This is a genomic window from Pseudomonas sp. Rh2, assembly GCF_040762985.1.
Classification (GTDB): domain Bacteria; phylum Pseudomonadota; class Gammaproteobacteria; order Pseudomonadales; family Pseudomonadaceae; genus Aquipseudomonas; species Aquipseudomonas taiwanensis.
Map to the genome: position 1 here is coordinate 2902015 of NZ_CP142890.1, position 230686 is coordinate 3132700.

Sequence of the window (230686 nt, forward strand, 5' to 3'; positions counted from 1 at the left end):
CGTCGATCCTGTCGATTACCGGTGTGATTCCGTTCACTGAGACCATCTTCCTCTGGCAGTCCGGGGTGATGCTGGCCGCGCTGGTGATCGTTTCGTTGGTGATCGCCTATGCCACTGCACCCGGCCCGAACAGTGCGCGCAGCGCCGAGGATTGTGGCGTCGACCCAAGCTTCACCGCGCCGCCCGCGCCTCAGCGCACCCGCCCCGGTGAGTGGCTGGAATACAGCCCGATCCTGATCCTGCTGCTGGTGGCGCTGGCCGGTGGCTGGCTGTACCAGGAGTTTGCCACCAAGCCGGCGATCACCGCGATTTCCGGGCTGAACACCTACAACCTGTTGTTCATCATGCTCGGCGCCTTGTTGCACTGGCGCCCGCGCAGCTTCCTCGACGCTGTGGCCCGCGCCGTGCCGACCACCACCGGGGTCCTCATCCAATTCCCGCTGTACGGCTCGATCGCCGCGATCCTCACCCAGGTCAAGGGGGTCGATGAGCAGACCTTGGCTCATCATATTTCGCTGTTCTTCACCCAGATCGCTACCCATGACACCTATGCGTTGCTGATGGGCGTGTATTCGGCGGTGCTGGGCTTCTTCATCCCTTCAGGCGGCGGCAAGTGGATCATCGAGGCGCCGTACGTGATGATGGTGGCCAATGACTTGCAGTACCACTTGGGTTGGGCGGTACAGATCTACAACGCCGCCGAAGCGCTGCCGAACCTGATCAACCCGTTCTACATGCTGCCGCTACTGGGCGTGCTGGGGCTCAAGGCACGTGACCTGATCGGCTTCTCGTTCGTGCAGTTGCTGGTGCATGTACCGTTGGTGCTGGTGCTGCTGTGGGCATTGGGGACTACGTTGCAGTACCTGCCGCCGGTGATGCCTTGAAGTGACGGGCTGTTGCTGAAAGCCTCATCGCTGGCAAGCCGGCGATGAGGCCAGTACGGACAGCGCGATCTTTACGTTTCGATGACATATCGATAACGATTCTTATCCGAGATTCGTTTTCATGTGAATGCTGCCAAACGGCAGCCATGGATTTTCATCGGACGTACAAGGAGTAAGGCAGCGATGTTCGCGCCCATCAGCCGTTCCATGACCTTGACCCTGGGTCTTTGCACCACCTTCCTCAGCACTGCGACACTGGCAGAAGACAACGAACCAAGGCCGCAGGAAGGGGTGCTGGAACTCGGCTCCACGCAAATTCTTGCTCAAAGCCTGGGCAGCACCACCGAAAACAGCGGGTCTTACACCACGGGCAGCATGAGCGCAGCCACGCGGCTGAACCTGTCGATCAAGGAAACTCCGCAATCGGTCTCGGTGATCACCCGTCAGCAACTCGATGACTTCCAGCTCGACACACTGTCCGAGGCCATGGCGCACGTCACGGGCGTCACCGTGCAGCGCAACGACTCGGAGCGGCCGACTTACTACTCCCGTGGATATGCCATCAACAACTTCCAGATCGACGGGATGCTCAACACCTTCTCCGGGCTCAAGTCGGATTCGGACACCATCATCTATGACCATATCGAGGTCGTGCGCGGCGCCACTGGCTTGACCACCGGCGCGGGCGACCCGTCTGGCACCATCGCCATGGTGCGCAAGCGTCCGACCCATGAGCTGGCGGTCAACAGCGGTGTCAGTGCAGGCAGCTATGACAACTACTACAGCCACCTGGATGTCGGCGGCCCGCTGGGGTGGGAAGGGCGCCTGCGCGGTCGCACGGTGCTGGCCTACCGGGACAGCCAGTCATTCATGGACAAGTACGCCACCCAGCGCGAGGTGGCCTATGGCATCGTCGAGGCAGACCTGACCGACAGTACCGTGCTGGCGGTAGGCTACGATTACCAGAACAAGCATGTACAAGGCGCGTCCTGGGGCACGGTACCTTACTGGAGCGCCGATGGCGGCAAGGCCGATCTGCCCCGTTCGACCAACCTGGCTGCGCCCTGGTCGTCCTGGCCACTGAAAGACCAGACCTTGTTCGCCACCCTCGACCAACGCCTGGGTAACGATTGGCTGCTCAAGGCGGCTTACACCCATCGCCAGACCGACAGCGACGGCAAGGTGTACTACGGCGGCAATGGCTTCCCCGAGGCCGACCGCAGCGGCATGAAGGCCTGGTCCAGGCACATGTCTGGCCAGGAAAAGATGGACGCGATCGACTTCAACCTGGCCGGCCCGTACCAGCTGTTCGGGCGCAGCCATGACTTCATGGTTGGCTATGGCGAGTCCGAGCGGCGCAACAGCTCGCCCTATCTGATTGCGCTCTCAGTGCCTGATGGCTACACCAGCATTCCCGACTGGAAGTACATGGGGTCGATACCAAAGTTCTACGACATCGACACGGGCCTGGATGCTTCGCGCAGCTACATCCGCCAGAAAGCCGGTTACATTGCCACGCGCCTGAACCCCACCGACCGCCTGCATGTGGTGCTGGGCAGCCGTTACGGCAGCTGGCAGACCAAAAGCCGCGACTGGACCTATGACGATGCGCTCAATGCCGCTGAAACCCAGAGCAAGCAGACCCAGAACGACCAGTGGACACCCTATGCCGGCGTGCTCTACGACCTCACCGAGCAGTACACGGCGTATGTCAGCTACACCGACATTTTCAACCCGCAGACGGTGCGTGACGTCAACAAGCAGTACCTCGAACCTATCGTCGGCAAGGTCTACGAAGTGGGCCTCAAGGGCAGCCTGTACGACGATCGCCTCAACCTGAGCACGGCGGTGTTCCGCAGCAAGCAGGACAACGTCGCCGAACAGGACGACTCGGTGCCGCCGGGGCCGGACGGTGAAATCTATTACAAATCCGGTGGCAAGGGCGTGGTGGTCGAAGGCTTCGAAGCCGAGATTGCCGGTGAGGTGATGCCCGACTGGCAAATGAGCCTGGGCTACAGCTACACCCATGCCGCAACGGGCGACAAGCAGCGCAAGAATACCGAGCAGCCGCTGAACCTAGTGCGTTTCTCCACCACCTACAAGCTAACCCCGGTCTTGACCGTGGGCGGCAACCTGGACTGGCAGAGTGACAACTTCAAGGCGGCCAATCGTCCGGTGGGGCGAGAGGCGGACGGCACGATCATCACGGTCAAGGACACCATTAGCCAGAAGGCCTTCTCGGTGGTGGGGCTGATGGCGCGCTATCAGTTCGATGAGCATGTGTCAGCGTCATTGAACGTGAAAAACCTGTTCGATGAGCACTACTACAACAACCTTGGGTTCTATAACGGGGTTTATCATGGCGAACCGAGGACGATGATGGTTAGTCTTGACTGGAAACTGTAACGCGTGAGGAGCGCTCGATGATCGAGGTGTCGCGGTTTTGGCGGGATCCAACCTTGCCTTTCGTTGAAGCCCGGCGGGTAGGGGATGGGCGCAAGGTGTGTTACGCCGCCCATTCCCATGAGAGCTTTTCCATCGGTGTGATCACTGGCGGGCGTAGCCGTTACCTGACCGGTGACACTCAGGTCGAAGTCAGCGCCGGTACCACGGTGCTGATGAACCCTGGCGTGGTGCACACCTGCAACCCGATCGAAGGGGAGGCATGGTCTTACCTGATGCTGTTCGTCGACCTGCCGTGGTTGCAGACGCTGGGGTTCGAACTGCCTGGGCACACCTGTAGCACGTCGCCGAGGCTGTACGGCCGGCTGTTGCAGGTGTTTGCCAGCTTGTTCGACGACGCTGAGCCCCAGCGTGAGGCGCTGCTGGCGACGTTTTTTACAGACCTGCCAGGTTATCTTGGGGCACCTACGCGCGTCAGCGCGTCAGGCCATCCGCGTCTAGAGACGGCCGCTGCCTTCATTCGTGCGCACCGCACCGACCCACTGAGCCTTGAAGATATCTGTGCCGCTGCCGGGCTGTCGCGGGCCTATCTGATCCGCGCATTCCGACAACGCTTCGGCCTTACGCCCCATGGATACCTGGTTGATCAGCGGGTTCAGCATGCCCGGGCGCAATTACGCCAGGGCAGGGCGATCGCCGAGGTGGCAGTGGAGGCTGGGTTTGCGGACCAGGCGCATCTGCAACGGGTGTTCAAGCAACATCTGGCGGCGACGCCTGGGCATTATCGTGATGCTTGAAGTGGGTTGTGAGCAGGCTGATAGGGTCTTGACTGGTTAAACGACACGTTGTCGGATCATGGTGTCGGTACCGATTTTAATGCAGCCGGCCTGCCGAGGTGATGACAGTGGTACCAGGCAATCGCATCGAAATCTTGCGCCCTATTTGCGCGATAGTCCGGTGTCCCCCTTTGTCGTCCCAGCAGGATTTCTGCCCTGATGGCTGACAGCTGGTGCATCGTTGTAGCCATATACCGCTGCGCTCCAGATGAAGCACGGGTTGCTCGAACAGCGGTCGAATCGATCATCCAGGTGTGGGGATCGATCAAGCCTTTTTCATTGAGTCTGAGGTGCAATCGTCTGAGCATCTGATCGAATGTTCCGCGGTTTCGCCAGACCCGGAAGCGGTGATAGACCGTCGCCCAGGACCCGAAGCGCTCGGGCATATCTCGCCAGGCTGCTCCCGAGCACAGCACCCAGAGCACACCATCGAGCATCAAGCGATCACTGCTGCGGGACCTGCCCCTGACGTGGGCTGCCGTAAAGAGATCGGCGACCACTGCCCACGCCTCATCCGAGAGTTCATAACGCTTTGCCATCACAGAATTCCTTTCCGCAGATGGCCGGCGACTGTACAGAACCCCGGCTGTTCCGGGGCCACATTTCAGTTTCTTGGGATTTCAGACAGAGCCTAGGTGCGCTGCCCATCTTTGGTTGGGTGGGGTTTATGGAGCGCTTACGATTAAATCGCCTTGTCTAATAGGTCTGTCACACTTTGAGTCGCTCCAGTGTTTAGCCGAGCTGCAGAAAAAAACCATGCGCAGCCGCTAAATTTCCAGCCACAAAATCATCACTCAAGAGCAGGTACCCCATACCGTCCGATAACACACCTTTGTTTTCCGGAATCGATAAATCCAGATCGCCTCCGTAGATTGAAACCCTTCTTTTAGCATCTACAATCTCAAGCGGAGCCTGCAGCCAAGAATCAACTCCGTCAATTTTTGACGCGAGGTTCTCCTCATCATCTTCGCCATTATTTTCCAAAACAATGATCCTTCCACAACCTACAATTTTCCCTTCACTTTCATTACGAATTTCCTTGCATCTCTCATAGATAAGAACAGCCGCCTGAGACTCACCGCTTTTCATGCGCAGCTGACGATAATGACTAACTTTTCCAGGCTCATATGGTATAAAAATAGAAATCCAGTAAGGTGACGCTGCGTCACTCAACCAACTAACAGGAAAAGCCAATAAGTGCACCAATGGAAGCCCGCTATCTGAGCGTGGCCAGGACATACTTTTAGGCAAGCGCGCGCCACCTCCAACATAAGCATCACTTTCTAAAGGAGCATCCGTCGAAAAAACAAGTTCTTTGAACATATCAACCTACCTCGCAGCAGCAGTTTAATTTTTTAAGATATCGCGCTGATTGCTTTCTTAGCGCCTTCGCTTGCGCCGCAGATATACCCGCCCGTCGAATGGCGCCTTGCCAGACATCCATTTGACGCTTTTTCGGCTTACCTGTCTGCCCTGAAAACTGGAACTCATTCACCCCAACATTAAGATGCGTTCGCGCCAGCGCGTTCTCGCTGACATGTACTTGATCATGTTCTTTGGGGTTAAAGCAATTGATGGGTTATCTTTGTTCCTCCGTCGTTTGTTAGCACATCCCATCTGTACCAATGCTTCATGTCTAACAAATTCATGCACCTCAAGCTCATCACCAACATTCCCTTGTCCGTTCATACTCCCATAGGTACCCAACTGATTTTGTGCAGCAAGCCCTAATGGATCAGACCACTCGACAGGGTTCGGTGCGTAGGCGAACAGGTTGAACCCACCGGTGTAGCTGATCGGATCCTGGTTGATGAAACGCCCGACCTTCGGATCATTGTACCGATAGCGGTTGTAATGCAGCCCAGTCTCATGATCGTGGTACTGCCCCTGGAAGCGGATCGGGTTACCCAGACTATGCTGCTTGGACCACTCCGAACGCTCCTCCCGCACCTCACCCCACGCCTTGTACTGCCCCGCCCAGGCAACGTTGCCGTGCGGATCGGTCAACTCCATCGGCGTGCCGAGGTGGTCACAGTGGTACCAGGCAATCGCATCGAACGCCTGCGGCGGCATCGTCGTTTGCCACAACGGATCCTGATCGAAGTCGTACTCGCGCTGACGCCAATCCGGCTGCCTGTGCAGCACGATCGGGCGCTTGCGCAGGGCCTGGGCCACCGGCACGAAGCTGCCCGGTTCATACAGGTAATGCACAGTACGCCCGGTATTGCCATCGTCCCGCTTCCGGCCGGTCCCAGTAGTGCGCTACCGAATACTTATGCAGCCGGCCGCCAAAAGTCGCGGTGCGAACAGTACGGAAAAGTGCTTCCCAGATATGTCAGACGCAGTTCGACACGACTCGTAGGATGCGGACTACATCAGGCGGGATGAGTAAACGTGGCATTTAAAGGTGCGAGATTCGTGGGCAGCCTCCGCTCATTTTCACAAGCATCAAGTAACCTGTGCTGCGTTCGACCAGCGTACCCACCGCAGAAGCATTGGCTTTGCCTTTGATAAGGTCGCCCTCCCAATGGCATGGCATTTGGCGATCTTCCACCTCGGGCGGGCGAACGTGAATGCTGACCAAGTCGGGTATTTGACCACGGCGATCCACCCCGCCAGAACGTGGGCGGCGGTTGGTTTTGCCCTGTCGCAGACAGATGATCAACTCCTTGCGAAGCTCGCCCACCGGCAGCGCATAAATGGCGTTGTAGATCGTCTCGCGACAGACGTATGCATCTTCAATATTCGGTAATTCCATGGCGTTAAGCTTGCCGGCAATTTGCTGGGGAGAAAAGCATTTACGCAGCAGATAAACCACCAGGTCAAACGGTTGGCTTCCGGGCAGCAGCTTACGCTTGGGGCGGCAAGCCAGGCGCCGGTGTCGCATGTGCTGATGAGCCTGACTCGCCGAGTACCGGCCCGCCTCAGGGGCGTTGCGACGAAGCGCTCGGCTAATGGTCGAGGGGCTGCGATCAAGCAGCCTGGCAATAGCCCTCTGGCTCATGCCTTGAAGTTGGCCAAATTGAATCGTGATGCGCTCTTCGATGCTGAGTTCTTGATAGGACATAGGCACACTGTACCGGGTTGGTCAGGTGTTGCACTCAGTTTTTGCCGTCGCCCTATGTTTATGCATTCAGCTTCGCCCGAGCCTTGTCAATGGCGTCCATAAGCACACGAGCATCGTCCACCGTCAGCTTTAAACTTTTTATTCCGCCCATCATTTCGACAGAGCGAGCCAAAGCGTCAAACATCAGATTAGCCTGCTGAAGGCCTTCAGACTCCTTAAACTCACGAAATGGTAACTGCACACGCAACTCAACAACATTATTTGATTTATGGTAGCGCTTAACCTCCGGATAGTCCTCGACTATATCATCCGGCATAACAATAGATATAAAACTCCACTGTTTCGCACCACATGATAGGTCTACACCTTTAAGCAACTCAGAGATGATAGGCTCTACCGCTTTGCGAGCAGCTCTCTCTGAGTCACCTACTTGCACATCCTTCTCACTTGACATCCAGAAATCCATCAAAACCTCCTAGTAATCACTTCTATTTAGCGGGGGGCTATCCCCACCATTTTTAGCCTTGTGCTCAAGAATTTTCTCATGTTGCCAAGAGTGCATCTCCCTCTTACTACCGGATGCTTCCCTGAACATTTCAAGATTATTTTGCCGCATATACTTTTCTGGATAACGCCGCGTACCCATGGTGGTTTCTCCATATTTCATTATTTCACCCGTATCGCGATCCCTAAGCGTATATCCAATTGCTGGCTTGGTAGTGTTATGACTATTTCCATGGGTACCCTCCGTCTTACACGGACACGGTTTCGAAGGATCTTTTCCCGCACCAAACTGCCCATTCGCCTGCCGCGGCTGGCCTTTCCATAGCTCTAACGGGTCAATCCATTCAACAGGGTTCGGTGCGTAGACAAACAGATTGAACCCACCGATGTAACTGATCGGGTCCTGATTCAGGAACCTTCCAGCTCTTAGGTCATAGTACCGATAGCGGTTGTAGTGCAGCCCCGTCTCGTGATCGTGATACTGCCCCTGAAAGCGAATCGGGTTACTCATCCCGACCTGCTTGGCCCACTCCGAACGCTCCTCCCGCACCTCGCCCCACGCCTTGTACTGCCCCGCCCACGCAACGTTGCCGTGCGGATCGGTCAGCTCCATCGGCGTGCCGAGGTGGTCGCAGTGGTACCAGGCAATCGCATCGAACGCCTGCGGCGGCATCGTCGTTTGCCACAACGGATCCTGTTCGAAGTCGTACTCCCGCTGGCGCCAATCCGGCTGCCTGTGCAGCACGATCGGGCGCTTGCGCAGGGCCTGGGCCACCGGCACGAAGCTGCCCGGTTCATACAGGTAATGCACCGTACGCCCGGTATCGCCATCGTCCCTTGGCGGTGAGCTTTCCCAGGCCAGGGTGTCGCCGTCCCAGCCGAACAGGGTGAATCCGCAACCCAGTTCACGTTGGCGCTTGGCCCGCTGCATTTCGTTCCGGCCGGTGCCGGCTTCTGTATAGTGCGCCACCGAATGCTTTTGCAAGCCTCGGTCCGGGGAGCGTAGCTATACGAATACTGCTCGAAGACGAGTCAATGCTAATCACAGTCTTTTCTTGGCTGCCCGAGCTACTGAGTCGCTTCTATCAAAAGCCAATATTTCCAAAATATCTCGGGGAACCTTAGCATTGCAAGCGATACAATGCCTCATTGAGGCAATAGGATCTTCTGCAAGCGTCTCGAATGTTTTTCTAGTAATACGCCGTTTCATGGCGACATCAAATCTCACATCTGGATCGGCGCTCGCCGCCAAAGATTCCAACACTACACTGGAAATAGTATGGTTGTTCAATACTTCAACCTCTAGGCTCTGTACGAAAAGCCTTGAAACTCGGTGATGCTGCGTTGAAAACAGCCTCGGAGTGCTCATTTACAACCCGTAAACTCCGCTTCCTCGGCTGTTTTCGCCTTGGCTGACCTTCGTCTCAAGACTTTTCATACAGACCCTAGATCTGGATATTTCTCTACCACCTCTAGCCAAACAGCATCGTCTGCCTCCTTTTTTACACGTTCGCGCTCTTCGCCTTGGGCGGAATCGAATATGCATTTAAACTCGTCCGCGGCCCTAATCAATGGATTACCCCTTACATTTCATGTTCTTCATGAGCATCACGCTTCCAGTTTTCCCCTTATGCTTGTCCATGAAATCACCGGACTGTTTATTTGCAAACATGGATTCGTGCCAGTAATAATCACTATCTTTTATCCAGGCATGGCGATTCCCATTGGCGATCGCCGCAAGCGGCGTCAAGTTAACGCCGTACCTGAAAAGTATTGAAATAAGTTCTCGCGCATTCTCTTTTGAGAGTTTTCGCCTGTCTATTTTTATACTCAGCCCTTTCCCGGTTCCGCGGATATCGACTATGGCTGGATTAGAGGTGATACCTTCAAAAAAGCGAACTTCGTCCAAGTTGGAGAAAAAACTTGGGAGCTTTATTAATATGTTCATTTATCTTCGTCTCCCATCTGGATAGACATTCTCGTATTCGCCTTTAGGTTTTTGTACATCCCAGTGTGGCCCACCATGAGCCTTTGATCCAGGACCCTCAGGACCTGTAGGAACCCAAACGTTATCATATTTGTCGAGCCATCCTTATCCACGCCCATCATCAAGTTTTGCCCAAGTCTCTCCAAACTTGCATTCACAAAAGCCTTCTGCCTTTCCAGGCTTTCCCGGGGATTTAGAACCATGGGGATCATGGGCATCCTCAGGCGGGCGGCGAACTTTATACTTATTTTTTTGCTAACCCTAATGGGTCAACCCAGAGGACCGGATTGGCCGTATACGCAAATAAGTTAATTCCGCCTCTGTAGCTTATTGGGTCTTTGCTAATAAATCGCCCTGCTTTAGGAGCATAGTATCTATGTCGATTGTAATGCAGCCCAGTCTCATGATCGTGGTACTGCCCCTGGAAGCGAATCGGGTTACTCAGGCCATGCTGCTTGGCCCGACAGGCTGGGAGTGCTTTCGTCATGGAACACGCAGTGCACCCAATCCTTGCCACGCTTTTTCAGCTCATGGCCCTGCGACTGGATCAGCCGAACCAGCGACACCTCACGCTTAAGGCGTTCCAGTTCGGCTTCGGGGATGCGGGCCATCGGGGTTTCTTCAAAATACGTCAGCGCTTGTTTGAGGTTTTATTTTGATACCTTACACTGTGTCAAAGTCAAACCTTATCAGAGACAGGGCACACAGTTATGGAGTCCGAAACGATCTGGTTCCTACCCATGCATTTCCCCACACGCCTGATTCAGTTGCGCAAAGCCGCCGATCTCACCCAGCAAACTCTGGCTGACACTGCGTCAGTGCACGTTAATCAGATTCGGCGTTATGAGACAGGGACGGCTCAACCAACCTTAGAAGCCCTGATCCGGCTTGCTCAGGCTCTGCACGTCAGTCTGGATGATTTGGTGTTTGCAGAAGGGGAACGCGGGCCATCCGACGACTTGCGCCTGCGTTTCGAGGCCATTAGTCATATGCCCGAAGCCGAGAAGTCAGTTATCAAGGCACTACTTGATGGGATGATTCTCAAATACCAGGCGTCGCGAATTATGGGGACAAGCAGCAACAACCAAGCGGGTAGCTAAGAAGAAAAACTAACGCAGATAAAACAACACTGGCGCAAGGCCGGTGCTGGGAGAGTGCTACCACTGTACAGTCAACTGAACTCAATTGATTTCAGCTGCCCCTTGCCATCGCACAAAATAATGACCGTACCGTACGGACAATCTAGGGTTATTACCCTGTCCTTGAACTCATTATCAACCATTCCGGATGCCTTACGAGTAGGGCTGTCAAATCTAATCTCTAGAAAATGGCCCTCCCCATTTGCTTGATTTGGCAAGGCATCTTTATTGCCTTGCTCAGACAAGATTTTTTGAATTTCCTCAATATGAATTGACGCCATAAGCCCTCCGCGAACTCAAGGTAACGGTATAAAATCGCCTTTGCCTAATAAGTTTTTAACTTGATTATGTCTAATTGGTCCAGCGGAAATAATTTTCATCTCGTCTCTTGGCGCAGTAATTCGAATCACCTTCCCTTCAATTTCTTTAATTACATTGATATGCCCTGTCCTTGCGTCCATAAACCGAGTAGCGCTGGGGTTATTGGCAAGTTTCCGCAAAGCATCGGCATCAAGCTTTCCTGCAAGCTGACCCATTCGAGGATCGTTGAGCTGGCCAAATACGCGATCAGCAATTGAGAAGTTTTTTGCGGAACCAGCAATTTCACCTGCGTCTTTTGCACCATTAAATCACTTCGATTTCAAGGACTTCTCTTTTATATAGTCATTCAAATAGCTATCTATGGGCTTTGCTGTTCCAAGAACATGAAGCTCACCAGACTGCCTATCAATTAAAAACGGGGCATTCCCTGCGAGCTGAGTTGACAGCTCACCTGTTTCCAAAAATTCTTTTGATTGGTAGCAGAAATACCATCCCTCGGAAAATTCTCCCTCATATGTAATTTGCAAAGGAACTTCGGAGTCCTTTAGATATTTCTTCGCCAACTCCAAGGCATACGCATAAGTGACCATCAATTTGTCCTCAATAGCTGCAGTGTTTTGAAATTACTAAGGTTTGCTGGCTTCCCGGTCTGCCCATCAAGGAATCTAACAACACCGTTCTGATTAATCACATTGAACACATGCCCTGGCTGACCCGGCCCATAAGAACCAAACACGATACCCCGAGCACCATTGCCGGAGCTTGCCATTTGTTGCGCAATATTCTCAGGCGCTATTACAGGGCCAAATTTAGAGCTGAATTGCTTTTCCAGTATACTCAATGGAACACCTTTCGTATGGTTGATTGGCAATGCAGATGCAGGATTTCCCGCCAGTGTCGCATCAGTAGCAATAGAGCAATTGACACAGTTATGAGTTCGACCTGCCTCTGGATAACCCGGATTAACATTCTTTATTGAACCGGCAGTTTGATCGACCACATCTGTCGCTTTTGGGCCGCAGCAACTTTCTTTTGCTAATCCTAGTTGATCAATCCAACTTGTAGGGTTTGGAGCATATACATATTGATTTAGCCCCCCGGCATAGCTAATGGGGTCTTTACAAATGAATCGAGCACCCCGAGTATCATAATACCGATGTCGATTGTAATGCAGCCCCGTCTCGTGATCGTGATACTGCCCTTGGAAGCGAATCGGGTTACCCAACCCATGCTGCTTGGCCCACTCCGAACGCTCCTCCCGCACCTCTCCCCACGCCTTGTACTGCCCCGCCCAGGCAACGTTGCCGTGCGGATCGGTCAGCTCCATCGGCGTGCCGAGGTGGTCACAGTGGTACCAGGCAATCGCATCGAACGCCTGCGGCGGCATCGTCGTTTGCCACAACGGATCCTGATCGAAGTCGTACTCCCGCTGACGCCAATCCGACTGCCTGTGCAGCACGATCGGGCGCTTGCGCAGGGCCTGGGCCACCGGCACGAAACTGCCCGGTTCATACAGGTAATGCACCGTACGCCCGGTATCGCCATCGTCCCTTGGCGGTGAGCTTTCCCAGGCCAGGGTGTCGCCGTCCCAGCCGAACAGGGTGAATCCGCAACCCAGTTCACGTTGGCGCTTGGCCCGCTGCATCTGGTTCCAGCCGGTACCCGCTTCCGGCCTATCCCAGTAATGTGCGACCGCGTTCTTGTACAGACGTCGACCCAGGGCGTCGTAGGCGAAGTCGACCTTGAGCTTGTCGTCGCTGTAGCTGGCCAACCGGTCGAACAGGTCCCAGGTGAAGTGGGCGTGCGCGCCGTTTTGTAAGCGGTGCACCAGGTTGCCGCGTTCGTCGTACTTGTAGTGGGTGCCGGCGTATTCGCGCAGCAGGTTGTCCATCAGCTTGTTGCGACGTGGGTCGGCTTCCAGCGGGCGGTTGAGCTCCTGGGTCTTCTGGTCCAGCAGGTTGCCGGCGGGGTCGAAGGCGAAGGTCTCGACGCCGAGGCGGCTGGTGGCTTTGAGCAGGCGGCCGACGGGGTCGTACTGGTACTCCAGCGGGCCGCGTCGGGTGTCGTGGATGTTGGTGAGCTGGCCGGCGGCGTCGTAGCGGTACTGGCGCCTGAGCAGCGTGGATGGGCTGTCGTGGCTGCCGAGCCACTGCTCCTGCAAACGCCCGACCGGGTCCCAGGCTTGGGTCTGCATCAGCTGGTTGCCCTGGTGCCGAACCACTTCGCGGTGCAGGTCGTCGCGCTCGTAGGCGAGCATTTCGTGGTGGTCGAGGGTCATGCCCAGCAGGTGGCCGCTGCCGTAGGTGAGCCAGCTGACTTTGTGGCCGTCCGGGCGGAGGGTGCTGGTGCGCTGGTTGAGGGCGTCGTATTCGTGCTGCCACACGGCGACCATCGGCGTGCCGGTGGCCAGATAGTGCTGGTGCTCGCGGGTCAGGTTACCGGCTGCGTCGTGGAACCACTGCAGCTTGCTGACGGCGTTGATCGCCTGGATCAGCTTGCCGTTGCCGTCGTAGGCGAAGGTCTCGGTCTGGCTCTGATCGCCCAGGCGTGCGGTGCGTTCGACCAGCCGGTTCATGCGGTCGAAGCGCAGGTCGATGTGGCGTTGGCCGACCTGGGTGGAGGCCAGGCGACCGGAATACGGGTCGTACTGGTAGCGCGTCACCAGACCATCGAATCCAGTTTCCTGGAGCAAACGACCTACTGGATCGTAGAAGAACGTCGCCTTGCTTTCGTTTTCGTTCTCCAGGCCGATCAGGCGTCCGAGCTTGTCCCAGCGGTAGCGCAGGGTGTGCTCGTTGGCGTCGACACGTTCGGCCAGCAGGCCGGCCGCGGTGTAGGACCAGGTGGTGCAACGATCAAGGCCATCGGAGTGAGCCAGCAAGCGACCTTCGGCGTCGTAGTCGAAACGCTCTTCGGTCTTGTCAGGGTGGGAGACCTTGGCCAACTGACCGGTCTTGTACTCATAGGCGGTTTTGTTGCCTAGTGCATCGGCGAACTCGATCAACTGGCCGAAGGCGTTGTAGGCGAGTGTCTTTTCGTTGCCGTTGGCGTCCTTGATCGCCTTGACCAAGCCCGCCGGGGTATAGGCAAACTCGGTCTTGTTGCCCAGCGGATCGGTGGTCTCGACCAGGTTGCCGCGCGCGTCGTAATCGCGCAGCCACAGCCCGCCTTCGGCATCGCGAATCTTGATCAGTTGGTCGTGGTCGTCGTAGGCATAGTGCTCGACGCTGTGATCGGGGCGGATGTGCTGCAGCAGATTGCTGCGCTCATCGTAGGCGTAACGGTCCTGGCTGCCGTCGGCATGGACGTGGCGGATGACGTTCTTGCGTGCGTCGCGGAACAGCCATTCGGAGTTGCCGTCCGGGTGCTTGATCCGGTAGGTGTAGCCTTGGGCATCGTAGTAATGCCAGGTTTCCTGACCCTGGGCGTCGGTGACGTAGGTCAGGCGGATGCGCGTGTCCCATGCCAGTCGGGTTTCGAAGCTGCCATCGTCGGCCCACTCGCGAATGGCCTTGGCATGGGGGCCGCTGCCGTCCCACTCCAGGTTGAAGCCGCGCGCGGTGCGATCGGTGTAACGGGTGATCAGGTGATGGCGGTAGCGGTAGTGCCAGGCGGCGCCGTTTTCATCCTGGGCGCCGATCAGGTCGCCCTGGCCATCGTAGTGATACCCGCACAGCTGACGCAGCGGCTTGCCGTCGACCACCTGCCACAAGCCTTGAATATGGCCGTGATCGTCGAGCAGGGTGCCCAGTTGCAGGTGGACCTTGTTCGGGTCGTTGTCGAAGTAGGTGTTGATGTCCGACAGCACCGGCTGGTCGTGGTGACGATGCTCGTAATGCAGCATCGCCCCCGCGCCACTGCGCAGCTGGATATGGGTCAGGTAGAAGCGGTCACCGTGACGGGCATAGGTTTCCCGGCGGCCCAGGCCGCGCAGCAGCACCAGTTGCTGTTCACCGGTGCGCACCCAGGTGAAGTACTCGACTGCGTCATACTGCGGCTTGCCCTTTTTCGGCAGCGCGAAGGCATGGCTGCGTCCGTCCATGTCGTGGAACAGCAGGCCTTTGTCGACCACGTCGATGCAGGTGGTGAACTCGGTGATCCAGCGGGCGCCGAGGATGCCGTTGTCCAGCTTGTCGAGGCGCGAGTTGTAGGTGCGAGTCCACGTGACCGGGAACGGGCCGGACAGGCTGAAGTCGGTGTGCGACAGCAGCTCGTTACCCAGTGCATAGCCAATGCTGTGCGCCGTGCACGGGCATGGGCCGTTCTTGCGGGGATTGGGCGCCTGGCGCACCGGGGCCTGCCGGGACAGCGACTCGTTGTGCCCCTCGCTGAGCACGTGACGGGCCTGCCGGGTGGTGTCGGCCTTGACCGCCGCTGCCATCCCTCGCTGGGGCGGGTGGGCGCGCACGGTCTGCAGCAGGCGTTGCAGCAACCAGGCGATGCTCTGTTCGCGCTCGGCCTGGCCCAGCGTGTCGAGGAAGCGCGGAACACGGGCGGCCAGGCGCTCAAGGGTATCGATCAGGGGCTGCAACAGTTTCGGCAAGGCTTCGTCGAACTGTCGCGCAACGCCGTTGTAGGCGCTCTTGAGCAGGCCTTCTCCAGCATTGGCGAGGGCCGCGGCGGCCAGGGTCCAGGCGTCGACTTCGAACAGGGAGTCGTACAGCGCCACCTGGGCCAGTTGCTGGCGGGCCCGGGCATGATTGACCTCGGCGTCGAGGTTGCCGCTAGCGGCGTCCTTGAGCAGCCCGGCCAGCCCACCGAACAGTTGGCTGGCGGTCTGGCCGGCGGCTTCGAGCATGGCAGGCAATTGCTCGAGGGCGCCGTCGACGTAGTGCTCCAGCTCACCGCGAAGGTTGGCGTGCAGGTGGCCTTCGAGGATTTCCAGGAACACCGCGCCCAAGTTGGCCCCGGGGTTGCGCCGCAGCTTCTGCCAGGTCAGGTGCAGCACCGGCCGCAGCACCATGCGCGCCCGCGGCAGGCCGAGCGGAACCGGCACCACGCCAATCAGGTTGATGCCCAGGCTGACCCATTGCAGCGGATCGTTGCTGGGATTTCGTACCAGCTCGGCGATATCGAGCAGCGCATCCACCAGGGCGAAGGCGTTGGCCACAACCGGCACCGAGGCTTCGAGGTGGTAGCGCACCGATTGCAGGTCGAGCAGGCCGCAGCTGATGTCCTGCAGCCACTGGTCGACGGCGGCGGCAGCGGCACCGAGGTCTTCGCGCAGCAGGGTTTCCAGCGGGGCGATGGCGATCTGGACCTCGCGCTCGGACAGCGCGGATCCGGGGGAACCTTGGGGCATTTGGCAGGCCTTCCTAGCCGGGGGATTACCCCGGGAAATCCGAGAAGGCCAAAGGGTATGAGTGGGGTTACCTGACTAGATGCCAGGCAAATTCGATCCGCACTGTAGGAAAAGTCGACGCGTGCAGATCGGATCTTGTGCGCCGATCTTCCATTAAATGACCAGATACCCCGCACTGGCCACCAGCAACGCCGCCAACCCTCGATTGAACACCCGCACTCGCCGTGGGTTACCCAGATACCGTCGAATCACACTGCCGGCCCAGGCCCAGCCGGCCACCGACACGAAACAGATCGGCCCGTAGATCCAAGTGAACAACCACAGCAAGTGCTGCTCGCCACCGGTGTAGGCACCGACCCCGGCCACCGCCGCCAGCCAGGCCTTCGGGTTGAGCCATTGCATGACTGCGCCATGCCAGGCAGTGGGGGCACTGTGGTGCAGTGCACTGTTCAGCTGACCGTCATCCAGGGCCAGCTTCCATGCCATGTACAGCAAGAATGCTACGCCCCCCCAATGCAACAGCACACCAACCATGGGCCAGCGCGCAAGGAGTTCGTGCACCCCGAGCCCGACCAGCAGCAACAGTGCACAGAACCCGAGCGTGGCGCCTGCCACGTGGCCCAGACTGGCCCGCAGACCATGGCGGGCACCGCTGCCCAGGGCAACGATGTTTACCGGGCCCGGTGAAATGGAAGCTGCCAGCGCAAAGGCGGCCATGGAAAGCGCGAGAGTCATGGGTGCATTTCCTCGTGTGGAAGATGCCACGATCCTGGCCTGGTAGGTGGGCGATGTATTGAAGAAAAGTCCCTCACAGCGGCGGTTACAGCTTTTGTAATATTTTTGCGCTGTCGAAAGAACCCACGGTGATTGTAGGATCACCTTCCTATTTCTTGATCAAGGTACGTATGAGCACCTTCGCGGAGCCCCCCAGTCTCCGGCCTTCCTGGCCATCCTTCCCCCGTCCTTGTGACGCTTTCCCCGTGAGTACCCGCTAATGGAATGGCTAGCCGACCCCACGGCCTGGCTGGGCCTGCTGACGCTTATCGTCCTCGAGCTGGTGCTGGGTATCGACAACCTGGTGTTCATCGCCATTCTGGCCGACAAGCTGCCACCCCATCAGCGCGATCGCGCGCGGGTGATTGGCCTGAGCCTGGCCTTGATCATGCGCCTGGGCCTGTTGGCCAGTATCTCGTGGATGGTCACTCTCACCGCGCCGCTGTTCGAGGTATTCGGCAAGAGCTTCTCCGGCCGTGACCTGATCATGCTGTTCGGTGGTGTGTTCCTGCTGTTCAAGGCCACCATGGAGCTGCACGAACGGCTGGAAGGGCACGTGGCCCAGAGCAGCGGGGTGGCACGCCATGCCGCGTTCTGGCCTATCGTGGCGCAGATCGTGGTGCTTGATGCGGTGTTCTCGCTGGACGCCGTGATCACCGCCGTGGGTATGGTCGAACACCTGTCGGTGATGATGATCGCGGTGATCTTCTCGATCGGCATCATGATCGTGGCCAGCAAGCCGTTGACCCGCTTCGTCAACGCCCACCCCACGGTGATCATGCTGTGCCTGGGCTTTTTGATGATGATCGGCTTCAGCCTGACCGCCGAAGGCCTGGGCTTCCATATCCCCAAAGGCTACCTGTACGCGGCCATTGGCTTCTCGCTGCTGATCGAGCTGTTCAACCAGTTGGCCCGGGCCCGTCGCAAGCGCAGCCTGCAACAGCACCGACCGCTGCGTGACCGCACCGCCCATGCCGTGCTGCGCCTGTTGGGCGGGCGACGGGTGGAAGCTGACGAGGTGGGCGAAGAAATTGCCGACCTGGTCGAAGGTGGCGAGGAGCAAGTGCTGTTCGACCGTCGCGAGCGGGTCATGATCAGTGGTGTGCTGAACCTGGCCGAACGGCCGATTCGCACAGTGATGACGGTGCGTACCCAAGTCGATGCCATCGACCTGGCGCAACCGGCCCAAGCCATTACCCAGGCGCTGGCCCATTCTCCGTATTCGCGTCTGCCGTTGATTCGCGATGGCCGGATCGACGAGCCGCTGGGCTTCGTGCACAAGAAGGAACTGCTCAAGGAGCTGTTGTCAGGCAGCCAGTTCGACCTCGAACGCATGGCACGGGCGCCGCTGAACCTGCTGGAGAGTTTCAGCATCCTTAACGCGTTGGAGCAGATGCGCAGCCAGTCGACCCACATCGCGTTCGTGGTCAACGAGTTCGGTGATTTCACCGGTCTGCTGACTATGACCGACATCCTCGAGTCGATTGCAGGCGAGCTGCCCGATGCCAGCGAAGTCGAGGGCCCAGGCGTAGTCGAAGACAGCGATGGTTTCGTGGTCAACGGCGCCCTGAACCTGAGCCAGGTGCAGGCGCGAACCGGCTTCAGCGCCCGTGCCACCGAGGACTACCAGACCCTCGCGGGCCTGGTCATGAGCTTGCTGGACCGCTTGCCGGTGGTCGGTGACCGTCTGGCCTGGAATGGCTGGGTCATGACGGTGGTGGCGGTGGAGGAGCGCCGGGTGCGCCAGGTGCGCCTTAAACCGGACGACGACGTTGGCGTAGCAGGTGCTTGATTCCTTCGAGCACCAGCACCAACACCGCGGCCCAGATCGGCAGGTAGGTCAGCCACTGGTCTGGGCCGATGGTCTCGCCCAGCAGCAACGCTACACCTACCAGCAAAACGGGTTCCACATAGCTGAGCAGGCCAAACAGGCTGAACGGAAGCAGCCGGCTGGCAAGCACGTAGGCGATCAGGGCGCAGGCACTGATCGCTCCCAATAACGGAATCAGACCGTATAGGGCAGGGTGCTGCAGCAGGTCGTTGGCGCTCAGGGGGCCTTGGGTCACAAAATACACGGCCCACGGCAGCAGCAGGCACATGTCGCACCAAAGCCCGCCCAGGTGGTCGGTGCGACAGCGGCGACGCAGCACGAAGTAGATCGGGTAACCGAGGGTCACCAGCAAGGTTTCCCAGGCGAAGCTGCCGTTCTGGTACAACTCGTGCCCCACGCCCAGCGCGGCGCAGGCCACTGCCACTTTCTGCAGGCGGGACAGCCGTTCGCCGTACACCATGCGCCCGGTCACCACCATCGCCAGGGGCAGCAGGAAGTACCCCATCGACACTTCCAGGCTACGCCCGTGCAGAGGAGCCCAGAGAAACAGCCACAACTGCACGCCCATCAACCAGGACGTGCCAACCATGCCCAGCAACAGCAGCGGATTCTGCCGCACTCGGCCAAGCAGCCCGCCGACCAGCTTGATGTCCTTGGTCAGCAGCATGAACAGGGTAAGGCAGGGAAGGGTCAACAGCGTGCGCCAGCCGAAGATTTCTTCGCCGTCGAGCGGTGAGAGCAAAGAGGTATAGAAGTACATCACAGCGAACAGACAGGACGCCATGACCGACGAGAGAATGCCTTTTGACACGAATGCCTCGAAATAGGGGGAGTTAAGCCGCTGGATCAGCCGCGCATGATCTCAGGGGGCGCGCCCTGCGGCAACTGCGTGATGCCTGGGCGGGCCGCCAGTGCCTGGAGAAACTGCGCCGCCGGCATGGGCTTGGCGAACAGGTAGCCCTGCTGGAAATCCACCTGGTGGTGTGCCAGGTAGTCCCGTTGGGCAGTGGTTTCCACACCCTCGGCGACGATGCCCAGGCCCAGCTTGCCCGACAGTTCGATAATGCTGTCGAGGATATGCTGGGACAGGGCATCGCCACCGATCATGGCAACGAAACTCTGATCGATCTTCAGGTAGTCGACCTGGAACTGCCGCAGGTAGTTGAGGCTCGATTGGCCGGTACCGAAGTCGTCCAGGGCGATCATCACCCCCATTTCATGAAGTTTCTCGAACAACTCCAGGGTGACGGGTGTGGGCTCGATCAGTTTGCGCTCGGTCAATTCCAGAGTCAGGATCACTCGGCCGGGCGGGAAGTGCTGGAGGAAAGTTTGACAGTCGTCGAGCAAGCCGAGGTCGCGGCAATGGTCGGCGGTAATGTTGATGCCGATGTGGAATCCGTCTTCGATCAGCGAGCAGTAGGGTGCCAGGGTCTGTGCCGTGTGCACCATCAGGGCGCGGGTCATGGCGACGATCTGGCCGCTGTGTTCGGCATATGGAATGAACAGGTCGGGGCGCACCAGTCCTTCGCGAGGATGGTTCCAGCGCATCAGCACCTCGGCCCCCGCCCAGCGATAGTCACCCTTGCGCACCACCGGCTGGAAGTACGGCAGGAACTCGTCGGCCTCCAGGGCGCGCCTTAGTTCATTGCGCGGCGACGAGGCACGGCGGATCTGCCAATGACATGCAACCCCGGCCACCGCGCCGATGAACAGCAACAGGCTGAGCAGCGCCGGGTAATGACTGCGCAGCACCGCGCCTTGCTTGCCTGCCTCATAACCGCCGTGGATGCTGAAGGGATAACGGGTGGAGCTTCGTTCGACACTGGCGATGGGCGCAACGGGGGGCATGCCCTGGCGTACCACACCGTCCTTGCCCATCCATTTATCGCCGACACGGATCTGCAATACTTCATCTGGGCCGATCAGGCGCAGCGCCGTAAGCAGGTGTTCACCATCGACCGTGGTGATGGCGCCCCGGTCACCTTCGCTGGCACGGTACACCAGCAATGGATGACCGGGAGTCACCGAATTGCCGTCCATCAGCCACAGTTTACCCTCGGTGTAATCGCGGGCATCGACTGGCTCGTCGAACTCGCCGAACAATGAGGTGCAGTACAGGCTGTTGTGCTGGAACAGGTTGGTCGAGCGCACGAACGCGTTGCGGGTTACCTGGCCGCGCAGGTTGAGCTTGATCTGCTCGCATGGGCTGCCGGCCAGTGGCAGCAAGGCCTGGGCGGCTCCAGAGAGGTTGTCGAGAATGCGCTCGACATGGGTCACCACCTGGCTCGTGGTGGCCAGGCTGTTGGCGCGCAGCTCGCGTTGGGTTTGCCAGTCGATGACCACCAGCCCGCACGCCAGTGGCAATACGCCAATGAGCCAGGGGAGCAGTGCTCGCCAACTCCAGCGGGCGGGGCGTTTAACCGTGAGGGGCATGCTGACCTAATCTTGTAAAGGAAGACCTGCACAGGATAGCCGCTCGTCGGCGTGCAGCGCGAACTAAAGCGCGACAAAGGTATTTACGCAATGTAGAATCGGTTTACGAATACAACAATAAGGTCCTTCGCCTACGGAGGATCCAGCCCGCCGAGAATGGGTCCATATGACATACCATGGGTTCAAGCTGATCATTGGTGACTTCCTCGCCCGCAGCGTGCGGGGTATCCCGTGCTCCCCACCATCTACGTTCCGCATCACAGGCAATTGATCATTTTTCGCTGCAGATGAGGACACGAACATGGCTGATATCTTCGACAATCCAATGGGCCTGATGGGCTTCGAATTCATCGAGCTGGCGTCGCCGACGCCGGGGGTGCTGGAGCCGGTATTCCAGATGCTCGGTTTCACCAAGGTGGCGACCCACCGCTCCAAGGATGTGCACCTGTACCGTCAGGGTGGCATCAACCTGATTTTGAACAACGAACCGAAAAGCATCGCATCGTACTTCGCAGCCGAGCATGGCCCGTCGGTGTGCGGCATGGCATTTCGTGTTCGCAATTCCCATGAAGCCTACGCCCGCGCCCTGGAGCTGGGCGCTCAGCCGGTCGAAATCGAGACCGGACCGATGGAGCTGCGCCTGCCGGCAATCAAAGGCATCGGGGGGGCACCGCTGTACCTGATCGACCGTTTCGAGGAAGGCAGTTCGATCTACGATATTGACTTCAATTTCATCGACGGCGTGGATCGCAACCCCGTCGGTGCTGGCCTGAAGATCATCGACCACCTGACCCACAACGTCTATCGCGGGCGTATGGCTTACTGGGCCGGCTTCTACGAGAAGCTGTTCAACTTCCGCGAGATTCGCTACTTCGACATCAAGGGCGAATACACCGGTCTGACCTCGCGCGCCATGACCGCGCCCGATGGCATGATCCGTATCCCGCTCAATGAAGAGTCGTCCAAAGGTGCAGGGCAGATCGAAGAGTTCCTGATGCAGTTCAACGGCGAGGGTATCCAGCATGTGGCCTTCCTCACGGACGACCTGCTAAAGACCTGGGACGCCCTCAAGGGCTTCGGCATGCGCTTCATGACCGCACCGCCGCAGACCTACTACGAGATGCTCGAAGAGCGGCTGCCAGGCCACGGTGAGCCCGTGGCCGAGCTACAGGCTCGCGGCATTTTGCTCGACGGCGCGTCCGAAGCGGGCGACAAGCGCCTGTTGCTGCAGATTTTCTCGGAGACCCTGCTGGGGCCAGTATTCTTCGAGTTCATCCAGCGCAAAGGTGATGACGGCTTTGGTGAAGGCAACTTCAAGGCCCTGTTCGAATCCATCGAACGCGACCAGGTGCGCCGCGGTGTCCTGAACGTCGATTGACGACACAGGGGTGCTGCCGTCATGACCTGATGGCGGTGGCACCCAACGCCTTGCGACGCACCCTTACCATCCCCCAGTAGACGATCGAGCCTGTCAGTATCCCGACCAGGGCGATTGACGGCATCGTCTGCAACAACGACTGGCGGGCTTCTCGAGCGGTAAACCCTGTTTCATAGCCGCCTTTGACGGTATAGCCGTACTTCTCGGAGTGAGCCGTTTCAAAGAACTCCGATTGGGAAGGCCGATCAGCGTCGCGGCTGTCGCCATGACTCCAGATATAGTCCTCGCCAAATTCAAGGAGCAGCGTCAGGCCATCCTGGAAGCCGCGCAGCTCGTTACGGAGTTCCATGCCATAGGCTGATGCGTAGACACGCAGGTTGTCCTGCCTCAGCTGATACACGACCAACACTGCGTTGGGCGCAGTGGGCGGGTCGAAGACGAGCATTGCAGGGTGGTCTTGGTCGATGAACAGGCTGTCGTACAACAGCGCGTCATCCATCGACGAGCAATAGCCCTTGCCCTCCTGCGCCAGCACCAGCGATTGAAGGCGTTGCCCTCCCTGCAGCAGGCCCACCAGCTTCTCTTGGGCTTGCGAACAGGGTTTGCCAGCCAAAGGCAAAACCAGTTCTGCCGACGCGTGCAACCGATCCAATGCGCCATCGATCGCGTAGACGGCTTCCTGAACGGAAACTCGCGCGTTTTCTTCGAGCTTGCGCTCCAGTTGGTAGAACATCACCACCAGCCCACTGGCAACCGGCATCAGGCTGGTGGTCAAGGCCAGCATCGGTGCCAGCATGATGCGGCCGATCTGTGTGAGTTTCGCCATAGCCTGCATTTCCCCCTCGTAGGTCTGCCGCATGAGCAAACGAAGGGTGAGCCTAAGTAAGCTGTGTTACTCAGGCTGTAATCCGCAGGCGATGCGTAGGTAGGGATCAGGGGGAAATCGCTGTAAGGTTCATCGCACCTTGAGCTTTGCCAGTACCTTTTCCGCCAGCGCACCCGTGGAGGCGGGGTTCTGACCTGTAATGAGCCGGCCATCTTCAACCACGAAGGGCTGCCAAGGGTCGTCGTGTTTCAGGTACTGACCGCCCCGCGCTGTCAGTTCGTTCTCGGTCAGGAAGGGCACCACGGCATCGAGCTCGGCCAGTTTCTCTTCAATATTTGAAAATCCGGTGACTTGCCGATCTTTCAGCAACAGGCTGTTGTCACTGAGTTTTATGTTCAGCAAGCCCACGACACCGTGGCAGACGGCGGCAACGATGCCTTGGTTTTCGTAGATTCGACGCGCAAGGTCCTGCAGCGCCGGGTTGTCGGGGAAGTCATACATGACCCCATGTCCCCCCGTGTAATAGATGACCTTGTACTCATCGGCCTTGACCTGCCCGGGCTGCAGCGAAGCGCCTAGCCGGTTCATGAACGTCTTGTCGTTGTACCACTGCCAGTCCAGGTCTGGGGCCAGTTGCAGGCTGTGAGGGTCGATCGGCACATAGCCGCCGCTGGGGCTCACGTAGTCCACGGCATAGCCGGCCTGTTGCACTTTTTCGACGAAGTGCACTGCCTCCCCCAGCCACAGTCCGGTCGCTCGCTTGAGTGTCGGGTACTTGGCTGTATTGGTCAGCACAACCAGAATCTTCTTACTCATGACCAGGCTCCATTGGCAGCGAAGGAATAAAGCAACAGGCGGCAGGTGAGGCCTAATCAGCATAGCTGGGGTTTTCGCTCACGCCATTGTGATGGTGGCGTTATGCTATCTTCCTGAGGGCGCGCCATTTCGCAGCGCGTGTGGTGCACGCGTAATGGTTAACATTACAGATGTCTTGCAGAGGCGCTCGTTCGCGCAGATGATGCAGCCAATCCTTTCTTCTACCCCACAGTGGAATCGACATATTGGGCGCAAACCGTACGCCACACCCACCCGGTCCGCGGGGCGTTCCCCAGGCGACAGACACCGATGCCGCAGGCACCCTCGCCGAGCGAATCGCGCGCTTCGACTGGGGGCGTACTGCTTTGGGCCCCTTGCCGCGTTGGCCAGCTCCGCTGCGCATTGCGGTCGACATGGTGCTCAACACCCCATTCCCTAGCGCCTTGGTCTGGGGGCCGGACCTGACGGTCATCCACAACGAGGCTTACCAGGCGCTGCATCCCGTGCAACAGGATACCTTGGGCCAAGGGTTCGACAGGCTATGGCATGAGGCCTGGGACGAAGTGGGGCCGTGGGTATTCAAAGCGCTGCAAGGCCACGCGAGCTGCATCGGGGACAAGCCCATTGTGGTCGGTCGTGGCGCCCAGGGAGAGCAGGGCTCCTTCGCCTTTTGCTACTCCCCTGTGCGTGATGACCATGGGGAGGTGGCAGGTTTTCTGCACACGGTGATGGAAACCACGGCCGGCGCCGAGTTGCAGCGAGCGTGGCGGGACCAGGTGCAGGTGTTGCAGGCGCAAATCCAGAAATACATGGTCGACCGCGAGCACCTCTGGGCGCTGTCGCGCGATGCGATGGTGACTGTCACCTCGGAACTTGTGTTGAAGGATGCCAATCCCACCTGGTACCGCATTCTGGGGTGGAGTGAAGACCAGGTACGCGACCGTTCGGTACTTGAGTTGATCCATCCGGCGGACCGCGCCGAGGTGCAGGTGGCGGTGGTCGACTTCATCCTTGGCAATGCCGACGATACGTTCGAAACCCGTTTGCGTCATCAGGACGGGCACTACCGATGGTTCCGCTGGACCGCCAAGTTCGACGGCTCGCTGTTGACCGCGGTCGGCCGCGACATCACCGATGATCGTGACGAGGCCATGCGCCAATCCCAGGCGTTGCTACGCAACAGTCAGCGACTCGAAGTCGTTGGCCAGCTGGCAGGCGGTATGGCACATGAGATGAACAATTTGCTGTCCGGCATCGGCGGTAGCCTTGAGTTGTTGCAGCGACGCTTGGACCAAGGGCGTCTGGAGCGTTTGGGGGACTACGTCGACATGGCGCGCGATTCAGTGCAGCGCGCCATGAACCTGACCCATCGGTTGCTGGCTTTTTCCCGCAATCAACCGCTCAAGCCCCGTCCGTTGAACCTCAACCGGCAGTTGTCGGCACTTCAGCCCGTGTTACTTCAGACCCTGGGTGCCGAGATGCGCCTGCAATGGCAACTGGATATCGAACCCTGGACCGTTTGCCTTGACAGTACGCAGTTCGAGACGGCCTTGATCAACCTGTGCAGCAATGCTCGCGAAGCCTGCCTGGAGCGTGGCTGCGTGACCATTCGCTGCGCCAACGAGCGCCTTGCCACCGCGTTTCCCGATGAGACGGGTTTGCCGCCAGGGGATTATGTAGCGGTGCACGTGGAGGACGATGGCCATGGTATGTCCGAGGTGGAGATGGCCCGTGCCTTCGAACCGTTTTTCAGCAGCAAGTCCATAGGTAGCGGTGCTGGGCTGGGGCTGCCGATGGTCTACGGTTTCGTTCGCCAGTCCGGCGGATACGTATGGATCACTTCAGCACCGGACAAGGGTGCCAGGGTCTCGATGCTGTTCCCGCGCTGCCACCAACCACTGCCCGTTGAGCCCCCCCCACCGACGCCGGTGGTTGAATGGGCCCGCGGACAACGCCTGCTGCTGGTGGACGATGAGCTGAACCTGCGCGCGCTGATGCGCGAGTATCTGCACGAGTGTGGCTTCGACGTTCACCAGGCCAGCGATGCTGGCGAGGCCCTGCAGCGTTTCCGCCAAGCTGGCCCCTTCGACCTGGTCATCACCGATATCGGCTTGCCGGGTGGATTCAGCGGTCGGCAGCTGGCACGGGCGATGCGCCAACTGGTGCCCGAACAGCGGGTCCTTTTCATCACGGGTTTTGTCGAGCCTGCATTGCAAACCCAGTTGTTCGAAGAACCGGGCACCGCGCTGCTGCTCAAGCCTTTTGAGTTCCAGAGTCTCGCCAGCCAGGCCTTACGGTTGCTGGCCGAGTGAGTCATCTCAAGGTTTGCCCAGCATCCTGGCAACCTGTCGCTGCAGCTCCTTGAGCTCGAACGGCTTGCTGATCAACTGCATGCCAGGCGCCAGGAAGCCTTCGCGGGCCATGGCCGTCTCGGCATAGCCAGTGATGAACAGCACCGCCAGCCCCGGCCGGAGGGTGCGAGCAATCTCGGCCAATTGTCGGCCATTCATGCCAGGCAGACCGACGTCGCTGATCAGCAAATCCACGTTTTGCCCAGAGCGCAACAACTTCAACGCGTCGTTGGCATTGCTGGCGCTCTGGCAGTTGGCCCCGTCCTCCTGTAGTGCCTGGCACAACAAGCAGCGCACATGTGGGTCGTCCTCGACCACCAGCACGTCACGGCTCTCCATGGGCGAGGTCGGTGGGTCCACGGCCTGCACTGTCTGCGCCGGCCCAGCATGGCGTGGCAGGTAAAGGTCCACCCGCGTACCCTGGCCGATCTGGCTGTACAGGGCGACATGGCCACGGGACTGTTTGCTGAAACCGTACACCATCGAAAGGCCAAGGCCGATACCCTGGCCCACGGGCTTGGTGCTGAAGAACGGTTCGAAAGCGTGTTCGAGGGTACTTTGCGACATACCTTGGCCATCATCGATGATGCTCAGCCGCAGATAGTCGCCGGTACTCAGGCTGTCACCCCTTCCGGGATCGGCTTCTACCCGCTGGTTGCTTGCCTCTATCCTCAACGCGCCGCCGCTGGGCATGGCCTCACAGGCGTTGAGCAGCAAATCGTCGAGGGCCTGCTGCAGTTGCACACCGTCCGCCTCGACGGCCCATAGTGTATCCGGCAGCTGCAGCTCAAGCGTGACCGAGTCGCTGTAGTTGTCCTGCAACCGCTGAGCCTCCAGTAAGGCGCGCAGTTCGATGCGCTGGCTGTGCAGCGACTGTCTGGAAGAAAATGCCAGTAGACGGTGGGTCAGCAGGGATGCCCGGCTGACGGCCTCCCGGCCCATCCGCAGCACGCTTTCGAGGCCCTCGCTGCGGCCTTGCTTCAAGCGGCGGTCGATCAGTTCGAAACTGCCTCCGATGCTGGTCAGCAGGTTGTTGAAGTCATGCGCCACGCCACCAGCCAACTGGCCGATGGCTTCCATCTTGCGTGCTTGATGCACAGCCAACGCCGGCGTCTGGCTGCGCGAATCGAGTTGTTGTTGCAGCGCTTGGAGCTGGTCGCGTGCCAAGTACTGGCGGCGACGATTACGCAGCGCATTCCTGGCCAACAGCAGAAGTTGTTCATCGGCGAAGGGTGAGCCCAAAAGGGACAAGTTTCCCAAGGGGTGCCCAAGAGGGGCGGTGAGGGGGGAGCGGGGGGCGGTGAGCAGGACGATGGGCAGGTCCGACCAGCAGGGCTGATCCTTGATGAACTCCCGCAACAACGTATCTTTGCAACTTCTGAGTGTCTTTTCGGCGATGATCGCCAAGCCTGCGCCCTCGACCAGGCAGCTATGCAGATGGTCGATATCGCGCGCGCACAGGCAGTCTATACCGGCTGTCGCCAGTAGCTTCGAGGTGCTCGCGCCGAGCTGGGCGGGGGCCAGGATCAGGGCGCGCTCATCCAGCGACAATGAACTGGCCAAAACGACTCTCCCGTGTCGATGGGCAGCGCCTGGGGGCGCTTTCGCCTTGAGGTCCGATAACCTCTGGACCACGGCGCATCGTCAAGGGTTCAACGACAATCTCCGAGCTTGCTACAAACCTTGTTGAAGCACCGGATCATCAGGGTTCTGTCGTTCCAGTTCAGCCAACAGCACCTGCACGTTCTGCAGTTGGCCGGTCTCTTTCCAGTACTTGATCAATAACAGCCTGGCGCGCCGGTTTGCCGGTTGACGGTTGAGCAGGGTTTCCAGTTGCTTCTGCGCGGCATCGCCCTGTTCCAGGTCGTGCAGGGTCACCGCCAGGGCATAACGATAATCAGCGTTGTCGGGTTCCAGTTCCACCGCGCGGGCCAGGGCCAGCAATGCGTATTCGCATTGTTCATGACGGTTCAGCCATCGCCCGAGCTCGTACTGCAGAAACGCCGAGTCTGGGCGCAAGGCCAGCGCCTTGCCCAGCACCTGACGTGATTCATCATGCTGTCCCTGGCGCTCGAGCAAGCGCACCTGAGTGGCCAGGGCATCGAGGCCGTCCGGCGCCACGGCCAAGCTACGTTGCAGGGCCATGGCAGCCTGGTCATAGTCGTTTTCATGCAGATACAGGCGAGCCAGGTGCACCTGCGCGGCGGCATCCTCGGGCTGCTTTTCCAGCGCCTGCTGGTACTGCTCCAGCGCCGCTTGCAGGGGGCCGAAATACAGGCCGATGGCGTCCGGGTCCAGACCCAGCAGGGCGTCCACCGCCGCGAAGCGCACACTCTGGTCGTCGTCGTCCAGCAGCGGCCCCAGCACCAGGCTGCGCTGCGCGGCAGGCAGCAACCGACGAATGCCGGCGATGGCAGCCCGGCGTACCAGCGGCTCGTCATGCTCCAAATCTTGCTGCGCAAGCTTCAGTGCTTGTGGCGACGGGTAGTTGGGCAACTCGGCGTAGAGTGCGGCGCGGCGAATCGGCGCGAGGTCGTTGCGTTGCAATTGCTGGTACAGCACCCGCGCGGCGCCTGGCAGGCCTTCATGGGCCTGGCGCAATGCCTTGGCATAACTGTGCGCAGGCAAGGTCGGCGGCGTGGGTTGGTCATCGCGGCGCAGGAAGACCAACGCAGTCGTCGCCAGGACCAGCGCCAGCAAGGCGATTAGGTAGTGGTGGCGTTTGAGCATCGGGCGATCCATGGCGGTGGGAAGGCAGAGCTTGGGGCAGAATGCCCCTGTCTGCAAGGTGCATTGGCTCAACCCTTGTCTGCGGTCGGCTCGGTGCCGCGTAGGCGAAGGATGAACAAAAAAGCCCCGCAGGCGCGAGGCCAGCGGGGCAAACGGTTGGCGGAGGATCCAACCAAAGGAGTCGTTGAATCAGTGGGCGCTGGCCACTGTCTCGGGTTGCCAGCCGCCACCGAGGGCTTTGTAGATCGAGACGATGCCGCGATACAGCTCGACTTCACCCTGGGCTTGGGCGTCTTCGGCGCTCAGGCGTTCGCGTTCGGCGTCCAGTAGCACCAGGTAGTCCACCGTGCCCTCGCGGTAGCGCACCGAAGCGAGTTCGGCGGCCTTGCGGCTGGCGTCGCTTTGGCGCATGAGCGACAGCAAGCGTTGTTGCCGCTTGCCGTAGTCGCTGAAGGCGTTGGCCGATTCTTCCAGGGCCAGCAATACCTGCTGCTCGTAGTTGGCCAGGGCGCCTTCGGCATCGGCTTTGGCTCCACGCAAGCGTGCCCGCACGCTGCCCAGATCGAAGGCGGCCCAGGTGATGCTGGGGCCAAGCGCCCAGGCATTGGCCGCGGACGAGCCGATCTGCGAACCGCGCGCGGCGGTGAAACCCAGGAAGCCGCTGAGGCTTACCCGTGGGAACAGGTCGGCGGTAGCCACCCCAACGTTTGCCGTGGCAGCGGCCAGTTGGCGTTCGGCGCTGCGGATGTCCGGGCGGCGGCGCAGCAGCTCGCCCGGGTCACCCACCGGCAGGGCCTTGGCGATGGCCGGCAGCGCCTTGGGCGAGAGGTCGACACTCAGTGCATCCGGACGCTGGCCAAGCAGGGTGGCGATGCGGTTGCGCGCTCGGACCTGTTCGGCCTGCAGTTGCGGTACGGTCGCCTCGACCCCGGCCAGCCGCGCGTCGGCGCGCACTACGTCCAGTTCGTTGCCGACCCCGGCGTCACGCAGGGTTTCGGTGATGGCACGCGACTCCTCCTGGGTCTTGAGGTTGGCCAGGGCAATTTTCTCGCGCAACTGAGCACCGCGCAGTTGACCGTAGGCGTCGACCAGTTCAGCGATCAGGCTGACCTGCAGCTGTTGCAGGTCGGCCTGGGCGACTGCCTCCTGGGCTTCGCTGGCCTCGATCTGGCGTTGGATGCGGCCGAAAAGGTCGAGCTCCCAAGCCATGTCCAGGCCCAAATCATAGCGCTCGCTGTTGACTCGCTGTTCGGTCTGGCCGGGAATCTGGCCCTTGCCGATTTCGCTGCTGGCGCGACTGGTCACCACCGGCAGTTGATCGTTCGAGGCATCCTCACGGATCGCCCGCGCCGACTTGAGGCGGGCGAAGGCCACGCGCAAGTCGCGGTTGCCTTCCAACGAGGCCTGCACCAGCTGGTTGAGCACCGGGTCGTCGAACTGCTTCCACCACACGCTTTCGAAGTGGCTGCGATCGAACGCCTGGGCTTGGGCCTGGGTGTCCAGATGCGCAGGTTCGGTGTCCGGTGTCTTGTAGTCCGGGCCCACCGCGCAGGCCGCCAGGGCCAGTGCCAGCAGGCTAGGCGTCAGGGGTTTGAGCAGGTTCATGCGTGGCTCTCCAGCGATGGCACGTGCGAAGCCTTGCGGGCCTGGCGACGCTCGACGAAACGGCGGATCAGGAAGAAGAACACTGGCGTCAGGAACAGCCCGAACACGGTCACCCCGATCATTCCCGAGAACACCGCGACACCCATGGCATGGCGCATTTCCGATCCGGCGCCGGAGGAGAACACCAGGGGTACCACACCCATGATGAAGGCGATCGAGGTCATCAGGATCGGGCGCAGGCGCAGGCGGCAGGCTTCAAGTACAGCCGCCAATGGGTCCAGGCCCTTGGCCTGTTCATCCTTGGCGAACTCGACGATCAGAATCGCGTTCTTGCATGCCAGTCCGACCAGTACGATCAAGCCGATCTGGGTGAAGATGTTGTTGTCGCCACCCGATACGATCACCCCGGTAATGGCCGACAGCAGGGTCATCGGCACGATCAGGATCACCGCCAGCGGCAGGCTCCAGCTTTCATACTGGGCGGCCAGCACCAGGAACGCCAGCAGCACGCACAGCGGGAACACCAGCAGTGCGGTATTGCCCGAGAGGATCTGCTGGTAGGTCAGGTCGGTCCATTCGAAGGTCATGCCATTGGGCAGTTCCTCTTTGAGCAGCTTCTCGATGGCGGCCTCGGCTTGGCCGGAGCTGTAGCCAGGTGCGGCCGCGCCGTTGATTTCCGCGGTGATGAAACCGTTGTAGTGCATCACCCGATCAGGTCCGGAGGTGTCGCTGACCTTGAGGAAGGTCGCCAGCGGGATCATCTCGCCGAGGTTGTTGCGTACCTTCAACTGGCCGATCTGCTCGGCATCGAGGCGGAACTGCTGTTCGGCCTGGACGTTGACCTGGTAGGTGCGACCGAAGCGGTTGAAGTCGTTGGTGTACAGCGAGCCGAGGTAGACCTGCAGGGTGTCGAAGATGTCGGTGATCGCCACGCCATGGGTCTTGGCCTTCTCACGGTCGATGGCTGCATCGACTTGTGGCACATTGACCTGGTAACTGGTGAACAGGCCAGCCAGCTCCGGCACGTTGTGGCTCTTGGCGATGATGTTCTGGGTTTCCTTGTACAGCGCTTCGTAGCCCAGGTTGCCCCGGTCTTCGATCTGCAGGCGGAAGCCGCCGATGGTGCCCAGGCCTTGTACCGGTGGCGGTGGGAAGATCGCGATGTAGGCGTCTTGGATGTCAGCGAACTGGGCATTCAACGCAGCGGCGATGGCTGCAGCCGACTGGCTCGGGTCCTTGCGCTCATCGAACGGCTTGAGCGGGGTGAACACGATGCCGCTATTGGGGCTGTTGGTGAAGCCGTTGATCGACAGCCCCGGGAAGGCTACCGAGTCGGCGACGCCGGGTTGCTTGAGGGCGATTTCGCTCATGCGCTTGATGACCGCCTCTGTACGGTCGAGGCTCGCCGCGTCTGGCAACTGGGCAAAGGCCACCAGGTACTGCTTGTCCTGGGCCGGTACGAAACCGGTCGGGGTGGACGAAAAGCCCAGGTAGGTGAGGCCCATCAGGCCAGCGTAGACGAACAGGGCGATGCCGCTGGAGCGGATGACCCGGCGCACGCCGCCGACGTAGCGATTGGAGGCACGGTCGAAGAAACGGTTGAACGGCGCGAACAGCCAGCTACCCAGCAGCTTGTCGAGGAACCGCGAGAAGCGGTCCTTGGGCGCGTGATGCTCCTTCAACAGCACGGCAGCCAGCGCCGGCGACAGGGTCAGCGAGTTGAATGCCGAAATCACGGTCGAAATGGCGATGGTCAGGGCGAACTGCTTATAGAACTGCCCGGTCAGGCCAGAAATGAACGCAGCAGGCACGAACACCGCGCACAGCACCAGGGCAGTGGCAATGATCGGACCGGTCACTTCGCCCATGGCCTTTTGCGTGGCCTCAAGCGGTTTCAGGCCAAGCCCGATGTTACGTTCGACGTTCTCCACCACGACGATGGCGTCGTCCACCACGATACCGATGGCCAATACCAACCCGAACAACGACAGGGCATTGAGCGAGAAACCGAACAGGTGCATCACCGCGAAGGTGCCGATCAGCGACACCGGGACGGCCAGCAGCGGGATGATCGAGGCGCGCCAGGTCTGCAGGAACAGGATCACCACCAGCACTACCAGCACCAGCGCTTCGAACAAGGTGTGCACTACCGCTTCGATGGAGCCACGAACGAAGATGGTCGGGTCATAGACGATGCTGTAGTCCATCCCTTCCGGGAAGTCCTTCTTCAGCTCGGCCATTTTCGCCCGCACTTCGTCGGAGATTTCGATGGCGTTCGAGCCAGGCCGCTGGAAGATCGGGATGGCCACCGCCGGCTGGTTGTTCAGCAGCGAGCGCAGTGCGTACTGGCTGGAGCCCAGCTCGACGCGGGCGATGTCCTTCAGGCGAGTGATTTCGCCATCGGCACCGGCACGGATGATGATGTTCTCGAACTCTTCCTCGTTGACCAGGCGACCTTGGGTGTTGATCGACAGCTGGAAGCTGGTGCTGCCAGGGGCGGGCGGGGCGCCCAGCTGGCCGGCGGCCACCTGGCGGTTCTGCTCGCGAATGGCGGCCACCACATCGCTGGCGGTCAGGTTACGCGAAGCGGTCTTGTTCGGGTCGAGCCATACCCGCAGCGAGTAGTCGCCCATGCCGAACAGTTGCACGTCGCCGACGCCGCCCAGGCGCGCCAGTTCGTCCTTGATGTTGAGGATGGCGTAGTTGGACAGGTAGAGCATGTCGTAGCGGTTGTCCGGCGAGGTCAAGTGCACGACCATGGTCAGGTCGGGCGATGCCTTGTCGACGGTGATACCAATGCGGGTCACTTCCTCAGGCAGCTTGGGCTGGGTACGCGTGACGCGGTTCTGTACCTGCACCTGCGCGTTGTCCAGGTCGGTGCCCAGGGCAAAGGTGATGGTCAGGGTCAGCTTGCCATCGGCGGTGGACTGCGAGGACATGTACAGCATGTTCTCGACACCAGTGATGGCCTGCTCCAACGGCGCTGCGACGGTTTCGCCAATCACCTTGGGGTTGGCGCCGGGGAAGTTGGCGCGCACCACCACGGTGGGCGGTACCACTTCCGGGTATTCGCTGATCGGCAGCTTGAACAGCGAGATCGAGCCCGCGATCAACAGCACCAGCGACAGCACGGCAGCGAAGATCGGCCGGGTAATGAAGAATTTCGAAAAGTTCATCGGTGTGATCCCTTAACCGCGTGGCGCTTGGGCGCTGGCGACTTTTTCGGTGGAGCCCGCTACCTTCTGCGTCCGATTGCTGGCCTCGAGGGCTTGGCGTTGCTGGGCGAGGGCGGCGAGGGTCTGCTCGCTGGCCATAGGCGTTTCTTCCGGCGTCACTGGCGACCCCGGACGCACACGCTGCAGGCCCTTGACCACGATGCGATCGTCCTTGGTCAGACCGCTGCGCACGATGCGCAGGCCTTCGAGCTTCGGCCCCAGTTCTACTGGGCGATAGCTGGCCTTGTTGTCCTTGTCCATGACCAGCACGAACTTCTTGCCAAGGTCCGTACCCACGGCTTCGTCGTTGATCAGCACCGCATCGTACTGGGCGCTGCCGACCAGCTTCAGCCGCGCATAGAGGCCTGGCGTGAACTGGCCGTCGCGGTTATCGAACACGGCGCGGCCGCGGATGGTGCCGGTACGTGGGTTGACCTGGTTGTCGACGAAGTTCATCTGGCCCAGGTGTGGGTTACCGGTTTCGTTGGTCAGGCCCAGGTAAACAGGCGTGCTCTGACCGCGCTGGCCTTCGCGGGCCAGTTGGGTGTACTTCAGGTACACGCGTTCGTCGGCGTCGAAGTAGGCATACACCTTGTCGGTGGACACCACGCTGGTCAGCGGGGTGACATCGGCGGTGACGATGTTGCCGGCGGTGAACTGAGCGCGGCTGACCCGGCCGCTGATCGGCGCAGTGACGCGGGTGAAGCTCAAGTTCAGGCGGGCCAGGTCCAGTTGGGCCTGGATGGCATCGACACCGGCACGGGCTTCGGCGGCGGCACTGCTGCGCGATTCGGCCAATTCCGCGGAGATCGCGTTGCTGTCGCGCAGGCGCTCGCCACGGCGGGCTTCGTTGGCGCTGCGAATGGCGGTGGCCTTGGCTTGTTGCAGTTGGGCTTCGAGTCGGCGGACTTCAGCCTGGAACGGACGTGGGTCGATCTGGAACAACAGGTCGCCTTTCTTGACCTGGGCACCTTCGGTGAAGGCTACCAAGTCGATCTGGCCTGAGACCCGAGGGCGTACTTCAACGGTTTCTGGCGCTTCGAGGCGGCCGGTGAACTCGTCCCACTCGTTGATCGGTTGCTCGATCACCTTGGCGACGCTGACTTTCGGTGCGGCGGGGGCCTGCACGGCGTCCGGGGTTCGACCGCATGCGCTCAGCACCACGACTGCCAGGGCAGCGAGGGGGAAGCGCAAGGGTTTGAGTGATTGTTCCATGGAGAACTCCGCCAATGTATTAGTAGTGGGCGGAGTGTGAGTGTCTTGCGCGTAGCGCACGAATCGAATGGAGCGAAGGTTATTATCACGCGCAATGATAAGGCGTGGTCAGACATCGATGTGGGGCATGGATCAGCGCTGCAGGCGTCCCTCCGAGCGAAGCGGCCCCGTTTTCTCCAGGCTCTGTACGAAAAGCCTTGAAACTCGGTGATGCTGCGTTGAAAACAGCCTCGGAATGCTCCTTACAACCCGTAAACTCCGCTTCCTCGGCTGTTTTCGCCTTGCCAGACCTTCGTCTCAAGACTTTTCTTACAGACCCTAGCTCAGCACCTGGAATCCATGAGTGCCATCGCGCTCCAACTGCGCAATCAGACCAAACTCCCAATCCAGATAACCTTGCATGGCCTCGCGCGGGTTATCGGTGCCTTCATAAGGCCGGCGGTAGCGGTCGGTGCGCGCCACCGCCAAATGGGTCTCACCGCTCTCCAGCGGCTTGCCAGCGGCAATCCAGCTGGCGGTGCCCCCGCTGAGCAGATACACGGGCGTGTGGGTCAGTGCTTGCAGGTCGACGGCTGCGAAACGGGCGAGCAGGCCAGTGCCGCAAGTCAACACATAACGTTCGGCTACAGGCAACCGCTCCAGGGCCTGGGGCAGTTGCGCCCGGATAGCCCAATGGGCACCCGGAACATGATGCTTGACGTAGTTGGCACTGGCCGTGAAATCCAGCACTACGGTACTGGCGGATTCGAGCCAGCCTTGCAACTGCTCGACACTGATTTCGGTCACTTGCGGCAGTGGCGGCAGCGGGGCTTTCCAGTCACCTGTCTCGCTGAAGTGGTCCTGGGTAAGCCCATCCAACACAGCCACCTGCCAGCCCATCTGCGCCAGCCACGAAGCACTCATGTTCGCCCGCACGCCATCGTCATCGACCAACACGATACGCGCACCGCGCACGCTGGCCACATGGTCGGTCTCCTGCACCAACTGCCCGCCAGGCACCGAACAGCTTCCAGGCACATGGCCCTTGGCATATTCCTCAGGTGTGCGCACATCGAAAAGGTACGTGGTGCGGTGGCTGTCGGCCTGCCAGACCCTGAGCCCCTTGACCTCCAGGCGCAGCACACCGGCCTTATCGGCAACCTTGCGCGCACGCTTGGCTGCCACGGCACGGTTGGACTCGGTCACTTCGGTAAAGCGGCGCTGTTGGCCATGGGCCAGTTGTTGCCCCGCCAAGGTCCAGCCGATGGTGCCATTGCGCAGCGCTGCCACCGGGTTGGGGATCCCGGCATTGACCAGTGACTGAGTGCCGATGATGCTGCGGGTGCGCCCGGCGCAGTTGACGATCACCTGGGTGTCGGCGCTGGGCACCAGCTCGGCAACCCGCAGCACCAATTCCGCACCCGGCACGCTGATACCGCCCGGTATGCTCATCGTCTGGTATTCATCGAAACGCCGGGCGTCGAGTACCACCACATCGGCCTTGGCATCCAGCAACGCCTGCACCTGCTCGGCCGCCAGCGACGGGGTATGGCGCACGCTCTCGACCCACTCGCCAAAGGCTTTGCTCGGTACGTTGACGTCTCTGAACAGCTCGCCGCCGGCAGCGCGCCAGCCGGCCAGGCCATCCTGCAGCAATGCCACATCGCTGTAGCCCAGCGCCAGCAGGCGCTCCGCCGCTCGGTCCGCGAGTCCTTCACCATCGTCATACAGGGTGATGGCGGTACTGCGACGCGGTACGCGGGCGAACATTTCCAGTTCCAGTTTCGACAACGGAACGTTGGCGGCGAACAATGGGTGCGCCTGGGCAAACGGGTCTTCTTCTCGGACGTCGATCAGTGCCAGCTCCTGATGGGCCAGCAGGGCTCGACGAATGTCCTGGTAGGTCCGGGTGGTCACAGTACTCATAGGTCAGGGGTCTCTTTGGACAGGTCCCAGATGTTGGGCAAGCGGGTATTGGTGTATCCGGAAATGAAGGCTTTTTCGCTGCCGTCGGCCAGGTATACGGCGCGCCGAACGGCACCGATGTTGGCGCCATAGACATGGATGCTGATCGACACCCTGTCGTCGAAGGCATTGCTTACTTGATGGATGTCGCCGATGCGGGGCGAGACAGCTTCGACATGCCCCGGATCGATGCGTACAGGTTCGCCAGCGGGCACCAGTGCGCCCTGTTCGGTGCGGGCAAAGCCTTGCGAGTATTCGGCTCCGCGCAGCATGCCGATCAGGCCCCAGACGCGATGGTCATGGATCGGGGTGCGCTGCCCCGGTGCCCAGACGAAACTGACGATGGAAAAGCGTTGGCGCGAGTCGCAATGCAACAGGTACTGCTGGTAACGGGTCGGATCGGGCTGAGCCAGGTCCGCGGGCAGCCAGTCATCGTGAGCGACCAGGCTGCCAAGCAGACCCTGGCCGTGGTCGAGGAGGGCGGCCTCGTCGGTCTCCCGGTCCAAAAGATCGGAAAGTTCGCTTATGAACAAGCGCAAACGGTCAAGACGCAGCGGTTGGCTCATGGTAAGGGCTCGATGGAGAGGTCTGAATCACCCTAGCAAAGTCAGAGAATATTCTCAAAATGCAAAATAATCATAAGCTAATATGCATAATTGGTATTTAGTGGCGCGCATTTCAGAAACATTAGGTTATGCCTAAAACGCATTTCACAGGGGTGTTTCGAGTCGTTAGCTTATAAACAGGCCTCTGTTTAGATTCAAAACACATAAATAATCTGCGAGACCGCACGGGCGGATCGACTTGCCATGCCGTGCCCCAAGGGCACCTGGAGACGAACGTGCGATACCTCAAAAAATTGGCTGCAGGCGTGCTGGCCTCAGCCCTGAGCCTGGCCGTCAGTGCGCAAACCCTGGTAGTGGGTGACCAGAGCTTCAATGCCCGCTCCGTGATGGAAGCGGCGGGTGTGCTCGATGACTTGCCCTACACACTGGAATGGAAGCAGTTCACTGCCGGCTCCCCAGTGGCCGAAGCGCTGAACGTCGGTAGCTTGGACCTCGGCCTGCTGGGCGATGCACCGCCGCTGTTCCTCGGGGCCCTGGGGGCGCCGATCAAAGTCATCGCGGTGAGCCGGCAGAATCTGGACGGTGTGGCGATCCTCGCGCGCAAGGATTCGAACATACACAGCCTGGCTGATCTGCGCGGCAAGCGCGCAGCGATCTGGAAAGGCTCGTGGAGCCAACAACTGTTGTTCAGCGCCCTGGACAAAGCCAATGTGCCCCGCGACTCGCTCGAGCTGCGTTATCTCAGTGCACTGGATGCTTCTCACGCCCTGGATGGCGGTTCGGTCGACGTGATCGCCACCTGGGAACCCTACGTCACCCAGCAGGAGCGCCAAGGCGCACGGGTACTGGCCACTGCGCAAGGGCTGATTCCAGCGCAGAGCTTCGTGGTGGCGAACGCCAAGGCCGTCGAGGGCAAGCGCGCGCAAATCGCGGACTTCCTGCAGCGCCTGAAAACAGCCCGCGAATGGGCCTTGGGCGACCCGGCCAATACCGAAGCCTATGCCGACGACTGGGCCAAGCGTACCCGGGCCGACCGCGACATCGCCCGCATCTGGTTCGCTCGCGCCCGTACCGACCTGGCACCGTTGAACCCACAGGTGGTGGTCGATGCGCAAAAAACCGTGGACTTCTTCGCAGGGCTCGGTTTGATCAAGGCGTACCCCGCCGCTACCCTGTTCGACACTTCGTTCTCTGCCGCTCTGCAACAGCCAGCCACGGCGCAGGCCAAAAACCAGTAGGTCCAAGGAGGCTAGCCCGTATGAGCAAGAGACAGATCAAATTGGGCGCGCTGACCATGGGTTGCGGCGGCCCTGGGCGGCACAACCTGTGGCTGGACCCGGAGTTGCCGGCTGATGCCAGCGTCAATATCGACTGGTATATCGATATCGCCCGCCAGGCCGAAGCTGCGCTGTTCGACCTGGTGTTCATCGTCGACAGCCAGTTCATCACACCTGGCTCGCCGTCGCATTATCTCAATCGCCTGGAACCGCTGACCCTGTTGTCGGCGCTTGCGGTGAGTACCCGCCATATCGGCCTGGTCGGGACCCTGACCACATCCTACAACGCGCCTTTCAACGTAGCCCGTCGCCTGGCGTCCCTGGACCTTATCAGCAAAGGCCGCGCTGGCTGGAACGTGGTCACCAGTGGCGACGCTGGCACCGCCGGCAATTATGGTCGAGACGAACACTACGATTACGATACTCGCTATGCCAGGGCCCAGGAGCACGTCCAGGTGGTGCAAGGGCTCTGGCATTCCTACGAGGACAATGCGTTCCCCCGCGACCGGGCCACGGGGCAATTTCTCGATCCGTCCAGGCTGCATGCGCTCAACCACAAGGGTGAGCATTTCTCGGTGGTGGGGCCACTGAACATCCAGCGCTCGCCCCAGGGGCAGCCGGTGGTCTTCCAGGCGGGTGATTCGCAACAAGGGCGTGACTTGGGCGCAGCCACTGCCGATGTGGTGTTCACCCATGCGTCTAGCATCGAGCAGGGGCAGGCGTTCTACCAGGACATCAAGGGCAGGGCGGCGCGACTGGGGCGCGACCCGGACCAGTTGCTGGTCTTGCCGGGCGCCGAAATCTACGTCGGTGACAGCGATGCCGAGGCCCGTGAGATCGAGCGGCACTATAACCAGCAGGACCACAGCTTCGAGCTGGCGCTCAAGGAATTCGGGCGCAATTTTGGCTGGCACGATTTCAGCCAATACGACCTGGATGCGCCGTTTCCCCAAGAAAGCCTTGAGTACGCGCGAAGTAGCTTTTTCACCAATGCCAAGCGCATTGCCGATCAAGCGCGGGACAAGGGCTTCAGTCTGCGCCAAGCCGTGGAGTACGGGCGCCAGCTGAGGCCGGGAGCGTTCGTCGGGTCGGCCGAAACCGTGGCGGCTAAGATGACTGAGTGGTTCGAGGCAAGGGCGCTGGACGGGTTCAATATCTACATTGGGCATCCGAGCCAGTTCAAGCGCTTCACCCGGGAGGTCGTACCGTTGCTGCAGGCGCGCGGGGTGTATCGCACCCAGTATGAAGGCACGACGTTGCGTGAGAGCCTCGGCCTGCGGATTCCGCGTTTCGTCCGGTAGCGAAAGCCGCTGGGAAAGGGGCGCAATGCGCCCCTCTGGCTATCAATGTGGCGCGCGGACAATGGTCTTGAGCAGGTCTTCCGGGCTGATGTGTCCCACTACCTGAGCCACCCCACTGCCAGGTGTCGGCAGGTCGATGATGTGCGGCTTCATCTTGCCGATCACATGCATCTCGCAGGGCTTGCAGTCGAACTTCAGGGTCAGTACTTCATCCCCCTGAATCAGCTGCATCGGCGCCACCTTGGTGCGAACGCCCGTCACACCCTTGGCCTGCTTGGGGCACAGGTTGAACGAGAAGCGCAGGCAGTGCTTGGTGATCATCACCGGCACTTCCCCATGTTCCTCGTGGGCTTCGTAGGCGGCATCGATCAGTTGCACACCATGGCGATGGTAGAACTCGCGAGCCTTCTGGTTGTATACGTTGGCCAGGAACGACAGGTGCGACTCCGGGTACACCGGTGGTGGGTTGGTTTCGGCTTTGCGTCCACCCCGCGGGTGAGCCTTGACCCGCGCTTCGGTCAGCGCCTCGATGGCTTCCCGGCGCAGGGCCTTGAGCTGCGAGTTGGGGATGAAATAGGCTTGCGGCGCATCCAGTTCGATGGCATCGGCGTGGTACTGGGTGGTGCCCAACTGACCGAGCAGGTCGTGCAGTTGTTCCAGCGCCTGTTGCGGCTTGTTGGCCTCGCCGAACGGGCCATCCAGCGCCACTTGCACGCTCACGCCTTCCTCGCTGGTGGCCGTCAGCGCCAGCCGCTGTTCGCGTAGCACGGCGTGCCATTCCACGCCTACACGACGCTCGGACGAAGTGCGCAGCAGGGCCTGCTGCCAGTTGTGATCCAGATTGCGCGACAGTGGGTGGTTCGGGCGCAGCTTATGCAGGCCCTCGGGCATTTCGTTGGGTTCGACCCTGTAGCGGTAGCGTTTCTGGCCGTCTTCTTCGAACTCGCCCCGTGGTTCGGCGATATTGGCGCGGAACCCCACCACCTCACGCTTGACCAGCACATTCAGGCCGTCGCCATTGGTCAGCGGCACCTCGGTGACCACCAACAGGTCGCGCTTGCCGACTTTCTCAACCACGCCTACCGGCAGACCGGTGAAGGTCGGCGAGTCGAAAGCACCGATGTCGACCTTGCGGTCGGTGACGAAGTAGTCGGTGCTGCCACGGTGGAACGTCTTGTCCGGGTCGGGCACGAAGAAGTGCTGGGTACGACCGCTGGAGGCGCGTGCCAGGTCCGGGCGGTCTTCGAGGATGGCGTCCAGCTCTTTGCGGTAGTGGGCGGTGATGTTCTTCACATAGCCCATGTCCTTGTAGCGGCCTTCGATCTTGAACGAGCGCACGCCAGCATCCACCAGGTCGCGCAGGTTGGCGGTCTGGTTGTTGTCCTTCATCGACAGCAGGTGCTTTTCGAAGGCCACCACACGGCCCTGGTCGTCCTTGAGCGTGTAGGGCAGGCGGCAGGCCTGGGAGCAGTCGCCACGGTTGGCGCTGCGACCGGTCTGGGCATGGGAGATGTTGCACTGGCCGGAGAACGCCACGCAGAGCGCGCCATGGATGAAGAACTCGATGGCGGCGTCGGTTTCGGCGGCAATGGCGCGGATCTGCTGCAGGTTCAGCTCGCGGGCCAACACCAGTTGCGAGAAGCCGGCCTGGTCGAGGAACTTGGCCCGCTCCAGGGTGCGGATGTCGGTCTGGGTACTGGCATGCAGCTCGATCGGCGGAATGTCCAGCTCCATCACACCCAGGTCCTGGACGATAAGCGCGTCGACACCTGCGTCATAGAGCTGGTGGATCAGCTTGCGCGCCGGCTCCAGCTCATTGTCGTGGAGGATGGTGTTGAGGGTGGTGAACACTCGCGCATGGTAGCGATGGGCGAATTCAACCAACTCGGCGATATCGCTGACTTCGTTGCAGGCGTTGTGGCGCGCGCCGAAGCTCGGGCCGCCGATGTAGATGGCGTCAGCGCCGTGCAGGATGGCTTCGCGGGCAATGGCCACGTCGCGGGCAGGGCTAAGCAGTTCCAGGTGATTCTTTGGAAGGGACATGTCGTTATGGTCGGGCTGTCACGGTCAAGGCGGGCATTGTAGCGGTGAATTGGGTTGGCGGCATCCTCGGGCTGCTCAGTGGGAAAGAAACACTGGCGTTGCCGGTGATCGCCGGCAAGCCGGCCCCGACGGCAGATGCTGAAACAAACGCAGGACCGTTGGGCGCTGGCTTGCCAGCGGCGGGGTGTTGCCGGCGGATCAGCGCTTGGCGGCCATCGCCGTCACTTCGACGCGCATGGTCGGGAACGCCAGCGCCGCCACGCCCACGGCGGCACGCACCGGCCACGGCTTTTGGAAGAAACGCTGGTATACCTCGTTGAACGCAGGGCGGTCAGCCATATCGGTGAGGTAGATGGTCAGGTGCATGACGCGGTCCATGCCGCTGCCGGCTTTTTCCAGCGCGTCCTTCAGGGCCTGCAGGGTACTTTCGCTCTGCGCGGTGATGTCAGCTTCGATATCGGCGGGAATCTGGGTGGTGACCAGAATGCCGTTGAACTCGGCGACGTCGGAGGAAATGGAGTCGGCGTCGGAGTCCGGGGTGTAGATGAGGTCTGCCATGGGAGTTTGCCTTGCAACGGAATGAAACCCGCAAGCCTACGCGAGCACGACGAGCGGGTCGAGCGACACCGTTGGGCCAACGTCCGTTGTAATGCCGGGCGCTGGCCGTCAGAATCGCGCCCGATTGTTGAGCAAGGGGCTTCACGTTGAACGAACAGACTTTGTCGATGCGCCTTGAGCGTGTGGCGGCCTATGTGCCGCGAGGCGCGCGGCTGGCCGATATCGGCTCGGACCATGGCTACCTGCCGGTAGCCCTGATGCTGCGCGGCATCATTGAAGCTGGGGTGGCGGGTGAAGTGGCGCAGACGCCTTTCGCCTCGGCCCAGCGCAAGGTGCGCAAGAACGGCCTGGAAGGTCGCATCACTGTTCGCCTGGCCAATGGCCTGGCGGCCATCGAACCTTCCGACCGGGTCAACACCGTCAGCATCTGCGGCATGGGTGGCGAAACGATTCGCGACATTCTGGAACAGGGCAAGGCCCGCTTGCAGGGCGTGACGCGCCTGATTCTGCAGCCCAATGGCGATGAGCGGGAACTGCGTCAGTGGCTGATGGACAACGGCTACCGGATTTGCCGCGAAGAATTGCTGCGCGAAAACCGCTTTGACTACGAAATCATCGTCGCCGAGCCTTGCGAAGCCGTGAGCTACACCGCCGAACAACTTTACTTCGGCCCAATGCTGTTGCAGGAAAAAAGTCCGGCGTTCATTACCAAGTGGCAGCGCATGTTGCGTCAGAAACAGCAGACACTGGCCCATTTCGAGCGCGCCCGGGACGCAGTACCGCAGGAAAAGACCCGTGACTTCACTCGTCAGGTCGCCTGGATCACCCAGGCCCTGGCCTGAATCACTGCTGAGAACAGTTGCCCATTTCCCGGTAGGCGACTTCGTGGGTCTGGCCCTTGTGGTCGACGTACTTCATATGTGCGGTACCGACCTGGCAGTCGGCGACGTTGCTGGCTGGGGTGACGGAGATGACTTTGGCCACATCCAGCGGCATGCCGTATTCGTAGGTGGCCTCGCTGGAGGCCGGTTGGCCGGCGCTCTGGTCGGCCACGGCGCCGAACGAGGCGAGGGCGGCGGACAAAGCAAGCAAAGCGATCGAACGTTTCATGGCAGGCTCCTTCTTCAATGTTTTACTAATGATGTATTCATTGATGATCCACAATAAATGGCCTAATTCGTGATAGATTCTTGCCTTGGATGTACGAATAAGGTCGAAGAAAGGAGCCGAATACGATGGACATGCTGCACGCCATGCGCACGTTCGCCCGGGTGGTGGAGTGCGGCAGCTTTGCCGCGGCCGCCAATGCCCTGGATATATCCGCGGCGCAGGTGTCGCGCATCGTTGCCGAGCTGGAAAACCAATTGCAGACCCGGCTGCTACACCGCACCACGCGGCGCTTGCGCATGAGCGAGGCGGGGGAGCGATTTCTTGAGCGTTCACGGCACATTCTGTCGTTGACCGACGAAGCCATGGATGAGGCCCGGGGTGCCCACCTCAACCCCCGGGGGCGTCTGCGTTTTCACTGCACCCATGGCCTGGGCTTGTTGATGATGCCCTTGGTGGCACGCTACAACGCGGCGTGCCCGGAAGTGGTGATGGAGTTGACCCTGTCACAGCGCAACCCCGACCCGTTGGACGAAGGCCACGATATCGTGATCACCATCGGCAAAGGGTTGCCTGACTCGCAATTGATCGCTATCCCGTTGGGCAGCATCTACAGCATCCTTTGCGCATCACCCGAGTACCTGGCGCGCCATGGCGTGCCGACCAAGCCGGAAGACTTGAACGATCATGCCTGCCTGCGCATGGTCGACCCCTTGTTCGAAGAGGACTGGTCATTCGATCACGACCAGGGACGCAGTGTGGTCGTGCCCCAGGACACCTTCCTCACCAACGTCGCCGATGCCATGCTCAAAGCCACTGAACTGGGCATGGGGGTGGGCTTGTTGCCATACTACTCTGCCAGCCATGCCATCGAGGAAGGCCGCCTGTTCCGCCTGCTGGCGCCGCACCGGTTGCGCCAGCGGGAAATCTACGCCATCTATCCGTCGCGTCATTACCTCGATGCCAAGGTACGCACCTGGCTCGATTACCTGAAGGAGCAACTCCCGGCGTTGTTCGAAGCCCATCAACAGGTGGTGGACGACCCCAGGTTCTGGCGCTGACCGCGAACCCGTGCCTCGGGTCGCGGTGGGGGCCTGACCGGGTTGCTTCTCAACGGCTGTCCTGGTCCTCGGCGGTACCCCCCGTACTGCCCGCGCCAGACCCTGTCGCTTCACCGGTGCTGTTGGAACCACCGCTGGCGCCATCGGCGGCGTCGGAGTCGCTTCCCGTGTCACTGCTGTCGTTATCCTTACTGCTGCCCGGGCTATTGACGCTGCTGCCTTTTTCGCCAGCAGTCTTGCCTTCGTCGTACGTTTTGCCTTCATCGTAAGGCTTAGGCTTGGAAGGGGCGCCAGACGGGGTTGCCGGGGGCTGGGTGTCGTTTCCATACCCGCCGCTGGCGGCGAAGCTGCCTGAGGCAATACCCAAGGTCAGGGCGAGGCACAGCGAAAGCGAACGAATGCGGACCATGTTAAATCTCCCGTGGGAACGATCTGTCATTCATTCGGCTTTCGCTGGACCTTGACGTGCCTTTCGGGCGACGGGCGGTCACCGGAAGTATCGTGGACCCGCCTGCGATGGATATCACCCGATGTCAGCCTTTGGCGCTGCCTGCGAGGGAGCAGGCTGTTGGGGGGGATGCTCCTGGCACGCGTGCATCAAATCTTCTGTCACCCGCAGCTCTGCGCCAGTGGGCGAGAAGGTCGTGGCCGGGGCGAAGGGAGCAGGGTGTTCAGGTGCCGGTCGCTTGCCCCTGCGCCACATGAAGAAGCTGACCATGGCCAGGTTGATGACGGCGAAGGCCCAGAACAGCCCGACTTCGCCGTAGCTGGTCATAACCGGCGAGATAGCCAGCGGGGCCAGCGCCGAACCCAGTGAGTTGATCAGCAGCAGGCCTTGGATCATCGGTACCAGCGCTTCGGCCGGGGCGCGGTCGGCTGCGTGGCTGACTGCAACCGGATACAGTGCGAACACCCCGCCACCCAGCAGGAACAGCATCGCCGGCAGCAACACCGACTGCGAGGGCAGCAACACGATCACTACCGACAGTACCGTGCACAAGGCGCCAAGGGCTATCAGCACGTCCTGGCGGTCCTTGCGGTCCGACCACCGGCCCACCGGGTACTGCAACAGCATTGCACCCAGGATCACCCAGGCCATCATGTTGCCGACCTCGCCCACGTCCAGGCCGATACGTTGCAGGTACAGTGGCAGCAAGGCATAGACGCCAGCGATGGCCGCGCCCGAGCCGAAGCAGCCGACCAGCCCGGTTGGGGCCACGCCCAGCAGTTGGCGAGGCTTCAGCGGTTCGACCTGCTCCAGCAGCGGCGACACCTGCGGCAGAATCACGATAGGCATCACCGACAGCGCCGCGAGCATGCCCGCGACCATGAACGGTGCGGTTGCGCCCCAGCCAGTGATTTCGCCCAGGGCCGCCTGGGCTACCACGCCAGCACCGTAGAAGGCGATCATGTACAGCGCCAGCAAGCGCCCCCGGATCTTCGCGTCGCCCGCCAGCAGCAACCAGCTTTCGATGACCAGGAACACACCGACGGTTGCCCAGCCGTTGATCAGGCGCAGGGCGATCCACCCGTGGGTATCGTAGAACAGTCCCTGCAGCAGGATGGTCGCGGCGATCAGCGAGGCGAAACTGCTGTAAGCGCGGATATGGCCGATGCGCAGGATCAGGCGGTCGTTGAAGATCGCGCCCAGGGTCAGGCCGACGAAGTAGGCCGAGGAGACGATACCGATCATCGAGGGCGACTCACCAGCGGCGTCCAGGCGCAGGGTCGTCAGGGAAGACATGAAGCCGTTGCCCAGGGCAATGATGAACAGCCCGAGCAGGGGTGCCAGCGCCATGGCCAGCAAACGCGGAGACATAGGTACCTCTGGTTGAGTAAGCGAAAAAAGCGCCTTTTCTGACGCGCACGCTTTCCCGGCCTTGAACGGCCAGGGTTGTTGCACGGGTGTGCCTTCGTGATGCGACCTGGGCAAGACTCAACCGGAACCTTGGCAAGGGCGGTCGGGTGGGGTCGATTGAGCCTATTTCACATGTGCGGCCATGTGCTTAGGCGCGGACTCTGTCATTGCTGCCGGTTGCCACCGTTCAAGGCGACGGGCGAAAAGGAGGCGCGATTCTAAGGCCTTGGAAGGTTTTGCCCAAGAGCCTGCAGCCTGCGGCATAATGCCGCTTTTTGCCCTTTGGGATGTCGCGCGCTGGGGCTGGATCGGTCAACGCTCGTCACGCCTTCGCGTGCACAGGGCAGCTCCATGGAGGGCTCGGTAGATGTTCGCTTCGTTGTTCGCCGTACTGGCGCCGGTGTTTATCGTCGCCGGTATCGGTTACGCCTGGGCCCGCAAGGGCTTGAGCTACCCCACTGAGTTCATTGCCAGCCTGGTGATGACCATTGGCACGCCGTCGTTGGTGTTGTCGACGCTGAGCCGCACCGAACTGGACCCGACGGCTTTCGCCAGCATGGCTCTGGGCTGCCTGCTTTGCCTACTCGGCATGGTCGTGGTCGGCTTGCTGGTATGCCGCATCTTCGACCAGCACTGGCGGGTGCTGCTGCCAGCGTTTCTGTTTCCCAACACGGGCAACATGGGCCTGCCGATCAGTCTGTATGCCTTTGGCGAGCATGGCCTTGCGCTGGCGGTGGCGTTTTTCCTGACGCTGTCGATATTCCAGTTCACCGTCGGCATGGCCATCTCCGGTACCGCGGCGTCACCCAAGGCGCTGTTGCGCAACCCCATCGTCATCAGCCTGGCCGGTGCGATGCCGATCATTTTCCTGGACGTCGAATTGCCCCGCTGGCTGGCCAACACGGTAGACCTGCTGGGCGGCATGACCATTCCGTTGATGTTGTTGACCCTCGGGGTATCGCTGGCCAGCATTCGTCTGCGGCACATTGGCAGCGGCATGCTGCTGGGTGGCCTGCGCATCGTGCTGGGGGCTGCGGTGGGCTGGGCGGTCGGTGCCCTGCTGAGTATGGAAACCCTGGAGCGGGCGGTGCTGATGGTGCAGTCGGCAATGCCGGTGGCGGTGTTCAACTACCTGATGGCGGTACGGGCCAACCGCTCACCAGAGCAGGTAGCGAACCTGGTGATGTGTTCGACGGTGCTGTCCTTTGTCTGGCTACCGGTGGTGTTGGCGTGGTGGTTGTGAACCTGCTCCGGCCTTATCGCCCGCAGACTCCCAAAGGGACCACGCAGATCCTGCAGGAGCCGGCTTGGCGGCGATAGGGCCCGTACAGGCAAACATCACTTATCGAACAACCGCTCGTGTACCCAACCCTGTTCTGTCAGCACCATCAGGCGCTTTTCCCGCACGGGTGCGTCGTGGGTCGCCACCGCCCGATCCAGGTCTTGAATGCTGGACCTGACGTTGTCATTCGCTGCCCAGGCCGGCAATCCGGTGATCTTGTAGGTATAGGTCACGTCGGAAACCGTGTGCCCCATCTTCTCGCCAGGTTCGCTGAACTGTTCAATGGCCATGACCTGTGCCTTGCCGAAGCACAGCCCGCCGCGGGTCTTGCCGTTGACCGTCCGTTGTGCATCGGCCTTGTAGTACTTGCGACCTTCTTCGGTGAGGTCGTAGGCGTAGTAGATATCCGTGCGGGCTGGTTGCCACAGACGTTCGGGAACCTGCGTGCGCGAGATTTCCTTCTCGCTGACCACTCCGACCTGGGCCAGGGCGTGCAGGGCCTTGTTGGTGCCGTTGACGTCGAAGTCCTTGGTTTTGGTCGGGAACGAGCTGACCACGAAACAGTGGGGGTATTGAGTGTCGAGATAGGCTTGGGCGGCCTTGTGAAAACTGGCCTCAGTGGCCTCAGGCGTGTCGGAGCAGCCAGCCAGGGTTGCCAGCAGCGCCAGCGGTACGATCTTCCTGTACATGATGAAGCGTCCTTGGATTGCGAAGATAAAACCGGTGGGTCGGAATTAGAACCCACGCGCTAGAGCGGGTGCAATCATGGCAGGACGGCATCTCGACGGAGGTCTCAAAACTGGCGGGGCGAATGATCGCCCCGGACAGCACCAAGCGTGTTCCACTCCTCGGAACCACATTCGATTGTGCTTGCGCACTACACGCGTTTATCTGTCGCCAAGCACGACCTGCCTTACCTGTCGTGATCTCGAAGCGAACAACAAGAACGGGAACCCACCCGCGCGAGGAGATTTCACATGTCCCGACATCAACACATCCTGGCCTGGCTCGACGATGTGGCCAGTGACCTGCATGCCATCCGCCACGACATCCACGCCCATCCCGAACTGGGTTTCGAAGAAGACCGCACCTCGGCACTGGTCGCCCGGTTGCTCAAGGACTGGGGATACCAGGTACACACCGGCATCGGCAAAACCGGAGTGGTTGGTGTACTGCGCAACGGCAGCAGCGCGCGCACGCTTGGGTTGCGCGCGGACATGGACGCGCTGCCGATCGTCGAGGCCACGGGCGCGGCCTACAGCAGCCGACACCAGGGCTGCATGCACGCCTGCGGTCACGACGGGCACACCGCCATGCTGCTGGGGGCCGCGCGCTACTTGGCAGCGACGCGTCAGTTCGATGGCACCCTGACGCTGATCTTCCAGCCTGCCGAGGAGGGCCAGGGAGGGGCCGAGGCAATGCTGGCCGATGGGCTGCTGGAGCGCTTCCCCTGCGATGCGCTGTTCGGCATGCACAACATGCCCGGGCTGCCCGCAGGGCAATTGGGTTTTCGCGAAGGGCCGATGATGGCGTCGCAGGACCTGCTCACGGTCATCATCGAAGGCGTCGGTGGCCATGGTTCGATGCCGCACCTGACGGTCGACCCACTGGTGGCCGCCGCCAGTGTGGTGATGGCGTTGCAGACAGTGGTGGCACGCAACATCGACGCCCAGGAAGCGGCCGTGGTGACCGTCGGCGCCTTGCAGGCGGGGGAAGCGGCCAATGTGATCCCGCAGCAGGCCCTGCTGCGCCTGAGCCTGCGTGCGCTCGATGCCCAGGTGCGCGCACTGATGCTCGAGCGAGTGCGGGCGATCATCATCAGCCAGGCCGAAAGCTACGGTTGCCGCGTCAGTATCGAGCATCGCCCGGCCTACCCGGTGCTGGTCAACCATGCCGCGGAAAACGCCTTCGCCCAGCAGGTAGGGGTGGAGCTGCTCGGCGCCGAGGCGGTCGATGGCAACACCCGCAAGCTGATGGGCAGCGAGGACTTCGCCTGGATGCTGCAGCGCTGCCCGGGCGCGTACCTGTTCATCGGCAATGGCCTGCAGCGGCCGATGGTGCACAACCCGGCCTACGACTTCAACGACGACATCCTGCTGACTGGCGCAGCCTACTGGGGCGCGCTTGTCGAGCGCTGGCTCGAGCCTGCCTGACCACTTCATTGACGACTGCCGCTGGAACCTGGGCGCGTGCGTCCGGGCTGTTCTGAACCGTTTCTGGCCAACAGATGGATGGAGTGTTCCCATGCAGATTTCCAACACAGGCGCGTCGCGTACCCGGCAGGTGGTCGCGGCTGTCATCGGTAACGCGCTGGAGTGGTATGACTTTATCGTTTACGGCTTTCTGGCGAGCATCATCGCCCGGCAGTTCTTTCCTTCCGACGACGAATACGCCTCGTTGCTGATGGCCCTGGCCACCTTCGGCGTGGGCTTTTTCATGCGCCCTGTCGGTGGCGTGCTGTTGGGGATCTACTCTGACCACAAGGGGCGCAAGGCGGCGATGCAGTTGATCATCCGCCTGATGACGGTATCCATCGCCATGATCGCCTTTGCCCCCAACTACCTCGCCATCGGCATGGGTGCGCCGCTGCTGATCGTGGTGGCGCGGATGCTCCAGGGCTTCGCTACTGGGGGTGAATACGCCAGCGCCACAGCGTTCCTGGTCGAGAGTGCCCCCGCCCATCGCAAGGGCCTGTACGGCTCGTGGCAGCTGGTAGGGCAATGCCTGGCGGTGTTCTCAGGCGCGGCGATGGTGGCGCTGGTCACCCACCTCTGCACCCCCGAGGCGCTGGACAGCTGGGGCTGGCGGATTCCGTTCGTGCTCGGCTTGCTGATCGGGCCGGTGGGGCTGTGGATTCGCAAGCACATGGAGGAGCCGGAGGAGTTTATCGAGGCACGCAAGCAGGCCAAGGGACAGGCGCCGAGCCTGTGGCGGGTGCTGCGTGAACACCGTCGCAGCCTGTTGGTGTCCATGGGCCTGGCCAGTGGCGCGACGGTGTCGTTCTACGTGGTGCTGGTGAACATGCCGACCTTCGCTCACAAGAATTTGGGCCTGCCGCTGGACCAGGTGCTGCTGGTGCAGATGCTCGCGGTGGGGCTGATGACCGTGGTCATTCCGTTGTCGGGTGCGCTGTCGGACCGTTTGGGCCGCAGGCCGGTGCTGATGGCCTTCACTTTGGCGTTCTTCGTGATGGTGTACCCGCTGTATGTGTGGGTGGCGGCGGCGCCGTCGATCGAACGGCTGTTGCTGATGCAACTGCTGCTGTGCTCTGCCATTGGCGGCTTCTTCGGGCCTGCGCCCACTGCACTGGCCGAGCAGTTTCCGGTGGAGGTGCGCTCCACCGGGGTGTCGGTGGCCTATAACGTCGCGGTGATGGTGTTCGGCGGCTTTGCTCCGCTGATCGTGACGTGGCTGAGCAAGGTGCTGGGTACCCCCGTGGCGCCGTCGTTCTACGTACTGTTTGCCTGCCTGCTGACCCTGCTGGGCACCTATTGCCTGAAGGAAGCACCGCGTGGGGGCAGGTCTGCAGCGTTCAACCTTGGAGTGAAACCGTGATGCCGTTAGCTATCGACCCTATCGTCGCCCTCGATGCCGAAGCCCTGTCCCAGGCGATCCATGGGCGTCGGGTATCGTGCCGTGAGGTGATGCAGGCTTACCTCGGCCACATCGAGCGCTTCAACCCGCACGTGAATGCGCTGGTGTCGCTGCGCCCGGCTGAGGCGGTGCTGGCCGAGGCCGATGCCTGCGACCGCGAATTGGCCAGCGGCCGGTCGCGCGGCTGGATGCACGGCATGCCCCAGGCGATCAAGGATTTGGCAGCCACGGCCGGGCTTCGGACCACAATGGGCTCACCGCTGTTTGCCGAGCAGGTGCCGCAGCAGGATGCGGTCAGCGTAGCGCGGGTAAGGGCCAACGGGGCGATCATCCTCGGCAAGAGCAACGTGCCGGAGTTTGGCCTGGGTTCGCAGACCTACAACACGCTGTTTGGCACCACCACCAACGCCTACGATCCAAGCCGGGTGGCCGGCGGCAGCAGTGGCGGGGCAGCGGCGGCGCTGGCCCTGCGCCTGCTGCCGGTGGCCGACGGTAGCGACATGATGGGGTCGTTGCGCAACCCGGCAGCGTTCAACAACGTCTATGGCCTGCGCCCCTCCCAAGGCCGCGTGCCCCACGGCCCGGCACCAGAGGTCTTCATGCAGCAACTGGCGACCGAAGGGCCGATGGGGCGTAGCGTAACGGACGTAGCGCGGTTGTTGTCGGTACAGGCCGGTTACGACCCTCGAGTGCCGTTGTCGTTGAATGCATCGCCTGGTGAATTCGCCCAGGGTCTGCAGCGCGACTTCAAGGGTGTTCGGGTGGGTTGGCTGGGCGATTACAACGGCTACCTGCCCATGGAGGACGGGGTGATGGGGCTGTGCGAAACGGCATTGGCGGATTTTGCCGAGCTGGGTTGTCACGTCGAGGCATGCCAACCGGACTTCGCCTTGGAACGTTTATGGCAATGCTGGCTCACCCATCGCCATTTCCTGGTGCACGGCAACCTCGGCGCTGCCTATGCCGACCCCGGCAAGCGGGCACTGCTCAAACCCGAGGCGCAGTGGGAAGTGGAGGGTGGGCTGCACTTGAGCGGGTCACGGATATACCAGGCTTCGGTCGACCGCAGCGCGTGGTATCACGCCATGGGCCGCCTGTTCGAACGTTACGACTTCTTGCTGTTGCCCGCGGCGCAAGTGTTTCCATTCGAGGCCCGCGAGGCTTGGCCTAAGGTGGTCGGCGGGCGGACGATGGACACCTATCACCGGTGGATGGAGGTGGTGATCGGCCCGACCCTGGCGGGCCTTCCCAGCATCAGCGTGCCGGTCGGCTTCAATCCCCAAGGTTTGCCGATGGGCTTGCAGATCATCGGCCCGGCACAGGCCGACCATGCCGTGCTGCAACTGGCCCACGCCCATGAGCAACTCACCCATTGGGTCGAACGGTGTCCGCCGCCATCACTGCTGGCACCGTGACAGCCCTTGGCAGGCCCGTATCTTGCTGGGCATTCTGACCATCCACGCACAGACAGGGAGGTCATACCCATGGGCAGCACGGCAGACACCGGTGGCGTACGTTCGGTGGAGCGTGCGCTGGCGATCGTCGAATTGCTTGGCGAGCACCAGGCGCTTGGGCTGGAGGAGCTGCATTACCTGACGACGCTGCCCAAGGCGACGGTGTCGCGGATGCTGTCGACCTTGCAGGAGCAGGGATGGGTGTATCGAGGCCTGAGCGACCGGCGTTACCGGCTGTGTGCCCGGCGCCTGTTCGGCGACCGCCAGCTGCGTTTCAAACGCCAGTTGGTCGAGCGTGCGGCGCCCTTGTTGCAGGAACTGAGCGAGCGCACCGGGTTGGTGGTCGACCTGTCCTGTTTCGATGGCCAGCGCCTGGAGGTCATGGAAAGCGCGATACCCCAGGTGCTGCGCAAGCGTTACCCGAACAACTGCCAGATCGTCGGGCACTACGCCAGCCTGTTCCATTCGGCGATGGGTCGGGCATGCCTGGGCGAACTTGGGCGTGAAGAGGTCCAGCGCCTGGCGGCCGATGAGCGGCTGGGGGATGAAGCGGTCATGCGTAACCTGGAAGAAGATGCCCATAACGGTTTTGGGCAACGTACCGAAGGATTCTGGGAGTACCCGGTGCGATTGCCGTTCCTGATCCGCGCGATTGCCTTGCCAGTGCATGCCGATGGGCGGCTGGCGGGCAGCATCGCCTTGCACTGGCCGCTGGACCAGGCCCCGGTGGAGCGTGTGCTGAGCCTGCACCTGAACAGCCTGGCGAGCACCGTTGGCGAGGTGCAGCAGGCGCTGGCGGTGTGAACGCAGTCTCCAACAGTCTCCAACGCCTAGCCAGATCGGTGTGGGGGCGGCCTTGTGTCGCGATAGGGCCGCGCAGCGGCCCTTGCCGTCTGTTCACAGCCAAACAGCTGTCCCTCCACAAACGCCCTGGCATCTTGAACACGCGCGCAAACCCGAGACAGACGCAATTACGTGGCCTTGTTGGCCCGAAAGGTACTCGGGCTCACTCCGCACTGTTTGCGAAAGAACCGACTGAAATAGCCCACATCGGCGAAGCCCAGTTCATGGGCGATCTCCTTCACGCAGGCGTCCGAGTGGCTCAATGCACGTTTGGCCTCCAGCACTAGCCGCGCATTGACTACGTTCATTGGCGTCATGCCCAAGTGCTCCTGGCACAGCCGCCCAAGGGTCGCCAGGGTCATGCCCAGTTCGCCGGCATAGAAGGCCAGTGGCGGGTGCGCACGGTAATGCATGTCCACCAGTTCACGGAACCCGGTCAACTGCTGGCTACGCCTTGAAGGTGGGCGGCGTGCTTCGTCGGGTGCGTGATGGGCGTGTCGCAGCGCCTGGATCAGCAACGCCAACAGCAATGACATGCTACTTGCCACATGTTCGCGGGCGCGGTTGTGGTACTCCTCGCTCAAGGCCCGGCACAGCGGTAGCAGCGGGTCTTCCTCCCCGCGCCATAGCGGCAGGGCGAGCACCTGCGGTTTACGTATCTGTGCCAGCAAGGTGGGCGCCAGCAGCTGGGCAATGCTCTCCAGGGGATGCTGCGCGGCAGTGATGACCTGGCCCTCGACCTGGCCGGCCCAATGGAAACCATGCACCACCTGCGCCGGCACATAGACCACGCACGGCGCGTGCACCTGCACGAGTTCACTGTCGAACAGCACCTCGCCACTGCCGCTTTGCAGGTAGAGCAATTGCAGGAGCCCGTCGTGACGGTGCGCGGCTATTTCCCAGTTGTGCGCGCCGGAACGCTTGGAGATCGACTCCACATGCAGGGACTCATGCCACACCGGCTGTGCGGTCTCGCCGTAGAGGGCGTAATTCGGGATCTTGTTCATGGTTGTTGTAATTGTTCTGGTCGTTACTCGATCACTCTGCCACAGCCGCACGCGAGCTTCAGGGGGCATGGACGAAATTGTCGGGAATGTGGGGTTGCTTGCAGGTTTTGTCCATTCTGCCGGGCGGGGCCTCGGCCCTAGGCTGACGACCAGATCAAGTAACACTCTGGAGAGCGGCATGCATAACAACAAGATTTCCTCCCACTGGTTGGGTCTGGACGGGGCCGTCTGCGTGGTCACCGGCGCGGCCGGAGGCATCGGTGCGGCGCTGGCTGGCGCCCTGGTCGAGCAGCAGGCCCATGTGGTACTGCTCGACCGCGATCGAGACAAGTGCCGGGCGCTGGCCGCCACCTTGGGTGAGCACAGCGTGGGTGAAGTGAGCGCCTTGGCATGCGACATTGCCGACCCGGCCAGCGTCGAGCAGGCCGCGGCCCAGGTGCAAGCCATGCACGGGCGCTGCGATGTGTTGGTCAACAACGCCAGTGTGCTGCGGCCTGGCGCGCTGCAGACCCTGACCCTGGAGCAATGGAACCAGGTGTTGGCGGTGAATCTCAGCGGTTATCTGCTGTGCGCGCAGGCCTTCGGCCAGGCGATGCTTGCCCGCAGGCAGGGGCGCATCGTGCACGTGGCGTCGATTGCCGCCCATTTTCCGCAGCCCAACAGCGGTGCCTACAGTGCGGCCAAGGCCGGGGTCAGCATGCTCTCGCGGCAGATCGCCGTGGAATGGGGACCGTGTGGCGTGCGCAGCAATACCGTATGCCCTGGGTTGATCCGCACGCCGCTGTCGGCGGCGTTCTATGCCGACCCGCAAATCGAACGCCAGCGCAGCGCGATGACCGCCAACCAACGCATCGGCGAGCCGCAGGACATCGTCGAAGCCGTGCTGTTTCTGGCAAGCCCGCGAGCCGACTACATCAATGGTGCCGAACTGACCGTTGACGGCGGGCTGGAGAGCATGCCCATGGCGCTCATCCCGCGCCCAGGCTTCGAGGGGGTACGTCCATGAACACGCTCACATGTGATGTGCTGGTCATCGGTGCAGGTGCTGGCGGCCTGGCCACGGCCATCACTGCCAAGCAGCATGGGCTGGACGTACTGGTGATCGAGAAAGACGACTGCTTTGGTGGCACCACGGCCTTTTCCGGCGGGGTGCTGTGGATACCGGGCAACCCATTGACCGGCAAGCGCGATAGTCATGACGCGGCGCTGAGCTACCTGCGAAACGAAGCCGGAGCCTGCTTCGAGCGGGCCGAAGTCGAAGCTTTCCTGCGTTACGGACCGCAAATGGTGGAGTTTTTCGAACGCGAGACCGCGGTCAAGTTCGTCCCGACGTTGTACCCCGACTACCACCCGCTGGTCGAAGGCGGAGTCGATGTGGGCCGCTCGATACTTGCCGCACCCTATGACATCCGCGAGCTGGGTGCCGACATGGCACGACTGCGCCCGCCACTCGAGACCATTACCTTCATCGGCATGATGTTCAATTCGTCGAACGCCGACCTCAAGCATTTCTTCAACGTTACCCGTTCGCTGACCTCGTTCTTCTATGTGGCCAAACGGCTGTTGACCCACCTCAAGGAGCTGGCGCTGTACCGCCGTGGCACCCAGGTGACCAGTGGCAACGCCCTGGCGGCGCGTTTGGTGAAGTCAGCGCTTGACTTGGGTATTCCGATCCTCACGGGCACCCCGGCCAGGCAGTTGCTGCGCGAAGGCGGGCGGGTCAGCGGGGCCTTGGCCCGTCAGGGGGCGGGCGAGTTGCGCATCGAGGCCCGGCGTGGCGTGGTGCTTGCGTGTGGCGGTTTTTCCCACGACCTGCAACGCATCGGCCAGGCATATCCCCACGTGCGCCGGGGCGGCGAGCACTTTTCGCCTGTGCCAGCGGGCAATACCGGCGATGGCGCGCGCATGGCCGAGGCGCTGGGCGCCCGGGTGGATATGCGCTTGCAAGCAGCGGCTGCCTGGATGCCGGTATCGAAAGTCCCGATGGGCGCCGGACGCCATGTTGCTTTCCCGCACTTGCTTGACCGTTACAAGCCGGGGGTGATTGGTGTCTTGCGTTCTGGCCAGCGCTTCACCAACGAGTCCAATTCCTACCACGATGTGGGCGCGGCCTTGATCGAGGCATGCGCCGACCAGGCCGAAACCGCCATGTGGCTGGTCTGTGACCGCCGTACGCTGGCCAAGTACGGACTCGGTTACGCCAAACCCGCCCCCATGCCGCTGGGCCCCTTGTTGCGCAATGGCTACTTGCTCAAGGGCAACAGCCTTGCCGAGCTGGCGTGCAAGGCTGGTATCGATGCACGGGGGTTGGAGCGCACGGTTCGCGAGTACAACCTTGGCGCCGTACACGGTGAGGACCGCCAGTTCGGCCGGGGCAGCACCAGTTTCAACCGCTACTTGGCCGATCCGCAGCAGCAGCCCAATCCTTGTGTCGCACCCGTCGGCGACGGGCCCTACTTTGCGGTGAAAGTGGTGATGGGCGACCTCGGCACCTTCGATGGCCTGCGCACCAGTGTGGTCGGCGAAGTACTCGGTGCCGACCAGCGCGCCATAGCCGGGCTGTATGCGGTGGGTAACGACCGAGCCAGCATCATGGGCGGCAACTACCCCGGCGCTGGCATCACCCTGGGGCCGATCATGACCTTTGGTTACATCACCGGCCGCCACCTGGCGGGTATCGACCAAGGACTGGCCGCGGCTGGCCCGGCACAGGAGGTGGCGTGATGGACAAGGCGATTGTCGACCACCGCATCTACACCATCCGGCCTCGGTGCATGCCTGCTTTCCTGGCGGCATTCGACCAGTTGGCGATGCCGATTCTGCTGCGTCACCTGGGCCCGCCGCTGGCGTTCTATGTGAGCAGCATCGGCACATTGAACCAGGTCGTCCACCTGTGGGGCTACGACAGCCTCGATGACCTCGAACGCCGCAGCGCGGCCCGCGACGCCGATCCGGACTTCGCCGCGTATCTGCATGCCACCCGCGACCTCGTGATGGCCCAGGAGACGCGAATCATCAAGCCCGTGCAATTCAAGGCCCTGGCAAGTCGCCTGTAGGAACCGGCCCGGCGCCGCCGAAAAAAACCTATGGCCCAATGCCCTCGATAACAACAAAAAGAGGTAAGGCAATGCGAACTCCCGACCCTATCGATATTCGCCAGTTGATCGACCAGCAACCCATCGGCCGCTACCAGAAATGGGTGGTCTTCCTCGGCTTCCTGATCATCGCTCTGGACGGACTGGACGTCGCCATAATCGGCTTCATCGCCCCGCAACTGAAAAGCGAATGGCAGCTGGGCCCTCAAGCCCTCGGCCCGGTGCTCAGCGCAGCACTGATCGGCCTGGCCCTTGGCGCTCTGGTGGCCGGCCCGCTGGCCGACCGTTACGGGCGCAAGGCTGTGCTCTTGGGCAGTGTCCTGCTCTTTGGCCTGTGGACCCTTGCCTCGGCCTTTTCCCCCAACTTGGAAACCCTGGTAGCCCTGCGTTTCCTGACTGGCCTGGGCCTAGGCGCGGCGATGCCCAATGCCAGCACATTGGTCAGCGAGTACGCACCGGCGCGCAGTCGCTCGTTGCTGATTACCCTGGCATTCTGCGGCTTCTCTCTCGGTGCGGCCATGGGCGGCTTCGTCAGTGCCTGGATGATTCCCAATCTAGGCTGGCGCAGCGTACTGGCGCTGGGCGGCGTGTTACCGCTGCTGGTGCTGCCTTTGCTGTGGCTGCGTCTTCCGGAATCCGTGACCTTCCTGGTCAGCAAAGGGGGCGACCCACAACGAATCCGCGCCATTGTCAGGCGCCTGGCACCTGGACACTGCGGCCCCGACAGCAGCTTCGTACTGCCCGCATGCGCATCCGTCAAGGGTGGGGCCATAGGCACCATCCTGTCCTCTCGCTACCGCTTCGGTACGATGATGCTGTGGGTGGGTTACGTGCTGGCTCTGTTTCTGGTCTATCTGTTCAGCGGTTGGTTGCCGACGCTGGTGAAGGAGGGAGGGGGTTTTTCGGTGTCCGAAGCGGCCATCGTCACCGCTTGCTTCCAGATCGGCGGCCCGCTGGGCGCCATCACGGTGGGCTGGGCGATGGATCGCTGGCATCCGCAGCGAGTGCTGATGCTGACGTTCCTGTTCAGCGGCGCGGTGATCTTCGCCATCGGCCAGGTGGCCGGGCATTTCGCCTGGCTGTGCGCCATTGCCTGGGCCGTGGGCTTTGGCCTTAACGGCGCCAGTGTAGGCATGAATGCGTTGGCCGCGGGCTTCTACCCGACCGAGGCGCGGGCCACTGGGGCCAGCTGGATGAGTGGTATCGGCCGGTTGGGGGCGATTCTCAGCGCCTTCGCCGGTGCGCAGATGTTGGCCATGGGTTGGAGCTTCAGCCAGGTCTTCGCCGCCTTGCTGATACCGGCTGGGTTGGCAGCCTTGGCAGTGTCGCTGCAGGGCTGGCACGCCAGATTGCGAGGTTCGCAGCGGCTACAGGCGATTTAAGGTTGCCGGAGGGAAGACATGCGCTCAGGCGTCGTCGCTGATCCAGGTCAGTGGCCGCGCCGGGTCGTCACTGAGCATGCGTTCGAATGCGGGGGACTCGATCATCGCGCGGGTTCGCTGGCCCAGCGTCAGCAGTTGCTCGATGAAACCAGGTTCGACGACGCCGCTGTGCTCCAGTGAAACGCCGCTGCGACCGTGTTGGATGGCCAGATGGTAGTGGCTGATTCCCCCACCTTCACCGCTGCCACACAGCACCACCGTGTAGTGCGGCCCGACCATCTCGGCCAGTCGCCGTTGCACCAGGTCGAGCACGGCGATTGGCGCTTCGCTGTGCAGCGCTGTGGCCAGCGCGCAGACGTTGAATGGAGTCATGGGTTGACCTGCTTGGCGTGAAGGGTTTCCAGCATAGGCAAGGTCACTGTCAACTTGGGTTAAGCGGGGGTAAAACCGAGTAATCATCAGAATGTCTGCCCCAAGGAGAATTGGAACATTTCGGTTTGCGCCCCCTCTGGCTTCTTGATCGGTGCGGCCAGGCTGAAGCTCAGCGGGCCCAGGGGGCTATACCAAGTGAAGCCCAGCCCCACCGACAGCGCCATCTGATCGAGACTCACGCCCCCGCAGCCCTGGGTGGTTGACAGATAACAGGTGTCGGCAAACACGTTGCCTGCATCGACGAACACCGAGCTGCGCAACTGCCGCTGGTCCTTGACGAAGGGCAGGGGAAAGAGCACTTCGGCGCCTCCGGTAATGAGGATGTTGCCGCCCAGGGCATCGGTGTCGCGGTCGGAGTAGTACGCCTGACCGGCGCTGGCGTAGTTGCCGGTCGCGGGCGTGTTGCGCGGGCCGAGGGTGCCGCTCTTGAATCCGCGTACCGAATTCAGGCCTCCGGCGGTGTAATTCTCATAGAAGGGCAGGCTGTCGGTCGAGCCGTAGCCGTTGCCGTAGCCCAGGTTGGTGTGCAGGCGAAGCGATGTGCTCTGGGTCATGGGCAGGTAAGTCTGACCGTCGTATTCGAGTTTGTAGAACGACAGGTCGCTGCCGGGGGTGGTGGCCATGAACGTCAGACCCTGGGAGTGACCGCGAGTCGCCAGCACGCCTTTGTTCAGGGTCGACTCGGACCAGCCGACCGATGCCTTGAGGTTATTGAAACTGTCGCCTTCGCGCTGGATGAAGTCGTAGATCTCGTCGGCGCTGTAGGTGCCTGGGTTGATATCGTCGTGTTGCAGGGTCAGGCCGAAGGTCAGGCGTGATGTCTCATTGATCGGGTAGCCGAAACTGACGCCAGCACCATAGCTGTTGATGGCGTAGTACGACACGCCATCGTCGTAGTAATCGCTGTAGTCGGTGGTGCTGTAGAAGACGTTGTAACCCAGGCTGACACCGTCCTTGGTGAAATAGGGGTCGGTGAAGGCGAAGTTGTACTTGGTCTGGTATTCCGAACGGGTCAGGCCGATGGACACCTTGTTACCGGTACCCAGGAAGTTGGTCTGGCTGATCGAGCCTCCCAGGATCAGGCCGGCGCTCTGGGCAAAACCGACGCTGGCGGTGATCGAGCCGGAGGCCTGTTCCTCGACGCTGTAGTTGACGTCGACCTGGTCATCGGTGCCCGGCACCGGTGGGGTCTCGACGTTGACTTCCTTGAAGAAGCCCAGACGTTCCAGGCGGGTCTTGGACTGGTCGATCAGGTAGGTCGACGCCCAGCCACCTTCCATTTGGCGCATCTCGCGACGCAGCACTTCGTCTTCGGTCTTGGTGTTGCCGCGGTAGTTGATGCGGTTGACGTAGGCACGCTTGCCCGGGTCGACCACGAACATGATGTCCACGGTGTGGTCTTCGTCGTGCGGCTGAGGCACGCCGTTGACGTTGGCGAAAGTGTAGCCCTCGTTACCCAGGCGGCGGGTGATCAGGTCGGAGGTGGTGGTCATGACCTTGCGCGAGAACACCTGGCCCGGCTGCACCAGCAGCAGCGACTTGACCTGGTCTTCCGGCACCTTCAGGTCACCCGACAGCTTCACGTCACGGACGGTGTACTTCTCGCCCTCGTTGACGTTGACCGTGATGTAGACGTGCTTCTTGTCCGGGGTGATGGACACCTGGGTGGAGGCGATGTCCATGTTGATGTAGCCGCGGTCCAGGTAGTAGGAACGCAGGCGTTCCAAGTCACCGGAGAGCTTCTCGCGGGCATACTTGTCATCGTTCTTGAAGAACGACAGCCAGTTGGTGGTCTTGAGCTCGAACAGCTGCGCCAGCGCTTCATCGTCGAACACGGTGTTGCCGACGATGTTGATGTGCTGGATGGCCGCCACGGCGCCTTCGTTGATCTTGATCTTCAACGCCACACGGTTGCGCGGCTGCGGCACCACCTCGGCGTCGACCTCGGCCGAGTAGCGGCCCTGGGCCACGTACTGGCGCTGCAGTTCGTTACGCACGCCTTCGAGGGTGGCTCGCTGGAAGATCTCGCCTTCGGCCAGGCCCGACTGCTTCAGGCCCTTCATCAGGTCTTCGGTGCTGATCGCCTTGTTGCCTTCGATCTCGATGCTCGACACCGAGGGGCGCTCGACCACGTTGATGATCAGGACATTGCCGTCGCGGTTCAGCTGGATGTCCTGGAAGAAACCGGTCTTGAACAGCGAGCGGGTGGATTCCACCAGGCGTCGGTCATCGGCCTGATCGCCCACGTTCAGGGGCAAGGCGCCAAAGACGCTGCCGGCGGACACCCGCTGCAGGCCGTTGACGCGGATGTCAGCGATCTTGAAGGCTTGCGCTTGGGCCAGGGAGGCGTGGAGCAGCAGGATCGACAACATCAGGCGCGGGTAATTCATGGGTGGGTTCCACACAGGCGTATTCAAAGGGCGGGGCCAGCCAGGCCAGCGGGCGATGAGCATACGGGTGGGGTGTGTTCGGCGCGGTTAACCAAGGGTAAAGATGTGTAAAGTTTGCTGGCCTGGCGGTGACAGTAAGCGCCCGTGCAGGGATCATGGCGCCCAGTAGAACCTGCCGAAGCGTAACCTTGATGATCCCCGTGCTGTTGGTCGATGACGACCGTGAATTGACCGATATGCTTGCTCAGTACCTGGCCCGCGAGGGGTTTTGCGCCACCTGCAGTGCCACCGGCGCGGAGGGTGAGGCACTGGCCCTGAGCGGGCGTTTTCATATGGTGGTGCTCGATGTGATGCTGCCGGACTTCTCGGGCATCGAGGTACTGCGCCGCATCCGTGCACGCAGCCAGGTTCCGGTGTTGTTGCTCACCGCTCGTGGTGACAACATCGACCGCATTGCCGGGCTGGAACTGGGCGCCGATGACTACGTGCCCAAGCCCAGCTCGCCGGGCGAGTTGGTGGCGCGGCTGCGGGCGATCCTGCGCCGGGTGCAGCCACAGTTGATTGGCGATAACGCTATTCCCGATGCCATCAGCAGCGGCGCCTTGACCCTCTGGCCGAGTCGTCGGCAGGCGCTGTGGGAGGGGCGTAACCTTGAGCTGACCGGCACCGAGTTCAGCCTTCTGGAGGTGCTGACGCGCCAGGCTGGTCAGTTGGTCAGCAAGCAGAACCTGTCGCTGGATGCCCTGGGCCGCCCGTTGACCCGGTATGACCGGCGTATCGACGTACACGTCAGCAGTATCCGCCACAAACTGGGCCCGCGGCCTGACGGCAGCAGCTGGATTCGTAGCGTGCGGGGCATGGGCTACATGCTGATCGCCGAATGATGCGTCGGCGTCTGTTCTGGAAGCTGTTTCTGGCGTTCTGGCTGGCCAACTGCCTGACTTTCCTGGTAGGTGCAGGCGCCTTCATGCTCGACGAGCTGCGCGGTGACAACCCAGCGCTGAGAACATTGCTTGGCACCGAACTGCACTTGCTGCAGCGATTTGGCGAGCAGGCTGGGCGCCAACTGCTGGAGGTTTCGCCACAGCCGCCTGACGTACAGATTGGCCTGTACGATGCCCAGGGCCGATTGCTGGCTGGCAAGCCGGTGCAGGTGGTGCGGTTCGAGCAGTCGGTGCTTGACCGTGATGGTCGCTTGCTGCTGTTGCGCGCCTCGGTGCCCAGTGTCTCCGGCCAAGGGCCACCGCCACGCGGGCTGGGCCCTTTGGTCACCGGGACCCTGATGAGTGCCCTGTTCGCCCTGCTGTGCAGCTTGTACCTGACCCGGCCGTTGGCTTGGCTGCGCGAAGCGATGGGGCAGGTCGCCCAAGGCCGCTTCGAAGTGCGGGTTCGGCCGCGCCTCGGGCGACGCCGCGACGAGATCGTCGATCTGGCCGAAGACTGCGACCGCATGGCCGGCCAACTGAAGACGCTGGTGGAAGCGCAACAGCACCTGCTGCACGATATTTCCCATGAACTTCGCTCACCGCTCACGCGCCTGAATGCGGCCATCGGCCTGATGCGCCAACAACCGGACCGGCGCGAGATGATTGCACGCATCGAACGCGAGTCACGGCGAATGGACGACCTGATCGAGCAGCTGTTGACCCTGGCGCGTGCCCAGTCCCCCCACGACAGCGGCATTTACGAGGCGCTGGACGCAGTGGAGCTGCTGGCGCAGATCGTAGAGGACGCGCGTTTCGAGGCGGGTATCAAGCAGTGCCAGGTGCTGCTGGTGGCACCGCAACCATTTATCACGGTCGGACATGAAGAGCTGTTGTACCGGGCCTTCGAAAACGTTATCCGCAATGCGGTGCGGTACACGGCACCAGGCACCGAGGTGCGGGTAGAGGCAAGCCTGTTGGCCGACGGTGAACGGCTACAGGTCAGCATCAGTGATCATGGGCCAGGGGTTGCCCCAACACGACTGGAGAGCATCTTCCAGCCGTTCGACCGGGGGGCTGACAACGGCGGTGACGGCTTTGGTCTGGGCTTGGCCATTGCGCGACGGGCCATCGAACTGCACCACGGCAGTATCAGTGCCCAGGCAGCCGATGACAGGGGGTTGATGGTGCGCATCGAGCTGCCCCAGTTGCAGGGGCTGCGAGCGCGTTCGCGTGGCGACGAGCACAACCTTTGGTGAGGATCATCCCGTGCCCCGGAGCCATGCTCGGAACGGTGCTCTGCGATTCCTAGGTGGACGTCAGGGGTGCCTAAGCGTTGGCCTGGGCACCCTGGTTTTCAGGCCTCGGTCGGTTCGCGGCGATAGGCGTAGGTTTCGGCAAAGCGCGAAAGCATGTAGTCGCTACAGGAAATCGGCGGGTACTTGGCAGGGTTGTGCTCACTTTGGCAGCCGGGCAGGCAACTGATCTCGGTGTCCGGGTGCGGCTCTGCGAAAAACGGCATGGCGTAACGATCCACGCCCACGGGGCTGATCACCCGGTGGGGCGTTGATTTGTAACGGTCATTGCTCCAGCGCGCCATCATGTCGCCGATGTTGACCACATAGGTGCCTTCGATCGGCGGTGCGTCGACCCACTGGCCACGCACATCCTGCACCTGCAGGCCGCCAATGTCGTCCTGATACAGCAGGGTCACGCAGCCGTAGTCGGTATGCGCGCCGGCACCTTGTTGTTCGGCACGGGTAGCGGCCTGGCGCGGAGGGTAGTGGATCATGCGGAACACGCTGATCGGGTCGGCGAAGCGTCGGTCGAAGAAATCGTCCTCGATGCCCAAGGCCAGGGCCATGGCACGCAACAGGGTCAGCGACAGCGCATGCATATCCTGGTAGTGGCATTGCATCAGGGCTTCCCAGCCCGGGATGTCCGGGTGGCGATTGGGCCCACGCAGCGGTTTGCCCGCTAGCACGTCGGGGTGGTCGGCGGGCAGGTGCAAGCCCATGTCGAAGGTTTCCTTGAGGTCGCTGGGCTTGGTGGGGTCCAGCTGCTCGGTGGCGATGGCGCCGTAACCACGGTGGTGGGTGGACCGGGTGATGTCGATTTGCAGTTTTTGCTCATCGGGACGGGCGAAGAAGTCGACTGCAGCGGCCTTTAGCTCGGCGATGCGCGAAGGTGCAATGGGGTGGCCCTTGATGTAGTAAAAGCCCCACGCTCGGCAGGCGTGGTCGATCTGCCGGGCAACGTCCATCCAGGCGTTGCGGTCATTGCTGTACAGCGGGGCGATGTCGATGATGGGCAGCGTGTTCATGGTGGCTCCGGGGGTTAGGTGCTGCGAGTCTTCTCGTACCCAGGGCAGCGGAAAGGGCGCCGCTTGGGCGCCCTGGTGCGCGGTTCTTTCACGATGGAAAGGGACGGCGCGTGTTGCGTCGGTCACTGCGGCAGGTTGGCGGTGATGCCCTTGACGTAGTAGTTCATGCCCGCCAACTCGGCATTGCTGGCCACTGCGCCAGCGGGAATCCGTACCTCGCCTTTCTGGTCCATGATCGGGCCGGTGAAGGGGTGGAAGGCGCCGCTCTTGATACCGGCGATGATCTGCTCGGCTTCTGCTCTCACATCGGCAGGCACCAGGTCGCTGATCGGCAACTCGATGGTGCCTTCGGCCAGGCCGCCCCAGTAGTCCTCGGGCTTCCAGTCGCCATCCATCACTGCCTGGGTGCTGCGGATATAGTGCGGGCCCCAGTTGTTGACGATGGAGGTCAGCACCGCCTTCGGCCCGAAGTGGGCCATGTCCGAGGCGTAGCCAATCGAGTAAACGCCACGGCGTTCGGCGGTCTGGATCGGTGCTGGGCTGTCGGTGTGCTGGAACACCACGTCAACGCCTTGGTCGATCAGGGCGTTGGCGGCATCGGCTTCTTTGCCTGGGTCGAACCACGAGTTGACCCAGACCACCTTGATCTCGGTACCGGGGTTGTACTTGTCCAGGGCCAACTGGATCGCGTTGATGTCGCGAATGACTTCAGGAATCGGGAACGAGGCGATATAGCCGATCTTCCTGGTCTTGGTCATCTTGGCGGCGAGGAAACCGGCGACGTAGCGACCCTGGTACGACGTCGAGAGGTAAGTGCCGACGTTCTTGTCCTGCTTGTAGCCGGTGGCGTGCTCGAACGTGACCTTGGGGAATTGCTTGGCGACCTTGATGGTGGGGTTCATGTAGCCGAACGAGGTGGTGAACACCAGGTTGTAGCCGCCCTTGGCCATGTTGCGGATCACCCGCTCCGCGTCGGCGCCCTCGGCTACGTTCTCGACATAGCTGGTCTGCACCTTGTCGCCGAACTGCTTGATCAGTGCCTGGCGGCCTTGTTCGTGCTGGTAGGTCCAGCCGTGGTCGCCAATGGGGCCGATGTAGACGAAACCGACCTTGAGCGGGTCGGCAGCCTGGGCGCCGAGAGTAGCGGCCAGGCCAAGGGCGGCAGCGACACCGCGTACCAGGCTTTTCAGGGAAGGGATGGACATAGGGTTGGGGCTCCGTGTCTGTCGTATTGTTCTATTGGGCCGAAGTTGGCATTCGGCGTGTTGCAAAAAATTGACCAAGAGGACAACAAGCCGAGAACTTTCCGCGTCCCCGCGCGAATCGCAGGGGCGCGTCGGGCAGAAAGCTGTCGGCAAGGTCAAAAAAGGTGCATGACGAGTCTGCGCCGCCTGAAACGGGTGCGCTCAGTGCCCCGCACGCCAGGGCTGGCCGAGCGACACTGGCGCGTACAGTCGGGTACGTCGTGCATCACGCGACAGCAGCACCAGCACCACGATGGTCGCCACATAGGGCAGCATCGCCAGCAGGTTCGAAGGCACACTGATGCCGACGCCTTGGGCCACCAGATGAAGGATGCTGGCCAGGCCGAACAGGTACGCCCCAAGCAGCACTCGCCAGACCCGCCAGCTGGCGAATACCACCAGGGCCAGGGCGATCCAGCCGCGGCCGGCACTCATGTTCTCTGCCCACATGGGCGTGTAGGCCAGCGACAGGTAGGCACCGGCCATGCCGGCCATGGCACCGCCGAACAGCACCGCCAGGGTGCGCACCCGCAACACCGGCAAGCCCATGGCACTGGCGGCGTTCGGGTTCTCGCCGACAGCTTGCAGAATCAGGCCCAGTCGGGTGTTGAGCAGCACCCAGGCGATAACCCCGAACAGCGTGAACGACAGGTACACCAGCACATCCTGATTGAACACCATGTGACCAATCAGGGGGATAGCGCTGAGCACAGGGATGGCCACCGGCTCGAAGCCCGTCAGCGGCTTGCCGACCCAAGCCGAACCGACGAACGCGGAAAGGCCAATGCCGAAGATGGTCAATGCAAGGCCGGTGGCTACCTGGTTGGCCTGGCAGCCCAGGGCCACCAGCGCGAACAGCGCGGCCAACAGCATACCGGCCAGGCAGGCCAGCAGTACGCCCAGCCACAGGCTGCCGGTGGAAAAGGCGACGATGAAGCCGATCACCGCGCCGAACAGCATCATACCCTCCTGTCCGAGGTTGAGTACGCCGGCTTTCTCGCACACCAGCTCGCCAAGGGCTACCAGCAGCAGCGGGGTGCCGCAGCGCACCATGGCATAAAGGATGTTACTGACAAGGTCGAGATCCATGGTCACTCCGATCAGGCGGTGGCTTGCGCGGTGTTGTTCGAGGCTACCGGCCGCAGCCAGCGGCCCAGGCGCACGCGGTAGAGAATCAGCAGGTCGCAGGCCAGCAGGAAGAACAGCATCATTCCCTGGAACAGCTCGGTCAGCGATTGCGGCAGGTTCAGGGCCATCTGGGCGTTTTCGCCGCCAAGGTAGAGAAGGGCCATGAGCAGGCCCGCGATCACGATGCCCAGCGGGTTGAGGCGGCCAAGGAAGGCCACGGTGATTGCCGCGTAGCCATAGCCTGGCGAAACTTGCGGTACCAGTTGGCCGATGGGGCCGGTCACCTCGCAGACCCCGGCCAGGCCTGCGAGCGCGCCGCTGATCAGCAGGGCCAGCCAGACCAGGCGCTTTTCGCGAAAGCCCATCAGCCCGGCGGCCCGGCTGTCCAGCCCCAGAACCCGTACCTGAAAGCCCATGAAACTGCGTGATAGCAGCACCCACACCGCGACGGCGGCCAGCAGTACCAGGTAGACCCCGGCGTGCAGGCGCACATCCTCGAACAGCGTCGGCAGCCGACTGGCCTCGCCGAACATGGCCGACTGCGGGAAGCTGTAGCCGTCGGGGTCCTTCAGTGGGCCGTGCACGAAGTACAACAGCAGGTTCAAGGCTATGTAGTTCAGCATGATGGTGGTGAGGATCTCGTTGGCGTTGAAGTGCGTACGCAGCCATGCAGCCATTGCGGCCCAGGCTGCCCCAGCCAGCACGCCGGTCGTGATCACCAGCACCAATGCCCACGGCGAGGTCCAGTCGATGATGTTCACTGCCAGTGCACTGCCGGCCAGGGCGCCGATCAGTAGCTGGCCTTCGGCGCCGATGTTCCAGATGCGCGCCTGATAGGCCACCGACAGGCCCAGGGCGCACAACAGGATGGGGATGGCCTTGATCAGCAGCTCGCTCAAGCCATACAGGTCCTGCACCGGTTCGATGAGCAAGGTGTGGAAGGCCGCCAGTGGGTCGTGGCCGAGAGCGGCGAACAACAGGGCGCCGCTGAGCAGTGTCAGCAGGCCGGCCAGCAGCGGTGAGAGCAGCAGGTGGCGACGCGATTGCTGCAGACGAGGTTCGAGGGTCAATAGCATGGGTTTCTCTTCAGGCTGCAGCTGGGTTATCGAATTGTCCGGCCATCCAGCGGCCGACTTCGGTCAGGGTGGTCTGCGCGGTAGCCTTGAGCGGCGACAGGCGGCCACCGCACAAGGCACCGAGACGGTCGCTGATCTGGAACAGCTCGTCGAGGTCTTCGGAGATCACCAGAATCGACGCACCGGCATCGCGCAGGGCGATCAGCTCGCGGTGAATGGTGGCCGCCGCGCCGACGTCCACGCCCCAGGTAGGGTGTGCCGCGACCAGTAGCTTGGGTTGCTGCAGCACTTCACGGCCGAGGATGAACTTCTGCAGGTTGCCGCCGGACAGGCTGCGTGCAGGGGTATGGATGTCCGGGGTCTTGACCCCGAAGCGCTGGACGATTCGCTGGGCCAAGGCCTGCACGCGGTTGCGGCGGACCATGCCGTGCTCTACCAGCTCTTGGTGGAAGGAGGACAGCAAGGCGTTGTCGGCAAGGCTCATGTCAGGCACCGCGCCGTGGCCCAGGCGCTCGGCTGGGACAATGGCCATGCCCAGGCGGCGACGTTCGTCCGGATGCAGGTGAGCCATTGGCTGTTGGTCGAGGGTGAGGCGTTCGCGTTCGCTGCGCGGCAGACGGGCTTCGCCGGACAACAGCGCCAGCAGTTCATCCTGCCCGTTTCCGGCGACCCCCGCGATGCCGACGATTTCACCGCTAAGCACTTCCAGCCGCACTTGGCTTAGCGAGGTGCCGAACGGATCGGCGTTGCGCCAACTGAGGTCGTCCACGCGCAAACGGACAGGTCCGCCATCCACTTTTGGGTAGCTGGCTTCCAGGCCTTCGGCATCGCCGACCATCAACCGCGCCAGTTGCAAGTCGCTGCACTGGCGTGGCACACAGGCCCCGGCAACTCGCCCACCGCGCAAGACCGTCGCGGTGTCGCAGAGTGCGCGGACTTCGTTCAGTTTGTGGCTGATGAACAGAATGCTGCACCCTTCGGCCGCCAGGGCGCGCAGGGTGATGAACAGCTCATCGACCTCCTGGGGCGTGAGCACCGAGGTGGGCTCGTCGAGAATCAACAGGCGAATGTCCTGCATCAGGCAACGCACGATTTCCACCCGCTGACGCTCGCCAATCGACAGGCTATGCACCAGACGCTCCGGCGCCAGACCCATGCCGTAGCGCTGTGACACCTCGCGAATGCGCGGCTCCAACTGCTTCGGCGTACCGGCTTCACGACCGAGGGCCAGGGCGATGTTCTCGGCCACGCTCAGGGTTTCGAACAACGAGAAATGCTGGAACACCATGCCAATGCCCAGTGCGCGGGCTTGCGCCGGATCGCGCACCCGTACGGGCTGGCCTTGCCACAGGACTTCGCCGCTGTCTGGCGCGGTGACGCCGTAGATGATCTTCATCAAGGTGCTTTTGCCCGCGCCGTTTTCACCCAGCAAGGCATGGATTTCGCCTGGCTTGATGGTGAGGTCGACACGGTCGTTGGCCAGCGTGCCGGGGTAGCGCTTGGTGATAGCGCGCAACTCGAGACGCAAAGGTGCAGTGGCGGTGGGCATGGGCAACTCGCTGTTGGTGTGCGGTGGCAGGTCTGCTGGGTAAAGCAAAAACATGGCCAACTGGTCAGGTTGTGGCGCAAGGGCGGATGTAGAGGGGATCGAGCGCTGGCGGGGAGGGTGCGAATGGCGTACTTGCAATCGGTTGGTGCGCGTGACTGCTCCGCAATGGTGCGCATGGCGTGGTGTTTGAGCGTGCCTCAGATTGAACGCCGACTACAGGGTGGTGCGACCTTGCGAGGCTAGCGCAGGTGGGAGGCGTTATGCTGGCACCCTGGGCGGAGGCTTGCGACACTACGCCCGACGCGAAGCATTCCACATGTTCAGCCTTTGGAGCCCCCCATGATCAAAACCGGTGATCTGCTGCCTGAAGCGACCCTCCATGAGTACAGCGAGGGGCACAATGCCTGTCCAATAGGCCCGCAGGCGTTTTCGCTGCACGCGCGCTGCGCAGGCAAACGGGTGGTGATCTTCGGCTTGCCTGGTGCGTTCACTCCAACCTGTTCGCAGCGCCATGTGCCCGGATACCTGGCGGCAGCCCCGGAGCTGTTTGCCCAGGGCGTGGACGAAATCCTCTGTGTGGCGGTGAACGATGCCTTCGTGATGAACGCCTGGGGCAAGACCTTCCCGGTGCAAGGCGAGGTGGCCATGATCGCGGACGGCAACTGCGCCTTCACCGATGCCTTGGGGCTCGCCCAGGACAGCTCGGCCCGGGGAATGGGCCGCCGTTCGCAGCGCTATGCCTTGCTGGCCGATAACCTGGTGGTTCGACGCATCGAGGTTGATGCACCGGGCAAGCTGGACGTCAGCGACGCGCAGCGCATGTTGGATTTCCTACGCGAACACGACGGGGCCTGACTACCGCGCCATGGTTTGAACCTCACACCGGCCCCGCCAGCCGCTCGGTCCATAACACGAAGCGGTCCTTGCCGGTGTGCTTGGCTTCGTACAACGCCTGGTCCGCTTTGATCAGGGCCCTGGTCAAGGTGTCGCCGTCCATCACTTGGGCGAGCCCTATGCTGATGGTGACCGGGTGCGCGCCGAGATCTTCTCGCACCCTCTGGCAGAGCTTGTCGACCTGCTGCTCGGCGCCATGTTGGTCCAGGCCCTGGAAGAAAATGGCGAACTCTTCGCCGCCGAGCCTGGCGTACTCGAAGGGACCCATCGAGCTCTTGATATGGGTGGCCACGCGCTTGAGTACCTCGTCGCCGATGTCATGGCCGTACAGATCGTTCACCTTCTTGAAGTTGTCGATGTCGATCATCGCCAGGTACTGGCCGGGCTTGGCCGATTGCAGTTGCCGTTGCGCCTTGGCCATGAACGAGCGGCGGTTTGGGATGTCGGTGAGCACATCGATGTAAGCCTGGTCGAGCAGCACTTTGGACATGTAGAAGTTGTGCAGCTTGGCCTGGCGGATGCGCAGGTAGCTGTAGATCACCAGGCCACTGAGAAACACCGCATAGCTCAGCAGCATCGCGGCTTCCAGGTCGTCGAGGTCGATGTTGGTGCCATAGAAGGGGTTGAGCATCGCCCAGGTGATCGCCATGGCGCAGAAGAATGACCAGCGCCGTACCGGCAGTACCGAGGCGCTGTACAGCACGGTGGATGTACCCAGTACCAGCCATACCGGGCGCAGGGCGATCGGGATGCCATCGATGACCAGGCGCATGCCAAGGGTGATGACTGCGATGAACAGCAGGTTGAGCACATCGAAGTGGTGGCTTTTACGGGTGAAGCCAAGGATCACGGTCAGGCTGCCCATCACGGCGAGGAACAACCCGGATAGCCAGGTGAAGTCCTGATTGCCCAGGTAGCTGACAATCAGGTCGAAGATCAGCCAGATGGCAATGCTGACGCAGAAGATCAGCTGGCAGAAGCGGCGCATGGCCTCGTATTCGTGTTGGCGGAATTCGGCGCGTATGGCGGCGGGCGCGACCTGTTTGCGCACATGTTCTTCGATGGTTCTCAGCATCAAGTAATCCTTTGAGGACTGCTCTGGTCAGCACCGGCTTATCGTCGGCGATAAGGCCGCAGCCAACGACTCAATTCTGTGGCAAGACACCCCGTGCCCAAGGTCGGTAACGCAACGCGAACACCGCTTCGGCATGGCAACCGGCGGTCAGCCCAGGCTGCATCGGCTCGGCGCGGAACGTCTGTGCCGCAGCGCTGACCTGACGGAACGCTTCACGCACCACGCCCACCCGGCACGGCAGCGCCTGTTCATAGCCCTGGCGCACCAGTGCAGGCAACCGTGCGGTGCCAGCGCCATCCTGCCACCAGACCTTCAAGCCTAGCCCGGCCAGTTGATCCAGCCACGCGGCGTTGACCCTTGGTGCAAGCGTGCCGGCGCTGAAGGCGCTGATGTGCAGCGGCTTGTCTAGCTTGCGATTGAATGCTTGCAGCTGGCTGTACAGCGCCTCGCGCCGGGCGGCATCACGAAAGTGGTGGTCATCGAGTTCCATGGGCAGGTACCAGCCCGCCACCGGCAGGTCCCAGTGCTGGCGAAGGGTGTTGTATTGACTCAGCGAGCGACCTAGCTGCGCTTTCCAGTAGCTGCCCAGCCCCTCGCCATCGAGCGCGTCCAGACGCTGGTAGTAGGCCGGGTCCATGTACAGGCCAAGTACCAGTTCCAGACCTTGGGCATGGGCTTCGCGCAGGCTGCCAGCCAGCCAGCCCTGGGCGCCGCCAAACTCGCTGGTGCCGTAGGCGCTCCACTGCACGATCAGTGTCTTGCCGCCTTGCGCAACGGTGGCGTGCCACAGCTGCCGCCATTGCTCAGGGGACACAGCGGCATCGCGGTCCAGCGGTTGGTAGAACAGGCGCTGGTCGGCCGCCACGGGCAGGCACAGTGCGAGCAGGCAGACTGCCAGGATCGTTCGCATCAGAAAGTCATCTCCGCACCAAGCAGCACGCCGTTGGCGCGCTCGTACAGGTTGCCGCCCAACGACTGCTGGTACTCGGCGCGCACCTTCAGCGAGCCGCGGTAAGCGTTGTAGCGGTCGTCGTCGAACCACCACTGCCAGCGCACGCCGACGCCGGTACGCAAGTCCTGACGCCAGTCGTTGCTTGGGTCCTGGCTGGAAAACTCAAGGAAGCCGTAGGGCATGATCGTCTGCGGGGACGTACCCGGCAGTTTCCAGGCGTGGCCCTGCTGAAAACGTGATAACCAGGCATGGTCGCCCGCGCGGGTCCACCAGGCGGCATCGAGGTAAAGGAAGCGCTCGTTCCAGTCGTCCTCGTCCACCCGCCAATCGTTGCGCCAGTCGCCTTGGTCGAGGAACGAGGCTGTAGCGCGCAACAACAGGTCGTTACTGGATTCGGCGTGGCTGCGCAAGTCGCCCCAGTTGCTGCCGACCTTGCTGGGGCTGAGCAGCTCGCCCAGGCTCAGGCCGCGGTAGTGGTCGTCATCGATCTGGCGCTGATGGTACAGCTCGGCATAGAGGTTGAGGTTGGCCCGGCCAAAGGGTTTGTAGCGCAGGCCGATGCCGGTGCCCATGCTCTGGGCATACTCATTGCGACTCTGGCCACCGAACAGCACTCGACCATAGACCGACAACGTACTGCCATTGCGGCTGGGTTCTTCACCTAGCGCGTGGTCCCACATGGCCAGTTGCACGTTCTGCGACTGGGCCTTGCGCGAGGTGCCGCTACGTACGCCGTTGTCCAGGAAGCGGTCGTTGGTCGAGGTACCGGCTGGCGACCAGGTGCTGGCCAGGGTGATGGTGTCGCGCCGTGACAGGGTTTCATGGGCGCGGCGCTGGCGGTACATGCGCGCTTCAAGGCTACCGTACGCATCATCGCCGTCGACCAGATTCTGCTCCACGTCGATGACGCGGCGCAGCTCGCGCCGCGCGGAGGCACTGTCCTCCACCTCGTCATAGCGTAGCGCCAGGGTTTCGCCAAGGCGGTAGTCCTCGGGAAAATCGCGGGTCGCCTGCTCCAGGTAGGGGATGGACTGACGCCGTTGAGCCTTGTCGCTGGCGCTGGCCAAGCGCATGCCATAGTCGGCCCGGTAGCGAGGTTGGGCAGGATCCAGGCGCACGGCTTCGGCAAGCCATGCCGTGCTCTGCGCGGTGTCACCGGCGCGTTGCGCGGTATTGGAGGCCGCATAGTAGTGGTCGGCCCGTGGGCTGTGCGCCAGTGCCTGACGCTGGAAGTCCAGGGCTGTCTGGAGGTCGCCCTGTCGCTGGGCGATGGCGGCGCCCAGGGCCCAGTCGTCGGCGCTGGTGTGGGCGGCGGCGTCCCAGTAGCGTCGGGCGGTCTCGGCATCTCCGGCGTTGAGCGCACCTTGCGCGGCGGTGAGACGGGCGTTGTCGCTCCAGGCATCGCTTGGCAGGCTGCGCCAGATCGGCAAGGCAGACTCGGAGTCGCCAGCGGCTTCCAGGGCATAGGCCAGCGGCAGGCGGCTGGAGCCGGGATCCAGGCGTTCGGCGGCCTGGTAGTAGACCACGGCTTCGCCAGGTTGGTCAGGCATGGCACAGCGCCCCAGCGCGCGGTACTGGCCTGCTTCGCTGGGGTTGGCGGGAATGGCTTGGCGCACTGCATCGCACTGGCCGGCTTCGGCCAATCTACTCAGCAGTTGAGCGCGGGTATGGCTGTCGACCCTCGGGACCAGGGCAAGTACGCGCCGGGTATCGAGCGGGGCGTCGCTGCGTGCATAGAGGTTGCCCAGGCGCTGCAGCAGGGAAGGTGTCAGTCGGCCTTGGCGGCGGTCGAAGGCCTGCTCGATCAGTTGGCGGGCGCGTGAATGCTGGCCTTGCTCCATCAGCAAGAAAGTGACTTGTTCGAGCGCGGCAAGATCGCCGCTTTGCCGGTAGCGACTTTCCCATTCGCCAGCGGTGCGTGGCTGCGGCGGTTGAGGAGGATCGCCATACAGGCGCTGCTTGAGCACGGCGTAGGCGCGGGCGTCGGTGCTCGGGGTGCAGTCCTTGAACTGTTCACGGGCAAGGTCCGGGTCGCGGCGCGACAGCCAGTCGACCGTATCCAGGCAGGGGCGTTGCAGTTCGTTGCTCAAGCGCCGAACCAGCGCGGCATCGTCGCCACCACGTGCCAGTTCCCACAATTGTTGGCGCTGCTGTGGTTGTTGCAGTTGTTCGGTGGGCAAGCTCTGCAGCCAACGTTGAGCCTGTTCGTTATGGCCCACGGCAATGGCCCGGTTGGCCATGGCCAGGCGGGCCTGATTGGCGGCTTGCGGCGATGGGGCGCTATCCAGCAACCGCGTCAGGCCTTTTTCATCCAGTTGCTGCACGTAGGCATTGGCCAGCCGTTGCCAGTCCTTGGCCGGCAGTTTGCCTTGTTCGGCCAGCGGCTCCAGTTGTTCGATGGTCTCTTTCCAGTTGCGCAGCTGCTCGGCGAAGTTGGCGCGCACCAGGCGCATGACCTGGCCGTCCTCTCTTGGCGGCAGTTGGTTCAGCCAGTCCAAGGCCCGGGCCGCACCGCCGAACTTGGCCAGGCTCAAGCTGTAGGCCTGCCACAAACGCACGCGTTGATTGCCGTCGGTGGTGGCCAGCCAACGTTCTACCTGGCTCGCCGGTGGCGGGTCTTGCTCGATCCAGGTCAGGCGAAGCTCCATCACAGCGTCGGCGAACTCGGGGCTGTCGCTCAGCGTCTGGGCAAGGGATTCGGCTTCCTTGTAGCGGCGCTGGTGGGCCAAGGCCTCCACCAGCAGGGCGCGAGCCTCGTCATTGTTGGGTACACGCTTGAGCACATGCCGGGTCAGGCGTTCCACTTCGGCCCAATTGTCCTTCTTCGCTTCGCGGTAGCTGCGCTCCATGAAGGGGTAGCTGGTAAAACGCTGGAACTCGGTCATGGGCGCGGCCAGGACGGGCACGGCGGTGGTGCACAGCAACAGGCCGATAGAGAGGGTAACGCGCGGCTTCATGCCACCTCCCGCGTCAGGTCAAAGGCGGCCTGCTGTTCGCTGGCCTGTTCGGCGAGGGCCTGTTGCAGCACCTCCTCGGTGATGATGCCGCGGGCGATCAAGTGCTCGCCGAGGCTTTGCATCTGTGGGTCGAAGTCGATCAACGCCTGGTTGAACAGGGTGACCGGGACCATGCCACGCACCTGCAGCAGTGTGCCCAGCATCACCTGGTGCTGACTGACCCGCTCTAGCAGGTCGGTATCGTCCTGGTGGCGCTCCAGCACCTGCAGCATCTCGTGGACCTCGGGCTCTTGCCAGCGGCTTGGGTAGTGATAGCGAAGGCCCAAGGTAACCCGGCCCTGTGGGGCCAGGCGGCATTTGACTGGACGCTTGAGTTGGCGACTGATGACGCCGAGCGATACCTGGCTGACCGGGCTTTCGCTGGCCAGGATCAGGGTGTCGCCGTCTTCGGCTACTGGCAGGACACCATAGTGCGTTGCCAGCTTGCGGGGCAGCTTGGCGATCAGTTGCCGATCGAGCTTGAACGGGTTCAGCGGTGCCCAGGGCAGGTCCAGCTGCTCGGCCAGGGCTTCGACCAGTTGTTCGCTGTTGATCCAGCCGCGCAGCAGCAGCTCGCGGCCAAGGCGGCGACGTACCGGGCTGGTGATGGCTTGTTGCAGTTGTTCCTCGCTGATCAGCCCTTTGGCTACCAGGCGCTGACCCAATGGAGTACGTGCCGGCGAGGTGAGGGCGGGGAACTCATGGGTGGTCTTGTCCCAGGCGACGCGCCGCGAGTCACCCATTTCCATGACCTGGCGCAAGGCGCGCAGGTTGGCAAAGAAGTTGACGAAGTTGCTCCACATCATCCGGGGCGCTGACAGCAGCCCCTCGCCGATGCCGTAGTAACGGGTGACGAACCAGCCACGCTGGAACAAGCGGTTGAGCAGCATGAACCCGTTGAGCCAGAGCAGTGTCGAGAGCAGCCAGCTGTCTCCCAGAATCGACATGAAACGCCAGGAATCGGGGGCGATCACCGTCACCAGCCACATCGCCAGCAGCACCAGGAACAGTAAGTTGACCAGGAAGCTGAGCAGGTAGGCGAACAGCCCGCGGCGGTCGCGCCAGAGGAAGTAGTTAAGCGCGCCCTTGCGGCTCCAGCCCAGGTTGCTGGTGCCCTGGAACACGATACCGACGATCCACCGAGATTTCTGGCGGATGGCATGCTGCCAGTCACGAGGAAAGTGCTCGCGCACGCAGATGACCTGGGAAAACTCGCGGCTCATGCCCACGCGCCAGTCGTGTTTGAGCGCAAGCGCCGGGTCGGTGATCGAGTAGCGGGCGAAGATGCACTTCATGCCCTTTTGCTTCAGGCGAAAGCCGATGTCGTAGTCTTCGGTGAGGCTCTGCACGTCGAAGGCGATGCCGTCACCGTCTTCGAGCAGGGCGCTGATGGCCCGGCGGCTGAAACAGGTCCCGACCCCGGCACTGGGCACCTGGCCGGTCAGTGCCTCGCGCACGATCACATCCTTGCCATGGTTCTCGGCGAACTCGTCCACATAGTGCCCGGCGGTGAAGCCTTTCCACTCCGGTGCGTAGGGGTACACCGGGATCTGGATCATGTCCTTGTTCGGCAGCAGGTAGTTGAACAGGCGCAGTTCCATGGGCGAGATCACGTCCTCGGCATCATGCAGGATGAAGCCGGCGAACTCGATGCGTGCATCGTCCTGGAACCTGAGGATGGCGTCGATGATGTTGTTCAGGCAGTCAGCCTTGCTGGTCGGGCCGGGGCGGGCACAGACCACCTTGTGGACGTTGGGATAGTGCAGGCAAACGGCATCGACATCGGCCTGGGTCTGCGGGTCGTTGGGGTAGGTGCCGACGAAGATCTGGTAGTTCTCGTAGTCGATGGTCGAGGCGGCCAGGCGGGCCATTTCACCCACCACACCGACTTCGTTCCAGGCCGGGACCATGATCGCCAGCGGTTTTTCCGGCACTTCGTACAGGCGTTTTTCGTCGGCTTTTTCGTATTTGTCATAGATCCGGAAGCGGCGGATCAGTTTTCGGCACCAATAGCAGAGGTCGATGAACAAGTCGTCCAGGCCCAGCAGAAACATCAGTGTCGCCAGGATGATGGCGAGGATTTTCAGGCCGAACAGCACATAAGTGAGGAAGTCGATGAAAGCCAGGCTCATGCGTCATCTCGTTTAACGGCGGTGGCGTCCAGCCAGTCGCTCAGGCGATCGGCGATCTTCTCGCTGGCGTGACCATCACCAAAGGGGGTGAAGACCCTGGCCATCTTGCTGTACGCCTCGGGGTCGTCGAGCAGTTGGCTGGTCTCCTTGACGATGCGTTCGGTCAGGGTACCGACCAGCTTGACCGTGCCGCCTTCGAGCACCGAGGGTCGCTCGGTCACCTTGCGCAGCACCAGCACCGGCTTGCCCAGCGCGGGCGCCTCTTCCTGCACGCCCCCGGAGTCGGTGAGGATCAGGTAGGCACGGTTCATCAGCCAGACGAAGTGCTGGTAGTCCTGGGGGGCGACCAGGTGAACGTTCTCGCGGCCCGACAGCACGCCATACACGGCTTTTTGCACCTGTGGGTTGAGGTGCACCGGGTAGACGAATTGCACGTCCGGGTAACGCAGCGCCAGTTCGGCCAGGGCCAGGCAAATACGCTCGAAGCCCGCGCCGAAGTTTTCACGGCGGTGGCCGGTGACAAGGACCATGCGCTGATCGTCGCGCAACTTGCCGAGCGGCGAGTCGGCAGCAGGGCGCCAGTGGCTGCGCGTCAGGTGTTCGCGCATCCAGAGCAGGGCGTCGATGACCGTGTTGCCGGTCACCTCGATGTGCTCCAACGGCACACCCTCGTGCAGCAGGTTGTCACGAGCCTTGGTGGTGGGTGCGAAATGCAGGTCGGCGATCACCCCGGTCAAACGTCGGTTGGCTTCCTCCGGCCAGGGTTGCTGGAGGTTGCCGGTGCGCAGCCCGGCTTCGACATGACCGATGGGGATGTGCCGGTGGAACGCTGCCAGGGCGGCGATGAAACTGGTGGTGGTGTCGCCATGGACCAGCACGATCTTGGGTTGTACCTGCTCGTAGGCTTTGTCGATCTTGTCGAGCAGATCGCGTGCCAGCCCGTTGAGGGTCTGGTTCTGGGTCATGACCTTGAGGTCCTGGTCGACGGTCAGACCGAAGGCGGTGAGCACCTGTTCAAGCATTTCCCGGTGCTGGCCGGTGGAGCAGATGTGCAGGTCGAGCGCCGGGCAATCGCGCAGTACGCGTGCCAACGGTGCCATTTTGATCGCTTCAGGGCGGGTACCGAATACCATCATGACGGTTTTGGACATCGTCGTGCTCCTCGTCCGATTCCATGTCCGAAGTTGTACGATTGCGTCGCGCTTGCAGGATTTAGATACAAGCAGGGGAACCAGAGCTTGTCCAATCCGGCAGGCGCGCTGAATGTGCACGTTGAACATGCCCGTCAACCGGCGTACCGTTCGCTTTCGCGTGACTCAGGAGCCCCACATGCAAGGCAAGGCCCGCAAGGTCGTTCAGGCCATCCTTTACGAAATCATCGCCGTGGCGTGCGTGGCGCCGGCGTTGTCGTTGATGTTCGATGCAGGCATGGCCCATTCGACGGTGCTTTCAGTGCTGATGTCGGGCATCGCCATGAGCTGGAACATGGGCTTCAACTGGGCCTTCGAGCGTTGGGAGGCGCGTCAGCGCCAGCGCACCCGCACGTTGTGGCGGCGGTTCCTGCATGCGCTGGGCTTCGAGGGCGGACTGGTGTTGATACTGTTGCCACTGGTGGCGTACTGGATGGACATCAGCTTGTGGGCGGCGTTGCTCACCAACCTGGCACTGTTCGTGTTCTTCTTCGTGTACGCGTTCGTGTTCCAGTGGGGCTTCGACAAAGTGTTCGATGTGCCGGTCTCGGCGCAAGAAGCAAAGTGTTGACTTCCTGCTTAGCGGCGGGATAACTTCCCTACCCATGAACACATTCCCGCACGCCAACGCCATTATTATTACCGCCATTATCAGTTTGGCGGGCTAGCGCGTACGTGCACCGAACCCGCCCTGGAGGCGGGTTTTTTCTCTCTGACTCCTGGGCAACGTGAAAACAACCAGGAGTCATCGATGACCAACCTCAGTGTCAGCCCGCGTCCCCTCGTCACCCCCCAGCAACTGCTGTCGGAACAGGTTCGGCGCATTCTCGCCGCGCCGGTGTACGACCTGGCGATCGAGACTCCCTTGCAAGTCGCTCCGGCGTTGTCGGCAAGCCTGGGCAACCAGGTGCTGCTCAAGCGCGAAGACCTGCAACCGACGTTCTCGTTCAAGATCCGCGGTGCCTACACCCGCCTGTCACGCTTGAGCACGGCGCAGCGTGAGCGCGGGGTGATCACTGCATCGGCTGGCAACCACGCCCAGGGTGTCGCGTTGGCGGCGGCGCACCTGGGGATCAAAGCGACCATCGTCATGCCCACTACCACCCCGTCGCTGAAGGTCGAAGGCGTGCGCTCCCGTGGCGGCCATGTGGTGTTGCACGGCGAGAGCTTCCCCCACGCGTTGGCCCATGCCCTGAAGCTGGCGGACGATGAGGGGGCGACCTTCGTGCCTCCGTTCGACGACCCGGATGTCATTTCCGGGCAGGGCACCGTTGCGATGGAGATCCTGCGCCAGCACCCAGGTGCGCTGCACGCGATCTTCGTGCCGGTTGGCGGCGGCGGACTGGTGGCGGGCATTGCCGCATACGTGAAGTACCTGCGCCCCGAGGTCAAGGTCATCGGTGTCGAACCGGAGGATTCCAATTGCCTGCAGGCTGCCATGGCCGCCGGTGAACGGGTGATTCTGCCCCAGGTCGGTACTTTCGCCGACGGCGTGGCGGTGGCGCAGATCGGCGCGCATTGCTTCGAGTTGTGCCGTCACTTCGTCGATGAGGTGGTCACCGTCAGCAGCGACGAGCTGTGCGCGGCGATCAAGGACATCTACGACGACACCCGTTCGATCACCGAGCCTTCCGGCGCCCTGGCCGTGGCGGGCATCAAGAAATACGTAGCCCGTGAAGGCGTGCAGGGTAAGGCTCTGGTTGCCATCGACTCGGGCGCCAACGTCAATTTCGACCGCCTGCGCCATGTCGCCGAGCGCGCCGAACTGGGCGAGCAGCGCGAGGCGATCATCGCCGTGACCATCCCTGAGCAGCCAGGCAGCTTCCGCGCCTTCTGCCAGGCGCTGGGCAAGCGGCAGATCACCGAGTTCAACTACCGCTATTACCCAGGCAAGGAAGCGCGGCTGTTCGTGGGCGTTCAGACGCACCCGCTGCATGATCCGCGCGAGCAACTGCTGAACCATTTGCGCGAACAGGGCTACAACGTACTCGACCTGACCGACAACGAACTGGCCAAGTTGCACGTTCGTCACACCGTCGGCGGCCACGCGGCACCAGGCGCCAATGAGCGGGTGCTGCGCTTCGAGTTCCCCGAGCGGCCGGGGGCCTTGCTGGGCTTCCTGGAGCGTCTGGGCAAGCGCTGGAACATCAGTTTGTTCCATTACCGCAACCACGGAGCAGCCGAGGCCCGGGTGTTTGCGGCGTTGGAAGTGCCGGACGACGAGCAGGGCAGCTTGCCGCGGGCGTTGGACGAGATGGGCTATCGGTATTGGGACGAGACGGATAACCCGGCGTATCGGTTGTTTCTTGGGTGATTCCAGGGAGGTAGGGGCGGTGAAGTGGCGGTCTTGTGTTAGGAGGTGATGCGTAGATCGAGCGCCGCCCGCGCGGCGCATCGCGAGCAAGGCTCGCTCCTACGTCGGTTTCGGGCCAATGAATCTGTGGGATATGCGCGCGAACGCTTTAGAGCACGGCGCAATATGGAGTCGTACAAACCAGGCGGAAGCGCGCGCCTGTCACTGACGTTACTGGCCCTCAACAAACGTAGGAGCGAGCCTTGCTCGCGATGCGCCGCGCGGGCGGCGCTCGATCTCACCAGCGCCGCCAAGCATCCACCCCCCAAAAAAGCACTTCAGCGCTCCCGCATGAAGAACCCCGCCACATACTTGCGGAAGGTCTCCAAGCTCTTGAAGTCGGCGTAGCGTTTGAAATGTTCGGTCTCAGGCTCTGGCCCCAGCGGCTTTTCCAGCAACGATACCGACAACACGCGATCCTGGTCCGACGTGAGCACCAACTCGTCCATCACCTGGCCACCAATCACCGGTCTGCGCATCTGCACCTTCACGCCCTTGCTGGCCATCCAGTCGATCAACGACACCAGCGCCTTGAGCGGCTCGCGCTCTTCGTCACGGTACACCGGGAACAGGTGAACTCGCGACAGCACCGGCACGCTGGCCACGTGAATCAGCTCATAGAAATGGCTGCCGGCCGTGGTCGGCGAGTAGAGCGCCAACGCCAGCAACGGCCCGGATGCGCGGCTGCCGCCCCAGTACAGGTGGTGGCCCTGGAAGTCGAAGCCGTCCTCGTTGCGGTTGTTGAACAGCTTGCGCCCCTTGATCTGGTCGACGCAGTCGAGTATCAGCCCATGGCGGCGGTGGTGGCCGAACACCGTCGCTTCGCGCAGCCTGGCCTTGAGCATCATCATGTGCTTCATGTCCAGGCGGGTTTGCAGGTAATTGCTGGCTGGCACCCGCGCCAGCAATGGGTAGCGACTGGCCACGCCACGCAGCTCGGCGAACTGCCCGGTAAGGTCCTTCTTCAGGTGCGAGGCATACAGATTGAGGCCGCTGGTCTCCATCCAGGTCAGCAGCAGCGACAGCAAGCGCTGCTGTTCGCGTCGCTCGCTGGTTTCAATGCCATCGCCAGCCTTCTGGAAGTCACCGATCAGACGCAGTGGTGTATCGGGCGCAAGCCAGGCAACCGGCGAACTGGGCGCTTGCTCGTCCTCACTGTCTTCGCGCTCATCCTTGCTGAATGGGCAGCCGGGAGCATGTTCCGCAGTGCCGGGGTTGTTCTTTAGAAACAGCGTGCCAGTGTTGCCGTTTAGCGTGACATTGAGCACGGGCAGGGCGTCCTTGCGGCAGTCGCATGCCAGCCACTGGTTGGCGCTGCGCACTTTCATCAGCCACTGGTTAGCCTGCAGTAGGCGTGGGCCGGCGAGTGTGCCGTTGGCGAAGCCGACCAGCAGCTCCTCTTCAGCGGGCGTGAGGCTGCGCACCAGCGCGGCGGTCTTGTCGATGATTCGCATTGAGCAGCTCCAAGCTACGAGCCCCAAGCTTCAAGCAAAGCCGCGCGGGTTTCAACTTCAAGCGTGAGGCAAGCTGCCTGGCGCTCAGTTGCCGCCGAACATTTTCGCGGCGCGTGCGCGTATCTCCTCGACGCTGAGGTCTTCCTTGTGGGTTGAGATGAACCAGAGGTTGCCGAACGGGTCTTTCAAGGTGCCGCTGCGGTCGCCATAGAACTGGTCTTGTAGCGGATGCAGTTGGGTGGCGCCAGCGGCGATTGCCTGGGCATAGACGCTGTCGCAGTCCGCGACGTACAGGTGCAGGCCAACGGCGGGTGCACGGATGGTTTGGCTGGCCTTGAGGCTGCCTTCCATGTCGCAAGGGTCGGCGAGCATCAACGACGAGTCGCCGATCTTCAGCTCGGCATGGCCGACACGGCCATCCGGGCCATCGAGGCGAAACATCTCGATGGCGCCGAAGGCTCTCTTGTAAAACTCGATGGCCTTGCTCGCATCCTTGATACCCAGATAGGGGGTGATGCTGTGCTGGCCTTCGGGGATGGGTTTGACTGTCATTTTTCATCGCTCCTTTGACGTGGATGCCGGAAGACCCGGCGAGCGAGCCTCCCAACGTTACCTACTGCATAGAGTCGTTTGCGCGCTTGAAAAATCGACAGGGTGGTTAGAACAAATTCCTATAAACGCTATACCGCCAGCCTGAACTGGCGGCTGCAAGACATTAGAAGATGTAGTCAGTGGTCAGGAAACTCGACTGACGGTTACGGATGATCTCGCTGATCAATGCTTTGTTGGCCTCCTGGAACTTGGTCGCCACCAGGGTCCGAATCGAGAACACCCTCAGGGCATCGTGTACGGACAAGGTGCCCTCGGCGCTGTTCTTGCGGCCATTGAACGGATACGTGTCAGGCCCTCGCTGGCACTGTGCATTGATGTTGATGCGGCCTACCTGGTTGGCGAAGGTGTCGACCAGGTTGCCAATGGTCTGCGGGTCGTTGCCGAATAGACTCAGTTGCTGGCCGTAGTCGGAGTCGAGCACATAGTCGACCACCGTCTGCAGGTCGCGGTAGGGCACCACCGGCACCAGCGGGCCGAACTGCTCCTCATGGTAGACACGCATGCTCGGTGCCACCGGGTAGAGCAGGGCGGGGTAGAAGAACGAGCCTCGGCTTTGCCCACCCCCTTCGTTGAGCACCTGCGCGCCTTTGGCAATGGCATCGGCTACCAGGCCGTCGAGGTAGTCGACCTTGCCCTGCTCGGGCAGCGGGGTCAGCGCTACGCCCGGCGCCCATGGCATGCCCGGCTTGAGGGTAGCGAGCTTGCGTTGGAACTTGTCGAGGAAGGCATCGACCACATCCTCGTGCACGAACAGGATCTTCAGCGCCGTGCAGCGCTGACCATTGAACGACAGGGCGCCGGTGACGGCTTCTTCCACCGCGTTGTCCAGGTCAACGTCGGGCAACACGATGCCGGGGTTCTTGGCGTCCAGGCCCAGGGCGGCACGCAGGCGGTGCGGGCGCGGGTGAAGCTTCTTCAAGTCACTCGCCGCCTTGTGGGTGCCGATGAAGGCGAACACGTCGATGTCGCCACTGGCCATCAGGGCACTGACGGTCTCGCGCCCACGGCCATAGATGACGTTGATGACACCTGGCGGGAAACTGTCGCGGAAGGCTTCGAGCAACGGACGAATCAACAGAACGCCGAACTTGGCCGGTTTGAACACCACGGTGTTGCCCATGATCAGTGCCGGGATCAACGTGGTGAAGGTTTCATTGAGTGGGTAGTTGTATGGCCCCATGCACAGTGCCACGCCCAGCGGCGCTCGGCGGATCTGGCCGAGGGTGCCCTGTTCCAGCTCGAAACGGCTGGAGCGGCGGTCGAGGTCCTTGAGGGCGTTGATGGTGTCGACGATGTAGTCGCAGGTGCGGTCGAACTCTTTTTCCGAGTCCTTGAGATTCTTGCCGATTTCCCACATCAGTAGCTTGACCACTGCCTGGCGTTGCTCAAGCATGCGGGCCAGGAAGGTTTCAACGTGCTGGATGCGCTCTGCCACGCGCATCGTCGGCCAGGCACCGCGGCCCTTGTCGTAGGCCTGCACCGCGGCATCGAGGGCGGTGAGTGCGGTATCGGCATCGAGCAGCGGCGCACTGCCGAGGATGACTTGGCGCTCTGTATCGCTTTCCTTGATCCAGACCGGGCTGCGGACGGTGGCCAGGGGGCCGTCCCAGCGCTTCAACTCGCCATTGACGAGGTATTCGCGCTGTTCCAGCGGCGCTCCCAGGCGCCACGCTTCGGGGATGTCATCGGCAGTGGGAAACAGCGAATCGAGCAGACGGTCCATGGGTACTGCACCTCACATATTTGGCAGGGTGAAACGCTTCAGCACCTGAGCATGCACCCGCCGGAAGAAAAACACCAGTCTGGCTCAACATTGCCCGGTTTGCGCCGATACACAGTCAATCGACCTCCAGCATCGGGACCATGAGCATTTTTTACCCATCTCCAGACGAGCCGGCCCCGACGTCAGAGGCCATTCGCCGTCATGCCAGCCGTTTGTTGCCCATCGGTTTCGCCCTGGTCGGTATCGGCTTGTCGGTGTTGCTTGGCCGGCTCGATGTCCAGCGTGAACGCAGCGACCAGGTCAGCACCTTGAGCGCGCAGTTGTCGGGAGTGCGCGCAGCGCTGGAGGCGCAGTTACGCGCGGCGTTCGGCGAGACCGAAGGCATCGCGCAATTAATTGCCGCCGATGGTGGTATCAGCCCTGAGCATTTTCGTGTCATGGCACGCGAGGCATTGGCGTCGGTGCCTTACATGCGCCATGTGGCGCTGGCCCCCAACGACGTGATCCGCGATATCTATCCGCGCAAGGGTAACCAGGCGGTCATTGGCCTGGATTATCGCAGTCTGCCGGACCAGTATCCGGTGTTGCAGGCGGCCAGGGAGCGGCATCAGCCGATACTGGCCGGCCCGGTGCACCTGTACCAGGGGGGCACGGCGCTGATCTATCGGCGGCCGGTGTTCATGGCTGACGAGGGGAGCGCCAAGCGTTATTGGGGCAGCGTGTCGGTGGTGACCGATGTGGAGCGGCTGCTGGTTTCGGCCGGTTTGCGGCCTGACCTGAACATTGCCATCGCCTTGCGCGGTGTCGATGGCAAAGGCGGTGAGGGCGCCATGATCTGGGGGGATGCACGGTTGTTCGAAAGGCCGCTGCTCAGTCTGCCGGTGGAGGTGCCGGGTGGGCACTGGCAGCTGGTGGCCGCGCCGCTTCACGGCTGGCCGTTGTTTCCAGGGCTGCTGGCTTCCCCCTGGTTCCTGTTCTCGCTGGGTTGTACCGGGCTGCTTACCCTGTGCATCTCGCAACTGAGCCGCAAGCAGCGTCTGTTGCACCTGCGGAACGTGGAACTCAGCGAATCCCAGGCCAAGCTTGAGCGCTCCGCTCATTACGACACCATCACCGGGCTGCCCAATCGTGTGCTGTTCCAGCAGCAACTGACCCAGGCTATCACCCAGGGACGTGGCCTGGCGGTGTTGATGCTCGACATCGACGGTTTCAAGCAGGTAAACGACAGCCTCGGCCATGCCATGGGCGACTTGCTGCTGCAGCAAGCTACCGCCCGTTTTCTCCAGGAGCTCGACAGTGCCGACCGCGTGTGTCGCCTGGGGGGGGACGAGTTCGTGTTCATGCTCCAGGGTAGCCAGGGTCAGGTGAACCAGCAGGTGCGCGCACTGTTGCGCTGCTTGCAACGGCCATTCGACCTCAACGGCAATGCTGGCCTGGTCACAGGCAGTATCGGTCTGGCCTGGTGCCCGCAGCATGGTGCGGACGCCGACAGCCTGTTACGACATGCCGACACCGCGATGTACGCAGCCAAGGAGGGCGGACGCAATGCCTGGCAGCCTTACCAGCCTGAGATGACCGAACGCTTGCAACAACGCCTGGAACTGGAGCGCAATCTGCGCCGGGCGCTGCAGAACAATGAATTCGAGCTGTGGTACCAGCCTAAGCTCGACCTGTTCAGCGGTCGGTTGGAAGGGGTGGAGGCGTTATTGCGCTGGCGAGACCCGGAGCATGGCCTGGTTTCCCCCGGTGAATTCATCCCGCTGGCCGAGCGTACAGGTTTGATCATTCCCCTGGGCGAACTGGTGCTGGAGCTGGCCTGCGCGCAGATGGCAGCCTGGAGGGACCACGACTGCCTGCCCGGGCCATTGGCGATAAACGTGGCGGCACTGCAGATCGAACGTAGCGATTATGTCAGCACCTTGGCACTGGCCCTGGAGCGGCACGGCTTGTCGCCCAGCCTGCTGGAGGTGGAAATCACCGAGAGCCTGTTGATGGAAAGCCAGCAGCAGGCCTGCGCGGTACTGGCCCAGCTGCAGGCGATGGGTGTCGCAACGGCCGTGGACGACTTTGGTACTGGGTATTCATCCTTGGCCTATTTGCGCGCCTTGCCCATCGACCATCTGAAAATTGACCGTGCCTTCATCAAGGACTTGCCCGAAGACGATGATGCGGTGGCGGTGGCCCGGGCCATCGTCGACCTGGGGCACGCCCTGGGTTATCGCATCACCGCGGAGGGGATCGAAACCCAGGCGCAATACGACTTCCTGCGCAACACAGGCTGCGACCAGGGGCAGGGCTATTTGCTGGGGCGGCCGATGCCCGCTGCCGAATTCCAGCGTTGGTTGCACCAACATCCACAACGCCAGCGATCGACGGGCGCCTGACAGGCGCCGGCGGTGCGTCGTCCGAGCGATTACAGGGCGGCCAGGCAGGGCTGGTCCAGGTAGCGCTCCTGAACCTCGACATTGCAGGGGGACTGCGTCAATTCCAAGGCGCTGATCTCGAAGCCCCCGACGACCACTGGCTGCCGCAATGGCGGCTCTGCGGTGTGTTCTGCCAACCCTTTGGCCATTTTGGCGTGGTTCATAGCAATTTCACTAAGCGTTGACACGTTACATCTCCGGTGACTGACCAGGCGTCATTGCACGCGTGGGTAGGCAATAAAAGTTGGCCGTTGCTGCGTCGGAATGTCGTCTTGCTTGGCGGCGAAAACCGATGTTGCAAACGACACGCCAAGCCATTGGGCAAAAGAATAGCTGGGGTGTTGAAAACGACGAGTGGTTTAAAACGGCGCAATACGCGATAAACCGAGGTACTCAAAGAGAACTTCAGTCAAAGAAATATTGACGCCATAAAACAGCACTCGATGGTGTCAAAGTGCCGCTTGCAAAGGGGTAGCCTTGCATCTTTAATTATCGCTGAATAGGCGCGCATTATTTTCTGATTAAGTCATGCGTATCAAGTGTTTAAATACACGTTTCGCGATGTATCCAGATCTTTTTCCGACCTGCCCACAGACAACATCACAGGACGTCGAAGAAGCAATGAAAAAGACCTTGGCGGCGGTTGCTCGCACATTCATCTCTCCCTCCACGCGTTACGAGATCAAGACTGCTTCGCACAAGATACGTGAGCTGATGGGGCGGGCATGTGTCTGGCGTTGGGAGGTGGCTCGCTTCCGGCTGGGTCAGGAGAGTCCGTACGAGGTGCTGTACATCGGCAGAAAGCAACAGCGCGAGCTGGCTCAGGTACTGATTTCCGGCAAGGAGCAAGGGGAGGCGGGCGAGGGGCACTCGACGCCGGTTGCATCGGGGCATGTGGTGGTAGTCAGCGAAATGCCCACCTCAGGCGCCTTGACGGTTCCCCATTATCTGAGCGCCGTGGTGCCGCTTGGTCGGTCGCTGGAGGATATCACCGCACGCTACGACAGCGAGTTGAGGCGCAGCATCCGTAAGAACCGGCCGCTTTACAGCATGCGTCAGGCGTTGTCCGATGAGGACATCGCAATGGCCGATACGCAGTTGCTTCGCCCCTATGCCACCGCCCGGCAAGGCGGCAGGGCGGTGCAGATTCCCAGTGAAGAGGTGCTGCGCCTGGCCAAGGGCTTTGGCCGCCTCGACCTGATCACCCTGGGCGACGAAGTCGTGGCCTGTCATCTGGGATGCGAAGTCGTTCGAGGTGGCAAGCGCTACTGGAGTACGGTGCGCTTTGGCTATTGCGAGGCTGTGTTTTCGGACGCCAGAAAACTGCGCGAGGTCAATTCGATCACCACGTTCATGGCCCTTGAGTGGGCGCTGGCCAACGGCTTCGACTATTACGACATCGGCATGTGCCTGGCGCGGCCCGATGACGGGCTGCTGAAATGGAAACGACGGCGCGGTGGCGATGTCGACCCCTTCGGCAACTACGGCTACCTGTTCGTTCGTTTACCCAAGACCGGCATTGCCCGGTTTTTGTGGGACACCCCCTTGTTTGCCGTCGAAGGCAACAAGTTGACACTTCACCTGGGCCTGCCTGAGGGGCCGAGCGAAGAAGAGATTGCCAGCCGTTACCGTGAAATGGTGTTCGGCGGCCTGCACAAGATTTATCTCTATGGCGCACGGACGGCTGCCGAGCAATTCGTCGAAACCTTGCGCAGTCGTTATGCCGACGTTCAGTCCCCGCCCAAGATGGAAAGGGTGTTGTCCAATTGATCCGCATTAAGGAAGAACACGGATCAGCTGATTTTTTGGCGATTAGCCGCGCAGCCTTGGGAGCTCACTATGGGAAGCGATGTCACGCCCTTCAGTGCCACACCTGCTAGGGGTCGAAAAAAATTGACGCTGGCCGCCTACAAATACATCGCCCGCAAACGGTTCTCCCGACAGGCAGAGATCGACCTTAAAAGCATTGCCGAGAAAAGTTGGGAGATTGCCCCGAGTGAGACCACTGTGTCGCCACGCGCTATCTTCCTGCCCAACCAGCTGGAGCGTGTAACCGGTTGGGAATTTCATCCCTTCGAGCACCCGCGCCGGACGATGGAAGGCGGCTTGACCGTCGACCATGGCGCCACGCGAGGCTACCTGATCAAGGATGTATGGTTGATCGACGGTGCCCTGTACAAGGACGATGCCTGCCACTGGCTGTCCTTGCGCCCTACGCATTTTCCCGGAATTGTCGTAGAGCATGAAATCGAGCGTGCGGCGGCCTATTGCACGCTGCACGGCAACTCCTGGTTCGGCACCTGGTTGATGGAGGATTGCGCGACGTATCCGTTGGCTTGTAATGAGGGCGTACCGATTACTACAGCGCCTTCGGCGAAATTCCCCTTGTTCGCCCAGGCCCCTGCATATGAAGACTGGTTGGGCATGCGGCCGCTGCGTTTGCGTAATGCCTTCATTCGCGAACTGGTGTTGTTCGATGACCAGAGCAATAACCGCAACAGGCACCTGCGTTACCGGGGCATGGGGGAGAAGTTGCTGTCCCATGTCGAGCATGCGCCCCATCCTGGTGTTTTCCTGTTGCGCGGTGGCGATGGCGAACTACGGCTGTTGCGCAACGAGCTTGAGATTGCCGAGCACCTGCGCAAGCACCGAGGCTTTCGCATCATCAATCCCCTCAAAACCGATGTGCCGAGCATCGTGGCGGCCTGTGCAGGTGCTAGAACGGTGATAGGTGTTGAAGGCAGCCAGTTGGCGCACGGCGTGAATGTACTTCAGGACGGAGGCTCGGTGCTGGCGCTACAACCGCCTAACCGGTTCGTCAGCTACTACAAGTTCATGACCGATCGTGATCACCAGCATTTCGGTTTTGTGGTCGGGACACCGGACGGCGAGGGTTTCAAGATCGATATCGACGAGGTTGAGCGCACACTGGATCTACTGCCGTCATAAACCGGTTGCCTGTACCGCGTCCCCCCTCTCACCGGCACGCGAGGCCTAAGCTCTGTACGAAAAGCCTTGCTACCCGGTGATGCTGCGTTGAGAACAGCCTCGGAAGGCTCATTTACAATCCGTAAACGCCGCTTCCTCGGCTGTTTTCCCCTTGTCTGACCTTCGTCTCAAGACTGTTCACGCAGAGCCTGGAATGCGTCAAATCTGGGTTGGACTTACAACGATTAGCATTTGGGTTATCACCCGTGAAACACATCGGCTGTTTCAACGCAGTGACAACCCGCGCGGTGAATCCGGGTAGGGCACGGCGTATGTTCAGACTCGTCGCGTAAGGGTTTTGCAATGGAATCAACGTCTTCGGTCAATGGGGCGTAACGCGCAAAAGCCTACAAATTTAACCTGGCAACTTTTTGACGATATTGGGCCTGCCTCATTGAGATATATTATGGTGTCGGATCGTTGACGTAATATCATTGTGCCCATAAGCTCCAATCAGCAGCTAATAAGACACTTCCTTCCCCGTGTTTATCCTCTTTGTCAGGAGGGGATCATGCGCTCGACACTGTTCATTAAATCTATATTTTTATTGATACTTTTGAGTGGCGCTGCGCGCGCTGCCGACTCCTACATCAACCAGGCGAGTGTAATTCCGTTGGCGACGGCTGGCTGGCTCTTCGCAGTCGCTGTCATCGGCTTCGTCGTCGTGGCTAACCGAAGAAAAGTTTGATTTTTACAAGGAGAGTCAACGACTTGGGTGCCCTGTCGGGCATTTGACGCGAGGTCGTTGGCATCAGGGGTCGCAGCTTGTCAATTCGCGAGCCGTTGCTATATTCCACTTGCCGACAACCTGAAGGTTGCCTGGTTGCAGTGAGTGGTTTGTGGTGTCGCGGTCAACCGTCGCAACAGGTGGTTTGACCGGTGTGGAGCGAGAAGCTGTTTTTTGTTGTTCTCACATAGTGCTCTTTACATGGCTACTTGCCTGGAGGGATCCCCCATGGTGCGTTTGATGTGTTCTGTGCTCTGCGTGCTGCTGGTTGGGGTGGGTACCAGCCATGCCGAAGATCAGAGTCCGGTTTACCAGCTCAGTGCCGGCGATAAATTGATGATTTCCGTGTGGCAGGAAGAAAGCCTGCGCCAGGAAACCACGGTCCTGCCCGATGGCAGTATCACCTTCCCCCTTGCCGGGCGTGTCGATGTCGCCGGTCTTGATGTCACGACCGTCGCGCAGAAAATCAAAGTCAAACTCGAACCCTTCTTGGCCGATCCGCATGTAAGCGTCGTGGTCACCAGTACGGCTGGCAATCTCGTCTACGTGCAAGGTAAAGTGATCAAGCCTGGGCCGGTTGAAATGTATGGACCCACGGCAGTGTTGCAGGCGCTGAGCATGTCAGGCGGCCTGGACAAGTTTGCGGACGAAAGCGAAATAAAAGTTGTTCGCCAAAACGGCGACTCACAAAAAGTACTGCCAGTACGCTACAAGGATTTGGTGTCTGGGCGCGACATGTCCACCAATTTCCAACTGCGCGCTGGTGACACATTGATCGTACCTTGATCTTGCCATGTGCAGTAAGGCTCAGAATGCCGCTTCTCAGAAATACGGGTGTTGCCACAGCACTCTTGATTTTGCCGTACTCGGGGATGGTTCATGCCGCTATCTGGCACAGTTCGGTTGCCGTACCGACGACGGTCGAGTATGACAGCAACCCCTTGCTGCTGACGTCTGACGAAAAGGCAGTGACGCGCACGATCATTGCGCCTGACTTTGGCCTGGTCGGCACGCTCGGCCGCGACGAGTTCAGTTTTGGTTTGGGCGTGCAAGTGCTGCGCTCGTCCGACACGGCCATTATCAAGGACCGTGAAGACCCCAACGTCAGCCTTGGCTGGCAGCGGGAAACGGAGCGGGGCCGCTTCGGCCTGAGGGCGAACTACAACGAAAGTTCGACGTTGTCGGCGCTGGTCCAGGACACCGGCGTGGTGACAACCGACGGCACGCAGAAGCTCTCGACGGTGACCGCCAACTGGAGTGATGCCATTACCGAACGCAGTACGTTGGCCAACGAAACCACGTACTCCCACGCCCGATACGACATCACCACGCTGACCGGTTATGACGAGCTGGCGAACGTGCTGACCTGGACTTACAACTGGAGCGAGCGCACCGACCTCTATACCAGCTTCATCGCACGGCGTTACGAGCCGCAGGACGACACCACGGCGTTCGCCTCCAACAGCTACACGCCTACGGTGGGGTTGAAGTACCAGTTCTCCGAACGTTTCACCGGGGATGTGCATGTAGGGGTAAACCAGGTGTCCGGCTCCGAAGGGGGCAGGCGCGGGGAGGGAGGGGTCTCGCTGCGCTACATCGGGGAACGAGCCGATGCGATTTTCAGTGCCGAGCGAAGCACCATTGCCAGCGCATCCGGGGGCTTTGCCGAACTCGATGCAGTACGTGGCAGCTGGAGTTATGCGCTTACCGAGCTCACTCGTGTGGGGCTGGATGCCTCCTGGCAAGACGCCAAAGGCACCACACCCAACACTTTGCAAAGCTACAGCGCGTGGGCGAGTCGTGAACTCTCGCCTTTTTGGGATCTGCGCCTATCGTTGATGTACAAGGAACGCCAGCAAGACAACTTGCCGGATGCAACAGGCACCATCATTGGAATGACCTTGACGTATAGATTACCCGACCTCTGAATTTCAGCGCGGTGGCCTCTATGAAGTCTGAATACGAACTGTCCCTCAAAGATTACCTGGCAATCATCAAGGAAAGAGCCCTGCTGTTGGGGGTCAGTATCGTGGTCATTCTTGCACTCACCGTGGCAGTCGCTGTCACGGTCCCTCCCATCTACCAGTCGACCGGCACCATTCTGGTGGAGTCACAGCAAATCTCGCCAGAGCTGGTGTCGGCAAACAACAACAGTTTTGCCGATGAACGCATCGAAGTGATTCGCCAGCGGGTGATGACCCGCGAGAACCTGTTGCGCATCATCGACAAGTACGGCCTGTTCGCCGACAAGGGCAAGCAATTCAGCGAGTCGGACAAGATCGAGAAGATGCGCAACTCCATCGTGGTCGCCACCGTCAGTACCTTCGTGAAGGGACGCGGCGAGGCAACGGTGGCTTTCAATGTGTCCTACGAGGACAAGCGTCCAGAAGTGGCCAAGGAAGTGGCCAACGAACTGGTCACGCTGTTTCTCAACGAGAACGTCAAGCAGCGCACCGAGCGGGCCAGCGAGACCACCGAGTTCCTGACCCAGGAAGCGAACAAGTTGGGTGCCGAACTGGCGAGCCTGGAGAACCAGCTGGCCGACTTCAAGCAGGCCCACGCCAATGCCTTGCCGGAGCATCAGGAGCTGCGCATGAGCATGCTGTCGCGCTCCGAGCTTGAGTTCAGGGAAGTCGACCGTGACTACAAGGCCGCGCAGGAAGAGCTGCGTTACCTGGAGCTGGAACTGTCCGCTGCCAAGGCCGGGTTGACCGTCAAGCCGGACAACGGCAGGAGCGTGGCAGATCAACCGCAGGACCTGGCCAGCCTCAAGGCAGAGTACGCCAGGCTGCTTGGCAGGTATAAAGATGCCCACCCTGACGTACAGGCGGTCAAGCGCAAGATCCAGGCACTTGAAACCGCCGGCGGCAATGGTATGGCAGTAGCTGAGACGAATCTGGATGCAGCCCGGGTGCGCACGCGCATCGAGGCTGCGCAATCACGCATCGCCTCGCTTGCCGAGCAAAAGCGTCAGCTGACCAAGAAGATCGAAGGCTACGAGGCGGAGATTCTTGAAGCGCCTCAAGTCGAGCGTGGCCTGGTGACGTTGATGCGCGATCACGATAACGCGCGCAAGAAGTACGAAGAAATTCGCGCCAAGGAGATGGGCGCGAAAATCACCGAAAGCCTGGAAGAGGAAAACAAGGCGGAACGTTTCGTGCTGCTGGAACCGCCGCTGATGCCGGAAAAACCCGTCAAGCCCAACCGCAAGAAAATCGTTGCCTTGGGGGTATTGCTGGCCCCGGCCGGTGGCGGTGCACTGGTGATGTTGCTGGAAATGCTCAATCAGCGCGTACGCGGTGTGGGTGCCCTGGAAAGCCTGGTGGGCAAGCGTGTGCTGGTTGCAGTGCCGTTTATCTCCACCCAGGCCGAGCTGGCCCAGCGCAAACGCTCGCGAACCCTGATGGTGGTCGCCGGGTTGTTGTTGGTTGCTATCATATTAGCGATGGTCCATTTCTTGTACATGCCGTTGGACCTTCTGCTTTTCAAAGCTATGGCTCGGTTTGAATAGGGAACAGCAGCGATGGACAGAATTACGCCGGCTATTGGAAAACCCCTGCACCAGGTATCGCCCAACGCTTCGGACACGCCGCTACCTGCGGTCGAGCAAACCGAAGTACTTGGCCCATTCGACTATGTACAAACCACCGTTGTGCCGCTGCGGGCCGAGCACCTCGAGCGACACCGAATCGTGGCGTACAACAAGAACTCGAACATGAGCTGGGCCTTCGACCTCCTGCGTACCCAGGTGCTGCAGGCCATGGAGGAAAATGGCTGGCGCACCTTGGCCATCACCTCGCCGACACCCGAGGCAGGCAAGACGGTGCTGGCAATCAACCTGGCGATGAGTATCGCCCATCACACTACCAAGACCGCACTGCTGGTGGACTTCGATCTGCGCCGTCCAAGGGTGGGTGCCAGCCTTGGGTTGCCGATGGGCAAGGCCATGAACGAACTGTTGTCTGGCAAGGCCGGACTGGAAGAGGTGCTGGTCAACCCAACGTTGCCGCGCTTCGTGGTGCTGCCGACCCGTGAGCCGATACCGCTGTCCACCGAGGTGTTGTCTTCGCCTAGGGTGACCAACCTGATCGGCGATCTACGCGATCGCTACGACTCGCGCATCTGTATCTTCGATCTGCCACCGCTGCTCAGTTCCGACGACGCCATCACCGTGCTGCCGAAGTTCGACTGCGTGCTGTTGGTGGTGGCCAATGGTCAGAACAGCAAGAAAGAGATCGAAGACTGCCTGTACCACTTGGGTACTGCCAACCTGATCGGCGCGGTACTGAACAAGGCAGAGCCGCAGACTCGCTCCTACTATTGATTGAAGGCGACCGGCATACCCTTGGCAGTCAGTGCCAGGGGTACTGCTGCTCCCAACTCCAGGCGTGCGAGACGATTTGCTCCAACGCGGTGAATTGCGGTTTCCATCCCAGCACGGTTTCCGCCTTGCCGGCATCGGCGACCAGCGTCGGTGGGTCGCCGGCGCGGCGCGGCGCCTTGTTGACGTTGATCGGCCGACCAGTCACCGCGCGGGCAGTGTCGATCACCTGCTGGACGGAAAAGCCTTGGCCGTTGCCCAGGTTGAAGACCGTGCTGGTGCCGCCCTTCAACAGATAATCCACGGCCAGCGCGTGCGCCGAGGCCAGATCGTTGACATGGATATAGTCACGGATGCAGGTGCCATCGGGGGTATCGTAGTCATGGCCGAACACGGTAATCGCCTCGCGTCGTCCTGACGCGGCCTGCAAGATCAACGGGATCAGGTGGGTTTCCGGTTCATGGCATTCGCCGATCTGACCGCCTGGGTCTGCGCCGGCGGCGTTGAAGTAACGCAGGCATACCGATTTCAGTCCATAGGCCCGGTCGAAGTCCTCCAGAATCTGCTCCACCATCCATTTGCTGCGCCCATAAGGGTTGATCGGCAGCTTGGGGTGTTGCTCGTCGATGGGGGTGTACTGCGGGTCGCCATAGACGGCAGCTGTGGAGGAGAAGATCAGGTGCTTGATGTTCGCCCGTACCATGGCATGCAGCAGGGTCAGGGTGGCTGCCACGTTGTTCTGGTAGTACTTGGCAGGGTCGGTGACCGACTCACCCACCTGGATGTGGGAGGCGAAGTGGAAGACCGCATCGAAAGGAGATTCGGCGAACAAGGTGTCCAGTGCGTGCTTGTCGGCGACATCCAGCCCGACCCACTTGATGTCAGGGCGTGCTTGCGCGATATCCGCCACGACCACCTCGTGACCTGCGTCCGCCAGGTACTTGACCATGTGCGAACCTATATAGCCTGCGCCTCCGACAACCAAGTACTTCATCCAATCCTCCTGGAACAGATTCAGTGTTGAGGGCCTGCCAATACAGGTCTTTTCAGAGCGTAGAAGGCCGAATGGCCTATTTCAAGAACAGCCAATTGGCCATGTGCTGGCCGTCGAAGTTCAGGGTGTAGCGGCCATTTTCGTAACGGGCTGGAAGCACTGTTTCTTGTCCCGAGGCACTGCGGGCATAGGCCTTCAGGCCCGGCGGTGCGGCGATACTCAAGGCGCCGACCAGGGGCTCGACATAGAACGGGGTGCTTTTGTCTTCCTTGGGCACGGCCCGCGTGCCGAGCGAGATCAGCAGGCTGTGCGACTGGCCGAGCGGCTGGTTGTCCAGGCTCTGCACGGCCACGCTGGCATAGGGCGTCTTCAGTTGCACCTGAAGGTTCGACAAGCGGGTCGAGCGGCCGCCGAGCCAGCCGCTGGCGACCTGGGTCTTGGGCGTATCGATGGTGTAGAGGCCTTGCTGCCAATTGCGCGTGATCTCACCGGTATCCGTGGTGGCCTGGGTGGCATTGTTGTCGAGCAGCGACTGCTCAGGGTCATGCAGCAACTGGGCGTTAGCCGGGATGTCGCTTTGGGTGAGCCATGGCAATTGCGGCGTTTGCGGCAGGGCGATCTGCAACATGCCTTTTTCCATGGCGGTACGCAGCAGCACCGAATCACTCGGTGAGATCGAGCGGTTGAACAAGGTTTCGACCGACGGGGCGAAGACGTAGCGGGTCTGCGCCTGCTGCACATCGCCGCGTCGATACAGCAAGGCCGCCGCCGGGAGGGTGGCGATCAGGGCAGGGTCGTTGTAGGCATGCCAGTTGTCCGCCGTTTGCCTGCCATCGCCAAGCCCCTCCTGGCTATAGGCATATTGCATCAATGCGTCCCAGCCCTGATGGCTGGCGGTACCCGCCACGATCAAGGGCAGTGAGTGGCGATCGGGGAGCGGGAAGGGCTCGTTGTTCCACTCCGTGACGGTCAATGGCTTGCCCACTACCTGGGCGGCTGCCAGCCAGTCGACCAGCCCATCGCTGGTCAGCGGGTTTTTTTCCAGCTGGCCGATGCCGCCGTAGCTGTGAACGTCGATCAGATCGCCCGTGGTGAGCGCCGGCAGCGAACTCAAGCCATTGCCGCCCCAGCTACTGGTAGTGGCGATGGGCACTTTCACGCCGATCTTGCGCAGGTGTTCGATCATCTCGACATCGAAGCGATGCTCCAGGTCGTTGAGGAACAGCTTGGCCGGGCCATGCTCCCAGGCGCGCCAGGTGGCGTCCTCCGGCAGGTCATGGCGACTGGCAAACGCCTTGGCCTCATCCATGTAGAGCCGGCTGTGTCTGGGCACATTCTTGTCGGGCAACAGCGCGTTGCCGAAGTGATGGGTGATGTCGTTCTCGTTGGTGATCAGCACCGCCGCGATGGCGGGGTCGTCCTTGTAGGCCAATTGGGTATAGGCATTCACATGGTTCAGGTACTGCTCGGCGAACTGCTTCATGCGTTGTTGAATGGTGACGTTCACATAGGCGTAGCCTTTGAATTCGGCTCGCCCGTATTGTTTGGGCAGTTCATCGAAGCCATAGATGCCGTCGCTGTCCATCAGCGAGCGCTGTACGTGCAGGTCGAGCCACACATAGATGCCTTCCTCCTTGAGGCATTTGATCCACAGATCGAGTTTTCTCAGCGACTCGGCATCGAGTTGTTGGGTGTTCTTGATCGTCCTGCCATCGCCGAAGATGTTGGGCAGCACCCAGAGTGAGTCATGGTGGTGCAGGCGCACGAGGTTGAAGCCCAGTGCCGATAGGCGCTTGGCTTGTTGCTTGATGTATTGGTCCGGGGTGTCGAACAGGGCAGAGGCCGACAGGTTGGTGCCCCAGAAACGCACGGGCGTGTTGTCGGCGAACACCAGTCGTTCACCGTCAGCCTTGACGAAGCCGTGCTTGCCAGCTGGTTTTTCTGCTGCGTTGAGAAACGACAGGTCGACCGGCGAGGTTTTCCAGTCCAGCTGGTCTTGTGGCCAGCTTTTCGGGTCGCTCAGGCCAAACCGTTCGGACTGGGTCTGGCCGATGGCGATGTCGCCCGTCACGCTCAGCACCGCGTTGATCTGTTGCCGGCCTGGGGTTATCTGGCGGTCATAGAAGAATGCGCGCACCTCATCCGGGTTGCCACGCTCGAAGTACACCTTCGCCAACGGTGGTTCGAAGCGCATCTCGACACGGCGTTTACCTTCCGTACCCCAGGCCCAGCCTCGATTGCCGGGGAGCAATTGCGGTGCACCCATTTCGCCGGCGAACAGCGACGGGTCGAAATTGAACACCAGGCCGCCGCCCATGACATCGTCGTGCCGTTGCTCGGTCTGCAGGTCGAATGCCCAGGTCAATGATTGCGGGGTGTCCTTGCGGATGTCTGCGACGAGCTTGAAGTTCAAGTCCTTGTTTTCACCGGCGAGGGTGTACTGCTGCGGGGCTTTGACCGTGAAGGTGGGGTAATAGCCGGTCCAGTTCCACTGTTGTGCGAAGAAACTGAACTTGGCGATCATCGCCGGCCCGCCACCCCGGGTGATGTTGGGCAAACCGTTGCGCTCTTCGATGTTGACGGCCCAATCGGACGACCACGTTGCCATGGGCAACGAAACCAGGCCAAGCAGGGCCGTGGCCCGGATGAGGGAATGCAGGGGGCTTCGTGTCATCGAGTTTACCTGGCTTGAAGGCGGGCATGGGGCAACTCGGCGGCCTGCTCTTGCCGGAGCTTGCGCACCATATGGATGTAGGCCACACCCAGCCCGCCAACGGACCAGTAGATCACCGGAATCACGGTGATGCTGCTGACGGTAAAGATAATGACCATGATGCCCAGCAGCGTGGCCAGCAGCGCCCTTCCTAGAAGGCGTTGTTTATCGTCCTTGTCGGGGAATGCCCGCATCGATCTGCGGATGCCCATCAGGATGACCACGAAGAAGGCGATGAACAGCGCAAGCCCCACCATGCCGACCCGCAACGCCAGGCTGACATAAGTGTTGACGATATCGATGATGCCTTGGCCCTGGATCATCGACTGCATCTCGGGGGTGCTGCGGAAGTCGAACGAGCCGAACCAGGGGTTGCGCTGGATGACGATCCAGGAGTTGTCGATCAGGCGCTGGCGGTAGGTGATGTTCTCGGTTTCGATGTTGCCAATGAAGGGCAGCAGGTTCAGCACTTTTTCTCCGCCCGGTATCACGGTGAGCAGGGGCACGCACAGCACACCGGCCAGGCCGAGCAGGATGAAGCGCCTGACCGCGCCCCGGCCTGTGGCGATGAAGGCCGCGACGATGACCCCAGCGCCGATCCAGGGGCCGCGCGACAGGGGCGCGAACAACCCGGCCGCCAGCAGCAGGGCGCCCAGGTAGCGATGGATGGGTTTGCGAACATAGGCCTGCACGAACAGGAACAAGCCAATCGCCACGCTGATCACGTAGCCCAGCACGATGGCCTGGCCGGTGGTGGCGCTCGCGCGCAGCGAGCCTCCACGGCTCAGGTAGCTGCTCATGCTCCAGGGCACGCCCATGGCGTCGGTCAGTGCGTTGTACAGCAGCCAGTGACGTGCGTACTCGGCCACGCCGATGATCGACAGTAGGAACGAGGCCAGCACGAAGGCCAGCAGGGCATCCTTGAAGTCTTCCAGGTCCTTCAGCGCGCGGCTGGCGACGTAGTAGGGCAGGAACATGTCCACATACAGGTACAGCGCCTGACGCAGCGTGTCGGTGACGGTGGTTTCGCGCAGCGACAGTACGCACATCAGCAGCATGCTCGCCGCCAGCAACTTGTCGGGCCAACTGCGACCGAAGGGTTGGGTGTCGCCTTGCTTGCTCAGTGCCCATGCCGCGGGCAGTAGCACGCAGAGGGTGAGCAGGCGCACATGGGTGAGGTCGACCAGGTAATTGATCAAGCCAAAGCCGGGTATCGGTACAGCGGCTGGTGGAATCAGGAACAACAACATGAAGAACAACGCCATCGGGTTGCGTTCGCGACGCCCGGCCAGGCTCATGATGACCGCACCCGCCAGGGCATAAAGCCAGAAACTATGGGAAAAGAACGCCAGCAGTGTCAGGCCGAACCATAGGTTACGGCGACGTTTGAAGTCCCGCTCCGGGATCAGGTCTGTCGCTGGTCGGCGCGCCAGCACGAATACGACGCACGCCAGGAACAGAATGACGATCAGGGCACGTAAATGTTCAGGCATTGGCTGAGGGCACCTATCCCTTGGTGGAGGTCGGCTAGCATCATGGCTGATTGAAACTATAGTGAACTGTAGCGCTATCGGTTGGAGATTGAAGCCGTGCCGGCGATTCATCTGCTGGCATTGGCGAACCTGCAGCAAGCCGGTCAGGGCTCGGCATAGAAACGGGCACCGAGGCAGGATTCGCGCTTTCCAATGGCTGGGACGCCTCTCGATAACACTTGGCATAGGTCCGGGGATCATGGGGAAGCTTCAGTTTTGTGCGCCATTTCTGGGTCGTAGGCGGTTTCTACGCAATTGCGTCCTGCTGGGCATTGGGGGCGCGGTATTCGGCACCGTTTCGCGGGCGACGCCAAAGCCGCAGGCCAAGTCCGAGTTCGTCGTCATCAATGGATGGGTATTGCCATCTCAGTACTTCCGGGACGGGCAGGCATGATCAAGGACTATCAAACGCAAAAAGAACTGCGTGACGCCTATGATTTCTGCGTTGTCGGTGCAGGCCCGGCCGGTATAACCCTGGCGACACGCCTGGCCAAGGCCGGTTGGCTCGTGGCGCTGCTGGAAGGCGGCGGAGTCGAACACTCGGAACGCTCCCATGCGCTCTACACGTGTACTTCCACAGGCCTTGAGTTGTACCCGGCCGAGACACGTCTGCGTTTTCTGGGGGGTACGTCCAACCATTGGGCGGGCCGCTGCCGTCCTTTCACACCCTCCGATTTCGCCGTTGCGCCCCCCGGCGACTTGCCGGGTTGGCCCATCCCCTATTCGGAGGTGGAGCGCTACCTGCCAGCGGCGATGGACATTGTCGACCTGCCTAAAGGGGCCGACTTTCGCCCGATAAATACCGGCCTCAAAGGCGGTGATTTCGAGGCTGACGTGTTTCTGCTCAGCCCCCCGACGCGCTTTGCACAAAAATACGAAGCGGAACTCAAGCAGACCGATGGCCTGGATGTGTTCATCAACTGCAACTGTGTCGACCTGGAGTTCGACAGCGCCTCGGGCAGCGTGACAGCCGTGGTGGTGTCGGACTACGACCGTCAACGCGAGCGTCTGAAGGCCAAGCACTTCATCCTGGCCACGGGCGCCATCGAGAACGCCAGGCAGTTGCTAAACAGCAAGTCCCTTCAGCAGGCGGGTATCGCCAACAAGGAAGGTTGGGTCGGGCGTTGCTTCATGGAGCATCTGAATGTCGACCTAGGTTCTTTCATCCTGAAGGAGGGGCAAGCCACCGACCGCCGCCAGTACTACACCACCGATGCTTTCGTCGCCGAGTATCACGCTGGCAAGGGCAATGTTTCGGCGACCGTGGTGGAGGAGGTGCAAGCCTACGGGCGGACCGCCGAAGTCAAGAACTTCCTCGAGAACCTGGCATGCGATTGGGGCGTGGCCAGCAAGATCGAATGGATTGCACAGTTCAGTTGTCCAGGTGACGGCGTAATCGGGACGATGATCGAGCAGTTCCCCAACGCGCAGAGCCGGATCTCGCTGCTGGATGAAAAAGACGCCCTGGGCATGGCCAAGGTGAATGTCAATTGGGTGCTCAGCCCTACCGATCGACACACCATCAAGTGCATTGGCAGTGAGCTCGCCAAGCAGTTCGCCGAAGCACAACTTGGCTTCGTCAAGCTCAACCCATTCGTCTACGACACCTCCATACCCCTGAAAATGTCGCCGCACGCCCATCACATGGGCACAACGCGCATGGCTGCATCGGCGCAGCACGGGGTCGTGGATACCGACTGCAAGGTTTTTGGGACCGAGAATCTCTACGTGGCAGGGAGCAGCATCTTTGCCACCGGCGGGGCTTCGAACCCGACCATGCCACTGCTGCAATTCGCGCTGCGGCTGGTGGATCACCTCAATGACAAGATGCGCACGACGAGCCGAACGGTTGTCTGAAGGAGGGCAATGGCGCCAGTGGGGCGCGACAGCGACAGCGCGGTTGATAACGGGTTGAGTGCGAGGCGGTCAGTACCAACAAGAACGAGACCGAAGTCGCCTCAGGGACAGTCCATGATCGCATTACGTGCGAGGCCAGCAACATGATCGGATGGATACGCAGCGCTTTGAAGCATTACGCACTCTCAACAGGACGTGGCGGTTCGCTTTACAAAAAGATTTGCCACCCCAATGCCAGGGATTGGGGAGAGTACCTGACACGCTGGGGCAAGTTCTACTCGGTTGGGGGCAACCTGCATGTGAACGTGGGCTGCAACGTGACGGACCCTGTGCTGGTGCGTCTGGGCACCAACGTGGGGCTGTCGGACTGTACCCTTTTGGGCCACGATGGCGTCGCCGCCTTGATTGGCGTGTGCTATGGCAAGCATCTGGATTCGGTGGGCTATATCGACATTCGCGACAACTGCTTCATCGGCCACGGGGTCATCGTCATGCCCCGGGTGACCATCGGACCCGACTCGGTCGTTGCCGCAGGTGCCGTGGTCACCAAGGACGTCCCGCCCGGAACGGTGGTGGGCGGCAACCCGGCCAAATTCATCTGCACCACCGAAGAACTGATCGAGCGAGTAGAGCGGCGCTGTGAGGCATACCCGTGGGCCGACCTGATCAAGCAGCGCAAAAGTGGCTATGACCCGGTAATGGAGCCGAAGCTGGCGGCCATGCGGCGCGAGTATTTCTTCGGGGAGGGCAACAATGGATAGAAAGCCCGTCGATGTGATGGTGGTGAACTTCAACACGGCATCCTTGCTGCAGCCGATGTTCGATGCCCTGCGCAAGGCCAGGGGCGAACAGCTGGCAAGTTACCTGGTGGTGGACAACGCCTCGGTCGACGACTCGGTGGCGCGCATGGCCCAGGTCTGCCCCCAGGCATTGTTGGTCAGCAACAAGCACAATGTCGGTTTTGGGCGGGCCAATAACCAACTGCTGGAACACCTGCAGGGTAAGTACGCGCTGTTGCTCAATACCGATGCATTCGTGGCAAGCGACACCCTGGACAAGACTCTCGAATACATGGAGGCCCATCCGGAGTGCGGTGTGCTGGGCGTACGCCTGGTGGGGCGTGACGGTGATCTGCAGCCCTGTTGCCGATACTTTCCGACCCCTTTGAACATCTTCGTCTCCCGAACCGGGCTGGACCGGTTCTTCCCTGGCTTGAAGATGGTCGACGAAATGAGCTGGGACCACGGCACGGTCCGCGAATGCGATTGGCTGCCGGGCTGCTTCTACCTGGTTCGCCGTGAAGTACTCGACCAGGTCGGTCTGTTCGACCCTCGCTACTTCTTGTATTACGAGGAAGTGGACCACTGCAAGCGCGTCAAGGAGGCAGGCTGGAAAGTGGTGTTCTACCCGCACACCACCGTGGTGCATATCGGCGGCGAAAGCTCCAAGTCGGTGGCGGAACTGGAGGCGGCCAGCCGGCAGATTTCCACCTATCAGATTGAAAGCGAACTCCTGTACTTCCGCAAGCACCACGGCGTCACGGGGTTGATCCTGCACATGCTGCTGGTCAGTCTCGGCGATGCGATCCTGGCCCTCAAGGCGCTGTTGAAAGGGCGTGGCTGGGCGGCTATCAAGGCGTGCTGGCTGCATACCCAAGCCACCTGGTCGTCACTGTTCGCGACCCGGTTCGCACGCCAACCCACACGGTAGGTTAAACCATGTTCGAGAACATTCGTGCCGACCTGCGAGCACATGGTGGAGACTGGGGGGCCCAGGGCTTCTGGGTTCTGCTGGTCTACCGGTTCGGTCGCTGGCGCTACGGTGTGCGCCCAGCGATCCTGCGCAAGCTCTGCTCGTTGGTCTACAGAGTGCTGTTCAAGCTGATTCAGATCATCACGGGGGTTGAGTTGCCCTGCGAGGTGGTGATAGGCCGCAATTTCGTCATCGACCATTTTGGCGGCATCGTGATCAGCGGCTACGCGCGCTTTGGCGATGACTGCCGGATTCGCAATGGGGTGGTGGTGGGCTTGAAGAATGTGGAGGAGCCTATCGCGCCGGTGTTCGGCAACAATGTCGACATTGGCACCGGGGCCAAGGTGCTGGGCAATATCCGCATTGGCAACAACGTACTGATCGGCGCCAATGCCGTGGTCCTCACCGACGTGCCGGACAACTGCGCGGCGGTGGGTGTCCCGGCCACCATCAAGGCGAGAAAGCCGGTCGAGGCCAATTTGTGTTCCTGAGGTAGCCGCAGGGCAGCGCGGTAAAAGGCGTGTTTCGTTCAAGGCAGACGAGTGAGGCCCAGGGTGACAGGCATCGGAGTCGTGATAATCGGCCGTAATGAAGGGCTGCGCCTGGAGCGTTGCCTGGCCTCCGTGGCAGGCTGTGCGGACACGGTGGTGTATGTCGACTCGGGGTCCACCGATGGCTCGGTGCAGCACGCCTTGGACCAGGGTGTCGAGGTGGTGTCGCTGGATCTGTCCATCCCGTTCACAGCAGCGCGTGCACGCAACGAAGGCTTTGCCCATTTGCACGGGGTAATGCCGTCGCTGCGCTTGGTACAGTTCGTCGATGGCGATTGCGAAGTGGTCGCCGGTTGGCTTGAGCAAGCCCAGGCTTTTCTGCAGGCGCATCCAGAGGTTGCCGTGGTCTGCGGTCGGCGTCGCGAGCGGTACCCGCGGCATTCGATCTACAACCTGTTGTGCGATCTGGAATGGGACACACCACTGGGTGAAACCAAGGCGTGCGGGGGCGACGCACTGATACGTGCCGAAGCCTTCCTGGCGGTGTCGGGCTTTCGTGCCGACCTCATCGCCGGCGAAGAGCCTGAGATGTGTGTGCGGCTGCGCGCCGGCGGTTGGAAGATCTGGCGACTGGGCGTGGAGATGACCCTGCACGATGCCGACATGACCCGTTTCAGCCAGTGGTGGCGGCGGAGCATGCGAGCGGGTTACGCCTTCGCCCAAGGGGCGCACTTGCATGGCGAGACGCCCGAGCGACATTGGCGCAAAGAATCTCGTCGGGCCTGGTTCTGGGGCCTGGGGCTGCCGCTGGCCAGCGTGGTGGCCAGCCTGTCGTTGGGCAGTGTCGGGCTGCTGCCACTTCTGATCTACCCTTTGCAGACGATGCGCCTGGCACGCCGTGGTGGGCGAACATGGCGTGAGAACTGGCTGCAGGCGGTGTTTCTGGTGCTTGGGAAGTTCCCCGAGATGGTGGGGCAGGCGAAGTTTCTTTTGAACAGGTTCGGCGCTGGCAAATCCGCGCTGATCGAGTACAAGTGAGAAACCCATGACATATCGGTCGATCGTGAAAAGCGTGCTCACACTGCAGCCCGGTTACTCGCTACGGGCACTGAACAACAAGCTCAAGCTGGGAATACTGATCATCAAGCAGCGGGAAGACCTCAAGGCCTTCGTGGCGCGCATGTCGGCAGCACTGGGCCCCAAGGGGTTCAAGGCGCTGGGTTTCGACAGCATTGGCGTGGTGCAGTGGCCCTACATCAGCAAGGCGTGGGAAGCGCCGCAGCGGCTGGATGCGGTAGCGTCGCACTATGAAGTTGTCGCCGAGCAGTTCCCGAGGCTGTTGCTGATGGGGCGTGACGAGCATCAGGTGCTGTGCGATCTGTCGGGGTATTCCAGCCAGTGCACCCTGGTGCTGGACCGGCCTGTCTGGTTCCGGCGCGAGGGGGAGTTGGTGCTCAACCTGTTCCAGGGCGACCTGCGTGTGGCATCACTGGCCTTCAGCCTTGGCGGTACCGGGGGTGAAGTCTTCGTGCTGATCGGTGCCGTGCAGGGAATACACAAGGGTATCGACAGCGAAAGGTCGTTGAGTATCTACCGGGACCTGACCAAGGATTTCGAAGGGCTGCGCCCGAGAAGTTTTTTGATCGAAGTCCTCAAGTGCCTGGCCAGAACCCTTGGCGCTGCCCGTATCTATGCGGTCGGTGACCGCTATCGGCACCATCGTCATCGCTATTTCGGCGCCGAAAAGGCCGACGATCTGGCGGCCAACTACGACACCATCTGGCTGGAGAACGGCGCATCGCCGTCGGAGCGCGAGGACTTCTTCACGATTCCGCTGGAGGCCGCCAGACGCTCGGCCGACGACATCGCCCCGAAAAAGCGGGCGATGTACCGCAGGCGTCACGCCATGCTCGACGATGTGTTTGGCCATATCGAGGGCATGTTCCCCGTTCAACCCGCAGCCTGGCCATCACCACTACAGCAGGGACAGGAAACGTTGCATCACCTGACGAAATCGGGGGACAGGCCAGTGACCAACAGCCTGGAGTAACGGGCTGGAAACGACTGAGCAAGCCTGGTCATTCATCACGCGGGCATCGACTTGGATTCCTATGCGCATTGCTTATTTCATCAATCAGTACCCGAAGGTCAGCCATAGTTTCATTCGACGGGAAATCCTCGCCCTGGAACGCCAGGGCATGGAGATCCAACGCATCGCCCTGCGTGGCTGGGATGCCCAATTGCAGGATGACGAAGACCTCGCAGAACGCGACAAGACCCTCTACGTGCTCAAGGACGGCCTGAAGGGGTTGTTCATGCCGTTGTTTGAGGTATTACGTGCCCAACCGCGGCGCTTCATGTCGGCGCTTGGCCTGGCGCTGCGCCATGGGCGGCGGGCCGACCGCCCCTGGCCGTACCATCTGGTCTACCTGGCCGAGGCCTGCCGTGTAGTGCAGTGGCTGCAGGCATTCGGCGCCGAGCACGTGCATGCGCATTTCGGCACCAACTCCACTGAAGTGGTAATGCTGGCCAACGCCCTGGGCGGGCCGAGCTACAGCTTCACCGTGCACGGGCCGGAAGAGTTCGACAAACCGCAGTTTCTCCATATGGGCGAAAAAGTGCGGCACGCCGCCTTCGTTGCCGCGGTGAGCTCCTATGGGCGCAGCCAGCTTTACCGTTGGGTAGCCCATGAGCATTGGGCGAAGGTGAAAGTGGTGCATTGCGGCCTGGAGCGCTCGTTCCACGAGGTGCCAGCGGTCGACGCGCCGGCGGTGCCTCGGCTGGTGTGCGTGGGGCGGCTGTGCGAGCAAAAGGGGCAATTGCTGTTGCTGGAGGCTGTACGTCTGCTGGCGGCACGGTCGGTGCCGTTCGAGGTGGTACTGGCCGGCGACGGTGAGATGCGTCCACCCATCGAAGCTTTCATTGCGCAGCATGGCTTGCAAGGGCAAGTGCGCATCACCGGCTGGATCAGCAGTGCCCAGGTCCGTGAGGAGATCCTCGCCGCCCGGGCACTGGTGCTGCCCAGTTTTGCCGAGGGCCTACCGGTGGTCATCATGGAGGCGATGGCCTTGCGCAGGCCGGTGTTGACGACCTACGTGGCCGGTATCCCCGAACTGGTCCGCCAGGGCGAGAGTGGCTGGTTGTTCCCGGCAGGTGCAGTGGAAGAATTGGCCGACGCCATGGCCGAATGCCTGGACCAACCTGCCGAGGTACTGCAGAAAATGGGCGATGCGGCGTATCGCCGTGTGTTGCAGCGCCATGATATCGACACCGAAGCGGCCAAGTTGGCTCATTACTTCAGGACCTGCGCATGATTACCGTGCTGGGATGGCTGTTGGTGGCGGTTTCACTGGTCATGCTGCTGCCAGTGCTGGTGCTGTTCACCCAGGTGCTGGCGGCCTGCCTGCCAACACGCTCACCGCCGGTGCTGGCCGGGGCGCGCCCCCGCGTGGCGGTGCTGGTACCGGCGCACAATGAATCACCGGTGATTCGCGCAACGCTCGACAGCATCCGCCCGCAATTGCGCGAGGGCGATCGGTTGCTGGTGGTGGCGGACAATTGCACCGACGACACAGCGGCACTGGCGCGTTGCACGGGGGCGCAAGTGGTCGAGCGCCAGCATGCGCACCTGCGCGGCAAGGGTTATGCGTTGGACTTCGGCGTGCGCCACTTGAAGGATGACGCGCCTGAGGTGCTCATCATCATCGACGCCGATTGCCGGGTGGCAGAGGGTGCTATCGAACGTCTGGCGTGCGCCTGCGCTGCAGCCGATCGGCCGGTGCAAGCGCTCTACCTGATGCATGCACCCCAGGGGGCGGGGCTGAAGGTTCAGGTCGCCGAATTTGCCTGGCGTGTGAAGAACCTTGTGCGCCCCCGGGGCTGGGCTCGATTGGGCCTGCCGTGCCAGCTCATGGGAGCAGGGATGGCATTGCCCTGGCATGCGCTGGCCTTGGTCGACTTGGCCAACGGGCATCTGGTCGAGGATCTGAAGCTGGGCTTGGATTTCTGCCAGCGCGGCAAACCGCCTGTGTTCTGCAGCGATGCGCAGGTCACCAGTGTCTTTCCGAGCAGTCAGGAGGGTTTGAACACCCAACGCACCCGTTGGGAGCACGGTCATCTGGGCGTGCTGCTGGCGGATGCCCCCAGGCGACTTGCGGCTGCCTTCACGCAACGCAACGGCGCACTGCTGGCCATGGCCCTGGACCTGATGGTGCCGCCGCTGGCGCTGCTGACGCTTTCCTGGGTGGCGCTGTTCTGCATTTCATGGCTGGCGGGCGTGTTGTTCGGGACCTGGCTGGCGGCCGTGATCGCCAGTGCTGCGATGGGGCTGCTGATGGGGGCGGTGTGGCTGGCGTGGTGGCGCTTCGCACGGCGTTTGATCTCGTTTTCGGTGCTGCTGTACGCACCGTTCTATGCCGCCAGGAAGATCCCTCTGTACCTGGGTTTTCTGATCAAGCGCCAGGTCGATTGGGTGCGCTCGAAGAGGGACGACGGCTGATGGACAAGCACCCCTGGCAACAGCGCTGGAAGACGATCCTCGGCAAGTTGCGGGTGGTCAGCGATCCGGCGGACGAGCAGCGGATACTGGCAGCGCTGTCAGCGCCACTGGCGCCGACCGTGCTGGGTTTCGTCAACGCCCATGCCATGAACCTGGTGGTGGGTGATGCGCAATACGGCCATGCGTTGTCAGGCGCTGACGTGCTGCTGAGGGACGGGGCAGGCATGTCGATCCTCTATCGCCAGCTGGGCCTGGACCCTGGCCTGAACATGAACGGCACCGACTTCATCCCAAAACTGTTGCAGAGCTACAAGGGGCGTCGCGTGGCGTTCTGGGGGACCCAGGAACCCTTCCTGAGCCAGGCGGTGGCACACGCTGCGAGCGTTCATGGCGTAGTGCCTGTTTCGATTCACCATGGTTTCGCCGATGCCGACACTTATCTCGAACTGGCGCGCGTGGTCCGCCCGGAGCTGATCGTTCTGGGCATGGGCATGCCTAAACAGGAGGCCGTTGCCGTCCAGCTGGCGCGGGCTGCCTCGCCGTGTCTGATTGTCTGTGGTGGGGCCATCCTGGATTTCCTGGGGGGCAAGGTCACCCGCGCGCCCCGCTGGATACGGCGCCTGGGCGGCGAATGGGCGTTCCGCTTGTTCAGGGAGCCTAAACGGTTGTTCGTGCGCTATGTGCTGGGCAATCCGCTGTTTCTGCTGCGCACCTGGTTGCTTAGCCGGCGGGGCGTGTGAACCGGCCAAAAGCAAGGGCAGGAGGGCACTGCGACCACGCGGGTGACACGGCGCTGCTACAGTTGATTACAACCGCCTCGTTGGCGGGCTGGGGTGGGGCTTTCATTGGGCGTCGGGCTTTCAGGCACTGAAAGCGGCTGTTGCGCCCGTTGAAGCGGATGCAAAGACGTTTGCTACGCTCACATAGATGAGGTCGGAGAATGGTTTTCGAACCCAGAAGCAGTCGCTCCTTACTCCAGCGCAGAAGCAGCGTCAGCAACGCCATTCAAGCTGGCCTCGATGGAATCGCCGTCACCGGTATCGCCTGGTACTTGATCTACACCCAGTTCGGCTACATCACTTCCGACTACGTCATCATGCTGCTGTTGCTGATCGGCGCGCTGGCGGTGGTCTACGACCACTATGCGATCTACCGCAGCAATGCCAAGCTCAGCATCAAGGCCTTCAGGCTGTTCAAGGCTTGGTCGGTCACGTTCTGCTTTCTCGTGGTCATGGCGTTTCTCACCAAGCAAAGCGAGACCTACTCGCGCTTACTGGTGGGCAAGCTGTTCGTGATCGGTTACTTCGCCCAATTATTCCTGCACATCGCCGTGCGCGAGGTACAGAAGCGCTTCATGACACACGGGCTGGACAATGCCCTGATCATCGGCACAGGGGAGCTGGCCAACTTCCTGCATCAGAAGATCAGCAACAACCCTTGGCTTGGCGAGCGGGTAGTGGGCTGTGTGCTGATGGAGGCGGGGCAGGACAATGGCAAGGACGGCGTTGACGGCAAGCAGCGCTTGCCGGTGCTCGGGCATGTTGGCGACCTCGATGAAATCGTCACGCGCCATGCGGTGCGCACGGTCTACCTGGTCACCCCCTTGGGCGGATCGGAGGTCATCAGCGAGGTTTACCTCAAGCTGCTCGACAGGTGCATCGCCGTCAACTGGGTGCCTGACATCTTCTCGCTGCGCCTGATCAACCACAGTGTGCGTGAAATTGCCGGTATTCCCGTGTTGACCTTGTCCGAGACGCCGTTGACGGGGATGAGCCTGTTCCTCAAGAACCTGGAGGACAGGGTGCTTGCCGCGCTGATCGTGCTGTGTGCATCACCGGTTCTGTTGGCGATTGCCGCTGCCATCAAGCTGGACAGCCCGGGGCCGGTGTTCTTCCGCCAGGAACGCACCGGCTGGACCGGCGAATCGTTCCGCATCTGGAAGTTCCGCAGCATGCACGTCCACCAGCCGGAAGCTGGCGTGGTCAAACAGGCGCAAAAGAACGACCCACGGCTGACCCGGGTAGGCGCATTCATCCGCCGCACCAGCCTGGATGAACTGCCGCAACTGTTCAATGTGCTGACAGGTGAAATGTCGCTGGTGGGGCCGCGTCCCCATGCCCTGCAACATGATTCGCTGTATTCCCAGGACATCGTGGATTACTTCGCGCGCCACAACATCAAACCGGGTATGACCGGTTTGGCCCAGGTGCGCGGCTTCCGTGGGGAAACCAAAGACATCGAACAGATGATCCAGCGCGTGGACTCCGATATCGAGTACATCAACAACTGGTCGTTGTGGTTGGACTTCGTGATTCTGGTGCGAACGCTCAATGCCTTTACGGGCAAGCACGCCTATTGAAGCCATCAGGGCTGCCCAGTCGCAGCTTGAAGCTTCCGCTGAGCATTGCTTCAGTCCTGAGCGTGCAGAGGGTGTAACGCCCGAAACCCTTCGGCTTCTTCGACCAGCCAGTCATGCACCGCACGCGCCCCTGGCTGGCTCAAACCGCCAGGCGCGTAGTGCAGGACATAGCGTTTGTGGTTGGCGATCGGTACACCGAACGGCACGATCAGCGCGCCTCGTTCGAGTTCGTCGTTGAGCAGTGTGCGCCGGGCGATGGCGACGCCAATGCCGGCAATGGCGGCTTCGATGGTCAGGTGGTTGCGGTTGAAGGTATGGCCGCGGCGTACATCCAGTCCACGGGCACCAATGCCGTCCAGGTAGAACTCCCACTCGGCATACTCGGAACTGCCGCGCCAGGCCGTGATGTCGTGCAGCAAGGGGTAGTGCACCAAGTCCGCTGGCCCGTGCAACGGTGGGCGCCCCCTTAACAGCGCGGGCGAACAGACCGGGAAGATCTGCTCGTCCAGCAATGGCGTCGACAGCATGCCGGGATAGCTGCCGTCGTTCAGGTCGATGGCCAGATCGAAATCATCCGGGTGCAATGCCTGGGCACTGTCCTCGGCCACCAGGCGCAGTTCGATATCCGGGTAGCGCTGTTGGAAGCGTGGCAGGCGAGGGGTGAGCCATTTAGCCAGGAAGGAAGGAATCGAACGCACGCGCAAGGTGCCACGAATCTCCCCGGCATCCAGGCGCAGCAACTCGGCCTCGATGCTGCCATAGGCTTCGGCCACGGTCTGGGCCAGGCGCTGGCCCTCGGCACTCAGTTCCACGCCCCGCGCCCGGCGCAGGAACAGCTGGTAACCCAGGCGCTCTTCGAGCTGGCGCATCTGCTGGCTGACGGCGCCGGGGGTGATGTGCAGTTCCTGGGCGCAGCGGGTGAAAGACAGGTGTCGGGCCGCACAGGAGAACACATGCAGCCAGACGAACGTCTGGCCATTGAGTTGTCGTCTCATCGTTTAGTTAAGCTAAAGCCTTGCTTAGAAAGTTTCGTTGGTCATCCGAAGGTATGCGCGGCAGTATCGCGCAACTTCGTATCACCGTTCAATTTTTCCGGAGGTCCGTGCAGCGGCGTACGTGGCTGGCACGGTCAGGCATTAGCATGACTATCAGTGTTTTCGACCTATTCAAAATCGGCATCGGCCCGTCCAGCTCTCACACAGTGGGCCCGATGCGCGCGGCGGCAAGCTTTGCCCTGGCCCTGCGTGAGCAGGGGTTGCTGGGGCGGATTCGTCGGGTACAGGTGCGTCTTTACGGCTCGCTGTCGGCCACCGGCGTGGGTCATGCTACAGACCGCGCGTGCCTGCTCGGCCTGATGGGTCAGTGGCCGGACCGCATCGACCCGGCAACCATCGAGCCGCGAATCGGGCAACTGATGCAAGAGCGATGTCTGATGCTCGATGGCAGCCACCCGCTTGCGTTCGACTATGACCGCGACATGCTGTTGCTGGACGAAAGCCTGCCGTACCACCCCAATGCCATGACCTTGGAGGCACAGGGTGAACAAGGGCTGCTGTTCAGCCAGACCTACTACTCGATTGGCGGTGGCTTCATCGTCGAGCAGGGCGAAATCGACGCACCGCGCGACGACGCGCATCGCGTTACCTTGCCCTACGAGTTCTCCAGCGCCGACCAACTGTTGGCCTTGTGCAAGGCCCACGGCCTGAGTGTCAGCCAGTTGATGATGGCCAACGAGCGCGCCTGGCGTTGCGAGGAGGACGTGCGCCAGGGCCTGTTGGGTATCTGGTCGGCCATGCGCGAGTGTGTCGCCAATGGGCTGCGCAACGAAGGCACCCTGCCGGGCGGGCTAAACGTCAAGCGCCGCGCCGCACGCCTGCACCGCAGCCTGCAGGAGCTGGGCAAGCCCAATGTCATCGGCTCGACCCTGAGTGCAATGGAGTGGGTGAACTTGTTCGCCCTGGCGGTGAATGAAGAAAACGCTGCCGGTGGTCGTATGGTCACTGCACCCACCAACGGTGCGGCAGGGATCATTCCGGCGGTGCTGCACTACTACATGAAGTTCAACCCCGACGCCTGCGATGACGATGTGGTGGCATTTCTGCTGGCGGCCGCTGCGGTTGGCATCCTGTGCAAGAAGAACGCGTCGATCTCGGGTGCCGAGGTGGGGTGCCAGGGGGAGGTGGGTTCGGCCTGCTCGATGGCTGCCGCCGGTCTGGCCGAGGTGCTCGGCGCCACTCCCGCGCAACTGGAGAACGCTGCGGAGATTGCCTTGGAGCACAACCTGGGCCTGACCTGCGATCCGGTCGGTGGTCTGGTACAGGTGCCTTGCATCGAGCGCAATGCCATTGCTGCGGTGAAGGCAATCAATGCCGTGCAGATGGCCCTGCGCGGCGATGGCGAGCATTTCATTTCCCTTGACCGCGTAATCCGCACCATGCGCGACACGGGGGCAGACATGCATGCCAATTACAAGGAAACCTCGCGAGGTGGTTTGGCGGTGGCGTTCGTGGAATGCTGAAGACGCGCTGAAATATGATTGTTAAATGGCATGTAAGACAATAGGTTACAGTCGATACTTTGAGTAAATTATCGGAAAAGTATCTACTTAAAGTCATATCTCAGATCTGGTGCTTAAAGCATTGAATGTATTGCTGATAAGTCGGAGAGGCTGCACCGCGTCGAGTTCTTCGCGGGTAAACCCGCTTTTGCCTTGATCGGCGTGGAACAACCGAAGGAGCGAGCCTTGTTCGCGATGCGTCGCGTAAGCAGCGCTCGATCCCACGCCAGCCCCATATCGGCGAACAAAAAGAGCATCGCGGGCGAGGCTCGCTCCCCCAGGGTGAAGCGGCCTTCTTAACCGAGTACCTCCCTCAAGCGGTACCACAGCATCCCCAATGCCAGCAGCGGTGAACGCAGCGCCTTGCCACCCGGGAAGGTCAGATGCGGAACGGCGCTGAATACATCCAGGCCCTGGCTTTGCCCAACTGCAATCGACTCCGCGAGCAGTTTCGCAGTCCAGTGAGTCACGTTCAGGCCGTGGCCGGAGTAACCCTGTGCGTAGTACACGTTCGGATGCTGGCTCAAGCGCCCGACCTGAGGGAATCGGTTGGCGGTGATGCCGATCATGCCGCCCCACTGGTAATCGATGCGTACGTCTGCCAACTGGGGAAACACCTTGAGGACCTTCGGCCGCATGTAGGCCGCAATGTCCTTCGGATCGCGCCCCGAGTAGTGGCACGCGCCGCCGAACAGCAGGCGGCGGTCGGCGGTAAGGCGGTAGTAATCCAGGCCGACTTTCTGGTCGCACAGCGCCATGTTCTGAGGGATCAGCGTGCTGGCAAGCGAGTCGGGCAGCGGTTCTGTCGCCACCACATAGCTGCCAGCGGGCAGTACCTTGCCGCTCAGGCGCGGCTCCAAGTCGTCCAGGTGAGCGTTGCAACCCAATACCAGGCTTTGCGCGCGCACTTTGCCGCGCGCGGTGTGCAAGGTCACCGTGGTGCCATGTTCGATGCGCAGCACTGGGCTCTGCTCGAAGATCCGTACGCCCAGGGCCTGGGCGGCCCGCGCTTCGCCCTGGACCAGGTCCAGTGGGTGCAGGTGGCCGGACCCCATATCCACCAGTCCGCCGGCGTACTGGTCACTGGCGACCACCTCATGCAGGTGTTCGGGGCCCACCAGGCGGGTTTCGTGGCGATAGCCAAGCGCTGCCAGTTCAGCTTGTTCATCCTGGAAGGCCGCGAACTGGGCAGGTGTGTTGGCCAGTTCGCAGAAGCCCCAGCGCAAGTCGCAGGCGATGGCATATTGTTCGATACGGCGGGCGACCAGGGCCACCGAATCGATGCCGGCGTGCTTCAGGTAACGCACGCCTTCCTGGCCCACATAGCGGGCGAACCCGCTGACATCGTGGCCGATACCGCGAATCAACTGACCGCCATTGCGCCCGCTGGCGCCCCAGCCGATGCGCCGGGCTTCCAGCAAGACCACCGAGAGGCCGCGTTCGGCCAGTTCCAGTGCGGTATTGACCCCGGTCAGGCCACCGCCGACCACGCACACATCGGCTGTCAGTTCGGTATCGAGGCTGGGGTAAGGTGCAGTGCTACGCGCCGTGGCGGCATAGTAGGACGCAGTGTGTTGGGTATTCAGAGGCATGGCGCGAACTCGCTCAGCGGTTGGACTTGATCTTGCTCCAGGAGCGGGTCATGACACGCATGATCTTCGGGCTCGGCGTGCTCGACACATACAGCTTGTCGAGTACCTCCTGAGGCGGATAGATCTCGGGGTTGTTGACCAGCGACTCGTCCATGTAGGCCTTGGCATCGGGGTTGGCGTTGGCGTAGCCGACTGTGGCGCTGACCTTGGCGATCACCTGTGGGTCAAGCAGATAGTTGATGAAGGCCAAGGCCTGTTCCGGATTGTTGGCATCCTTGGGAATGGCCAGCAGGTCGAACCACAGGTTGCTGCCTTCCTTGGGGATGCTATAGGCGATTTTCACGCCGTTCTTGGCCTCGATGGCCCGGTTGGCGGCCTGGAACACATCGCCGGAATAACCAAAGGCTACGCAGACATCGCCGTTGGCCAGATCGGACACGTATTTGGAGGAATGGAAGTAGGTGATGGAGGGGCGCAGTTCCAGCAAGCGGGCTTCGGCTCTTTCATAGTCTTTCGGGTTTTCGCTGCGCGGATCCATACCCAGGTAGTTGAGCACGGCCGGGAACAGTTCGTCCGGCGAGTCCATGAATGCCACCCCACATTGCTTGAGTTTCTTGAGGTTCTCGGGCTCGAACAGCACAGCCCAGGAGTCGATCTTGTCGATGCCAAGCGCGGCCTTGACCTTGTCGACGTTGTAGCCAATGCCGTTGGTGCCCCACAGATACGGCACCGCGTACTGGTTGCCCGGATCGTTTTGTTCAAGTTGTTTCAGCAATTTGGGGTCCAAGTGCTTGAAATTCGGTAACTTGCTGCGGTCCAGTGGCAAAAAGGCGCCGGCCTTGGCCTGCCGGGCGAGGAAGTGGTTCGAGGGCACCACCACGTCGTAGCCGGTGCGGCCAGCCAGCAGCTTGCCTTCGAGGGTCTCGTTGGAGTCGAAGACGTCATAGACCACCTTGATTCCGCTGCTGGCCTGGAAGTCTGCCAGCGTGGTGTCGCCGATGTAGTCGGTCCAGTTGTACACGCTCACGGTGGGCTGGGCCTGGGCGGCCGCTGCGAACACCAGGGTGAATGCTGCGGGGATCAGGGACTGCAAATGACGCATGTCGACACCTCGTTGGTCTTTTTCTTTGAGTTGGGTGTAGGGGGCCGCAAGGCGGCCCAGCGCCCCGGTTCGTCGGGCGCTTGCAAGGCGGTTGGGGCGCTGGGCGCCCCGGGGGAATCAAACGCTGAGCAGCAGGAACTCGCGCTCCCAGGAGCTGATCACACGCTTGAAGTTCTCGTGCTCGGCACGTTTGACCGCCACATAGCCCTGGACGAACTGTTTGCCCAGGTATTGCTGCACGGTTTCACAGTCTTCCATATGCTGCAGGGCGTCTTCGATGGTGATCGGCAGGCGCAGGTTGCGTCGCTCGTAGGCGCGGCCCTGCACCGGTGCGCTCGGCGAGATTTTCTCGACCATGCCCAGGTAACCGCACAGCAGGCTCGCGGCGATCGCCAGGTAGGGGTTGGCGTCTGCGCCCGGCAAGCGGTTCTCCACACGCATGGCCTCGGGGCTGGAGGTCGGCACACGCAGGCCGGCGGTACGGTTTTCCTCGCCCCACTCGACGTTCACCGGTGCCGAAGTGTCGGGCAGGAAGCGGCGGAACGAGTTGACGTTCGGAGCGAACATCGGCAGCAGCTTGGGGATGTACTTCTGCAGGCCGCCAATGTGGTGCAGGAACAATTCGCTCATGCTGCCATCGTCGTTGGCGAACACCGGTTTGCCGGTGGCGATGTCGACCACGCTCTGGTGCAGGTGCATCGCGCTGCCTGGCTCATCGGTGATGGGCTTGGCCATGAAAGTGGCCGCCACGTTATGCTTGAGCGCAGCCTCACGCATGGTGCGTTTGAACACCGTGATCTGGTCGGCCAGGTCCAGGGCATCGCCGTGGCGGAAGTTGATCTCCATCTGCGCCGGGCCGTCTTCGTGGATCAGTGTGTCCAGGTCCAGCCCCTGGATCTCGCACCAGTCGTAAACGTCTTCGAACAGCGGGTCGAACTCGTTGGCGGCGTCGATGGAGAACGACTGGCGGCCGCTTTCGGCACGGCCCGAGCGGCCCAGCGGCACTTGCAGCGGCAAGTCCGGGTCTTCGCAACGCTGGGTCAGGTAGAACTCCATCTCGGGCGCGACAATCGGCTGCCAGCCTTTGTCGGCATACAGCTTCAGCACCTTCTTGAGCACGTTGCGCGGCGACAGCTCGATGGGGTTGCCGTGTTTGTCGAAGGTGTCGTGGATGACGATCGCGGTGGGTTCGATGGCCCAAGGGATCTGGTAGACCGCCGTCGGGTCGGGGCGACAGACCATGTCGATGTCGGCGGCATCGAGCAGGTTGTAGTAGATGTCATCGTCGACGTAGTCGCCAGTGACTGTCTGCAGCAAAACGCTCTCTGGCAGGCGCATGCCGCGCTCGTGAAGAAACTTGGCGGTCGGGGCGATCTTGCCGCGGGCGATGCCGGTCAGGTCGCTGATCACGCATTCGACTTCGGTGATCCGGTGTTCTTTCAGCCAAGTGGACAGCTGATCGAAGGGGGCGTTCATACAGACCTCTTGATTGGGTTTTTGTGGCGCGGTGGGGGCCGGTGGCTTCCCAGGTGACGCGCTGAGGGCTATCTTGGTCGCAGCAGCGCGCAGCGATCTATCCACTTTCTTCGTCAATAAATGCACCAAAAGAGTGCAAAGGGACAGCGTGTGACAACGCCCAATGCCTTGCAGGTCCAGGCCTTCACCACCAGCGATGTAACCGAGCAAGTCCGGGCCACCCCAGGCTGGCAGCAGCAGTACCGGCAGATGTCGCCGGGGCTGTTCAATGGCCAATTGCGGTGCCTCGGACTCGATGGCGTGGAGGTTTACGAAGAGCGCCTGAATACCCGCGTGGAGCAATTCTTCACGGCGCCGAGCGGGTCGCTGGCGTTTTGCTTTGACCGCAGCGAAGACAGCCTTTACCTGCTCAACGAGCAAAGCCGCAACATCTGGATCACCCCGGAGAACTACCAGGAAGTCGCGGTGGTGTTCGACCAGCGTTTCCTTTCCAGCCACGGCCTCGACCCGCAGCGTCTGGAGGGGTTGTTCATGGTGCCGTTGGGCAGTGGCCAGAACGCGTTGTTCGGCAGTTGGCTGAGCGCCACCCTGACACGCCTTGGCCGTGCCGACTGTCCGCTGGAGGGGCAGGCTTTGGCCGAGCAACTGCTGGAGGACTGCCTGTTCATTCTCGACAACGCCTGCCAGCGACTGCAGGGAGGGGCCTTGGGACGGCGTGGCGAGGAGCGGGCGATCATGCACAGGGTCAGCGAATGGGCGGCGGACTGCCCGGAAGAAACCCTGAACCTGATGCAACTGGCTGAGGTGGCGGGTGTGTCGCTGCGACAGCTGCAACAGGCGTTCAAGGCCTTCACGGGTCTGGCGCCTGCACAGTGGTTGCGGTTGCGGCGGCTCAACGGCGCACGCCGTGACTTGCTGCGCGGCGGCGAGGTGACCGTGGCGGAAGTCGCCATGCGCTGGTCGTTCTGGCACCTGGGGCGGTTTTCGGAAAGTTACCGACAGTTGTTCAGGGAGCTGCCGAGCGAAACGCTCAAGCGCGTCAGGGCCTGAGCCGGTCGTTTGCGCAGGTTCGGCACTGAGCCCAGCATTTGTGGGCGAAAATTGTTATCGTGCCCGGCTGTTCTGCCTCGAGGTGTCGATGTTCTACCTGCCTTTGTCCAGCGATCGAGCTGACCGTCTTGCCCGTGAGCCTGCCGCCGGCGACTTCTTTCTGTCCGCCAGCCTGCTGGAGGCTGCCGCCGTGCTGTTCGTGCAGAACCTGCCGCGCCAGTCAGGCACTCCATCGGTCGAAACCCAGGAGCGCCGACTGGCGGAGATGGTGCGTATCGCCAACGACGTGGAAGCAGCTGCGCCTGGTCAGTTCCAGGCGCAGGTCGCGCAACGCTACGACCGCGAGGCATTCGCCATGGGCTTGGGAATGCTGGGCGAGAACGGTATCGGTCTGCTGTCGGCCGAGGTCCAGTATGACACTCAGGAGTTGCTCGACGACGACGGTCAGTGGAGCTTTCAGTTCGCCGATATCTACCGGCAGCGCGCCACGCCCTTGCACCCGGTGTACTTGCCGTCGCTGGCCAGTGACCTGATGCTGAGCGACCAGCAGAACCGCCTGCTGCGCGAGTTCCTGTCATGTGCCGACGAGTCGGTGGCGGTGCAGGGCTTCGCAGGCACTGGCAAGACCTTTCTGATTCACCAGTTCGCCCGCTTGCTCGACCCTTCTCGTACATTGTTGCTGGCGCTGACGGAAGGTCAGCTCAGGGCGCTGCAGGCCAGGGTCAAGGATGCCCAGGCGTACACCGCGATGACATTCGGCCAACTGGCCGACGAAATACTCAACCGCGACCTGACCAGCAATGGCTGGCGTTTGCGTGATCCGTACCGGACCAAACTGTCGTGGCGCCCGCAGGAGGCGCAGGTGGTGAAATGGCTGGGTATCCCGGACATCGGCCCACTGGCAGCCCGCGATGTGGTGGCGCTGTGCATCAAGGCCGTGCGTGCGTTCTGCCACAGCGGGGACGACCAGTTGCAGCTGCACCATCTGCCCTGGGCCGGCCCGGGTATCACACCCTTGGACCAAGAGGTGCTGCTGGATAAAGCGCGCCTGTACTGGCAAGAACTGGTTCGCCCCTCGGCCCGTGAGATCCAGTTGCCGGTGCGTGACTACCACCGTGTGAAGCTGTTGTCGCTGACCTTCGAGGTGATCGACGCCCGCTACACCCATGTCATCGTCGATGAGGCCCATGAACTGTCGGCGCCCATGCTGGCCGTGCTCGACCGCAGCCCGCAGTCGGTCATCGCCCTGGGCGACGAACTACAGAATCTCAACGGCCTGAGCCCGCACCATGGCGGTTTCATCCGCCAGCGTTACATCGATCATTCGCTGCGCGCCGGGCCGGCCATGGACGCGGTGCTCAACCCGCTGATCCAGGCCCACCCGGCGTCGATCCAGGCAGCCTTCAGTGGCAGCGCCGAGCACTATACGCGCGTCAGCTTCTTCGATGCCGTGACGGTTCCCGAGCAGCCGACGGCGTTGATCGTCGATGACGAGTGGGGGCTATTCGGCTGGTTCCAGCGACTGACGCACCAAGGGGTGCCGTTCGTCCTGCTGCAAAGTGCACGCAAGGATTTCGAGCTGTTCGTCGAGGACTGCATCGAGCTGTACCGGTACGGAACCCGGCCACGCCACCCGATGTTGTTCCGCTATGCCAGCTGGCAAGCGTTGGAGCAGGACAAAGGCGACGACAAGGCCTTCATCGCGGTGGCCAACATGCTGCGCAAAGGCTATACCCCGGAGCATTTCGCCAAGGCCAAGAGCCGTTACCGCTGGGACAAGGCGCCGAAGCTGTTCCTGGGGCGGGTGCGGGATGTGAAGAACATGGAGTTCGCCCGGGTGATGGTATCGCCGGAATTGATGGTGGCGCCGAGCACTGGAGGAGGCCGCAATGAGCGGGCGCGGACGCTGGCCGGGCTTTATACCGCGTGTTCACGGGCGCGGCATGAGTTGATCGTGCCGGGTGGGATGCTGGACTGGGTCAAGGACCAGGCGCGGGGTTGAGGGTAATGGGGCCGCAAAGCGGCCCCATTGATCGGTCAGTTCCGATCCAGCCAAACGGTCTGGGCGTTGGTGAACTCCCGCACACCAAAGTGCGAAAGTTCACGGCCAAAGCCGCTCTTCTTCACGCCACCGAAGGCCACGCGGGGGTCGGAGGCGCAGTAGCCATTGATGAACACGCCACCCGTTTCCAGTGCGGCAGTCATGCGCTCGGCCAAAGCGTAATCGGCGGTGTAGATGGTCGAAGCCAAACCAAACTCGCTGTCGTTGGCCAGCTCCACCGCGTGGTCGGCGTCGCGTGCGGTGATGATCGCCGCCACCGGTCCGAACAGCTCCTGCTTGAACGCGGTCATGTCAGGGGTGACGTTGCCAAACACTGTCGGTTCGTAGAAGTTGCCCACGCCTTCGACCTTGTGGCCACCGAGCAGCAGGGTCGCGCCTTCGGCGAGGGTCGCCTGGACCTGGCCATCAAGCTCGTCACGCAGGTCGTAGCGGGCCATCGGGCCAATGTAGGTGTCATCTTCCAGCGGGTTGCCGACTTTCAGCTGGCGGGTCGCCTCGACGAACTTGCGGGTGAATGCTTCGGCGATGCTCGCTTCGACGATCAAGCGCTTGGCGGCAGCGCAAACTTGGCCAGTGTTCTGGTAACGACCGATCACAGCAGCCTTGACCGCGGCATCCAGATCCGCGTCCGCCAACACGATGAACGGGTCGGAGCCGCCAAGTTCCAGCACGCACTTCTTCAATGCAGCACCGGCTTGTGCGCCGATGGCCATGCCGGCGCGCACGCTTCCGGTGAGGGTGACGGCCGCAATGCGCGGGTCGTTGATAGCCCGAGTGACGCCGTCGGGGGTGACGTTCAGCACCTCGAACACGCCTTCAGGCAAACCTGCATCCTTGAACAACTCGGCCAGCAGATAGGCGCTGCCCATGACGTTCGGCGCGTGCTTGAGCACGTAGGTGTTGCCGGCCAGCAATGCAGGGACCGCGCCTCGCAATACTTGCCAGATCGGGAAGTTCCACGGCATCACGGCCAGGATCGGGCCAAGCGGGCGGTATTCGATACGGGCTTTTTCGACTTGGGTCGGCTCCGGCGCCAGCATCGCCGGGCCGTGTTCGGCATACCACTGGCACAGACCAACGCACTTGCTCACTTCGCCACGGGCCTGGGCGATCGGTTTGCCTATCTCGCGGCTGATCATCTGGGCGAAGGTTTCAGCCTTGGCTTGCAGCGTGTTGGCCAGGGCCAGCAGGTACTCGCTGCGCTGACCCAGGGACACCTGGCGCCATTGGCTGTAACCCGCCTTGGCACGCTGCAGCGCCGCTTCCAGTGCGGCGTCGGTATCGAAAGGGTAGTGGCCGATCTGCTCGCCGCTGAAGGGGTCGACGGAGATGGCGTGGGTCAGGCTGCTGATCTGGCTCATGGATGTACGCTCGTTGTTGTTTATCAGTCAGCCCAGACTAGTGGTGTAGGACTTTATTGAAAACTGAATAATAATGAGCGAAACATTCACGTTTGGAGAATGACTTTGGATCTGGTGCAACTGGAGATCTTCAAGGCGGTGGCCGAGCAAGGCAGCATCAGCGCTGCCGCCCAACACATTCATCGGGTGCCGTCGAACCTGACCACCCGCATCAAGCAGTTGGAAGAAGACCTGGGCGTTGAATTGTTCATCCGCGAGAAGAGCCGCTTGCGCTTGTCTCCGGCAGGCTGGAACTTTCTTGAGTACACCCGGCGCATTCTCGACCTGGTCCACGAGGCGCGGCTTACCGTGGCCGGGGAGGATCCCCAGGGCACTTTCGCCCTGGGTTCGCTGGAAAGCACCGCGGCGGTACGTATTCCGGCGTTGTTGGCAGCCTACAACCAGCGTTACCCGAAAGTGGATCTGGACCTTTCCACCGGCCCTTCCGGGACCATGCTCGAGGGTGTGTTGTCCGGGCGCTTGGTGGCCGCGTTCGTCGATGGCCCGGTGTTGCACCCGACACTGGAAGGCATTCCGGTGTTCGAGGAGGAGATGGTGATCATTTCGCCCCTTAACCATACCCCGGTAACCCGCGCCCAGGATGTCAACGGCGCAAGCATCTATGCGTTTCGCGCCAATTGCTCATACCGCCACCATTTCGAGAACTGGTTCGTCCAGGACCAGGCGGTACCAGGCAAGATCCATGAGATGGAGTCGTACCACGGCATGCTGGCATGCGTGAGCGCGGGCGCCGGCCTGGCCATGCTGCCGCGCAGCATGCTCGACAACATGCCAGGGTGCAGCACGGTCAGCGCTTGGCCGATGTCGGAAGATTTCCGTTACCTCAAGACCTGGCTGGTATGGCGGCGAGGGACGGTCTCGCGCAGCCTGAGCATGTTCGTGAAATTGCTCGAAGAGCGCCGCGTCGGCTGACCCTGCGCAGGCACGAACTCGGGCATGGCCGCGGCGTCAAATGCTAGGTAAGCCGTTCCCATGTGGAGGGTCGAATCATGCGCAATCATCACTATGCACTGGGCGCTTTGCTGTTGCTTACGCTCGCCTTGCCGTGGACGCTGGCGGCCACCGCCGACCTCAATGCACCCATCGACATGCAGGCGGTGCAACTGCAACCCCAGGAGCAAAATGGCATCCGTTACCTGCAGGGCGGTATCGGCCAGGATGAAGCCAATGCCTTGCGCAAGACGCCGGGCTATGACTTGCATGTCACCCTGTCCACTGGGTCGGAAGGGAAGTTCCAGACCGGCGCCCAGGTCGATATCCAAAGCGCCCAGGGCCAATCCGTGCTGAGCTTGAGTGACGTCGGGCCACTGCTATTCGTTCAACTGCCGCCAGGGCAATACAAAGTCGTCGCCAATGCCCAGGGCCAGACGTTGCAGCAACCTGTGGTGGTCACTGGCAAGACCCCTGCACGGGTGGACCTGAACTGGCGTTGAATCGTTAACGTCTGCGCAGGAGTACAGATGTGCTCCTGCCGCTCAGGAGCGTATCGCCATGAACCTGGCCATGAACCTGGAGCGCCAGCTCAAGTCGCTGGACGAGCAGGGCTACGTGCTGATCCCCAATGTGCTCGACCCCTTGCGGGTGGCCTTGGTGCGCTGTGCCATCGACGACTTGCAACCCATCCACTGGGACTACCAGGGGCTGCTGGAGCACTACAAATGCGTCTTCAATCGTAACCCGCTGTGGTTACCGTTTCTTGATCTGCCGCCGCTTATCAGCTTGGCTGAAGCCGTGCTTGGTCACGACTGCCACGTGATCGGTCAGACGGCATGGCGCAGCCATCCGGGTTATCCGGGCATGGCGCTGCATCTGGACCATCTGCCCATGGCGCTACCAGCCTGGCTTCGCGAACACGGCGATTTCACGCAACCAATACAGATCCTCACGGCGCAGTTGTACCTCACCGATGTCGACCAGTCCCTCGGGCCTACATGGGTGGTGCCGGGTAGCCATCGCGCGGGCCGCACGCCATGGGAAGGCGAACGCCAATGGCAGGGCAGAGAGGCCGAGCCAGTATTGTGCAAGGCGGGCGATGCCTTGGTGTTTCGCAGCGATCTTTGGCACAGCGGCGGCGCCAACCTCAGTGAATCGCGCGATCGCGACATGCTGCAGGTGCATTACGGGCGGCGCATGGTGGCGCAGAAATTCTCGCCGTACCTGGCCTGGCGCTTCAACCCGGAGGTGCTGGAGCATGCCACGCCCAGGCAGCGACGTTTGCTGGGCGAGCATGATGAGGCGGAGTACGACTAAGTCGTGGCTATTAGCCAATAGTGGCAAAAGCCTTTCAACTTTTTGATTAACTGGACAATAATCAAAAAAGTATTACCTCGTGTGACCGGTTGGATGCACCGGCCACCGCCATAAGTGAGGGGTTCAAGCCCCCGTGTGCCTAGCAGGCCCCGTCTTGGCAGCGGCCTGCTTGTGTTGACCATCAGGAGAAGTCATTGATGAAAACCCGTCTCGCCGCTTCGCTGGCCGCCGCTGTGCTGGCCCTCGCCGGTGCCAACCTGGCCCAGGCTGCACAGGTGTCCGGCGCCGTTGGGGCCACTGGCCAAGGCGACATGACCTACCGTATCGGCCTGTCGTTCGATTGGGACAAGAAGTGGTTGGAGAGCAGCACCGGCTACCTGAGCGGCTACTGGGATGCAGCCTACACCTATTGGGAAGGCGGTGAGGCAAGTGGTGCCCACTCGCTGTCGTTCAGCCCGGTGTTCACCTACGAGTTCAGCGGTTTCACCTATACCCCCTACATCGAAGCGGGTATTGGCCTGGCTGCGTTTTCCAAGACCGACGTCGGCGATCAGCGCCTGGGGTCGGCCGTCAACTTCGAGGACCGTATTGGCTTCGGTCTGAAGCTGCCGGGTGAGCAGAAAGTCGGCATTCGTGCCATGCATTACTCCAACGCCGGCCTCAAGCAGCCAAACGATGGGATCGAGTCGTACTCGCTGTTCTACAGCAAGGGCTTCTGAGGTTCCTGGGGTCGCCTTGCGGCCTCGTCGCCGGCAAGCCGGCGCCTACAAAAGTAGGCGCTGGATGCCCGATCCGACGATCACACTTCAGAAGGTGTACGAAACCCCGGCCTGCACTGTGCGCGGTTCGCCTGGGTAGACGTAGTTGTTGAACGCGCCTTCGTCGTAGCTTTTGTCGAAGACATTCTTCAGGTCCAGGTTCAAGCGCACGTGTTCATTGACCTGATAGAAGCTGAGCAGATCGACCACGGTGTACTGCTCCATGGTGTAGGTCGTGGCGGCGGTCTGGCCTTGACGGTCGTCCACGTACTTCACCCCAACCCCAAGCCCCAGCCCCTTGGCCAGTCCATCCTGGAACTCATAGGTGTTCAGCAGGCTGAAGCTGTTGCGCGGAATATTCGCCAGCCGTGTACCAGTGGGCAGGCTGGTGTCCTTGGTCACCTCGGCATCCACATACGCATAGCCGCCAATCACTCGCCACTCAGGGGTGATGTTGCCCGCGATGTTGATGTCCAGGCCACGGCTACGCACTTCGCCGGCTGCAATCTTGTCGGTGCCGGTGGGGTCGTTCGGGTCGTTGGCCAGGACGTTTTCCTTGACGATGTGGTAGATCGCCGCGTCGACGCTCAGCTGACGATCGAGCGCTTCCCATTTCACGCCCAGTTCGTACGACTTGCCTTTCTCGGGGTCGAAACCACGGCCTGAGCCGCCTGCAGGGGCACCGCTGTTGGGCTTGAACGAGCGGGCAGTGTTGGCATACACCGCGACGGTATCGGTCAGGTCGTACAGCAGGCCGAAACGAGGCGTGACGCCATTCTCACCCTTGTCGAAATCGCCTGCCTTGTTGAGCTTGTTGACGTAGTCATGCTCGAAGCGCTCGAAGCGCACGCCGGCCAGGGCTTTCAGGCGCTCGGTCAGGGCAACCTGGTCCTGGATGAAGAACGCCCAGGTCTTGAGGTTTTCCTTGTCATGGGTCGTGGTGCGGGTCAGGGCAGGGCGGGACTGGTCGTAGACCGGGTCGAACAGGTCGATCGGATAGTCGGTTTTGCCACCGGCCGAGCGCAGGATGATCGAGTTGTAATCGTAGTCTTCGTACTCGATGCCGGTCAGCAAGGTATGGCTGAAACCAGCGGTGTCGAAGTGCCCGGTCAGGTTGAGTTGGTAATCGCGGTCTCGCCACTCCAGGTGGCGGTAGTTGAAGTTGCGTCCCAAGGTACGACCGTCGGCCTGCAGACCGTTGGCTTCGATGGCATTGCCCTTGAGCGAGCCGTCCAGCCACTGCGTGCCGCCGCCCAGGGTCCAGTCCTCGTTGAGCGCATGCTCGAAGCGCAGCTGTGCCATGTTGTTGTCGTTGTGCAGCATGTTGTCGCTGCCTTTGCCCCACACGTTGGTGTCACGCGAGGCCGACCCAAGCTGGTTGGGCAGGCGGGTCAGGCCACGGTCCAGCGGGTGGTTGTTACGCATGAAGTCGCCTTCGAAGACGATCTTGGTCGCGTCGTTGACCTGCCAGCTGAGCACGGGTGCGACGCTGTAGCGTTCGCTTTCGACATTGTCGCGGAAGCTGTCGCCGCCTTCGCCGAGCACGTTGAGCCGGTAGGCGAGGTTGCCGTCCTGGGTCAACGGGCCAGTGGCATCCAAGGTTGCCCGCTGCATGCCCTGGTCATCGAGCTGGCTACCCAGGGTGACGTGCGACTCCGGCAGCGGCTGCTTGCTGACCACATTGAAGGTGCCGCCAGGATCGCCACGGCCATACAGGCTGGTCGCCGGGCCCCGGATCACTTCCAGACGCTCGACGGTGTTGGCATCGGGGGCGTTCGGGTAGCCGCGGTTGATCGGGAAACCGTTGCGGTAAAACTCGCCGGTCGTGAAGCCACGCACGGTGAAGGTGGTCAGGCCCTGACCGCCGAAGTTGTTGGCACGGCCGACACCACCGGCATAGTCCAGGCCGTCCTGCAGGCGGGTGGCGCCGGTGTCCGTCAGCACATCCTTGGGCACCACGCTGACCGATTGTGGGGTTTCGTGCAGGGCAGTGTCGGTACGGGTGGCGCTGGCCGAGCGGGTGGCCTTGTAGCCGGTGACCGGGCCGTCCGCGCGCTCACTGTCGGCGGAACTGGTAATGCTCAGAGCCTGAAGCTCGATCTGGACGGGTTCACTCTGGGGGTCGGGCTCAGCCCAAGCCTGCGCAGAGACAGCATGAAGCACACAAAGCGAAACGAACGTGCGACGCATCGACGGTACGATCCTGGAGAGGGGCGCTGGAGGTTAAGGGGGATAAGTGTCGCAAATTACTACGAATCATTATCAAATGCATTCTTTTTAAGTGGAGCGCGCGTGCCAGGTCCTAGTCCACCGCAGCACGGGTGCGTGCTGCGGTGGACGGTCAGCTCAGCGGGTGGCCTTGATCGCGAGCACGTTGCACAACGGATGTTCCAGCACGTGCGCCGTGGTGCCGCCCAGGAACGTTTGCATGGCGTCGTGCCGGTGGCTGCCCATGACGATCACGTCCGCCCGGCTGTGGTTGACGAACTCAGCGATGGCGCGAATCGCCGGGCCTTCCAGAAAATGCCGGCGTTCGAGGGGGATTTCGTGGTGGTCACCCAAGCGGTTGAATGCTGCGCGTTGCGCGGTGCGCACGCTGCCATCGAAGCCTGGCATGGTCACGGTGCCTGCGCCGAAGTCAGCAATGTGGGTCTTGGTCGCATCGCACACATGCAGCAGGTGCAGCTCGGCATTGCATTGCAGCGCCAGGGCGTGGGCACTGCGGATGACCTGCTCGTCGAGGTGCTCGCCGGCGCCATGGCTGTTGAGGTCGACCGCCGCGGCGACCTGCCGCGGCAGGGGTAGGCGGATATCGCTGACCAGGTGCACGGCCACCGGACTGTCCTTGAGCAGTTGCCAGTCCAGCGGCGTCACCAGCAGGCGCTTGAGCACGGGTTCGTGTTGCACGTCCTTGATCAGCAGGTCGCAACCAAGGCGCTCGACTTGTTCGAGGGCGCTGGCCAGTGGGTCGCGGGTCAGCAGTAACTCGGTGGAGACATCCAGGCCTGAGTTGGTCAGTTGTTCAGCTTCGTCGGCCAGCCATTGCCGGTTGTCGCTGAGCAGGCGCTCACGTTCGCGGCCATCGCTCATCAGACCAAAGGTGTCGACGTCGTCGACGAAGACATTGATATCCAACAGCGCACCGCTGGATTCTGCCAGCGCGGCGGCGCGCTGCAGGGCGGGCGTGTGGCGCATTTGTGGGCCGAGCATGACGAACAAACGCTTGAACTGGCTCATCTCACACCTCCACGTGTGGCAGCCCCCCGGTTCATGCCTGTGTAGTTTTCTGGTCGTTGATGCCGTGCTTGTTCGTTCAGTCTAGACCTCGTGCGCAACGATGGCTTTGATTCGGTCGTGTCGGGGGCGGGCCGTTTTGACGTGGTGCCGTCCCCCGTAGCGGAGGTGCACTAACTTTATTCAGACTTGAAACTTCGCCACCTTCTCGTAGAACGCGCCTATGGTGATTGGCATCAATGTCAGTATACGAACTCCGCTCTCGTCGACGTGGATGCCATTGGCGGCTGCATGATAAACGTTAAGTTCCGAAAAGCCGTTTTTTCCGAAGTCATTATCGACTGTTCCATCGACGTTGAGTCTTGCTACGTGAAGGCTGGATTGTGCCTCTGGATCGTCACCACTTCGATAGGTTCGAGTTCCGGCCAGCAGCAACCTTCCTTGCGTGTCGAATTGCAGATGGTCGAAAACTTGCCCACCTTCAAGGTCCCCCCTGACTTCACGGGTGAACTGGGCAATTGGTTCGCCCTGCACGGTGTAGCCGTGCAAGTGCGTGCTGGTCGTGATGCTTGGCCAAACGGAAACGCTAGCCACTATCACGTCTTTGTGGATGGCAAGGCCTGCTCGGTTGGCGTTGCCACTGTCCGGTATTTTGATGGACCCTTGTACTCCAAAGGACGTATCTGGCAGAGCGTTCGGTTGATAACGCTGAAGGTGGATGGCCCCATCGGCTTGCCCAACCACAACGAAACCACCGTCGGCCATGAATGCCACATGGTAGGGAACCAGCGCTTGCCCATTGATTCTTGGCAGTTTCAACTGACTGGACTTCCCATCCTCGCCCAGGCCGGGCACTGGTGCTCCTGTTGCAGCATCCAGCAGCGCACACCAGAGGTCGTCATCCTGCGCCTCCCACGTTGCCACCGAGCCAGGGAAAACGGTGATGATGCGGTCACCGATAAGTGCAAGTTTTGGCTTGTATCTATAGTCAACGGCCTTTTGAAATTCGTTATACCCGAGGGTTTTAACAAGGGCCTCGGGCAGTAACGTGTTTTCTTTTTTGAAGGGCGGAGATGGAAGGGCGATGCCATCATCACCAAATCCGGCGACCGGAGAGAATGTTCTATCGTAGGCTCCCACTGCTACATGTACGACAGCTTTGTCCGTGTCGCCGGCGTAAATTACAGTCGAGGCTGTCAGGTAGCGTTCTTCATTTTTGTATTTTGCAAAGGTCATTGCATTGAAGTTGAAAACCTCGTAGGGAAGTGGCGAACTCTGCTTTTTGGAAACTTCAACATGGCCGGTTGCTTCATCCCATTGGCCGTCAGCACCAAGGCGGGTAAATACACCTTTTTCTCTCGTTGTGACATCATCAGTGTCGTAGCCGTAAAAGACCATGCTGCCATCGTCAGCGCTGGTGTATGGGTAAACTTGAAGCGTTTCTTTATCTGGGTTCTTGGGGGGCAGGGGCGGTACGCTTGCTTCTCCCTGATTGCCATACGATTTGTCGAGGTAGCCCGCACCTTCATTGGTGTTCATGCTCACGATTCTCCTGTTTCAAGACACGCTCACGTTGAGCGATTGGCTCTTGTCCAACAACTGTTAGAAATAACAGGTGGGTCGGGAATGCAGTCGGACACTTCGCGGGTGCTCGCTCCACCGCCAAGCGCTATGTCAGGTATGATGCGAGCCCCATCATTTCCACGAGGCCTATCCCATGTCCCTGAGCGTTGAACAGATTGGCGAATTCCGTGCCTTTGCCGAGCAGTTGGCTGACGCAGCTGCCTTGGCGATCAAGCCGTACTTTCGCGCCAGCCTGGATGTCGAGGACAAGGGAGGGCGCTTGTACGATCCGGTGACCGTGGCCGACAAAGCGGCTGAGGATGCGATGCGCGAACTTATTCAAGCTCGTTACCCTGAGCATGGCATTCTCGGTGAGGAGCTTGGCACGGCGCTGGGCAGCAGCCCGTTGCACTGGGTTCTGGACCCGATTGACGGCACTCGCGCGTTCATCACCGGCTTGCCGCTGTGGGGTACCTTGATCGCGTTGAACGATGGATCGCGTCCGGTCGTGGGTGTGATGAACCAACCTTTTACCGGCGAGCGGTTCGTGGGTACGCCTGAGGGGGCCTGGGGTAACAAGACGCTGCTTAAAACTCGGGCCTGTTCTGACTTGGCGTCTGCCACTTTGATGTGCACCACGCCGGATATGTTCGACACACCCGCACGCAAGGCGGCCTTCGAAGCCGTTGCTGGCAAGGCGCGGTTGATGCGTTATGGCGGCGATTGCTATGCGTACTGCATGTTGGCTTCGGGGTTTGTCGATGTGATTGTCGAGGCGAGTCTGCAGCCTTATGACGTGCAGGCGCTGATGCCGATCATCGAAGGGGCGGGTGGGGTGATTACGGCGTGGGATGGAAGTTCTGCGCAGCATGGTGGGTGTGTGGTTGCATGTGGTGATCCTAAGTTGCATGCACAGGTGCTGGAGATGTTGCGGTACGCGATGTAAATATAAATGAGCGGAAACTTCGATATTCAATCCGTGCGGTGATCTGGGCTCTGAGCTGGTGTTGCTTTATAGTGCTGTGAGTGTTTGTGCTACGTATTCGGTTTTAGGTTTGACGCTTTGGTGTTTGGGTTTATGAGCATATCCATTTGCCAAGGCGACGCTCAATCACCTTTCCGCTCTTACAGCGGGTCACTTTTTGGCAGACGCCCCAAAAAGTAACCAAAAAAGTCTGGCTCCTATCATTCGGCCCCTGCGCTGCGCTCCGGGGTTCCCTCGCTCCGGGCTTGCTCCGGGAGGACCGCGCTGAACGGCCCCTCCTGGGCCGCAGCGCTTGACGGGCATCCATGCCCGTCACCTCCCTGCGCAAGCCCTGCGCTCGGCCTCCTGAAGTCGCATGAGGTGGCGTCTGAACTACCGCGCGCTAGAAGCAAGAGCAAAGCGAAGCAAAAGAAAGTTTGCCTCGAATTTATAGTTTTAATGTTGGATTTAGCTGTTGTTGTTTTTCGGGTTTGGTATTTCATGCTCCGCTTTTGCTTTTCATGCGCGATATCCCAGACGCTGCAAATTGCGACGTCAGTAGGCCGAGCGTAGGGCTTGCGGAGGGAGGTGACGGGCATGGATGCCCGTCAAGCGCTGCGGCCCAGGAGGGGCCGTTCAGCGCGGCCCTCCCGGGAGCAAGCCCGTAGCGAGGGAACCCCGAAGCGAAGCGTAGGGGCCGGATGATAGGAGCCAGCGGTTTTTGCCTACTTTTGCCCAAGAGCAAAAGTAGGTCGCCGTAAAGGCGAAAAGGTGAATGAGCGCCTCCATGGCGAATGGATATTCACGCTATCTGAATGCCGCCCTTAAATCTGTGCTTTGAAGTTTGAAGTTTGAAGTTTGAAGTTTTGGTTTCTGGATACGTGAGCATATCCATTTGCCAAGGCGACGCTCAATCACCTTTCCGCTCTTACAGCGGGTCACTTTTTGGCAGACGCCCCAAAAAGTAACCAAAAAAGTCTGGCTCCTATCATCCGGCCCCTGCGCTGCGCTCCGGGGTTCCCTCGCTCCGGGCTTGCTCCGGGAGGACCGCGCTGAACGGCCCCTCCTGGGCCGCAGCGCTTGACGGGCATCCATGCCCGTCACCTCCCTGCGCAAGCCCTGCGCTCGGCCTCCTGAAGTCGCATTAGGTGGCGTCTGAACTACCGCGCGCTAGAAGCAAGAGCAAAACGAAGCAAAAGAAAATTTGCCTCGCATTTATGGTTTTAATGTTGAATGTGCGGCTGGTTTAGCTGTTGTTGTTGTTGTTGTTGTTGTTCGGGTTTGGTATTTCATGCTCCGCTTTTGCTTTTAATGCGCGATATCCCAGACGCGGCAAATTGCGACGTCAGTAGGCCGAGCGTAGGGCTTGCGCAGGGAGGTGACGGGCATGGATGCCCGTCAAGCGCTGCGGCCCAGGAGGGGCCGTTCAGCGCGGTCCTCCCGGGAGCAAGCCCGTAGCGAGGGAACCCCGAAGCGAAGCGTAGGGGCCGGATGATAGGAGCCAGCGGTTTTTGCCTACTTTTGCCCAAGAGCAAAAGTAGGTCGCCGTAAAGGCGAAAAGGTGAATGAGCGCCTCCATGGCGAATGGATATTCACGCTATCTGAATGCCGCCCTTAAATCTGTGCTTTGAAGTTTGAAGTTTTGGTTTCTGGATGCGTGAGCATATCCATTTGCCAAGGTGACGCTCAATCACCTTTCCGCTCTTACAGCGGGTCACTTTTTGGCAGACGCCCCAAAAAGTAACCAAAAAAGTCTGGCTCCTATCATCCGGCCCCTACGCTTCGCTCCGGGGTTCCCTCGCTCCGGTTTCGTGAAGCCGCGTATCGCACTTTTTCTCGTTTCTGGGTTCTATGCTTGGCCAGGCCCCGCCGATCCCCTGCGTGGCCGCCGACTTCGACCCGGTGCCAATGGTTGTACGCAAAACCCAATTCCTAAGACGACTGCTGCTGGCAGGAACCTTGATGTCGCTCGGCGCCTGCACCCAGCAACAGGGCCGCGATATCGTCAGCCAGCTCGGAGACAGCAAACCCAGCGAGCTGTTCCAGACCAGCGTCGACCGCTTGGCCACGCTGTCCATGCGCGACAACCTTCAAAGCCTGTACCTGCTGATGAACAAGCTCTACCTTCGTAACCCCAACCAGGTGAAATTGTCCGGCTACCTCGACGCCGCCACCGCCGAACGGCAGATACGCCACGCGATCGAGCAGCGCCAACCCCTGGCCCAACTGGGCAACAGGCGTGATCTGGCCGCCTTGAGCTATGCCCTGAGCCCGGAATTTCGCGGTGATCGCGTCGGGGCTTTCATCTATGCCATCGGCAGCATGCTCATCACCGCACACGGTGGGCGCACGGCGTTTTACATGACCGACACCATCGACCCCTTGTTCATCAACAACGCCGCCCGCAACATCGAAAAAGCCACCTGGATGCTCAGCCAACGACAAGATGCCAATGGTGTATTGCTGCTGTTCTCCAACGAGATCTCGGAAGAGGGCAGCAACCTGAGTTTCGCCGTCGAGTTCGGCAAGATCGTCGCGAGGCTGGACCTGTTGGCTGAACTGCTCGACGAACGATACCGACGCATCGGCCTCAACTACGCCCAGAGCCTGCTGCTGATGAACTTCCTCCCCGTGCAATGAGCCCCAACGTTTGCACTGCCCCTGTAGTCGTCGCCTTGCCGGCGATCCGGACGTCAACGCCAACCAGAATGTTCGATAATCGCACCAAGCTCTCCCTCCAGCCGTTCGCTATCCGCACGCCCAATCCGGGCCTCAGATTGCCACTCACCCGCCTTTTTGCTTAGTGTGTGGCGATCCGCCGAACGTCGCCTGCCCCAGTGGACGCGCCTCAGGCCCGATAGAATGATCGTGAACGACCGCAACCACAGGCCCCAGGCCAGTAGGACGCGGCGACCAGAACAATAACGAGACCGAGTGCCTTGCCTATGGAAAGCCGCCTGCTGAGCGAGCGCAGTAGCGTGTTCCATCACGCCGACCCTTATGCCGTGTCCGATTACGTCAACCAGCACGTGGGCCACCATTGCATCGGCCTGTCCCGCACCACTCATCCCCAAGCCAGCCTCAGCCACCGCAAGTTCGCCGAGCTCGACCTGTGTCGCATCAGCTATGGCGGCAGTGTGCGCGTCACCTCGCCAGCGCTGGAAACCATCTACCACCTGCAAGTCCTGCTCAACGGCAATTGCCTGTGGCGCGGGCACCAGCGCGAGCACCACCTGGTGCCGGGCGAGTTGTTATTGATCAACCCGGACGATCCGGTCGACCTGACATATTCGGAAGACTGCGAGAAGTTCATCCTCAAGGTACCGACCCATCTGCTCGATTCGATTTGCGCAGAGCAGCGCTGGCAGCGCCCTGACGGCGGCGTGCGCTTCCTGCGAAACCATTACCGGCTCGAAGAGCTGGACGGCTTCGTGAACCTGATGGCAATGGTTTGCCATGAAGCGGAAGTGAGCGATTCGCTACCCAGAGTGCAGAGCCATTACAGCCAGATTGTCGCCAGCAAGCTGCTGACTCTGATGAGCACCAACATCCGCCGCGAAAGTCTTAGTGCGCCGCAGGCCGGCCTTGAGCGCATTCTTGACTACATCGAGCGCAACCTGAAACTGGAGCTGTCGGCTGAGGTGCTGGCAGAGCAGGCCTGCATGAGCTTGCGCTCGCTGTATACCTTGTTTGACAAGCATCTGGGTACTACGCCCAAGCATTACGTGCGTCAGCGCAAGCTGGAGCGGGTGCATGCATGCCTGAGCGACCCCATGTGTGGGGTGCGGAGTGTGACGGAACTTGCTCTGGATTACGGTTTCTTGCATTTGGGGCGGTTTTCCGAGGTCTATCGGCAGCAGTTTGGAGAACTGCCTTCGCAAACATTCAAGCGACGCGCATAAGCGCAGCCGTGCTGCGTACCTATTATTTCTGCCAGTTGCGGGAGGCTTAGGCACGACCCACCATTTGCCTTCATGGATAAATGGGTGGCAATTATGTCTACGACGCAGCAGTTGTATTTTTACTCGCCGGATGGGCTGGCGTTGGTCAAATATCCTGGGGCCCAAGCATCGACCTTATTGCGCGCCGCAGGTCAGGCGTTGGCGCAGCGTGATGAGGCACAGGTAGCCTTTTACGCGACGGATATACAAGGTTCCGTATTGATTTTTTTGCGGCGTGATGTGCCGTGTTCAGTGCAGTACACGGTGTACGGGCATGATGATAACTCATGCGCTTCCCTGTTGCGATTCAACGGCCAGCGAAAGGAAGCGCTTTCAGCGTACTATCTCTTGGGGGAAGGGTACCGAGCCTTCAGTTCGGATTTGATGCGTTTCAATGCGCCCGACAGCCTCAGTCCGTTTGGTGCCGGTGGGATAAACCATTATAGTTATTGTGGCGGCAACCCTGTGGATAGGATCGATCCCAGTGGGCATGTACCGACGCCGATATTAAGAACCACGTCGCGTGCCCCCGTTCGTCCAACAGTTTCGCCGCCAAGAAGGTTCGAACAGGTACCTGGATCGCACCTGCAACCAACGCTTAAAAGTGCTAATAACCGAAAATTCGCTGAAGGTATAATCAAGGTGCCGGGGGCGGAATTGAAAGATCTACTTTCCTATCAAGGCAGAAATACGGGGGCGTGGATTGATGAGCTTCGAACTCGCACCAAGTTCTCGCCCAATGATCTCCCCATCGTTGAAGGGGCGGGGGCAAGCACCCACAGGGATGTGATTAACCTGTACAACGACATGGTTGAGTATCCAGTCCAAAGTAAGGCTGATCCCCGATATATCGCTGCATACAAACTTGCGGATGCCGTGGAAAGAATTGAGTTTCTTGAAACAAGAATGAAGGCGTCGATAGCTCGGGACAAGGTGAGGCGAGAATGGCTTGAACCCAAAAAAAGTTAAAGAAACTGGATAGCAGTCTGCACAATCCGGATAGTCCCTCATCCCCCGAATCCCTAACCTGACATGGCCTTACCAATAACAATGGAGACCCTGGCCATGTCCCTGGGATTCGACTACCTCAATGCCATGCTCGAGGACGACCGTGAAAAAGGCGTCTACCGGTGCAAGCGTGAAATGTTCACCGACCCGCGCCTGTTCGACCTGGAGATGAAGCACATCTTCGAGGGCAACTGGATCTACCTGGCACATGAAAGCCAGATCCCCGAGAAGAACGATTTCCTCACCCTGACCATGGGGCGTCAGCCGATCTTCATCGCGCGCAACAAAGACGGGGAGCTCAATGCCTTCCTCAACGCCTGCAGCCACCGCGGCGCCATGCTCTGCCGGCACAAGCGCGGCAACCGCTCCAGCTATACCTGCCCGTTCCACGGCTGGACCTTCAACAACAGCGGCAAGCTGCTCAAGGTCAAGGATCCGAGCAACGCTGGCTACCCCGACAGCTTCAATTGCGATGGCTCCCACGACCTGACCAAGGTGGCGCGCTTCGAGTCGTACCGTGGCTTCCTGTTCGGCAGCCTCAATGCCGATGTCAAACCGCTGGTCGAGCACCTGGGCGAGTCGGCCAAGATCATCGACATGATCGTCGACCAATCGCCTGAAGGCCTGGAAGTGCTGCGTGGCGCAAGCTCCTATATCTACGAAGGCAACTGGAAGCTCACTGCCGAAAACGGTGCCGATGGTTACCACGTCAGTTCCGTGCACTGGAACTACGCCGCCACTCAGAACCAGCGCAAGCAGCGCGAGAGCGGCGAAGAAATCAAGACCATGAGCGCAGGCTCCTGGGCCAAGCAGGGCGGTGGCTTCTACTCCTTCGACCACGGCCACCTGCTGCTGTGGACCCGCTGGGCCAACCCCGAAGACCGCCCAGCCTATGAGCGCCGCGAGCAACTGGCTGCCGACTTCGGCCAGGCACGCGCCGACTGGATGATCGAGAACTCGCGCAACCTCTGCCTGTACCCGAACGTCTACCTGATGGACCAGTTCAGCTCGCAGATCCGTATCGCCCGGCCGATCTCGGTGAACAAGACCGAAATCACCATCTACTGCATCGCCCCCAAGGGCGAGAGCGCGGACGCCCGCGCCAAGCGTATCCGCCAGTACGAAGACTTCTTCAACGTCAGCGGCATGGCCACGCCGGACGATCTGGAAGAGTTCCGTTCCTGCCAGACCGGCTATGGCGGCGGCACTGGCTGGAACGACATGTCCCGCGGCGCTGAGCATTGGGTCGAAGGCGCCGACGACGCAGCCCGCGAAATCGAGCTCAAGCCGTTGTTGTCGGGTGTGCGCACCGAGGATGAAGGCCTGTTCGTGCTGCAGCACAAGTACTGGCAGGAAACCATGCTCAAGGCCCTTGAGCAGGAACAGCGACTGATCCCAGTGGAGGCCGTGCAATGAGCCTGCATGACACCGTGCGCGACTTCCTTTACCGCGAAGCGCGTTACCTGGACGATGCCCAGTGGGACCTTTGGCTGGAGCTGTACGCAGCCGATGTAACGTTCTGGATGCCCTCCTGGGATGACGACGACACCCTGACCGAAGACCCACAAAGCGAGATCTCGCTGATCTGGTACGGCAACCGTGGCGGTCTGGAGGACCGGGTGTTCCGGATCAAGACCGAGCGTTCCAGCGCGACTGTGCCGGACACCCGCACCTCGCACAACATCAGCAACATCGAGATCGTCGAGCAAGGCGAGGGCAGCTGTCAGGTGCGCTTCAACTGGCACACCCTGAGCTTTCGCTACAAGACCACCGACAGTTACTTCGGTACCAGCTTCTACACCTTGGACCTGCGCGGCGAGCAACCGCTGATCAAGGCCAAGAAGGTGGTCCTGAAGAACGACTACGTGCGTCAGGTCATCGACATCTACCACATCTGATCCGCAGTAACGCGAGCGCCGTTCGGCGTGCCACACGGCGCGCCGCGGCCAGGCTCGCCCGCGAGGTGCAACATGAGCTTCCAGATCGCACTGAATTTCGAAGATGGCGTCACCCGTTTCATCGAGGCCAGCGGCCATGAGACCGTCGCCGACGCCGCCTACCGTCAGGGCATCAACATTCCGCTGGACTGCCGCGACGGCGCCTGCGGTACTTGCAAGTGCAAGGCTGAATCCGGGCAATACGACCTGGGCGACAACTTCATCGACGATGCCCTGAGCGAGGACGAAATCGCCGAAGGGTATGTGCTGACCTGCCAGATGCGCGCCGAAAGCGACTGTGTCGTGCGTATTCCGGCGTCCTCGCAAGTTTGCAAGACCGAACAGGCCAGTTTCGAGGCGGCCATCAGCGATGTGCGTCAGCTGTCGGAAAGCACCATTGCCTTGTCGATCAAGGGCGAGTCCCTGAGCCGCCTGGCGTTCCTGCCAGGGCAGTACGTCAACCTCAAGGTGCCCGGCAGCGACCAGAGCCGTGCCTACTCCTTCAGCTCGCTGCAAAAGGATGGCGAAGTCAGCTTCCTGATCCGCAACGTCCCGGGCGGCTTGATGAGCAGCTTCCTCTGTGGCCTGGCCAAGGCCGGCGATAGCATGAGCCTCACTGGCCCGCTGGGCAGCTTCTACTTGCGGCCGATTCAGCGCCCGCTGTTGCTGCTGGCAGGGGGCACCGGCCTTGCGCCGTTCACCGCGATGCTGGAGAGAATCGCTGAACAGGGCAGCGCGCACCCACTGCACCTGATCTACGGAGTCACCAACGATTTCGACCTGGTCGAGCTGGACCGCCTGCAGGCCTTGGCTGCACGCATCCCCAACTTCACCTTCAGCGCCTGTGTGGCCAACCCGCAAAGCCAATACCCACGCAAAGGTTACGTCACCCAACACATCGAGCCGCGCCACCTCAACGACGGTGACGTGGACGTGTACCTGTGCGGGCCGCCCCCGATGGTCGAGGCGGTTAGCCAGTACATCCGCGAGCAGGGCATCACACCGGCCAACTTCTTCTACGAGAAGTTCGCGGCGGCTGCCTGAGTTTTCATGGGGCTGCCTGCATCGTGCGGGTGAAGGCGGCCCCCCTTTTATTCGATTGGCACGTCCTGTAGGGCACGGCGTTGGCTCCGCCTTCGATCGCCGGCAAGCCGGCGCCTACAGGGTGTGTCGAGCGCCTGATCGCAGGTTGAGGAATGGAACAATGAACAATCGATTCCAAGGCAAAGTCGCCCTGGTCACCGGTGCCGCCCAAGGCATCGGCCGTGGCGTGTGCTGGCGGCTCAAGGCCGAAGGCGCGCAAGTGGTCGCGGTAGACCGCTCCGAACTGGTCCACGAGCTGGCCGGGGAGGGCATGCTGACGCTGACCGCCGACCTCGAGCAGTACAGCGACTGCGCCCGTGTCATGGCGTCTGCGGTCGAGACCTTCGGCCGCCTCGACATTCTCATCAACAACGTCGGCGGCACCATCTGGGCCAAGCCGTTCGAGCACTACGAAGTGGAGCAGATCGAGGCCGAAGTGCGCCGCTCGCTGTTCCCCACCCTGTGGTGCTGCCGCGCCGCACTGCCGTACATGCTCGAACGCGCCAGCGGCGCCATCGTCAACGTTTCGTCCATCGCCACCCGTGGCGTCAACCGCGTGCCTTACGGCGCGGCCAAGGGCGGTGTGAATGCGCTGACGGCGTGCCTGGCCTTCGAGACCGCTGGCCGTGGCATCCGGGTCAATGCCACCGCTCCCGGCGGCACCGAAGCACCGCCGCGCCGCGTACCGCGCAACAGCGCCGAGCAGAGCGAGCAGGAGAAAGTCTGGTACCAGCAGATCGTCGACCAGACCCTCGACAGCAGCCTGATGAAGCGCTACGGCAGCATCGACGAGCAAGTCGGCGCGATCTTGTTCCTGGCCTGCGACGAGGCCTCTTACATCACCGGCGTCACCCTGCCGGTGGGGGGCGGTGACCTCGGCTGACGGCCGCCCCAGGCAAGGTTTTCTTCCACAACAAAAACAACAGAGACAGATGCCATGCGAACCCTTGATGTTCAACCGATCATCGATAATGCCCGTTTTACCCCGTTCCACTGGATGGTCATGGCCTGGTGCGGCCTGCTGCTGATCTTCGACGGCTATGACCTGTTCATTTACGGCGTGGTCTTGCCGGTCATCATGAAAGAGTGGGGCCTGACCCCACTGCAGGCCGGGGCGCTGGGCAGCTACGCGCTGTTCGGCATGATGTTCGGTGCCTTGGTGTTCGGCAGCCTGGCGGACCGCATCGGGCGCAAGAATGGCATCGCCATCTGCTTCGCCTTGTTTTCCACGGCCACCATCCTCAACGGCTTTGCCAGCAGCCCCAGCGAGTTCGGCATCTATCGCTTCTTCGCCGGGCTCGGTTGCGGCGGCTTGATGCCCAATGCCGTGGCGCTCATGAATGAATACGCCCCCAAGCGGCTGCGCAGCACACTGGTAGCGATCATGTTCAGCGGCTACTCACTGGGCGGCATGCTGTCGGCCGGCGTTGGTATCTTCATGTTGCCACGCCTGGGCTGGGCGTCGATGTTCTTCGCCGCCGCCGTGCCTTTGCTGCTGTTGCCGGTGATTCTCCACTACCTGCCGGAATCCATCGGCTTTCTGGTGCGCAAAGGACGTACCGAACAAGCCCGCGCACTGCTCAAACGCCTCGATCCAAGCTGCGACGTGCAACCTGACGACGTGTTGCAGGCCCATGACCGCAACGGCAAGGGGGCCTCGGTAGTCGCGTTGTTCCGCGACGGCCTGGCCGTGCGGACCCTGGCGTTGTGGCTGGCGTTCTTCTGCTGCCTGCTGATGGTCTACGCGCTGAGCTCATGGCTGCCCAAACTGATGGCCAACGCCGGCTACAGCCTGGGTTCGAGTTTGTCGTTCCTGTTGGCCCTGAACTTCGGCGGCATGGCCGGTGCGATTCTGGGCGGCTGGCTGGGCGACCGCTTCAACCTGGTCAAGGTCAAGGTCGCCTTCTTCATCGCCGCCGCCGTGTCGATCAGCCTGCTCGGTGTCAACAGCCCCATGCCGGTGCTGTACCTGCTGATCTTCATCGCCGGCGCCACCACCATCGGTACGCAAATCCTGCTGTATGCCGGTGCCGCGCAACTGTACGGGCTCTCAGTGCGCTCCACCGGTCTGGGCTGGGCCTCAGGGATTGGCCGTAACGGGGCCATTGTCGGCCCACTGCTGGGCGGTGCGCTGATGGGTATCAACCTGCCGCTGCAACTCAACTTCATCGCATTCGCCATCCCCGGCGCGGTTGCCGCGCTGGCCATGGCGGTGCACCTGGCCAGCGGCCGGCGCGACGGTATAGCCGCGCCGGCGCAGGCCTGATCTTCAACTCACTGAACCGGAGGCCTTGCATGACAAGCCCGATTATCGAACGGCTGGAGGCGATCATCGTCGACCTGCCGACCATTCGCCCGCACAAGTTGGCCATGCACACCATGCAGCATCAAACCCTGGTGGTATTGCGCCTGCGCTGCAGCGATGGCGTGGAAGGCATCGGCGAAGCCACCACCATCGGTGGGCTGGCATATGGCTACGAAAGCCCGGAGGGTATCAAGGCCAACATCGACGCGCACCTTGCGCCAGCGCTGATCGGCCTGCCAGCGGACAACATCAATAGCGCCATGCTCAAGCTCGACAAAATGGCCAAGGGCAACACCTTCGCCAAGTCCGGCATCGAGAGCGCCTTGCTCGATGCCCAGGGCAAGCGGCTAGGCGTGCCGGTGAGCGAGCTGCTTGGCGGGCGCGTGCGCGACAGCCTGGAGGTGGCTTGGACCCTGGCCAGCGGCGACACCGCCCGCGATATCGCCGAGGCCGAGCACATGCTCCAGGTGCGCCGTCACCGGGTCTTCAAGCTCAAGATCGGCGCCAACCCGCTGGAGCAGGACCTCAAGCACGTGGTCGCGATCAAGCGTGAGCTGGGCGAGCGCGCCAGCGTGCGGGTGGATGTCAACCAGTACTGGGACGAGTCCCAGGCCCTGCGTGCTTGCCAGGTATTGGGCGATAGCGGCATCGACCTGATCGAGCAGCCGATTTCACGCATCAACCGCCGCGGGCAGGTCCGTCTCAACCAGCGCAGCCCGGCGCCGATCATGGCCGATGAGTCCATCGAAAGCGTCGAGGACGCCTTCAGCCTTGCCGCCGACGGTGCCGCCAGCGTCTTCGCCCTGAAAATCGCCAAGAACGGCGGCCCCCGGGCCGTGCTGCGCACCGCGCAGATCGCCGAAGCTGCGGGCATCGCCCTCTACGGCGGGACCATGCTCGAAGGCTCGATCGGCACCCTGGCTTCGGCCCACGCCTTCCTCACCCTGCGCCAGCTGACCTGGGGCACCGAATTGTTCGGCCCGCTGCTGCTGACTGAGGAAATCGTCAACGAACCGCCTCAGTACCACGACTTCCAGCTCCACGTACCGCGTGCCCCCGGCCTGGGCCTGAGCCTGGACGAACAACGCCTGGCGCGCTTCGCCCGCCGCTGAAGCGGTTACGGAAGAAACACGCATAACCCCGTAGGCGTGGTTCTAGCCGCGAAGCAGACGCCACGGGGATGGCATCGCCCCTAACGATTTACCCGCTAAGCCAGAAGCAAGGAGATCCCTATGTTGTTCCACGTGAAGATGACCGTGAAGTTGCCGGTCGACATGGACCCGGCCAAGGCCGCGCAACTAAAGGCCGACGAAAAGGAGCTTGCCCAGCGCTTGCAGCACGAGGGCACCTGGCGCCACCTGTGGCGCATCGCCGGGCACTACGCCAATTACAGCGTGTTCGACGTGCCCAGCGTCGAGGCGCTGCACGACACCCTGATGCAACTGCCGCTGTTCCCCTACATGGACATCGAGGTCGATGGCCTGTGCCGTCACCCCTCGTCGATCCACAGCGACGACCGCTGATTCGCGCAACCGCACAAGAACAACACGAGGTACACCATCATGACCGTGAAAATTTCCCACACTGCCGAGATCCAGAAGTTCTTCGAAGAGGCCGCAGGCTTTGGCAATGATGACGGCAGCCCGCGCCTGAAGCGCATTATCCAGCGGCTGCTGCACGACACCGCACGCCTGATCGAAGACCTGGACATCACCGACGACGAGTTCTGGTTGGCCGTCGACTACCTCAACCGCCTGGGCGGTCGCGGTGAGGCCGGGCTGCTGGTGGCGGGCCTAGGTATCGAGCACTTCCTCGACCTGCTGCAGGACGCCAAGGATGCAGAAGCCGGCTTGCTCGGCGGCACTCCCCGCACCATCGAAGGGCCCCTGTACGTGGCCGGCGCGCCGATTGCCCAAGGCGAGGTGCGCATGGACGATGGCAGCGAGGAGGGCGTAGCCACTGTGATGTTCCTGGAAGGCCAGGTACTCGATCCACAAGGCCAGCCGCTGCCAGGCGCCACCGTTGATCTGTGGCACGCGAACACCAAGGGCACCTATTCGTTCTTCGACCAGCGCCAGTCGGCGTACAACCTGCGTCGCCGCATCATCACCGATGCCGAAGGCCGCTACCGCGCACGCTCCATCGTGCCGTCCGGGTACGGCTGCGACCCACAGGGGCCGACCCAGGAGTGCCTCGACCTGCTCGGTCGCCATGGCCAGCGCCCCGCGCATATCCACTTCTTCATTTCGGCGCCGGGGCACCGTCATCTGACCACCCAGATCAACCTGGCGGGCGACAAGTACCTGTGGGACGACTTTGCCTATGCGACACGCGATGGGTTGGTCGGTGAAGTGGTGTTCCACGAAAGTGCCGAAGGGCGCCATGCCGAACTGAAGTTCGATTTCCAGCTGCAAAAGGCGACGGACAACGACGCCGAACAGCGCAGCGGGCGCCCACGCGCTCTGCAGCAGGGCTGATCCAGCGAGGCGAGTTGCTCGCGGGTGAACCCGCTCCTACGGGTACTGCACAGGACCTGTAGGCGTGGGATTACCCGCGAAGCAAGCGACACGACAACAAGAGCCGGCAACACAACCCGGCCAGTAGTCTTACGAGAGGTCCAATGAAAGACCTGTTCAAAGATTGTTCGATGTCGGCCATCGTTGCCGGCTGCATCGCTACCCTGATTTCCTACGCCGGCCCGCTGGTCATCATCTTCCACGCTGCCGAGGCTGCCACTCTGTCCCATGGGCTGCTGTCGTCCTGGGTCTGGGCGGTGTCCATGGGCAGCGCCGTACTGGGTGGAGTGCTGAGCTTGCGTTACCGGGTACCGGTGGTGATCGCCTGGTCTATCCCGGGGTCGGCGCTGTTGGTCACTGCCTTGCCGCAACTGGGCATCGAACAAGCCGTCGGCGCCTACCTGGTGGCCAATCTGTTCCTGCTGCTGATCGGTATCAGCGGGGCGTTCGACCGCATCATCGCCCACTTGCCAGGCTCCATTGCAGCCGGCATGCAGGCGGGCATCCTGTTCAGCTTCGGTACCGAGGTGTTCCGCGCCTTGCCCACACAACCTGTGCTGGTGCTGGCGATGTTCGTCGCCTACCTGCTGATGCGCAGGGTACAGCCGCGCTACGCGGTGGCGGCGGTGCTGTGCGTTGGCGCTGCCGTTACCGTGGCCAGTGGCGCATTTCGCAGCGAGGCGCTGGTGCTGCAACTGGCGACGCCGCAATGGATCACGCCGCAGTTCAGCCTGCCGGCGGTCTTCAGCCTGGCCCTGCCCATGGCGCTGGTGGCCCTGACCGGTCAGTTCATGCCCGGCATGGCGGTGCTGCGTACGGCCGGTTATTCGACACCCGCCAGCCCGCTGATCAGTGCCAGTGCGTTGGGCGGTGCGTTGCTCGCGCCGTTTGGTTGCCACGGCCTGAATCTGGCGGCCGTCACCGCCAGCCTATGCACCGGCCACGAAGCCCATGAAGACCCCCGTCGGCGTTACGTGGCGGCGGTCTGCGGCAGTGTCTTGTACCTGCTGCTGGGCATCGCCGGCGCCACATTGATGTCGCTGTTCGCGGCCTTTCCCGCCGCCCTGATCGCCGCACTCGCCGGCCTGGCCCTATACGGCGCGATCAGTGAGGCCTTGGCGCGCAGCCTGGCCGAGCCTGTCGAGCGCGATGCGGGGCTGTTCACCTTTCTGGTCACTGCGTCTGGCGTTTCTTTCCTGGGCTTGTCCGCCGCGTTCTGGGGCCTGCTGTTCGGCCTGCTGGCCCATGCGCTGCTCAGGTGGCGACGACCGCAAGTTCTTGGCGCCCTGCGCCGCAACCCGTGAAAGGAGCCTTGTCACCTGCCAAACCCGTGTTCCCAACGCTTCATCAATAAAAACAAGATCAAGAGAGCTTCGGAATGAACCACACCCCTTGCGTCGCCCTGGGGCTGACCTTGCTCAGCCAACCGCTTCTTGCCGCCGACGGCGGTTTCTTCGAGGATGCCAAGGCCACCCTTAGCGCCCGCAACTACTATTTCAGTCGTGACTTTTCCGACATTGTCGGTGCCAACCAGCAATCGAAAGCTGAGGAGTGGGCCCAGGGCTTCATTCTTGATTTCAAGTCAGGTTACACGCCGGGTACAGTTGGTTTCGGGGTGGATGCCCTGGGCCTGCTGGGCATCAAGCTCGACAGCAGCCCGGACCGGGTCAATACCGGGTTGCTGCCGGTACAGGGTGATGGCCGGGCTGCCGATGAGTACAGCCGCCTGGCGCCAACCTTAAAGGCCAGGCTGTCGAAGACCGAACTGCGGGTTGGCGAACTGCAGCCCAACCTGCCCGTGTTGACCTTCAGTGATATCCGCTTGTTACCGCCAACCTACCAAGGTATGAGCCTGAGTTCGGCCGAGCTCGATGGCTTGACCGTGCAAGCAGGGCACCTGAGCTCAAGTCACCTGCGCAACGAAGCCGGTGATGGCAAGATGAACGCCATGCTCGGCCATGTGCCGCAGCGCCAGGCTCAAAGCGACGCCTTCAACTACGCGGGCGGTGACTATGCGTTCAACGCCAATCAAAGCAGCGTTAGTCTGTGGTATGGCCAACTCCAGGACATCTACGAGCAGGGTTTCGTTGGCCTCAAGCACAGCAAGCCGCTGGGCGATTGGGTGCTCAGTGCCAACCTGGGCTACTTCACGGCCCACGAAGATGGCGACGCACTGCTGGGCAACATCGACAACCAGGCGTTTTTCTCGCTGTTCACGGCCCGGCGTGGCGGACACAGCTTCCATGTGGGCTACCAGGGGATCTATGGCGACAGCCCGTTCCCACGGGTATTCGCCAATGTGTCGCCCTTGGGCAACGAGGTGCCGACCTATGAGTTCGCCTCTACCGATGAGCGGTCCTATCAGGTGCGCTACGACTACAATTTCGCGGCCATGGGCATTCCTGGACTGACCGCGACCGTACGCTACATCACCGGCGACAACGTCGACACAGGCCGTGACTACGAGGGGAGGGACCGCGAGCGCGATCTAGACCTTGGCTACGCCGTGCAGAGTGGCGTGTTCAAGGGGCTGGGCATTCGCCTGCGCAACGCCATGGCGCGTTCGAACTATCGCAGCGATATCGATGAGAATCGTGTGACGCTGGTGTACACCTGGCAGTTGTTCTGAAACGATGGCGGGGCTGCGATTGTGGCGCGAGGCGGCCCCGTGCCTACAGGACATCGCCGTCATTAGATTTGCGTTATCGGTGCGGACAACGGTAGGTTCCTGGTAACACTTCATCAGGAGTTTCACCTTGGACTCACTGACCCAAGCCGTGCTCGGCGCCGCGCTCCAAGGCACGGTGCTCGGCCGCATACAGGGCCGTCGCTCGCTGGTGTACGGCGCCTTGCTGGGTACCGTGCCGGACCTCGATGTGGTCATCCGCTATGCCGACCCGGTGTCGCAGATGACCTACCACCGCGGTTTCTCCCATTCCCTCTTCGTGCTCACCGGTCTGGCCCTGATGCTGGCGTGGTTGGTCGCCTGGCGCTGGCCCGACAAGGGCTACACGCGTGGGAGGTTGTTCCTCGCCTTCTGGCTCGTGCTGGTCACGCACCCTGTCCTCGATTCATTCACCGTCTACGGTACCCAGTTGTTCTGGCCACTACAGCTCACTCCGCTGAGCTGGGCCGCGGTGTTCATCATCGACCCGGTCTATACCGTGCCACTGCTGGCTGCGGTGTTCTACGCCGCCTGCAAGGGGTTGCAGGGACGGGGGGGGCGGGTGCTCTCACTGGCCCTGCTGTTCAGCAGCGCCTACCTGGGCTTTGGCCTGGCGGGCCGGATCACCGCCGAGCAGCGCTTTGCCGCGGCCCTCGACCAGCAAGGGGTCGTGGCGAGCGACGTGCGGGCTGTGCCCATGGCCTTCAACAGCCTGGTGTGGCGGGTGCTGGCCAAGACGCCGGATGGTGATTACTACGAAGGTATCAGCAGCATTTTCGACCGCACACCGCCCGAGATGCAGCGCCTGTCGCGCAATCTGAACGTGGCCACGGCGCTCACAGACGCGCCCCTGCACAATCGCCTGCGCTGGTTCACCGATGACTGGCTGCGCTATGACGTGATTGGCGATGCGTTGGTGGTCACCGACCTGCGCATGGGGATTCCGGGCAACTACACCTTCCGCTTCGCCATGGCCCGCCGTGATGGCCAAGGGCGATGGATCATGGATACGCCGACCTCTTGGCCGAAGGCGGGGGTGGGCGGCATGTTCAATGGCCATGACTTGGCGTTGATCTGGCGGCGCATCTTCGATCAACAGCCGCCGCTGCCGTTGGCGGCCTGGAATACTCAATACCTGGCCGAGCCCTGATCGGCTGGTCCGCTCGCGGGTCAACCCGCTCCCGCAGGCGCAGCACGGTATGGGCGTGGGTTTGCCCGCGAAGAGGTCGGAAAAACACTCAGCGACGTGCCCGCCTGCCGCTGACAAAATGCGCCACGTCATTGAATCCAGGCGTCGAGGCGTGACCTGGCGTGACCAACGAATCGATGAGCGCTTCATCCTCTGCCGTGATCTTGACCTCCAGTGCCCCGGCATACGTGTCCCATTGCGCCTCGGTGCGCGGACCCACGATTGCCGAGCTCACCAGCTCGTTGTTCAGCACCCAGGCAATGGCGAATTCGACGATCCCTACGCCTTTGGCCTCGACGTAAGCCTGGATCTGGCGGGCAATGGTCAACGACTCCTGGCGCCATTCAACCTCCATGATCCGCCGGTCCTGGCGCGCCGCACGGCTACCGGCCTGCGGCGCTGCGCCGGGGGCATACTTGCCACTGAGCACGCCTCGGGCCAATGGGCTGAATGGCACCACGCCAAGGCCGTGGTAGGCCGCGGCCGTCATCTGCTCGGGCTCGGCCTGGCGGTTGACGATGTTGTACAGCGGCTGGCTTACCACTGGCTTGGCTACCCCCAGGCGCTCGGCCAGGTTGCAGATTTCGGCGATTCTCCAGCCACGGAAGTTGGATACGCCCCAGTAGCGGATCTTGCCTTGCTGCAGCAGGTCGCCAATGGCGCGCACGGACTCTTCCAGCGGAACCTTGTGGTCTTCACGGTGCAAGTAGTAGACGTCGAGGTAATCGAGGTCCATGCGCGTGAGTGTGGCGTCGATGGCATTGAAGATGTGCTTGCGCGACAGACCGCTGCGGTTGGGCAAGCCGTCGGCAGGCCCAAAGCCCACCTTGGATGCCACGATCCAGTCCTGCCGATGACGGGCGATCGCTTCACCGACGATTTCCTCGGCGCGGCCCGCGTTGTAGACGTCGGCCGTGTCGAGGAAGTTGATACCTTGGTCCCAGGCCTTGTCGATGATCCGCAACGAGTCCTCGGTGCTGGTCTGCTCGCCGAACATCATGCTGCCCAGCGTCAGGGCTGAAACCTGCAGACCGCTGTGGCCGAGGGAGCGATAGATCATGCTGGGAAGTCCTTTGCAGTGGGGGTGTCCGTTCGTTTTACACAGGTTCAGCCAATCAGTTCAAGCGCCTGAGTCAGGCTCAGGGGCCGCTTCATCCGTTGCGACAACTGCGCCATCGCATCCGAATACCCCTGGGCAATCACCGCCTCGACCTGGTCGTCGACGCATTGCAAGGCAATGAAGTCGCCTTTTTCCGGCTCGCCGACGAATTCCATGCGGTTGAAGTCTCGTGCATGCCCGAGCACTTCATAGGTGCGCCCATGCTGGTAGGTCCAGAAGAACGGCACGTCATCGTAGCGCCGCTGTTGGCCGAGCATGTTGGCCGCAGCGATCACGCCTTGTTGCTGGGCCAGTCGCCAGTGCTCGATGCGTACCGGACGTCCCGAGAGGGGGAAGGTGGCGATGTCACCGGCGGCCCACAGTCCATCGGCTGCCTGCATGTGTGCATCGACGTTCAACGATTTGTCTTGGGCCATCACCAAGCCTTGGACGCAGCCAGTGGCCGGGCTGACACCGGTGCCCAGCAGAACCACGGAAGCGGCCAAGGTTTCGCCATTGGCCAGCACCACAGTGTCGACCTGGCCCTTTCCGGCCAGGCGTTCGACCTCGGTAGGTCCGTGGAAAATCACGCCCTTGCGCTCGTGCAGCGCGCGGATGCTGCGGCCGATGCGCTCCCCGAGCGGCTTGGCCAGCGGCACTTCATGACGGGTCACCACATGCACCTGGGCACCGTATTTGCGCAGTGCCGAGGCAGCTTCAAGGCCAATGAAGCCATCACCGACGATCACCACGGGATGCCCTGGTTCGGCGGCATCGAGCAGGCGGGCTGCGTCCTCGCGCGAGCGCAGGGTGAACACGCCAGGCAGCTCGACACCGTCGATGGCGGGGCGGTGCGGCTTGCCGCCAGTGGCAAGCAGGGCTGCGTCGTAGTCGATGTGCCTGCCGTCAGCAAGGGTAATCCGGCGCTTCTGCGTGTCCAGTACGCGCACCTTGCCGAACAGCCGCTCCAGGTGGCCTTTGCGAAGTGCCTCTGGCTCTAGCAATGCTGGCACTTCATCTGCGGGCATTTGCCCGGCGATGACGAATTTGCTCAGTGCGGTACGGTCGTAGGCGCTTTGGTGCTCCTGGTCGAGCCAGACCAGACGGCCACCAAAGCCGTGGGCCAGCAGCGTGGCGACCGCTGCCGAGCCAGCGGCGCCGGCACCGATCACCGCGAAACAACGGGCATCGCTGTGACGGGGTGGCTCGACCTGCGCCAGAGGTTGGTCGTCGACCCATACCGCTCCGTCCTTCACCCACGCCCGGTAACGGCGCAGATCGGTCAGCGCCGGGGGCTCGCAAACCGCGCCTTCATCGACGGCGAATGCAGCTTTGTGCCAGGGGCACACCAGCAGGCCGCCACAGACCATGCCCTCGTCGAGAGGCGCACCGGCATGGGGACAGTTGGCTTGGTAGGCGTGTACCTGGTCGCCCTGGAGGACCAGGACGAGCTCTTCGCTGCCGGCCTGCACGCGCAGGGGGCGACGGGGATCGAGTTGTTCGACGCGGGCGACGTTGTGCTGGGACATGAGGCTTCTCCAAATGGCCATTGCAACCATTTGACGCCTTTGCCTTTGGGGTGATGCAGCGAGCTGACGATCGGGTCGAGGATTGCTGGATGTTTCGCCGGCAAGCCGGCTCCTACGGACAGGAGCCCACTTGCTGGCGAACGGGCATCAATTGGTTTGGCAAGCGCGCAGCATACCAGCGCGCGAAACGCGCAGGGCAACCAGGCTACCCAGCACGATCAACGCCGCCAGCGAGTACAGCGCCGCGTCGGTCGAGCCGGTCTGGTCCTTGATGAAGCCCACCAGGTAGGGGCTGAGGAAGCCGGCCATCTGGCCCACCGAGTTGATGATCGCCAAGCCCGCGACGGCGGCGCTCGCGCTCAGCAGTGCGGTCGGCATCGGCCAGAACATTGGCAGGCCGGTGAGGGCACCCATGGTGGCGATCGAAAGTCCGAGGATGGCAATGGTCGGGTTGCCTGCGAAGTTCACCGCGATCAGCAGGCCGGTGGCGCCCATCAGCATCGGTACCACAAGGTGCCAGCGGCGCTCGTTGCGCAGGTCCGCCGAGCGCCCGCAAAGGATCATGAACACACCCGCGAGCAAGTAGGGGATGGCGCTGAGCCAACCAATCAGCAGCGGATTGTCGAAGCCCATGTTCTTGATGATCGACGGTAGCCAGAAGTTGATCGCGTAAACCCCGCTTTGGATGCAGAAGTAGACGAAGCCGAAGGTCCAGATCAACGGGTTGGTGAGCACACTGACTACGCTGTCACCCGTCGTGGCAGGCTTGCTGGCGGCGTCGGCCTTGAGGTCGGCTTCGATCAGCTGGCGTTCGGCTGGGCTCAGCCAGGCGGCTTTCTGGTAGCCGTCACTGAGCAGGCCGATGGCGAGCACGCCCAGTATGACGGTCGGCAGGCCCTGGATCAGGAACATCCACTGCCAACCGGCCAGGCCATGTTGGCCGGCGGCGAAGTGTTCGAGGATCCAACCGGAGAACGGCCCGCCCAGCAGGCCGGAGACCGGAATCGCCGACATGAACAGCGCCATGATGCGGCCACGACGATCAGCCGGGAACCAGCGCGAGAGATACAGCACTACGCCAGGGAAGAAGCCGGCCTCCGCGGCACCGGTCAGCAGGCGCAAGGTGTAGAACTCGGTGGGCGTGGTGACGAACAGCAGGCAGGTCGAGAGGCTACCCCAGGCGATCATCATCGCTGCGATCCAGCGTCGCGGACCGAAGCGGTTGAGCGCCAGGTTGCTGGGCAGTCCGCAAAGGACGTAGCCGATGAAGAATATCCCGGCGCCAAGGCCATAGACGGTTTCGCTGAACTGAAGTGCATCGAGCATCTGCAGCTTGGCGAAGCCGACGTTGACGCGGTCCAGGTAGTTGAACAGGTAGCAGATGAAAATGAACGGAATCAGCCGCAGCGTGATGCGCCGGTACAGCGCATTGCGGGTGGTGTCCGTGCCTTGGTCAAGGGCGGGGCTGTGTGCCATGATTGTGATCTCTGTTGTTATGGTTGTCGCCGCGTCGCCTGTTCCGGCGCTCGCCCTGAGGAGTCTCGGGGAGTGCGAGGCGGCTGTCTTTGTGCTTTTGCACAGTGTCCTGGGCGGGCTGCTGTGCCGTCGAACAAGCGGCCAGGGCGAGAGGATCGGCCAGTGATCATTTCAGCTTGGGGGCAATCAAGGCTAGAATGTAAGAAATCCAGTTTTGCCCGGAAGTGAACAACGGAGGCAACCATGGCGGCAAAAGCCTTAAAGCACGATCTTTCAGAGAAGGCAATTGACAATCTCGAGGTCAGCATCCCTCAAACGGCTGCTTGCGCGACATATGCTGCATATGTTCGTGCCTTGGCTGCAGGCCACACGGTGTTGCGGGTTGAAGGTTCCAACATTGTCGCAGCGAGTGCTGAAGGCGTTGTCCGCGTCGTGAACAAGACCAAGCCGCGCAGGAAAGTGACTGTTGGCGAAGTGGTCAAGGTGCGTCGGTTGGAAGCCAGTGCCTAGACTACGCGTTTTCGCTGGCCCAAACGGTTCGGGCAAATCAACCATAAAGGACCAAGTACCCCCTAACTTGATTTCGACCTACGTGAATGCGGACGATATCGAGAAGGAAGTAAAAGCCAGCGGCTTGCTCGACCTGGCTCAGTTCAACATCACTCCGACCTCCGAAGAGCTCCACGGGTTCTTGGGGCCACACCCGTTGATGCGCAAGGCTGGATTGGCGGGGACAGTGCAGGACATTGAATTGCACGGCCAGAAGGTCGACTTCAGTAAAGTGGAGATGAACTCTTACTACTCCTCGGTGATTTCCGATTTCATCCGGAACAAGCTGTTGGAACTCAAGGAAAGCTTCACTTTTGAAACCGTCATGTCGAGTGCGGACAAGGTCCGCTTTATCGAGTTGGCGCGAGCCAGCGGATATCGCACCTACCTTTATTTCGTCGCAACGGATTCAGTTGACATCAACATCAGTCGTGTAGCCAACCGAGTCAGCGATGGCGGGCACCCTGTCCCCGAAGACAAGATCCGGCAACGCTACGTACGCTCGCTAGAACTTCTGCCTTCCGCGGTTGCCGCTTCTAACCGGGCGTTCATTTTCGATAACTCCAGTGAGCAGTCGATCTTGCTGGCCGAGATCACCCATGGCACCGATCTGCGGTTCAACGTCGAGGAGCTCCCAGACTGGTTCGCGCAAGCGTACGTGGACAAAGTCATCTAGGCCCTCGGCCAAGCCACGCCTAACCTGCTGAGGAGCTGGAATGTTCGAACTGGACCACGACTTGGCTCAGGATATCGTCGACCGGGCGATGGCGATTTTGCCCTGCAACGTCAACGTCATGGACAGTCAGGGGTTGATCCTGGGCAGTGGCGAGTCTGAGCGCATCAATACCCGTCACGAAGGGGCCCAGCTGGTATTGGCCAACGGGCGGATCGTGGAGTTGGACGTGGATGCGGCCAAATGCCTGAAGGGTGTGCAGCCCGGGGTGAACCTGCCACTGATGCTCGATGGGCGGCTGATCGGCGTATTGGGGCTTACGGGTGACCCACGGCAGTTGCGCACTTATGGCGAACTGGTGCGGATGACCGCCGAAATGCTGCTGGCCCAGCGGCACCAGCAGGTGGAGCAGCAATGGCGGCGCCAGCGCTGCGATGACTTGCTGGCGCTGCTGCTGGGCGGCACCGGTGACTCGCCACGGCTTCTGGACGAAGCGCAGCAGTTGGGGCTCAAGCCACAGTTGCCGCGCATACCCTACCTGTTCGAACTCAAGTCAGGCCCGCCTTCGGAGGCACTCTCGGCCTGGCTGATGAGCCGCTACCCGGACAGCTGGTGCGTAAGCCCCGCGCGCCAGTCCTTGCTGTGGTGCCGCCCCGCTGGCGTGGTTGTGGACGAATCCAGGCTGCTGGAGCGTTTGCAGCGCCATGGCTGGGAGGTCGAGCGGATGGCGCTGGGTACCGTGGCGCACAGCCTCGACCAGTTGCGCCGGGGCTACCGCCGCGTGCGGGACCTGCTGGCCTATGGACGCGAAGTCTTGCCCAATGAGCCACTGCTTAGCCTGGCGCGCTACCGGCTTCCGGCTCTGCTTTGGCGACATCGCAACGACGATGCGCTGGATGAGCTGCTGGAACCTTTGCAGCGCATACGGGCCAAGGATGTCAGTGGTCAACTGCTCGCCACGTTGCGGGCATGGTGTGCGCATGATGGGCAGAGCCAGGCCTGCGCCGACGCACTGGGTATCCACCGTAACAGTCTGCGCTACCGGCTGGAGCGCATTGCAGAGCTGAGTGAGGTCGATCCCTTGCGACTGGAAGGCATGCTAAGCCTGTACCTGGGGTTGCAATTGCTGCCCGCGGATTGACCTGGCCTCCAGGGGCAGGCATTTGCCCAATCATCCCTGCGAACGTGTTGTGCATTCGACCGAGGCCAGCCAGGCGGCCACCTGTCAGCATGCCGGTCATCTGGACAGGAGAATCCCCATGAAGATCGTCATCGCCCCCGACTCGTTCAAGGACAGCCTCGACGCGGCTGGCGTCGCCCGTGCCATCGCCGGTGGCCTGGCCGAGGTATGGCCGCATGCCGCGCTGGTTCAGTGCCCGATGGCGGACGGTGGCGAGGGCACCATGGAGGCGATCCTGGCGGCCAGCCATGGCGAGCTTCGTCGCCAGCGCGTGCGCGGCCCCCTGGGGGAACCTGTGGAAGCCGGTTGGGGGTGGTTGGCCGACAGCCGCACGGCGATTATCGAGATGGCCCAGGCCAGTGGCTTGCAACTGGTCCCGCCCGGCCAGCGCGATGCCTGCCGCACTAGCACTTGGGGTACCGGCGAGCTGGTTGCCGCTGCCCTGGCAGCCGGTGCCCAGCGGATTGTCCTGGCGATTGGTGGCAGCGCTACCAACGATGGTGGCAGCGGCATGTTGAGGGCACTGGGCTTGCGTTTGCTGGACGCCGACGGCCAGGCGCTGGAGGAGGGCGGCTTGGCCCTTTCCAGGCTGGCGCGTATCGATGCCAGTGGTCTCGACCCGCGCCTGCTGGACGTACAGGTCGAAGTGGCCGCCGACGTCGACAACCCCCTGTGTGGGCCCAATGGGGCTTCGGCGATCTTCGGCCCGCAGAAAGGCGCAAGCCCGGAGCAGGTGCAGGCGCTGGATCTGGCGCTGGGCCATTTTGCCGACCACTGTTCGCGGTTGCTGGGTGAGGATGTGCGTGATCTTCCAGGCTGCGGCGCCGCTGGCGGTATGGGCTTTGCGGCCAAGGCCTTCATGGGGGCGCGGTTTTGCCCTGGCGTGGAGGTGGTAGCCGACCTGGCGGGTCTGGACGCTTTGGTGCAGGGCGCTGACCTGGTCATTACAGGCGAAGGGCGTTTCGACGCCCAGACGCTGCGCGGCAAGACGCCGATGGGCGTCGCTCGGGTCGCCAAACGCCACGGTGTGCCGGTGGTGGTGCTGGCTGGGACCTTGGGTGAAGGCTATCAGCAGCTGTATGTCCACGGTATCGACGCTGCATTCGCCCTGGCCAACGGGCCGATGAGCCTGGAGCATGCCTGTGCCAACGCCCCGGCGCTACTGCATGCCAGAGCACGTGATATCGCCCGGCTGTGGCGTATCGCCCGTCAAGCGGTTGCCCCCTCGGCATAAGCAACACCCCTGATCCGAGCCACTGCGCTGTTTTTCTGTTGGAACGGCCTGGCGCTGCGCGCGAGGCCGCTCTCACAACGACCCCAGAAATACTTAAATCATCTCTGACTGATATCCCTCCGGAAATCGGGGGCCAAACGGTCTTTGTCCATCAGCAAAAGGCACCGTTTGGTACGCAAAAGCCCACTATTTGACCCGCTTTGATACTTTTCAGCGCTCACCGCACTGTTGAATTAAGTATTTTACTTACCCTCCGCGCTCGCCAATTCTCGCCCCTGTTTTTTCCAGAGGGCGAGTCGATGCTAGTTCACAGCGACAAGGATTACGGCGTACTGAAGGACGCAGAACGCGAACTTCAGGTGCACATCGGGCGCATTCCCGACGCCGGTTTTTATGAGCGTAAATTGCAAGCCGCATGGACCAGGGCGCGCCAGAGTGCCCAGTACGCGAACATCGGCCACTACCAATTCTCGGCGTTCCAGCAACTGCCGCCGACCCCAAAAGCCTTGCTCAAAAGCCAACCGCTTCAATTCTGCACGGTGGCACTCAGCGAGGCCGCCAAGTACTACGCCACCACCGGCACCACCGGTGAGCCGACACCCACCCCACGGCTGAAACAGGACATCATCTGGAACGCCGTCAGCGTCGCCGGGCACTGGCGCGCGGTGCTGCAGCCCGGCACGCGGGTCGCCAGCCTGATGCCGTCGGATATCGTCCCGGTAGGCGACCTGATTGCCCATGTCTGTGAGTACCTGGACGTTTCCCATGTACGGCTTTACCCCTTCACCACCGGGATCACCGACTGGGAGCGGGTGTGCAAGACATTCGCCAGCTATCGCCCGACGGTGATGTTCATTGCTCCGGGCGTGCTGGTGCAACTGACACGCTTTCTGAAGCAGCGCGGGCTGCTGGAGGGTTTCGCTGAGTCGGTGCGCACGGTCATGCTGCTGGGTGAGGTCAATACCAGGCCATTGCGCGAACGCCTGGCCCGTGAATGGCGCTGCGATGTGTTCGACGCCAGTTATGGCAGTACCGAAACTGGGACGCTGGCAGTGGTGGGCGAAGATCAGCAGATGCGCCTGGCGACGGCGACCAACTATTTCGAACTGCTGCTGCCCGACGGGCAACTGGTGACGCCGGCCGAAGGCCTGACCGGGCGCTTGGTGGTCACGCCGCTCAACCTGTTCGCCCGCCCACTGTTGCGTCTGGACACCGGCGACAGCGTCACCATCACCGCGCCATGGATACCGGGCCAGGCCAGCCCGAGCGTGCTGGTCAACGGCCGGGACAGCGACACCGTGGTGGTGGCTGGTGCCGACCTGGATATCCGCGCGGTCGAAGAGGTGGTGTACGGCACTTGCAACGCCACCGGCTATGTCATCGAAATCGACCGCCAGGCCGATAGCGCCGCGCTGATCCTGGAACGTGACGTGGACTGGGACAGCGGCGCGGAACAACACCTGCAGGCTCAGTTGCTGGTGCGCTCGCAGCAGCGCATGGGGTTGCGTTGGAGCCGGGTGTTGTTCGTCAACAACCTGTCGGCCGTGAACAAGAGCGGCGCATCGCAAAAGAGTTGGAAGAAGACCAACCTGCGCTTCGTCGGAGGCCAGCCATGATCGGGCCACGGTTCCCCGAAGGGCATGGGCTGGCCAACGGTCAGCCGGACCTGTGGTGCACCTACGCAGCCATTCGCAGCCTCGCCTGGGTCGAGCGGTTGGACGCCGTGGACAGCCTCGCCCTGCAGCGCTACATCCAGTCCCGGCGCAACCGCGATGGCGGCTTTGCCTGGAGCAAAGGCATGCCGTCCGATGCATGGGCCACTTTCTATTGCACCCAGACACTCCAGGACCTGGGCATCGCCGTTGACCGATCCGAGGAAACCGCCCACTGGCTTCACAGCCTGTTCGACGGCGAGGCCTACGCCATGTGCCCAGGACAGACCGCAGACGTTTGGGCCACGCATTACGCCTTGCGCACCTTGATCGAGGTCTGTGCAGGCAAGGTGGCCGAGGTGCAGGCGCTGTACACCTGGCTGGGCGGTTTGCAGTGCGCCAATGGTGGTTTGAGCTGGTCCGCCGATTTCGCCCAACGCAACCACGCCGATACGCGGGCCTGCTTTTACGGGGTGATGGCGGCACGCGCCCTGGCAAGCCAAGGGTTGCCAGCACCTGATTGGAACATCGACAAGTTGATTGGCTGGTTGCAAGCCCAGCAGACGGATAGCGGCGGGTTTCGCTTCAGCGAGGCCGCCGACGTGCCGTGCCTGTGGGCGACCTACCGTGCCACAGCCAGCCTTGCGGTATTGCAGGCCGAGCCCTTGGTTCGCAGCGAATGCATTGCCTGGATCGCGTCCCTGGTAGGCCCGACGGGTGCTTTCGTGCGCTGGTCTGGTTACGACGGCGAGGATGTCTGGGCGGCGTTCTGCGCCGTGGGCACGCTCAAGGCCCTGAATGAACCCTTGGGACACCTTGCAGACGACGTGGCCAGGTTCATTGCCAGCCTGGCCGTGCCTGAAGGCGGCTACACCTACCGCCGTCAGGACGATGCCGCGGATGTGCTGACCACCGCGGCGGCCATACTCGGCGGCGCCTTGCCGCCTGCACGGCAAGCGGAGGCGCTGCGCTGGATCGAAGGCTGCCAGATGCCCAACGAGCCGGGGGTGATGTACATGCCCGGACGGGGTGCCGAAGTGCGTTGCAGCAACTGGGCCCTGGCGGCTGGCGCGTTCGCTGACTTGCCGGCATCGCGCGGGGCCATCGGCCAATGGCTGGCCACGCTGCAGAACCCTGACGGCGGCTTCGGTTTCTGGGAGGGGCGAGGCTCGGACATGGTCTCCACCGCATCGGCGGTGGCGGTGCTGCGGCAGCTGAACGACGACGCAGGCGTCGATCTGGCGCAGTTGGAGGCGTTCGTGGCCAGCTGCCGGAAGTCCGGCGGCCACGCAACCTACCCGCGCGGGCAGGCCACCTTGCGCGCTTCGCTGCAGGCGCTCGGTTGCCTGGCGTTCATTGGCCAGGATGTCAGGCAAGCGGTCATGCCATTGCTGGAGGCACACAAGGTACCCCAGGGCGGCTTCGCCAACCAGGGCCGGCGCATTCCGGACTTGCTCAGCACTTACCAGGCTATGGCGCTGATGAGCGATCTGGACATTACGTGCGACCTTGCGCACCTGCGCTTTTTCCTCGGCAAGATACGCAGCGAGCAGGGCTATGCCTGGTCGCCGCTGTACCTGCCTGGGCATGACGCGCTGTCGACCTGCCTGGGGCGGCTGCTGGAAGCCTTTGCCGAGGGCAAGCGCCAGCGCCTGCCCAACCTGTATTTGTCGTGAGGTGCGGCGATGCCAACCATCACCGTATCGAGCGCTGCGCTGCAACCTGTGGAACGCAAGCGTGTGGCCCTGGCGTGTACCCGGCAGCTCAAGCAGCTCGGGGCTGACCCGGCGCATTGCCTGGTGTTGTTCGAAACGTTGCCCCCGGGCCATGCCTTCAGTGCGGGCATGCCGTTGCCCAGTGCCGATCAGCACGGGGCGCCTTTGCAGTTTCACCTGCGTATCACGCTGTCGGTCGAGCGCGACCTGCAGCAACAACAGCGGTTGGCTCAGGGGCTGCACAGCTGTCTGCGCAGTGTGTACCCGAGCGCCTTCATCTACATCCACATCAACCTGATCGAGCCCGCGCAGGTGTACTACAGCGCTGGCCCGGAACTGATCAATGCCGACCACCGACAAGGAAGCACAGTCTCGTGACACACCACACCCATGAACACCGCATTCGCCAGGCCCTTGCGCAATTGCTCGGCCCGGAAGTCGAACTGATCGGTATGCGCGATAGCTTCCGCGAGTTTCTCGGCGAGCGTTTCGACAGCCTGATGGCGGTCGAGGTCGTTACCGTCATCGAGGCTACCTTTGGCTTCGAAGTGGATTACCTCAGCGACGATATTCGCTTCTGGTTCGAAACCCTGGAAAAGATGGACCAGTTCATCGGCCAGAAACTCGAAGACCAGTTGACCTTGCAGGCCGTCCAATGAGCGCCGACCACCTGTTCACGACCTCCGGCACAACCGCCGCCCCCCGTCAGTGGCTACGTAGCCAGGCGCAGATGGTCAGTGAAGCGGCGCTGATCTACGGCAAGTGGTCGCCAGCCGTTGGCGAGATCATCTCCTTCGCGCCGACCCGCCACAGCTACGGCATGATCCTCGGCCAGGTTGGCGCCCAGGTGATGAACGCACGCTTGCAAGTCTGCTCGCTCGAGCGCCAGCAGTTGCCGACGCTCGAGGGTGAAGGCGCGTGCGTGATCCTCGCCATTGCCAGCACTTGGCGGGTGTTGCCGATGTTGCTCAAGCAACTGGCCGACCGACGCCAGGTGCTGGTGGTGCACAGCGCTTCTGTACTGCCTCCAGGCGCGCTGGCCACGGTGCATCGCTTTGCGGGGCCGCAGGTCGGCTTCGTCGAGTTGTTGGGCTCTACCGAAACCGGTGCCATGGCCTACCGCGAGTTGCAGGGTACTAGCACGCCAGCGCAACCGTGGACGCTGTTGGACGATGTCACATTGTTCAGCCAGATAGGCGAGGTCGGCCCATTGGAGGTCGGCAGCTCGCGCATCGCGCGAGCGCACGGCGCCGATGCAGCCGCCGCCCGACATCGTTGCGATGACCTGGTCCAGCCACTGGATGCCCGGCGGCTGCTGTGGGTCGGTCGCGCCAGCAGCCTGATCAAGGTCAACGGTCTGCGTCTGGACCTGGCCAGCCTGGCCAGCGACCTCAGCCAGCGCCTGGAGTGCCCGGCCTTGGCCTGCGTACCGCGGCGCGATGCACTGCGCGCCGAAACCTTCGAGGTGCTGTACAGCTCCGGCACGCTCACCGAGCAGGCGGTGCTGAACGCCTTCGATCACCTGGCCCCCGGCCACCCGCGACCGGCCGCCGTACGTCGTGTCGTCGATCTCCCCCTGTCCGCCACCGGCAAGCCCCAGGTATGGGCCGCCTCATCTTCTGTCAAGGAATGCAAGCATGACCCACGCTAATACCCAAGACACCATCGCCCATTACTTCAATCACTGCGGCGCCGATGCCGCCATCGGCCGCGAGCAGCCGGAGTACCTGGCGCTGAGCCTGCGCAAGCGGCTCGAACTGCTGGAGCGCAACCCGGCGCTGGCCGCCGATTGGGCTGCGCAATATGAACAGTGGTGTACACATGCCGACAGCGATTACCGCTGCCTGACCAGCACGCGAGCGGTCATTGCTCCGTGGTTCCGCCTGGGTGTGAAGGACACCGTGGACGTCGCCGGGCTGCCGACCCGCCTTGGCCTGCGCAGCTACCGGCACTACCCCAAGCGCACCGCTCAGGCCCTGGTGTCCCTCGACCCCCGCATCGCACTGACCAGCAAGGTCGCCACCACCGAGCTCAACATCGGCTTCGGCGCGGGTTGTCGCAATCCGCATTTCCCGACGATCGATCCGTCCGGATCGAGCACCGGTTCCGCGGTCTCGGTCGCTGCTCGATTGTGCGACATCTCGCTGGGCACCGATGTGCTTGGTTCGGTGCGCTGGCCCGCGTCCCATTGCGGCATGATCGGCTTACGCATGACGCAGAAGGCCGAAAGCCTTGGCGGGGTGTTCCCGTTGTCGCCGCGCATGGATGCCCTGGGATGGGTCACCCGCAGCGCCGATGACCTGGACCTGCTGTTCCCGTTGCTGGGCCTGGAGCCTCTGCTGGGCGAGCAACTGCCCGTCAAGCCCCGCTACCGCATCGGTGTGCTGGAGCACGCCCTGGACCCGGCGCTGACCAGCACGGCGATGCTCGAGATGCTGGCCAAGGCGTGCAGCGCATTGGCCGACCTGGGCATGCCACCTTGCGAGGTGTCCATGCCTGAACTGTGGGCCCGACGGGGTGATGCCTGGCAGTTGTGCGCGCGTGACGCCTGGTTGGCCTCGGCGGCCTGGGCACGCCAATTCGATTGCGAACTGCACTGGTCGACCAACAGCGCCCTGGCGGTCGGGGCTGGGGTCAGTGACAGCGACTACCAGCGGATTCACCAGCACATGGACCAGGTGCGCGCTGGTATTGGCCCCTGGTTCGACAACGCCAAGGTGGACTTCGTGATCTTTCCCATGGATCCGAACCGGCCCTTCGACCGCCGTAACCCTCAGCCGGGCGACTCGACCATTCCATCGCCGGCCGATGAGGGTTACGCACAGAAAATCGGTTTCACCCCGCTGGCCAGCTTCAGTGGGCTTCCCGCGATCACTGTGCCGATCTGCGTCAGCGCCGACGGCAAGGCGCCGCTGGCCGTGCAGATCATGGGCCGGCGCGATAGCGAGCGGCAGTTGGTGGATATCGCCAAGCGCCTGCAAGCGCTGGTGGGCGCACTACCTACCCGTCGTCCCGTGGTGTAAGGAGTTCGCCTATGTGTGGAATCACAGGCTGGGTGGACTACACCCGCGACCTGACACATCAAACCTGCGTCCTTGGCGCCATGACTGAAACCCTGGCGTTGCGGGGGCCGGACGCCAGTGGCCACTGGCAACACCGCCATGCGCTGCTGGGCCATCGTCGGCTGGCGATCATCGACCTGAGCGGCGGTGTGCAACCGATGACCTACCGCTTCGCCAACGGCCAGGAGGTGGCGTTGGTATACACCGGCGAGGTCTATAACCATGACGCGCTGCGGGACCGTCTGCGCAGGGCGGGTCATGTCTTCGTCACACGCAGCGACACCGAAGTGGTGCTACACGCGTACCTGGAGTGGGGCGAGCGCTGCTGCGAGTACTTCAGCGGGATGTTCGCTTTCGCCCTGTTCGACGAGCGCGACGGCCACTGCCTGCTGGTACGTGACCGGCTGGGTGTCAAGCCGCTGTACTACGCGCACCACCAGCAAGGCCTGCTGTTCGGCTCCGAGAGCAAGGCGATCCTTGCCCACCCGGCATTCGAACGCGCGCTGGATGTGGTCGGCCTGGTGGACGCCCTAAGCCTGGCCCGTGGCACGCCCCGCACGGCCTTGCGCGGTATCGTCGAACTGCCGCCGGGGCACCGGTTGTCCTGGCGGCCCAACGGGCAGATGAAGGTCTGCCGCTATTGGCAATTGCAGCGACGCGAGCACCAGGACGACGTGTCGACCACCGTCGAACGCACCCGCGAGCTGCTGGCAAACGCCTTGGGCGAACAATTGCACGCGGACGTCCCGGTGTGCTCCCTGCTGTCCGGTGGGCTGGATTCCACGCTGCTCACCGCCCTGGCTCAGCAGCGCCTTTGGGCAGAGCAGGGCGGCAAGGTCAATTCGTTCTCGGTGGATTTCGTCGGCCAGGCCGAACAGTTCCAGGCCGATGCGTTTCGTCCCGAGCGCGACCAGCCCTACGCGTTGGCTGCCGCTGAGCACATCGGCAGCCGGCACCAGACCATCCTGATCGACAACCGCCAACTGGTCGCCGAGCAAGCACGTCTGGCGGTGTACCGCGCCAACGATTCGGCCGCCACGTTCGGCGACGTCGACACCTCGCTGTACCTGCTGTTCAAGGCGATTCGTGAGCACTCCACAGTGGCCATTTCCGGTGAAGCCGCGGACGAAGTATTCGGTGGTTACGCCTGGTTCCGAGACCCCCAGGCCATTGCCGCGCCGCGCTTGCCGTGGCTGTCACGCATGCAGTTGCTGCAAGCGGAGCTGATCAATCCGGAGTTCGACCGCTTGTGCAACTTCGCTGAACATCAGGACAACGTATACCGCCAGGCGCTGGAGGCGGTCGAGCACCTGACAGCGGATACGCCGCACGAGCGGCGCATGCGCGAGATCTGCCACCTGCACCTGCACCACTGGCTGCCGACTCTGCTCGACCGCAAGGACCGCCTGAGCATGGCGGCAAGCCTGGAAGTGCGTGTGCCGTTCGCCGACCATGCCCTGGTGGAATACGTGTACAACGTACCCTGGTCGATCAAGGGCCATGGCGGTGAAGAGAAGTGGCTGCTCAAGCAGGCCGGTGCCGATCTGTTGCCGCCATCGGTGCTGGCCCGACGCAAGAGCCCGTACCCGACCTCGGCGAACCTGGCCTACGAGCGCTTCCTGCGGGAGCGCTCACGGCAACTGCTGAGCGACGTCGCCAGCCCGGTTTTCCAGATCATCGACCACCGTCGCCTGGCTTGCGAGCTGCAGCAGCCTCAGGGCTATTTCAACTCGCAGCTGCGACGCAACAACCTGGAAACGGCGTTGGCACTGGACACCTGGTTGCGTGAGTACGGGTTAACGGTGTAGTTCGCGCTGGTCGATGCCATCCAGGATGATCGGGTTCTGGATGGTGTCGCTGAAGCGCCGTGGCGCGCCGACATTGAGCATGGAAATAAAACTGCCCAAGGCGGGGGAGGCGTTCTGGATGTTCCAGTTCATGTACAGGCCCATGGTCGGAACGGGCTGGTCCTTGATCGGGCGGATCGGCCGGAAGTGCACGCGGTCGCGCAAGGTCGAATAGGCAATGGATTCGGGTACCAGGGCTACACCGAAACCACAGGCTACCAGGCCGATCAGGGTATGGATCTGCGCAGCTTCCTGGACGATTTTCGGATAGAAACCCGCCGATTCGCACAGGGCGATCAACTGACTGTGATAGCCGCTGCCCAGGGCCTGTGGGGTGAACACGAAGTCGTCTTCGGCGAAGTCGCGCAGGTCGACCACCGGCTGCGTCACCCGTGGGTGACTGGCCGGCAAGGCCATCACGATCTGCTCGTTCAGCAGCAGGCGTGACTCGATGGTGTCGGGCGGCATGGGGAGCTTGCGCATGAAGCCGATGTCGGCTTCGCCAGCCATCAGTGCCTTGGCCTGGGAGGCCGAAGGCATCTCGCGAATGGTCAGGCGCACGTTGGGGTACGTTTCGCGGAATCGTCGCAGCGTACTGAGCAAGGACTCGTAGTAGGCGATGGAAATGGCGGTGATGGTCAGCTTGCCGCAGATGCCTTCGGAGACATTACGGGCGTACTCGATGCCTTGTTCCAGTTCCTTGAGCGTGCGGTAGGCCGTTTCCAGGAATGCCATGCCCGCTGCGGTGAGCTTGACCCCGCGCTTGTTGCGCAGGAACAGGCTGAAGCCCAGTTTTTCCTCAAGTCTGTTGATCGCCTGGCTCAGGGGTGGTTGCGCCATGTGCAGGCGGATGGCTGCTTTGTGAAAGTGCAACTCCTCAGCCACGGCAATGAACTGCCTGAGCAAACGTGTCTCGATCATTCTCCGTTCCTTCATCGAGCCGAACTGGTGCCAGCGGGGCTGCACCCCCAACCCTGCGAGGCGGCAATCATAGCTCGGCGTGATATCTCGCAGATATCAAAGTTGCATGCTTTTAATATTAAGTCATTGATTTTTTTATTGTTATCGTAAAAAGGAGCATCGAAAGGGCGCGATTATGCCGTTCACAGACCCATTCAAGAATAAAGTCGCCATCATCACCGGCGCAGCCCAGGGGTTGGGCCTGGCCTATGCCAAGGCCCTGGCCGAGTGCGGCGCACGGGTGGTGATCAGCGACCTTGGCACCGACCGTTCAGGTTGCGGACAAGACCTGACAGCCGTCAAGCGGGCGCTCGAAGCCCTGCAAGCGGCAGGACACCAGGCCGTCGCCCATGTCGGGCACCTGGAAAGCGAATCTGAATGTCAGCAATTGGTGGAACTGGCCATCGAGCATTTCGGCGGGCTGGACATCCTCATCCACAATGCTGGCTGGGTTGACTACCAGGGTATAGAAGTTCAGGAAGAAGCGTTTCTGCAACGTGCGCTGGGCATCAGCGTGCATGCGCCCGTCTGGCTGGCCAAGCATGCCTGGAAGTACCTCAAGCGCTCCCACGCACCGCGGGTGGTGCTGACCACCTCGGACCGCGCCATGTACCAACGCTATGCCCAGCCGGGCTTGGTGGCGTACTCGGCGGGCAAGATGGCCCAGATTGGCATCATGAACGCCTTGAGCATGGAAGGCCTGGAGCACGGTATTCTGGTCAACGCGGTGTCTCCGGTGGCCAAGACCCGCATGTGGGGCGTAACGCAGCCACCGGAAGAACTCAAGCCCGAATGGGTTACCCCAGGCGTGCTCTACCTGGCCAGTGATCTGTGCCGCGATACCGGCTACATCCTCAGGGCCAGCAACGGCCAGTTCACCGCAACGCGATTCAGCGAGAACAGCGGTGTCAGCTACCCCAGGGACCTGGCGCGGGTCGAGGCTGCCAGCCTGGCGGAAGTGGCCGAGCGCTGGAGTCGCATCAAGGAGTGCCACTACCTGCCGGTCAAGGTCGCCAATACCCGTGCAGACCTCGGCGAAAGCCCGGTCTGGGATGCGCAAAGCGGTGCCTTGTACTATGTCGACATTTCCGACGGCTGCATCAACCGGCTGACCCGTGACGGCGAAGTGGAACGGCTCTACGAATCGGCGGCACGCATCGGCGCGCTGTCGTTGACCGACCAGGACAACCTGATCTTCACCGAGGATGCCAGCGTGGCCATCCTGGATGTGGCCGAGCGCAAGGTGCGGCGGTATTCCAGCCCCGTGCATCATCGTCCAAGCTACCGTTTCAACGATGGTGCCTGCGACCCGCAGGGGCGTTTCGTCACCGGATTGATGGATGAAGGCCCGAGCGGCAAGACCGGCGTGCTGTACCGTTTCGACCAACAGCTCAGCGCGCAGATCCTGCTCGATGGCTTGGCGCTGCCCAACGGCCTGGCCTGGTCGGAAGATGGCCGCACGGTGTATTTCGTGGACTCGGCTGCCCGGGCCATTTACCGTGCCGAGTACATGCGCGAGGGCCGCCTTGGTCAGTACACGTTGTTCGCCGAAACGCCTGCCGAGCTGGGGCGTCCGGATGGCATCGCGCTGGACCGTGAAGGCGGCTTGTGGGTGTGCCAGTTCAATGGCAGTTGCCTGCTGCACTATGACCGCGACGGTTACCTGACCGATCAGGTCAGCATGCCGGTGCCGCGTCCGACCAGTTGCTGCTTCGGCGGGGAAGACCTGGACACCCTGTACATCACCACCGCACGGTTCGGCATGACCCCGGCCGAGCTGCGGCATTACCCCGATGCCGGTGACCTTTATGCAATCCGACCGGAAGTCGGGGGCATCCGTCGTTTCACGTTCACGGAATGAGGTGGCCGAATTCGTGCAGCGTAGGTGGCCCTTTCGCGGCACAAGGGCGCTCGTGCGCGGTACTTGTAGGTGCTGGCTTGCCAGCGATGAGGCCAGCCCAAGCTTGCTTACAGGTACTGCAGCGTCTTTTCCTCCCGGCCATTGAACGGCGGGTATACGCGCAACTGCGTCGGCGACAACGGTCGACTGAAGTGGTAGCCCTGGGCGATGTCGCAGCCAGCAAGCTTAAGGCACACCACCTGTTCGCGGGTCTCGACGCCCTCGGCCACCACCTCGAGCCCCAGGCGCTTGGCGAGGATGATGGTGGAGGAAACGATCGGGCTGTCATCGTGGCTGTTGGACAATGGAGCGATCAACGAGCGGTCGATCTTGAGCTTGCTCAAGGGCAGTGACTGCAGGTGGGCGAAGCCCGCATAACCCCGTCCGAAATCATCCAGGCTGATGCCCAGGCCCGCCCGGCGCAGTCGGTGCAGGTGGTCGACTGCCGTGCCTTCGGAATCAAGCACGGTGGTTTCCGTGATTTCCAGTTCCAGCCGCTGCGGGGCAATGCCGTAGCGCTGCAGCTTGGACAGCAGGCGTGAGCTGAAATCGGGCTGGCGCAATTGCAGCGCCGATACGTTCACCGCAAGCCGCGTATCGCGACCCTGGACCATCCATTGCGCCAATGCTTCGCAGGCCAGGCGAATCACTTCCCAACCCAGTTCGACGATGAACCCGCTGCGCTCCGCCACGCCGATGAACCGGTCCGGGTAGAGCAGGCCGAATTCCGGGTGCTCCCAACGTACCAGTGCTTCGTACCCCTGCACCTGGTGTGTATCGAGACGAATTTGAGGTTGGTAGTGCAGCACGAACTGGCGCCCGGCCAATGCTGTGCCGAACGCCTGCTCCAGGGTGAAGGCCTGGATATCCGAGAGGTTCAGCGAAGGGTCGAAGAATCGGTACTGGGCGCGTCCGGCCTGCTTGGCCGAATACATCGCCGCGTCGGCGCTGCGGATCAGGCTGTCGATGTCCTGGCCATCGCGCGGGCAGATGCTGACCCCGACACTGGGGCTGGTGTTGACCTCCTGGCCGTCCAGGGCATACGTGGCCGACAGTTTCTGCACCAGGCTGCGCACCCAGGCGTCGATCTGCTCTTCACTGCGTTCACCGGCCAGTAACACCACGAACTCGTCGCCGCCGAATCGCGAGGCTTCATCCCCGGGCTCCAGCAGGCGCTGGATGCGCCCAGCCACGGCCTGCAACAAGAGGTCGCCGATCTTGTGCCCGAGCGAATCGTTGATCGACTTGAAGCGGTCCATGTCGATGAACAGGATCGCCATCAGCCGTCGCTTGCCGCGCTGGCGAGTCAGGGCCTGGCTCGCCACTTCGACGAACTGGCGGCGGTTGTGCAGGCCGCTGAGGTGGTCGGTGGCCGCTGCATGGCTGCTGCGGCGGTGTTCCTCTTCAAGGCGGCCGATCAGTTGCTGGTTGACCTGTTGGGCATGCTCCAGAGCGGTGAATGCCTCTTGGCGCTTGCGCAGCAGGCGCAAGCTCCAGGCAAGGCCGGCGAGGATCATCAGGGTCATACTCATATTCAGCCAGAACTGGCGCGTATAAGCCTGTGCCGAGGGCGTGAGAATTTCATCCTCGCGCTGGGTGACCACTACGCTGAAACCCCGCTCGGCGACGCGTCGGTACAGGCTCTGGTAGGGGTGGCCGAAGGCATACTGAGTCAACTGGCCAGACTCTTGGGCAGTCTTCGGCAAGCCTGGCATCAGTGTATCGTTGGCCATCACCAACCCGCTGGTGTCGATGCGCAACCGTTCTTGTCCGTCGTCCTGGAGCAAGCGCAGCAGGCCGGTGCTGCCCAAATCGATGTGCTGGAACAATACCGCCAGGTAGCCGATATCCAGGTGAATCACCAGGATGCTGTCGATCTCGCGCCCGGGCAGGTCGGTCAGCGGTAGCAGGAAGGGCAAGCGCCAGTTGGGCATGCCGTTGGGGTCGCTGCCTGGGGTTATGCGCGGCAAAAACGGTTTGAATCCGTACTGGGCGACATGGACCTTGAGCTGTTGCAGCCAGGCCTCGGGCAACTGAGGGGGCTCGTCGGGCTGGCTGGAGGACAACAGCTGACCGCGCCGGTCGTAAAGGCTCATGCGTTTGAACACCGGGTCTTCGGCGAGGATTCGCGCCAGGCTGAAGCTCCCTTGACGCAGCGCTTTGATGTCGTCCTGGGTAACCCTGCCGACCGCTTGGGCACGGTCAACCAACTGGCGCAGGCTTTCGCTGACGATGCTGGCCAGGTTCAGGTGCTCGGCGGCCTTGGCTGACAGCGCATCCTGGCGCGAGGCTGCTTTCTGGCTGACATGCAGCCCCCAGAGGAACGCCAGTGTAGCGGCACAGAGCATCAGGATCAGCAGGCGCAACAGGCCTGCTGACGAGAGAGAACGGCGTATCACTGCTGGTAGTCCCGACCCTGGGTGAAGCTCGGAAAAATACGACAGTCAGATGACAAGCTCATGACTAGTGGCTATTGGCCTCTATGGCTTTCCCTTGTCCGCGAGGGGCGACTGAACGCGCGCGGTCTCTTCTTCCAGGTAAGCCAGCACCGCGTCTACCTCGGCCTCGCCAAGACGCATGTTGGGCATCGCCAGGCGGTTGTATTGCTCGTACAGGAGCAGGGCCAAAGGATCCTTTTCGGCGAGCATCCGGTCGGGCTCTTTCAGCCAGCGGGCCAGCCAGCGCGGGTCGCGTTGGCGGGTCACGCCGAGCAGGTCAGGCCCGATACCGGGCAAGCCGCCGGGTTCGGCATTGCCCACCGAATGGCAGGAGGAGCAGCGTGTGCGGAATATCTGCTCACCACTGCTGGGCGGACGAACCGCCGGGGCATTGGCGTAATCGTTGTGCATGCTGCTGGCCTGCTTCCAGTTGTGCAGGCTGTTGCCCAGACGGTCGGCCAGGATGTAGGGGCTTTCGAAGGGCGAGGCTTTCATCCAGCGGCCGGTGGCCTGGTTGCCAATGATCAGGCTCAGGTTGTGGTCTTTGGAGCGACCGTTTTCCAGCCCTTCTATATACAGGCCAAGGCTGCGGCGCAGTCTTTCGATGTCCTCGGGTTGCCCGGTTAGCAGGGTCCAGCCGGGGCCGATACCGAACTTCTCGGCATAGCGCTTGAGCGTCTCGGGGGTGTCGTTGTAAGGGTCGATGCTGATGGAGTACAGGAAGATGTCCTTACCCACCCGGTCGCCAAGGATTTTCTGTACTTGGCGCAACCTGGCGGTTTCCACGGGGCAGGAGTCCGAGCAGCCGGTGAAGATGAAATTGATGGCGACCACCTTGTCCTTGATCAGGTCGTCGAAGAAGCGAACGGCCTGGCCGTCCTGGGTCACCAATAGGGTATTGGGAAAGTAGTCGGCGCCCCATGGCGTGGTGGTTTGGGCTTGAGCCTGGCGGGTAGGTTGCACGGGCCAGAAATGAACGCTGGCGGCGAACAGCGAAAGTGCGAGGAGTACACGCCATGAGCTTGTCATGATGCAGCCCTTCTTCAGTGGGAAAGGAAGTGCCTCGCGACGTTGCCTGCGGACACCGCGCGCACCTGTGCGAGCAGCCTCGTACCGCGAACGGGGCGCGAAGCGCCCCCATGCGATTAACGATTCAACGGATACTCACCGGCACCGTCACACTCTGCCCCAGTGCCGACCGCACGGTCGCCGTCGCGGGTGTGGCGGGCCCATTGCCAGTGGTTGTGACCGACACCCGCCAGCGCGCCCCCGTCCCCGAAGTGCTCAGTGTCGCTGCACCCAGGTTCAGCGGTCCGGCGGTAGTGGCGACCGACACCGTGATGCTGTTGTTGGCCGCCACCGAGGTGGTGCCGGACAGCTCCCAGGTATAGCGATTGTTGCTGCGTACTTGCACGGTTGCGCTGCTGACCTGGATCTCGTCAGCGACCGCTGGAGGGCTCACGGCAATGTTCACGGTCGCAGGCACCACCGATTCCGCCCCCTTGGCGTCACGCGCGGCATAGGTGAAGCTGGCGGTAAATGACGTGGTAACCGTGGTTGGTGGGGTGTAGGTCACCTGCGTGCCATCGGTGCTGACCGAGCCTTTGCCTGAGTCGGGCTGGCTCAGGCCGACCACCGTCAGCGGCAGATTGCCCTCAGGGTCGGTGTCATTGGCCAGGACGTTGAGCACGATAGGCTTACCAGCCGCGGTTGCAGCGCTGTCGTTCACTGCCATGGGGGGCTTGTTGCTGGTGTCATCGCCGTTGCTGCTGCTTGCGTTGCGGAAGGTTGGCAGGCCAACCGACGCGACATACTGCACACCGTCCCAACCGGGTAGCGGGGTTGGCATCACCTGGAACTGGCCCGGATGCTCGATGTCCCACCGCAGCAGCATCGAGGAGTCCTCATGCTGAGTGTTATGGCAGTGTTCCATGTAGGTGCCGGCGAACTCACGGAAACGAATGGCCATTTCCACCTCTTCCGAAGAGTCGGCGTCCGGGCCGATACGGTAAACGTCCTTACGTGCCCATTTTTCCCATTCTGGTGGCGCTTTGCCGTCGCGACTGAGAATGACGCCTTCTTCGAAGTGAACGTGTACCGGGTGGCTCCAGCCGTTGCCGCCATTCTTGATCTTCCACACCTCGAGGGTTCCGTCGCCGCTGAAGCCGCCCTGGGTCGCCTCGCTGGCCAATTGAGCGGCGGCAGTGATGCGCCGTGGGTCCATGCTGAAACCGAAGCCACCATCGGTCTTGATGGTCCATGGTTTGGTATCGGTGCCGTCGGATCGGCCGAAGATGAACTCACGGTGCCGGGCGGTCTTGATTTTGTCCTGGTCGGCGATGGCGTTGCGGTCCAGCGGCAGCGGGATCATCTTCAGGCCTTCGGCCTTGCCTGGCTTGGCCGGCTCATAGGCGGTAGGGTCCATGCTCACGTCTTGGCCGGTATACGGCTGCACCAGCAGTTGCAGGAACTTGCCGACCACAGGGTCGCCCCTGTCCCACTCAGGCCCGTTGCTGGTCTGCTTGATCACGGCCTTGTACTTCTCGGACAGCACATCGGCCAGCGAAATGGCCTGCTTGGGGCCCTTGCCGGTTTCGTGCTCCATCAGATTGACGAAGTACAGCTTGTCACCGGCCTTGATGCCGTTCCTGGCGAAGTTGATGATGATGTCGTAGCGTTCGGCGATGCCTTGCAGTGGCAGGATGCCGTTGTTGTCCTGGCGGTCGCCGTCGCCATTGAGGTCCATGGTGCCGTCGAAGGGTACGGCGTGTTCCATGATGTTGCCGTCGTTGGCGATCATGTGGAACGGCACCCGCGCGTAGGAGATGTTCGAGCCGGTCGGCCCTTTGAACTCGCCACTGGTGCCGGCGATTTCACGCACCACGGCAAACTTGAAGTAGCGAGATACCGAGCCGTTGAGGATACGGAAGCGATAACTGCGAGCGCGGACCTTGAGCTTGGGCTGGTACTGCCAGTTGACGAGGATCTGGTCACCCAGGAAACCGTCGGTGTTGAACGGGTTGAACCACAACTGGCCGTTGTCGTCCCAGGCCTTGTCGGCCACTACCAGGTTGATGTCGTAGTCACGGTTGCCCCAAGGCATGGCCGAGCCGCTGGGGAAGCGCAGGTTGACGCCGTCCTGCAAAGCCTCGTTGCCCCGGTCCAGGGCGCTGTAGTAGTTCATCATCACGGCGTTGCCTTTGTAGACGTTCTGTGCCGTGAAATCCATCATGTGGTCGTGGAACCAGTGGGTGCTCATGGTTTCACGCCAGTCACCGCGAATCTTGATGCTGCCGTTTTCGCAGGTCTTCAGGCCAGGCGATGCGTCGTTGACGAACAAGGTTTCGCCGGGCGAGCAGGGGAAAGCCGCACGTGGGTCCTGGGCGCGGGTGTTGATGGTGTCGTAGCCCGCCAACTGTATCGGCCAGCGATAGTCGTAGTACTGGCCGGGGAAGAAGTAGGCATTGGCAAAGCCGTCGCTTTCGGCCGGGGAGTGACCATTGTGCTCATGGGTCGAGATGGTGTGCAGGCCGAATCCGCCATTGGCCGACGGGTCGATCGGCAGCGCATTGTAGTGGCGCATGATGATGGGCTGCCCATACCGGACCATCAGCAGTTTCGGTGGGAAGGTACCGTCGAAGGTCCACAATGACTTGTGGTTCTGCAATGGAAAATTGGGATGAAAGCGGGTGTCGATCCCCTTGGTGGTACCGAGCGTGGTAGGGATGTCCGAGGTCTGGTAATACAGCCCGCCGGGGCCGAACTCGCCGACGGCATAATTGTGCATCTGCTTGCGGTCGCGCAGCCCCTGGTTGATACGGGCACCGGCCTGAGCAGTCTTGAAGCCAGCCTGGGGATAGAACTCGTTCCAGCGCTGGTGCGACCAGCCTTTTCCTGGTGGGCGGCCTTCAGCCGGCGAGCCGATCGGTTGGCGATTGAGAAACATCTCGATCTGCGCTTTCCAGGGGTTGCGGTCGAGGGTGTTCGAATACTGGGTGGGGAACGGGTACAGGCCTGGCTGCTTGAGGAAGGCTTCCAGGGCGTTGCCGTTCGGGCTGCTGCGGGCGACGATGTTGGGGTCCTGTGCCGGCGCCTGGCCGAGCGTGGGGACCGGAAAAGTGAGCGTCGGCGGCGGCAAGGTAGGGTCGAGTTTTTCCGGGCCGAATTCCTCGAACAGCAGTAACTGCTGGGTGAAGGGTTGGGCGCCGAACAGCGGACTTGGCTTGCCATTGGTCGGGTAGTTGCGCGAGGTCTGCTGGGCAGGCTGCAACACGTTGTCGATACGTACCGTGTTGCGGTCGCCGTACATGCCGTCCTTGAGTTCAAGAGCACCTTCGTTGGCTTCCGGCATGGTGTCCAGGTTGAGCAAGGCCTGGGTAGGGTCTGTTGGCTGGTCGGTATAGGCCGAGGCGTCCGTGGGGGGCGGCGGGCTCACATCATCCATCGAAGCGGCCAGGGCCGAGGCTAGTCCGAGGCCAAGCATCAGCGCAGTGACTGATGACAGCCTGAACGCAGGGTTGCAGGGACTGACCACGGCTTGTTTTTTCATGGTGTAAAGCCTCGCTCGCGGCTAAATGGCCTGGGGCCATCGATGGCGTATTGCCTTGTCGAGAGGGCAGGAGCAACGCCTGTGCCAACCTTTGCTCAAGTAATGCTTTGTTAAACAAAACCTTGTGGCGCCTGATGCTGGCGAAATAATGGAGCGTCAAAAATGGGTATAGATCCCCACAACCGGGGAATCTGACAGCCCATTTTCGGTGGTTGGACGGATGCAAGGCGTACCGAATGACTCGCTTCAGCCCAGGGTAATCCGAGTAAGTCCGGCGACTGGTCGGGCCATCATTCGCCGGAGCAGAGCACGATAACTACCGATGAATACCCTCGAGTGGCGATCAGACGACTTCATGGGGTGAAATCAATGACGGTCACTCTCGGGGCCGGAGCAATTGAATGCGCACCAACAACAGGCGCTTTGACAAGCTCACGTATCCCACGGTTACAAACCCCGCCAAGCAAATAGATTCCAATTCAAGCAGTTAGCGCAATTTCGTAGACGATACGCAGGATTGGCAGGTCAATTGCTTTGCCTGCTGGGAAACTAAATTGAACCACAGGAAGTTTGGTCGCCGTTCTTACCGAGCTTTCCTGCGGTTCGAATCCAGCCCGGTTACCCGACAGCGGGTTGGATATTTTCCCGTCGGTTGGAGGCAGAAGGCATGATCCGGTTTTCCCATGTGTGCCGCGGTACGTTGGGGTTTTCCCTTTTGTTCGCAAGTGCCACCGCCCTTGCCAGCGAGGCCCCGCCAGCCATCGACAGCGGTGACACTGCCTTCGTCGCGGTGTGTTCGCTGGTGGTGCTGCTGATGACCCTGCCAGGTCTGGCGCTGTTCTACGGTGGCATGGCGCGTACCAAGAACGTGCTGTCGATCCTGATGCAGGTGTTCTGCACCGCGGCACTGATGTCCGTGCTGTTCGCGCTCTACGGTTACAGCCTGACCTTTACCGACGGCGGTGCCTTGCAGTCGGTGCTCGGCGGCCTGGACAAGCTGTTCATGGTGGGCATCACCAAGGATTCGGTGGTTGGCACCATTCCGGAATACCTGTACTTCCTGTTCATGCTGCTGTTTGCCGCCATTACCCCGGCGATCATCGTCGGCGGCCTGGCCGAACGCATGAAGTTCGCCGCGGTGATGGTGTTCATGGTGGTGTGGCTGACCATCAACTACATTCCCATGGCGCATATGGCCTGGGGCGGTGGTTGGGTGTTCAACCTCGGCGTACAGGACTTCGCCGGGGGTAACGTGGTGCACCTGAACGTCGGCATCGCCGCGTTGGTAGGGGCCTGGTTGCTGGGGCGCCGCCGTGGTTTTGGAACGCCCTCGCTGGCACCGCACAACATGACCATGACCCTCACCGGTGGCTCGCTGCTGTGGGTGGGCTGGTTGGGCTTCTGCGGCGGTTGCGCCCTGGCCGCCAATGGCTTTGCCATGTTGGTGATGGTCAACACCATGCTCGCCAGTTGCGCCGGGGCGCTGGGCTGGATGTTGGTCGAGTGGCAGCACCGTGGCCGGCCGAGCATGTTCGGTGCGCTGTCCGGCGCCATCGCCGGGCTGGTGGCGATTACCCCGGCTTGCGGTTATGTCGGCCCCATGGGCGCCATTCTGCTTGGGCTGATCGCAGGTCCCGTGTGTGTCTGGTCGGTGGAGAAACTCAAGCCGATGATTGGCCTGGACGATGCCTTCGACGTGTTCGGCGTGCACGGCGTCGCTGGCATCCTGGGTGGGCTGCTGACCCCGGTGTTCGCACTGACGGCCATCGGTGGACAGGGCTTCGCCGACGGCCGTGGGTTGCTCGACCAAGTGTTGGTCAATGCCGGTGCGATCCTGTTCAGCGTGGCGTTCTCGGGCATTACCAGCTTGATCGCGTACAAGGTTGCCGGTGCGCTGTGCGGTGGATTGCGGGTGGATGAAGAGTCCGAAGTGGACGGGCTTGACCTCTCTGCCCACGGTGAAGTGGGCTACAAATATTCCAACTGAGGGCTGCGCCGATGAAACTGATTACCGCGATCATCAAGCCCTTCCGCCTGGACGCTGTGCGCGAGGCCCTCACCGAGGTAGGGGTGAGTGGCGTCACGGTCACCGAAGTGAAGGGTTATGGGCGGCAGAAAGGGCATACCGAGGTATACCGAGGTGCCGAGTACCTGGTGGAGTTGTTGCCCAAGGTCAAGCTTGAAATCGTGGTGAGGGATGGCGTTTGCCAGCTGGCCGTCGAAGCGATTCTGAAGGCGGCGCGCACCGGCAAGATCGGGGACGGCAAGGTCTTCATCCAGGATCTGGAGGGGGTTATCCGGATAAGGACCGCAGAGATGGGGGACGATGCGGTCTGAGCGTTGATGCGGGGCTGCGCAGCAGCCCCAAACCTCTCGAATCAGGCGCGCACGCGCGTCTTCTGTGGGTCATACGCGACGGTGCTGGAAGCCACGATCGCGCGAATACGCTTCTGCTGGCCGTCCAACTTGCCGACTTCCAGCTCGGTACCCGGCTCGCCATAGGCAACGTCCAGTCGACACAAAGCGATGTTCTTGCTCAGCACCGGCGAGCGTGTGGCACTGGTGATGATGCCCACCCGTGCACGGCCGTCATAAACGCAATCGCCATGGGCTGCCACCTCGTTGCCGTCCAGCTCCAAGCCCACCAGACGCTGTTGTGGGTTGGCTGCGCGGCGCAGCAAGGCGTCCCGACCGATGAAGTCAGCCTGCTTGGTCTTCAACGGTACGCAAAAGCCGATGCCCGCCTCGAAGGGATCAGTCTGGTCGCTGAACTCGTAGCCGGCGAAGATAAGCCCGGCTTCGATGCGTAGCATGTCCAGGGCATGCAGGCCCAACGGTACCAATCCCAGCGGTTCACCCAGTTGCCACAGGCGCTGCCAGACGCGCGGTGCGTCGCTCGGATGGCACCAGACCTCGTAACCCAGCTCGCCGGTATAGCCGGTACGCGACACCATCAGCGGCGGGCCGTTGTAGTCGTCGAGCCGTCCGGTCAGAAAGCGGAACCAGCCGAGCTCCTCCAGCTTCGGTTGAGTTCCGGGCGTCCAGATCATGTCCTTGAGCAGCTCGCGCGACAGCGGTCCTTGCACCGCGACGTTATGGATCTGCTCCGAAGCGCTCTTGATCCACACCTTCATGCCGAGCTTCTGCGCTTGCTCGCGCAACCAGGTGCCGGCCTGGTCCTCGCCGCCAATCCAGCGGAACGCATCCTGGCCCAGGCGCAGCAGGGTGCCGTCGTCGAGCATACCGCCGTGCGCGTAGCACATCGCTGAGTACACCACTTGACCGACCGCCAGCTTGCGCACGTCGCGGGTCAGGCAATGGTCCAGCAGGGATTCGGCGTCCGGACCGAGCACCTCGAATTTGCGCAGCGCCGAAAGGTCCATCACCGCCACCCGGTCGCGGCAGCCATGGTATTCCTCGATGGCACCGTAGCCATCGTAATGCGTGGGTGTCCAGACACCTCGGTAGTCGCTGAACTGGCGGGTCAGTGTCGCAGTGCAGGGATGGAATCCGCTTTCGCGGGTCAATACGGGGTCGGCGTCGGGCGCCTTGCGGTTGGCCATGGCGATACTGAAACGCTCCTTGTCGCTATACACGCGTAGATGGATATCGGTGGGCTGCCAGCCGTTGGCCGGGTCGATGTCGTCGGGGCAGGATGAGCTGGCGCACACCAGGTCGGTCATGGCGCGCAACAGTACATAGTCGCCGGGCCGCGACCAGGGTTCGTCGAGGGTCAGTTGCTGGTGAGCATCGACCCCGGTGTTGAAGAAAAAGTTGATTGCAGGCCAGCCACCACGCTGTTGCACGCCAAACCCGGCCAGGGCGCGGCTGATATTGTCACTGCAGTTGGCATGGCCGAAATAGCCGTGGGCTTCGTAGTAGCGTGACGTGCAGGCGAGGGCGAAGGTGTCGTGGCGGCCAACGGTGTCGCGGACCACCTCCAGCATCGGTTGCAGGTTGCGGTCGTAGAAACGGCTGAACAGGCCTGGGCCGGGATAGGCACTGCCGTTCAAGGTGCGGGTAACGGTGGGGTCGAGGTCTATTTCGCGCCCTTCGTCCAGCCCCCTCCGGTCGAAGGCTACGAAGTCAGAGCACTGGCGCCCGGCCACATCCAGGACCTGGATGTATTGGCCTCGGGCCACGCGATACGCCATCGCATTGCCGGGGGCGATGGTGAACTCGTCCACCACCTCGCCCAAAGGCGGCGGTAGCGGGGGCGTGAGAAGCGCGCGGGGGTTGGCGCGGTGAATCAGCAGGCGCAGTTCGCTCGCGCGTAACTGGCTGTCGACCGCTGCCGGTGCACCCGGCGCGGCGACGATCACCAGCAGCGCTTCGCTGGTGCGAAGGCTGCGACCAAAGCCGGCAGGTGTTTCGCGTTCCCACAGCGATGCCGCGCAGGGCAGGTGGCGGTAGTCGATGCCACGCCGCGCCAGACCCATGCTGACATGGGCGGCGCCGCGGCTGCCATCGTGGAGCAACTGGGAGATGAATCTGGCATCCAGGCAGGCGCTCAAGCCTAGGGCCGACAGCGCCGCGCGACCGTCGCCGGCGAAGGCCAGCAACTCGGCGCGCTGGTCGCCCTCGAGGTCGATCACGTCGAGCCGGTCACCCGGCTCCAACGCCACTACCGTCAGTCCACCGGGGGCGACGGTGTGGCGTTCGAGGCTGGGCGCACGGGCAAACAGGGCCGGTTCTCGTGGCCTGGAAATCAAAGGAGGGTTCATGGCGAGACTCCACTCAGGGCAATGGATAGGGCCTGCCCGGTGGGTGAGCGCCCGGGCAGATCCGGGGAGGTCAGCTTGCCGTTTTCAACGGGTCGAACGTGGTGTCGGTCAGGTAGGCCGCCAGCGAATCGTCCAGTGCCTGCAGCCAGGGTGTGTGGTGCGGGGTGGCGAGGGTTCCGGTGATGAGCGAGCGATGGCACTTGTCGCGGTAACCCATGATGTCTTCGTACTTGTCGTGCTTCCACGCCAGGAAAGTACGGTTGACCTCGGCGATATCAAAGCTCGGGTAGTCGGTGGCTTCGATCAGCTGGCGTATGTACTCGCCCTGGAATTCGAACATTTGCTGTGCGGTTTCCAGGCGCTCCTCTTGCGCGCGCCAGGCGAGGTTTTCGGCGTGCATGACCGCTTGTGCAGGCAGCGCGATGCGTTCGAGAATGACATCGCGCACATACCAGGCCTGGGCGTCGAACATGTTGAAGCTGTACCACTGGTCCTGCATGCCCAGGTAGATCAGCCGAGGGTTCTGCTCCCAGAACACACCCTTGTACAGGTTCAGCGGCCACAGGCGGTTGGCGGTCTTGAGACGCAGGTCTTCGGCAAGGAAGGGGAAGTGATGCTTGTAGCCGGTGCACAGGATGATCGCATCGACAGGCTTGCTGCTGCCGTCGCGAAAGAACGCCATGTGGCCGTCGACGTGGGTGAGCAGCGGTTTCTCCTCCCAGTTGTCCGGCCACTTGTAGCCCATCGGCGCACTGCGGTAGCAACTGGTGATGGTGCGCGCACCGTACTTGAAACACTGCGAGCCGATGTCTTCAGCCGAATAGCTGCCACCGACGATAAGAACGTCCTTGCCCTTGAACTCCAGCGCGTCGCGAAAATCGTGGGCATGCAGTACCCGTCCGGCGAAGCGTTCGAAACCTTCGAAGTAGGGCACGTTGGGGGTGGAGAAGTGACCACTGGCGACCACCACGTAGTCGAAGGTCTCGCTGTAGGTCCGGTCGTCCTGGTAGCTGTGGGCGGTGACTTCGAAGGTGCCGGTGGAAGGGTCCCAGGTCACATTGCGCACGGTGGTGTCGAAGCGGATGTAGCCACGGACACCCGCTTTCTCGACCCGGCCCTTGATGTAGTCCCACAGTACTTCGCGGGGTGGGTAGGAGCCCATGGGGCGGCCAAAGTGTTCATCGAAACTGTAGTCGGCGAACTCCAGGCACTCCTTCGGCCCGTTGGACCACAGGTAGCGGTACATGCTCCCGTGCACCGGCTCGCCGTGCTGGTCCAGCCCGGTGCGCCAGGTGTAGTTCCACATGCCGCCCCAGTCCGACTGCTTCTCGAAACAGACCAGTTCAGCGATAGCGGCCCCTTTATCCTGGGCCGACTGGAAGGCACGCAACTGGGCGAGGCCGCAAGGGCCGGCGCCGATGATGGCGACGCGTTGTGTCATGCTGGAATCTCCATTGCAGGTTGGGACCGGTCGACGCTTGAATGCTGCAGACGTGCCGCGGCCAGGGTGTTCTTCATCAGCAAAGCGATGGTCATGGGACCGACGCCGCCGGGGACTGGCGTGATGGCGGCGGCGCGGGTGCAGGCGGAGTCGAAGTCGACATCACCGACCAGGCGAGCGCGCCCGCCTTCGTCGAGTCGGTTTATGCCGACGTCGATCACTACCGCGCCATCCTTGAGCCAGTCGCCCTTCACCAGGCGAGGGCGACCGACAGCGGCAACGACGATGTCCGCCAGGCGGCACAGCTCAGGCAGGTGGGTGCTTCGGGAGTGCACCACGGTTACCGTGCAGTGCGCCTTGAGCAGCAGGGCGGCCATGGGTTTGCCGACGATGTTGGAACGGCCGATCACCACGGCGTGCTTTCCGCTCAAATCGCCGCAGGTGTCTTGCAGCAGGCGCAGGCAACCGGCAGGCGTGCAGGGCGTCAGCACTTCGCGCCCCTGGGTGAGGCCTCCGACATTCGCGGCGTGGAAACCGTCGACGTCTTTGACGGGGGCGATGGCCTGCAGTACGAGGTGTTCGTCGATGTGCGCGGGCAAAGGCAGCTGGACCAGGATGCCGTGTACACTGGCATCGGCATTCAGCGTGTCGATCAAGGCCAGCAAGCGGCCAGCCTGGCACTGCGAGGGCAACTCGAACTCCAGCGAGCGGATGCCACATTCCTCGGCGCGCCGCACTTTATTGCGCACATAGACCTGGCTGGCCGGATCTTCACCGACCATCACCACGGCCAGCGCGGGGGCGATGCCGTTGGCCTTGAACACCTTGACCTCATCTGTGACTTCGGCGATTACCCGCGCGGCCGCTGCTTTGCCGTCGATCAGTGTCACGGCGCTCATCGGAAAATCACCGTCTTGTCACCGTTGAGCAGCACGCGGTGTTCAAGGTGGTACTTCAGCGCCTTGGACAAGGCGACGGTCTCGGTGTCCCTTCCGATCGCCACCAGGTCCTCTGGCAGGTAGGCATGATCGACACGCTGTACTTCCTGCTCGATGATCGGCCCTTCGTCCAGGTCGCTGGTGACGTAGTGGGCGGTGGCGCCAATCAGCTTCACACCCCGTTCGTAGGCCTGGTGATAAGGTTTGGCTCCCTTGAAGCCCGGCAGGAACGAATGATGAATGTTGATCGCCCGGCCCGACAGCTGCTTGCACAGGTCGTCGGAAAGAATCTGCATGTAGCGGGCGAGTACCACCAGTTCGGTACCCGTCTCCTCGACCAGCTTGAGCAGCACGGCCTCTTGCTGGGCCTTGGTGTCGCGCGTCACCGGCAGGTAGATGAAGCGAATGCCTTCGCGCTCGGCCATTGGTCGCAGGTCGAGGTGATTGGATACGATGGCGGTCACCTGCATGTCCATCTCGCCTTTCTGATGCCGATAAAGCAGATCGGCCAGGCAGTGGTCATACTTGCTGACCATCAGCAGCACCCGCATGGGGCGGTCGCCCTCGAACAGCTCCCAGTCCATGGCAAAAGGCACGGCAACATCTTCGAAGCCTTGGCGCAGCGCCTCGATGTCGGCCTTCACACCGTCGTTGAAACGAAACACCGCGCGCATGAAGAAACGTCCAGTGACTTCGTCGTCGAACTGGGCCAGTTCGCTCAGGTAGCACGCGCGACCGGCGAGGTAGGTGGTGACCGCTGCGACGATGCCGGAAGTGGCGGGGCAGCTGATCTTCAGTAGGTAGTGGCTCATGTGGGGTCCCCGTACAGGTCAGCCTTTGGCGGTGCGTTTTTTCTTTTCCGGGTCGTCGAATGGCAGCGTGTGGGCGATGGCGTTCACCTGCAGGCTGCCGCGTACCTGCAGCGGCACGCCTTGCTCGGCGATAGGGGGGGCGACGCGGGCGATGGCCATCGAGCGATCGGTCAGGCGCGAATACATCGCGCAGGTGATCACGCCGACCTGGCGGCCCTGATGCCACAGCGTGTCGCCGGCCTCGGCAGCGACGGCGCCTTCGAGCAGCACGCCAAAGATCCGAAAGCGCTCCTTGCCCTTGAGCCGCAGGTGCTCGCCTGCACCGCGAAACGCTTGCTTACCGGGAGAAACGGTGAAGTCCAGGCCCAGCTCCCACAGGGTGTCGCCGGCTTTCTGATCGGCGAAGGGGTACATCTGCGAGTTGTCATAGGGGAAGAACAGCAGGTAGCTCTCCACCCGCAGCCAGTCCAGTGCAGTGAACGCGCAAGGGATGATGCCGTGGGCCTTGCCCTGCTCAAGAATGCCGTCCCAAAGCATGGGAGCGTCAGCGGCCTTGCAGAAGATTTCGTAGCCACGTTCGCCGGTGTAGCCCGTACGCGAGATCATCACCGGACGGCCGAACAGGTGGGTCTGCAGGTGGTGGAAGTAGGGAAGCTCGCGTATGCCTGGCACATGCTCGGCGAGAAAGTCCACCGCGCGCGGGCCTTGCAGCGACAGGTCATGCAGGTCGTCGTCGAACAATACCGCGACCTGACGCCCCTGGGCCGAGCGGATCAGCATCTCGTGGCCGCTACCGGCGCCATGCACCACCATGAAGGCATTGGGGCCGGTGCGGTAGATGATGCAATCGTCGATGAACATGCCATCGTCGTCGAGCATGCAGGCGTATACCGACTTGCCCGGATACAGCTTGCTGACATCGCGGGTCGTGGCGTAGTCCAGCAGGCTTTCGGCGTGAGGGCCGACGTAATGCACCTTTTTCAGGCCCGACACGTCCATCAGTCCTGCTTGGGTGCGGATCGCTTCGTGGTGGTCGGCCAGGTCGCTGGCGTAGGTCCAGGCGGTGCCCATGCCGTTCCAGTCTTCCAGGTTCGAACCGAGCGCCAGGTGACGTTCGCGCAATGCACTGATGCGCCATGAGTTAGCCATGGGCAGTTCCTCTCGTTGTGGTTCTTCAGGCAAGTGATTCAGGCAGTGGCATCGAAGCGGCGCAGCCATTGGACCAGGGGCTGGCGGTAGCGGGTGATGCCTTTGTAGTCGGCGATCGGGTCGGGCAGGTCGCGCATTACCCGGTGCAGACGCTGCGCCCAGGCCGGATTGCTGACCAATTCGTCGAAGCTGATCAGGTAGGTACGGATGCCGAACAGCAGGGCGTGCGAGCGTGGCAGGCGACTCATGGTCTGCAGCTCGACGCGCAGGTGCACCAAGCGTCCGACGTTCTCGACGGTGACCTTGCCGCGGTCGCTTCCCCACTGGTGGAAGGTCTCAGGCGAGGTGTCAAGGCGCGGGTTGATGGTCAGCGTCCAGTTCAGGCGGCGCACCGGGTGGCCGACCTGGAGGTTGAGCAGGTACTTCAACGCACGATCGAACACACCCATCTGGTGCGCCATGGGCACCGGCGAGTGCCATTGCTTGAAGCTCATGCCGGCGTCGAAGCGCAATGACCAGTCCGCCGGGCAGGTGACCATGCCGGCATCCATGTAAAGGTCGCTGTCACGCTGATCGAGCACGGCGAAGTCGCCTTGCATCTGGCGGGTGACATACTCCAGCGGCTCGCATGGCAGCGTGCTGGCATCGCCGTAGGTGAAATGCTGGTCGATGTTCAGCGCGAAGTTCTGCCAGTGCCAGGCGGCGCCGTCACGGTTCAGACGGAACACCTCGGGATAGTCCCGGGCCAGATGCTCCATGAGCATTTCCAGGGTGTCCCAGGCTGCCTGGGCCATGTGCGGCATGACCAGGCAGCGCTGCGGATCCTGCTCCAGTACCCGGGCGCGCTCGGCGATCTCCGATAGGTAGTGCTCATCGATGTCGAAACAGTGTTCGAACACCGAGCCCGGGTCGCGGGACACGGCCGGCTCCAGGTTTACCGAGTACATGTACTGGTCTTGCGCAAACGGGAAGGGAAAACGGGCGATGGCCGCCGGGCTGTTGCGGAAGCTGAAGTCGTCCCGGTAGGTTTCCAGAGGCTTGAAGGTAAGGGTCATGGGAGCGTCTCCGGTTCAGAGGTCAAGCAGGATCGGGCTGCCGCAACCGCGCGAGACGCACGGCATCAGATGGCGGGTGCGGTCTTCTGCGCTCAGGAACAGGTCGCGGTGCTCGACATCGCCCCTGAGCCAGGACGTCTGGCACTGCCCGCAGACGCCACCGCGGCAAAGATTTGGGACTTCTAACCCTGCTTCTTCGAGGGCTTCGAGCAGGCTCTGGTGGGCAGCGACCTGCAGCTGTCGGCCACTGCGCAGCAACTCGACACTGAACGGCTGGCCTGGCTCGGCAGCGGCGAAGGCTTCCCTGTGCACCCGGCGGGGGCTCCAGCCTTGCTTGCGGCTGTGTGCCTGCAGGTCGGCGAGCAGTGATTGCGGGCCACAGGCATAAATGTGCGTACCCAGTGGACGGCCTTGCAGGATTGCGGCGATGTCCAGGCGGCGCGCGCCGCTCGGGTACTCGTGCAGGCGCGGCCCCAGCCATTGGCGAAGCTCGCCCAGGTAGGCATCACTGCTTGCGCAGCGGTAGGCATAGTGCAGTTCGAACTCACTGCCGTTGCGGAGCAGTTCGTGGCTGTAGGCCAGAAATGGCGTGATACCGATACCGGCTGCGATCAACACATGCTGGCGGGCTTCCCGGTGCAGCGCGAACAAGTTGGCTGGCGCGCTGATGCGCAACCGGTCGCCAATCTGCAGTTGCTGATGTATGTAGAGCGAGCCACCCCGGGAGTTGGTCTGGTGCCGCACCGCAATGCGGTAATGGTCATGCCTGGCCGGGTCGCCAAGCAACGAGTAGGCGTTGCGCCGACCGTTAGGGAGATGCAGCTGCACATGGCTGCCTGCCGAGAAGCGGGGCAGCGGTTCCCTGACGGCTTCGAGGCGGTACTCGCGGATCACTGGCGTGAGGGGCCGGATGGCGGCGACCCGTACTTCGATCAAACCGCTCATGGGTGCACCTCCTTATACGGCTGGTCGGCATCGGCGCAGACGCCGAGATAAGCGCCCAGGCGTTGGGAAAAGTGGCGGCGAACTTCCAGCACGACACCGCAATGGGAGCAGGTCAGGTGAGGTGTTGCGCCGGTGGGCTGGCAGTGCGTGCAGTGCACGCAGAACACCAGACGACTGCCTTGCGCGCTGCTGCTGATGGTTATCTCGTCCTCTTGCAGGCCGGCAGCGCGCGCTTGGGCATGCAGTGGCCAGACGAACGCCTGGTCGCCGCGCAACTCTAGGTGCAAGCCAACCTGGGCCGATGCCAGCCGTTGGGCCAAGGCGCGTTGAAGTGCAGCCATGTCGGCGTAGTCAGGCAGAGCCAGGTGGCCTGCCTGGGCATCGCCGAGTTCGCTGGCCACGGCGGCTGACTCGTCGCGCCCTGGCGCCTGGCTCACCAGCAGGTAAGTGGTCGCGGCCTGGTTAGGGTCACCGCAGGGGTAGCGCGGCACGCTGAAAGGGTGATCGGTGGCGGCACTGCTCATGCTGTCCTCGCACGGGTCGTTGTTTCCTGTTGGGGAAGATATTTTCTCTTCGGGAATCAACGTTCAATCCGCTAGGGGAGGTATGCACAAAGGGGTACTCGTGCGCGCAAGGCATAAAAGTTGCTGTTCGAATGCGCGCCAAGCCATCGAGTGCCGCGGAGGAACAGAGGGATGCATCACGCCAGCGTGTTACCGACCGTCTTACCCCAGGCTCCCGTATGGGATGCGCTGACCGAGCGCGAGGGCCAGACCCTGGCATTGCTGACATCGGGGCTGAGCAACAAGCAGATCGCCCGCGAGCTGGGCATCAGCGACGGCACGGTCAAGATCTACGTGCGTAACCTGCTGCGCAAATTTCGCCTCAACTCTCGCTTGGAGCTGGCTACCCGCATTCACCGCAGCGGGGCGTCGTGGCGCCTGGCGGACGACCTTTCGCCGCCCAGTGAGGGTGCGCCTGCGCCTTTCGATGCACCGATTCCGTCCATGGTCGGCTTACTCGATGAGTTGCCCGGGCTGATCTATCGTGGGGACAACGACCGTACCTGGTTCATGGACTATGTCAGCGCTGGCTGCTTGAGCCTGACCGGATACCCCGCCGAATACTTGACCAGCAGCCCGCAACGCAGCTATGGCACGCTGATTCTCGACGAGTATTCCGACTACATCTGGTACTGCGTGCAATGCGCGCTGCTCAAGCGCGAGCCGTATCAACTCGACTATCGCATTCGCTGTGCCGATGGGCAGGTCAAGCGGGTGTGGGAGACCGGGGTCGGTATCTATTCGAGCAACGGCGAGGTGCTGGGTGTGGAAGGGGCAATTTTCGAGCGTCGGGACTGACGACGGCACTTGCCGCGCTCCCCCTGCAAGATGTTGGCGTCTCATTCCAAGGCACGGCCGCCAGTAGGCACCGTCAAGTTGCTCATCACCGGGACATCCCGATGATGAGCACTGGCTCGATCAATGACCTGCGCTCTGACCGCCGTCGACGTGCAGAATCTCGCCGGTCACAAATGCTGCGCTGTCCAGGTAAAGAATCGCTTGAACGATGTCATCGATCTCACCCATGTGGCCGACGGGATGGAGTTGACCCAGGGCTTCGTGCGTTTCAGCGCCGTGCATCGGGGTTTTGATGATGCCAGGCGACACGGCATTGGCGCGGATGCCTCGCTTGGCGTACTCAATGGCGATCGATTTGGTCGCAGCGTTGATACCACCTTTGGTAAGCGACGCCATTACCGACGGAACGCCGTCGATAGCATGATCCACCAAGCTGGTGGTGACGCTGACTACATGCCCGCTACCCTGCTTTTCCATTTGCGCGATGGCAAGTTGCGAGGTATAGAAGAAGCCGCTCATGTTTGTTGCGACGACATGCGCATAGTCTTCTTGGGTGTAGTGGGTAAAGGGCTTGGCGACGAAAATCCCTGCATTGTTGACCAGTGTATCGATGCGCCCAAAGCGGGCCACGGCCTCACTAACCACTCGCTGCGCAGTGGCCGGGTCCGCGATATCGCCTGCAACGGTCAGGATATCCGGATCCGTCGATGGCTGAATGGACCGCGAGGTGGCGACAACGTTGTGACCCAGGGCTCGGAACCCTTTGACCACCCCCGCACCGATGCCCTGAGATGCGCCAGTTACAATGATCACTTTTTTAGAGTTGCTCATGATAATTCCTCCGTTATCGATTAACGTTCTTTAGGTGGGCGACGTGATGCGTGCCGACTGTCTTATGGCCTGCTCGTAAAACTCGACAGATTGCGAGCCGGCAACGACGTGCTGTTGATTCAGGATCATTGCAGGCACCGCACTGATGCCGCGTTCCCTGTAGAAACTTTCAACTTGGCGAACTTCGTGCGTGTATTGCCCGCGCTCCAGGATTTGCAGCGCATCCTTGGCATTCAGTCCGACGTTTTGGGCCAAGGTCGTCAAGGTTGCGTGGCTGCTGGGGTTTTGTCCGTTGACGAAGTACGCCTCGATCAAGGCCTGGTGCAACTCAGTTTGAAGCCCTTTGCTGGCCGCCCAGTACAGCAGGCGATGAGCATCGTGCGTGTTGAAAAAATGAGTTCGCTTTTCAAGGTTGAACTCAACGCCGATTTCTCGTCCTCGTTCGATCATCAACTGGTTGCGCGCCGCCACCTGCTCCGCGGTTCTACCGTATTTGCGAACCATGTGTTCGAGGGCATGTTCTCCCTCGGCAGGCATCTCGGGATTGAGCTCGAACGGTTTGTAGGTCAACTGAACGTTTATCTCGTCGGCTACGCTGGCGATGGCTTGATTCAATGCCGCCGAACCGAGTGCGCACCACGGACAGACGACATCGGAAACGAAATCGATTTCTACTGTCCGTTTCATGACTTCGATTCCGACAACTGCCGCCTGTATTCAGTGGTTGTAATACCTGAGTAACCCCAGTTATCAGTGTCGACTTCTTCTATCACGATATGCGTTAACAGCGGGTCTTTATGGAGAACACGCTCCATGGTTTCAGTGATTTCTTTTATTACCTGAGCCTTTTGCTCCCGGGTAACGCCATCACGGGTGATACGAACGCTGATAAATGGCATGGTCAGTTCCTCTATCCAGTGTGCTGTGGGTAATGAGCAGCGGATGGAGAAACTTTAAGAACTCACGGCCAACTGATAAATGGGCCGTGAGTTACATCATTTGTGACGTCGTGTATCGAATGATGCATACCGCGCCTGGGTTGCCCTTCGTTATGGGCCAGAAAAGAAAGTGGCGGTAATGGCCGGGGGCGCCTATCGAGCCCCCGCGGCGGTCCTACCGTTGCAACACCAGGATGCGTGACAACAATTCATCCCGATCCACATAGCACCCCTGGAAATGCCGGTCACCGCTTGCCGGATCGAAGGCATCTCGGGCATGCAGCACGCGTCGGTTGTCGAAGCACCACAGTTGCCCCGCTTCCAGCCGGCGGGTAAAGCAAAAACGTGGTTCCCGGGTCATCTGGATGAAGCGTCGGTAGGCGAGGTAGTAGTCCGGCATTCGCTGGGCATCCATCTGGAAGGGGGCGCGCAAGAAGTTCGCCAGGCGGATCTCGCGCACTTCGCCGCTGCTGTCCAGCGCGATCACGGGGGCGGTGCAGCGGTAGTCGCTGTGACGGTCCTTGTTGCGAAACTCCACCGGCGTTTCGCAGAGTAGCCGGTAGGCGGCCGGGGCCTCGATGCGCAGCGCCTCGGCGATCGCGAAGCCATCGACGAAGGTGCTGTTTCCTCCGGTGGCGTCATTGACCAGGCAATGCAGGAACTGTAAACCCGGTTGCAATTCACGGGTCGGCAGGTCGGTGTGCAGGGGCAGGTTGAAAGCCGTGTAGGCATTGCTGTCCGCATCGGCCTTGGAGCGCACGTCGAACAATACGCCGAAGTTGCTCTCGCGAATGAACGAGATGCGCTTGGCCAAGGGAATCAGCGCGCCGGGCTCGGTGGGAACACCGTGCAACTGCGTCAGGCCCACGTCGCGCACCGCCAGCAGCCATTCGAGCAGCGTGTCGTCATCCTGCATCACCGCCCCATGATCGTAGACAGGCAACGACAGACCTTGCATCCAGCGGTGCTTGTGCGGCCTGGCTGCCTCGCGCTCGGCCAGGCTCTGGGCATCGTAGGCATGGGCGCGCAACCAGCCGGGGTGATAGGCGCTGGCATGGCCGTCGTCCCATTGCACGACCAGCCGGCCATCGTCGCCGATGGTGACGGCTTGCACCTGGATGTCTTCCGGTACGTCGGCCACCAGAAACACCTGTTCGCGGGTGACCTCGTAGACACAATCACCGCAAGGGCAGTTGTCGCGCAACCAAAGATTGTGGAACGGGCTGATCCGGCCGTCGGCCCAGGTTACCGAGACCCCGCCGGCGAAGGATGCGGCACTGGCCAAGGGGCTGATGAGCGGGAAGGTGCGGTAGTCCGCGATCGCGTTCATTTCGTTGAGACTCCTTTGCGGTGGGTAGGCGCCACGCCCGAGTGGGCAGGGGCGAGAATGATGTGGATGGCGCGCGCGGTGCCAGCGAGCACCAATAGCAGGCCCGCTGTTTCCAAAGCGCTTGGTGCACGGCCGACGAACGCCAACCCCATCAGGCTGGCGAACACCGACTCCAGGGCGATCAACTGGCCAGACAGCACCATGGGCAGATGGCGGGTGGCGATGTTCCAGGCTGCGGCGCCGACCAGCGACGAGGACACGCCGATCAGCGCTGCCCAGCCATACAGGTGCAGCGCGCCCTCGGTGCTCCATTGAGCCCCCTGCCAGCGCAGCAGGTCGTAGGCACTGGCAAGGGGCGCGAGAAGGGCTGCGACCAGGCCTGCGCCAACCATCATCAGGCAAGTCCAAGCTGCGGTAGCCCGCGGCGCGAGATCGACGACCGCGTTTTGGTTGATGACGCTGAACGACAGCCAGGCGAGGATCGCCAAGCCAGCGAATATCCCGGCGAGCACACCGTCAGCAGGGGCGTAGGGGCTGGTGAACAGGTCCAGGTTGATCAGCGAAAGGCCGATGCCCAGCAGCCCGATCGGCAGCGCCAGACGTGTCCATGCCACCCGTTGCGCGTGCACATTGCCCAGCAGCGCCTGGAGCACCGGCACGCAGCCGATGAAGGCGGCGATCAGGGTCGGGCCGCCGAAGATCACGCTCCCCGCGATGCTGGCGCTGTAGACCAGATAGCCGATGACGCCCAGGGCCATGCCGGTCAGCCATTGCCGGGGCCCCAACTGGCGCAGCCGCTCGCGATACAGCAGCAGGCCAATCAGGCCCAGAGCACCAGTGAACAGGTAACGCACCAGCAACACGTCGAGAATCCCATATTCACCCGTGACGTAGGGGGTGATGAAGTTGCTGGCCCAGAACAGCGTGGCGATGACGGCAAAGACCACGCCCCGGGCGCTGGATGAGGGGGAGGCGAGCATGTTGGCTCCTGGCCGGGGGCGGTGGTGGGCTGTGTCCATGCTGCGGGCGCGCAGGCTGTGCTACAAATGATCTTTCGGTCCAGAGGGTTAACCTGAAGTCATGAATAGGCTCGGCAAGTCACTCCCCCCGCTGGCCTCGCTGCTGCCGTTCGAGGCAACCGCCCGGCTCGGCAGCGTATCGCGTGCGGCCCAGGAGCTGCATATCACCCAGGCAGCGGTCAGCCGGCAGATTCGCGCGCTTGAGGCAGACCTTGGTGTCGCGCTGTTCGAGCGGCGTAACCGCGGCGTGTACCTGACCGAGTCGGGGCGCAGTCTTGCCTATATCCTGGGTAATGCATTGGCTGGGCTTGCCAACGAGGCCGACCGGCTGCGCGGCGTTGCCGGAACCAACCAAGTGGTGCTGCTGTGTCAGATGTGCGAAGCATTCCACTGGCTGATGCCTCGGCTATCGAGCTTTCACCAACAATTCCCGGAGATCGAACTCAAGGTCGCGACGTTGCTGCGGCCATTGGCCGAGTACGAGGGCTATTTCGACGTGGCGATGCAGAGCAGCTGTCGGGACCGAGGGGCGCATCCGCTGCTGTTCAGCGCCAGCGATGAAGTGTTCCCTGTCTGCAGCCCCAGCTATCTGGCGCGCATGGGCAGCGATGCGCTGACGCTTGACCAGGTGCAGCGCTGCACCCTGCTGCTGCACCAGACAGTGCCGCAATACGAATTGGAATGGGACACCTGGATGGCGGCCCATGGCCTTGAGTTGCCAAGCGGCGGCAAGTCGTTGAGCTTCGATAACTACTCGTTGATGCTCCAGGCCGCTGTTGCCGGACACGGGCTGGCCATGGGCTGGCGACGCACCGCAGAGGGGATGCTCGCGCGGGGGGAACTGGTTGCGCCATTCGCCGAGACCGTCGTGCTGCAGGACGCTTTGTCGGTATGCGTGCGACACGGCCAGGAGCGCCGCCCAGAGGCACAAGCGCTTGCCGCCTGGCTGAAGGCGCAGCTCAGCTGATAGGCGTGGCGCCCGCGACTTTCGTGGTCGATGCTGGGATGGGACCGATGATGCGAAGGGGGCAGCCCTGAGCTGCACGCCATCGACGTGCGTGCTAGCGTCGCTGCCCTTCAGCCCCAGGCGCGAGTGCTCCGAGCAGCCCGGCCGCCACGGCCAGCGCGCCACCCACCGCCGCCAGGCCCGCCCATCCGGCCTGGTGCGCACCGTAGCTGCCTAGCGCCGCACCGGTCGCCCCGCCGAGGAAGTAGGTGCTCATGAACACCGTGTTCAGTCGGCTGCGCGCTTCGGCGCGCAACGCATAGACCCGCGCCTGGTTGGCCACCAAACCCGCACGATTGCCCAGGTCGAGCAGTGCCATTCCGGCCAGCAGCGCGGTCAGGCTGTGGTCGGCAAAGGCGACCAGACTGAACCCGATGACCAGCGCTGACACGCCTGTCATCACCGTACGCTGCGTGCCGATGCGGTCCGCCAGCGCGCCGATGTGTGGCGAAGCGAATATACCGAGCAGCGCCACCAGGCTCAGCAGGCCAACGGTGGCTGGGCCGAAGCTGTAGGGCTGCTGGCTCAGTAGCGAGGCCAGCGATGCCCACAGCGCGCTGAACGCGGCGAACATCAGGAACCCGCTGGCCGCGCACAGGCGCAGCACTGGCTCTTCGCGCAGCAGCGTGGCCAGAGAACGCAGCAGATGTGTGTAGCCAATCGAACCCAGGTTCGGGTTGAGCGGTAGCTGGCGGGCGACGATCCATAGCAAGCCCAGGTCGGCCACTGCCGCCATCAAGAACACCGCCTGCCAGCCCGCCTTGGCGCCGAGCAGGCCACCCACCGTGCGCGCCAGCAGCAGGCCACTGGACAGCCCACCCAGCAAGCTGCCGACCACCCGTGCGCGGCTTGCCGCCGATGCCGCGCCGGCGACGGTGGGAATGATCAACTGCGCGCTGATCGCGGTCATGCCCACGGCGAAGCTCGCCGCACACAACATGGCGAAGCTGGGGGCCCAGGCACAGGCAAGCAAGGCCACCAGGTTGGCGATGATCGCCACCGAGGCGAGCTGGCGCGGTTGACGCGCGTCGGCCAGCGGCACGATCAATAACAGGCCCAGGGCGTAGCCGAGTTGCGTCAGCGTGGCGATGGCGCTGGCGTGTGTCGCCGTCAGCCCGAAGCTTGCTGCCACCTGTGCCAGCAGGGGCTGGTGGTAGTAGAGCGCGGACACGGCCAGCGCGCAGCTTGCCGCCATCACCGCCACCAAGCGGCCGGAAGGTTCACTCACGGGCATGTACTCAACGTTCGGCCAGCGACTGCGCCAGTTCGGCGGTGGTGGCGATGCTGTGAGCGAAGGTCGGGCCATTGAGCGTGTGGGCGGCGTGCATCATTTCCGGCGTGAAGGCGGCGGTGGCATCACGCACCAATGTGACGTGGTAACCCAGTTCCATGGCGAAGCGTGCCGTCGATTCGATACAGGTGTTGGCGAGCAACCCGACCACGATCACGTGAGTGATGCCTTGCTGCTTGAGCTGGAAGTCCAGATCGGTGTTGGCGAAGCCGCTCTGGCCCCAATGCTCATGGACAATGATATCGCCTGTTTGGGGGATGAAGTCCGGGTGCCATTCGCCGCCCCAGGTGCCCTTGGCGAAGGTTTTGCGCTGCTGCACCAGGCGCTGGGTCGGGTTCGGATGGCTCCAGTTATCGTAGTCGCCGGGCTGCCAGCGGCGGTGGGGCACATAGAACACCTGCACGCCGTTGGCGCGCGCGCTGGCAACGGTGCTGCGCAGGTTGTCGAGCAGGTGCACGTGCTCGGCGACGTCCTTGAGTAGCGGGAACAGCTTGCCGCCTTCGGAAAGGAAGTCGTTGTAAGGATCGACCAGCAATAGGCCGGTGCGTGACAGGGGGTAGGCGGTGTCGGTCATGGGGGAGGCTCCGGGATAGGTGTGCCGAATATCAGCTATGAAAATCATAGTGTCAATGGTTTCGGTGGTTCTAGCCGTTTCTTTAGGTGGGCCAAAGGCTGGTTGCCGTGTTACTTTGAAAATCAAAGTGACTATGGAGAGAAACGTTGTGACACAACGGCCAGCCGATGCCTCATCCACGCTATGCCCAGTGAGCCGATCAGTGGAGCAGGTAGGCGACAAATGGACGCTCTTGGTATTGCGGGAGCTGTACATGGGCGCGACGCGCTTCGAGGATATCCAGATCCAGACCCAGGCAACCCCGCAAATGCTGACTACCCGGCTCAAGGCGCTGGAGGCCGACGGTCTGGTCGAACGCCGTCCATACAGTGACAAGCCCCGGCGACACGGCTACCACCTGACCGCCAAGGGCCAGGCGTTCTACCCGGTGATCTATGCCTTGCGTGCCTGGGGAGAGCGCTGGTGCAAAGGCGAGGGGGAGGCGGTGGCGGTACGTATGGTGCACAGGGCATGCGGGCATGACGTGGGCCTTGCCAGCATTTGTCCGCACTGCGGCGCGCCGGTGACGCGTGATGATCTCGAAGCCCACGTGAGTGAGGAGTTCGCCCACGAGCGGGCAGCCCGGCGCGAGGCATTCAAGCGAAAAGGCTAGATCGTGCAGCAAGAATCGACCCGGCGGGCTTGCGAGGGAAACCTTGAAATTGCCTTGGAACAAAGGGAAAATTCGTACGTAAATACATAGTACATACTATGGTACGAAATATCAGGAGCGGCGATGGCCCGGGTCGGAATAAATAAAGAGGTGGTGCAACAGGCACGGCAAGCGTTGCTAGCCCGTGGCGAACATCCCAGTATCGATGCGGTACGTATCGAGCTCGGGAATACCGGGTCCAAGACCACCATCCATCGTTATCTCAAGGAGCTAGAGAGCCTTCAGCCGGCCACACCAAAGGGCACGGCGGCGCTAAGCGAGCCACTGGGACGTTTGGTGGAGCAACTGGCCAGGCAATTGCAGCAGGAGGCCGACCTGCGCATCGAGGCGGCCGAAGTTGCATTCAGCCAGCAGCGTGAGCAACTTGAAGCCCGTTTTCAGCTCGCCCAGCAGGCATTGGCTGCGACCCATCAACAGCTGCAGGTTCAAACCCAGGCATTGGAGGCAGCGTCGGAAACGCTCGGCACCACGCAACGTACCCTGCAGACCGAACAGCTGCGCAACGCAAGCCTCAGCCAGTCGCTTGGCGAATTGAAGGTGCGCCTCGCCGACAAGGACGAACAGATTCTTTCATTGGAGGAAAAGCATCGTCACGCCCGCGATGCGCTAGAGCAAGAGCAGCGCCGCCATGAAGCGCAGCTGAAACAGCTGCAGGCGCAAGTGCGCCAGTTGCAGCAAGGCTTGATGTTCAAGCAAGACGAACTGACCCGGCTGCACCGGGACAATGAGCGCATGCTCGGCGAGCAGCGACAGTCAACCCGTGAACGCGAGGTTCTGGACAGCGTGCTGGAGCAGCGCGACGCCCAGATCCAGGGGCTGCGGACGATCCTGGCGCAAGCGCAGGGGGCGAGCGATGAAATGCGGCGTCAGCTGCAAAGCCAGACTCAGCAGCTGGAAGCCAAGCGCGGTACTTGCGCTGACCAGGTACGGGAACTACAGCGACTGAACGATGAGCTTAAGCAGCGCGATCAAGCGCTCGAGGCGTGCCAGCTACAGCTCAATGGCAGGGCGCAGCCCCACAGTAAGCGCCCAGGCGCTTGACGCGCCTTGACCGGTTCAGTCAGCCGCCAGTGCCTGTGGCTGTATTTGCCAGCGCACGGCACTGACGCCCTTTTCCAGGCTGACCCGACTGACCAGGCGCTCAAGCTGCCCAGCCGCTTGCGGGTTACCCAGCAGTTCGGCGCGAACCTCCAGGCGCTTCGGGTCGGCCAGGTCTTCGCTGTGCAGCGACTGCAAGCGCAGGCCAGGGTCAGCAAGGCTATGCAGCATCAGGCTGCGTACCTGGATTTCGTCCTCGGCTCGGCAAACGATGCGCACTTCGAAATGCTGTTCGACTTCACTGGCAGGCACGACCTGTTGCTGATCCAGGCGCTGGGCGATATCACGCAGCAAAATGTTCGCGCACAACACCACCAGGCTGCCCAAGCTTGCCTCCAGCAGCAGGCCCAGGCTGCACAGCACACCGATAGCGGCAGTACACCAAAGGGTGGCGGCGGTATTGAGGCCACGCACGTTAAAACCATCACGCATGATGACGCCGCCCCCCAGGAATCCAATGCCCGAGACCACATAGGCCGCGATACGCGAGGCATCGTTGGGGGCCATGCCGGGTACCGCCTGGGTCATCAGCACGAACAAACAGGCGCCGGTACTGACCAGCGCATTGGTGCGCAGGCCGGTCATGCGTTGACGTAGTTGACGCTCGGCGCCGATCAGTGCACCGAGCAGAAGGGCAGTGCTGACGCGCAGCAGAAAGACTTTCCAATCCATAGCAAACCTCTTCGATGGGCAAATGCCCATGCGAGCGCCACCATACGGCGCGGTTGAAAAACCAGAAATGCGCAGGACCACCGGTGGTGGTACAAGAGGGAGGAATTGGCCTTGAAGAAGGAGCATTCCACTGCCTTGCCAATGGCGAGACAGTGGCAGGAATCTGCCGGACTAGCTCGCCGGGTGGGCCTGTCGCAAACGACTGGGGCTACTGTCCAATGCAGGACTCCTGTTCAGGAATGCAAAAGTGCGACGCGGACCATACGCCGCGAAACCAGGGCGGTCAAGGCTAAAAACATGACAATGGCTTCATCAGGAAAACGGCTACAAACAACGCGTAAACCTGACAGTTTCGTGGAAAAAAACGGTGGCAGCCGGTACCCTTGGCCATCCGTTTTCCATCGCCCGGACCTTGACATGCTGTTCAATCTTGCCGTGCTGTTCGGCACCCTGGTGGCCATGGAGGGCGTCGGTACGCTGGCTCACAAGTACATCATGCATGGCTGGGGCTGGTGGCTGCATCGCTCGCACCATGAACCGCACCTGGGCATGCTTGAAACCAACGACCTGTACCTGCTGGCCTTGGGATTGATCGCTGCCACGCTGGTGGCGTTGGGCAAGTCAGGCTACGCGCCGCTGCAGTGGGTGGGCGGTGGCGTGGGCGGTTACGGATTGCTGTACGTGCTGGCCCACGATGGTTTCTTCCACCGGCACTGGCCCCGTAAACCGCAACCGGTCAATCGTTACCTGAAGCGTTTGCACCGCGCGCACCGCCTGCACCATGCGATCAAGGGGCGCGAAGGCTGCGTTTCGTTCGGTTTCTTCTACGCACCACCCCTGAGCAAACTGAAAAGGCAGTTGCAGCAGCGCCGTAAACGGCCGTGAATCAATTGGCCGTTTCGCCCTTGGGCGCAGGTGCCGCCGCACCATGCCCGCGGCTGACCCACCAACCGAAGCCTGCTGCGGTGAAGAACATCAGCAAGCTGTAGAGCGCTGCCGGTACGGCCATGGTCGCGTTGTTGAGCAGTGACGGGCTTAGCGCCAGCGCAATGGCCAGCGTTCCATTGTGAATACCGATTTCCATGCCGATGGCGATAGCCTGGCGCTTGGGAATGTTCAACAGCCGAGGCACCCAATAACCGACAGCCAGGCTCAGCAAGTTGAACAGTAAGGCCGCCAGGCCGACGACGGGGGCATACTCCACGACGGTCTGCCAATCCTTGGCCAGTGCCAGGACGATGGTGAAGGCCAGGAACAACGCAGCGATCAGCTTCATCGGTCTTTCCATGCGAGTGGCAAAGCGCGGTGCCCAGTGGCGAATCAACATGCCGAGGCCGACCGGTAGCAGCACGATCGCGAATACCTGCAAGACCTTGGCGAACTGCAGCGGGATGGCTTGCTCAGAAGCCATGAACCAGGCCAACGACAGGTTCACTAGCAGCGGCATGGTCAGAATGGCGATCAGCGAGTTCACTGCCGTCAATGTGATGTTCAGCGCGACATCGCCATGAGCGAGGTGACTGAACAGGTTGGCCGTGGTCCCACCCGGGGACGCGGCCAACAACATCAAGCCCACTGCCAGCGCCGACTCGAGGCCAAAGCCGTTAGCGATCAGGAAACAGACCAGTGGCAGCAGCAGAATCTGGCACGTCAGGCCAACCACCACGGGCTTGGGGTACTTCACCACGCGGGCGAAGTCTGCCAAGGTCAGCGACAGCCCAAGGCCGAGCATGATGATGCCCAAGGCCAGGGGGAGGACAGCGGTCAACAGGGGAGAGGCGGTCATCGGCGGGTTCTCGGGCGCATGATCCGAGGAGTGTAGGTCGGCTTAACTGACTCGCTAATCGCACAATGCCAGTGCTTGGTAACCTTTTGTTACTGCACCCGCTTCAGCCCAGGGCGTCCGGCAGCAAGAGGACCCCGATACGCTCGGCCAGGTCGAGCAGTTCGGTGAATGCGGCCGGGTCTACCCGCACATCTCGGCTGGCCTCGAACTTTGCTGGCACCAACGCCTGGACGATGCGCTTGATGGCCTCTTCGGGAGCGCCGGCGATTCGCGTCGAGAAGTACTGGCCGAATATGCAGCGGCCGCTTGCCGCGTTGCGGTGAGGCCGCGGGCGCAGTAGCATTCGGGCTTTTGCCAAGGATTAGCCTGACATGCCGTATCAGCAAGGTCTGCTTGCCACGCCGGTGCCAGCCCACGCCCGTCACCTGTTTTTCGCCATCGAATCGCTCGAGGCGTTGCCCTCCGTTCTCGATGCCCTGCAACCACAGGTCGATGGACGCAGCCTGATCCTGGGTATTGGCGCACCGCTGGCCAAAGCGCTGGCTCGCGACATCGAAGGGCTGCGGCCGTTTCCGCTGCTGGACGCGGTGGTCGAGAACCCAAGTACCCAGCATGCCTTGTGGCTGTGGCTGCGGGGTGAAGAGCGCGGCGATCTGTTCCTGCGCGCCCAGCAGCTTGAACAATCGCTGAGCCCGGCCCTGCGCCTGGTGGACAGTGTCGACGGTTTCCTGCACCGCGCAGGCCATGACCTCACAGGTTATGAAGACGGTACCGAGAACCCGCGGGACGAAGCGGCGGTCGAGGCGGCCATCGTCGCTGGCGACCACGTTGGCCTGAGCGGCTCCAGTTTCGCCGCTTTCCAGCTGTGGAAGCATGACCTGAACTACTTCAAGTCGCTGCCCCAGCCTGAACAGGACGACATCATCGGTCGCCGCCTGAGCGACAATGAAGAGCTCGAAGACGCTCCGGAATCGGCCCACGTCAAGCGCACCGCCCAGGAAAGCTTCGAGCCAGAGGCCTTCATGGTCCGCCGTTCAGTGTCCTGGACCGACTCGCGTGGTGCGGGTCTGGCTTTCGTGGCCTTGGGCCGCTCGTTCGATGCTTTCGAGGTGCAGCTGCGCCGCATGAGCGGTCTCGAGGACGGTGTCATCGATGCATTGTATCGTTTCAGTCGCCCGCTCACTGGCGGTTACTACTGGTGCCCGCCGATGACCGAAGGTGCGGTGAATCTGCAGCGTTTGCTCGGCTGATCGCTAAACATCCAGATACAGAAACACCCGGCGGCCACGGATAGAGCAACTAGCCTTGGAAGTTTCCGACAGATGACGGGAGCTTTGCCATGTACGCACGTCGCGATGTCCTGCGCGCTGGGGCGACGCTTGGTCTGATGGCCGCCAGCCCCTGGCTGCGGGCGGCCAACACCGACGGGCTGATTACCCGCACCATCGCCTCTACCCAGGAAGCCTTGCCAGTGATTGGGGCGGGCACGTCAGGCAGTTTCGAGGTCCAGGCCGGCTCCGCGCAGTACCAGCAGCTCAAGGTCGTTTTGAAGGCCTTTTTCGAGGGTGGCGGCAAAGTCATCGACACCTCACCCAACTACGGCGGAGCGGATGCCATCCTTGGCCAGTTGCTGGAGGAGGGCGGATGGCGCCAGCAGTGTTTCATTGCCACCAAGATCGCTGCCAACAGCCGCGCCGATGCCCAGGAGCAATGGGCGGGTACCCTGCGCAGCCTGCGCACCGACAAGGTCGAGCTGTTGCAGGTGCACAACCTTCGCCAATGGCAGATCCAGCTGCCCTATGCCCGCGAACTCAAGCAGCAGGGCAAGACCCGTTACGTGGGCATTACCCATTACCTTAACAGCGGCCATGACGACGTGGCCGAGATCGTGCGCCGCGAGCCGCTGGACTTCATCCAGATCAATTACTCGGTCAACGCCCCGGACGCGGCGCGAACCTTGTTGCCGTTATGCCAGGAAAAAGGCGTTGCGGTGCTGATCAACCGGGCATTCGACGATGGGCGTCTGTTCGCCCGGGTCAAGGATATGCCCCTTCCGGGATGGGCTGGCGAGGCAGGCATCGGCAGTTGGGCGCAGTTGTTTCTCAAGTTCGCCATCAGCCATCCGGCGGTCACCACGGTGATCCCAGCCACCGGCCGCCCGGATCGCCAGCTCGACCAACTCAGGGCCGGGCACGGGCCGCTATTGACCCAGGCGCAGCAACAGGCGCTGATCGAACAGTTCGCCTGACCCATGAACACCTGGCGGCGTCGACTGGGCAAGGGGCTGAACTGGCAACCAGGGGAAGGCGCAGCGGTGGTGGCGGGCCTGGTGCTTTTCTATCTGCTGTTCACCGGCTATTTCATGCTGCGTCCGGTGCGCGAAACCATGGGCGTGGCGGGCGGGGTGGATAACCTGCAGTGGCTGTTCACCGGGACCTTCTTCGCTACCCTAGTGAGCCTGCCTTTGTTTGGCGTGCTCGCCAGCCGGGTACGCCGACGCCATATCTTGCCTTGGACCTACGGTTTCTTCGCCAGCAACCTTCTGTTGTTCGCTGTGCTCTTTGCCCGCAATCCGGATGATATCTGGGCAGCACGGGCCTTTTACATCTGGTTGTCGGTGTTCAATCTGTTGGCCATCTCCCTGGCCTGGAGCGTGCTCGCCGACATCTTCGACAACGAACAGGGCACGCGGCTGTTCGGGCTGCTGGCCGCCGGGGCCAGCCTGGGCGGGCTCAGTGGGCCGATCCTCGGCACCTTGTTGGTGGCACCCCTCGGCCACGCAGGCTTGCTGCTGCTGGCCACCGCTTGTCTGCTGGGCAGTATCGTTGCCACTGGGTATTTGCAACGTTGGCGGGCGCGCCACCCATTGCCCGCCATTTCCGAACACCCACCCTCCAAACCTCTGGGCGGAAATCCACTGTCTGGCGCCACCGCCGTGTTGCACTCCTCGTACCTGCTGGGCATTGCCGGTTTCGTGGTGTTGCTGGCCAGCGTCAGCACCTTCCTGTACTTCGAGCAGGCGCGGATCGTCAGCGAGACATTCACCGACCGCACTCGCCAGACCCAGGTTTTCGGGCTGATCGACACCATCGTCCAGGCCCTGGCGATTCTCACCCAGCTGTTTCTCACCGGACGTCTGGCCCGATATCTGGGGGTTGGTGTCCTACTGGTGGGGGTGCCGCTGGCAATGGCGGTCGGTTTCGTCTGCCTTGCGCTGTATCCAGTCTTTGCGGTGTTCGTGGTGGTGATGGTGGTGCGTAGGGCCGGAGAGTACGCATTGGTGCGACCGGGTCGGGAGATGCTGTTCACGGTGCTGACGCCCGAGGACAAGTACAAGGCCAAGAACTTCGTCGACACCGTGATCTACCGCGGCGGCGATGCGCTGAGCGGTTGGCTCAAGCGCGGGCTGGACGTGATGGCCGACCATCCCCAATTGGCCATGGTCATTGGCGCTCTGCTGGCACTGGGCTGGGGGCTGACCGGCAGTTGGCTGGGGCGACGTCATGGCCAGTCGCTTGGTGCGCCAAATACAGACTCCCCGCATATTTAACGCCACCGGTCAGAACCCTTCTTTTGAAAACGAATCCCTGCGGGAGACCGCACTCCGAACCTATGTACGGCGTACTGCCGTGCATATCCGAAGCCAAATGAGGTTAAAGACCATGGCTAACAAAGAAAATGGCCGCCAGGGTAGTCAAGGCGGCAGCAAGAACCCTGGCAACTTCGCCAACGACCGCCAGAAGGCCTCCGAAGCGGGGCGCAAGGGCGGCCAGTCCTCCGGCAGCAACATGGACCACGACCGCGAGTCGGGCCGCAAGGGCGGTCGCACTTGAGTGAAGGCGCTGCAGTGCCGGGCATGTCCTGGCACTGCATTGCCGCGTTTCGCTCAACCTCTCAGATCTTGCCAGGGTTAGGATTGGCGGCGTTCGCCGTGCCCTGCACCCGGGTGGCCTTGTCCAGGGTATCCTGCGGCAACTGGTCGAACTCATGCAGACCGTCCTTGCGATAGGGGTCGCCAATCCAACGTGGCGCCGCCACGAATTGCGAACTGACCAGGCTCTTCTTCGGCTCGTAGCGGTCATAGCTGAGCCCCGCGAGGTCTGACAGCGTATGGATCAGGTGCGAGCTGCTGTAGGCCCGGTTGGCCATCGCCTGGAAGTCGCGCGGATGCGTGGCCTGCCAGCTTGGCGAGGTCCAGAGTAAGAATGGAATGGTGTACATCGGCCGGGTCGGGGCGCCTTCGTTACGTCCCAGGCGGTCATGATTACCCGAGCTGTACACATCTTCGCCGTGGTCGGACAGGTACATCAGGAAGCCATTGGCAGCGCTTGCCGAGTAACGTTTGATCAGGCTCGAAACCACGTAGTCGTTATACAACACCGCATTATCGTAGAAATTGTAGGTGTCTGCCTGGCTGTCGGTGAGCTGAGGCGGAACACCTTGCCGGTCTGTGAAGCGATCGTAGGCCTGCGGATAGCGATAGCGGTAATCCATGTGCGTCCCTAGCAGGTGGACGATGATGAACTTGTTCGGTGCGGGGTCTTGCAATGCCTTCTCGAACGGTGAAAGCACCACGTCGTCATACTGGCTGGCGTTCTGATTGCGCTGGTTGTTCAGGTAGACCTGCTCGTCGGTCTGCTGGGAGAACGTGGTCAGCATGGTGTTGCGCTTGGTCATGGTCTGCTGGTTGGTGATCCAGAAGGTCTTGTAGCCCGCCTGTTTCATCAGGTTGATCAACGATGGATCGGTGAGGAAGCGGTCCGGGTTCTGCTGGTCACCGAACGTCAGGATCTGCTGCATCACCTCGATGGTGTAAGGGCGAGGCGAAACCACGTTGTGGAATACCGTCAGGCCTTTGTCGCTGGCCGCCAGAGCGTCGAGATTCGGGGTGGTCGGACGGTTGTAGCCATACAGGTGCATGTGTTCGCGGGTTGTGGATTCGCCCAGCACCAGCACCAAGGTGCGCGGTTCGGTACCGCTGCTGTCATGGAGATTTTTCAAGGGCGGCAACGAGGCGTTGCGGGCCAGCAGTGCCTGCATGTTGTCCAGTTGCTGGCGATACTGCCGGTAGCCGACCAACAACTGCCAGGGGACCGCCGGTTCCATGCGCTGCTCGACCTTTTCCATCGCGTCGGCAAAATTGCGCTGCTGATTGACCATCTGTTTGTAGAAGGGGTAGACGAGGTTCGCCGCCAACAGCAGAACAACTACCGGAACGCGACTGCGAAGAGGCAGCGAAACCGGGCGAATGCGCTTCCATAGCAGCACGGCGACCGCGGTGTACAGCAGCAGTGCCAAGCCCAGCCAGATACTGAAGTACTGGCTGAAGTACTCGCTCGCCTCTGCAGTGTTGGACTCGAACATCACGAAAATGACGCTTTGCGAGAACTCCTGGCGATAGATGCCGAAGTAGCTCAAGCCCACCAGGGAGGCGCCCCATAGCACCAGGCCAATCACTGCCGCGGTGGCGCGGGTGAAGCGCGGCAGCAATAACACCGGGGCAAGCCAGAGGCTGCTCAGGAACAAGGCGTCGCGAAAACCGGCAAAGCCTGTGGTACCGCTGAACAGCAAGAGCGCCTGGGTGACGCCGGAGAAGTACCAGAAGAACAGAAGTAGCCAGCCCAGGCCGGCCCAGTCCAGGCGTTTTGCGGTGGAAGGGGATGTAGTGTCTGACACGTTTGCCTCGTTGAACCATGGCGGCCGCGAGTCCTGCGGCTGCCGGAAAGGCCGTGACGCTAAAGGGAGGACTGTGAAAATAACGTCAACAGAAAGTCGCCGATGGGTCATTTCGAGGGAACTTTGCCAGCGCTTGGAGATTCCACCCAAGGGAGCTCTTTTTTGATGAGCGCCCCTGGGCCACCCCGAATGCGGAGACCAGCATGGCCAGACATATCATCCACTTCACCGGACCTATCAACTCGTCCACCTGTGGCAACCTGATCAGCACGTGCGGCAAGGCGATCCAGCAGGGCGCCGATGTGTTGCAGTTGAACATCGCCACCATGGGCGGTGAATGCAGTTACGGTTTCACCTTGTACAACTTCCTACGTAGCCTGCCCATCGCGTTGCATACCCACAACCTGGGTACCGTGGAGTCGATGGGCAACATTCTGTTCCTCGCGGGCGAGCACCGCACGGCCTGCAGCTACAGCAAATTCCTGTTCCATCCGTTTCACTGGACACTGCATGGCTCGGTGGACCATGCGCGGATGGCTGAGTACGCCATGAGCCTGGACTATGACTTGCGCCTCTATGCGCAGATCGTTGCCGAAAGAACCGAAGGCAGTGCCGAAGCCCTGGATGTACCTCGCTACCTGATGGCCTACCCGCGCATTCTGGGCCCCCACGAAGCGCTGCAAAGCGGGCTGATCCACGCCATCGACGAGCTCGCGATCGGTTCCGAGGCCACCCAATGGAGTGTGCATGCGTGAAACCCCTCTCAGTCGCTGAACAGCGTTTTGAATTTTCTGGAAAAACCCTGATCCATCAAAGGCTCATCCACGGAGAACAGGAGGCCCCCTGCGATGCCTAGCCCACAGCTGTATATCATCGACTATCAACTGCACGGCCAGCCGCGCAGCTTCATCATCCGCCTGGACCGGCTGGACAACGCCGACGCCTGGCATTGGGCCAGCTGTGACGCGGGGATCGGGGTGATTCCGAAGTTCGGGCGGGAAAAGCTCAGGAAAGTCAGCCGTCCGATGGCTGAGCGCTATGGCATCACCGAGGTCAGCTGGCGAGCTTCCGGTGACCGTCAGCGGCCCCCGCAGTGAGGCCTGCAGGGGGCGCGTTCGCACACTCAGGAGCGTTTGAGCACCAGGGTCAGGATGTCGTAGCTGGCGACCAGCTCGCCCAACTGGTTGGTGACCTCCACGTCCCAGGCCACCACGCCTTGGGGTTGGCCAAGAGGACTGGTCTTGCCTTGGTCGATCTTGCGCTTGCAGGTCAAGCGCGCCTGAATGGTGTCGCCAATGCCAACCGGGTTGATGAAGCGCAGGGTGTCCAGGCCGTAGTTGGCCAGCACGGGTCCGGCGCCGGGGGAGACGAACAGCCCGGCAGCGGCAGACAGCACGAAGTAGCCATGGGCGATGCGCTTGGCAAACTGCGATTGCTTGGCGGCGATCTCGTCGAAGTGCATGTAGAAATGATCGCCCGACAGGCAGCCGAAGTTGACCAGGTCGGCTTCGGTGACGGTGCGACGGTGCGTCAGCAGCGACTCGCCGATGCGCAGGTCGTCGAAATGGCGGCGGAACGGGTGAACTTCGGTTTCGATCACTTCAGCGCCGCGGACATACTCGCCGGTGACGGCGGTGAGCATGCTTGGCGAGCCTTGCACGGCGGCGCGCTGCAGGTAGTGCTTGACCGCACGCAAGCCGCCCAGCTCTTCACCGCCGCCCGCTCGGCCGGGGCCGCCATGTTTCAATTGCGGCAGCGGCGAGCCGTGGCCGGTGGACTCTTGCGCGGCCTCGCGGTCCAGCACCAACAGACGACCATGCCAGGCGGCTGCAGCCGGAATGGCCTTGGCTGCCACTGCACGGTCGGCGGTGACCAGCGTCGCCACCAGGCTACCTTTACCACGGGCGGCGAGAGCCAGGGCCTCGTCCAGGTCGTCATACGCCATCAGCGTGCTGACCGGGCCGAAGGCTTCGATATCGTGGGCTCCGCCCTCGGCGTGAGGATCCCGGGCCTGAAGCAGGGTCGGGGCGAAGAATGCACCCTCGGCAACACCTTCGCCCACTGGGGCAAAGCCATCACCCGCACCGAACAGCTGGTCGCAACTTTCCAGCAGGCTGCGTACGCGCTCGCCGACATCGCGCTGCTGGTCGTGGGACGCCAGGGCCCCCATGCGCACACCTTCGACCGAAGGATCACCCACCACCACCTTGCTCAAGCGTTCACGCAAGCGGGTAGCGACAGCGTCAAGGTGCTTGGCTGGAACGATGGCGCGGCGGATCGCCGTGCACTTTTGTCCGGCCTTGGTGGTCATCTCGCGCACCACTTCCTTGATGTACAGTTCGAACTCTTCGCTGTCCGGGGTGACGTCCGGCCCAAGTATGGCGCAGTTGAGTGAGTCGGCTTCGGCGGTGAAGGGCACAGAGTTGCGCACCAGGTTCGGTGTTACCCGCAATTTGGCGGCGGTATCGGCGGAGCCGGTGAAGGTCACCACATCCTGGCCTTGCAGGCGGTCGAGCAAGTCGCCTGTGCTGCCGATCACCAGTTGCAGGCTGCCGGCCGGCAACAAGCCGGACTCGTTCATCAGGCGCACCACGGCTTCGGTAAGGTAGCTGGTGGAGGTCGCCGGCTTGACGATGCACGGCATGCCAGCCAGGAAGGTCGGGGCAAATTTCTCGAGCATGCCCCAGATTGGGAAGTTGAAGGCATTGATGTGCACAGCCACGCCGGCGCGCGGCACCAGGATGTGGCTACCGGCGAAATGGCCTTTTTTGCCCAATGGAATCGCCGGACCTTCATGCACCAGGTTGCCGGACGGCAGTTCGCGGCTGCCAATGCCTGCATAGGAAAACAGCGTGGCGTTGCCGCCTTCGATGTCGATCCAGCTGTCGGCGCGGGTAGCGCCGCTGTGGTGGGACAGGGCGTAGAGCTGTTCTTTGCGCTCGGCCAGGTAAAGGGCCAGAGCCTTCAGGCGGGCAGCGCGCTGCTGGAAATCCATGGCCATCAGTTCTGCAAGGCCACGTGCCCGGGCGAAGTCCATGGCTTCGGCGAAGTCCGGGCGCTCTTCGTGGCTATAGGCCAGGACGTGACCGTCCAGGGCACTGCGCAGCGCCTGGGCGCCGTGCTGGCCGATCCAGCGGCCGGCGATGAAACTCTGCAGGGTTGGGGCGTCGGACATGCTGTTCTCCTCAAGAAGGCGCTGTTACCACAGCGCCAGGGTGTAGCCGATGATCAGGCGGTTTTCGTCCACGGCATTGGTCAGGCCGTTGCCGGAACGGAAGGTGACGTTGCGCCAACGCAGGCTGACGTCCTTGAATGGGCCGCTCTGGATGACGTAGGTAAGGTCGGTGTCGCGCTCACGCTCACGACCATTGCTGAGCGTGGCGGTCTCGGCATGGCGGCCGTCGGTGTAGCGGGTCATGAAACTCAGGCCGGGGATGCCCATCGCCACGAAGTCGTAGTCGTAGCGCACTTGCCAGGAGTCCAGCCCGGCACGGGTGAAGGTGTTGTAGGTCACCAGGTTGACGGTGAACGGGTCACCGCCGTTGACGAATGGAAAGGCGCTGTCGCCGGACATCTGCTGCCAGGTGGCGGTGAACTTGTGGGCCTTCACGCCCAGTGTGAACAGGGCGTTGAAGTTGCGGTTGTCGATGTTGCCCGCGCGCTCGGCACCGTCGCCGCGGCTGTCGAAGTAGCGCAGGTCGCTACGCAAGCTCACGCCTTCGCCCAGGGGCTGGGTGTGCACCAGGCCGACGAACTGCTGGCGGTAGATCTCGTCGAGCTTGGCGTAGTAGTAGCTGACAGTGGCCTGCGGGGTGATGGCGTAGCTGCCACCGGCCAGGTCCAGGTGATCGCTGCTGGCGGCGCCGTAGCCCATATCGTCGCGGCCGGACGAGTCGCGCAGGTTGACTTTGCTCAGGCGCCCGGCGTTGACGGTCAGCCCATCGATGTCCTGGCTGGTCAGCAGTCCGCCCTGGAAGGTCGACGACAGCAGGCGGGTGTCGTTGTACACCACCACTGGCAGGATCGGTTGCAAGGTGCCCAGGCGCAGCGTGCTCTTGGAGACCCGCACCTTGCCGGTCAGGCCCAACTCGCTGTAGTCATCCACCGGCTCATGGCTGTTCGGTCCGAACGGCAGCAGGCCGGTGTTGCGCCGGTCGCGGCTGGAGTCGAGCTTGATGCCAAGCTGGCCCATGGCATCCACACCAAAGCCCACGGGACCTTCGGTGAATCCCGATTCCAGTCGTGCGGTGAAACCTTGGCCCCATTCCTCGGCCTTGGCCTGGGGAGCGTTAGCCTGACGGAAGTCGCGGTTGATGTAGTGGTTGCGCAATTCCAGCCGTGCATGGCTGTCGTCGATGAAGTCCGCCATGGCCGGCAAGGGCAGGGCAAGTGTGGCGAGCCAGGCGGCTGAGGTCAGATGCGTGCGGTTCATTGTTTTTTTATCCGACATGATGCTGTTCTGGGGTCAGTGCTTGCTGGCGCCAGCGGCGCCGATACCGGTCATGGAGCGGATGAACTGCGCCAGGTAGCGCCCACGCTCCTCGCTGGCACGCGCGGAGGTGTCTGTTACCGAGAACACCCAGGCGCAGAGGAAGGCCAGGCTCATGGAGAACAACGCGGGGTTGCTGTAAGGGAACAGCGCTTGTTCGTTGTGCAGCACGTTGACCCACACTGCCGGGCCCAGCACGACCAACACGATGGCCGAAACCAGCCCGGCCATGCTGCCGCACACTGCGCCTCGGGTGGTCAGGCCTTTCCAGAACATCGAAAGCAGCAGCACTGGGAAGTTGACCGAAGCGGCCACGGCCAGCACCAGTCCAGACAGGAAGGCGATGTTCTGCGACTCGAACACCAGTCCCAGCACGACCGCCAGCAAACCAATCACCAGCGTGGCGATACGCGAGACGCGCATTTCCTGCTGTTCGCTGGCCTGGCCCTTGCGCACCACGCACGCGTAGAGATCGTGGGACACGGCGGAGGCGCCGGACAGCGCAAGGCCGGCGACCACCGCTAGGATGGTGGCGAAGGCCACGGCCGAGATGAAGCCCAGGAACAGGTTGCCCCCCACGGCCTGAGCGAGGTGTACGGCGACCATGTTGCCACCACCGATGATCGCACCACTGGCGTCGCGGTAGGCTGGCTCGGTGCCGACCATGACGATGGCACCAAAGCCGATGACGATCAGTAGCAGGTAGAAATAGCCAATGAAACCAGTGGCATAGAACACACTCTTTCGGGCCTCCTTGGCATCGCTGACGGTGAAGAAACGCATCAGGATATGGGGCAGGCCGGCAGTGCCGAACATCATGCCCAGGCCGAGTGAGATAGCGTCGATAGGGTTCGACAGCAAGCCGCCAGGTGCCATGATCGCCTGCCCTTTGGCGTGCACCGCCACGGCATTGGCGAACATGGCCTCGGTGCTGAAACCGAAGTGCTTGAGCACCATGAAGGCCATGAAACTGGTACCCGACAGCAGCATCACCGCCTTGATGATCTGCACCCAGGTGGTGGCGAGCATGCCGCCGAAAGTCACGTAGGCGACCATCAGTACTCCGACCAGGATCACCGCATACAGGTAGCTGATGCCGAACAGCAGCTCGATCAGCTTCCCGGCACCGACCATTTGCGCCACCAGGTACATCAGCGCCACGGCCAGGGTGCCGAACGCCGAGCTCAGACGCACCGGCGTCTGCGCCAGGCGGTAGGAGACCACATCGGCGAAAGTGTACTTGCCCAGGTTGCGCAGGCGTTCGGCGATCAGGAACAGAATGATCGGCCACCCGGCCAGTACACCCAGGGCATAGAGCAAGCCGTCATAGCCGTTCATGAACATCATCGCCGAGATGCCCAGGAACGAGGCGGCGCTGATCATGTCGCCCGCAATCGCCAGGCCGTTCTGCATGCCGGTCAGGCCTCCGCCGGCGGTGTAGAAGTCGCTGGCCGAGCGCGTGCGCATCGCTGCCCAGCGAGTGACCAGCAGGGTAAAGCAGACGAACACCATGAACATCGAGATGGCAGTCCAGTTCATCGTGCGCACTCCTGCTTGACCTTGTCGTTCAGGGGGTCGAGGACGTTGTTGGCACGGTGCACGTAGAGGCCGGTCAGCGCGAAGGACAGCAACACCATCAGGACGCCCACCAGCATGCCGACGGTGGTGACGCCGCCGCTCAGGGACTGGCCCAGGGTGCTGGGGGAAAATGCCACCAGCAGCACGAAGCCGTAGTAAATCACCAGCATGGCCAAGGTCAGGCTGCCATTGAGGCGGCGCTTGGACCGGACCAGGTGCTGGAAGTCGGGGTGGTTGGCGATGCTGTCGATGTGTTCGGGTGTCATGGGAAGCGATCTCTGGGTGTTGTAATTGTTGTGTTGAGGTCACGCGGGTGTTGCTAGGCAGTTCAGCGCCATGGATATCCCACAGCCGCTCCGGGAGAGGCTGCGGTAGGCCAGGTGTCAGAGCTGGTCGAAATCAAGGACCACCTTGTCGCTCACCGGGTAGGTCTGGCACGACAGCACATAACCGGCCGCCACTTCGTAGTCCTCCAGCGCGTGGTTACTGTCCATCTCGACTTCGCCCTCGATCACCCGACACTTGCAGGTGGAGCACACACCGGCCTTGCACGAGTAGGGCAGTTCGGCGCCGATGGCGTTGCCGGCGTCCAGCACGTTCTGGGTATTGCGCGGCAGGTCGAAGGTAAGGGCGCGGCCATCGCTGATCACGGTGATGTGGCTGAGCGCGGAGTCGACCTGGCGCGCCGCCTCGCGGGCTTCGCGACGGGCTTGGCTGCCAGCGGCGGCGAACAACTCGAAATGGATGCGCTCATTGGCCATGCCATTGGCCTGCAGACTTTCACGCACGGTTTCGGTCATCGCCTGTGGGCCGCAAACGAACGCGGCATCCAGGCTCGAAACATCCATCCAACGGGAGAACAGCTGGCCGCACTTGTCGGCATCGATGCGACCGTTGTAGAGGTCGACGTCCTGCTGCTCGCGGCTGAACACGAAAATCAGGTTCAGGCGGTCGAGGTAGCGGTTCTTGAGGTCTTCGAGCTTGTCGCGAAACAGCGCGCCGGAACTGGAACGGTTGCCGTAGAGCAGGGTGAAGCGGCTGTTCGGTTCGCTGGCTAGGGTGGTGGCGATGATCGACAGAATGGGGGTGATGCCACTGCCGGCAGCTACACCCAGGTAATTGCCCTGGCGCGTGGGGTCCAGCGGCACGAAGAAGCTGCCGGACGGCGGCATGACCTCCAGCTGCTGGCCGGCCTTGAGCGCCTCGTTGGCGAACGCCGAGAAGCGACCGCCTGGCACGCGCTTGACGGCCACACGCAGTTCGCCGTCCTGCACTGCGCTGCAGATGGAGTAGGACCGGCGGACTTCTTCGTCATTCAGTTGGGTGCGCATCACCAGGTACTGGCCTTGGGTGAAGCGGAACGTTTCCCGCAGGTGCTCGGGCACATCGAAGGCAATGGACACCGCATCACGGGTTTCGGGGCGCACTTGCTTGACGGTCAGGCTGTGAAACTGGCTCATGGTGGTCTCCACGGCTCAAATGCATTTGAAATAGTCGAACGGCTCCAGGCACTCGCGGCAGCGGTACAACGCCTTGCATGCGGTGGAGCCAAACTGGCTGAGCAACTCGGTGTGGCGACTGCCGCACTGCGGGCAGCACACCTGCGGCGGTTCGCCCAGCAGGCTGCGCTTGCTGGGGTTGCCCTCAGGGGGAGCGATGCCGTAGGCCAACAGGCGTTCTCTGCCTTGGGGGGTGATCCAATCGGTGGTCCAGGCCGGGGTCAGTCGACGCTCCAGCTGCGGCGCGGCAAAACCGGCTTGTTCCAGGGCATGACGAATATCGTCCTCGATCACCTCGGTGGCCGGGCACCCAGAGTAGGTGGGCGTGACCACCAGGTGCAGGTGACCGGCGCGCCAGTCGAGGTCCCGGACGATGCCAAGGTCGACGACGCTGACCACTGGCACTTCGGGGTCCATGACCTGCTCCAGCGTCTTCCAGGCGAGGGACAGGTCATCACCGCGCAGCGCACGGGCGCGACGGTCGCTGGTAATCAGCTCACCAGGTTGCATCGGGATATGCCCTTGGCAGGAACTGCATCTCGGCCAACAGCAAGCCCAGATGTTCGGTGTGCAGGCCTTTGCGACCGTCGAGGTAGAAGTGACTGGCGGCTTTGGGCAACGGCAGGTCGACCGAGTCGAATACCGTGCTCACCTGCTTGAGCCAGGCAGCGCCTACCTGAGTTGGATCAGCAGCGATACCCGCCTCGGCCAGCTGCACTTCGCCGTCGCTGCCGGTGTTCAGCTCGACCGTGAAACGCCACAGCGCTGCAATCGCATCGAGCATGCGTCGGCGGCTCTCGTCGGTGCCGCCCCCGAGGCGCTGTACCCACTCGCCAGAGCGGCGCAGGTGGTAGGTGACTTCCTTGACCGCCTTGGCAGCGATACCGGCGATCCGCTCGTCGCTGGATGCCTGAAGCTGCTGCAGCACGGCAAGGTGCCAGGCGTCGTAGAGGAACTGCTTGGTCATGGTGACGGCGAAGTCGCCATTGGGCTGTTCGACCAGCAGCAAGTTACGGAACGCCCGCTCGTCCCGGCGAAACGCCAGGGCATCGGCATCGCGGCCGTCATCGAGCAGTTCTGCAGCATATTCCAGCCAGTTGCGCGCCTGGCCGACCAGGTCGAGGCCGACGTTCATCAGGGCCAGTTCTTCTTCGAGGGCAGGGGCGCGGCCGCACCACTCGCACAAACGCTGGCCCTGGACCAGGGCGCTGTCACCCAGCAGAAGCAGATACGCAATGAGGTTTTGTTCGTGCATGGCGGGCCTCACATGTGTCCGACTTCGTCGGGCAGCTCATAGAAGCTGGCATGGCGGTACACCTTGTCGTCGGACGGGGCGAACAAGGGGTCTTTCTCATCGGGCGAGGACGCGGTGATCAAGGCCGAGGGAACCACCCAGAGGCTCACGCCTTCGCTGCGGCGGGTGTACAGCTCACGGGCGTTTTCGATCGCCATGGCGGCGTCGGCGGCATGCACGCTGCCGACATGCTTGTGGTTCAGGCCGTGCTTGCTGCGCACGAACACTTCATAAAGGGTCCAGACAGACATTTTCGATCTCCGCATCAATCGCCGCTCAGGCGGCGTTCTTGTTCTGTTGCTTGCGTGCATAGGCCACGGCCGCTTCGCGGACCCAGGCGCCATCCTCGATGGCCTTGCGCCGGGTGGCGACGCGCTCCTGGTTGCAGGGGCCGTTGCCCTTGATGACTTCGTAGAACTCGTCCCACTGGATTTCGCCGAAGTCGTAGTGGCCACGGGCTTCGTTCCACTTCAGCGCCGGGTCGGGTGCGGTGCAGCCCAGTAGCTCGAGTTGCGGTACGGTCTGGTCGATGAAGCGCTGGCGCAGTTCATCGTTGGTCTGGCGCTTGATTTTCCAGGCCATCGACTGGGCGCTGTTGGGCGAGTGCTCGTCGCTGGGGCCGAACATCATCAGCGCTGGCCACCACAGGCGGTTGATGGCGTCCTGGACCATGTCCTTCTGGGCCTGGGTGCCGTGGCGCATCATGGTCAACAGCAGTTCGTAGCCCTGGCGCTGGTGGAAGCTCTCTTCCTTGCAGATGCGGATCATGGCGCGGGAGTAGGGACCGTAGGAGGTGCGCTGTAGCACCACCTGGTTGACGATGGCGGCGCCATCGACCAGCCAGCCCACGGCACCCATGTCGGCCCAGCTCAGGGTCGGGTAGTTGAAGATGCTCGAATACTTGGCCTTGCCGCTGTGCAGCTTGGCGATCTCTTCGTCGCGGTCCGCGCCGAGGGTTTCCATGGCGCTGTAAAGGTACAGACCGTGGCCGGCTTCGTCCTGGATCTTGGCCATCAGTTGCAGCTTGCGCTTGAGGCTCGGCGCGCGGGTCACCCAGTTGCCTTCCGGCAGCATGCCGACGATTTCCGAATGGGCGTGCTGGGAGATCTGCCTGATCAGCGTCTGGCGGTAGGCCTCGGGCATCCAGTTCTTGGCTTCGATCTTGACTTCGGCGTCGATCTTCTCCTGAAAGTTGCGCTCCTCGGGCGACATCTCCTCCAGTGACTTGACGCGCTTGACTCCGGTTTCCACTAGCTGTGCGTACATGTTCCGACTCCTGCTAAGGCATGAGTCATTTGTAAGCGATACAAAACATAACGTCAAACTGTTTTATGTGTATCACGTAACGTTTGTGTATCGCTTTGCCTGTCTGGAGTCTTGAGGTGGCCAATGAATCGAGCGCCGCCCGCGCGGCGCATTGCGAGCAAAGCTCGCTCCTACGTCTGTTTCGGGCCAGTAACGTCAGTCACAAACGCGCGCGACCGCCTGGTTTGTACGACTCGATATTGCGTCGTTCACCAAAGAGTTCATTGGCCCGAAACAGGTGTAGGAGCGAGCTTTGCTCGCAATGCGCCGCGCGGGCGGCGCTCTATCTGAGGCACACCAAAAAATCAGCTGGCCAACCGTTTGTCATACACATGACAGGCCTTGCCCTCGGAACGCTTGAGCGTCCCGCAGGGCTGTAGCCGCACTTGGGTGCTGATACCGATGTAGGTCTTGATCTGCTTGGTCAGCTCGCCGGTCAGCAGTTTGCGCTGCGCCTCGTCCAGATGCTGGCACTCGGCACGCAGCTCGACATGCACTTCGACACTGTCCAAGTTTCCATTGCGATACAGATGAATCTCGTATAGCTCTGAAAGCTGTTTTATTTTGAGTACCTGCTCTTCGATCTGCGTCGGGAACACGTTCACCCCACGGATGATCAGCATGTCGTCACTGCGCCCAGTGATCTTGCCAATCCGTCGCATCGGCCTGGCCGTGCCGGGCAACAAGCGGGTGAGGTCGCGGGTGCGATAACGCACCATCGGTAGCGCCTCCTTGCTTAGCGAGGTGAACACCAACTCGCCCAATTGCCCGTCTGGGAGCACCTGGCCGGTTACCGGATCGATGATCTCGGGGTAGAAGTGGTCCTCCCAGATGGTCGGGCCGTCCTTGGTCTCGATGCATTCCATGGCCACGCCTGGCCCCATGATTTCCGACAGGCCATAGATGTCCAGGGCGTCGATGCCCAGGCGCTGTTCGATGGAACGACGCAACTCGTCGGTCCAAGGCTCGGCGCCGAAGATGCCCAGACGCAGCTTGAGGTCCTGTGGGTCGATGCCTTGGCGCTCGATTTCATCGGCCAGGTTCAGCATGTAGGACGGCGTGACCATGATGATATCGGGCTGGAAATCGCGGATCAGCTGCACCTGCTTCTCGGTCTGGCCGCCGGACATCGGGATGACCGTGCACCCTAGACGCTCGGCGCCGTAATGGGCGCCCAGGCCGCCGGTGAACAGGCCGTAGCCATACGAGACGTGTACCTTGTCGCCCTTGCGCCCGCCAGCGGCACGAATCGAACGGGCAACCACATTGGCCCAGGTGTCGATGTCGTTCTGGGTGTAACCCACCACCGTGGGTTTGCCGGTGGTGCCGCTGGATGCATGCAGGCGCACGACCTCTTGCTGGGGCACGGCGAACATGCCGTAGGGGTAGTTGTCGCGCAGGTCGTTCTTGCCGGTGAAGGGGAACTTCGCCAGGTCTTCCAGGCACTTGAGGTCATCGGGGTGGGCGCCGCATTCGTCGAAGCGCTGGCGGTACAGTGGCACGTTGTCGTAAGCGTGCTTCAGGCTCCAGCGCAGTCGCTCTAGCTGATGCTGGCGCAGGGCGTCGATACTGGCGGTTTCCATCGGGTCCAGCAGGGCACGATCGGCATCATGGTACATGTTCATGGCTTCACTCGAATTGTTCTTGTACGCCGGCGGTTTCTCTGAAAGCGCCTGGGCCGTGAGTGTCATGGGCGCAGCATAACCGGCTGCGCCGTCCTGGGTAACAAGCCGTTGGTCAGAGGCGCTCGATGACCATGGCAATGCCTTGGCCGACACCGATGCACATGGTGCAGAGGGCGTAACGGCCGTGGGTGTTTTCAAGCTCGTGCAGGGCGGTGGTGACCAGTCGCGCGCCACTCATGCCCAACGGATGCCCCAGGGCGATGGCGCCGCCGTTTGGGTTGACCCGCTTGTCGTCATCGGCCAGGCCCAGTTCGCGCAGCACCGCCAGACCTTGCGCAGCGAAGGCTTCGTTGAGTTCGATGACGTCCATGTCGGCCAGGGACAGACCGGTCAACTCAAGCACCTTGCGCGTCGCCGGTACCGGGCCAATACCCATGATGCGCGGCTCCACGCCCGCCACCGCCATGCCGACGACCCTGCCGCGAGCCTTGAGTCCGTAGCGCTGAGCGGCGGCAGTGGTGGCCAGCAGCAGCGCGCAGGCTCCGTCGTTCACCCCCGAGGCATTGCCCGCGGTGACGCTGCCGCCTTCGCGAAACGGCGTGCCAAGCTTGGCCAATTGTTCCAGTGTGGTGTCGCCGCGAGGGTGTTCGTCCTGTTCGACGCGCTTGGCCGGGCCTTTGCGCTGGGCGATCTCCACGGGCACGATCTCTTGTGCCAGACGACCGCTGGCCAGCGCTGCTGCGGCCTTTTGCTGGCTGCGCAAGGCGAAAGCGTCCTGGTCGGCGCGAGAGATACCGAACTGGGCGGCAACGTTTTCTGCTGTTTCGGGCATCGAGTCGATGCCATATGTGGCCTGCATCAGCTGGTTGACGAAACGCCAGCCGATGGTCGTATCAAACAGCTCTGCGCTGCGGCCGAAGGCTTGCTCGGACTTGCCCATGACGAAGGGCGCTCGCGACATCGACTCGACACCACCGGCCAGCATCAGCCCCGCCTCGCCGCAGCGCAGGGCACGAGCAGCGTTACCGATGGCATCCAGGCCTGAGCCGCACAGGCGGTTGATGGTGGTCCCGGGCACCGCAATGGGTAGGCCAGCCAGCAATGTGGCCATGCGCGCGACGTTGCGGTTGTCTTCGCCGGCCTGGTTGGCACATCCGAGGATCACATCGTCGATAGCCTGCCAGTCCAGCTCGGGGTGACGCTGCATGAGCGCCTTGATCGGCACCGCTGCCAGATCGTCTGCACGCACTGCGCTCAAGGCGCCCGCATAGCGGCCAATCGGGGTACGAACGGCATCGATGATCAATGCATCGAAGCGCATGGGTTCAGTCATCTTGCGTCTCCTGCGTCAGCACCGTGCCGCGCACTTTGTAGGATTTGCCGTGGAACAGGGCGATCAGCTCGCCGTGTTGGTTTTCAATGCGCACGTCGTACAGGCCTGTGCGGCCTTTACGGGTGAGCTCGATGGCCGTTGCCGTGAGTTGGTCGCCGAGCCGTGCGGGGGCGACGTAGTCGATGCTGCAGCCCGACGCGACCGTTGCCTCGTCGTAGCTGTTGCAGGCGAAGGCGAACGCCGAATCGGCCAATGCGAATAGAAAGCCGCCGTGGCAGGTGCCATGCCCCTGGATCATGTCGGCGCGTACCGTCATGCCAAGGCGCGCCTTGCCGGCAGCGATGTCTTGCAGACCGATGCCCAGGCTCTGGCTGGCCTGGTCGCGGGAGAACATGGCATCGGCGCAGGCCTGGGCGAGTTCGTCGGGCGTGCGTTGAGGTTCAGTCATGCAGGCGGCCTCCATTGGCATTGCTGCGTCGCAGCAGCAGGGAAGGGCGATAGCGGCTTTCGCCATAACTGCGTTGCAGGTTGTCGAGCACGCGCAGGGTGTAGTCGACACCGATGTGTTCGGCCCAGGCCAACGGGCCGCAGGGGTAATTGACCCCGGCGCACATGGCCAGGTCGATGTCGGCTGCCGTGCCGACGCCTTGCAGCACGGCATCGGCGGCTTCGTTGGCGAGCATGGCGACTGTCCTAAGCACCACCAGGCCGGGCAGGTCGGCCACAGCGGTGACCTGCAAGCCTGCACGTTGCAGCAGGGCCACTGCCTGATCCCGAGCGGCAGGGCAGGTGCCGGCAGCGCAACCGATGGCAAGACGGGTTGCAGTGGCATAGTCCAGGGCCAGGTCGAGCAGCACCAAGTTGCTCAGGCCATCCTCGCGTGCGCGCTGGCTGGCCAGGCGGCCATCGCTCAAGGCCAAGGTGGCGTCGCCGACGCGCAGCAGTCCCTTGCCTGCACGCTCGGTCACGCTGACACCTGCCGCGCGCAGGCGGTCAAGCAGCGGCTGCATCACCCCCAGATGACCTTCGACCACACAGTGTTCGACCTTTGCCGCACTCTGCAGTACCGATGCCGGGGGGCGCTCGGCTCCTTCGGCGTAGCTATAAAAGCCTTGCCCGGATTTGCGGCCCAGGCGGCCTGCATCCACCAACTCTTTCTGCACCAGCGAAGGCTGGAAGCGGAAGTCACCATAGAAGGCGTCGAACACCGAGCAGGTCACGGCATAATTGACGTCATGGCCGATCAGGTCGGTCAGCTCGAAGGCGCCCATGCGAAAACCGCCTGCATCGCGCAACAACGCATCAAGGCTCGCACAATCGGCGGCGCCTTCTTGCAGCAGTCGCAGGCTCTCGGCGTAGAAAGGACGTGCCACACGGTTGACGATGAACCCCGGCGTCGAGCGGGTATGCACCGGCGTCTTGCCCCAGGCTTTGGCGGTCTTGTACAGGGCGTGCGCCAACGCCGGGTCGGTCGCCAGGCCGGAGACGATCTCTACCAGTGCCATCAATGGCGCCGGGTTGAAGAAATGCATGCCGATCACATTGTGCGGGCGCTCAAGGCCAGCCGCCAGGCTGGTGATGGACAAGGAAGAGGTGTTGCTGGCCAGAATGCAGTCGTCGGCGCACAGGGTTTCGAGCTGACGCAGCAGGCTTTGCTTGACCTGGAGGTTCTCCACGATGGCCTCGACAACGAGACGTGCGTCTGCCAGTTCGGCGAGGGTCTCGACCGGTTTCAGGCGGCCGATGATGGTCTCACGGGCCTGACCCTGCAGCTTGCCTTTGTCGACCAGGCGTCCAAGCTGGCGGTCGATTCCTGCAATGGCCTGGGCGGCCGCGCCTGGGCGGTTGTCGTACAGCTTGACCGGGTGGCCAGCCTGGGCGGCCACCTGGGCGATACCTGCGCCCATGGCGCCGGCACCGATCACGGCAACCTGGGCAGTGATGGCGAGTGCGCTCATGTTCAATGCCCCTCGAACGCGGGTGTGCGCTTGTTCATGAACGCGCTTACACCTTCGCGGTAGTCATCGCTACGCCCAGCCAGGCGCTGCAGGTCGCGTTCGAGTTCCAGTTGCTGATCGAAACTGTTGTCGAAGCTGGCGTTGAGGCTGCGCTTGATCAGGGCAAGGCCGTAGGTAGGCTGGGTGGCCAGGTGACGGGCCAGGGTAAGGGCTTCGTCACGCAGGTCTGCGTCATCGACGACGCGATGGATCATTCCCCAGCGCTCGGCTTGCTCGGCGCTCAGTCGCTCGCCCAACAGGGCCAGGGCCTTGGCGCGAGCCATACCGACAAGGCGCGGCAACAGCCAGGTACCGCCAGAATCCGGAACCAGACCGATCTTGCAGAAAGCCTGGATGAAACTGGCCGAGCGGGCTGCCAGCACCAGGTCGCAGGCTAACGGAATATTTGCCCCGGCGCCGGCAGCGACGCCGTTGACGGCACACACCACAGGCATCGGCAGGTCACGCAAGGCGCGCACCAGCGGGTTGTAGAACTGGTCGATGGATTCACCCAGGTCAGGCATCGCCGCTCCCGGCGCGACATTGCGGTCTGAAAGATCCTGGCCAGCGCAGAACCCGCGGCCCTCGGCGGTCAGCAACAGGACCCGCGCCTCGGCGCTCTGGCGTACCTGCTTGATGGCTTCACGTACCTCCATGTGCATTTGCGTATTGAAGCTGTTCAGCTGTTGCGGACGGTTCAGTGAGAGGAGGACGACACCGTCCTCGATGGAAAACAGGATGTGCTCGAAGGTCATGGCGGACTCGCTGTGTCGAACGATAAAGAAGGGGGATCAACGGCCTGTGAACCGGGCCGGGCGTTTTTCCATGAAGGCGCGTACGCCTTCGTCGCGGTCAGCGGTTCCGGCGAGCAACGTGAACGCATGGCGCTCGAAGCGCAGACCGCTGGCAAGGTCGATATCGCCGGCCTTGAGCAGGGCCTCCTTAGCCAGTCGCACGGCCAGGGGGGCTTTGGCGGCGATGCTTCGGGCGACCTGTAAAGCACGCTCTACAGTCAGTTCCGGCTGAGTGATTTCACTGACCAGCCCGGCCTGCAAGGCATGGCGGGCGCCAATGGCCTCGCCTGTCAGCACCATCTGCATGGCCAGCGGTTTGCCGACGGCACGCAGCAAGCGCTGGGTGCCGCCGGCGCCTGGAATGATGCCGAGGTTGATTTCGGGCTGGCCGAAGCGGGCATCCTCGCCAGCGATGACAATGTCTGAGCACATCACCAGCTCGCAGCCACCGCCCAGGGCATAGCCATTCACGGCGGCGATCAATGGCTTGGCAAAGGTTGCGATCCGCTGCCAGTGCGCAACGCGGGGATCGTTGAGGATGCCCACCAGATCACGCTCGGCCATCTCGCGAATATCGGCACCGGCGGCGAAAGCCTTGCGGCTGCCGGTCAGCACGACCACCTGGGTGTGCTCGTCGCGTTCGGCGTCTTCAAGCTCGGCGGCAAGCTGCTCCAACAACTCGGTGCACAGGGCATTGAGGGCTTCTGGCCGTTGCAAGGTGATCAGACGCACGCCGCTTTCAGGGGCCTGCACATCAAGGTAACGAGGCATGTCGTATTCCTCAGGCTGCTCGCGCGGCGCAGTGGATGGCCGGCTTTTATTGGAATTGTTTGCAGGGGCGCGGCACGAACCACGCTCAGGTATTTCAGTATATGCCTTATGCGATACACAATATCAAGCATGAATACGTGATTATGTATCCAATAGTGCGCGTGATGCATTGATGGAACCGCGGTTTGACCTGACGAAATCCCGCAGAAAATGGTTGAAAGGCGATTTCTGGCGGGCGCTAATCACGCGCATCCACGCTGAAAAAAGCGATACATGGATGATGGCAATTGACGAAAAATATCGAAGTGATACAAGATCAGGCAACGCTTCAAATCATTTCTGGAGGTGCGAGATGCCTTGCTATCGTTTGGACGGGCTGACCCCCGTCATCCATCCAACCGCCTACGTGCACCCCAGTGCGGTACTGATTGGCGATGTGATCGTTGGCCCTGATTGTTATGTAGGCCCACTGGCGTCCTTGCGTGGGGATTTCGGTCGAATCGTGCTCAAGGAAGGCGCCAACCTTCAGGACACCTGCGTGATGCATGGTTTCCCAGGGGGCGACACCGTCATCGAGCGAAACGGCCATGTTGGCCATGGCGCAGTGCTGCATGGTTGCCAGGTGGGGGAAGACGCTCTGGTGGGCATGAATGCCGTGGTCATGGATGGTGCGCGCATCGCACCCCGCTGCATCGTCGCCGCCGCGGCCTTCGTCAAGGCCGGCTTCGAATGTCCCGAGCAGAGCCTGGTGGTCGGCTCACCAGCGCTAGTCAAACGTTCGTTGAGCGAGCAGGAAGTGGCGTGGAAACAGCGGGGTACCGAGGCGTATCAGCAACTGACCCGGCGCTGCATGGCGGCACTGGTTGAGTGCCCACCCTTGAGCGAAGTGGAAGCGCAGCGCCCGCGCATGGGTGATTCGGGCTTCAGGCCCAAGAGCGAGGCGGGCGCATGAGTGTGGGCGCGCTCGGCAATGGCCAGGCAGCCCGCCGCACAGGTATAGTCGGTACTTTATCTGCGCACAGTTCCTCCATGAGCAACCTTGCCCCACTCAATACTCTGATCACTCGCTTTCAGGAACAGACGCCGATTCGCGCCAGTTCGCTGATCATTACCCTGTACGGCGATGCCATCGAGCCCCACGGCGGCACCGTGTGGCTGGGCAGCTTGATCAACCTGCTGGAGCCGATCGGCATCAACGAGAGGTTGATTCGCACGTCGATCTTTCGCCTGACCAAAGAGGGATGGCTCACGGCCGAAAAGGTTGGCCGACGCAGCTATTACAGTTTGACCGGCACCGGCCGCCGACGCTTCGAGAAAGCTTTCAAGCGGGTCTATAGTCCAAGCCAGCCAGCGTGGGACGGTGCCTGGACACTGGTGCTCCTGTCGCAGCTGGAAGCGGTCAAGCGCAAAAACGTGCGCGAAGAGTTGGAGTGGCAAGGCTTTGGCGCGATCGCCCCCAACGTGTTGGGCTGCCCCCGTGCCGACCGTACCGACCTCGCCGCGACCTTGCGCGAGCTCGATGCCGACGAGGACAGCATCGTCTTCGAAACCCATGCCCAGGAAGTGCTGGCCTCCAAGGCCATGCGCGCGCAAGTTCGCGAGAGCTGGCGCATCGATGAACTGGGTCAGCACTACAGTGAATTCATCCGCTTGTTCAGGCCGTTGTGGCAGGGACTGAAGGAGCAGGAACAACTGGACGCCCAGGACTGCTTCCTGGCGCGCACCCTGTTGATCCACGAGTACCGTCGTTTGCTGCTGCGCGACCCGCAATTACCAGACGAGCTGTTGCCAGGGGACTGGGAGGGCAGGGCCGCACGCCAGTTGTGCCGCAACCTGTATCGTTTGGTATTTGCCAAGGCTGAAGAATGGCTAAACAGCGCACTGGAGACCGCAGACGGGCCGTTGCCAGAGGTGGGGGAGAGTTTCTACAAGCGTTTTGGTGGCTTGGTGTAGATGATGCGCTTTCGTTACCAGGCCTTAGTCAAGGCGAAAACAGCCGCGGAAGCGGAGTTTACGGGTTGTAAATGAGCGTTCCGAGGCTGTTTTCAACGCAGCATCACCGAGTATGAAGGCTTTTCGAACAGAGCCTATGAAGCAGAGGCGGTCTTGATGCCGTTGGGCACATGATAGGTTGGCCAAGGTCACCAGCGACCAATTGCGAGCAACCGCGCCTAGACGGATGCGTCGGGGTGCTCCGGGACTTGCAATTGACCAAGGTTCACCGACAATAGCCTCGCCCTCTGCAAGCCAACTGGAATGCCCCGTACCATGATGCTTACCCAGCAATTTTCTGATATCGCCCTGGCCGACACGCTATTCGTGTTCGCCCTAGAGGCAGAAGCTGGCAACCTGTTCACTGGCATGAACACCGTGTTCACCGGTATCGGCAAGGTCAACGCCGCCATCGGCCTGACCAAGGCCATTCAGCAGCGCAAACCCAAGCTCATCGTCAACCTCGGGTCGGCCGGCAGCCAGGGGCACGGCAAGGGTAGCTTGGTTTGCTGTACCCGTTTCGTGCAGCGTGACATGGATGTGACGCCGCTGGGCTTCGCCCGTTACCAGACGCCACTGTCGGAGATACCCGTGGTGCTGGAATATGGCGTTGCGCTGCCAGGGATCGCCCAAGGCATCTGCGGCAGTGGCGACAGTTTCGAGGTCAACCACGGCCAAGCCCCTTACGATGTGGTCGATATGGAGGCATATGTCCTGGCATTGATCGCGCGCGGGGAGGGCATTCCTTTTGTTTGCCTGAAGTACATTTCCGACGATGCGGGCGACGACGCGGCCAATGACTGGTCGGTGCAGGTGCACCTGGCTGCCGAAGCGTTCAAGCGTGTGCTGCTCGACTGACGTTCTAAACTGTCGCGAACGGGCGATAAGACGTTTTCGTTCCTTCTGATTGTCGACAGCTGGCGCGCTACGGGAGTTTCGCGAAGTGCACACGTTTGTAATGGAAGCGAGATTGAATAACCCAAACTTTATTAAGGGTGGAGTCGGGTTATTCAACGGACGGGGATTTACTATATCTTAATTACACTAAATGATTATTTAGTCGAGTTAAAGGAAAAACGCCGGCAAGTGAATTTGCCGGGGACAACGTCAGAGCAGCGGTATTGCTGCCTTCAACTGGATGTTTTTGCTGATGTTGTAGCCTACCACGCGCCATTGATCATCCTCTTCGACGAGCAACACAACTTCAATCACTTCGAGATTAGAAAAGGACGACTGTATCTGGACCGCGGCGTAGAGCCCTGGCGGTGCATCAGGCATTTCTCGAGTGAAGCTGATCTGTGCATGGTTACGATGTTTGAACTCGCCAACACCCGTGCGCAAACCACTGATGCCTTTGACCCAGTTGGACTCGGAGGTCGACGCCTTCAGCGCCGAACCGGCTGGGAGCCAAGTCAAATCGGCCCGTCCTTCATCGAGCAACATCAGGAACTCTAAGGCTCTGCTAACGATAACGCGCTGTTGCGGCGTGATAGCGGCATCTGGCTGGAGTGCCGGCACAACGACCGGAATGACTGGAGCGTTGGTATTGATTGAAACATCGCATGCTGAGAGTAACGACAGGCAGATAATCAGAGTGACGGATTGCTTCATGCAAATAGAGCCTCGTGGCGTAGAGCGGGCGTGATAGGCATTAGAGCGGATTGGGGTCGAGACGGATAGTCGAAGGTTGGGATCGGGCTTGTAGTATGAAGAGTGATTCTTGCATCACCACCTAGCTCAGGTGCCTGCATATGGATCTGCGCATAATGCGTATTATGTTAAATACAGTGTCACGTTCGAGCGCTCTTGATAAACTCGCCTCAATTGTTCGCGAGCCCTGTCGCGTCAAAGAATGTCTCACGCGATAGGATGTAGTGCCTTGTCGACCGATCAGAACCTGATATTCAAAGCTCCTGCAACCACCCGCGCACAGGCTGTCGCCGACCGTGGCAAGGCACAAGTGGCCCCTACCGGCGTGCAACCTGCCTTGTACCGCGCCGATATCGATGGGCTGCGTGCCGTTGCCGTCCTGCTGGTGCTGATTTTCCATGCTGGACTGGCGGTGTTCCCTTCCGGGTTCATCGGCGTCGATATCTTCTTCGTGATCTCCGGCTACCTCACCACCTCGATCATCCTGAGCGCGGTCGGCCGGGGTGACTTCAGCCTTGGGCAGTTCTATGTCAAGCGTTTGTGGCGCCTGCAGCCAGCGATATTGGCGCTGTTGATCGTTACGCTCGGCGCGGCCAGTGCGCTGTATCTGCCCAAGGACTTCATCGACTTTCTCAAAAGCGAGAAGTACACCAGCCTGCTGCTGTCCAATCAGTATTTCTCCAAGTCCACCGACGGCTATGCCACCGCCGAGGCGGCGACCCTGCCCTTGCTGCACACCTGGTCGCTGGCCACAGAATGGCAGTGGTACATCTTCTTGCCGCTTGGGTTGCTGGTACTGACGCGCCACCTGAAGCCCCATCGATTGAAAACCGCTGTTGTGGTGCTGACCATCGTCTCCATCGGCATTACACTGTTCATCGCAAGAACATCCCCGGATAAAAGCTACTACGCGTTCCTGGCGCGGATCTTCGAGCTGCTGGTCGGCTCGTGCACGGCCGTGTTCGCTAACGACCGCCTCCGCCTCGGCCGTGTCAGCGCGTCCGCACTGGGGCTAGGCGCCTTTGGCGCGGTCTTGTACAGCGCCACACTATCCATACCGACCACCGCCTATCCTGGCTTCCCCGCCATCGTGATCTGTTTGGCGACGGCGGTACTGGTCTCGAGCCAGGTTGGGCAAGTGGGCATCACGTCAAGGCTGCTGTCATGGTCACCGCTGGTATTCGTCGGAACGATTTCCTACTCGCTATACCTCTGGCACTGGCCTGTCATCGCCATCGTGGAGTACCTGGGAGTTGTAAAGACGCCGGCCATCCTTGCTGGCTACTTCATCGCCTCGTTTGCCCTGGGCACCACCTCGTACTACCTGATCGAAAAGCCCCTGCGCCGTACCCGGCTGGGTTTGGGCAAGACGCTGCTCCTGCTGCTCGTCGTACCGGCCATCGCGTTTTCGGCGCTGTACTCGGCGGGCAAGTCCGCCGATGGCTGGCTGGAGCGTTTCGGCAGTGACCCGGCAAACATCCTGCCGCGCCTGAAGGCAAGCGAAATACCCAAGCGCGAGCCGTGCCTGGGCGGTGCCAGCGATGGCTCTGATAGCAGCTGTCTGCTCGGGCACGTCAACGCTAGCACCACCGCGCTGTTGATGGGCGATTCCTATTCCAACCACTTCTGGGGCTTTATTGACACGCTGGCCAAAGACGCCAACGTCTCCGTCATGGCCCAAGGCAGCCCAGGGTGCCTGGCTCTGCCGGATGTCTATCTCTACGACTGGTGGAAGTACAAGAACACACTCTACAAGAAGTGCCATGATGCCGCCGCCGAGTACCACAAGCTGATTGCTCGCAGCCACTACGACTACGTGATCATCGGCCTGACCTGGGAGACCTACGCCGACAGCAGTGCAGTGGTGTTGTCGATCGATGACCAACGCTCCCAGGCCCTGTCGCGCGATCGCATGAAAGCCGCCCTGCTCAAGAGCCTCGATATCATAGCGCGCTCTGGTGCCAGGCCCGTACTGATCAAGAGCAACATCGTCATGCCCGAAGGCGCCAATGACTGCCTGTACCGCAGCATCAAGCTCAGGGGCACGATCGAGGAGCATCATTGCGCGACGAGTATCGCGCAACCGGAAGAAAACCCCTGGCTTGCGCAGTTGTTCCGGGAAGTTAAGCAAGCACATCCGGACTTGCTGATCATCGACCCCAAGGACGTGCAGTGCGTCGATGGCCAGTGCAAGCTGTCGATCGACGGCCTGCCGATCTACCGGGACATCGGGCACATCACCGATTTCGCCTCCACGGCAATGGGCAAGCTGTATTTACAGGCCAAGGGCAATCCCTTTGCCCAATCCAAGCCTTGAACCCCAGGCCGGACAGCCGCTGCATCTGCCTGTCCGGCCGCGAACGGCCAAGCGCTAGAGGCCCGGTTCACTCAAGCCTGGTTAGCTGTCGTCATCAAGCAACAACCACTCGCCGGGCATCCCTTCGTATCGTTTGAGGCGGTACGCCGAGACCGCGAATGAACACCTCGCGCATATGCCGGCGATCCCTGAATCCGGTTTCCTTCGCCACCACGTCCAGGCTGTGTCGGCTCTGCTCTATCATCAAGCGGGCTGCCTCCAGGCGCAAACGTTCCACGGCCTTGGCCGGAGATTGTCCCGTCTCGGCAGTGAATACGCGGGTAAACTGGCGGGGGCTCAAATGCACGGTTTCGGCCAGTTCCTCGACACTCAACGGGCGATTCAGATTCTTGCGCGCGAAATCCAGGGCGCTTTGAATTCGATCTGACTTCGGCGAAAGCGTCAGCAGTTCGGAATGTTGGGACTGCCCACCGGAGCGGCGTTGATGCATCACGAGCTTTCGTGCCACTGATCTGGCCATCTCAGTGCCCAGATCCTTTTCCACCATACCCAGCGCCATATCCAGGGCGGCGGTCATGCCCGCAGACGTCCAGATCTGTCCGTCCACAATGAATATCCGATCTTCTTCGACCTCGATCTTCGGGTGAAGCTCACGCATTTTTTTCGCATAGGCCCAGTGCGTGGTGGCGCGCCGGTTATCCAGTACCCCCGCCTGGGCCAAGACGAAACAGCCGGTACACAGCCCGGCCGTGCGCCGGGCACCGTCGACAAATCCTCGCACGCTGGCCAGCACTTCCTCACTCGGCGGCGTCAACGGGGTCAATGTTCCCGTAACCATCCAGGTGTCAGCCAGGCCAGGTGTTCCTAGTGGGAGCGTATCCATGTACATCCCCAGTGAAGAGCGGACGGTGCCGCCTTCGATGGAAAAATTCTGGATCTTGTAAACGGCTTCGCCCGCGACGATGTTCGCAAACTCGAATACGGCCTGCGTCGCCAACGACATGATCTGGAAGCCTTCGGTGATCAGATAGCCGACCCGGTGCACAGTGGAAGCTCCAATAGGTGATGACCTAAAAACGTATCCTATACGTCGTTTGAGACGAAAGCGATCGACTGCATCATGCGTCCATATCAAACAGCGGAGCACGACCATGACGCAGCAATCAAAAGGCACTGCCCTCATCACCGGCGCCTCCACCGGCATCGGCTCCATCTACGCAGAACGCCTGGCCCGCCGGGGATACGACCTGGTACTGGTCGCCCGTAATCGGGAGCGCCTCAACACCTTGGCAAATCGGCTCACCACCGAAACCCGCCAGAGCGTGGAAGTCTTCCCGGCAGATCTGGCCAACCCGGAAGAACTGGCCAAGGTGGAACACAAATTGCGCGAGGACGCCACCGTCACCTTGCTGGTGAACAACGCTGGGATCGGCACCCACACCAGCCTGCTGGAAAGTGACGTGGAACGGATGGCCGAAATGATCACCCTCAACGTCACCGCCCTCACCCGCCTTACCTATGCCGCTATCCCGGGATTTGTAGCCCGCAATCAAGGCGCCGTGATCAACATCTCGTCCATCGTTAGCCTGGCGCCAGAGCTGCTCAATGGCGTTTACGGCGGCAGCAAGGCGTATGTCACTGCCTTCACGCGGTCTTTGAGCAAAGAGCTCGCGGACAAGGGCATCCAAATTCAGGCGGTGCTGCCAGGGGCGACTGCCACCGACTTCTGGCAAATCGGCGGTTTGCCGGTCGAGCACCTCGACCCGGGGATCGTGATGTCGGCCCAGGATCTGGTGGACGGGGCCCTGCAAGACTTCGACGACCAGGTACTCATCTCCATCCCCTCAATGCACGACCTTCAGGCATTCGAACGCTACGAAGCCAGCCGGCAACACCTGTTCAGCCAGCTGTCGAGCAATCGGCTTGCCCCGCGTTACACCACCAACTGATCGGAAAAAGGAAACGGATCATGAAACTCAGTGCTAACACCATTTTCATCACCGGTGGAACTTCAGGCATCGGCCGAGCCTTGGCAGAGGCCTTCCATCAGCGCGGCAACAAAGTGATCGTTGCGGGGCGCCGCCAGGCACTGCTGGATGAAATCGCCCAGGCCAACCCAGGCATCGATACCGTGCGCCTGGACATCAACGATCCGCAGCAGATCAAGGCGGTGGCCCAAGAAGTGATCCGCCGCCATCCTTCACTGAACGTGATCATCAACAATGCCGGCGTGATGCCATTCGACAACCCGGCCTCAGGAGACCATGACGACGAACAAGCAGTGAGCCTGCTACAGACCAACCTGTTGGGCCCGGTACGCGTCAGCGCTGCCTTCGTCGAGCACCTCAAGCGACAACCGGATGCCTACATCATCAACAACAGCTCGGTACTGGCCTACCTGCCGCTAGCGGCCACCGCGCTGTATTCGGCGACCAAGGCGGCCATACACTCCTACTCGCTGTCACAGCGATTCAGCCTGCGTGACACCAGCGTCAAAGTGTTGGAAATCGCGCCGCCTTGGGTCGACACCGACCTGATTCACAAGAGCGGTGATGAGCGTGCCATGCCATTGGGCGACTTCATCCAGGAGACCCTGGCCAAGCTCGAATCCGCCACTACAGAGGTCCTGGTGGATCGTGTCGTCCCACTGCGCGCTAATCAGGGCGCGAACGAGCACGAACTGATTCACCAATTCAACCAGTCGCTGGTTGACAACCCGATCCCCGTAGCCTGAACCCAACTCACCGAATCCGCGCCTGGATTCAGGCATGGCTGAACCTGAGCTCAGGGACAACAGTCTGTTCCGGTGAGCGTTTCGTCACGCTAATCGCCGAAGTCTTTTTCAAGTGGGTAGGACGTGCCATTCGCCAGAGCGATTCAGCGCTTGGCACATCCCCATCCATGCTGTTGGATCTGAGCTTGCCTCCCGCCGACAAACAACTCTGCACCATTCACAAAGCTTGAATCATTGCAGGGCAAGAACACCGCCGCGTTGGCGATCTCGATGGCTCAGCACCCTGCCCCCGCGGCACCTGCGATGCGAGGTAGTCGAGCAAAC

The 230686-nt window shown here is 61.7% G+C and carries 194 protein-coding genes and 7 pseudogenes (1 of these 201 cut by a window edge); 97 read left to right on the top strand and 104 right to left on the bottom strand.

Annotated elements, in window-relative coordinates; all coding sequences use genetic code 11:
- The 3 genes from VXM67_RS13075 to VXM67_RS13085 form a co-directional block, all read left to right on the top strand.
- Window positions 1–884 carry the 3' portion of a TIGR00366 family protein gene (locus tag VXM67_RS13075; RefSeq protein WP_023380385.1) on the top strand. The gene continues 535 nt to the left of window position 1, outside the view, so only the last 884 of its 1419 coding nucleotides appear in the window; its start codon lies beyond the left edge, outside the window; its stop codon occupies window positions 882–884.
- A 183-nt stretch (window positions 885–1067) separates the two neighbouring features.
- Entirely contained in the window at window positions 1068–3290 is a 2223-nt protein-coding gene (locus VXM67_RS13080) for a TonB-dependent siderophore receptor (RefSeq protein ID WP_027907617.1), read from the top strand.
- 17 nt (window positions 3291–3307) lie between these two features.
- Window positions 3308–4084, top strand: a complete 777-nt coding sequence (locus VXM67_RS13085) for an AraC family transcriptional regulator (RefSeq protein ID WP_023380387.1) — start codon at window positions 3308–3310, stop codon at window positions 4082–4084.
- 233 nt (window positions 4085–4317) lie between these two features.
- On the opposite strand, the pseudogene VXM67_RS13090 reads toward VXM67_RS13085, so the two are convergent.
- The 11 genes and pseudogenes from VXM67_RS13090 to VXM67_RS13140 all read right to left on the bottom strand — a co-directional run.
- A pseudogene (locus tag VXM67_RS13090) lies at window positions 4318–4662 on the bottom strand (IS5 family transposase); the annotation flags it as partial.
- 193 nt (window positions 4663–4855) lie between these two features.
- Window positions 4856–5446 (bottom strand): hypothetical protein, encoded by a 591-nt coding sequence (locus tag VXM67_RS13095; protein ID WP_367237056.1) that lies wholly within the window; start codon window positions 5444–5446, stop codon window positions 4856–4858.
- A gap of 399 nt (window positions 5447–5845) precedes the next feature.
- Window positions 5846–6413, bottom strand: a pseudogene (locus tag VXM67_RS13100) (RHS repeat-associated core domain-containing protein); the annotation flags it as partial.
- A gap of 144 nt (window positions 6414–6557) precedes the next feature.
- Window positions 6558–7190: pseudogene (locus VXM67_RS13105) on the bottom strand (IS30 family transposase); the annotation flags it as partial.
- Window positions 7191–7248: 58 nt separating this feature from the next.
- On the bottom strand, window positions 7249–7656 hold the full coding sequence (locus VXM67_RS13110; protein WP_023380392.1) for an Imm44 family immunity protein: 408 nt from the start codon (window positions 7654–7656) through the stop codon (window positions 7249–7251).
- A gap of 360 nt (window positions 7657–8016) precedes the next feature.
- Window positions 8017–8673 (bottom strand): annotated as a pseudogene (locus tag VXM67_RS13115) (RHS repeat domain-containing protein); the annotation flags it as partial.
- Window positions 8674–8736: 63 nt separating this feature from the next.
- Window positions 8737–8985: a hypothetical protein gene (locus VXM67_RS13120; RefSeq protein ID WP_148299916.1), complete on the bottom strand. Its 249-nt coding sequence runs from the start codon at window positions 8983–8985 to the stop codon at window positions 8737–8739.
- A 285-nt stretch (window positions 8986–9270) separates the two neighbouring features.
- Window positions 9271–9642, bottom strand: coding sequence for a hypothetical protein (locus tag VXM67_RS13125; RefSeq protein ID WP_104883331.1), 372 nt, complete (start codon window positions 9640–9642; stop codon window positions 9271–9273).
- Window positions 9643–9732, bottom strand: a pseudogene (locus tag VXM67_RS13130) (polymorphic toxin type 37 domain-containing protein); the annotation flags it as partial. It abuts the gene before it with no gap.
- 193 nt (window positions 9733–9925) lie between these two features.
- Window positions 9926–10168, bottom strand: a complete 243-nt coding sequence (locus tag VXM67_RS13135) for an RHS repeat-associated core domain-containing protein (protein WP_084212824.1) — start codon at window positions 10166–10168, stop codon at window positions 9926–9928.
- Window positions 10119–10292: a CHC2 zinc finger domain-containing protein gene (locus VXM67_RS13140; RefSeq protein ID WP_023380396.1), complete on the bottom strand. Its 174-nt coding sequence runs from the start codon at window positions 10290–10292 to the stop codon at window positions 10119–10121. The genes VXM67_RS13135 and VXM67_RS13140 overlap by 50 nt, the downstream gene beginning before the upstream one ends.
- Window positions 10293–10421: 129 nt before the next feature.
- On the opposite strand from VXM67_RS13140, the gene VXM67_RS13145 reads away from it, so the two are divergent.
- Window positions 10422–10781: a helix-turn-helix domain-containing protein gene (locus VXM67_RS13145; protein WP_049818826.1), complete on the top strand. Its 360-nt coding sequence runs from the start codon at window positions 10422–10424 to the stop codon at window positions 10779–10781.
- Window positions 10782–10852: 71 nt separating this feature from the next.
- Here VXM67_RS13145 and VXM67_RS13150 read toward each other — a convergent pair whose 3' ends face one another.
- The 5 genes from VXM67_RS13150 to VXM67_RS13170 all read right to left on the bottom strand — a co-directional run bounded on the left by VXM67_RS13150 (window position 10853) and on the right by VXM67_RS13170 (window position 17178).
- Window positions 10853–11101 carry a hypothetical protein gene (locus VXM67_RS13150; RefSeq protein ID WP_367237057.1) on the bottom strand — a complete coding sequence of 83 codons (249 nt, stop codon included), beginning with the start codon at window positions 11099–11101 and terminating at the stop codon, window positions 10853–10855.
- A gap of 15 nt (window positions 11102–11116) precedes the next feature.
- Window positions 11117–11356, bottom strand: coding sequence for a hypothetical protein (locus VXM67_RS13155; RefSeq protein ID WP_155950806.1), 240 nt, complete (start codon window positions 11354–11356; stop codon window positions 11117–11119).
- A gap of 93 nt (window positions 11357–11449) precedes the next feature.
- Window positions 11450–11731: a YrhB domain-containing protein gene (locus tag VXM67_RS13160; protein WP_023380400.1), complete on the bottom strand. Its 282-nt coding sequence runs from the start codon at window positions 11729–11731 to the stop codon at window positions 11450–11452.
- Window positions 11731–16443: an RHS repeat-associated core domain-containing protein gene (locus tag VXM67_RS13165; RefSeq protein WP_367237058.1), complete on the bottom strand. Its 4713-nt coding sequence runs from the start codon at window positions 16441–16443 to the stop codon at window positions 11731–11733. The genes VXM67_RS13160 and VXM67_RS13165 overlap by 1 nt, the downstream gene beginning before the upstream one ends.
- A gap of 153 nt (window positions 16444–16596) precedes the next feature.
- The gene (locus tag VXM67_RS13170; RefSeq protein ID WP_027907766.1) at window positions 16597–17178 is read right to left on the bottom strand and encodes a LysE family translocator; all 582 of its coding nucleotides are present in this window, start codon (window positions 17176–17178) and stop codon (window positions 16597–16599) included.
- A gap of 259 nt (window positions 17179–17437) precedes the next feature.
- Here VXM67_RS13170 and VXM67_RS13175 point away from each other — a divergent pair, with 259 nt between their 5' ends.
- Window positions 17438–19009, top strand: a complete 1572-nt coding sequence (locus VXM67_RS13175) for a TerC family protein (RefSeq protein WP_023380403.1) — start codon at window positions 17438–17440, stop codon at window positions 19007–19009.
- Here the strand turns inward: VXM67_RS13175 and rarD are convergent.
- Both rarD and VXM67_RS13185 read right to left on the bottom strand, forming a co-directional pair.
- Window positions 18972–19859 carry an EamA family transporter RarD gene (rarD, locus tag VXM67_RS13180; RefSeq protein ID WP_023380404.1) on the bottom strand — a complete coding sequence of 296 codons (888 nt, stop codon included), beginning with the start codon at window positions 19857–19859 and terminating at the stop codon, window positions 18972–18974. The two genes, VXM67_RS13175 and rarD, sit on opposite strands and share 38 nt — an antisense overlap.
- Before the next feature lie 35 nt (window positions 19860–19894).
- The gene (locus tag VXM67_RS13185; protein ID WP_315692213.1) at window positions 19895–21481 is read right to left on the bottom strand and encodes an EAL domain-containing protein; all 1587 of its coding nucleotides are present in this window, start codon (window positions 21479–21481) and stop codon (window positions 19895–19897) included.
- 301 nt (window positions 21482–21782) lie between these two features.
- Between VXM67_RS13185 and hppD the strand changes: the two genes are divergently transcribed.
- Window positions 21783–22859 (top strand): 4-hydroxyphenylpyruvate dioxygenase, encoded by a 1077-nt coding sequence (gene hppD, locus VXM67_RS13190; RefSeq protein WP_023380406.1) that lies wholly within the window; start codon window positions 21783–21785, stop codon window positions 22857–22859.
- 19 nt (window positions 22860–22878) lie between these two features.
- Here hppD and VXM67_RS13195 read toward each other — a convergent pair whose 3' ends face one another.
- On the bottom strand, window positions 22879–23718 hold the full coding sequence (locus tag VXM67_RS13195; protein ID WP_238346517.1) for a CSS-motif domain-containing protein: 840 nt from the start codon (window positions 23716–23718) through the stop codon (window positions 22879–22881).
- Between the two features lie 96 nt (window positions 23719–23814).
- On the bottom strand, window positions 23815–24501 hold the full coding sequence (locus VXM67_RS13200; RefSeq protein WP_023380408.1) for a type 1 glutamine amidotransferase domain-containing protein: 687 nt from the start codon (window positions 24499–24501) through the stop codon (window positions 23815–23817).
- 335 nt (window positions 24502–24836) lie between these two features.
- On the opposite strand from VXM67_RS13200, the gene VXM67_RS13205 reads away from it, so the two are divergent.
- Complete coding sequence (locus tag VXM67_RS13205) at window positions 24837–26813, top strand: ATP-binding protein (RefSeq protein ID WP_238546557.1); 1977 nt, start codon at window positions 24837–24839, stop codon at window positions 26811–26813.
- 6 nt (window positions 26814–26819) lie between these two features.
- On the opposite strand, the gene VXM67_RS13210 is transcribed toward VXM67_RS13205, so the two are convergent.
- From VXM67_RS13210 to VXM67_RS13240, 7 genes are all read right to left on the bottom strand, one after another.
- The gene (locus VXM67_RS13210; RefSeq protein WP_367237060.1) at window positions 26820–28415 is read right to left on the bottom strand and encodes a response regulator; all 1596 of its coding nucleotides are present in this window, start codon (window positions 28413–28415) and stop codon (window positions 26820–26822) included.
- A gap of 111 nt (window positions 28416–28526) precedes the next feature.
- Complete coding sequence (locus tag VXM67_RS13215) at window positions 28527–29582, bottom strand: tetratricopeptide repeat protein (RefSeq protein WP_367237062.1); 1056 nt, start codon at window positions 29580–29582, stop codon at window positions 28527–28529.
- 189 nt (window positions 29583–29771) lie between these two features.
- Complete coding sequence (locus tag VXM67_RS13220; RefSeq protein ID WP_023380412.1) at window positions 29772–31187, bottom strand: efflux transporter outer membrane subunit; 1416 nt, start codon at window positions 31185–31187, stop codon at window positions 29772–29774.
- Window positions 31184–34363 carry an efflux RND transporter permease subunit gene (locus VXM67_RS13225; protein ID WP_023380413.1) on the bottom strand — a complete coding sequence of 1060 codons (3180 nt, stop codon included), beginning with the start codon at window positions 34361–34363 and terminating at the stop codon, window positions 31184–31186. Before VXM67_RS13225 ends, VXM67_RS13220 begins: the two co-directional genes overlap by 4 nt.
- Before the next feature lie 12 nt (window positions 34364–34375).
- Entirely contained in the window at window positions 34376–35617 is a 1242-nt protein-coding gene (gene mexE, locus VXM67_RS13230) for a multidrug efflux RND transporter periplasmic adaptor subunit MexE (protein WP_023380414.1), read from the bottom strand.
- A gap of 318 nt (window positions 35618–35935) precedes the next feature.
- Window positions 35936–37522: a rhodanese-related sulfurtransferase gene (locus tag VXM67_RS13235; protein WP_367237063.1), complete on the bottom strand. Its 1587-nt coding sequence runs from the start codon at window positions 37520–37522 to the stop codon at window positions 35936–35938.
- Entirely contained in the window at window positions 37519–38127 is a 609-nt protein-coding gene (locus VXM67_RS13240) for a cysteine dioxygenase type I (RefSeq protein ID WP_023380416.1), read from the bottom strand. The genes VXM67_RS13235 and VXM67_RS13240 overlap by 4 nt, the downstream gene beginning before the upstream one ends.
- 275 nt (window positions 38128–38402) lie before the next feature.
- On the opposite strand from VXM67_RS13240, the gene VXM67_RS13245 reads away from it, so the two are divergent.
- The gene (locus VXM67_RS13245) at window positions 38403–39365 is read left to right on the top strand and encodes an ABC transporter substrate-binding protein (protein WP_023380417.1); all 963 of its coding nucleotides are present in this window, start codon (window positions 38403–38405) and stop codon (window positions 39363–39365) included.
- A gap of 20 nt (window positions 39366–39385) precedes the next feature.
- A complete protein-coding gene (locus VXM67_RS13250; protein WP_367237064.1) occupies window positions 39386–40705 on the top strand; it encodes an LLM class flavin-dependent oxidoreductase in 1320 nt (439 codons plus the stop codon).
- 42 nt (window positions 40706–40747) lie between these two features.
- Here the strand turns inward: VXM67_RS13250 and VXM67_RS13255 are convergent, their stop codons facing one another.
- Both VXM67_RS13255 and VXM67_RS13260 read right to left on the bottom strand, forming a co-directional pair.
- Entirely contained in the window at window positions 40748–42748 is a 2001-nt protein-coding gene (locus tag VXM67_RS13255) for a U32 family peptidase (RefSeq protein WP_023380419.1), read from the bottom strand.
- Between the two features lie 198 nt (window positions 42749–42946).
- Window positions 42947–43306 (bottom strand): RidA family protein, encoded by a 360-nt coding sequence (locus VXM67_RS13260; protein ID WP_023380420.1) that lies wholly within the window; start codon window positions 43304–43306, stop codon window positions 42947–42949.
- A 146-nt stretch (window positions 43307–43452) separates the two neighbouring features.
- Here VXM67_RS13260 and VXM67_RS13265 point away from each other — a divergent pair, with 146 nt between their 5' ends.
- A complete protein-coding gene (locus VXM67_RS13265) occupies window positions 43453–44148 on the top strand; it encodes a tRNA (adenine(22)-N(1))-methyltransferase TrmK (RefSeq protein ID WP_027907773.1) in 696 nt (231 codons plus the stop codon).
- Window position 44149: 1 nt separating this feature from the next.
- Here the strand turns inward: VXM67_RS13265 and VXM67_RS13270 are convergent, their stop codons facing one another.
- Window positions 44150–44416, bottom strand: coding sequence for a DUF2790 domain-containing protein (locus VXM67_RS13270; protein WP_023380422.1), 267 nt, complete (start codon window positions 44414–44416; stop codon window positions 44150–44152).
- Window positions 44417–44541: 125 nt separating this feature from the next.
- On the opposite strand from VXM67_RS13270, the gene VXM67_RS13275 reads away from it, so the two are divergent.
- Window positions 44542–45474 carry a LysR family transcriptional regulator gene (locus VXM67_RS13275; RefSeq protein WP_027907774.1) on the top strand — a complete coding sequence of 311 codons (933 nt, stop codon included), beginning with the start codon at window positions 44542–44544 and terminating at the stop codon, window positions 45472–45474.
- Between the two features lie 49 nt (window positions 45475–45523).
- Here VXM67_RS13275 and VXM67_RS13280 read toward each other — a convergent pair whose 3' ends face one another.
- Window positions 45524–45883 carry a hypothetical protein gene (locus VXM67_RS13280; RefSeq protein WP_023380424.1) on the bottom strand — a complete coding sequence of 120 codons (360 nt, stop codon included), beginning with the start codon at window positions 45881–45883 and terminating at the stop codon, window positions 45524–45526.
- 114 nt (window positions 45884–45997) lie between these two features.
- A complete protein-coding gene (locus VXM67_RS13285; RefSeq protein ID WP_023380425.1) occupies window positions 45998–47293 on the bottom strand; it encodes an MFS transporter in 1296 nt (431 codons plus the stop codon).
- A gap of 406 nt (window positions 47294–47699) precedes the next feature.
- Here VXM67_RS13285 and VXM67_RS13290 point away from each other — a divergent pair, with 406 nt between their 5' ends.
- Window positions 47700–48575 (top strand): AEC family transporter, encoded by an 876-nt coding sequence (locus tag VXM67_RS13290; protein ID WP_367237065.1) that lies wholly within the window; start codon window positions 47700–47702, stop codon window positions 48573–48575.
- 95 nt (window positions 48576–48670) lie between these two features.
- On the opposite strand, the gene VXM67_RS13295 is transcribed toward VXM67_RS13290, so the two are convergent.
- A complete protein-coding gene (locus VXM67_RS13295; RefSeq protein ID WP_023380427.1) occupies window positions 48671–49303 on the bottom strand; it encodes a hypothetical protein in 633 nt (210 codons plus the stop codon).
- A gap of 288 nt (window positions 49304–49591) precedes the next feature.
- Here VXM67_RS13295 and VXM67_RS13300 point away from each other — a divergent pair, with 288 nt between their 5' ends.
- The 4 genes from VXM67_RS13300 (at window position 49592) to VXM67_RS13315 (ending at window position 54466) form a co-directional block, all read left to right on the top strand.
- Window positions 49592–50767 carry a M20 aminoacylase family protein gene (locus VXM67_RS13300; RefSeq protein WP_023380428.1) on the top strand — a complete coding sequence of 392 codons (1176 nt, stop codon included), beginning with the start codon at window positions 49592–49594 and terminating at the stop codon, window positions 50765–50767.
- Between the two features lie 91 nt (window positions 50768–50858).
- Window positions 50859–52169 carry a citrate-proton symporter gene (locus VXM67_RS13305; protein WP_367237066.1) on the top strand — a complete coding sequence of 437 codons (1311 nt, stop codon included), beginning with the start codon at window positions 50859–50861 and terminating at the stop codon, window positions 52167–52169.
- Complete coding sequence (locus VXM67_RS13310; protein ID WP_367237067.1) at window positions 52166–53623, top strand: amidase; 1458 nt, start codon at window positions 52166–52168, stop codon at window positions 53621–53623. The genes VXM67_RS13305 and VXM67_RS13310 overlap by 4 nt, the downstream gene beginning before the upstream one ends.
- 69 nt (window positions 53624–53692) lie before the next feature.
- Window positions 53693–54466: a helix-turn-helix domain-containing protein gene (locus VXM67_RS13315; protein WP_023380431.1), complete on the top strand. Its 774-nt coding sequence runs from the start codon at window positions 53693–53695 to the stop codon at window positions 54464–54466.
- Window positions 54467–54633: 167 nt separating this feature from the next.
- Here VXM67_RS13315 and VXM67_RS13320 read toward each other — a convergent pair whose 3' ends face one another.
- Entirely contained in the window at window positions 54634–55512 is an 879-nt protein-coding gene (locus tag VXM67_RS13320) for a helix-turn-helix domain-containing protein (RefSeq protein ID WP_027907780.1), read from the bottom strand.
- A 178-nt stretch (window positions 55513–55690) separates the two neighbouring features.
- On the opposite strand from VXM67_RS13320, the gene VXM67_RS13325 reads away from it, so the two are divergent.
- The 4 genes from VXM67_RS13325 to VXM67_RS13340 all read left to right on the top strand — a co-directional run bounded on the left by VXM67_RS13325 (window position 55691) and on the right by VXM67_RS13340 (window position 59989).
- Window positions 55691–56518, top strand: coding sequence for an SDR family NAD(P)-dependent oxidoreductase (locus tag VXM67_RS13325; RefSeq protein ID WP_104881817.1), 828 nt, complete (start codon window positions 55691–55693; stop codon window positions 56516–56518).
- Entirely contained in the window at window positions 56515–58236 is a 1722-nt protein-coding gene (locus tag VXM67_RS13330) for an FAD-dependent oxidoreductase (protein ID WP_367237068.1), read from the top strand. Before VXM67_RS13325 ends, VXM67_RS13330 begins: the two co-directional genes overlap by 4 nt.
- Complete coding sequence (locus VXM67_RS13335) at window positions 58236–58568, top strand: NIPSNAP family protein (RefSeq protein WP_023380435.1); 333 nt, start codon at window positions 58236–58238, stop codon at window positions 58566–58568. The genes VXM67_RS13330 and VXM67_RS13335 overlap by 1 nt, the downstream gene beginning before the upstream one ends.
- A 71-nt stretch (window positions 58569–58639) precedes the next feature.
- Window positions 58640–59989: an aromatic acid/H+ symport family MFS transporter gene (locus VXM67_RS13340; protein ID WP_023380436.1), complete on the top strand. Its 1350-nt coding sequence runs from the start codon at window positions 58640–58642 to the stop codon at window positions 59987–59989.
- 24 nt (window positions 59990–60013) lie between these two features.
- Here VXM67_RS13340 and VXM67_RS13345 read toward each other — a convergent pair whose 3' ends face one another.
- Together VXM67_RS13345 and bamA are read right to left on the bottom strand one after the other, a co-directional pair.
- Window positions 60014–60361 carry a hypothetical protein gene (locus tag VXM67_RS13345; RefSeq protein ID WP_023380437.1) on the bottom strand — a complete coding sequence of 116 codons (348 nt, stop codon included), beginning with the start codon at window positions 60359–60361 and terminating at the stop codon, window positions 60014–60016.
- 86 nt (window positions 60362–60447) lie between these two features.
- The gene (gene bamA, locus VXM67_RS13350) at window positions 60448–62811 is read right to left on the bottom strand and encodes an outer membrane protein assembly factor BamA (RefSeq protein WP_367237069.1); all 2364 of its coding nucleotides are present in this window, start codon (window positions 62809–62811) and stop codon (window positions 60448–60450) included.
- A gap of 191 nt (window positions 62812–63002) precedes the next feature.
- Between bamA and VXM67_RS13355 the strand changes: the two genes are divergently transcribed.
- Window positions 63003–63695: a response regulator transcription factor gene (locus tag VXM67_RS13355; RefSeq protein ID WP_023380439.1), complete on the top strand. Its 693-nt coding sequence runs from the start codon at window positions 63003–63005 to the stop codon at window positions 63693–63695.
- Entirely contained in the window at window positions 63692–64993 is a 1302-nt protein-coding gene (locus VXM67_RS13360; RefSeq protein WP_023380440.1) for an ATP-binding protein, read from the top strand. The genes VXM67_RS13355 and VXM67_RS13360 overlap by 4 nt, the downstream gene beginning before the upstream one ends.
- A 98-nt stretch (window positions 64994–65091) precedes the next feature.
- Here VXM67_RS13360 and VXM67_RS13365 read toward each other — a convergent pair whose 3' ends face one another.
- The 5 genes from VXM67_RS13365 to VXM67_RS13385 form a co-directional block, all read right to left on the bottom strand.
- Complete coding sequence (locus tag VXM67_RS13365) at window positions 65092–66057, bottom strand: 2-oxoglutarate and iron-dependent oxygenase domain-containing protein (RefSeq protein ID WP_367237070.1); 966 nt, start codon at window positions 66055–66057, stop codon at window positions 65092–65094.
- 122 nt (window positions 66058–66179) lie between these two features.
- On the bottom strand, window positions 66180–67262 hold the full coding sequence (locus tag VXM67_RS13370) for a BMP family ABC transporter substrate-binding protein (RefSeq protein ID WP_023380442.1): 1083 nt from the start codon (window positions 67260–67262) through the stop codon (window positions 66180–66182).
- A gap of 201 nt (window positions 67263–67463) precedes the next feature.
- Window positions 67464–68390, bottom strand: coding sequence for an ABC transporter permease (locus VXM67_RS13375; RefSeq protein WP_027907590.1), 927 nt, complete (start codon window positions 68388–68390; stop codon window positions 67464–67466).
- A gap of 11 nt (window positions 68391–68401) precedes the next feature.
- A complete protein-coding gene (locus tag VXM67_RS13380; RefSeq protein WP_027907589.1) occupies window positions 68402–69505 on the bottom strand; it encodes an ABC transporter permease in 1104 nt (367 codons plus the stop codon).
- A 10-nt stretch (window positions 69506–69515) separates the two neighbouring features.
- A complete protein-coding gene (locus tag VXM67_RS13385; protein ID WP_162144450.1) occupies window positions 69516–71060 on the bottom strand; it encodes an ABC transporter ATP-binding protein in 1545 nt (514 codons plus the stop codon).
- 333 nt (window positions 71061–71393) lie between these two features.
- Between VXM67_RS13385 and VXM67_RS13390 the strand changes: the two genes are divergently transcribed.
- The gene (locus VXM67_RS13390; RefSeq protein ID WP_023380446.1) at window positions 71394–71909 is read left to right on the top strand and encodes a peroxiredoxin; all 516 of its coding nucleotides are present in this window, start codon (window positions 71394–71396) and stop codon (window positions 71907–71909) included.
- 22 nt (window positions 71910–71931) lie between these two features.
- On the opposite strand, the gene VXM67_RS13395 is transcribed toward VXM67_RS13390, so the two are convergent.
- The 5 genes from VXM67_RS13395 to wecB all read right to left on the bottom strand — a co-directional run bounded on the left by VXM67_RS13395 (window position 71932) and on the right by wecB (window position 80254).
- Window positions 71932–73023, bottom strand: a complete 1092-nt coding sequence (locus tag VXM67_RS13395) for a diguanylate cyclase (RefSeq protein WP_023380447.1) — start codon at window positions 73021–73023, stop codon at window positions 71932–71934.
- A 70-nt stretch (window positions 73024–73093) separates the two neighbouring features.
- On the bottom strand, window positions 73094–73933 hold the full coding sequence (locus VXM67_RS13400) for a DUF4434 family protein (RefSeq protein ID WP_367237071.1): 840 nt from the start codon (window positions 73931–73933) through the stop codon (window positions 73094–73096).
- Entirely contained in the window at window positions 73933–76932 is a 3000-nt protein-coding gene (locus VXM67_RS13405; protein ID WP_367237072.1) for a phage receptor, read from the bottom strand. The genes VXM67_RS13400 and VXM67_RS13405 overlap by 1 nt, the downstream gene beginning before the upstream one ends.
- A complete protein-coding gene (gene nrfB, locus VXM67_RS13410; protein ID WP_023380450.1) occupies window positions 76929–79103 on the bottom strand; it encodes a cyclic di-3',5'-guanylate-activated glycosyltransferase NrfB in 2175 nt (724 codons plus the stop codon). Before nrfB ends, VXM67_RS13405 begins: the two co-directional genes overlap by 4 nt.
- A complete protein-coding gene (gene wecB, locus VXM67_RS13415) occupies window positions 79100–80254 on the bottom strand; it encodes a non-hydrolyzing UDP-N-acetylglucosamine 2-epimerase (RefSeq protein ID WP_023380451.1) in 1155 nt (384 codons plus the stop codon). Before wecB ends, nrfB begins: the two co-directional genes overlap by 4 nt.
- A 178-nt stretch (window positions 80255–80432) precedes the next feature.
- Here wecB and VXM67_RS13420 point away from each other — a divergent pair, with 178 nt between their 5' ends.
- Together VXM67_RS13420 and ilvA are read left to right on the top strand one after the other, a co-directional pair.
- Entirely contained in the window at window positions 80433–80864 is a 432-nt protein-coding gene (locus tag VXM67_RS13420) for a PACE efflux transporter (RefSeq protein ID WP_023380452.1), read from the top strand.
- Window positions 80865–81044: 180 nt separating this feature from the next.
- Entirely contained in the window at window positions 81045–82607 is a 1563-nt protein-coding gene (gene ilvA / locus VXM67_RS13425) for a threonine ammonia-lyase, biosynthetic (RefSeq protein WP_023380453.1), read from the top strand.
- Between the two features lie 317 nt (window positions 82608–82924).
- On the opposite strand, the gene VXM67_RS13430 is transcribed toward ilvA, so the two are convergent.
- The 3 genes from VXM67_RS13430 to VXM67_RS13440 all read right to left on the bottom strand — a co-directional run bounded on the left by VXM67_RS13430 (window position 82925) and on the right by VXM67_RS13440 (window position 86435).
- Window positions 82925–84100, bottom strand: a complete 1176-nt coding sequence (locus tag VXM67_RS13430; protein ID WP_186599131.1) for a hypothetical protein — start codon at window positions 84098–84100, stop codon at window positions 82925–82927.
- A gap of 84 nt (window positions 84101–84184) precedes the next feature.
- Window positions 84185–84652, bottom strand: a complete 468-nt coding sequence (locus VXM67_RS13435) for a VOC family protein (RefSeq protein ID WP_367237073.1) — start codon at window positions 84650–84652, stop codon at window positions 84185–84187.
- Between the two features lie 163 nt (window positions 84653–84815).
- The gene (locus VXM67_RS13440) at window positions 84816–86435 is read right to left on the bottom strand and encodes an NADP-dependent glyceraldehyde-3-phosphate dehydrogenase (protein WP_367237074.1); all 1620 of its coding nucleotides are present in this window, start codon (window positions 86433–86435) and stop codon (window positions 84816–84818) included.
- Window positions 86436–86575: 140 nt separating this feature from the next.
- Between VXM67_RS13440 and VXM67_RS13445 the strand changes: the two genes are divergently transcribed.
- Window positions 86576–88819 carry an EAL domain-containing protein gene (locus VXM67_RS13445; protein ID WP_023380457.1) on the top strand — a complete coding sequence of 748 codons (2244 nt, stop codon included), beginning with the start codon at window positions 86576–86578 and terminating at the stop codon, window positions 88817–88819.
- Between the two features lie 29 nt (window positions 88820–88848).
- Here the strand turns inward: VXM67_RS13445 and VXM67_RS13450 are convergent, their stop codons facing one another.
- On the bottom strand, window positions 88849–89022 hold the full coding sequence (locus tag VXM67_RS13450) for a hypothetical protein (RefSeq protein WP_238546550.1): 174 nt from the start codon (window positions 89020–89022) through the stop codon (window positions 88849–88851).
- Window positions 89023–89479: 457 nt separating this feature from the next.
- Between VXM67_RS13450 and VXM67_RS13455 the strand changes: the two genes are divergently transcribed.
- The 7 genes from VXM67_RS13455 to VXM67_RS13485 all read left to right on the top strand — a co-directional run bounded on the left by VXM67_RS13455 (window position 89480) and on the right by VXM67_RS13485 (window position 96897).
- Entirely contained in the window at window positions 89480–90628 is a 1149-nt protein-coding gene (locus VXM67_RS13455) for a hypothetical protein (RefSeq protein ID WP_023380458.1), read from the top strand.
- Between the two features lie 69 nt (window positions 90629–90697).
- Entirely contained in the window at window positions 90698–91807 is a 1110-nt protein-coding gene (locus VXM67_RS13460) for a glycosyltransferase 61 family protein (RefSeq protein WP_027907582.1), read from the top strand.
- Between the two features lie 550 nt (window positions 91808–92357).
- Entirely contained in the window at window positions 92358–92534 is a 177-nt protein-coding gene (eppA, locus tag VXM67_RS13465; RefSeq protein WP_023380460.1) for an EPS-associated small membrane protein EppA, read from the top strand.
- 267 nt (window positions 92535–92801) lie between these two features.
- Entirely contained in the window at window positions 92802–93359 is a 558-nt protein-coding gene (locus VXM67_RS13470; RefSeq protein ID WP_023380461.1) for a polysaccharide biosynthesis/export family protein, read from the top strand.
- A gap of 26 nt (window positions 93360–93385) precedes the next feature.
- Window positions 93386–94501 (top strand): hypothetical protein, encoded by a 1116-nt coding sequence (locus tag VXM67_RS13475; RefSeq protein WP_027907581.1) that lies wholly within the window; start codon window positions 93386–93388, stop codon window positions 94499–94501.
- 20 nt (window positions 94502–94521) lie between these two features.
- A complete protein-coding gene (locus VXM67_RS13480; protein ID WP_027907580.1) occupies window positions 94522–96084 on the top strand; it encodes a Wzz/FepE/Etk N-terminal domain-containing protein in 1563 nt (520 codons plus the stop codon).
- Window positions 96085–96096: 12 nt separating this feature from the next.
- Window positions 96097–96897, top strand: a complete 801-nt coding sequence (locus tag VXM67_RS13485) for a CpsD/CapB family tyrosine-protein kinase (RefSeq protein ID WP_023380464.1) — start codon at window positions 96097–96099, stop codon at window positions 96895–96897.
- Between the two features lie 28 nt (window positions 96898–96925).
- Here VXM67_RS13485 and galE read toward each other — a convergent pair whose 3' ends face one another.
- From galE to VXM67_RS13500, 3 genes are all read right to left on the bottom strand, one after another.
- Window positions 96926–97888, bottom strand: a complete 963-nt coding sequence (galE, locus tag VXM67_RS13490; protein WP_027907579.1) for a UDP-glucose 4-epimerase GalE — start codon at window positions 97886–97888, stop codon at window positions 96926–96928.
- 76 nt (window positions 97889–97964) lie between these two features.
- Window positions 97965–100562: a cellulase family glycosylhydrolase gene (locus VXM67_RS13495; protein WP_367237075.1), complete on the bottom strand. Its 2598-nt coding sequence runs from the start codon at window positions 100560–100562 to the stop codon at window positions 97965–97967.
- Between the two features lie 5 nt (window positions 100563–100567).
- Window positions 100568–102094, bottom strand: coding sequence for an O-antigen ligase (locus VXM67_RS13500; RefSeq protein WP_027907577.1), 1527 nt, complete (start codon window positions 102092–102094; stop codon window positions 100568–100570).
- 429 nt (window positions 102095–102523) lie between these two features.
- Between VXM67_RS13500 and VXM67_RS13505 the strand changes: the two genes are divergently transcribed.
- From VXM67_RS13505 to VXM67_RS13550, 10 genes are all read left to right on the top strand, one after another.
- Entirely contained in the window at window positions 102524–103990 is a 1467-nt protein-coding gene (locus tag VXM67_RS13505; RefSeq protein ID WP_023380468.1) for an FAD-dependent oxidoreductase, read from the top strand.
- 143 nt (window positions 103991–104133) lie between these two features.
- Complete coding sequence (locus tag VXM67_RS13510; protein WP_027907576.1) at window positions 104134–104751, top strand: acyltransferase; 618 nt, start codon at window positions 104134–104136, stop codon at window positions 104749–104751.
- A complete protein-coding gene (locus VXM67_RS13515) occupies window positions 104744–105700 on the top strand; it encodes a glycosyltransferase family 2 protein (RefSeq protein ID WP_023380470.1) in 957 nt (318 codons plus the stop codon). The genes VXM67_RS13510 and VXM67_RS13515 overlap by 8 nt, the downstream gene beginning before the upstream one ends.
- An 8-nt stretch (window positions 105701–105708) precedes the next feature.
- A complete protein-coding gene (locus tag VXM67_RS13520) occupies window positions 105709–106233 on the top strand; it encodes a serine O-acetyltransferase (protein ID WP_027907575.1) in 525 nt (174 codons plus the stop codon).
- A 63-nt stretch (window positions 106234–106296) separates the two neighbouring features.
- Complete coding sequence (locus VXM67_RS13525; RefSeq protein WP_041925490.1) at window positions 106297–107271, top strand: glycosyltransferase family 2 protein; 975 nt, start codon at window positions 106297–106299, stop codon at window positions 107269–107271.
- A 7-nt stretch (window positions 107272–107278) separates the two neighbouring features.
- Window positions 107279–108283: a DUF535 family protein gene (locus VXM67_RS13530; protein ID WP_023380473.1), complete on the top strand. Its 1005-nt coding sequence runs from the start codon at window positions 107279–107281 to the stop codon at window positions 108281–108283.
- A gap of 61 nt (window positions 108284–108344) precedes the next feature.
- The gene (locus tag VXM67_RS13535; RefSeq protein ID WP_023380474.1) at window positions 108345–109547 is read left to right on the top strand and encodes a glycosyltransferase; all 1203 of its coding nucleotides are present in this window, start codon (window positions 108345–108347) and stop codon (window positions 109545–109547) included.
- Window positions 109544–110731 (top strand): glycosyltransferase family 2 protein, encoded by a 1188-nt coding sequence (locus VXM67_RS13540; RefSeq protein ID WP_023380475.1) that lies wholly within the window; start codon window positions 109544–109546, stop codon window positions 110729–110731. The genes VXM67_RS13535 and VXM67_RS13540 overlap by 4 nt, the downstream gene beginning before the upstream one ends.
- On the top strand, window positions 110731–111471 hold the full coding sequence (locus VXM67_RS13545; protein WP_023380476.1) for a WecB/TagA/CpsF family glycosyltransferase: 741 nt from the start codon (window positions 110731–110733) through the stop codon (window positions 111469–111471). Before VXM67_RS13540 ends, VXM67_RS13545 begins: the two co-directional genes overlap by 1 nt.
- A gap of 200 nt (window positions 111472–111671) precedes the next feature.
- The gene (locus VXM67_RS13550) at window positions 111672–113090 is read left to right on the top strand and encodes an undecaprenyl-phosphate glucose phosphotransferase (RefSeq protein WP_023380478.1); all 1419 of its coding nucleotides are present in this window, start codon (window positions 111672–111674) and stop codon (window positions 113088–113090) included.
- Between the two features lie 50 nt (window positions 113091–113140).
- On the opposite strand, the gene VXM67_RS13555 is transcribed toward VXM67_RS13550, so the two are convergent.
- On the bottom strand, window positions 113141–114085 hold the full coding sequence (locus tag VXM67_RS13555) for a LysR substrate-binding domain-containing protein (protein WP_023380479.1): 945 nt from the start codon (window positions 114083–114085) through the stop codon (window positions 113141–113143).
- 146 nt (window positions 114086–114231) lie between these two features.
- Here VXM67_RS13555 and VXM67_RS13560 point away from each other — a divergent pair, with 146 nt between their 5' ends.
- A complete protein-coding gene (locus tag VXM67_RS13560; protein ID WP_027907572.1) occupies window positions 114232–115608 on the top strand; it encodes an L-serine ammonia-lyase in 1377 nt (458 codons plus the stop codon).
- Between the two features lie 335 nt (window positions 115609–115943).
- Here VXM67_RS13560 and VXM67_RS13565 read toward each other — a convergent pair whose 3' ends face one another.
- From VXM67_RS13565 to VXM67_RS13575, 3 genes are all read right to left on the bottom strand, one after another.
- Window positions 115944–117239 (bottom strand): FAD-binding oxidoreductase, encoded by a 1296-nt coding sequence (locus VXM67_RS13565; RefSeq protein ID WP_023380481.1) that lies wholly within the window; start codon window positions 117237–117239, stop codon window positions 115944–115946.
- Window positions 117240–117252: 13 nt separating this feature from the next.
- Window positions 117253–118341 carry a polyamine ABC transporter substrate-binding protein gene (locus tag VXM67_RS13570; protein ID WP_023380482.1) on the bottom strand — a complete coding sequence of 363 codons (1089 nt, stop codon included), beginning with the start codon at window positions 118339–118341 and terminating at the stop codon, window positions 117253–117255.
- Window positions 118342–118458: 117 nt separating this feature from the next.
- The gene (locus tag VXM67_RS13575; RefSeq protein ID WP_023380483.1) at window positions 118459–119817 is read right to left on the bottom strand and encodes a glutamine synthetase family protein; all 1359 of its coding nucleotides are present in this window, start codon (window positions 119815–119817) and stop codon (window positions 118459–118461) included.
- 150 nt (window positions 119818–119967) lie between these two features.
- Between VXM67_RS13575 and VXM67_RS13580 the strand changes: the two genes are divergently transcribed.
- Together VXM67_RS13580 and VXM67_RS13585 are read left to right on the top strand one after the other, a co-directional pair.
- Window positions 119968–120867 (top strand): helix-turn-helix domain-containing protein, encoded by a 900-nt coding sequence (locus VXM67_RS13580; RefSeq protein WP_027907570.1) that lies wholly within the window; start codon window positions 119968–119970, stop codon window positions 120865–120867.
- 88 nt (window positions 120868–120955) lie between these two features.
- Window positions 120956–122869, top strand: coding sequence for an AAA family ATPase (locus VXM67_RS13585; RefSeq protein ID WP_027907569.1), 1914 nt, complete (start codon window positions 120956–120958; stop codon window positions 122867–122869).
- A gap of 35 nt (window positions 122870–122904) precedes the next feature.
- Here VXM67_RS13585 and VXM67_RS13590 read toward each other — a convergent pair whose 3' ends face one another.
- A complete protein-coding gene (locus tag VXM67_RS13590) occupies window positions 122905–124290 on the bottom strand; it encodes an aldehyde dehydrogenase family protein (protein ID WP_023380486.1) in 1386 nt (461 codons plus the stop codon).
- 105 nt (window positions 124291–124395) lie between these two features.
- Between VXM67_RS13590 and VXM67_RS13595 the strand changes: the two genes are divergently transcribed.
- The 4 genes from VXM67_RS13595 to VXM67_RS13610 all read left to right on the top strand — a co-directional run bounded on the left by VXM67_RS13595 (window position 124396) and on the right by VXM67_RS13610 (window position 127319).
- Entirely contained in the window at window positions 124396–125262 is an 867-nt protein-coding gene (locus VXM67_RS13595; RefSeq protein WP_023380487.1) for a LysR family transcriptional regulator, read from the top strand.
- A 77-nt stretch (window positions 125263–125339) separates the two neighbouring features.
- The gene (locus VXM67_RS13600; RefSeq protein ID WP_023380488.1) at window positions 125340–125783 is read left to right on the top strand and encodes a hypothetical protein; all 444 of its coding nucleotides are present in this window, start codon (window positions 125340–125342) and stop codon (window positions 125781–125783) included.
- 70 nt (window positions 125784–125853) lie between these two features.
- Complete coding sequence (locus VXM67_RS13605; protein ID WP_027907567.1) at window positions 125854–126600, top strand: phytanoyl-CoA dioxygenase family protein; 747 nt, start codon at window positions 125854–125856, stop codon at window positions 126598–126600.
- Between the two features lie 197 nt (window positions 126601–126797).
- The gene (locus VXM67_RS13610) at window positions 126798–127319 is read left to right on the top strand and encodes an acyloxyacyl hydrolase (RefSeq protein WP_023380490.1); all 522 of its coding nucleotides are present in this window, start codon (window positions 126798–126800) and stop codon (window positions 127317–127319) included.
- A gap of 87 nt (window positions 127320–127406) precedes the next feature.
- Here VXM67_RS13610 and VXM67_RS13615 read toward each other — a convergent pair whose 3' ends face one another.
- The 3 genes from VXM67_RS13615 to VXM67_RS13625 form a co-directional block, all read right to left on the bottom strand.
- Window positions 127407–129548: a TonB-dependent siderophore receptor gene (locus tag VXM67_RS13615; protein WP_027907566.1), complete on the bottom strand. Its 2142-nt coding sequence runs from the start codon at window positions 129546–129548 to the stop codon at window positions 127407–127409.
- 156 nt (window positions 129549–129704) lie between these two features.
- On the bottom strand, window positions 129705–130595 hold the full coding sequence (locus tag VXM67_RS13620; protein WP_023380492.1) for a universal stress protein: 891 nt from the start codon (window positions 130593–130595) through the stop codon (window positions 129705–129707).
- 180 nt (window positions 130596–130775) lie between these two features.
- Window positions 130776–132131, bottom strand: coding sequence for a delta-60 repeat domain-containing protein (locus VXM67_RS13625; RefSeq protein ID WP_186599135.1), 1356 nt, complete (start codon window positions 132129–132131; stop codon window positions 130776–130778).
- Window positions 132132–132309: 178 nt separating this feature from the next.
- Here VXM67_RS13625 and hisN point away from each other — a divergent pair, with 178 nt between their 5' ends.
- The 15 genes from hisN to VXM67_RS13700 all read left to right on the top strand — a co-directional run bounded on the left by hisN (window position 132310) and on the right by VXM67_RS13700 (window position 149724).
- Window positions 132310–133101: a histidinol-phosphatase gene (gene hisN, locus VXM67_RS13630; RefSeq protein WP_186599136.1), complete on the top strand. Its 792-nt coding sequence runs from the start codon at window positions 132310–132312 to the stop codon at window positions 133099–133101.
- A 1926-nt stretch (window positions 133102–135027) separates the two neighbouring features.
- On the top strand, window positions 135028–135759 hold the full coding sequence (locus VXM67_RS13635) for a hypothetical protein (RefSeq protein WP_104882362.1): 732 nt from the start codon (window positions 135028–135030) through the stop codon (window positions 135757–135759).
- A gap of 305 nt (window positions 135760–136064) precedes the next feature.
- Window positions 136065–137021 carry a benABC operon transcriptional activator BenR gene (benR, locus tag VXM67_RS13640; RefSeq protein ID WP_287168226.1) on the top strand — a complete coding sequence of 319 codons (957 nt, stop codon included), beginning with the start codon at window positions 136065–136067 and terminating at the stop codon, window positions 137019–137021.
- Between the two features lie 93 nt (window positions 137022–137114).
- Window positions 137115–138029 carry an RHS repeat-associated core domain-containing protein gene (locus VXM67_RS13645; protein ID WP_367237076.1) on the top strand — a complete coding sequence of 305 codons (915 nt, stop codon included), beginning with the start codon at window positions 137115–137117 and terminating at the stop codon, window positions 138027–138029.
- Between the two features lie 96 nt (window positions 138030–138125).
- Window positions 138126–139484 carry a benzoate 1,2-dioxygenase large subunit gene (benA, locus tag VXM67_RS13650; RefSeq protein ID WP_023380499.1) on the top strand — a complete coding sequence of 453 codons (1359 nt, stop codon included), beginning with the start codon at window positions 138126–138128 and terminating at the stop codon, window positions 139482–139484.
- Window positions 139481–139966: a benzoate 1,2-dioxygenase small subunit gene (benB, locus tag VXM67_RS13655; RefSeq protein WP_023380500.1), complete on the top strand. Its 486-nt coding sequence runs from the start codon at window positions 139481–139483 to the stop codon at window positions 139964–139966. The genes benA and benB overlap by 4 nt, the downstream gene beginning before the upstream one ends.
- 72 nt (window positions 139967–140038) lie before the next feature.
- Complete coding sequence (benC, locus tag VXM67_RS13660) at window positions 140039–141049, top strand: benzoate 1,2-dioxygenase electron transfer component BenC (RefSeq protein WP_023380501.1); 1011 nt, start codon at window positions 140039–140041, stop codon at window positions 141047–141049.
- Window positions 141050–141209: 160 nt separating this feature from the next.
- Window positions 141210–141971, top strand: a complete 762-nt coding sequence (locus tag VXM67_RS13665; RefSeq protein WP_023380502.1) for a 1,6-dihydroxycyclohexa-2,4-diene-1-carboxylate dehydrogenase — start codon at window positions 141210–141212, stop codon at window positions 141969–141971.
- A gap of 54 nt (window positions 141972–142025) precedes the next feature.
- On the top strand, window positions 142026–143354 hold the full coding sequence (locus tag VXM67_RS13670) for an MFS transporter (protein ID WP_367237077.1): 1329 nt from the start codon (window positions 142026–142028) through the stop codon (window positions 143352–143354).
- Window positions 143355–143383: 29 nt separating this feature from the next.
- Window positions 143384–144505, top strand: a complete 1122-nt coding sequence (locus VXM67_RS13675) for a muconate cycloisomerase family protein (protein WP_023380504.1) — start codon at window positions 143384–143386, stop codon at window positions 144503–144505.
- Window positions 144506–144625: 120 nt separating this feature from the next.
- Entirely contained in the window at window positions 144626–144916 is a 291-nt protein-coding gene (gene catC / locus VXM67_RS13680; protein ID WP_023380505.1) for a muconolactone Delta-isomerase, read from the top strand.
- Window positions 144917–144955: 39 nt separating this feature from the next.
- Window positions 144956–145870: a catechol 1,2-dioxygenase gene (gene catA / locus VXM67_RS13685; protein ID WP_023380506.1), complete on the top strand. Its 915-nt coding sequence runs from the start codon at window positions 144956–144958 to the stop codon at window positions 145868–145870.
- A gap of 143 nt (window positions 145871–146013) precedes the next feature.
- A complete protein-coding gene (locus VXM67_RS13690) occupies window positions 146014–147213 on the top strand; it encodes a benzoate/H(+) symporter BenE family transporter (protein WP_104881792.1) in 1200 nt (399 codons plus the stop codon).
- 74 nt (window positions 147214–147287) lie between these two features.
- The gene (locus VXM67_RS13695) at window positions 147288–148538 is read left to right on the top strand and encodes an OprD family porin (RefSeq protein WP_367237078.1); all 1251 of its coding nucleotides are present in this window, start codon (window positions 147288–147290) and stop codon (window positions 148536–148538) included.
- A gap of 127 nt (window positions 148539–148665) precedes the next feature.
- Window positions 148666–149724, top strand: coding sequence for a metal-dependent hydrolase (locus VXM67_RS13700; protein ID WP_027906987.1), 1059 nt, complete (start codon window positions 148666–148668; stop codon window positions 149722–149724).
- Window positions 149725–149812: 88 nt separating this feature from the next.
- Here the strand turns inward: VXM67_RS13700 and VXM67_RS13705 are convergent, their stop codons facing one another.
- From VXM67_RS13705 to VXM67_RS13715, 3 genes are all read right to left on the bottom strand, one after another.
- Window positions 149813–150823 carry an aldo/keto reductase gene (locus tag VXM67_RS13705; protein ID WP_367237079.1) on the bottom strand — a complete coding sequence of 337 codons (1011 nt, stop codon included), beginning with the start codon at window positions 150821–150823 and terminating at the stop codon, window positions 149813–149815.
- A gap of 47 nt (window positions 150824–150870) precedes the next feature.
- Complete coding sequence (locus VXM67_RS13710) at window positions 150871–152391, bottom strand: FAD-dependent oxidoreductase (RefSeq protein ID WP_023380512.1); 1521 nt, start codon at window positions 152389–152391, stop codon at window positions 150871–150873.
- A 147-nt stretch (window positions 152392–152538) separates the two neighbouring features.
- Window positions 152539–153867 (bottom strand): MFS transporter, encoded by a 1329-nt coding sequence (locus VXM67_RS13715; protein ID WP_186598875.1) that lies wholly within the window; start codon window positions 153865–153867, stop codon window positions 152539–152541.
- Window positions 153868–154110: 243 nt separating this feature from the next.
- Between VXM67_RS13715 and VXM67_RS13720 the strand changes: the two genes are divergently transcribed.
- From VXM67_RS13720 to asnB, 11 genes are all read left to right on the top strand, one after another.
- Window positions 154111–154377: a hypothetical protein gene (locus VXM67_RS13720; RefSeq protein WP_023380514.1), complete on the top strand. Its 267-nt coding sequence runs from the start codon at window positions 154111–154113 to the stop codon at window positions 154375–154377.
- 67 nt (window positions 154378–154444) lie between these two features.
- Window positions 154445–155092, top strand: a complete 648-nt coding sequence (locus tag VXM67_RS13725) for a zeta toxin family protein (protein WP_023380515.1) — start codon at window positions 154445–154447, stop codon at window positions 155090–155092.
- Between the two features lie 40 nt (window positions 155093–155132).
- Window positions 155133–156230, top strand: coding sequence for a sugar diacid recognition domain-containing protein (locus VXM67_RS13730; protein ID WP_023380517.1), 1098 nt, complete (start codon window positions 155133–155135; stop codon window positions 156228–156230).
- Between the two features lie 118 nt (window positions 156231–156348).
- Window positions 156349–157503 carry a glycerate kinase gene (locus VXM67_RS13735; protein WP_027906976.1) on the top strand — a complete coding sequence of 385 codons (1155 nt, stop codon included), beginning with the start codon at window positions 156349–156351 and terminating at the stop codon, window positions 157501–157503.
- Between the two features lie 299 nt (window positions 157504–157802).
- Entirely contained in the window at window positions 157803–159119 is a 1317-nt protein-coding gene (locus VXM67_RS13740) for an AMP-binding protein (protein WP_023380520.1), read from the top strand.
- Window positions 159116–160831, top strand: a complete 1716-nt coding sequence (locus tag VXM67_RS13745; RefSeq protein ID WP_367237080.1) for a prenyltransferase/squalene oxidase repeat-containing protein — start codon at window positions 159116–159118, stop codon at window positions 160829–160831. The genes VXM67_RS13740 and VXM67_RS13745 overlap by 4 nt, the downstream gene beginning before the upstream one ends.
- 9 nt (window positions 160832–160840) lie before the next feature.
- Entirely contained in the window at window positions 160841–161248 is a 408-nt protein-coding gene (locus tag VXM67_RS13750; RefSeq protein WP_023380523.1) for a hypothetical protein, read from the top strand.
- Window positions 161245–161529 (top strand): acyl carrier protein, encoded by a 285-nt coding sequence (locus VXM67_RS13755; RefSeq protein ID WP_023380525.1) that lies wholly within the window; start codon window positions 161245–161247, stop codon window positions 161527–161529. The genes VXM67_RS13750 and VXM67_RS13755 overlap by 4 nt, the downstream gene beginning before the upstream one ends.
- Window positions 161526–162521 (top strand): AMP-binding protein, encoded by a 996-nt coding sequence (locus VXM67_RS13760; protein ID WP_023380526.1) that lies wholly within the window; start codon window positions 161526–161528, stop codon window positions 162519–162521. Before VXM67_RS13755 ends, VXM67_RS13760 begins: the two co-directional genes overlap by 4 nt.
- The gene (locus VXM67_RS13765) at window positions 162508–163893 is read left to right on the top strand and encodes an amidase (RefSeq protein ID WP_027906974.1); all 1386 of its coding nucleotides are present in this window, start codon (window positions 162508–162510) and stop codon (window positions 163891–163893) included. Before VXM67_RS13760 ends, VXM67_RS13765 begins: the two co-directional genes overlap by 14 nt.
- A gap of 11 nt (window positions 163894–163904) precedes the next feature.
- Complete coding sequence (asnB, locus tag VXM67_RS13770) at window positions 163905–165740, top strand: asparagine synthase (glutamine-hydrolyzing) (RefSeq protein WP_367237081.1); 1836 nt, start codon at window positions 163905–163907, stop codon at window positions 165738–165740.
- On the opposite strand, the gene VXM67_RS13775 is transcribed toward asnB, so the two are convergent.
- Window positions 165729–166700: a LysR family transcriptional regulator gene (locus VXM67_RS13775; RefSeq protein WP_367237082.1), complete on the bottom strand. Its 972-nt coding sequence runs from the start codon at window positions 166698–166700 to the stop codon at window positions 165729–165731. The two genes, asnB and VXM67_RS13775, sit on opposite strands and share 12 nt — an antisense overlap.
- 175 nt (window positions 166701–166875) lie before the next feature.
- Here VXM67_RS13775 and VXM67_RS13780 point away from each other — a divergent pair.
- A pseudogene (locus tag VXM67_RS13780) lies at window positions 166876–167508 on the top strand (SDR family NAD(P)-dependent oxidoreductase); the annotation flags it as partial.
- Between the two features lie 39 nt (window positions 167509–167547).
- Complete coding sequence (locus tag VXM67_RS13785) at window positions 167548–168600, top strand: SMP-30/gluconolactonase/LRE family protein (protein ID WP_238546558.1); 1053 nt, start codon at window positions 167548–167550, stop codon at window positions 168598–168600.
- 107 nt (window positions 168601–168707) lie between these two features.
- On the opposite strand, the gene VXM67_RS13790 is transcribed toward VXM67_RS13785, so the two are convergent.
- From VXM67_RS13790 to VXM67_RS13800, 3 genes are all read right to left on the bottom strand, one after another.
- Entirely contained in the window at window positions 168708–171038 is a 2331-nt protein-coding gene (locus tag VXM67_RS13790) for a bifunctional diguanylate cyclase/phosphodiesterase (protein ID WP_287168236.1), read from the bottom strand.
- An 81-nt stretch (window positions 171039–171119) separates the two neighbouring features.
- Complete coding sequence (locus tag VXM67_RS13795; protein ID WP_027906971.1) at window positions 171120–172106, bottom strand: SCO family protein; 987 nt, start codon at window positions 172104–172106, stop codon at window positions 171120–171122.
- A gap of 124 nt (window positions 172107–172230) precedes the next feature.
- Complete coding sequence (locus tag VXM67_RS13800; protein ID WP_367237083.1) at window positions 172231–175626, bottom strand: multicopper oxidase domain-containing protein; 3396 nt, start codon at window positions 175624–175626, stop codon at window positions 172231–172233.
- A 667-nt stretch (window positions 175627–176293) separates the two neighbouring features.
- Here VXM67_RS13800 and VXM67_RS13805 point away from each other — a divergent pair.
- Together VXM67_RS13805 and VXM67_RS13810 are read left to right on the top strand one after the other, a co-directional pair.
- Window positions 176294–177613, top strand: a complete 1320-nt coding sequence (locus VXM67_RS13805; protein WP_023380541.1) for an ammonium transporter — start codon at window positions 176294–176296, stop codon at window positions 177611–177613.
- Window positions 177614–177624: 11 nt separating this feature from the next.
- Window positions 177625–177963: a P-II family nitrogen regulator gene (locus tag VXM67_RS13810; protein WP_027906968.1), complete on the top strand. Its 339-nt coding sequence runs from the start codon at window positions 177625–177627 to the stop codon at window positions 177961–177963.
- Between the two features lie 41 nt (window positions 177964–178004).
- On the opposite strand, the gene VXM67_RS13815 is transcribed toward VXM67_RS13810, so the two are convergent.
- The 8 genes from VXM67_RS13815 to VXM67_RS13850 form a co-directional block, all read right to left on the bottom strand.
- Window positions 178005–180350 carry a DUF1989 domain-containing protein gene (locus VXM67_RS13815; RefSeq protein ID WP_367237084.1) on the bottom strand — a complete coding sequence of 782 codons (2346 nt, stop codon included), beginning with the start codon at window positions 180348–180350 and terminating at the stop codon, window positions 178005–178007.
- Window positions 180351–180420: 70 nt separating this feature from the next.
- Complete coding sequence (locus tag VXM67_RS13820; RefSeq protein ID WP_023380545.1) at window positions 180421–181791, bottom strand: NAD(P)-binding domain-containing protein; 1371 nt, start codon at window positions 181789–181791, stop codon at window positions 180421–180423.
- Window positions 181788–182690 (bottom strand): bifunctional methylenetetrahydrofolate dehydrogenase/methenyltetrahydrofolate cyclohydrolase FolD, encoded by a 903-nt coding sequence (gene folD / locus VXM67_RS13825; protein WP_027906966.1) that lies wholly within the window; start codon window positions 182688–182690, stop codon window positions 181788–181790. Before folD ends, VXM67_RS13820 begins: the two co-directional genes overlap by 4 nt.
- Window positions 182687–183541, bottom strand: a complete 855-nt coding sequence (gene purU / locus VXM67_RS13830; protein WP_367237085.1) for a formyltetrahydrofolate deformylase — start codon at window positions 183539–183541, stop codon at window positions 182687–182689. Before purU ends, folD begins: the two co-directional genes overlap by 4 nt.
- A gap of 18 nt (window positions 183542–183559) precedes the next feature.
- Window positions 183560–184690: an aminomethyltransferase family protein gene (locus VXM67_RS13835; RefSeq protein WP_023380548.1), complete on the bottom strand. Its 1131-nt coding sequence runs from the start codon at window positions 184688–184690 to the stop codon at window positions 183560–183562.
- Between the two features lie 38 nt (window positions 184691–184728).
- A complete protein-coding gene (locus tag VXM67_RS13840; RefSeq protein WP_367237086.1) occupies window positions 184729–185745 on the bottom strand; it encodes a DUF3445 domain-containing protein in 1017 nt (338 codons plus the stop codon).
- A 15-nt stretch (window positions 185746–185760) separates the two neighbouring features.
- A complete protein-coding gene (locus VXM67_RS13845) occupies window positions 185761–186690 on the bottom strand; it encodes a 2Fe-2S iron-sulfur cluster-binding protein (protein ID WP_367237087.1) in 930 nt (309 codons plus the stop codon).
- A complete protein-coding gene (locus tag VXM67_RS13850; protein ID WP_027906962.1) occupies window positions 186687–187214 on the bottom strand; it encodes a dimethylamine monooxygenase subunit DmmA family protein in 528 nt (175 codons plus the stop codon). Before VXM67_RS13850 ends, VXM67_RS13845 begins: the two co-directional genes overlap by 4 nt.
- A gap of 171 nt (window positions 187215–187385) precedes the next feature.
- Here VXM67_RS13850 and VXM67_RS13855 point away from each other — a divergent pair, with 171 nt between their 5' ends.
- On the top strand, window positions 187386–188051 hold the full coding sequence (locus VXM67_RS13855; protein WP_104881779.1) for a LuxR C-terminal-related transcriptional regulator: 666 nt from the start codon (window positions 187386–187388) through the stop codon (window positions 188049–188051).
- A gap of 120 nt (window positions 188052–188171) precedes the next feature.
- Here VXM67_RS13855 and VXM67_RS13860 read toward each other — a convergent pair whose 3' ends face one another.
- The 5 genes from VXM67_RS13860 to VXM67_RS13880 form a co-directional block, all read right to left on the bottom strand.
- On the bottom strand, window positions 188172–188882 hold the full coding sequence (locus VXM67_RS13860) for an SDR family NAD(P)-dependent oxidoreductase (protein WP_367237088.1): 711 nt from the start codon (window positions 188880–188882) through the stop codon (window positions 188172–188174).
- Window positions 188883–188912: 30 nt separating this feature from the next.
- On the bottom strand, window positions 188913–189569 hold the full coding sequence (locus VXM67_RS13865) for a DsbA family oxidoreductase (protein WP_367237089.1): 657 nt from the start codon (window positions 189567–189569) through the stop codon (window positions 188913–188915).
- Window positions 189566–189781 (bottom strand): 4-oxalocrotonate tautomerase family protein, encoded by a 216-nt coding sequence (locus tag VXM67_RS13870; protein WP_023380555.1) that lies wholly within the window; start codon window positions 189779–189781, stop codon window positions 189566–189568. The genes VXM67_RS13865 and VXM67_RS13870 overlap by 4 nt, the downstream gene beginning before the upstream one ends.
- Before the next feature lie 214 nt (window positions 189782–189995).
- Window positions 189996–191150, bottom strand: coding sequence for a gamma-butyrobetaine dioxygenase (locus VXM67_RS13875; RefSeq protein ID WP_104883940.1), 1155 nt, complete (start codon window positions 191148–191150; stop codon window positions 189996–189998).
- Window positions 191147–192130 (bottom strand): DMT family transporter, encoded by a 984-nt coding sequence (locus VXM67_RS13880; protein ID WP_023380557.1) that lies wholly within the window; start codon window positions 192128–192130, stop codon window positions 191147–191149. Before VXM67_RS13880 ends, VXM67_RS13875 begins: the two co-directional genes overlap by 4 nt.
- 100 nt (window positions 192131–192230) lie before the next feature.
- Here VXM67_RS13880 and VXM67_RS13885 point away from each other — a divergent pair, with 100 nt between their 5' ends.
- Window positions 192231–193136, top strand: coding sequence for a LysR substrate-binding domain-containing protein (locus VXM67_RS13885; protein ID WP_023380558.1), 906 nt, complete (start codon window positions 192231–192233; stop codon window positions 193134–193136).
- A 94-nt stretch (window positions 193137–193230) separates the two neighbouring features.
- Here VXM67_RS13885 and VXM67_RS13890 read toward each other — a convergent pair whose 3' ends face one another.
- Together VXM67_RS13890 and VXM67_RS13895 are read right to left on the bottom strand one after the other, a co-directional pair.
- Entirely contained in the window at window positions 193231–194409 is a 1179-nt protein-coding gene (locus tag VXM67_RS13890) for an MFS transporter (protein ID WP_104881776.1), read from the bottom strand.
- A 4-nt stretch (window positions 194410–194413) separates the two neighbouring features.
- Entirely contained in the window at window positions 194414–195040 is a 627-nt protein-coding gene (locus VXM67_RS13895) for an isochorismatase family cysteine hydrolase (protein WP_023380560.1), read from the bottom strand.
- Window positions 195041–195173: 133 nt separating this feature from the next.
- Here VXM67_RS13895 and VXM67_RS13900 point away from each other — a divergent pair, with 133 nt between their 5' ends.
- Both VXM67_RS13900 and VXM67_RS13905 read left to right on the top strand, forming a co-directional pair.
- A complete protein-coding gene (locus tag VXM67_RS13900) occupies window positions 195174–195692 on the top strand; it encodes a helix-turn-helix domain-containing protein (RefSeq protein WP_041925494.1) in 519 nt (172 codons plus the stop codon).
- Window positions 195693–195815: 123 nt separating this feature from the next.
- Window positions 195816–196793 carry a DNA-binding protein gene (locus tag VXM67_RS13905; protein ID WP_367237090.1) on the top strand — a complete coding sequence of 326 codons (978 nt, stop codon included), beginning with the start codon at window positions 195816–195818 and terminating at the stop codon, window positions 196791–196793.
- A 15-nt stretch (window positions 196794–196808) separates the two neighbouring features.
- Here the strand turns inward: VXM67_RS13905 and VXM67_RS13910 are convergent, their stop codons facing one another.
- Window positions 196809–197522, bottom strand: coding sequence for an MgtC/SapB family protein (locus tag VXM67_RS13910; RefSeq protein WP_023380563.1), 714 nt, complete (start codon window positions 197520–197522; stop codon window positions 196809–196811).
- A 417-nt stretch (window positions 197523–197939) separates the two neighbouring features.
- On the opposite strand from VXM67_RS13910, the gene VXM67_RS13915 reads away from it, so the two are divergent.
- Complete coding sequence (locus tag VXM67_RS13915) at window positions 197940–198407, top strand: sterol desaturase family protein (protein WP_023380564.1); 468 nt, start codon at window positions 197940–197942, stop codon at window positions 198405–198407.
- Between the two features lies 1 nt (window position 198408).
- On the opposite strand, the gene VXM67_RS13920 is transcribed toward VXM67_RS13915, so the two are convergent.
- Both VXM67_RS13920 and VXM67_RS13925 read right to left on the bottom strand, forming a co-directional pair.
- Window positions 198409–199308: a bile acid:sodium symporter family protein gene (locus tag VXM67_RS13920; protein ID WP_023380565.1), complete on the bottom strand. Its 900-nt coding sequence runs from the start codon at window positions 199306–199308 to the stop codon at window positions 198409–198411.
- Window positions 199309–199411: 103 nt separating this feature from the next.
- The gene (locus VXM67_RS13925; protein WP_238346476.1) at window positions 199412–199651 is read right to left on the bottom strand and encodes a hypothetical protein; all 240 of its coding nucleotides are present in this window, start codon (window positions 199649–199651) and stop codon (window positions 199412–199414) included.
- Window positions 199652–199679: 28 nt separating this feature from the next.
- On the opposite strand from VXM67_RS13925, the gene VXM67_RS13930 reads away from it, so the two are divergent.
- From VXM67_RS13930 to VXM67_RS13945, 4 genes are all read left to right on the top strand, one after another.
- Window positions 199680–200558 (top strand): Dyp-type peroxidase, encoded by an 879-nt coding sequence (locus tag VXM67_RS13930; RefSeq protein ID WP_186598864.1) that lies wholly within the window; start codon window positions 199680–199682, stop codon window positions 200556–200558.
- Window positions 200559–200647: 89 nt separating this feature from the next.
- Window positions 200648–201556 (top strand): aldo/keto reductase, encoded by a 909-nt coding sequence (locus VXM67_RS13935; RefSeq protein WP_367237091.1) that lies wholly within the window; start codon window positions 200648–200650, stop codon window positions 201554–201556.
- Window positions 201557–201559: 3 nt separating this feature from the next.
- Complete coding sequence (locus tag VXM67_RS13940) at window positions 201560–202858, top strand: NTP/NDP exchange transporter (RefSeq protein WP_104883935.1); 1299 nt, start codon at window positions 201560–201562, stop codon at window positions 202856–202858.
- A gap of 112 nt (window positions 202859–202970) precedes the next feature.
- The gene (locus VXM67_RS13945; protein WP_023380570.1) at window positions 202971–203141 is read left to right on the top strand and encodes a KGG domain-containing protein; all 171 of its coding nucleotides are present in this window, start codon (window positions 202971–202973) and stop codon (window positions 203139–203141) included.
- A 61-nt stretch (window positions 203142–203202) separates the two neighbouring features.
- Here VXM67_RS13945 and VXM67_RS13950 read toward each other — a convergent pair whose 3' ends face one another.
- On the bottom strand, window positions 203203–204984 hold the full coding sequence (locus VXM67_RS13950) for a phosphoethanolamine transferase CptA (protein ID WP_081669648.1): 1782 nt from the start codon (window positions 204982–204984) through the stop codon (window positions 203203–203205).
- Between the two features lie 203 nt (window positions 204985–205187).
- Here VXM67_RS13950 and VXM67_RS13955 point away from each other — a divergent pair, with 203 nt between their 5' ends.
- Together VXM67_RS13955 and VXM67_RS13960 are read left to right on the top strand one after the other, a co-directional pair.
- A complete protein-coding gene (locus VXM67_RS13955; protein ID WP_023380572.1) occupies window positions 205188–205739 on the top strand; it encodes an ATP-dependent Clp protease proteolytic subunit in 552 nt (183 codons plus the stop codon).
- A 93-nt stretch (window positions 205740–205832) separates the two neighbouring features.
- On the top strand, window positions 205833–206081 hold the full coding sequence (locus VXM67_RS13960; protein ID WP_023380573.1) for a DUF6555 family protein: 249 nt from the start codon (window positions 205833–205835) through the stop codon (window positions 206079–206081).
- A 26-nt stretch (window positions 206082–206107) separates the two neighbouring features.
- Here VXM67_RS13960 and paaZ read toward each other — a convergent pair whose 3' ends face one another.
- From paaZ to paaF, 15 genes and pseudogenes are all read right to left on the bottom strand, one after another.
- Window positions 206108–208159, bottom strand: a complete 2052-nt coding sequence (gene paaZ, locus VXM67_RS13965) for a phenylacetic acid degradation bifunctional protein PaaZ (protein WP_315692447.1) — start codon at window positions 208157–208159, stop codon at window positions 206108–206110.
- Window positions 208160–208183: 24 nt separating this feature from the next.
- Window positions 208184–209416, bottom strand: a complete 1233-nt coding sequence (locus VXM67_RS13970; protein WP_023380575.1) for an OprD family porin — start codon at window positions 209414–209416, stop codon at window positions 208184–208186.
- Between the two features lie 33 nt (window positions 209417–209449).
- Window positions 209450–211012 (bottom strand): annotated as a pseudogene (locus tag VXM67_RS13975) (cation acetate symporter); the annotation flags it as partial.
- Entirely contained in the window at window positions 211009–211317 is a 309-nt protein-coding gene (locus VXM67_RS13980; protein ID WP_023380577.1) for a DUF485 domain-containing protein, read from the bottom strand. The gene VXM67_RS13980 and the pseudogene VXM67_RS13975, both read right to left, overlap by 4 nt.
- A 117-nt stretch (window positions 211318–211434) precedes the next feature.
- Complete coding sequence (gene paaE, locus VXM67_RS13985) at window positions 211435–212511, bottom strand: 1,2-phenylacetyl-CoA epoxidase subunit PaaE (RefSeq protein ID WP_023380578.1); 1077 nt, start codon at window positions 212509–212511, stop codon at window positions 211435–211437.
- Between the two features lie 15 nt (window positions 212512–212526).
- Complete coding sequence (gene paaD / locus VXM67_RS13990; RefSeq protein WP_027906951.1) at window positions 212527–213060, bottom strand: 1,2-phenylacetyl-CoA epoxidase subunit PaaD; 534 nt, start codon at window positions 213058–213060, stop codon at window positions 212527–212529.
- Window positions 213047–213805: a 1,2-phenylacetyl-CoA epoxidase subunit PaaC gene (gene paaC, locus VXM67_RS13995; RefSeq protein WP_023380580.1), complete on the bottom strand. Its 759-nt coding sequence runs from the start codon at window positions 213803–213805 to the stop codon at window positions 213047–213049. The genes paaD and paaC overlap by 14 nt, the downstream gene beginning before the upstream one ends.
- Before the next feature lie 8 nt (window positions 213806–213813).
- Window positions 213814–214095, bottom strand: coding sequence for a 1,2-phenylacetyl-CoA epoxidase subunit PaaB (paaB, locus tag VXM67_RS14000; RefSeq protein WP_004374528.1), 282 nt, complete (start codon window positions 214093–214095; stop codon window positions 213814–213816).
- A gap of 25 nt (window positions 214096–214120) precedes the next feature.
- Complete coding sequence (gene paaA, locus VXM67_RS14005; protein ID WP_023380581.1) at window positions 214121–215110, bottom strand: 1,2-phenylacetyl-CoA epoxidase subunit PaaA; 990 nt, start codon at window positions 215108–215110, stop codon at window positions 214121–214123.
- 344 nt (window positions 215111–215454) lie between these two features.
- Window positions 215455–216774: a phenylacetate--CoA ligase PaaK gene (gene paaK / locus VXM67_RS14010; RefSeq protein WP_023380582.1), complete on the bottom strand. Its 1320-nt coding sequence runs from the start codon at window positions 216772–216774 to the stop codon at window positions 215455–215457.
- Between the two features lie 112 nt (window positions 216775–216886).
- The gene (pcaF, locus tag VXM67_RS14015) at window positions 216887–218107 is read right to left on the bottom strand and encodes a 3-oxoadipyl-CoA thiolase (protein ID WP_027906950.1); all 1221 of its coding nucleotides are present in this window, start codon (window positions 218105–218107) and stop codon (window positions 216887–216889) included.
- Window positions 218100–218555, bottom strand: a complete 456-nt coding sequence (gene paaI, locus VXM67_RS14020) for a hydroxyphenylacetyl-CoA thioesterase PaaI (RefSeq protein WP_023380584.1) — start codon at window positions 218553–218555, stop codon at window positions 218100–218102. Before paaI ends, pcaF begins: the two co-directional genes overlap by 8 nt.
- Complete coding sequence (gene paaH / locus VXM67_RS14025) at window positions 218548–220065, bottom strand: 3-hydroxyacyl-CoA dehydrogenase PaaH (protein WP_023380585.1); 1518 nt, start codon at window positions 220063–220065, stop codon at window positions 218548–218550. Before paaH ends, paaI begins: the two co-directional genes overlap by 8 nt.
- A 2-nt stretch (window positions 220066–220067) precedes the next feature.
- Window positions 220068–220859 (bottom strand): 2-(1,2-epoxy-1,2-dihydrophenyl)acetyl-CoA isomerase PaaG, encoded by a 792-nt coding sequence (gene paaG / locus VXM67_RS14030; protein WP_367237092.1) that lies wholly within the window; start codon window positions 220857–220859, stop codon window positions 220068–220070.
- 36 nt (window positions 220860–220895) lie between these two features.
- Window positions 220896–221669 (bottom strand): 2,3-dehydroadipyl-CoA hydratase PaaF, encoded by a 774-nt coding sequence (paaF, locus tag VXM67_RS14035; protein WP_023380587.1) that lies wholly within the window; start codon window positions 221667–221669, stop codon window positions 220896–220898.
- A 352-nt stretch (window positions 221670–222021) separates the two neighbouring features.
- Here paaF and paaY point away from each other — a divergent pair, with 352 nt between their 5' ends.
- The 3 genes from paaY to VXM67_RS14050 all read left to right on the top strand — a co-directional run bounded on the left by paaY (window position 222022) and on the right by VXM67_RS14050 (window position 224519).
- Window positions 222022–222621 (top strand): phenylacetic acid degradation protein PaaY, encoded by a 600-nt coding sequence (paaY, locus tag VXM67_RS14040; protein ID WP_023380588.1) that lies wholly within the window; start codon window positions 222022–222024, stop codon window positions 222619–222621.
- A gap of 77 nt (window positions 222622–222698) precedes the next feature.
- A complete protein-coding gene (paaX, locus tag VXM67_RS14045; protein WP_023380589.1) occupies window positions 222699–223622 on the top strand; it encodes a phenylacetic acid degradation operon negative regulatory protein PaaX in 924 nt (307 codons plus the stop codon).
- Window positions 223623–223937: 315 nt separating this feature from the next.
- Window positions 223938–224519, top strand: coding sequence for a nucleosidase (locus VXM67_RS14050; protein ID WP_027906948.1), 582 nt, complete (start codon window positions 223938–223940; stop codon window positions 224517–224519).
- A gap of 249 nt (window positions 224520–224768) precedes the next feature.
- Here VXM67_RS14050 and VXM67_RS14055 read toward each other — a convergent pair whose 3' ends face one another.
- Window positions 224769–225272 carry a DUF4019 domain-containing protein gene (locus VXM67_RS14055; protein WP_027906947.1) on the bottom strand — a complete coding sequence of 168 codons (504 nt, stop codon included), beginning with the start codon at window positions 225270–225272 and terminating at the stop codon, window positions 224769–224771.
- Window positions 225273–225540: 268 nt separating this feature from the next.
- Here VXM67_RS14055 and VXM67_RS14060 point away from each other — a divergent pair, with 268 nt between their 5' ends.
- The gene (locus VXM67_RS14060) at window positions 225541–227628 is read left to right on the top strand and encodes an acyltransferase family protein (protein ID WP_367237093.1); all 2088 of its coding nucleotides are present in this window, start codon (window positions 225541–225543) and stop codon (window positions 227626–227628) included.
- 94 nt (window positions 227629–227722) lie between these two features.
- Here the strand turns inward: VXM67_RS14060 and VXM67_RS14065 are convergent, their stop codons facing one another.
- A complete protein-coding gene (locus VXM67_RS14065) occupies window positions 227723–228673 on the bottom strand; it encodes a GlxA family transcriptional regulator (RefSeq protein WP_023380594.1) in 951 nt (316 codons plus the stop codon).
- 106 nt (window positions 228674–228779) lie between these two features.
- On the opposite strand from VXM67_RS14065, the gene VXM67_RS14070 reads away from it, so the two are divergent.
- Together VXM67_RS14070 and VXM67_RS14075 are read left to right on the top strand one after the other, a co-directional pair.
- The gene (locus tag VXM67_RS14070; RefSeq protein ID WP_023380595.1) at window positions 228780–229577 is read left to right on the top strand and encodes an SDR family oxidoreductase; all 798 of its coding nucleotides are present in this window, start codon (window positions 228780–228782) and stop codon (window positions 229575–229577) included.
- A 20-nt stretch (window positions 229578–229597) separates the two neighbouring features.
- Window positions 229598–230362 (top strand): SDR family oxidoreductase, encoded by a 765-nt coding sequence (locus tag VXM67_RS14075; RefSeq protein ID WP_023380597.1) that lies wholly within the window; start codon window positions 229598–229600, stop codon window positions 230360–230362.
- Window positions 230363–230686 lie beyond the last annotated feature (324 nt).

Bases quoted from the DNA above. Each gene is read 5' to 3' on its own strand.
- VXM67_RS13080 (WP_027907617.1), top strand. From the start codon at position 1,068: ATGTTCGCGCCCATCAGCCGTTCCATGACCTTGACCCTGGGTCTTTGC.
- VXM67_RS13085 (WP_023380387.1), top strand. From the start codon at position 3,308: ATGATCGAGGTGTCGCGGTTTTGGCGGGATCCAACCTTGCCTTTCGTT.
- VXM67_RS13095 (WP_367237056.1), bottom strand. From the start codon at position 5,446: ATGTTCAAAGAACTTGTTTTTTCGACGGATGCTCCTTTAGAAAGTGAT.
- VXM67_RS13110 (WP_023380392.1), bottom strand. From the start codon at position 7,656: ATGGATTTCTGGATGTCAAGTGAGAAGGATGTGCAAGTAGGTGACTCA.
- VXM67_RS13125 (WP_104883331.1), bottom strand. From the start codon at position 9,642: ATGAACATATTAATAAAGCTCCCAAGTTTTTTCTCCAACTTGGACGAA.
- VXM67_RS13135 (WP_084212824.1), bottom strand. From the start codon at position 10,168: ATGACGAAAGCACTCCCAGCCTGTCGGGCCAAGCAGCATGGCCTGAGT.
- VXM67_RS13140 (WP_023380396.1), bottom strand. From the start codon at position 10,292: ATGGCCCGCATCCCCGAAGCCGAACTGGAACGCCTTAAGCGTGAGGTG.
- VXM67_RS13145 (WP_049818826.1), top strand. From the start codon at position 10,422: ATGCATTTCCCCACACGCCTGATTCAGTTGCGCAAAGCCGCCGATCTC.
- VXM67_RS13150 (WP_367237057.1), bottom strand. From the start codon at position 11,101: ATGGCGTCAATTCATATTGAGGAAATTCAAAAAATCTTGTCTGAGCAA.
- VXM67_RS13155 (WP_155950806.1), bottom strand. From the start codon at position 11,356: ATGGGTCAGCTTGCAGGAAAGCTTGATGCCGATGCTTTGCGGAAACTT.
- VXM67_RS13160 (WP_023380400.1), bottom strand. From the start codon at position 11,731: ATGGTCACTTATGCGTATGCCTTGGAGTTGGCGAAGAAATATCTAAAG.
- VXM67_RS13165 (WP_367237058.1), bottom strand. From the start codon at position 16,443: ATGCCCCAAGGTTCCCCCGGATCCGCGCTGTCCGAGCGCGAGGTCCAG.
- VXM67_RS13170 (WP_027907766.1), bottom strand. From the start codon at position 17,178: ATGACTCTCGCGCTTTCCATGGCCGCCTTTGCGCTGGCAGCTTCCATT.
- VXM67_RS13175 (WP_023380403.1), top strand. From the start codon at position 17,438: ATGGAATGGCTAGCCGACCCCACGGCCTGGCTGGGCCTGCTGACGCTT.
- VXM67_RS13185 (WP_315692213.1), bottom strand. From the start codon at position 21,481: ATGCCCCTCACGGTTAAACGCCCCGCCCGCTGGAGTTGGCGAGCACTG.
- hppD (WP_023380406.1), top strand. From the start codon at position 21,783: ATGGCTGATATCTTCGACAATCCAATGGGCCTGATGGGCTTCGAATTC.
- VXM67_RS13195 (WP_238346517.1), bottom strand. From the start codon at position 23,718: ATGCGGCAGACCTACGAGGGGGAAATGCAGGCTATGGCGAAACTCACA.
- VXM67_RS13200 (WP_023380408.1), bottom strand. From the start codon at position 24,501: ATGAGTAAGAAGATTCTGGTTGTGCTGACCAATACAGCCAAGTACCCG.
- VXM67_RS13215 (WP_367237062.1), bottom strand. From the start codon at position 29,582: ATGCTCAAACGCCACCACTACCTAATCGCCTTGCTGGCGCTGGTCCTG.
- VXM67_RS13220 (WP_023380412.1), bottom strand. From the start codon at position 31,187: ATGAACCTGCTCAAACCCCTGACGCCTAGCCTGCTGGCACTGGCCCTG.
- VXM67_RS13225 (WP_023380413.1), bottom strand. From the start codon at position 34,363: ATGAACTTTTCGAAATTCTTCATTACCCGGCCGATCTTCGCTGCCGTG.
- mexE (WP_023380414.1), bottom strand. From the start codon at position 35,617: ATGGAACAATCACTCAAACCCTTGCGCTTCCCCCTCGCTGCCCTGGCA.
- VXM67_RS13235 (WP_367237063.1), bottom strand. From the start codon at position 37,522: ATGAGTACTGTGACCACCCGGACCTACCAGGACATTCGTCGAGCCCTG.
- VXM67_RS13240 (WP_023380416.1), bottom strand. From the start codon at position 38,127: ATGAGCCAACCGCTGCGTCTTGACCGTTTGCGCTTGTTCATAAGCGAA.
- VXM67_RS13250 (WP_367237064.1), top strand. From the start codon at position 39,386: ATGAGCAAGAGACAGATCAAATTGGGCGCGCTGACCATGGGTTGCGGC.
- VXM67_RS13255 (WP_023380419.1), bottom strand. From the start codon at position 42,748: ATGTCCCTTCCAAAGAATCACCTGGAACTGCTTAGCCCTGCCCGCGAC.
- VXM67_RS13260 (WP_023380420.1), bottom strand. From the start codon at position 43,306: ATGGCAGACCTCATCTACACCCCGGACTCCGACGCCGACTCCATTTCC.
- VXM67_RS13270 (WP_023380422.1), bottom strand. From the start codon at position 44,416: ATGAAACGTTCGATCGCTTTGCTTGCTTTGTCCGCCGCCCTCGCCTCG.
- VXM67_RS13275 (WP_027907774.1), top strand. From the start codon at position 44,542: ATGGACATGCTGCACGCCATGCGCACGTTCGCCCGGGTGGTGGAGTGC.
- VXM67_RS13280 (WP_023380424.1), bottom strand. From the start codon at position 45,883: ATGGTCCGCATTCGTTCGCTTTCGCTGTGCCTCGCCCTGACCTTGGGT.
- VXM67_RS13285 (WP_023380425.1), bottom strand. From the start codon at position 47,293: ATGTCTCCGCGTTTGCTGGCCATGGCGCTGGCACCCCTGCTCGGGCTG.
- VXM67_RS13290 (WP_367237065.1), top strand. From the start codon at position 47,700: ATGTTCGCTTCGTTGTTCGCCGTACTGGCGCCGGTGTTTATCGTCGCC.
- VXM67_RS13295 (WP_023380427.1), bottom strand. From the start codon at position 49,303: ATGTACAGGAAGATCGTACCGCTGGCGCTGCTGGCAACCCTGGCTGGC.
- VXM67_RS13300 (WP_023380428.1), top strand. From the start codon at position 49,592: ATGTCCCGACATCAACACATCCTGGCCTGGCTCGACGATGTGGCCAGT.
- VXM67_RS13305 (WP_367237066.1), top strand. From the start codon at position 50,859: ATGCAGATTTCCAACACAGGCGCGTCGCGTACCCGGCAGGTGGTCGCG.
- VXM67_RS13315 (WP_023380431.1), top strand. From the start codon at position 53,693: ATGGGCAGCACGGCAGACACCGGTGGCGTACGTTCGGTGGAGCGTGCG.
- VXM67_RS13320 (WP_027907780.1), bottom strand. From the start codon at position 55,512: ATGAACAAGATCCCGAATTACGCCCTCTACGGCGAGACCGCACAGCCG.
- VXM67_RS13325 (WP_104881817.1), top strand. From the start codon at position 55,691: ATGCATAACAACAAGATTTCCTCCCACTGGTTGGGTCTGGACGGGGCC.
- VXM67_RS13330 (WP_367237068.1), top strand. From the start codon at position 56,515: ATGAACACGCTCACATGTGATGTGCTGGTCATCGGTGCAGGTGCTGGC.
- VXM67_RS13335 (WP_023380435.1), top strand. From the start codon at position 58,236: ATGGACAAGGCGATTGTCGACCACCGCATCTACACCATCCGGCCTCGG.
- VXM67_RS13340 (WP_023380436.1), top strand. From the start codon at position 58,640: ATGCGAACTCCCGACCCTATCGATATTCGCCAGTTGATCGACCAGCAA.
- VXM67_RS13345 (WP_023380437.1), bottom strand. From the start codon at position 60,361: ATGACTCCATTCAACGTCTGCGCGCTGGCCACAGCGCTGCACAGCGAA.
- bamA (WP_367237069.1), bottom strand. From the start codon at position 62,811: ATGAATTACCCGCGCCTGATGTTGTCGATCCTGCTGCTCCACGCCTCC.
- VXM67_RS13355 (WP_023380439.1), top strand. From the start codon at position 63,003: ATGATCCCCGTGCTGTTGGTCGATGACGACCGTGAATTGACCGATATG.
- VXM67_RS13360 (WP_023380440.1), top strand. From the start codon at position 63,692: ATGATGCGTCGGCGTCTGTTCTGGAAGCTGTTTCTGGCGTTCTGGCTG.
- VXM67_RS13365 (WP_367237070.1), bottom strand. From the start codon at position 66,057: ATGAACACGCTGCCCATCATCGACATCGCCCCGCTGTACAGCAATGAC.
- VXM67_RS13370 (WP_023380442.1), bottom strand. From the start codon at position 67,262: ATGTCCATCCCTTCCCTGAAAAGCCTGGTACGCGGTGTCGCTGCCGCC.
- VXM67_RS13375 (WP_027907590.1), bottom strand. From the start codon at position 68,390: ATGGATCTCGACCTTGTCAGTAACATCCTTTATGCCATGGTGCGCTGC.
- VXM67_RS13380 (WP_027907589.1), bottom strand. From the start codon at position 69,505: ATGCTATTGACCCTCGAACCTCGTCTGCAGCAATCGCGTCGCCACCTG.
- VXM67_RS13390 (WP_023380446.1), top strand. From the start codon at position 71,394: ATGATCAAAACCGGTGATCTGCTGCCTGAAGCGACCCTCCATGAGTAC.
- VXM67_RS13395 (WP_023380447.1), bottom strand. From the start codon at position 73,023: ATGCTGAGAACCATCGAAGAACATGTGCGCAAACAGGTCGCGCCCGCC.
- VXM67_RS13400 (WP_367237071.1), bottom strand. From the start codon at position 73,933: ATGCGAACGATCCTGGCAGTCTGCCTGCTCGCACTGTGCCTGCCCGTG.
- VXM67_RS13405 (WP_367237072.1), bottom strand. From the start codon at position 76,932: ATGAAGCCGCGCGTTACCCTCTCTATCGGCCTGTTGCTGTGCACCACC.
- nrfB (WP_023380450.1), bottom strand. From the start codon at position 79,103: ATGAGCCTGGCTTTCATCGACTTCCTCACTTATGTGCTGTTCGGCCTG.
- wecB (WP_023380451.1), bottom strand. From the start codon at position 80,254: ATGTCCAAAACCGTCATGATGGTATTCGGTACCCGCCCTGAAGCGATC.
- VXM67_RS13420 (WP_023380452.1), top strand. From the start codon at position 80,433: ATGCAAGGCAAGGCCCGCAAGGTCGTTCAGGCCATCCTTTACGAAATC.
- ilvA (WP_023380453.1), top strand. From the start codon at position 81,045: ATGACCAACCTCAGTGTCAGCCCGCGTCCCCTCGTCACCCCCCAGCAA.
- VXM67_RS13430 (WP_186599131.1), bottom strand. From the start codon at position 84,100: ATGCGAATCATCGACAAGACCGCCGCGCTGGTGCGCAGCCTCACGCCC.
- VXM67_RS13435 (WP_367237073.1), bottom strand. From the start codon at position 84,652: ATGACAGTCAAACCCATCCCCGAAGGCCAGCACAGCATCACCCCCTAT.
- VXM67_RS13440 (WP_367237074.1), bottom strand. From the start codon at position 86,435: ATGGACCGTCTGCTCGATTCGCTGTTTCCCACTGCCGATGACATCCCC.
- VXM67_RS13445 (WP_023380457.1), top strand. From the start codon at position 86,576: ATGAGCATTTTTTACCCATCTCCAGACGAGCCGGCCCCGACGTCAGAG.
- VXM67_RS13450 (WP_238546550.1), bottom strand. From the start codon at position 89,022: ATGAACCACGCCAAAATGGCCAAAGGGTTGGCAGAACACACCGCAGAG.
- VXM67_RS13455 (WP_023380458.1), top strand. From the start codon at position 89,480: ATGAAAAAGACCTTGGCGGCGGTTGCTCGCACATTCATCTCTCCCTCC.
- VXM67_RS13460 (WP_027907582.1), top strand. From the start codon at position 90,698: ATGGGAAGCGATGTCACGCCCTTCAGTGCCACACCTGCTAGGGGTCGA.
- eppA (WP_023380460.1), top strand. From the start codon at position 92,358: ATGCGCTCGACACTGTTCATTAAATCTATATTTTTATTGATACTTTTG.
- VXM67_RS13470 (WP_023380461.1), top strand. From the start codon at position 92,802: ATGGTGCGTTTGATGTGTTCTGTGCTCTGCGTGCTGCTGGTTGGGGTG.
- VXM67_RS13475 (WP_027907581.1), top strand. From the start codon at position 93,386: ATGCCGCTTCTCAGAAATACGGGTGTTGCCACAGCACTCTTGATTTTG.
- VXM67_RS13480 (WP_027907580.1), top strand. From the start codon at position 94,522: ATGAAGTCTGAATACGAACTGTCCCTCAAAGATTACCTGGCAATCATC.
- VXM67_RS13485 (WP_023380464.1), top strand. From the start codon at position 96,097: ATGGACAGAATTACGCCGGCTATTGGAAAACCCCTGCACCAGGTATCG.
- galE (WP_027907579.1), bottom strand. From the start codon at position 97,888: ATGAAGTACTTGGTTGTCGGAGGCGCAGGCTATATAGGTTCGCACATG.
- VXM67_RS13495 (WP_367237075.1), bottom strand. From the start codon at position 100,562: ATGACACGAAGCCCCCTGCATTCCCTCATCCGGGCCACGGCCCTGCTT.
- VXM67_RS13500 (WP_027907577.1), bottom strand. From the start codon at position 102,094: ATGCCTGAACATTTACGTGCCCTGATCGTCATTCTGTTCCTGGCGTGC.
- VXM67_RS13505 (WP_023380468.1), top strand. From the start codon at position 102,524: ATGATCAAGGACTATCAAACGCAAAAAGAACTGCGTGACGCCTATGAT.
- VXM67_RS13510 (WP_027907576.1), top strand. From the start codon at position 104,134: ATGATCGGATGGATACGCAGCGCTTTGAAGCATTACGCACTCTCAACA.
- VXM67_RS13515 (WP_023380470.1), top strand. From the start codon at position 104,744: ATGGATAGAAAGCCCGTCGATGTGATGGTGGTGAACTTCAACACGGCA.
- VXM67_RS13520 (WP_027907575.1), top strand. From the start codon at position 105,709: ATGTTCGAGAACATTCGTGCCGACCTGCGAGCACATGGTGGAGACTGG.
- VXM67_RS13530 (WP_023380473.1), top strand. From the start codon at position 107,279: ATGACATATCGGTCGATCGTGAAAAGCGTGCTCACACTGCAGCCCGGT.
- VXM67_RS13535 (WP_023380474.1), top strand. From the start codon at position 108,345: ATGCGCATTGCTTATTTCATCAATCAGTACCCGAAGGTCAGCCATAGT.
- VXM67_RS13540 (WP_023380475.1), top strand. From the start codon at position 109,544: ATGATTACCGTGCTGGGATGGCTGTTGGTGGCGGTTTCACTGGTCATG.
- VXM67_RS13545 (WP_023380476.1), top strand. From the start codon at position 110,731: ATGGACAAGCACCCCTGGCAACAGCGCTGGAAGACGATCCTCGGCAAG.
- VXM67_RS13550 (WP_023380478.1), top strand. From the start codon at position 111,672: ATGGTTTTCGAACCCAGAAGCAGTCGCTCCTTACTCCAGCGCAGAAGC.
- VXM67_RS13555 (WP_023380479.1), bottom strand. From the start codon at position 114,085: ATGAGACGACAACTCAATGGCCAGACGTTCGTCTGGCTGCATGTGTTC.
- VXM67_RS13560 (WP_027907572.1), top strand. From the start codon at position 114,232: ATGACTATCAGTGTTTTCGACCTATTCAAAATCGGCATCGGCCCGTCC.
- VXM67_RS13565 (WP_023380481.1), bottom strand. From the start codon at position 117,239: ATGCCTCTGAATACCCAACACACTGCGTCCTACTATGCCGCCACGGCG.
- VXM67_RS13570 (WP_023380482.1), bottom strand. From the start codon at position 118,341: ATGCGTCATTTGCAGTCCCTGATCCCCGCAGCATTCACCCTGGTGTTC.
- VXM67_RS13575 (WP_023380483.1), bottom strand. From the start codon at position 119,817: ATGAACGCCCCCTTCGATCAGCTGTCCACTTGGCTGAAAGAACACCGG.
- VXM67_RS13585 (WP_027907569.1), top strand. From the start codon at position 120,956: ATGTTCTACCTGCCTTTGTCCAGCGATCGAGCTGACCGTCTTGCCCGT.
- VXM67_RS13590 (WP_023380486.1), bottom strand. From the start codon at position 124,290: ATGAGCCAGATCAGCAGCCTGACCCACGCCATCTCCGTCGACCCCTTC.
- VXM67_RS13600 (WP_023380488.1), top strand. From the start codon at position 125,340: ATGCGCAATCATCACTATGCACTGGGCGCTTTGCTGTTGCTTACGCTC.
- VXM67_RS13605 (WP_027907567.1), top strand. From the start codon at position 125,854: ATGAACCTGGAGCGCCAGCTCAAGTCGCTGGACGAGCAGGGCTACGTG.
- VXM67_RS13610 (WP_023380490.1), top strand. From the start codon at position 126,798: ATGAAAACCCGTCTCGCCGCTTCGCTGGCCGCCGCTGTGCTGGCCCTC.
- VXM67_RS13615 (WP_027907566.1), bottom strand. From the start codon at position 129,548: ATGCGTCGCACGTTCGTTTCGCTTTGTGTGCTTCATGCTGTCTCTGCG.
- VXM67_RS13620 (WP_023380492.1), bottom strand. From the start codon at position 130,595: ATGAGCCAGTTCAAGCGTTTGTTCGTCATGCTCGGCCCACAAATGCGC.
- VXM67_RS13625 (WP_186599135.1), bottom strand. From the start codon at position 132,131: ATGAACACCAATGAAGGTGCGGGCTACCTCGACAAATCGTATGGCAAT.
- hisN (WP_186599136.1), top strand. From the start codon at position 132,310: ATGTCCCTGAGCGTTGAACAGATTGGCGAATTCCGTGCCTTTGCCGAG.
- VXM67_RS13635 (WP_104882362.1), top strand. From the start codon at position 135,028: ATGGTTGTACGCAAAACCCAATTCCTAAGACGACTGCTGCTGGCAGGA.
- benR (WP_287168226.1), top strand. From the start codon at position 136,065: ATGGAAAGCCGCCTGCTGAGCGAGCGCAGTAGCGTGTTCCATCACGCC.
- VXM67_RS13645 (WP_367237076.1), top strand. From the start codon at position 137,115: ATGTCTACGACGCAGCAGTTGTATTTTTACTCGCCGGATGGGCTGGCG.
- benA (WP_023380499.1), top strand. From the start codon at position 138,126: ATGTCCCTGGGATTCGACTACCTCAATGCCATGCTCGAGGACGACCGT.
- benB (WP_023380500.1), top strand. From the start codon at position 139,481: ATGAGCCTGCATGACACCGTGCGCGACTTCCTTTACCGCGAAGCGCGT.
- benC (WP_023380501.1), top strand. From the start codon at position 140,039: ATGAGCTTCCAGATCGCACTGAATTTCGAAGATGGCGTCACCCGTTTC.
- VXM67_RS13665 (WP_023380502.1), top strand. From the start codon at position 141,210: ATGAACAATCGATTCCAAGGCAAAGTCGCCCTGGTCACCGGTGCCGCC.
- VXM67_RS13670 (WP_367237077.1), top strand. From the start codon at position 142,026: ATGCGAACCCTTGATGTTCAACCGATCATCGATAATGCCCGTTTTACC.
- VXM67_RS13675 (WP_023380504.1), top strand. From the start codon at position 143,384: ATGACAAGCCCGATTATCGAACGGCTGGAGGCGATCATCGTCGACCTG.
- catC (WP_023380505.1), top strand. From the start codon at position 144,626: ATGTTGTTCCACGTGAAGATGACCGTGAAGTTGCCGGTCGACATGGAC.
- catA (WP_023380506.1), top strand. From the start codon at position 144,956: ATGACCGTGAAAATTTCCCACACTGCCGAGATCCAGAAGTTCTTCGAA.
- VXM67_RS13690 (WP_104881792.1), top strand. From the start codon at position 146,014: ATGAAAGACCTGTTCAAAGATTGTTCGATGTCGGCCATCGTTGCCGGC.
- VXM67_RS13695 (WP_367237078.1), top strand. From the start codon at position 147,288: ATGAACCACACCCCTTGCGTCGCCCTGGGGCTGACCTTGCTCAGCCAA.
- VXM67_RS13705 (WP_367237079.1), bottom strand. From the start codon at position 150,823: ATGATCTATCGCTCCCTCGGCCACAGCGGTCTGCAGGTTTCAGCCCTG.
- VXM67_RS13710 (WP_023380512.1), bottom strand. From the start codon at position 152,391: ATGTCCCAGCACAACGTCGCCCGCGTCGAACAACTCGATCCCCGTCGC.
- VXM67_RS13715 (WP_186598875.1), bottom strand. From the start codon at position 153,867: ATGGCACACAGCCCCGCCCTTGACCAAGGCACGGACACCACCCGCAAT.
- VXM67_RS13720 (WP_023380514.1), top strand. From the start codon at position 154,111: ATGGCGGCAAAAGCCTTAAAGCACGATCTTTCAGAGAAGGCAATTGAC.
- VXM67_RS13730 (WP_023380517.1), top strand. From the start codon at position 155,133: ATGTTCGAACTGGACCACGACTTGGCTCAGGATATCGTCGACCGGGCG.
- VXM67_RS13735 (WP_027906976.1), top strand. From the start codon at position 156,349: ATGAAGATCGTCATCGCCCCCGACTCGTTCAAGGACAGCCTCGACGCG.
- VXM67_RS13740 (WP_023380520.1), top strand. From the start codon at position 157,803: ATGCTAGTTCACAGCGACAAGGATTACGGCGTACTGAAGGACGCAGAA.
- VXM67_RS13745 (WP_367237080.1), top strand. From the start codon at position 159,116: ATGATCGGGCCACGGTTCCCCGAAGGGCATGGGCTGGCCAACGGTCAG.
- VXM67_RS13750 (WP_023380523.1), top strand. From the start codon at position 160,841: ATGCCAACCATCACCGTATCGAGCGCTGCGCTGCAACCTGTGGAACGC.
- VXM67_RS13760 (WP_023380526.1), top strand. From the start codon at position 161,526: ATGAGCGCCGACCACCTGTTCACGACCTCCGGCACAACCGCCGCCCCC.
- VXM67_RS13765 (WP_027906974.1), top strand. From the start codon at position 162,508: ATGACCCACGCTAATACCCAAGACACCATCGCCCATTACTTCAATCAC.
- asnB (WP_367237081.1), top strand. From the start codon at position 163,905: ATGTGTGGAATCACAGGCTGGGTGGACTACACCCGCGACCTGACACAT.
- VXM67_RS13775 (WP_367237082.1), bottom strand. From the start codon at position 166,700: ATGATCGAGACACGTTTGCTCAGGCAGTTCATTGCCGTGGCTGAGGAG.
- VXM67_RS13795 (WP_027906971.1), bottom strand. From the start codon at position 172,106: ATGACAAGCTCATGGCGTGTACTCCTCGCACTTTCGCTGTTCGCCGCC.
- VXM67_RS13800 (WP_367237083.1), bottom strand. From the start codon at position 175,626: ATGAAAAAACAAGCCGTGGTCAGTCCCTGCAACCCTGCGTTCAGGCTG.
- VXM67_RS13805 (WP_023380541.1), top strand. From the start codon at position 176,294: ATGATCCGGTTTTCCCATGTGTGCCGCGGTACGTTGGGGTTTTCCCTT.
- VXM67_RS13810 (WP_027906968.1), top strand. From the start codon at position 177,625: ATGAAACTGATTACCGCGATCATCAAGCCCTTCCGCCTGGACGCTGTG.
- VXM67_RS13815 (WP_367237084.1), bottom strand. From the start codon at position 180,350: ATGAACCCTCCTTTGATTTCCAGGCCACGAGAACCGGCCCTGTTTGCC.
- VXM67_RS13820 (WP_023380545.1), bottom strand. From the start codon at position 181,791: ATGACACAACGCGTCGCCATCATCGGCGCCGGCCCTTGCGGCCTCGCC.
- folD (WP_027906966.1), bottom strand. From the start codon at position 182,690: ATGAGCGCCGTGACACTGATCGACGGCAAAGCAGCGGCCGCGCGGGTA.
- purU (WP_367237085.1), bottom strand. From the start codon at position 183,541: ATGAGCCACTACCTACTGAAGATCAGCTGCCCCGCCACTTCCGGCATC.
- VXM67_RS13835 (WP_023380548.1), bottom strand. From the start codon at position 184,690: ATGGCTAACTCATGGCGCATCAGTGCATTGCGCGAACGTCACCTGGCG.
- VXM67_RS13840 (WP_367237086.1), bottom strand. From the start codon at position 185,745: ATGACCCTTACCTTCAAGCCTCTGGAAACCTACCGGGACGACTTCAGC.
- VXM67_RS13845 (WP_367237087.1), bottom strand. From the start codon at position 186,690: ATGAGCGGTTTGATCGAAGTACGGGTCGCCGCCATCCGGCCCCTCACG.
- VXM67_RS13850 (WP_027906962.1), bottom strand. From the start codon at position 187,214: ATGAGCAGTGCCGCCACCGATCACCCTTTCAGCGTGCCGCGCTACCCC.
- VXM67_RS13855 (WP_104881779.1), top strand. From the start codon at position 187,386: ATGCATCACGCCAGCGTGTTACCGACCGTCTTACCCCAGGCTCCCGTA.
- VXM67_RS13860 (WP_367237088.1), bottom strand. From the start codon at position 188,882: ATGAGCAACTCTAAAAAAGTGATCATTGTAACTGGCGCATCTCAGGGC.
- VXM67_RS13865 (WP_367237089.1), bottom strand. From the start codon at position 189,569: ATGAAACGGACAGTAGAAATCGATTTCGTTTCCGATGTCGTCTGTCCG.
- VXM67_RS13870 (WP_023380555.1), bottom strand. From the start codon at position 189,781: ATGCCATTTATCAGCGTTCGTATCACCCGTGATGGCGTTACCCGGGAG.
- VXM67_RS13875 (WP_104883940.1), bottom strand. From the start codon at position 191,150: ATGAACGCGATCGCGGACTACCGCACCTTCCCGCTCATCAGCCCCTTG.
- VXM67_RS13880 (WP_023380557.1), bottom strand. From the start codon at position 192,130: ATGCTCGCCTCCCCCTCATCCAGCGCCCGGGGCGTGGTCTTTGCCGTC.
- VXM67_RS13885 (WP_023380558.1), top strand. From the start codon at position 192,231: ATGAATAGGCTCGGCAAGTCACTCCCCCCGCTGGCCTCGCTGCTGCCG.
- VXM67_RS13890 (WP_104881776.1), bottom strand. From the start codon at position 194,409: ATGCCCGTGAGTGAACCTTCCGGCCGCTTGGTGGCGGTGATGGCGGCA.
- VXM67_RS13895 (WP_023380560.1), bottom strand. From the start codon at position 195,040: ATGACCGACACCGCCTACCCCCTGTCACGCACCGGCCTATTGCTGGTC.
- VXM67_RS13900 (WP_041925494.1), top strand. From the start codon at position 195,174: ATGGAGAGAAACGTTGTGACACAACGGCCAGCCGATGCCTCATCCACG.
- VXM67_RS13905 (WP_367237090.1), top strand. From the start codon at position 195,816: ATGGCCCGGGTCGGAATAAATAAAGAGGTGGTGCAACAGGCACGGCAA.
- VXM67_RS13910 (WP_023380563.1), bottom strand. From the start codon at position 197,522: ATGGATTGGAAAGTCTTTCTGCTGCGCGTCAGCACTGCCCTTCTGCTC.
- VXM67_RS13915 (WP_023380564.1), top strand. From the start codon at position 197,940: ATGCTGTTCAATCTTGCCGTGCTGTTCGGCACCCTGGTGGCCATGGAG.
- VXM67_RS13920 (WP_023380565.1), bottom strand. From the start codon at position 199,308: ATGACCGCCTCTCCCCTGTTGACCGCTGTCCTCCCCCTGGCCTTGGGC.
- VXM67_RS13925 (WP_238346476.1), bottom strand. From the start codon at position 199,651: ATGCTACTGCGCCCGCGGCCTCACCGCAACGCGGCAAGCGGCCGCTGC.
- VXM67_RS13930 (WP_186598864.1), top strand. From the start codon at position 199,680: ATGCCGTATCAGCAAGGTCTGCTTGCCACGCCGGTGCCAGCCCACGCC.
- VXM67_RS13935 (WP_367237091.1), top strand. From the start codon at position 200,648: ATGTACGCACGTCGCGATGTCCTGCGCGCTGGGGCGACGCTTGGTCTG.
- VXM67_RS13940 (WP_104883935.1), top strand. From the start codon at position 201,560: ATGAACACCTGGCGGCGTCGACTGGGCAAGGGGCTGAACTGGCAACCA.
- VXM67_RS13945 (WP_023380570.1), top strand. From the start codon at position 202,971: ATGGCTAACAAAGAAAATGGCCGCCAGGGTAGTCAAGGCGGCAGCAAG.
- VXM67_RS13955 (WP_023380572.1), top strand. From the start codon at position 205,188: ATGGCCAGACATATCATCCACTTCACCGGACCTATCAACTCGTCCACC.
- VXM67_RS13960 (WP_023380573.1), top strand. From the start codon at position 205,833: ATGCCTAGCCCACAGCTGTATATCATCGACTATCAACTGCACGGCCAG.
- paaZ (WP_315692447.1), bottom strand. From the start codon at position 208,159: ATGTCCGACGCCCCAACCCTGCAGAGTTTCATCGCCGGCCGCTGGATC.
- VXM67_RS13970 (WP_023380575.1), bottom strand. From the start codon at position 209,416: ATGAACCGCACGCATCTGACCTCAGCCGCCTGGCTCGCCACACTTGCC.
- VXM67_RS13980 (WP_023380577.1), bottom strand. From the start codon at position 211,317: ATGACACCCGAACACATCGACAGCATCGCCAACCACCCCGACTTCCAG.
- paaE (WP_023380578.1), bottom strand. From the start codon at position 212,511: ATGAGCCAGTTTCACAGCCTGACCGTCAAGCAAGTGCGCCCCGAAACC.
- paaD (WP_027906951.1), bottom strand. From the start codon at position 213,060: ATGCAACCTGGTGAGCTGATTACCAGCGACCGTCGCGCCCGTGCGCTG.
- paaC (WP_023380580.1), bottom strand. From the start codon at position 213,805: ATGCACGAACAAAACCTCATTGCGTATCTGCTTCTGCTGGGTGACAGC.
- paaB (WP_004374528.1), bottom strand. From the start codon at position 214,095: ATGTCTGTCTGGACCCTTTATGAAGTGTTCGTGCGCAGCAAGCACGGC.
- paaA (WP_023380581.1), bottom strand. From the start codon at position 215,110: ATGTACGCACAGCTAGTGGAAACCGGAGTCAAGCGCGTCAAGTCACTG.
- paaK (WP_023380582.1), bottom strand. From the start codon at position 216,774: ATGAACATGTACCATGATGCCGATCGTGCCCTGCTGGACCCGATGGAA.
- pcaF (WP_027906950.1), bottom strand. From the start codon at position 218,107: ATGACTGAACCCATGCGCTTCGATGCATTGATCATCGATGCCGTTCGT.
- paaI (WP_023380584.1), bottom strand. From the start codon at position 218,555: ATGACTGAACCTCAACGCACGCCCGACGAACTCGCCCAGGCCTGCGCC.
- paaH (WP_023380585.1), bottom strand. From the start codon at position 220,065: ATGAGCGCACTCGCCATCACTGCCCAGGTTGCCGTGATCGGTGCCGGC.
- paaG (WP_367237092.1), bottom strand. From the start codon at position 220,859: ATGACCTTCGAGCACATCCTGTTTTCCATCGAGGACGGTGTCGTCCTC.
- paaF (WP_023380587.1), bottom strand. From the start codon at position 221,669: ATGCCTCGTTACCTTGATGTGCAGGCCCCTGAAAGCGGCGTGCGTCTG.
- paaY (WP_023380588.1), top strand. From the start codon at position 222,022: ATGCCTTGCTATCGTTTGGACGGGCTGACCCCCGTCATCCATCCAACC.
- paaX (WP_023380589.1), top strand. From the start codon at position 222,699: ATGAGCAACCTTGCCCCACTCAATACTCTGATCACTCGCTTTCAGGAA.
- VXM67_RS14050 (WP_027906948.1), top strand. From the start codon at position 223,938: ATGATGCTTACCCAGCAATTTTCTGATATCGCCCTGGCCGACACGCTA.
- VXM67_RS14055 (WP_027906947.1), bottom strand. From the start codon at position 225,272: ATGAAGCAATCCGTCACTCTGATTATCTGCCTGTCGTTACTCTCAGCA.
- VXM67_RS14070 (WP_023380595.1), top strand. From the start codon at position 228,780: ATGACGCAGCAATCAAAAGGCACTGCCCTCATCACCGGCGCCTCCACC.
- VXM67_RS14075 (WP_023380597.1), top strand. From the start codon at position 229,598: ATGAAACTCAGTGCTAACACCATTTTCATCACCGGTGGAACTTCAGGC.